We start from the raw sequence: 230686 nt of genomic DNA on the forward strand, positions 1-230686 counted from the left end.
GTAACCGGGGCTCCGCCCCGGACCCCGGTCCTCAAACGCCGGACGGGCTGGATTTGCCCCCTGGCCGGCCCGGCAGGCGCGCGCGGGAGGTCATGCCCTCGGTGAATGCCTTGATGCGCCTGCCGAGCGCGGCGGTTGTCGCACTGTGTGGTCAATAGACTCTCGTGCGTGATGGTTGTCGTGAAGGCGGTGCAGCGGTGGCTGCTGGTACTGATGCTGGTCTGCTACGTGCTGGCCGGGGTGTTCCCGGCTCCGGGAGAGGCGCTTCGCGGACTGGTACTACCGCCTCCCGCGGGTGCTCTGACGGTGCCGATGGTGCTGCTGGCGGTGATGCTGTGCAACGCCGGCCTGGGGGTCCGCGTCGGCGAGTTGCGGGCGGTGGGGCGTCGTCCGGCGCGGCTGGTGCTCGGGATCGCCACGAACGCTCTGCTGCCTTTGCTCGTGCTTCCGGTGATCGCCGTCGCCCTGCGCGCATGGCCTGATCCGGCGGAGGCGGAGGGGCTGGTGATCGGGCTCATGCTGGTGCTGGCGATGCCGATCGCCGGCGGTGCCGCGTCCTGGGGGCAGAACGCGGGCGGCAACGTACCCCTGGTCGTCGCGATGGTCATCGGTTCCACCCTGCTCAGCCCGCTGACCGTCCCGCTCGGGATGCGGCTGGCCGGCCAGCTGGTCGGCCCCTCCGGTGCCGGGGCCCTGGACGACACCACCAAGGTCGACGTCATCGCCCGGACCGGGGCCGGGTTCTTCGCGCTGGTGTCGGTGGTGCTGCCCTGCCTGGTGGGCGTCCTCGTACGGATGCTGCTCGGGGAGGACCGCACCCGCCGTGTCCTGCCCGTGGTCAAGGCCGTGAACCTGGTGAACATCCTGCTGCTGTGTTACATCAACGCGGCCGGCGCCCTGGGGCAGGCCCTCGCCCACCCGGACCCCGACCTGCTGGTGCTCGCGCTCGGCCTGTCCGGCGCGGTGTGCTGCCTGGCCTTCTGCTGCGGCCGGTGGATGTCCGGCTGGACACGCTGCGACCAGCCGGACGGAATCTCCCTCACCTTCGCCACCGGGATGAACAACAGCAGCGCGGCAGCGGTGCTGGCCGCCTGCTGGTTCTCCCACCGCCCCGAAGTGCTGCTGCCGATCCTCTCCTACAGCCTGCTCCAGAAGATCGTCGCAGGGGCGGCGGGCAAACCGCCCCGCTCCCGCCCGGACGAGACACCACGTCAGGCACCGGCGCCCGAAACCGCCGTTCGCCCAAGGGGGTGATGCCCAGGGCGTGTCCGGTGGGCCGTGGGCCGTAAGCCGTGAGCCGATGAGGGTTCCTCAAGCCGCGAGGGTTCGCGGGCGGGGTGTGTCCCAGGGGCGAACCGGGGGGCCGCTCCGGGGGGATGCGGATCAGGGGTGCGGATCAGGGATCCGGTCGGGGCGATCCCTGATGGCGACGGCGCCTGCTCCCAGCAGAGTTGACCTTGTCACCAAGGCCCGCCAACGCCGCTCCGGAGGAACCTCGATGCGTAAACGCCTTGCTCTCACCGCCCTTGCCCTGGCCACCGCTGTCACCGCCGGCTTTGCGGCACCCGCGACCGCCGCCGGGCCGGACCCCGTGCGGCAGGGACTGGAGACGCTGGTGCGCTCGGACCGGGCACCCGGTGCGCTGGCGAGTGTGATGGACGCCAACGGGAAGTTCCGCACCTATACCGCTGGTACAGGCGACCGGGACACGCACGCGAAGGTGCCGCGGGACGGTCAGGTGCGGATCGGCAGCGTCACCAAGACGTTCACCGCGGTGGTCGTGATGCAACTGGTCGGTGAAGGGAAGATCCGCCTGAACGACCGGGTGGACGACCACCTGCCGGGCCTCGTACGCGGGAAGGGGATAGACGGACACCACATCACGGTGCAACAGCTTCTGCAGCACACCAGCGGACTCCCCGACTTCGAGGACGACGTCACCGACGACATCCTGGAGCGCCGCTACCTCTCCCCTCGCGACAGTCTGGACATCGCCCTCAAGCACGAAGCCGCCTTCGAACCCGGCACGAAATGGTCGTACAGCAACACCAACTATCTGGTTGCCGGCCTGATCGTGGAGAAAGTCACCGGCCGCCCCCTCGCCGAACAGATCGACAAGCGCATCATCCAGCCCCTCGGGTTGCGCCACACCTACTTCCCCGCCCCCGGCGAGACGGCCATCCGCGAACGCCACCCCCAGGGTTACCACCAGGACGAGCCGCCCGTGTCGCCTCCGCGCGACGTCACCGAGATCGACCCCTCCGCGTCCTGGGCGGCAGGCGCGATGGTGTCCACCAACTCCGACCTCAACCGCTTCTTCTCCGCGCTGCTGAAGGGCGGCCTCCTCCCGGACACCCAGCTCGAGCAGATGCTCACCACCATCCCCGTGCGGAAAGGGGAGGACCGCTACAGCATGGGACTGGGGATCATGAAGGTGCGGCTGTCCAAGGACTGCGTCGCCTGGGGCCACAACGGTGGCATCCCCGGCTACGGAACCTGGGCCATGGCCACCGCCGACGGCCGCGCCGCCAGCGCCACGATGACCCGCGAACCGAAAACCGGCGATGCCCTGACGCACCTTGAGGGAGTCGTGGACGCGGCTCTGTGCCGCCGCTGACCCGTACCTCCTGGTCGGCGAGGACGTTCACTCCTTCATGACCCGCCGTCCCCCACCCCCTCAGATCCCCGACAGCCTCCGCTCGACCCCCTTCGGATCGACCCGCCACATCTCCCCCACCTCCGCCGCGAAGCTGTCCGGAAAGATATCCTCCGCATCCGCCGCGATCCCGTCCAGCGTCGCCCGTGCCACCTCCGCCGCCGTCGCCCTCGGGAACTCGCCGAACACCGGCTCGTGCCCGAGGACGTCGTCGAACATGTCCGTGTCCACCGGACCCGGGAAGACGCCGTGCACGCTGATGCCCCGTGGCGCGAGGTCCGGCCGGACGGCCTGGGTCAGTGAGTGGAGCGCCGCCTTCGACGCCGGATAGCCGCCCAGCGAGGGCGTACCGCCGAACGCGCCGATACTGATGACGTTGACGACGGCGCCCCCGCCGTTGCCCTCGATCACCGGAGCGAACGCCCGGAGAACCCGCAGGGTCCCGAGGTAGTTGGTCCGCATCACCTCTTCGACGAGCGCGAGGTCCATGTCGAGCAGATGCCCCATCCCGTGCGAGCCCGCGTTGTTGACGAGCAGCGTCACATCGGCCGCGGTCGTCGCCGCGGCGGCGATCGTGTCCGGTGCCGAGAGGTCCACCTCCACCGGCACCACCCGCGCCGGGTCCCCGGCGACCACCGGGTCCAGTGACGCGGGGTTCCGGGCCGCCGCGTACACCCGCGCGGCCCCGCGGGCGAGGAACGCGTCGACGAGCGCCCGTCCAATGCCGCGGTTGGCGCCCGTCACGAGTACGACCGAACCCTCGATGTCCACGGTGGATCCTTTCCGTCGGCGGGCGCCGGCGTTCCGTTCGCCCGTCGGATGCGTCCAGGACCTCCTACCCGCCCACCGCCACCGGCTCGCCGGGCGCCTTCCACATGCGCGGCCGGTACCCGGGCCGGACGCTGTGAGGGGACGCAGGGGCGTCCCCTCACCACGCTCACCGAGGAGGGTTCCGACCATGGCCGACGACACTCCGCCCGGCCCCACGCGCGTACTGGTCTTCGGCGCCTCGCTGCGCGGCGACTCGCTCAACGCCCGCCTGGCGGCGCTCGTCGCCCGGCTGGTCCGGGAGGCCGGCGCCGAGCCGGACCTCGCCCGGATGGGCGAGTTCGCCATGCCCGTCTACGACGGTGACGCCGAGACGGCCGAAGGCATCCCGGAAGGCGCCCTCGCCCTGCGCGACCGGCTGGCCAGGGCCGACGCACTGGTGATCGCCTCGCCCGAGTACAACGCCTCCCTGCCCGGCGGGCTGAAGAACGCCGTCGACTGGGTGTCGCGCGTCCGGCCGCAGCCGTTCAAGGACAAGCACGCGCTGCTGGTCTCCGCCTCCCCCTCCATGGTCGGCGGCAACCGCGGCCTGTGGGCGTTGCGCATCCCGCTCGAACACCTCGGCACCCGCGTCTACCCCGATATGTTCAGCCTGGCCAAGGCGCACGAGGGCTTCGCCGAGAACGGCGACCTGACCGACCCCGCCCTCCAGCTGCGGCTGGCGGAGTCGGTGACCGCGTTCCTCCGGCTGGTGGAGGCCGACACCCGGTACGTATGCCTCCAGCGGCGGTGGTACGAGTTCCTCGGCGACTGCACGGACGCGCCCGTCACCCAGCGCGCCCAGGACTGACCGCTCGCTCCGTCACGGGCCGAGGACGTCCGCCAGGTCGTAGCGGGCCGTCTCCTCCAGCTGCGCGTACGTGCAGTCGGCGGGGTCCCGGTCGGGGCGCCAGCGGCGGAACTGCGTGGTGTGGCGGAAGCGGTCGCCCTGGAGGTGGTCGTAGGCGACCTCGCAGACCCGTTCGGGGCGCAGCGGGATCCAGGAGAGGTCCTTGGTGCCGGTCCAGCGGCTGGGGCCGCCCGGCAGCCGGCCGCCGGCCTGGGCGTCCGGGTCCGTCCACCGCTCCCACGGGTGGCCGTGGACATCGGCCATCCGCAGCGGCTCCAGCTCCTCCATCAGCTCCTTGCGGCGGCGCATGGGGAACGAGGCGCAGACGCCGACGTGCTGCAACCGCCCGTCGGAGTCGTGGAGTCCGAGGAGCAGCGAGCCGACGACGGGCCCGCTCTTGTGGAGGCGCAGCCCGGCGAGGACGCAGTCCGCGGTCCTCTCGTGCTTGACCTTGGTCATGACGCGTTCGCCCGGCCGGTAGGGGAGACCGGGCGGCTTGGCGACGACGCCGTCCAGGCCGGCGCCCTCGAACTCCTCGAACCAGGCCCGGGCGACCTCGATGTCATCGGTGGCGGGGGTGAGGTGCACCGGAGCCGAGACATCCCGCAACGCGCTGGTCAGGGCCTCCCGGCGGGCGCTCTGAGGGCGCTCCATCAGCGACTCGTCCCCGAGCGCCAGCAGGTCGAAGGCGATGAACGACGCCGGGGTGAGCTCGGCCAGCCGGGCGACACGGGAGGCCGCCGGGTGGATGCGTTCGAGCAGGGCGTCGAAGTCCAGCCGCCCGTCACGGACGACGACGATCTCGCCGTCCACGACGCAGCGACCGGGGAGCTGGGTCAGCAGGGCCCGGGCGACCTCGGGGAAGTAGCGGGTCAGCGGCTTGGTGGTGCGGCTGGCGATCTCGATGGCGTCGCCGTCGCGGAAGACGACGGCCCGGAAGCCGTCCCACTTCGCCTCGTACTGCATGCCGGACGGGATGGCGGACGCCGACTTGGCCAGCATCGGCCGCACCGGGGGCATCACCGGGAGTTCCATGACCGCGATTGTGCGGGCTCACCGGCCCCCTCGCCCGCCGGGAGCCCGCCCCGCGCCCGCACACCGGCGGCCGTGAGTGGTGGGGCCCAGGAGGCGCGCTTAGCGTAGGGGCATGGGCGGTGACGCGGTGGAGCTCTCTGCGGGCGGGCGGACGGTGCGGATCTCCCACCCCGACAAGGTCTACTTCCCGGAGCGCGGCTTCACCAAGCACGACGTGGCGTCGTACTACCTGAGCGTCGCCGACGGCGTCGTCCGCGCGCTGCGCGACCGGCCGACGACTTTGGAGCGCTATCCCGACGGCGTCGAGGGCGAATCGTTCTTCCAGAAGCGCGCGCCGAAGAACCTCCCCGACTGGATCCCGACCGGGCGCATCTCCTTCCCCAGCGGCCGGTACGCGGACGAGATCTGCCCGGGGGAGATCGCGGCCGTCCTGTGGGCGGCCAACCTGGGCTGTCTGACCTTCCACCCCTGGCCGGTGCGGTGCGCCGACACCGACCACCCCGACGAACTGCGCATCGACCTCGACCCGCAGCCGGGCACCGACTACGCGGACGCGGTGCGCGCCGCCCTCGACCTGCGCGAGGTGCTGGCGGAACTGGAGCTGACCGGCTGGCCCAAGACGTCCGGCGGGCGCGGTATGCACGTCTTCGTGCCGATCGCGCCCCGGTGGACGTTCACCCAGGTGCGGCGCGCGGCCATCGCCGTCGCGCGGGAGCTGGAGCGGCGGTCGCCCCGGACGATCACCACGGCGTGGTGGAAGGAGGAGCGCGGCGAGAAGGTGTTCGTGGACTACAACCAGACCGCCCGCGACCGCACCATCGCCAGCGCCTACTCCGTACGCCCCCGCGCGCACGCCCCCGTCTCCGCCCCGCTGACGTGGGAGGAGGTGCCCAGTGCCGTGCCCCGGGACTTCGACCTGGGCAGCATGCCGGGCCGTTACGCCGACGTGGGTGATGTGCACGCGGGAATGGGTGACGAACCCTGCGGCCTGGAGGCGGCCCTGGAGCTGGCCGACCGGGACGAGCGCGAGCACGGTCTGGGCGATCTGCCGTACCCGCCGGAGCACCCGAAGATGAAGGGCGAGCCCAAGCGCGTCCAGCCCAGCCGGGCCCGTAAGGAGCCCACCGGCGGGGAGCCCGCGGGCGAGGAACCCGGGAAGGGCCCGGGGCCGGGCGCCGGCTGAACGCCGTGCGGGGAGGCTCCGGCCCCGGGACCGGATGGGTTCATGGGAGGTTTATATGCATTCGTCCGGTGGAAACGTGGGCTGTGCGTTGACCACTCCGTAGGACGAGGGAGCTGCAATGACCCAGACACTGGTGGCCCGTGGCATGGCCGTAGCGGTCGCCGCGCTGACCGGGGCGACGCTGGCCGCCGGACCGGCCCAGGCGGCTCCGGTGCCGACCCGGCCGAGCGGCACGGTCGTCAGCGGGTCGGGTGTGAACGAACGTTACTTCCCGAGCACGGACTCCTCGGTGCGGAGCACGCTCCTCCGTGGGGTCAAGGTCGGGCTGCGGTGCAAGGTCCGGGCCCAGGACATCGGCGGCAACAACGTCTGGTACCTGCTGCGGGACCGGGCCACATGGGTGAACTCGGCGTACATCGCGCCCGCCGGCCCCGTTCCCCTGTGCAAGGACGTCGGCCGCGGCGTGCCGGAGAGCGCGCCCAGGACGCGGGCCGCCATGGGGTGATCCCCGAGGCGGCGACGGACGGGCGGGCCGGGGCGCAGCAGCCCCGGCCCGCCCGTGTCGTCACGCACCGGCCATCGCGGCGCCGCCCACTGTCTGTTGACTTCTGCACCACCACGTGTCATTGATGACGTGTCCACGTCATTATTCCTGCTTCTCGGTTCCGCCCGGCACCCCACTGCCCGGAGCCGGAAGGGAGCACGCGATGAGTACGCACCCGAGCTCGCGCCGCGGGCGGGCGACCGCGATCGTGGCCCTCGCCGCCGCGCTGACGACCGGAGCGGCCGTTCTGACCGCCCCGCAGGCCGCGGCCGCCACGGTGTCCGTCGGCTACACCTGCACCGGTCCCGGCGCCCCCGCCGGCGTCCAGCCCGTACAGATCTCCGTGACCGCACCCGCGAGCGTGCCGGCGGGCGGCACCGCCGAGCTCTCGGTGGACGTCGCCACCAGCATCAAGGCCCCCCTCACTCTTCCGGCCAGGAGCGTGACGGGCGAGCTGGTCATCGACCTCGGCGGCGCGGCCTCCGGCAGCGTGACCGCCACCGGCTTCACGAACCGGGCCGTCGTCCCCAGCGGCACCGCCGTGAAGGTCACCGGAGGCAAGGCCACCGTGCGGCTCGGCAAGCCCGGCACGGCGACCTTCGCACCGGGGAAGGCGTCGGTGCACGTGTTCGGGGCGACGGCCGAGTGCGTGGTGTCCGGGACGGCGCCGGTGGCGGCGACGACGGAGGTGACGGCGAGGTAGGCGACCCGGGAGGGCGGGCCTCGTCCCTCCTCCCCACCCGCCGCCGCGCGGCGGGGCGCCCTCCGGCCCCGCCGCGTACCCCGCGACCCCTCGCCCGCCGTACGGGCCCGACTCCGCTCAGGCGCGCGTCAGCGCCGCCGCCCCGAACGACACGTCGAACCGGTCGCACCAGATGCTCACGCTCCGGTACCGCCCCAGGTCCAGGTCGGCCGGCAGCGCGTAGTTCTGATCACCCTTGTTCCCCTTGAGCGACCCCAGGCTCCGGTGCGCCCCGTCGTCGAAGACGTGCCAGCCGGCCTTCCCCTCCTTTACCGGTGCGTCGCTGAGCAGCACCTTCACGTCGGGCCCGGCGCTGGTGTCCAGGCCCTCCAGCCGCAGGGTGCGGGAGCCGTCCGGCAGCTCCAGGACACGCACCTTCCCGGAGGTCTTGTGCTCGTGGCTGATCAGGTCCCCCATCGCCAGCGTCCGGGGCGCACCGGACCCGGCCTCGGCCGCCACGGGCGCGGCCTCGTGCACCGTGGTGTTCACCCACAGCTTCCACGGCTGGAACCACACCACCCCCGCACCGACCGCCAGCACCCCGACGAGCAGTGCCCCGATCACGAACCGCCTGTTCAGTATCCGTCGTACGCGTCCCATCGCAGCCTCCCGAAGCCATGTGCCTTTCAGCCATGCCAACGGACGGGGAGGCGGCGCGTACTCCGGGAAAGAGATGACGAAAGTCTTACGTGCGGTCCCGCCCCGCGGACGTGACCGTTCACAGGGGGCCCGAGCCGTGCGGAGCGTAGAAGTCCAGCAGCCGGGTGCGGGCCGTACGGAGACGGTGGCCGAGGATCTCGGCGACCGCGCGGACCAGCACCAGCCCGAGCGCCGGGTCCTCCTCGCACAGCGCCCGCGCCTCGGCGCCGTCGAACTCGTAGGCCCGTACGGGGCTGAGCGCCTCGGCCCCGAACCCCCACTCGTACGGCGGGAACATCCACGACCAGCCCAGCAGGTCCCCCGTGCCCAGGGTCTCCACCGTGGCCACCCGCCGCCCGGGAAGGCCGAGGTCGAGCGTGACGGCGCCGGACTTGATGATCCAGAAGCGGTCGGCCCTGCCCTGCTCCTCGAAGATCCGGGTGTCCTCCGGGAACGCGACCTCCCGGGCGAGCTCCATCAGACGGTCCCGGTACTCCGGCGGAAGGGTCTTGAGCAGCTTCTTCGCAGTGGACATGGCCGTGCCTCCTAGCCCCCGCCGACCTGGTACGTCCATTGAGCCACGGCCGGACGGGTGAGGCATCCCGAGTCCGTGCCGGGCTCCGGCGGCGGGGTGCCCCAGGGCCGCGATCAGCTGCTGAGGAGCCCCCGGAGCAGCCCTCCGACGAGCCCGCTGACGAGCCCGCCGAGGGTGTTCACCAGCCCGCCGACGAGCCTGGTGACGACGGGGAGCAGGCCGTCCGACCCGTCGACGAAGCCTCCGGCGGCCCGCGCGCCCGGCCCGGCGGCCGGGGAGCGGCCTGGGGAAGGGTCCGCCGGGGTGACGCCGCCCTTGGCGAGGTGCGCCGTGGCGGCCACGGCGTCGGTGGTCGCGGTGGTGATGGCGGTGAGGTCCGGAGCCGCGGCCCGGGACTGCTGTTCGAGGGTGGCGCGGGCGGTGGCGAGGGCGCCGAGGTGCTTCTTCACGGTCACGCACGACGGGCCGGGCCGCGCGCCGGCCGCCTGCGGCTGCTCGCACTCGTCCAGGATCCGGCGGGCGGCCTGCGTGTAGAAGTTGGAGTCGATGGCCTTGGCCCCCTCGGCGGCGGCCTTGCGCAGGGCCTCCGGCGACGGCACCCGCGCCTCGGCCGGTGGCGCCGACGCCCTGGCGGGAGCGGGAGTGGGGGCCTCGGCCGGGGGCCGGGCGGTGGCGGCGGTGGTCACGGCGAGCGCGCCGCACAGCGCCCCGGAGACGAGCAGGGTGGTTCGGCGGGGGAGGTTCATGGGGTCACGCTCCTTCGGGCCGGATCTCTCGGGTCGGATCTTTCGGGCCGGGACCGTCTGATCGGGCCGGACCGTCTGCTCACCTTGCGGGCCCCCTCGGACCCCCGCAATCCGGCGTGATCCATCCGGTGTACGAGCCACCCGCCGTACGGGTAAGGGACGCTGACGACCCGCCACGTAGAAATGACGAGGCATCATGCAGAGGGGCGCCGGGACCGGTCCGCGGGGTCGTCCCCGCCCTGTTCCCCGGGCCCGCCCGTCCGGCCCCGGCGGCGGAGGTGCCTCCCGAGCGTGGCGAGCGTGCGGCGTCCGTCGTGGTGTCGGCGGGTGTGCCGGTCGAGCTCCTCCACCAGCCGCTGGGTGCGCTTCTGGATGTCGAGCTCGTCGAGGATGCGGTCGATCTCGGCGAGCAGCGCCCCGTGCAGCTGCCACTGGCGGGGGTGTTCGAGCACCTGGTGGAGAAGGAGGCCGGCCGCGTGGTCCCGGGTGCTGCGGGCGGTGGCGAGCTCCTCGGCGAGGCGGGTCTCGGCCTGCTCGGCGTTGGCGGTGACCTGGCTGGTGATGACGACGGCGAAGCTCTCCACCGCGCGCGCGAGACGGGCGAAGACCTCCTGCAGGCTCGCGGCGACGTCGGCGGGGAACAGCGATTCGCGGGTCCGCTGCTTGGCCAGGTCGGTGAGGGTGCGGGTGGCGACGCGCAGCACCACCGCCGAGATCTCCAGCGTGTCGAGGCCCGTGCGGAGCACCACGCGGTGGAGCACGCCCTCCTTGACCCGGGGGTTGAGGCGGAGGCTGTCCTCGGCCTGCCGCAGGGCCGCGTCGACCTCGACGATGTCGTGGTCCAGTCGGCGCGCCCGGTGCAGCCGGGCGGCCGCCTCCGCGACGGGCGTGTGCCCGCTGATCTGCTCGGCGATGTCCTCCAGGAGCCCGCGCATCCGCCGCGCGAGGTCCTCGATGGCCTCACCGGCGGGCTGCACCCATACGGGTGGGACCAGCAGCACGTTGAAGAGCAGCCCGACGACCGCACCGATCAGCGTCTCCAGGACGCGGTCCCAGGAGGTCTCGGCCACCCGGGTGACGCCGAGGACGAGCATGGCGCTGATGGCGACCTCGGGGACGAACTCGCCCACCCGGACGAAGCGGCCGATGACCAGCGAGGACAGGATGATCAGCCCCAGGCTCCACCAGGTCAGCCCCACGAGCACGCTGAAGCCGATCGCGATCAGCACCCCCGCGACCACGGAGTTCACCCGGCGGATCCCGGTGGTCAGGGTGGAGTAGAGGGTGACCTGGACGACGAGGAGCGCGGTGAGCGGCGCGGTGAGCGGCGCCGGCTCCTTGCTCAGCCACAGGGCCACCACGTACGCGATCACGGCGGCCAGGGTCGAGCGCACGGTCTGGACCACCGTGGGCTCCCGGCCCCGGCGCACCAGGGTCGTCAGCGGATCGGGCAGCCCTCGTCTCTTCAGCGCCTTCTGCACGTCCAGCCCCTTCCCGGTGCACGGCGCCGGGGACACGTACGGACCGTCGCGCCACCCGCGTGGTCGCCGACCGGGCGTGCCCGCGCCGTGCCGATCGCCGTGGGCCGCCCGGGGATCCGGTCGCGGGGTGTGACGGCGGCGCACTCCTCGCTATCCTCGGGGGCCCGGAACCCTCGGCGATGGGAGTGCTGATGCCGCGACAGCAGGAGCAGATATGCGCGGCCTGCGAGGGCGACGGCATCACCACCAAGATCGAATACAGCGTCGAGACCGATGAGAACGGCCACCAGAAGCCGGTCACCCACACCAGCTATTCGTCCTGCACTCTCTGCGGCGGCACAGGCAGCACGTCTGGCTAGCCGGAGGGGAAGAGGTTCCTGTGCGACCCGACCCCGAACCCGGATCCGGTCCGGAATTCGAACCCGAGCCCGGGCCCGGCGCGGAGCCCGCCCCGGGCCCCGTTCCCGGTCCCCCGCCCGGAGCGGCGCCCGACCGGGCGTCCGATCCGGCGTCCGAACTCATGCGCCCCGTCTTCACCTGTGTCATCTGCGGCTGCGTCTACATGCCCCCCAGGACCATGACCTACCCCCTCCTGGGCACGACCGCCTCCCCGCTGCACTGCGCCGAGACCTCCTGCCGCCGCGCCGCCGCCCGGCTCCCCCGGGCCCTGCGCCGGCTGTACGCCGACGGCGCCTGGACCCGGGCCAGGAAGTGGATGGACAAGGAACCCACCGACGCCGCCGCCGGCGCCCGGCGCCGCAGCCGGGGCTCCACCCGCCCCGAAGGCAGCCGCTCGAAACTCCACTGACCCCGGCCCGGCACCGCCGGCCGCCGGGGTACTCATGGGCACCCCGGCGCGCCTCCCCGACGGGTACGGGCCGGTCCGCCGGTCCCCGGGCCGCGCCCGGGAGTCAGCGGACCGGCCGGAAGTAGCGGGTGAGCGCCCACGCCGCGAGCCGCTGTCCCGTCCTGTTCCCGACGGTGTCGGCGGTGCGGGTGTGGATGCCCTCCCAGACCCGGGCGTTGACGACGCCGCGGTTGTACTCGTCCGCGTCGGCGAAGGTCCTGGTGGTGCCGGTGACCACCGAGCGGACGCGCAGGTCGATGCGGGACGTGCCGAGGAGCATGGTCAGCGACCGGGTCAGCGCCCCTCCCACCGTCGCGTGTCCGCTGAGGTAGTCCGGGTGCGCGGGCGTGTCGATCAGCGGCTCCCAGGCGGGTTCGGGAGCGGTCGCCGGGTTGCCGTCGGACGCCGCCTCGCGGATGGCGGTGATCGGCCGCCAGGTCCGGTAGTGGAGCTTGGAATCCCAGGCGGTGACGATCGCGTCGGCCATCGCGGAGTTCACCCCGGCCAGCAGCCGCGCCTGCTCGGCGACGCCGAGGCCGCGCCGGGCGGCGGTGTCGCGCAGGGCCTCCTGGAAGTGCAGGTTGCCGGCGAAGAACATCGCGGTGTCCGTCTGCTCCGGGGTCCTGGCCGACCCCGTCTTACGGCCGATCGCCTTGAGCTCGGCGAAGTCCTTGGTGTAGCGGGCGGAGGTGAGCGAGGGCGGCGCACCCGGCCGGAACTGGTGCGGCGCCGTGAGCATCAGCGGCTTCGTCCTGGCCATCCAGGCGGTGGTGAAGCCCTCGTGGGCGGGCGGGGTGGGCCGCCAGACGCCCGGGCGGGGCGCGGCGGAGCCGAGGTCCACCCGGGCGCCGCGGCCGTCGTCCTTCCGCGTGGCGATGGTGTGCGCGGCCGCCCGCGCGCCGAAGGCGACGCCCTCGTCCTTGTCCCGGCCCCGGGGGACCTCGGCGAGCGAGGCGGCGTAGGCGGTGTCGAGCCGGGACCTCGAGGCCGGGAAGTACTCCAGCAGTACGTGGTGGGCCGCCGTGGCCACGGCGGCCGGGACCGATGCCGAACGCGGCGCGCGCCCGTCCCAGCGGTAGGGCGCGTAGCCGCCCCGGATGCCGACGACGGCGTTGTACACGGTCGTGGAGACGAAGGCGTGCCAGAGGAACGTCTCCGGCACGGGCCGCTTCGCGTCGGTCTCGACCGTGTCGACCGCGGTGGCGCTCCACTCCGCGACGGCCTCCGTGGCGGGGTCGCCCGCCGTGGTTCTCTCGGTGGCCCCCGCCCGCATCACCGCGGGAGCGGCCGTGAGCGCGCACACCGTGAGGCCGGTGACGACGGCCCTCGTCGCCGTGCGGAACGGAGCGGAGACGGAACCTTTGCCCTGCACGGGAGCCTCCTTCACAGCGGTGCGGCAGCGCACCGGTACGACCGGACCGACCGCGGAGACGCACGGTGGGGCGGAGGGCCGGTGTGATCGGCATGTGATCGGCACGGCAGCCTCGCCCGGGGCCCGCCGCCCCTTCTCCGCCAGCGAGATATGCCCCGCCGCGGACCCGCGCCGGGCAGGGCGACCGAAGACCACCCGGACGAGGGATGGGGATCTCCGCAGTTCGAGGAGGCGGCCGGACGGTGCGTGCGGGCCCGGACCCGTCAGCGGCCGCGCCGGCCGTACTCCCGGACGAGGATCCGCAGCGCCGCGCGGAGGGAGGGCCGCGCCGAACTCCGTAGCACACCGGTGCCCTTGGCCGCGGCCGCCTCGGCGGTGCGCACCTCCAGCGCGATGGCCGCCCGGATGAAGGAGCGGTGGGCGGGCGGCGCGAGCTCGGGCAGGCGCCGGCTCGTCAGCAGGTCGCGGCGGGCCCGGCCGAGGTGGTCGTGGAGCAGCGCGCGCGTCCCCGGGGTGTCCCGGCGGTGTTCGAGGTCGGTCCGGGAGACGGCGTGGTGTTCGAGGTCCCGGGCCGGCAGCGTGAGCCGGCCGTCCCGCAGGTCGTCGGCGAGGTCGTTGACGAAGTCGAGTCGCTGGCTGCCGTCGATGTACGCCCGGCAGAGCGCCCGGGCGTCGCCGGGGTCGGCGTCCGGCGCGAGGAGCAGACAGGCGATGAGCATGAACGCGGGCAGCGAGTACGCGTCGACGTACCGCTGGTAGTCCGCCTCGTCGGCGAAGCCGGTGAAGTGCCGGTCCAGGGGCGCGCCGGTGAGGAACTCCTCGACGTGGGACCGCAGTCCGGGGTGGGCCCCGACGGTGTGCAGCAGCGCGCGGAGCACCGGATGCGCGCTCTCCCCGGTGGCCAGCCCGTCCCGGACCTCCTTCTCCCACGCCGCGTAACCGTCGTCGCCCTCGGGGCCCGCCGGGCTCTCGTCGAGGAGCGAGTCGGTGTGGTGCATGAACGCGGTGGCGGCGATGACGTGCGGTACGAGCGCCGTGGGCAGCAACAGCCGCACGGCGGCGTAGGCGTGGCGCCGGTAGGCGGAGACCAGGGCGCGCTGACGGGTGTAGGCGTCGCGCAGCGCGGGGTCGCCGACGCCCGCGACGGTGAGGGTCCTGTCCCAGGTGCGCATGACGGAGATCTTCCTGCGAGTGGTGCGGAGCGGGTCGAGCCTATCGACCTCCGGCGCGCACGGCGCACGGCCGCGCGCGGGCGGTGCCGGCCACGCCGCCGGGGGAGCCGCCGCCGCAACCATCCGGCGCTCTCCCGGGTCTGTACGGGCGTAGCGGAAAGAGGAGGTCTCCCATGACCCGGTCCATTCGCCGACGTTCCACGGCCGCCGCCGCGGGATGCGCGCTCGTCCTCGTCCTGGGAGCCGGTTTCGCCGGCGCGGCCCCGGCCGCCGCCCAGCCGGAGCGGTACACCGCCGAGCAGGTCCGGGGCTTCCTGGTGGGCTTCTACGGACAGCACGGCCCGAGCCGGTACGACCGCGAGCACAAGGTCACCCCGGAGCTGCGGAAGAAGGCGGCCGAGACCAAGGACTACGACCTGCTGCTGTGCGCCCAGAACGAGCCGCGGAACATCTCCGTGGGCAAGGTCACCACCGCCCAGTCGGCGGGGGTGGGATGGTCGACGATCACCACGCGCTGGGGCGGCGGCCCCGACGGGCACTTCACGGCGTACGTGGGCCTGGACGCGAGCAAGCCGATGAAGCTGTACGACATCGCCTGCGAGCGGTGAGGCCGCCGCTCGCGTCCTCTCCCTGACGCCTTGTGAACAAACGTGGTCACCACACTAGGATGCAGCGTTTGTTTGATTTGGTGGCGATGGAGGGGGAGAGGCGTGCGGGCAAGACTGAGAGAGACCGCGGGGGAGCTGGCCGGGGTGCTGTGGCGCGAGCACATCGTGTACCGGGACCGGACCGGGGAGGTCGTGATCCGGGGGGAGCACGTACAGCGCTGGATCAGCCTCGCCCCCACCGGAGGGCACGACGAGATACTCGTCCGCGCGGGCCGCATCCTGGACGGCGGCACCACCGCCCCGGCCCGCTCCGAGGCGATCGTGCCCCTCTCGGCGGGTACGGCCGAACTCGCCGCGGCCTGCCGCCGTCTCCTCGCCGAGACGGCCGCCGACCCCGAGCCGGGAACGCCGGGAAGAGCCCGGCCCGTGCGGTCCCGCGCCTCCGCGAAGCCGCGCCGCGCCGGCGAGCGGCGGCACACGGGCCTCGGCTCCTGGACGGTCATCGTGGGCATGGCCGCACTGCTCGGCTTCTGCGTCTACAGCGTCATCGTGACCGGCGGCTGACCCACCCGTAAATCACATGGAAGCGGCCTTCGGGGGAAGGCCGCTGGGACGAACGGGTGAGGTAGCGGAACCTCGCCCCCACCGCCGAGTTGGGCAGGTCGCCATCCGCTCCTGCGGAACACCTCGGTCGAAAGGCACGCACGTGCTCAAGAAGGTCCTCGCGACAGTCGCCTTGACGGCTACGGCGGCCGCAGTCGCCACGGCCCCCGCCGCCGCGATCGGGGACGGGCGCGACGTCGCGAACGGCAACGGGGCGATGAACGGCTACGGGAACACGGTGACCGGCGGAGAGGGGAGCCCGCAGATGAGCGCGGTCTCCGACAGCCTCAACAAGCTGTGCATCGGTGTCGGGAAGCTCGATGTCCAGTCGCTCGCCCTGCTCCTCAACGTCGGCGTCCAGGACATCCCGATCCTCACGTCGCAGCAACAGCAGCAGTGCACCGACAACTCCACGATCAGCGACGGCGACGACCCGCTGGCGCACCTCCTCGACGAGATCTCGCTCGTCGCGTACAACGGTTCCGGGAACAGCTCCCACAAGGGGCACAGCTCCCACAAGGGATGATCCGCGGGTCACGGCAGCGGCTGTTCCGCCCAGATGACCTTGCCCTCCGGGGTGTATCGGGTGCCCCAGCGCTCCGCGAGCTGGGCGATGAGGAACAGCCCGCGGCCGCCCTCGTCCTCCGCCGCCGCATAGCGCAGGTGGGGCGAGGTGCTGCTGGTGTCGGAGACCTCGCAGATCAGGCTGCGGTCGCGGAGCAGCCGCACCCGGATCGGGCCGGTGCCGTGCCGGATGGCGTTGGTGATCAGTTCGCTGAGGATCAGCTCGGTGGTGAACACCGCCTCGTCCAGGCCCCACCGGGTCAGCTGCCGGGTGAGGTCGGCGCGCGCCCCGGCCACGGCCGCGGGGTCGGAGGCCACCTCCCACTCCGCGATCCGGTCGGGCTCCAGGAGCCGGGTGCGGGCCACGAGCAGGGCGATGTCGTCGCTCTGCCGGGCCGGCAGCAGCGCCGCGAGCACCGCCTCGCAGGTCTCCTGGGGCACCCGGCCGGGCGCCGCCAGGGCCTCGCCGAGGAGCCCCAGGCCGACGTCGATGTCCCGCCTGCGGTCCTCGATGAGGCCGTCGGTGTAGAGCACCAGGCTGCTGCCCTCGGGCAGCCGCAGCTCCGCGGCCTCGAAGGGCAGGCCGCCCAGGCCGAGCGGCGGGCCGCCGGGGATCTCCAGGAACTCCACGGTGCCGTCCGGGTGGACCAGCGCGGGCAGCGGGTGCCCGGCGCGGGCCAGCGCGCAGTTCCCGGACGCCGGGTCGTAGATCGCGTACAGGCAGGTCGCACCGGCGACGGGGGCCTCCCCGTTCCCCGTGGACGACTCCTGGTCGATACGGCCGACGAGTTCGTCCAGGTGCCCGAGGAGCTCGTCGGGCGGCAGGTCGAGGGTGGAGAAGTTCTGCACCGCCGTCCGCAGCCGGCCCATCGTCGCGGCGGCGTGCAGCCCGTGGCCGACCACGTCGCCGACGACCACGGCGACCCGGCCGCCCGGCAGCGGGATGACGTCGAACCAGTCGCCGCCGACCCCGGCCTGGGCGGGCAGATAACGGTAGGCGATGTCGAGCGCGTTCTGCTCCGGCAGCCCCCGGGGCAGCAGGCTGTGCTGGAGCGTCACCGCCATGGCGTGCTCGCGGGTGTAGCGGCGCGCGTTGTCGATGCACACCGCGGCACGCGCCCCCAGCTCCTCGGCCAGGGACAGGTCGTCCTCCTCGAAGGGCTCGCTGTCCCCCGTGCGCCAGAAGTTGGCGATCCCCATCAGGACCCCCCGGGCCCGCAGCGGCACGGTGATGAGGGAGTGGAACCCGTAGTCCAGGACCGCCTGGGTCCGCTCGATGTCCTGGGTGCGCCAGCCCGCGGAGTCACCCAGGACGGGGACGAGCACGGGGTGCCCGCTGATGAACCCCGTGGCCTGCGGGGTGGGAGCGGCGAACGTCACCAGCTCGCCCGCCCGGTACAGCGGATGGTCGTCCCGTACCCCGTTGAGCGCCACCCGGCGCAGCTCCGGGGCGTCGCCCCCCACGCCCACCTTGGGCTCCTCGCCGCGCAGGACCGGCTCGGACAGATCGACGGTGGCGTAGTCGGTGAACCCGGATGCGGCCACCCGGGTGAGCTCCTCGGCGGTGCGTTCGACGTCGAGGGTGGTGCCGATGGCCACGCTCGCCTCGTACAGCAGCCTCAGCCGCCCCCGCGCGGCCTCGGCCTTCCCGGCGAGGGCGCGCAGCTCGGTGGAGTCCCGCAGGGTGGCCACGCTGCCGGGCGGGCCGCCCTGGCGGTCCGTGGGACGGTTGTTCACCGCGAGCAGCCGGTCCCCGACCGGGACGACCTCGTCGGTGGCGACGCGCCGGGAGGCCAGCAGTTCGGCCATCCGGGGGTCGAGGCCGAGCTCGGCCACGGGCCGCCCCTCCGCGTCCGGGGGCAGGTCCAGGAGGCGGTGCGCCTCGTCGTTGGCGAGCAGGACCCGGCCGTCGCCGCCCACGATGACCACGCCCTCGCGCACCGCGTGCAGGACCGCGTCGTGGTGCTCGTACATCCGGGTCATCTCGGCCGGGCCGAGGCCGTGGGTCTGGCGCCGCAGCCGCCTGCTGACCAGGGCCGTGCCGGCCGTCGCCAGGGCGAGCGCGACGACCCCGGCGCCGAGGACGACCGGCAGCTGGCGGTCGAACGCGCTGCTCACGGCGGTGACCTTGATCCCGGACGACACCAGGCCCACGACCGTGCCGCGCGCGTCCTTCACCGGCACCACGGCCTGCACTTCCTCGCCGAGCGGGCCGTGCACGCTCTCGACGGTGACCTGGCCCGCCTGCGACGGCGCGATGGTCCCGATGAAGTGCTTGCCGATCAGTTCCGGCCTGGGGTGCGTGTAGCGCTTGCCGTCACGGTCGGTCACGACGATGAAGTCGACCCCGCCCCGCTTGCGGGCGTCCTCGGTCAGCGGCTGGAGCACGGCGCTGGGGTCGGGGCCGCGCAGCGTCTGCACGAGGCCGGGGGCGTGGGCGAACGCCTCGGCGGCGGCGAGCGAGCGGTCGCGCGCCGCCTGGAACCGGTCGCTCCGTGCCTGGAGCAGCAGGGTGACCACGGCCGCCACGACGATCAGCAGCACGATCAGCACCTGGAGCAGGAACATCTGCCCGGCCAGGCTGCGGCTGGTCGCCGCGGCCCGGAGCCGCTCCGCGGACAGCGCACGCGGGCCCCGGCGCCCCTGCCGCCGCTCTCCCCGGCCGCCTGGGCGCCGACCTGCGGACCGGCGGCCCGAGGATCCCGGGGAGCGGTCCCGGAATCGGGCCATGTCCCATGTCTACCCCGGGCCCTGGCCCGGCGCGAACGCCGCGCGCCACGACGGGACCCGCACCGCGCCGGCCGGGAGGGGCCGGGAGCCCGCGGGCGAGGTCAGCAGAACTCCGCGTCGACGACGTCGCCCGCCCGCGGCGTCAGCAGGAACACGTTGGTGTTGAAGTAGGTGACCAGGAGGCGCTCCGCGGCACGGGTGGCGAAGGCCATGACCTGGGTGCCGGGGACGCTCCCGTCGTGCCCCCACAGCTCCTTGCCGCAGGACGTCCGGTACCGGGCGAGCCCCAGGCCGTACCCCGTGAAGGAGCCGACGCCCGTGAGCGGGCGGACCGTGGTCATCTCCCTCAGCTGCGCGGGCGGCAGCAGCCCGCCCCGCAGCAGCGCGGAGTAGAAGCGGTCCAGGTCGGCGGCGCTGGTGACGAGGTCGCCGGCTGCCCAGAAGAGGGAGGGATCGATCTCGGTGACGTCGGTCGGCCCGGGGTCCTCGGGGAACGCGGTGTAGGCCCGCCCGGCGGGTGCGGGCAGGCCGCTGTCCGTCCCGGGGAGGACCGTGGAGCGCAGGCCGAGCGGCTCGACGATCCGCCGCCGCGCCTCGGTCCCGTACGGGTGCCCCGTCGCCCGCTCGACGACCATCGCGGCCAGCACGTAGTTGGTGTTCGCGTACCTCCAGCCGGTGCCGGGGGCGAAGTAGGGCGCGTGCTTCATGGCGACGGCGACGAGCTGCCGGGGCTCCCATGTGTCGTAGCGGTGTTCCAGGTATTCCTCGCCGCGACCGTGGACGGCGGGGTCGTGGGCGTATTCGAAGATCCCGCTGGTGTGGCCGAGGAGCTGCCGGAGGGTGACCTTCCGGCCGTCGTTGCCGTTCCCCCGGACGACCCCGGGCAGCCACTTCTCGACCGTGTCGTCGACGCTCAGCCGGCCCTCGTGCTCCAGCTGGAGGACGACCGTCGCGACGAACGTCTTGCTGATGCTGCCGGCGCGGAACCGGTCCGCCGGGCCGGGCGGCCGTCCGGTCCTCATGTCGGCGACACCGGCCGAACCCGACCACGCGCCGTCGGCGTCCCGGGCCCGGGCGAGGACCCCGGGGACGCCCGCGCCGACGGCCGCGTCCATCGCCGCCCGCGTCCGGCCGTGACCGCTCACGGCCGCGGTGCGCACGGGCGCGGCGCCCGCCGGCGGCGGTGTCAGCAGCGCCGCTCCGGCCAGCGCGGCCGCCGCGATCGCGGCTATGACAGCCCGTACCTCGCCCGACCTCATCGCCCACCCCTCCCCAGGTGCCCCGTGCGCGTCGCGGCCGGTGGAGAGGCCATGGCGCGCCCACTTCTCCAATGATCGTCGTCAGAGGTGGGGGAAAACGCTGTTTCCCTGTCAAACCTCCCGCTACGGGTGCGCGGTGTCGGCCGGGGGGCGCCCGTGGTTCAGGGACTCTGCTCCGGGTTGCCGAGACCGGCGTCGCGGGCCTTGGCCACGGCTTGGGCGCGGGTGCTGATGTGGAGCTTGTCGAAGATATGGGTGATGTGGTTCCGGACCGTCTTCTCGGAGAGGACGAGCCGCCGGGCGATGTGCCGGTTGTCGAGCCCCTGGGCGATGAGTTCGAGGACCTCGATCTCGCGCGCGGTGAGGGCGGGGAAGAGGTGCTCGGTGTGGTGGTGCGGATTGGCGGTGAGGAGGGTCGTCAGCCGGGTGGCGATGTCGGACCCGAGGACGGCGCCGCCGGCGGCGACGGTGCGCACCGCGTGGAGGACCTCCTCCGCCCCGGCGCCCTTGACGATGTAGCCCCGGGCGCCGGCCTGCAGCGCGGAGAGGAGGCTGCTGTCGTCGTCGGACATGGTGAGCATCAGGACGGGCAGGTCCGGGTGGGTGCGCGCCAGCCGCCGCGTCGCCTCGATGCCGGAGATGTCGGGCAGCGAGAGGTCCATCACGACGATGTCCGGACCGTGCTGGGCCACGGCTTCGGGGACCTCGCCCCCGGTCTCGGCCTGGGCGACGACGACGGCGCCGCCCGGGCTCTCCAGCGCGGCCTTGAGTCCGTCCCGGAAGAGCGGATGATCATCGACGATCAGTACACGGGGTACGCAACTGTCACCTTCGCTCACGTTCGGGACATTAGCAGCCGTACCGGGTGGGTCCGGTGAAGCGGCGGCGGGCGCCGGGCGTCCTTGTCATCTCCCGCCGTGCGCGGTGTCGAGGTTGCCGGTGAGCTTCTCCAGCAGCGCGCGGAGGGTGTGGGCCTCTTCCCGCGACAGCCCCGTCGCGGTGGCGATGAGGCTGGGTACGGGCAGCGCGCGCTCGCGCAGCTCCTCGCCCGCCCGCGTGAGGCGGACCACGACCGAGCGCTCGTCCTCCGCGCTGCGCTCGCGCACCACCAGGCCGGCCGCCTCCAGGCGCTTGAGCAGCGGGGAGAGGGTGCCGGAGTCGAGGCGCAGCCGTTCGCCGAGGGCCTTGACGGGCTGGGGGGCGCACTCCTCCCACAGGACGAGCATGGTCAGGTACTGCGGATAGGTCAGACCGAGGTCCTTGAGGGCGTCGCGGTAGACGCCGCCGAAGGCCCGTGCCGCGGCGTTCAGCGAGAAGCAGACCTGGTGGTCGAGGCGGAGCAGCTCCGCGTTGTCCGGGAGGGGGAGGGGCTGCGTGGTCATGGCCCCAGGGTATCCCTCGCTCCATTTAATTGCGCACAACTGAATCGTGTGCAATCGTTGTGTCCGCGGGGAACGGATCACCGGACCTCCGCACCACCGACGAATCGAAGGGGATCTCCCATGGACGTGCTGTACACCGCCGCCGTCACCACCAACGGCCGCGAGGGCCGCACCGTGAGCTCGGACGGGCAGCTCGACCTCGCCCTGGCCATGCCCCCGGCCCTCGGCGGCAACGGCCGGGGCACCAACCCCGAGCAGCTCTTCGCCGCCGGCTACGCGGCCTGCTTCGCCAGCTCCCTCGGCCTGATCGGCCGTGAGGCGAAGATCGACACCAAGGACGTCTCGGTCTCCGCCGAGGTCTCCATCGGCAAGGACGACACCGGCTTCGGCCTCGCCGTCACCCTCCGCGTCGAACTCCCCGACAGCCTCACCGGCGAGACCGGCACTCGCCTCGTCGAGCAGGCCCACCAGCTCTGCCCGTACTCCAAGGCCACCCAGGGCAACATCCCCGTCGAGCTCGTCGTCGAGTAGGACCGGCGGCAGGACGGCCGGCTACGTCCCGTCCGCTCCCGATGGCGCCGGTGGCATGGCGCCGGCCGGGCGGGCGGGGCGGGGGACGTGGCCGTCGGAGGAGGGGCTCAGCCCGTACTGGGCGGCCTGGATCTCGTACGCGAACCGGTACGCGCCGTCCTCCAGGGCCATCAGCTCCTCGTGGCTGCCCTGTTCGACGAGGCTGCCGCCGTCGAGCACGTAGATGAGGTCGGCGCTCGCCGTGGCCGCCAGCCGGTGGGTGATGAGCAGGACGGTGGTGCCGTCCCCGGTCAGCGAGCGCAGCGCCCGGAAGGCGTCGATCTCCGCCTTGGGGTCGAGGGCCGACGTCGGCTCGTCGACGATCAGCAGGGGCGCGCGGCGGTAACGGGCGCGGGCGCTGCCCAGCCGCTGCCACTGCCCGCCGGAGAGCTGGGTGCCGCGCTCGAACCCCTTGAGAACCAGGCTGTCCCACCGGTGGGGCAGCGACTCGATGATGCCCTCGGCATCGGCCTCGGCGGCCGCGCGCCGTACCCGGCCCTGGTCCAGGGGGACGTCGCTGCGGCCGATGTGGATGTTGGCGCGGGCGGTCATCGGCCAGTGCGGGAAGTCCTGGCCGAGCACGGCGACCCGGTCGAAGACCGCGTCCCGGTCGGCCTCCAGGACGTCCACCCCGTTCCACCGGAGCGTGCCCGACGTGGGCACGTAGAGCCCGGCGACCAGCTTGGACAGCGTGGTCTTGCCGGAGCCGTTCTCACCCACCAGGGCCACCACCTTGCCCTGGGGAATCGTCAGGCTCACCTCGCGCAGGGCCGGGGCGGGCGCGCCGGGATAGGTGAACGACACCTTCTCCAGCCGGACCTCCGTCATCCCGTCGGGCAGCGGGACGCCGCCCGCGGGGATGGCGTGCCGCTCCGCGACGCGGCACGCCTCCTCCAGGTCACGGAGGTACATGGACTCCTCGTACATGCGGTTGAACTGCATCACCACGGAGTTGAGGCCGGCGCCGGCGGTCCGTACGGCGATCACCGCGGTACCGGCGACGGCCAGCGGCATGCCGCCCCGGGCCAGCAGCAGCCACAGCACCGCGTACGCCCCGAGGGCCGCGAGGCCGGACACCGAGGACGTCGCCGTCTGCGTCAGGGCCTTCGCGCGGGCCAGCCGCTGCTGCTCCGCGCCGACGGTGGCGGCCATGTCGTCGTAGGCGCCGACCAGCAGCCGGCCCGCGGAGTGGGCGCGGATCTCCGGGGCGGTGTCCTGCTGGACGAGCGCGTGCGTGATGACGTCGATCGCCCGCCGGTGTTCGAGCCAGACGTGCCGGGACACGTACTGGCGCCGGACGGAGACGACCGCGCCCCAGCCCTTCGGGGCGGCGATCAGGAGCAGCGTCAGCACCAGGACGGGATGCAGGACGGCCAGGACGGCGGCCGCCGCGACCATGCCGACCAGCGCGTTGAGCACCATGACCGAGGAGCCGAGCATCCTGCGCACCGAGTCGGTGCCGAACCGGCCCGCGTCCAGGGCGCGGTGGACCGTCTCGTCCTCCATCGCGGCCAGCTCCACCCGGACGGCGGCGCGGTAGAAGCGGGCCGTGCACGCCCGCTCCACCTTGGGTTCCAGCCGCCCGGCGGCGGCCACCGAGACGGCCGACAGCAGGGCGGCGACCGCGGTGACCGCCATTCCGCCGAGGAGCGCGGGGGCCGCCTGCCGCAGCCGCTCGGCCGTCGGCTCCGAGGAGAACAGGGCCACCAGCGCCCGGTTGGTGGCGACCAGCACGAACGCCCGCATGAGGCCCTGCCCCAGCTCGGCCGCCAGCAGCGTCAGGAGGGCCCTGGGGTCCTCGCGCCAGGCCGCCCGGCCGACCATGCCCGTCATCGCCGGGAATTGACGGGCCATGTGCCAGAACGACAGGCGGGTGAGCGGTGTCTCGTTCCGGGTGAACGACTTGTCGTAGCGCAGCGCTCCGCCGAAGAGCAGCTTCTCGCTGTCCGACAGGGGGAGCGCGGCGGGGGCGCCCCCGCGCGGGAACCTCATCGCGCCTCCGGTGTGCCGGTGCGGAGGTCCCCGGACGCTTCGAGGCCCGCGGCCTCCGGGCGCCGCGGCGGTTCTTGCTCCGTGCGTGCGGTCATGACGGCCTTTCCGGGGATGGGTCGGAAAGCGGTGGCGCGCGAGCGGGGTGGTGCGGCGGTACGAGGGCGGTCCGTACGTTCCCTCCCGCCATGGTGGCGGACGCGACGGCCGGATTCGCGGGATTTCCGGGCGAGCCCCCTTCGTGCGTGCGCGCGCCCCGCCCCGCTGTGGCGAGTCGCCTTGTCCGGCGGACGCTCCCCGTTGAAGCATGGGGGACGTCTCTGAACGTGTCCGGAGCACCGTGTTTCGGAGTGGGAGAAGGAGAAATGCTGTGCGTCGGATGAGTATCGTCCTCGCCGCGACCCTCATGGCCGGTGGGGTGGGCGCTTCGGTGGCCACGGCGGCCGAGGCCGCCCCGGTGTCCCGCCCTCAGGCGCGCGACGACAAGCCGCCCTTCCCTTACGCGGACTGCTTCCGCGTCGCCAAGAAGCGCGGGGAGACCCCGGCCCACGCCAAGTGGCACTGCGACGAGCTGGTGAAGAAGGGCTGGGTCAAGCCGCCGCTGCCGAAGCGGCCGCAGTCCGAGCCGGCCCAGGCCGGACACCCGAAGACCGGCCACAGGTCCGATCACAAGACGGACCGCAAGGCCGGTCACAAGACGGACCGCAAGGCCGATCACAAGGCTGGTCACCAGGCGGACCACAAGGCCGAGCACCCGAAGGATTGACGCTCCGTCAAACATCCGGCCTTCGACGGACCCCGTCGGGGCGCACCGTGCGTCGCGCGGTCCTCGGGCACGCCGGGCCCGAGGACCGCAGGGTGCCCCCGAGGGCCTCGACCGGCCGCGCGCCGCCCCGGCGGATGATTGACTACGCCGCATGAGTGTCGCGCGAACGTTCCCCGTGTGTACGGGTGTGCCGACGAGCCGTTCCGGCCGGGCCGCCCTCGTCCGGTGTGACGGACTGTCATGAGTACGGGGAACCGGGCGCCCGAGCCCGGGAACGCGCCCCCTTTCGACCCCGAACTGGGCGCGGCGCTGGCCGCCCTGGGGAACGCGGCGAGGGAGCCGTTCACCCCGGAGAACCTCGCGGCGCGGCAGGAGCGGGACGCCGCGGCCCGGTCCAGGCCGACCCTCCGGGAACTCCGGGCCGACGGCCGCTTCGAGGTCGAGGAGCTGCGGGTGCCCGGACCGCCGGCCGGACGGGACGTCACGCTCGTCAGCGCGCGGCCCGCAGGGGCCACGGGGCCGCTGCCGCTGCTGTACTACCTGCACGGTGGCGGAATGATCATGGGTAACGCCTGGTCCGTCCTGCCGCGGCTGCTGCGCGAATGGGCCCTCCCGCTGGGGCTGGCCGTCGTCTCCGTCGAGTACCGGTTGGCGCCGCGGACGCGGTACCCCGGACCGGTGGAGGACTGCTACGCCGGATTCGTCTGGGCGGCCGAGCACGCGGCCGGCCTGGGCATCGACGCGGACCGCATCATCGTCGGAGGGAAGAGCGCCGGCGGCGGCCTCGCCGCGGCACTCGCCCTGCTCACCCGTGACCGGGGCGGGCCCGCACCGATCGGGCAGCTTCTCCTGTGCCCGATGCTCGACGACCGCGGCGAGACCTTCTCCAGTCACCAACTGGCCGGCATCGACACCTGGGACCGGACCTCCAACGCGACCGCGTGGCAGGCGTTCCTGGGCGACCGGTACGGCGCCGCGGACCTGCCGCCCTACGCGGCGCCCGCCCGCGCCACGGATCTGTCCGGGCTGCCCCCGGCCTACATCGACGTCGGGTCGGCCGAGACCTTCAGGGACGAGGGCGTGGCCTACGCCGACGCGATCTGGCGGGCCGGCGGCCAGGCCGAACTGCACGTATGGCCCGGAGCGTGCCACGGCTTCGACACCATCGCCCCGCAGGCGGCCCTCAGCCGGGACGCCCGCGACGCCCGTACCCGCTGGCTCCGGCGCGTCCTCGCGCAGTCCGGCGCCGAGCGGGAGCGCGGTACCGGCGGGCTGCCGGACCTTCCGCACCAGTACGGGAGGTGAGGACCCGTCAGGCGTCCCGGAGCGTGCCGAGCGCCATGAGTTCGTCCCGGTACCCGATCCGCTCCGCCCACTCCCGGGGCCACGCCCCCGCACCGAGGTACGCGCCGGCGAACGCCCCGGCCGGGCAGGCGAGGGAGTCGGAGTCGCCCGAGGAACAGGCGGCACCTTGGAACCGGTGATGCTCGCCCGCTGCCAAGGGAGGCCGTCCCTCGGGCCGCCCCGACGGCCGGTCGGAGGCGGGTGGGGGAGCGGTGGCGGGCGGAGCGCCACCGTCCAGGGACCCCCTCGCATCACTCCCGGGCGCCGTCCGGCCCGTAAGGCGCCGCTGACCCGTCGGCGGGCGAGCCGCCGGGCCCGGTAGCCCCCGCCCGGGGCAGGATCAGCGCCGAGGGGGCGTGCAGGGTGATCCGTACCGGGGCGAGAGCCGTCGCGTCGAGCACGGGTTCGCCGGTGCCGGTGTTGCGGGCGAAGCGCGGGTGGGCGCCTCCGGAGATCTGCAGGCGGACGCGGTGCCCGGCGGCGAAGCGGTGGGCGGTCGAGCTCATCGGCACCGTCGCTTCCGACGGGTCCTCGCGCCGTGGGTCGAGCCGGACCAGTCCGTCGCAGACGTTCGTCGAGCGGCCCGCCGCGTCGACGTCGCACAGCCGGGCGAAGACGTCGGCGTGCCCGGTGTCGGTGGACACCCGCAGCCGCGCGGAGACCGGGCCGAGGATCTCCAGGGGTTCGGTGAGCGGCGGCCCGGTGAAGGTCAGGACGTCCTCGCGGGCCTCCAGGGCCGTGTTGTCGCGGGCGCCGGCCGAGGGGGAGAGGAGCTGCCCGCCGACGGAGGGCGTGGGATCGGCCGGGTCGTGGCGGAAGGACGCGAGCGGCCCGGGGGACGCGGGCTCCTCGGCGGTGAGCCGCCCGCCGGGTGCCGGGAACCAGTGTTCCCCGGCCGGGGAGGCGGGCCAGTCGTCGAGGTCCCGCCATCCGGCGTCCCGGCCGCCGGTGTGTACGCGGACCCTGGTGGGGCGCAGACCGGAGGGGTCGTCGCACAGGTGCGCGCGCAGCCAGGCGAGGGTGTCGGCGAACACATCGGGCCAGCCGCGCTGGAGGGCCGAGGTGTGTGTCCAGGGGCCGATGAGCAGGCTGGTGTCACAGCCGGCCCGGCGCAGCCGGTCGTACTGCTCGACGGTCTGGTCGAGCAGTATGTCGTGCCATCCGGAGACCAGGCATACGGGCACCGTCGCCCGGTCGGCCGCGGCGGCCGTGGAGGCGCCCTCCCAGTAGGGATCGGCGGCGTCGGGGCGGCTCAGCACCTCGTCGAACCAAGGCGTTTCGTCACCGAGGACGGGCCGGACGGCTTCGCGCAGCGGCAGCTTCCGGGTGATGTCGGGCAGGTGGCGCCGGAGACGCAGCGTCGCGCGCAGGAACGGGGTGATCCCCCGGTGCTGGTAGGTCATCCCGACGCCGATGGCGAGGGTGTCCTCCAGGCGGGGCGCGCCGTGCGGGTGGAACAGGGCGTGCGGGTCGTGCAGACCGACCTGGACCGCCATCGCCCGCAGCTCCGGCGGCGGGTCCAGGGCGAGCGCCCACTGCGTGTACCCCAGATAGCTGGGGCCGGCCGTGCCCAGCCGTCCGTCGAACCAGGGCCGGTCGCGCAACCAGGCCACCGTGGCCTGCCCGTCCGCGGCCTCGTTGCGCCACAGGTCGAACGCCCCTCCCGAACCGCCCGTCCCCCGGCAGCTCTGCAGGATCACATGGAACCCCTGCTCGGCGAGGAGGACGCCGTACATCGGCGACCACGGCAGGCCCCGGCCGTAGGGCGAGCGCACCATGACGGTCGGGAAGTCGCCCCGCCCGCGCGGGAAGTAGTGGTCCGTGATCAAGGGGCTGCCGTCGGCGGCCGGTACGACGAGCCCCGGCTCCCAGCCGACGTCGTACCGCCGGGCGGGGAGGCCGCGCCATGTCGCCCTCATCAACCGAGAGGACAGCGGCGCCCTGCCCGGGGGTGCGGTCCAGGTGGTCCTCGGTGCGACGTCCTGCGGGTGCGATGGCGTCATGGGTCTCTCCCCTGTCCATGGTCGCGCTTGTTTCCGTACGATGTACGAGAATAAGCCCTGCTTGGATGGGTGCCGCACGCACCCCTGCCGAACCGAGTGAGAGGAACAGCGCCGTGGCCCGCGGTGACGCCTCCGACGCCCCGCGCGTCGACCCCGAAGAGCTCTGGCTGCGCCCCGCCCGGCCGCGCCGGGGGCGCCCGCCCGCCTTCAGCCGTGAGGTGATCGCGGCGGCGGCCGTCGCGCTCGCGGACGCCGAGGGGCTCGGCGGCGTCACGATGCGCCGGGTGGCCTCGGAGATCGGCGCGGGCGCCATGTCGCTCTACAGCTACGTCCCCGACAAGGAGACGCTGGTCGAGCTGATGATCGACCACGTCAGCGGCGAGCACGTCATGCCGGGGCTCCCCACCGGGGACTGGCGGGCCGACCTGAAAGCCGTCGCCCACGCCCAGCGCGCCCTCATGCTCCGTCACCCCTGGCTGCCCGCCGCGCTGCCCGGCCGCCGGACCCTCGGCCCCCGCACCCTGGCGGTCCTGGAGGTCGTGCTGGCCGCCCTGCGCCCCAGCAGGCTGGACGGCGGCGCGCGACTGGAGGTCTTCAGCCTGCTCACCGGCTTCGTCGCGGGGCACGTCGCGCACGAGGTCGCGCAGTCCGCCGTCGCGGGGGAGCCGGACCGGGCCGCGGCCGAGGCCCGCTACCTCGCGGCCGTCGCCGCGGACGGCCGCCATCCGGAACTCGCCGGGGTCCTCGCCGGGCCCGCGCGGCCGACGACGCCCGACGAGACGTTCGCCCGGCTCCTCGACCGCATGGTCAACGGCCTGGACGCGGGCTGAGGTCTCCGGCCGGAGCCGGGTGCGCGCCCGAGGCCGGTACTCGTCTCCCCGACCGGCGACCGGCGCACGACACTGCCGGAGAGACGTCATCCGTTCCATGCGGAGGGAGCCGGTCGTGATCCATCTGAGCGAGACCCTGGCCCTGCAGTCCGTCGAGGGGTTCCTGTCCCCGGACGAACTGGCGCAGCTCGGCAAGATCATGGACGACGAGCTCGCGGCGAGCGGCTGGACGCCGGGGACGCAGGCCGAGGTCGTCCGGGCACCCGGCGACGCCCAGGCGATCCTGCGGGAGGCCACCGCCCGCGCGCTGCCCGTCCTCCGGCACGTGCTGCCCTCGGTCGCCGCGGACGCCCCGTGGGGGTACACCGAGCTGACGGCGGGGCGGGAGGTGCCCGCGCACATCGACGGCATTCCCGAGCCCGCCGTCGCGCCGCGCCGCATCGGGCGGATCGGCGTCACGCTGGAGCAGGCGGACGCGGGCGGCGAGTTCTACGTCGAGACCACGGCCTCCGCGACCGTGTGGAGCGGCCAGGTGGTGGGCGAACGGGAAGGGTACGCGGCGGGCACGGGCCTCACCCGGAGACTGCCGCATCCGAACCGGCACGAAACCGAGCCCGTATGGCTGCGGGACGCCGTCCGCACCCGGTGGGTCACCGGGGCACCGGCGGGCGTCGCCCTCGCCTACGGTGCGCAGCTCGTCCACGGGGTGCTGCCCGTACGGTCGGGCCGGCTGCGGAAGTTCGTCACCGACCTGCTGGACACCCGTCTCCCCTGACGGTCCCGGCGGGGGAGACGAGCAGGCCCCGCCGGGCCCCCGGACGGCCGGTCAGCCGAGCGCCGCCGCCAGCAGCCCGGCCGAGCCGCCCGTAGGTCCGCCCGATGGCCCGGGGGCTGGTGGTGTCCGTGACGCGCGACGGCTCCGCGGTGTTCAGCTCCGGCTCCCAGCGGTCGAGCCGGGTCGTCCGGTCCCCGATCGAGCGGCAGAAACGGGTGATCGCCGTGGGGCCGCCGAGCTCGCGGAGCAGCAGGTTGCCCGCGAGGTTGTCGCTGAAGCGAATGGTGGCGTCGCACAGCTCCCCGACGGTCATGCCGTCGCGGAGGTTGTCCTCCTCGCCACTCCGGGCGGGTGCGCGGCGCGTCAGGACGGTGTGTGCGACGCGAACATCTGCCGGGTGCCCGACCGGACCGCCCAGAAGAAGATGCCCAGCGTGACGACGGCGACGGTGACCGAGTCGTAGGGCGCGGGCAGCCGTCCCGAACCCTTGAAGGTGCCGAGCCACGACAGGAGCGTCAGCGCGCCCAGATAGACCACCAGCCAGGCGCCCGTGCGCAGTTCCTCGCCGAGCGACCGCTCGTTGTGCCCGGTGCGCCACATCGCCAGGAACAGCAGCAGTCCGGCCAGGACGAGCGGCAGCGCCAGACGCAGGTCGTGCCAGCCCGACCAGTACACGAACTCACTGGCCACGACGAAGCTCACGGGTGCGATCCAGCGCAGCCCCGGCACCCAGCCGGCCATCCTCTCCCGGCCGGGACCGGCCCGGAAGACGGCGACGGCCACGGCGGAGGCGGCGTAGATGAGCAGGTACATGTCGCCCATGACGCTGACGATGTGCTGCCAGCCGCCGAACGGCAGGAGGAAGAGGACGATCACGACGAGGTTCAGCAGGAGCGCCCGGTGCGGGATGCCGTAGCGCTCGCCGACCCGCATGAAGAACCGGGGGATCGTGCGGTTCTTGGCGAGGGCGTAGGTGTGCCGGGCGTTGAGGGCCACGCCCACGTACGCCGACCCGCCGGGGGAGGCCACCGCGTCCGCGTAGAGCAGGCTGGACAGCCAGTGCAGATTGAGGATCAGCGCCAGCTGGCCGAAGGGCGACTCGAAGCTGACGCCCTGCCAGCCGTGCCCGAGCAGGTTCTCGGGGACCGTGAAGAGAAAGGCCAGTTGCAGGGCCAGGTACATCAGTACCGCCAGCGCGATGGCGGTCAGCACGGACGCCGGGAGGGTGCGGCGGGGATTGCGCGTCTCGCCCGAGAAGTCCAGCGGCGCCTGGAAGCCGTTGACCGAATAGACGATGCCGCCACCGGCGAGCGCGGACAGGCACGCGGCGTATCCGTACGGCGCGAAGCCGCCGTGGTCGGTGAGGCGCCCCGAGTGCCAGCCCGAGGCGAACAGCGCGATCACCGTGACCACCGGCACGAGGACCTTGAACACCGAGACGAGGTTGTTGAGCCGGGCGAACGCCCGCACCGTGAACCAGTTCAATGCCGTCAGCAGGACGCTCAGCGCCACGGCCACGCCCAGGCCGAACGGGCTGAGCGTACCGCCGTCGTAGATGTCCGGGAGGTAGTGGTCGGCGTACTGCATGATCGCGCTGATCTCGGCGGCGGTGCCGCCCACCGACAGCAGCACCGACCACCCGACGAGCGTGCCGACCAGCCGGCCGCTCGCGTACAGCGGCCAGCGCACCGTGCCGCCGCCCTCCGGCCGTGACGCCCCCAGTTCGATCATGACGAGCGCGACGAGACCGCACAGCAGCCCCGCGCCGACCCAGGACAGCAGGGCGGCGGGCCCGGCCGTCTGGGCCGCGTACATGGCGGCGAAGAGCCAGCCCGAACCGACGATGTTCGAGAAGCCGATCGCGGTCAGCCCCCAGAACCCCAGATGCCGGTGCAAGCGCCCTTCCTGCTCGAGCACCGTCGGCGCGACGGGCTCGCCCCCTGCCAGCTGACGATCCGACACCGGACCCCTCCTCGTTCCCGATCCGGCGGAACCCCGCCGGGACGGCCGCGCAGGCGGCTCCTCCGCGGCTCGTGATCAGGATTCTCCCCGGCCGGTGAGCCCGGGGGTGGGGCAGGGCACCGGGTCATGGCCGGCCGGCAGGGCCGCACCGGTGCCGATGACTCCTTACGCGCGTCCTTCGAGGTAGCGGACGGGTGGGCGTGGCCGGGGTGCCGGCCATGCCCCCGCCGGCCGCCGGCGATCAGTTGTGACCGAACTTCCGCGGCTGCTTGTGGGCCACCTCCGGGGTCGGAGAATTCACCTCCCGGGTGACCGGTGCCTTCGGTTGCTCCTTCGTCTCCGCGGTGGCGCGGGGCTCGTGCCCGCCGGTGCGCGCGCCGCGGTTCTGCCGGGTCTGTTTCTTGCCCACGGTCCTGCCTCCTGTACGGGGATCTCGGAGGATCGGGTACCACCAGACTGGCCCGTACCGGCGAAGGGCGCATGTCGGGCACGGGGTGCGACCCGGGGGCCGCGGCATGTGGCCGCCGCGAGCTCTGCGACCGTGCTGGGCTTCGGGCCGACCGGGCCCTGCGGGACGGCGGTGGGGCCGCCCGGCCGACGTCCGGTACCTCCAGCAGCTCACCGGTCACCGGTGTCGGGATGGGCCGCGCGACCGGCGAGGGAGGCGGCCAGGGACCGCAGGGCCGCTCTGTCGGCCTTCCCGTTCCCGACCATGGGCAGAGTGTCCAGTACCTCCATACGCTGTGGAAGCTTGTAGACCGCGATGCCTTCTTCCTTGAGGAAGGACCGCATCTCCTCCAGCAGGGGAGGGTCCTGGCCCGGGCGCAGAGTGAGGAAGAGGCAGACGGTCTCCCCATAGATGTCGTGGGGCTTTCCGACCGCGGCGCAGTCGGCGACAGCGGGGTGGATGCCCGCCAGCGCTTCGAGTTCTTCGGCGCAGATCTTCAAGGCGCTCCAGTTGATGAGGTTCTTAATCCTTCCCACCACGGCGAGGTTTCCTGACTCGTCCTGTCTGACCAGGTCGCCCGTGCGGTAGAAGCCGTCCTCGGTGAATGCCTGCCGCGTAGCGGGCGGGTCACGGAAATAGCCGGGGATGACGGACGGGCCGCGGGTGAGGAGCTCGCCGGACTCACCGGGCGCTGCGGAGATCCCGCTGCCGGTCGTGATCCGGATCTCGGTGCCGGCGCCGACCGGCCGGCCTTGTGCATGGGTCAGGACGTGGGGCGGATCATCGAGTCGGGTCAGGCTCACCATGCCCTCCGACATGCCGTAGACCTGCTGAACGTGACAGTCCAGGGCGTGGGTGGCGGCGCGCACTTCATGGGACTGCAGAATGGCGCCGCCCACCTGTACTACCCGCAAGGTGGAGAGGTCTCTTCCCATGCGATCCGCCGCCAGCAGTTGGCGAAGACCGGTAGGGGAAGTGGAAGTGTGCGTCACGCCTTCGCGTTCAATCAGGCGGAGCGCCTCCGGCGTCCGGTTGGCGGGGGCGATCACCACGGTGCCGCCCGCCGCCAGGACGCCGAGGAGGCCCGGGTTCGACAGCGCAAAGGTTTGCGTCAGCTGTGGAACAGCCAGGTACACCCAGTCGGATGAGACGCCGAGGACCTCGCTGGTCGCCCTGATCAGGCAGCCGTAATCCTCATGGGTCCTGGCCATCAGCTTCGCCGGGCCCGTTGTCCCGGAGGAGTGCAGGTAGAGCGCGGTCTCCGACGGTGAGGCCGGTTCCTCTCCACACGCTGCCGGTGCCGGCTCCGGAGAGTGGCCGCATTCCGAATCGAACACTGCCTCCCCCTGTTGCAGTTGCCGGGTTCGGTCAGTGATGAGCAGCAGGGCGATGGAGGGGTGCCGGGAGCGCAGCGCCCGGGCCAGGTTCAGGTAGTCGAAGCCGTCGACGATGCCCGGGGCAGCCACTGCCGTCGGTTCTGTGATCGAAGTGATGCGATCGAGCTCATGGGAGCGCAGCACGGGAGAGGCCAGGACGGCGGGCGCCCCCATGCGGCACAGGGCAAGGAGCAGGACTGCGAGTTCCAGGCTGTTGGGCAGCTGTACCAGCACCCGATCACCGCGCCTGATCCCCAGGCTCCGCAGATACGCCGCTGCCCGGGTGACGCCCGCGGCCAACTGGGCGTGGGACATCCTGCGCTCTCCGTCCACCAGGGCGCACGCGTGTGGTCTCGTACGGGCACCGAGCAGAGCCATTTCGTCCAAGAGCTCCGGACGCCACCAGCCGCGGCGTCGGTATTCCTCCGCCCGCTCCCTACAGACGGCAGGTTCCTCAACCGGCATCAGACCCCTCTTGAGCGTGCAGAACTTCCAGCAGGGCATTACCGGGCCCATCCTCAGCCCCGGCAGCGTCTCCGACCGACGGTTCCGCAATACCGACAGGTCCGCACTCCTCGACCTGGACAACTTCCGTCAGGGAGTCGTGTTCTTCCCGATCGCGAACCCCGGATCGGTCAACACCGACAAGTTCATCAACCGGCTGTGACAATGAAGACGCCGGCAGCCCTGCTGGCCGCGGCCACCCTCGTCGCGTGCGTCGGCCCTGTCGCCGTCGCGCAGGACTCCGAGGCCGACCAGCGTCCCCTCGTCAGTGTCGACTGCTTGGGGCAAGGGGTTCTACTCAGCCTCTTCGAAACGCGCCGATACGACTCCACCACCTACGTGTGCCACGACCGCGGAGCGGTCCTCCTCAACGTCGGCCGCGCTCTCCAAGGCGCGGATCTCACTCTCGGCGGCAAAGACAACAGAGCTGCCCAAGCCTTCCGCTGATCCCGCTCGTCCTGCTCCCAGAAGGCGACCCATGAGCTTGTTCGGCGTGTCCGGTGCTGGGGCGACAGCGGGGGTGGCGTACGGGCGAAGCCCTCAAGGTGTTGAGCGGGATGTCGGGTCCCTGACCACCCGGCCTTGGGATTTCCCTCGTCAGGGTGGTTTCGGCGCGGTCGCGAAATCGGCTTCGATGGTCGTCCGTTTGTCACTCCGGTGCCGCGCGACGCGGCGGGCCGATCGACCGTACTCCGATATGCGCAGAGGGGCATGATGACTGACGGAACCGTCCTGTTCGCGGTACGCGACCTTCCCGGGAGCGGAGGTGCCGGAGTCGAGCAACTGCGCAGGATCCACAAGGAATTGGAAGCCGACGGCTTCGAGGTCCGCTGGGTCTCCTCGGGCGAGGACGCCCGGGCGGTGCTGCGCACCGAGGCCGGGCTGGCCGCGGCGGTGGTGGACTGGGCCCTGCCGGAGGACGGCGGGACCGGCGGCGAGTCGGGCGGCCCCGCCGTGCTGCGGCAGGTCGGGCGGCGGTTCCAGAACCTCCCGGTCTTCCTGATCACGGCGGGCGAGGACTTCGAGCACCTGCCGCTGTGGGTGGCGGAGACCGTGGTCGGCTATGTGTGGCCGCTGGAGGACACCGCGTCCTTCATCGCGGGGCGGATCGCGACCGCCGCCCACGGCTATCAGGAGGCCGTGCTGCCGCCGTTCTTCAAGGCGATGCGGCGCTTCGACGACGCGCACGAGTACTCCTGGCACACCCCCGCCCACTCCGGCGGGGTCGCCTTCCTCAAGTCGCCGGTCGGCCGGGCCTTCCACGACTACTTCGGGGAGCGGCTGTTGCGCAGCGACCTCTCCATCTCGGTCGAGGAGCTCGGCTCGCTCTTCGAGCACACCGGCCCCATCGGGGAGGCGGAGCGCAACGCCGCCCGCGTCTTCGGGGCCGATCGCACCTACTTCGTCCTGCACGGCGACTCCACGTGCGACCGCATGGTCGGCCACTTCAGCGTCACCCACGACGAGATCGCGCTCGTGGACCGGAACTGCCACAAGTCCGTCCTGCACGGCCTCGTCCTCTCCGGGGCCCGGCCGGTCTACCTCGTCCCCACCCGTAACGGCTACGGCCTGGCGGGCCCCCTGCCACCCGCCGGGATCCGCGCCGACGCGGTCGCCGCCCGCATCGCGGGCAACCCGCTGACCCAGGGCGCCGTCTCCCCCGACGCCCAGTACGCGGTGCTCACCAACTCCACCTACGACGGGCTGTGTTACGACGCCCTCCAGGTCGCCCGGGCGTTCGCGCCCAGCACGCCCCGGCTGCACTTCGACGAGGCGTGGTTCGCGTACGCCCGCTTCCACCCGCTCTACGCCGGGCGCTACGGCATGGCGGTGGGCCCCGACACCTTCCCGGAGCCCGAGCGGCCCACGGTCTTCTCCACCCAGTCCACCCATAAGCTGCTGGCCGCGCTGTCGCAGAGCGCCATGGTGCACGTCAAGCCCGCGCCCCGGGCGCCGGTGGAGCACGATCGTTTCAACGAGGCGTTTATGATGCACGGCACCACGTCGCCGCTGTATCCCATGATCGCCTCCTTGGACGTGGCCACCGCGATGATGGACGGGCCGCAGGGCCACTGGCTGATCGACGAGGCGGTGGCCGAGGCCGTCCGCTTCCGTCAGACGGTCGTGCGCATCGGCCGGCGCATGGCGGCCGCCGGGGACCGGCCCGGCTGGTTCTTCGGCGTCTGGCAGCCCGGGACGGTGACCGACCCGGCCACCGGCGCCCGGTTGCCCTTCGCCGACGCCCCGGCCGAACTGCTGCGCACCGAACCCTCCTGCTGGCAACTGGAGCCCGGCGCCGACTGGCACGGCTTCCCCGGCCTCGCCGAGGGCTACTGCCTCCTCGACCCCGTCAAGGTCACCCTGACCTGCCCCGGCATCGACGCCACGGGGCACATGGCCGACTGGGGCATTCCCGCCCGTGTCCTCACGGCCTATCTCGCCACCAGGAACATCGTGGTGGAGAAGACGGACAGCTACACCACGCTCATCCTGTTCTCCATGGGCATCACCAAGGGCAAGTGGGGCACCCTGATGGACGCCCTGATGGACTTCAAGGCGCTCTACGACCAGGACACGCCGCTGGCGAACCTGCTGCCGGAACTGGTCGCCGCGTACCCTCAGCGCTACACCGGCCGGACCCTGCGCGAGCTGTGCCAGGAGATGCACGACCATCTGCGCGAGGCGCGCCTGGTCGAGCTGCTCGACACCGCGTTCCAGGACCTGCCCGAGCCCGTCACGCCGCCCCAGCACTGCTACCAGCGCCTCATCCGCGGTGGCACCGAGCGGCTGCGGCTGGCCGACGCGTCCGGCAGGGTGGCGGCCGCCATGATCACCGTCACGCCGCCCGGCATCCCCGTCCTGATGCCCGGTGAGAACACCGGCGCCCCGGACGGTCCGCTGCTGCGCTACCTGACCTCCCTGGAGACCTTCGACCGGCACTTCCCGGGCTTCCGCAGCGAGACCCACGGCGTCACGGTCGACCCGGACAGCGGCGACTACCTCATCGAGTGCGTACGCCGGATCCCGGCCCAGCAGTCCGGGAACGAGGCCGAGGCGGCTCCGGTGTCGTCGACGGGCTGACGCCGGCACCGGCCCTCCCGCCCGTGGGGGCGGGGGAGGTCAGGCCCGCCCGGTGACGTCGAGGAAGCCGGCGGCCTCCGCCCGCAGCGAGGGCGGCAGGTCGCCGGACCCGAGCGGACCGGAGACGATGTCGCGGAGCTCGCGGGCGGCGTCCGGCACCTCGCTCCACGCCGAGGCCGCCCGCGTCAGGGCGGCCGAGAGCAGATCGCCTTCGTAGAGGTCCCCTTCCACCAGGGGGTCGGCGCGGAGCAGTTCGACGGCCAGGGGGAGGAGGTACGGAAGGCCGACGTCCTGCGTGATGAGCAGCCGTAGGCCCTCGGCGTCCAGTGTGCCGATGGGCCTGCGGCGCAGGTCGTGCGCGGTCGCGACGAGGCGGGTGGCGTCCGCGGGCGGGGGAGGCCGGCGAACGCCTTCGAGCTCTTCGAGCGAGGAGGTTCGTTTCACGGGTCGGGTCACCCACCGATCATCCCGTACCGGGAGGCCGCGGACGTACTGCCCGGCCGCGCCCGGGCCGCTCAGCCGTCGAGGAGCGCGCGCGTCCATTCCTCCTCGCGCCGCTCGATGTACTCGGTGTCGTTCCGCCAGGTGTCGCCGTGGCCCTCGGCCTAGAGCCGGGTCCAGGGCTGGTCGCCCACGGCGGACCGGTCGCGCAGGAAGTCGTGCATGGAGCGGGTCCGGCGCCCCAGCAGGGGCACCAGACGCCGCCGTTCGGACTCGTCGAGCCCGTAGGCGTCGGCGAAGACGCGCAGGCGGTCCGCCGCGTCGGCACGCTGCCGGGCGGGGTCCGCGGAGAGCGGGACGAAGCCGTGCACGGCGTAGGCGACGTCCCAGAGCCGGGAGCCGGGAGCGGCCGTGTCCCAGTCGATGAAAGCCCACTGCTCCCCGTCGGCCACGAGGTTCCACGGCGCCAGGTCGTGGTGGGCGATGATGTCGGCTCCCTCGGCCGGGACGAGCGTCCGCCACCGGGCGTCGGCCGGCGGTGCGAAACCTTCCACGGCGTCGTGGAAGCCCCTGACCAGCCGTGCGACGCGGGCCAGCCGCCGAGAGGGCTCCAGCAGGGCGAAGCGGTCGGGCCAGATCACGTCGCCCGGCACGAAGGTCAGCACCTCCCGGCCTCGCTCGTCGATGCCGAGGGGGCGGGGAGCCGCCCGGAAGCCCACCTCGTGGAGATGGGTGAGCAGCGCGTGCACCGCCGGGGTCCACGGCCCCGCCGGGCGGCGGACGGTGTCGCCGACGCGGACGACGCCGTCACTGATGTTCCCGCCGGACAGCGGCTGCTCCTCTTCGTGTCGCACGGCCCCAGTGTGATCGACCGGGCCCGCGTGATCACCTGAATTCACGGCCGGGCCCCGAGCCGCACCCCCACCGGCGTGTCGGTGAGGTCCGCCGGGCCTTCCGGTCCGTACTGGTGGGAGGACGATGCCCGGCCACGTCAGGAGACGGCGATGCCCAAGATCACCCCGAATCTCTGGTTCGACACCCGGAGCGAGGAGGCCGCCGAGTTCTACTGCTCGGTGTTCCCGAACTCGAGGATCAACAACATCACGTACTACGGGGAGGCCGGGCCCCGCGAGGCCGGCACCGTGATGACCGTGGACTTCGAGCTCGACGGCCAGGCGTACACCGCCATCGACGGCGGCCCCGAATTCACCTTCACCGAGGCGGTCTCGTTCCTGATCAACTGTGACGGCCAGCAAGAGGTGGACCACTACTGGGAGAAGCTCACCGCGGACGGCGGACAGGAGATCCAGTGCGGCTGGCTCAAGGACAGGTTCGGGCTGTGCTGGCAGGTGTGGCCCACTCAGGCCGATGACATCCTCGGCGATCCGGACAAGGAGCGCGCCGACCGCGCCGTGCGGGCCATGCTCGGGCAGAAGAAGATCGACCTCGCCGCGCTGCGGGCGGCGGCCGACGGGGACTAGGGCGTGTATCGGATTGTGATCAGTTTGTTCGATTCGACCTCATGGTGGGTCCTGGTCCGGTAGACCGTCATATGTGACGAGAGCGCAACTGACGGATGTGGAGTGGGAGTTCATCGAGCCCTTCCTGCCGGTAGGCAGGTTCGGGCCTTACCCCGAGCGGTTGCGGCAGCAGTTCGAGGGCGTGATCTGGCGGTTTCGTACGGGTGGGCAGTGGCGGGAGATGCCGTCCGAGTTCGGCGCCTGGCCGACTGTCCACAACCGCTTCCGTCAGTGGAGGGACGCCGGTGTCTTCGAAGCCCTGCTGGAGGCCTCGATCGCACAGGCGGCGAGGCGGGGTGAGGTGGACGTGTCCCTGGTCAGCGTGGACTCCACCACGGTCAGGGCTCACCACGACGCCGCCGGGATGCATCTGGACCCCGGCGTCCTTGCCGCCCTGGAGAAAGCCTCAGCCGAAGAGGGGAAGGCCCGGCAAAAGGGGGTGGCCCGGAAGAACAAGACGGACACGGTGGAGATGGCCTCGAGCGGGAGGCACGACGCCGCATCCGGCGCCGTCACCAGGTCCGTTTGAAAGCCGCCCTGCTCGGACGTTCCAGAGGCGGCCAGACCAGCAAGATCCACCTCGCCAGCGATCGAAAGTGCCGCCCGCTGGCCATCGTGCTGACCGCGGGACAGGCCGCCGACAGCCCGCAGTTCATCCCCGTGCTGAAGAAGGTACGCATCCGGCAGAGCATCGGCCGCCCTCGCACCCGGCCTGACGCGGTCGCCGCGGACAAGGCCTACTCCTCCCGCGGCAACCGCGCTCATCTGCGGAAACGACGCATCAAAGCAGTCATCCCAGAGAAGAAGGACCAGGCCGCCAACCGGAAGAAGAAAGGCAGCACCGGCGGCCGGCCCGTCAGCTTCGACCCCGATCTCTACAAAGAACGCAACACCGTCGAGCGTCTGATCAACAAAATGAAGGCCTGGCGAGGCATCGCCACTCGATACGACCAAACCCCGGCAAGCTACCTCGCCGGCCTCCACCTCCGTGCCGCGATGATCTGGATCAAAGACCTCACCCGCAGCACCTCTTGATCACAACCCAATACGTTCCCTAGGGGCCTGTCCGACGATTCGAGTCGGATCAGGCCGGGCCGTTCGGCGCGTGCGTCCGGTGCGCGGCGGCCGGCGGCTCCTCGGACGGCGGCCGGATCAGCGTCCCGATGCCGGCGCAGAGCAGGTCCAGGCTGCGGGTGAATTTTTCGTCCGGGCCGTGTGCGGCCGCGGTGGTCACCGTCCGGGGGAAGCTCCGGTGGAGGGCGACGACGTCCTCGGCGTCGACCGGCACCGCGGGCGGATCGCTCTGTTCCTGGAGCACATAGCCCGTGACGTGGCTGAGCACGGTGTCGGCGGCGGTTCCGCGGTGCTCCGGGGGCACGCCGGCCTCGGCGAGGGTGGCGAGCAGCCGTTCCATCAGCGAGAGCGCGCCGGGGCTGAGGGTCTTCGGGCTGCCGGCGAGCATGATCGCGCCGCCGGGGTGTTGCCGGATGCTCTGCCGCAGGGCGACAGCCTGCGCCGTGACCCGGGCCGGCCAGCCCGCCTGCGCGGGCAGCGCGGCCAGGGCGGCGGTGCCGGCCTCGTACGCCTGCCGGACCACCCGGTCGGCCATCAGCTGGAGCAGCGCGGCCTTGCTGGGCACGTGGTAGTAGAGGCTGCCGGCGTGCACGTCGAGCCGCTCCGCGACCTGGCGCACGGAGAAGCCGTGGTAGCCGGTCCGGGCGAACACCGCCATGCCTGCGTCGATGATCCGGTCTGCGGTCAGTTTCACGGCCGTAGTTTAGCGAGTCGTGCCGACTTTCAAACACTGTTTGAAAATTCCCCGGGTCGCGCTAACGTCATGATCGGCAAAACTGCACACGGCTCGGAGGGGGATGGTGGCGATGGACGTTCTGCTGTTCAACGTGACCACGGCGGCACTGATGGTGCTGATGTTCAACGGCGGTCTGGCCCTGGTCGGCCAGGGCACACTGGGCCGGCGGCGGATCCCCTGGGCGGCCGTCGGCCTGACCGGGCTCGCGCTCGCCGGGGTGGCCCTCCAGCTCTGCTGGCCGGGCGCGATGGGCGCGCTCGACGCGGACCCGTCGAAGTCCGGCTGGTGGCGCGTGGTCACCTCGGTCTTCATGCAGAACGGCGGCTTCGGCGGGGCGGCCTGGAACATCGCCACCCTTGCCGCCGTCGCGGCCTTCGCCGACTGGTTCTGGGGCGCGCCGCTGACGCTCGGCCTGTTCGCCGCCGGCATCCTGCTGCCGGAGCAGATCGACAAGCTGTGGGGCCAGACCTCCCACAGCACCGACCCCCGCAACTTCGCCGGCAGCTCCGGCGCCACCTACTTCCTGGGCGCGACGCTGGCCGCGGCCCTGCTGCTGCGCGGCGGCGCCGACGAGAACTCCGGCCGGGCCGCCGTCCCGGGTGCCGGGCAGGGCCCCGGCGACGAGGGCGCGGGCCGAGGCAAGGCGGTCCGCAAGAACCGGCTGTTCGCGGCCGGCGTGCCGGTGCTCGGGCTGGCGATGTGGTTCGCGCAGGAGAACGGGCACGGGCTGGTCTCCGGCTACGGCTTCGCCCTCGGCGCACTCGCCTGGGCCGCGTTCCGCACCGTCCTGCACCCCGACCGCGACCTCCGGCAGCCGCCGCGCACGACGGTCGCCTCGCTGACCGGGCTCGTCGGCCGGCGGACCCGCAGCGCCGGCTGAGCGCTCCGCGCAAAGTCCGGTGCGCCGTCCGCGGGTGCGTCGTGGCTGGTCGCGCAGTTCCCCGCGCCCCTTCGGGCGCTGCCGAACCGCACCGGACTTCGCCAAGCCCGCTCAGCCGGCAGCCCCCCGCTCCACCCGCGCCGTTCCACAGTGACCACGAGGGAGACAGCATGTCGGAAAACCTGCGCCGGGAAGTGTCGAAACTCGTCGACCAGGAGGTGGCCGCGATCCTGGACCGGACCGACCGCGACGTGGCCCGTACGGTCAACCGTGCGCTGGGCGTGAGCGACGGCGCCCCGGCGTTCGACACCGCCCGCTGGCAGGCCCGGCTCGGCGAGCTCCTCGCCGCCCACCACGTCCCCGGCGCCGCCCTGGCCGTGCTCGCCGACGGCGAGATCCACGAACTGGCCGCCGGCGTCCTGCACACCGGCACCGGCGTCATGGTGACCCCGGACTCCGTGTTCCAGATCGGCTCCGTCAGCAAGGGCTACACAGCCGCCATGGTGGTCCTGCTCGCCGACGCCGGGAAGCTGGACCTCGACGCACCGGTCGTGGACGTCCTGCCGGACTTCGCGGTCGCCGACGCCGGGGCCACCCGGACGATCACGCCGCGCCAGCTGCTCAACCACACCAGCGGCATCGAGGGCGACTACGTCAACGACACCGGCCGGGGCGACGACTGCCTGGCCCGCTACATCGAGGGCGCCCGGACCGTCGGTCTGACCAACCCGCCCGGCGTCACCATGTCGTACTCCAGCACCGCCTACAACGTCCTCGGCCGGATCGTCGAGGTGGTCACCGGCCGGACCTGGGACGAGGCGCTCAAGGAGCTGCTCCTCTCCCCGCTCGGGCTGGAGCACACCATGACCCTGCCCGAGGAGGTGCTGCGCTTCCGCGCCGCCATGGGGCACATGGGCGAGCCCGGCGAGACCCCCGTCCCCACCCCGCTCTGGAACATGCTGCCGCGCTCGGCCGGCCCGTACGGCGGGATCAGCGCGACCGCCGCCGACGTGGCCCGGTTCGCCCGCGCCTTCGTGGCCGGCGGCGCCGCGCCGGACGGCACCCGGGTGCTGCCGGCCGCCGTGGTCGACGCGATGCTGACCCGCGAGGTCGAGATGCCCGACCAGTGGTTCCTCGGCGCCCACTGGGGCCTGGGCTGGGGCCTGTTCGAGTGGGACGGCGCGCGCGGCTTCGGCCACGACGGCAGCACCTTCGGCCAGCTCGCCTATCTGCGCGCCATCCCGGAGAAGGGCTTCGCCGTCGCCCTGCTGACCAACGGCGGCGGCGCCGCGCCCAAGGTCTTCGAGACGCTCTGCCGCGAGCTCTGCGCCGGACTCGCCGGGGTCACCATGCCCGGGTTCGCGCCGGCCGCCGAACCCCTGGCCGTGGAGACGGGACCGTTCCTCGGCAGCTACAAGCGCGAGGGCTTCCTCATGACCATCGCCGACGGCGACGGCGGGCCGGGCACGCTGCGGCTGAGGTACGAGGGCGCGGACGGCCTGGCGGGCACCTTCGACCCGCTGGTCTGGCACCTGACCCCGGTCTCGCACACACCGGCGAAGACGGTGTTCGCCGGCCGCCGCAACGAGAAGGACGCCTGGATACCCGTGGTGTTCTACGCCCTCGCCGACGGCAGCCGGTACGTCCACTTCGGCGTCCGGGCGACGGCCAAGTCCGCCTAGGCGCCTCCGGGCGCGGGTCCGGGGGTACGGCCGGGGGCGCCCTGCCGTACGCCCGGGCGCGCCGTGAGGGGAAGGCCGGACAGGAGTCAGGCCAGGCGCGTCACGTCGTGACCGGCGTCCGGATGTCACGCTCAGGGCGTAGCCAGGAAGGCCAGGGCCTCGTCCTGTGTGCCGATGTGGAACGGGAGGGCGTCGAGGAGGCGGGTCAGGTGATGGACAGCCTCAGGAGTGGTGGGACGGGCAGCCCAGTTCACCGTCCGGGCCAGGAGGCGCCCGCGGGCGTCGAGGCCGGGCCCGAGGTCCTCGGTGCGGTCGGTCAGTACGCCTGAGACGGGCACCGAGCCGGCGAGCAGGAAGCCAGGACCGAGGTGGGTGAAGGGATCCGGACGTACGTGCCAGCCTGCCCGGCCCAGTCGCGAGCTGTGTGTGACCAGGTGGGTCATCCAGTGGCGCGGGAACAGCAGCACCCGTGCGTCCTCTTCGTGGACGACGGCCCCGCACAGAAGGGTGGCCGTGCCGGGTACGGGAGCAGGCGGTGCGGCGAAGCCCGCCACGATGTTCCCCAGCGTCTCGTACGCCTGTTGGGCGGTGCGGACACGGGCTGCGAGTTCGCCGCCGCGGTAGAGGAGGAACAGCTGTTCCGGGCGTTCCAGGGTCAGGGTGACCGGTGTATACGTTCCCTTCTCGGGGGCGGGTTCGGCGCAGCGCGCGGCGACCGCTGCGGCCTCTCCGCCGCGTGCCGCGATCCCCACAGCCCGGTTGCCGGACCAGGCTGTCACCAGTGCGTTCACGGGCGCGGCCGCTACCCGGGCCGAACAAGACGAGGGGGCTTCGCAGACGACGTGACCGGGCGTGGCGCCGCTCAGCTCGACCAGGGCCGCGGTGACCTGGTCGAAGCCGCGGAGGAGCAGGGGCTCGGCGTGCGGGTCGAGGCGGACTGCGGTGGGTGTGCCGTGCGGTTTCATGTCCGCGCCTGCCCGTGACAGTTCAGTGAGCAGGCGCGGGCCCAACGGCAGGCCGAGTTCTGTGGTCGTCGCGTTGTCAAGGAGCAGGACGGATGCGGGTAGCTGCCGCACGACATCCCGATTGGCGGCCAGGTCTGCCTGGAGCTGTCGGCAGAATGTGCAGTTCTCGGCCATGGAGACCGCCAGGACCGGGTGGGGAACGCTGAGGGAGCGCATCCATGCGGGAGCGTCCTTCCCCGCGTCCGGTCCACCGGAACGGAGTACCAGTCCGGCTCCCTGCCAGGCCGCCACACACCGTGTGCAGGAGTCCTCTTGCCCGGCCGGAACGGGCGCACCGCGTGCCCAGCCCCACGCCACCGGCGACAAGAAGGCGGCTGAGGGAATATCGAGCCGCAGCAGTATCCCGCCCCTGCCGAACCCGAGCAGAGCCGTGTCGGGGTGCAATTCCGCCGGGGAGAATCGTGACTGTGACGGTCAACCTCAGGCCAGAACCTTCCGGGCAGCCGGGATATTTCCGGCTGTGGTTCAAGGGCGAAGAGTCCTTTTGCGGCCATCCATGAGGGGTGTTCGAGTCAAACCGATCGATTGCCGGGCGCTCGGACGGATGTCTGTACTTTTCCCTCGCTCTTGTCTGGTGAAGATCCATTCGCTGTGCCCTCGCGCCCTCGTGCCGGAGAGGCGCGAGAGCGCGACGGAACAGTGTCAGAAGGGGGAGAACGGCGCATGATCGCGACCGGCGGGAAGACCCCTGCGGCGCGAGCCCGATCCCCTGAACCCTCGGTGCGCCCGACCGGCGTACGCCTCACCCCGACCAGCTGAGGAAGAGTTCATGACCGCACGACTCCCGCTCACCGCCTACCAGCGGGACATCTGGTTCTCCGACACACTCGCCCCGGACTCGCCGCAGTTCTCGATCGCACTGCGGGAGCGATTCTCCGGCCAGGTCGACCTGGCCGTACTGACCACCGCGGTCCGCTACGTCCTGGCGCACAACGACGCGTTACGCATCCGCTTCGGCAGCACCGACGGCCGGCCCTACCAGTGGCTGGAGCCCGAGGAGCCGCAGCTGTCGGTGCTGGACCTCCGGTCCGAGCCCGACCCGGCGGCCGCCTGCCTGGCCTGGGCGGAGGAGAGCAGGTCACGACGGCTGCCGCTGCTGGGCGCGCGGCTCTACCGGGCGGCGCTGCTGCGCGCGAGCGACACCGTCGTGCACTTCCAGCTCCTCGTGCACCACCTGCTCTCGGACGGCTGGTCGCTGAACGAGTTCAGGAAGCAGGTCCTGCTGCGCTACGCGGAGCTGATCCGCGGCGAGGAGACGTCCGGTACGGCCGTGACGTCCTTCACGGACTTCATCGACGGCGACAGCCGCTACCGCGAGTCCGAGGCGTACGCGCGCGACCGGCGGTACGTGCTCGACACCCTGTCCGGAGTCGAGCCCCGGCTGTTCACCAGGAAGGACCCCGACGCCCCGCTGCGCAGCGTGCGCACCTCCTTCACCGTCGAGGGCGAGGTTATCGACCGGATCGTGGCCGGCGGGATCTCCCCCTTCTCCGCCGTCGTCGCGGCCTTCGGCGTCGCTCTGGCGAGCCTGCACGGGGCCGGCGAAGCGGTGATCGGCATCCCGCTGCTCAACCGCCACTCGGACGCGGAACGCCAGGCATTCGGCCTGTTCACCAATGTGCTGCCGCTGCGCGTCCGGACCGACGGCCGCCCCTCGATGTCCGAACTGGCCAAGCAGGTGAGGGCCTCGACCCGGGGGCTCCAGGAGCACCAGCGGGTCCCGCTCGCGGACGTCCTGCGCGAGCGCTCGACCACGGGCTCCGAGCGGCTGTTCGACGTCACGATCAGCAATCTGCGCTTTCCCGCGCCGCCGGGCGTGCCGGGCGTGTCGGTGCGGGGCGACTTCCTCCTGGAACTGCTGGAGACCGAAGCGCTGGCGATCACCCTCCACGCCTACGAAGGCGTCAGCGAGCTGCGGATCGAGCTCGTCCACGACGCGGACGTCTTCGACGAGCGCCTTCCCGTGGACACGCTCGTCGAGGCGGTACGCGCGCTGCTCCGGCAGACCGCCGACCGGCCGGACGGCCCGGTCGAGACGCCGCCCGGCCTGTCCGGCGCGCTGACCGGGCCGGCGGAGAGCGCCGGGCGGCCGGAACCCGAGGCGGCCGCCACGGAGTCCGGCGACGGCAGCCCCCGCACCGCGACGGAGGCCGAACTGGCCGAGATCTGGGCGGAAGTGCTGGACGTCCCCTCGGTCGGCGTCCACGACAACTACTTCGTCCTCGGCGGCGACTCGATCACGATGCTGCGCATCCGCGCGGGCGGCGAGCGGCGGGGCATCCACTTCACCCTCACCGACATCATCAAGGGCCCCACGGTGGCGGAACTGGCCACCCGGGCGGTCCGGGGCGCCGCGGGCGCGCCCACCACGGCCGCCGTCGCCCCGTTCGCCCTCGTACCCGCGGTGGACCGGGGCCGGCTCACGGCCTTCGCGGACGCCTTCCCCCTGACCCGGGTGCAGCTCGGGCTGCTCTACCACAGCCGCCGGCACGAGAACTCGGCCGTCTACAACGACGTGTTCCAGTACTCCATCGGCGCGGCCTGGCACGAGGCGGAGTTCCGGACGGCCTTCGCCCGGCTGGTCGAGCGCCACCCGGTGCTGCGCTCCTCGCTGGACCTGGCCGCCTACTCCCAGCCCCTGCAGCTCGTACACCACCGGGTCCCGGACGCCCTCGACGTCGTGGACCTGCGCGGGCTGCCGGACGAGGAGGCCGCCACCGCGATCCGCGCGCACATCGACGAACGGCGCTTCATCCGCTACGAGTTCGCGCAGGCGCCCCTCTACCTCTTCCGGGCGCACGTCCTCGCGGACTCCGTGGAACTGGTGTTCAGCTTCCACCACGCGCTCCTCGACGGCGGCAGCGTCGCCAACCTGATCACCGAGCTCCTCCAGGACTACGCGCACGGCATCGGCGCGGACATCCCGGCGGTCCCGGACCTCGACCTCCCCTCGCCGGCCGACCACGTCCGCGAAGAACTCCTCGCCCTGGACTCGGCGGACAGCCGGGCGTACTGGCGGCAGGCCCTGAGCGGGGTGACGCCGCCCCAGCTGGACGGCTTACGCCTGGCCGAGGCCCCGGGCCGGACCGGACTCGTGGTCCACGACACCGAGCTCCCCGCGGCCGTCCAGGCGTCGGCCCGGAGCTTCGCCCGGGAGCACGAACTCCCCCTGAAGTCGGTCCTCCTCGCCGCGTACTGCCTGACGATGGGCTCGCGCTTCTCCACCCGGGACTTCGTCACCGGCCTGGTCACCCACGGACGGCCCGAACTCCCCGACGCGGAGCGCACGGCCGGCCTGTTCCTGAACACCATGCCCGTCCGGGCGGACCTCGCCGACCGCACCTGGCTGGAGACGGTCCGCGCCCTCTTCGCCCAGGAACAGGAGAGCCACCCGCACCGCCGCTACCCGCTGAGCGCCATCCAGAACGACGAGGGCGCCGAATTCGCCCTGGAGTCCGCCTTCAACTACGTCCACTTCCACCAGCTGACCTCGGTGCTGAGCCTGCCCGAGATCCGGCTCCTGGACTTCCGGACGTGGGAGGAGACCAACTTCAAGATCCTGGTCAACGTCTACGTCGACCCGCTCGACGAGAACATCAAGCTGCGCGCCGACTTCGACGGCACCGTCTTCACGCCCGAACAGGCGGAGCTGTTCACCGACACCTTCGTCCGGGTGCTGCGCCGGATGACCGAACGCCCCACGGAGACCGCGGACTTCGGCTTCCTGGCACCGGAACCGGCCGCCCCGGCACCCGTGACCGGGGAACCGCGGGACGTGGTGACCCTCTTCGCCGAGCAGACCGCGCGCACACCCGACGCGGTTGCGGTGGCCTTCGATGGCGGCCGGTGGACCTACGGGGAGCTGGCGCGGGCCGCCGACCGGGTGGCCGGGCACCTGCGCGCCGCCGGCACCGTGACCGGCGACCGGGTGGCCGTCGCACTCGACCGCTCACCGGAACTGATCGCGGTGGTCCTGGGCATCGCCAAGGCCGGCGCGGCCTGCGTGCCGCTGGACACCGCCTATCCGGTGGAGCGGCTGCGCACCATGCTGGAGCAGGCCCGGCCCGTCCGGATCGTCACCGACGACGCCCACGCCCGGCTGGCCGGCGACCCGGACCTCCTGCTGCCGGTCGCGACCGTGACCGCCCAGGACCACCCGGACGGACCGGCCCCGGCGCCGGTGGCGATCTCGCCGCAGGACATCGCCTATGTCCTCTTCACCTCGGGCTCCACCGGAGTGCCCAAGGGCGTCCGGATGCCGCACCGTTCGCTCGCCAACCTGATCGCCTGGCAGAACGCCGCGCCCAGCGCCGCACCCGGCGCCACCACCCTGCAGTTCGCGCCGCTCAGCTTCGACGTCTCCTTCCAGGAGATCTTCTCCACGCTGACCTCCGGCGGTGTGCTCCGGCTCGTCTCCGAGGCACAGCGGCGGGACGCGCGGGCCCTGCTCGACCTGCTGGACACGGCCCGGGTGGAGCGGGTCTTCCTGCCCTACGTCGCGCTCCAGCAGCTCGCCGAGACCGCGAACGCGCTGGGCCGGACCCCGGGCCACCTCAAGGTCGTCGTCTCCTCCGGCGAACAACTGCGGGTCACCGAGGAGATCCGGCGGCTGTGCGCGGCCCTGCCCGGCGTGATCCTGGAGAACCAGTACGGCCCGACCGAGTCGCACGTCGTCACCAGCTTCACCATGACCGGACCGGCGAGCACGTTCCCGCCGCTGCCCCCCATCGGCTCGCCGATCGCGGGCTGCGCGGTGCACGTGCTCGACGAGCGGCTGCGCCCCGTACCCGCCGGCGTCCGGGGCGAGATCTACCTGGACGGCGCCTGCCTGGCCGAGGGCTACCTCGCGGGCGGGGAGCAGACCGCCGAGCGGTTCCTGCCGCACCCGTTCACCGGTCAGGGCTCCCTCTACCGCACCGGTGACCTCGGCCGGGTACTGCCCGGCGGAGACGTCCTCTTCCTCGGCCGGGCGGACAGCCAGCTGAAGGTGCGCGGCTTCCGTGTGGAGCCCGCCGAGGTGGAACTCGCCGTCACCGGCCGGCCGGACCTCTTCCCCGGCATCCGCGAGGCCGCCGTCGTCGCACGCCGGCGGGAGGGGACGGACTCGTTCCTCGCCGCCTTCCTCGTCGCGGACGGCACCGACACGGTGCCCGCCGACCTGGAGGCGATACGCGCCGGCCTGCGCCGCACGCTGCCCGAGCACATGGTCCCCTCGCACCTCCAGTGGCTGCCGGACCTGCCGCTCACCCCCAGCGGCAAGCGCGACGACGCGGCGCTGCGCCGGATCCCCCTGCACACCGACGCGCCGGACGACGCGGCCGCGCCCCGTGACGAGTACGAGCGGACGCTCGCCGGGATCCTCGCCGAACTGCTCCACCTGCCCGCCGTGGGAGTCCACGGCGACTTCTTCGACCTGGGCGGCACCTCGCTCACCGCGATGCGCCTGGTCGTGCTGATCAAGCAGCGGTACGGGGTGGACATCCCCATGTCACGGTTCGTCACCACGCCCACGGTCGCCGGCCTCGCCGAACTGCTGCGCTCCGGCGGGGCGCACTCCGCGTTCGACCCGCTGGTGCCTTTCCGCGCCGAGGGCACCCGTCCCCCGATGTTCTTCGTGCACCCGGCCGGCGGCAATGTGCTGTGCTTCGCCCAGCTGGCCAAGCACCTCCCCGCCGACCAGCCCTTCTACGGACTCCAGGCGCCCGGGACCGAGCTGGGCAGCGAGCCCCTCCGCTCGGTGGAGGAGCTGGCGGCCGGCTATCTGAAGGCGATCCGGGCCGTGCAGCCGCACGGGCCGTACACCCTGGGCGGGTGGTCCTTCGGCGGCTTCGTCGCCCTGGACATGGCCCGGCAGCTCAAGGAGGAGGGCGAGAGCACCGCCAACGTGTTTCTGCTGGACACGGTGGCGCTGGAACCCGGCAAGATCAGCAGCATCGGTGACGACGCCCTGCTGACCTGGTTCTTCTGGGAGCTGCTGTTCCTGGAGCTCGGCGGCGAGTCGCCCGAGGCGCACATCCCCAGGCACCTGGACGACCTGGACGAGAAGTTCGAGTTCATCGCGCAACGGGGCGTGGACCTGGGCGTACTGCCGCCCGGCAGCTCGGCGGCGATCGTACGCCGGCTGTTCCGGGTGTACGCGGCGAACTGGCAGTCGGCCCTGAACTACAGCACGAAGACGTTCGACGTGGACTTCACGCTGATGCGTGCCTCACAGCCGCTGCCCCAGGTGCTGCTCGACATGCACACCACCGCGGGCACCCTGCACCGGGACCCCCACAACGGCTGGGACGACCGTACGACGGGCGAGCTGACCGTGGTCGAGGTGCCCGGCGACCACCTGCTCATCATGGAGGAGCCCTACGTGCCGGTGATGGCCGCGAAGATCATGCGGATGGTGGACGAGGCCGCGGGCGGTGCCCGGTGACCCGGGGACCGCTCAAGGCGATCGTCGTCGGCGCGGGCATCGGCGGGCTGACCACCGCCATCGCCCTCCGCCGGGTCGGCGTCGACGTGGAGGTGTACGAGCGCGCCGGCGAGCTGCGGGCCACCGGATCGGCGCTGTCGGTCATGGCCAACGCCGTCAGCGCGCTGGGCGGCCTGGGCATCGACCTGCGCCTGGAACGCCACGGCCGGCGGATCGAACTGTTCCAGATCAGGACCGGCCAGGGCCGGCTGATCAGGACGCTGCCGTTCCCCGACGCCTGCCGCCGGGTGGGCGCCCCGAGCTTCTGCGTCAGCCGCCCCGACCTGCAACGGGCGCTGCTGGCCGAGGCCGGGGACTGCCCGGTCGAACTGGGCGCGGTGGCCACCGGCTTCACCCAGTCCGACAGCGGGGCCGAGGTCACGTTCGAGGACGGCCGGGTGGCCCGCGGCGACGTGCTGATCGGCGCCGACGGCTTCCACTCCGCCGTCCGGCGGCAGCTGGCCGGACTGGACGACGCCCGTGACGGCGGCTATGTGTGCTGGCTGGGCATCGTCCCCTTCCGGCACCCGCGCTTCAGGCCCGGCTACGTCGGCCACTACTGGGGCAGCGGCCAGCGGTTCGGACTGATCGACGTCGGCGGCGGCCGGGCCTACTGGTGGGGCACCCGGAACATGCCCCCCGAAGCCTCGCACAACTGGCGCGGAGGCAAGGGAGAGATCCTGCGCGCCTACGAGGGCTGGGCCGACGAGGTACGGGAGGTCATCCGGGTCACTCCGGAGGAGGACATCATCGCGGTGCCCGCCCAGGACCGGCCCTTCCTGGAGAACTGGGGCCGGGGCCGGGTGACGCTGCTGGGCGACGCCGCGCACCCCATGCTGACCAGCCTCGGCCAGGGCGCCGCGGTGGCGATCGAGGACGCGGTCGTACTGGCCGAGTGCCTCAGGACGGCCACCGACCCCGCCCGGGCCCTGCGCCGGTACGAGGACCTGCGCCGGGAGCGGACCCGGGAGCTCGTCACGGCCTCGCGCGCGGCGAGCGACTCCCAGCACCTGGAGAACCCGCTGCGCCGCACCGTCCGGGACCTCCGGCTGCGGTGCGCGTCGCGGCGGTCGCTGCTGGAACGGGACACCGCCATGCTCACCTTCCCACCCGTACCGGCCGCGTCATGAGTACCTCGCGCGGGAACGCGCCGGACGTGTCCGCCGGAACCGCGGCGCCGCCGGACCCGGCGACCTCCACCATCCCGGGCCTCTTCGCGCGGCAGGCGCGGCGCGCCCCGGACCGGCCCGCCGTGACCTGCGGCGACCGGACGATCAGCTATGGCGAGCTGGACCTCGGATCGGCCCGCCTGGCCGCCGCGCTGGCCGAGCGCGGGGTCCGTCCGGGGGACCGGGTCGGGGTGTGCCTGGAGCGCGGCGTCGACCTGGTCGTCGCGTTGCTGGCGGTGCTGCGGGCGGGCGCCGCGTATGTGCCGCTCGACCCCGACTACCCGCCGGAGCGGCTGGCGTTCGTCGCCGAGGACACCGGGCTGAGCGTGGCGGTCACCGGGGAGCCGTTCCCCGGCCTCACCTCGGTTCCGGTGACCGCCACCGCCACGGCCCCGGGCGGCTCGCCGCTCCCGCCCGCCCCGGACGCGATCGCGTACGTGATCCACACCTCGGGGTCGACCGGACGGCCCAAGGGCGTGCTGGTGCCGCACCGGAACGTGGCCGCCCTGCTCGCGGCCACGACCGAGGAGTTCGGCCTCGGCGAGGAGGACGTATGGACGTTCTTCCACTCCTTCGCCTTCGACTTCTCGGTGTGGGAGATCTGGGGCTGCCTGCTCACGGGCGGCCGGCTGGTGGTGGTGCCGCACTGGACCGCGCGTGATCCGCAGGCGTTCCACGCCCTGCTGGCGGCCGAGCGGGTGACGGTGCTGAACCAGACGCCTTCGGCGTTCACCCCGCTGACGCGCGCGGCCGGCTTCGGTGCCGGCGGGCTCGCCGTGCGGCTGCTGGTCTTCGGCGGCGAGCCGCTGGACGCCCGCACCCTGATCCCCTGGTTCGAGCGCCATCCGCGCACGCGGGTGGAGAACATGTACGGCATCACCGAGACGACCGTGCACTGCACCCGGCGCACGCTCACCCCGCGCGACGCCCGGGAGGGCGTCCGCTCGGTCGGCCGCGCCCTGCCCGGCTGGGAGCTGTACGTCCTGGACGAGCACGGCCGCGAGACGGCCCCCGGGGTGCCGGGCGAGATCCACGTCGGCGGGGCCGGGGTCGCCGACGGCTACCTCGACCGGCCCGACCTCACCTCGCTGCGGTTCGTCCCCGACCACCTCACCGGTGGCGGCGGCCGGCTGTACCGCAGCGGGGACCGCGGACGGTGGCGGGACGACGGAGAGCTGGAGCACCTCGGCCGGCTCGACGACCAGGTCAAGATCCGGGGCCACCGGATCGAACTCGGCGAGATCCGCGCCGCGCTGGCGGAACAGCCGGACGTACGGGCCGCGGCCGCGGTGGTGCGCGCCACCGCGGACCCGGCGGACGCCCGCGTCGACGCCTATGTGGTGACCGCCCGGCCCGACGCGGTGACCGGGCTCCGGGAGGCGCTGGCACACCGTCTCCCGGCCTATCTGGTGCCCGCCACGATCACGGCGGTCGACGCGTTCCCGCTCACGCCCAACGGCAAGGTCGACACCGGCCGGCTGCCGGCCCCGCGCGTCCGCGAGGCCACGACGCCCGCCGGTCCGGACACGGGCCCGGCCGCGGCGGACCCGGTGACCACGCGGCTGATCGGGATCTGGGAGGGCCTGCTGGCGGAACCCGTCGGCCCGCAGGACAACTTCTTCGAACTGGCCGGGAATTCCCTGCTGCTCGCCCGTCTCGCGACGGAGCTGAGGGAGACGGGCCTGGCCGAGGTGTCCCTGCGCGACCTCTACCTGCACTCCACCCTCTCCGACATGGCCGGGCTGATCCGCTCGCGCCAGGAGGAGCCCGCCGCGCGGTGACGCCCCCGCCGGAGTGGCCCGGGCGGCGACCGCCCGGGCCACTCCGGCGCGAAGGCCCCGTACCGCGCCGGGTGCCACCGGTGCGAGCCCCGCACACCTTCGGAACACCTTCGAAAGGCAGGACCCCATGACCGTCGCACTGCTGTGCGTCCCGCACGCCGGGGCGGGCGCGAGCCTGTTCCGCCAGTGGAAACGCCAAGCCCCCGAACGGATCGACCTGGTACCCGTCCAGCTGCCGGGCCGGGAGGAGCTGTTCGCCCAGGACGCCCACACCTCGCTCACCGAGGTCGTGGACCGGTGCGCCGCCCGGGCGCGGGAGATCCCCGAGGACACCCCGTTCGCCCTGTTCGGCCACAGCTTCGGCGCGCTCGTCGCCTTCGAGACGGCGCACCGCCTGGTCGCCGAGGGCGGCCGGGTGCCGGCCCGCCTGGTCGTGAGCGGCGTGGCCGCACCCTGGCTGCCCAGGCCGGTCGTGGGCGGGGACGCGCTCACCGACGACCTCTTCGTCGAGCGGGTCCGCGAGGTCGTGGGCTACGACCACCCCGCGCTCCACGACGCCGAGCTGCGCGGGCTGCTGCTGCCCTCGCTCCGGGCCGACCTGGGCATCAGCGACCGCTACACGCCCGGCTCCACCGAGCCGCTGCCGGTCCCGATCACGGTACTGCGCGGGGCCGAGGACCGGTTGGTGTCGAAGGAGGACGTGGCGCCGTGGTCGGCGGCGGGCTCCTCGTCCACCGAGGTGATCGAGCTGCCCGGCGACCACATGTACTTCGCCCTGGACCCGAAGCCGCTGCTGGCCGAGCTGGACGCGGTGTTCGCCCGCGCCGCCGGCTGACCGCCCGGTACGGCGGCGGGGCTTCTCCCCGCGCAGGTCGCGAGGGGGAGCCCCACCGCCCGTGGATACGATGCGGGCATGGCCCCCCTCCTGATCCGGCACCGCTCCGGCCTGCCCGCGGACGAGGCGTGGCGGCGGCTGACGGACTGGGAGCGCCACGCGGACCATGTGCCGTTCACCCGGACCACCGTCACCACCCCGTCGGCGCGCGGCGTCGGCGCGCGGTTCGTCGCCCGCACCGGTCTCGGACCCTTGGCCGTGGACGACGTCATGGAGGTCGTCGCCCGGCACCCGCCCTCGGCGGCCGGACCGGGACGCTGCCGACTGGCGAAGCGGGGCTCGGTGATCAAGGGCTGGGCCGAGCTGGAGGTGGGGATGCTGGGGACGGGCTCGTACGTCGTCCGGCGCGAGGACCTGCGCCTCAAGGGCCGGCACCGGCTCCTCGCGCCGGTGGTGAACCGGTGCGGGACGCTGCTGTTCGCACGCGTGGTGAGACGGCTGCTGGCGGGATGAGGCCCGGGGCGGGGCTCCGCGTGGCGGGAGCGCGTGGTCAGAAGCCGGCGGACACCGGGCCCCGGGCCCGCCAGACGGTGCCGCGGCGCTCATGTGCGAACAGCTCCTCGACGGCATGGGCGATCCTCGGCCCCACCTCACGCTCCAACAGGTACAGGCCCAGATCGAGACCGGACGTGACACCGGCACCGCTGACCAGGTCACCGTCGTCGACGACGCGTGCGCGGACCGCGTGGGCGCCCGTCGTGCCGAGCAGGTCCAGGCCCTGGTGGTGGCTGGTGACATGGCGGCCCTCCAGCAGCCCGGCCATGGCCAGGACGAGCGAACCGCCGCACACCGTGCCGACCGTGACCTCCGGATTCCCCAGCGCCGCCGCCATCAGCCCGGGCAGCTCGGTGCGCAGAGCCCGGGCCAGCAGCGCGGGAACGGAATCCTCCTGCGGCCCCGGCTCGTCACCCGTGTCCCGGGCGGGCGAACCCAGCGCTCCCATGCGCCCCGCCGCGCCGGGCAGCAGGACCAGGCCCGCGCGCCCGGGGTCGAGGGCGGCGGTGGCGCGCAGCGTCAGACCGCCGGTGCCGCTGACGACTTCGCGGGGTCCTTCGGCGGAGACCAGCTCCACGCTCACCGCTCCGCCGGACGCGATGCCGCCCGCGTACAGGACCTCGTAGGGACCGATCACATCGAGCGGGTCGAAGCCGTCGAACAGGACGATCTGGGCGTGCATGGGCGTTCCTTCCGGTGCCGTGGTGCCCGGTCCGTGCCGGGCGCCACCGACGCTAACGGGCCCGGAATCCTCCTCCCAGTGGCGCTGACGACAGGTTTCAACGGGATATCGCCATTGCTCTCCGAAGGGCAATGAGCGGGGAAAACCATGGTTATAGGCCAGGAGGGCACCGGAACCGGCACCCGGCGGGCAGGTATGTTCCCGCCATGCACACCGTCGCCGTACTCGCGCTGGACCGGGTGGTCCCGTCCGACCTGGCCACCCCGATCGACGCCTTCGGGCGCACCCGCCTGCCGGACGGGCGGCCCGGCTACCAGGTCCGGGTGTGCGGGGAGAAACCGGAGATCGACACGGGCTCCTTCGCCCTGCGCGCACCCTGGGGGCTGGAGGGACTGGAGGGCGCGGACACGATCGTCGTGCCGGGCACCGACAACCCCACGGCCGCCCTCGCCCCCGCCGTCCGCGACGCCCTGCGTGCGGCCGCCGCCGACGGCACCCGCATCGCCTCCATCTGCGTGGGCACCTTCCCCCTGGCCGCCACCGGGCTGCTCGACGGCCTGCGCGCCACCACCCACTGGATGGCCGCCGCCGAGCTCGCCGCCGCGTATCCGGCCGTCGACGTCGACCCGGACGTCCTGTACGTCGACAACGGGCGGATCCTCACCTCGGCGGGCGCCGCCGCCGGCCTGGACCTGTGCCTGCACATGATCCGGCGCGACTACGGCTCCGCGGTCGCCGCCGACGCCGCCCGGCTGTCCGTCATGCCCCTGGAACGGGAGGGCGGCCAGGCGCAGTTCATCGTCCACGACCACGCCCCGGTCCCGCAGGGCCGCGCCCTCGAACCCCTCCTCACCTGGCTGCGGGACAACCTGGCGCGCGACCTCACCCTCGCCGACATCGCGGCCCGGGCCGGCACCAGCACCAGGACCCTGCTCCGGCACTTCCGCGAACAGACCGGCACGACCCCGCTCCAGTGGCTCCACCGCGCCCGTATCCGCCAGGCCCAGCACCTCCTGGAGACCACCGGTCACTCCGTCGAACGCATCGGCTCCCAGGTCGGCTTCGGTTCGCCCACCGCCTTCCGCGACCGCTTCAAGCGGACCACGGGCGTCAGTCCCCACGCCTACCGCCGCGCCTTCGGCTGACGGTCGCGGCCGGTGCGCGGGGCCGTCGTCCCGGCGGGCGGCGGGCGGCTACGGGCGACCGGCCGCCGGCCGGCCCTCCGGGGCGCCGGGTATGCCGCCCAGCGGCAGCAGTCCGGGGCGTTTCGCGGTGCGCCCGTCGCCGGAGGACCTGCCGCGCAGGCGGCGGACGAGCCAGGGGCCGAGGAACGTGCCCGCCCAGCGGAGTTCGGCCGCCGCGGCCTGCCATCCGGCGGGGACCGGCCGTGGCGGCAGCGGGAGGGCCCAGGTGCCGTCGCTGCCGGGCAGGCGGAGGGCGTCGGCCATCGCCGCCGCGATCCGCTCGTGCCCCAGCGGGGTGGCGTGCAGCCGGTCCGCGCTCCACAGCCGCGGGTCCGTGGTGACCGCGTGGCCGCCGGTCTCGGCGACCGTGACGCCGTGCCGGGCGGCCGCCGCGCGGATACGGGCGTTGAGCTCCAGCGCCCGGGACCTGAGCGGCCGGGCGATCGGGATGATCTTCCCGGGGTCGGGGAAGGTGAGGGTCGCCACGTGCGCCCCGGCGGCGGTGAGCTCGGCGAACATCGCCTCCATGTGCCCGGCCACCTCGGCGGCGTCGAACCCGGGCCGGAGCAGGTCGTTGACCCCGGCGACGACGGTGGCCAGGTCGGGGCGCAGGGCGAGGGCGGGCGCCAGCTGGCCGGCGCGGACCTCGGCGGCGGTGCGCCCCCGTACGGCCAGGTTGGCGTACCGGAGGGCGGGCTCGGCGGCCGCGAGCCGCTCGGCGAGCCGGTCGGCCCAGCCGCGCAGGCCGGTGAGGTCGTCCCCGTCGCCCAGGCCCTCGGTCTGGCTGTCGCCGAGGGCGACGTAACGGAGGTACGAGCTGTGGGGCACGGGGTCTCTCCCTTTCCCTGGGGCCCCCGCCCGGCGGGCCGTCGCCGGTGACGCGGCGTCCGGCGGCGGACGGGATGCCCTCACTGGATAGTGTCACTATCTAGTGCTGGACACTAACACCCTCCGGATGCGTGGCGCCGGAGCCGGGCGGACGCTGGACGCATGACAGGACTCGCTCCGATCGTGGTGCACCCGCCGTCTCCCTCGGGTGGCCGCAGGGTGACCACGGGCAGGGAGATCCTCGGGACGGCGTACGGGGTGGCGGACCTGTACGAGTTCCTGCGCCGCGCCGGCTGGGACCGGGACGACATCAGGCTCGACGACGAGAGCCGGATCACCTGGCAGGGCGGCGGACCCGGCGTCTGGTGAGGGGCCGGCCTCCGGACGGTGGTGGGACCGTCCGCCGCGTCCGCCGGGGCGGCGTCACCGACGCCCCCGCCCCGGCCGTCGCGGGTGGTGACGGGAACCGCGAAGGCCGTCACCGCGAGGGTGGGCGCGCCGGCCGGGGCCGGTGAACGGCGGGCCGGCAGGTGGGTCGCGCGCGCTGTCGTACAGGTCACCGCGCGGCCCGGCCCCCGCCCATGAGGGTGCGTACGCGCCCGAAGACTCGGAAATTCCTTAGCCCGCTCCGTGGTTCGGTGAGGCTGCCGAGCGCTGGGTGCGGACTTGTGGCCCCTCGACCGGCTATGTCCGTGTGCAGTGAAAGGGGACCGAATGTCCAAGAGTGCGCTGATCACCGGAGTCACCGGGCAGGACGGCTCGTACCTCGCCGAGCACCTGCTTGCCCAGGGATACCAGGTGTGGGGTCTGACCCGTGGTCAGGCCAACCCGAGGAAGGACCGGGTGGCCAAGCTGATACCCGACCTGAACTTCGTCGACGGCGACCTGATGGACCAGGGCAGCCTGGTCTCGGCCGTCGACATGGTCCAGCCGGACGAGGTCTACAACCTCGGGGCCGTGTCCTTCGTCCCCATGTCCTGGCAGCAGCCGGAGCTCGTCACCGAGGTCAACGGCACCGGGGTGATGCGGGTGCTCGAGGCGATCCGCATCGTGAGCGGCCTCGGCAAGTCCACCGGCGGGAGCGACGGCCACGGCCAGATCCGCTTCTACCAGGCATCCTCCTCGGAGATGTTCGGCAAGGTGGCGGAGTCGCCGCAGAGCGAGCGGACGCTCTTCCACCCGCGCAGCCCCTACGGCGTGGCGAAGGCGTACGGCCACTACATCACCCAGAACTACCGCGAGTCCTACGGGGTGTACGGGGTCTCCGGAATCCTCTTCAACCACGAATCCCCGCGCCGTGGCGCCGAGTTCGTGACCCGGAAGATCTCCCTGGCGGTCGCGCAGATCAAGCTGGGCCTCCAGGAGAAGCTGCTGCTCGGCAACCTCGACGCCGTTCGCGACTGGGGCTTCGCGGGGGACTACGTCCGCGCCATGCACCTGATGCTCCAGCAGGACGAGCCGGGCGACTACGTGGTCGGCACCGGGCAGATGCACTCGGTGCGGGACGCCGTCCGCATCGCCTTCGAGGCCGTCGGCCTGGACTGGGAGGAGCATGTCGTGATCGACCCGGCGCTGGTGCGGCCCGCCGAGGTCGAGACGCTCTGCGCCGACTACAGCAACGCCCGGAAGGAACTGGGCTGGGAGCCCGAGGTCCACTTCGAGCAGCTGATGCAGATGATGGTGGAGTCCGACCTCCGCCAGGCCGGCCGCGAGCGCGACCACGGCGAGCTGCTCGCCGCGGCGAGCTGGTAGTCCCGGTACGGAAACACCTGCTCACACCCGTCGCGAACCCGGGATCGGCCGATCTCTAGGGAATTCCACGACCACGTCGGCCGACACTTGGCGCGTGGCGTGCGGGAAGTCGAGCAGTGCCCCGCGCGGGGCACCCAGATGACTCAGTCGTTGTGGAACCACCATCCCGAGTGCCGGATGCCCACATCGAAATCCTCTGCTGTCCGCCGGTCTTGAGCTTGAGATGGGTTGAGTTGAACGTGGCGAAGATGGACAAGGAACAGAAGCTCCGCGACTACCTGAAGCGGGCGAGCGCCGATCTGCGGCGGTCGCGGCAGCGGGTGGGCGAACTGGAGGCGGCGGCTCGCGAGCCCATCGCGATCGTGGGCATGAGCTGCCGCTTCCCCGGGGACGTGCAAAGCCCCGAGGAGCTCTGGTCCATGCTTGTCGCGGGCGAGGAGGGCATCACGGGGTTCCCCGCCGACCGGGGCTGGGAGCTGCTGGCGGAGGACGCGGGTAAGTACTCCGGCGGATTCCTGCACGAGGCGGCCGAGTTCGACGCCGGATTCTTCGGGATATCCCCGCGCGAGGCCCTCGCGATGGACCCCCAGCAGCGGGTGCTGCTGGAGTCCTCGTGGGAGGCCCTCGAGCGGGCCGGCATCGACCCGGCGACGGTCCGGGGCAGCCGGACCGGCATGTTCGTCGGGGCCATGCCCCAGGACTACCGGGTCGGCCCGGACGACGACGTCCAGGGCTTCACCCTGACGGGCAGCGCCACCAGCGTCCTGTCGGGCCGGCTCTCGTACTTCTTCGGGGCCGTCGGGCCGGCGGTGACGGTCGACACCGCCTGCTCGTCCTCCCTGGTCGCCCTGCACCTCGCCGCCCACTCCCTGCGCCAGGGCGAGTGCTCCATGGCGCTGGCGGCGGGCGTCACGGTGATGTCCTCGCCCATCACGTTCACCGAGTTCGACCGCCAGGGCGGACTGGCCACCGACGGGCGCTGCCGCTCCTTCGCCGACGGCGCCGACGGCACCGGCTGGGCCGAGGGCGTCGGCGTGCTCGTCCTGGAGCGGCTCTCCGACGCCCGCCGCAACGGGCACGAGGTCCTCGCCGTCGTCCGGGGCTCCGCCGTCAACCAGGACGGTGCCTCCAACGGCCTCACCGCACCCAACGGCCCGTCCCAGCGACGGGTCATCGAGCAGGCGCTGCTCAACGCCCGGCTCTCGGCCGACGAGGTCGACGTCGTCGAGGCGCACGGCACCGGAACCTCCCTCGGCGACCCGGTCGAGGCCCAGGCCCTGCTCGCCACCTACGGCCGCAACCGCGCCGAGGACCGCCCGCTGCTGCTCGGCTCCGTGAAGTCGAACCTCGGCCACACCCAGGCGGCGGCCGGCATGGCCGGCATCATCAAGATGGTGCTGGCCATGCGGCACGGCACCCTGCCCCGCACGCTCCACGCCGAGACCCCCTCCACGCACGTCGACTGGACGGCAGGGTCCGTACGCCTGCTCACCGAGCAGGTCGAGTGGCCGCAGGGCGACGCGCCGCGCCGGGCCGGCGTCTCGTCGTTCGGGCTCAGCGGCACCAACGCGCACACCATCCTGGAAGAGGCACCGGCCCTCCAGGCCCCCGAGGCCGACCAGCAGGAGGGGGAGGACGCGGCCGCGCCCGCCGCCGTCGCCGAACCCCTCGACGCGGGCACCGTGCCGTGGCTCGTCTCCGGCCGCACCCCCGAGGCCCTGCGCGCCCAGGCCGCCCGCCTCCTGGCGTTCCTCGGCTCCCGGCCCGGCCTCGTGCCCGCCGACGCCTCCTACTCCCTGGCCACCGCGCGCTCCGCTTTCGAGCACCGCGCCGCGTTCACCGCCGCCGACCGCGACGAGGCCCTCGCCGTCCTCGGCGCGCTCGCCGACGGCGACCCCGCCCCCGGCCTGGTGCGCGGCACCGCCCAGGGACGCGCCAAGCTCGCCTTCCTCTTCGCGGGCCAGGGCTCCCAGCGGCCGGGCATGGGACGCGAGCTGTACGCCCGCTTCCCCGCCTTCGCCACCGCCCTCGACGAGATCTGCGCCCACCTCGACCAGGGCCTCGAACGTCCCCTGAAGGACGTGCTGTTCGCCGCCGAGGACACCCCCGAGGCCGCACTGCTGAACGGCACCGGCTACGCGCAGCCCGCCCTCTTCGCCCTCGAGGTCGCCCTCTACCGGCTGACCGAATCCCTCGGCGTCAAGCCGGACTTCCTCGCCGGCCACTCCATCGGCGAGATCGCGGCCGCGCACGTCGCCGGGGTCTTCACGGCCGCCGACGCCGCGACCCTGGTCCTCGCCCGCGGCCGGCTCATGCAGGCCCTGCCCGCCGGCGGCGCCATGGTCTCCGTCGAGGCGGCCGAGGACGAGGTCCTGCCCCTGCTGGAGAACCGCTCGGACCGCGTCTCCGTCGCCGCGGTCAACGGCCCCACCGCCGTCGTCGTCGCCGGTGACGCGGACGAGGTCACCGCCGTCGCCGAGCACTTCACCGCGCTCGGCCGCAGGACCAAGCGCCTCCAGGTCTCGCACGCCTTCCACTCCCCGCTCATGGAGCCCATGCTCGAGGAGTTCCGCGCCGTCGTCGCCGGACTCACGCCGCAGGCCCCCGTGACCCCGGTCGTCTCCAGCCTCACCGGCACCCTCGCCACGGTCGAGCAGCTGACCTCGCCGGACCACTGGGTGAACCACGCGCGCCACGCCGTCCGCTTCGCCGACACCCTCTCCTGGCTGAGCGGCCACGGCGCCGGCACCTTCCTCGAACTGGGCCCCGACGGCGTCCTGTCCGCCATGGCCCGGGCACACCTCGCCGACAACGGCGTCACCGAGGCCGCCCCCGACGCGGCCCCCGCCGCGCTCGCCGCCCTGCGACCGGGCCGCCCCGAGGCCGAGGCCCTCACCACCACGCTCGCGGGGCTCCACACCCGCGGCGTCGCCGTCCAGTGGGAGTCCTACTTCGCCGGCACCGGCGCCCGCCGCACGGACCTCCCCACCTACGCCTTCCAGCGCCGCCACTACTGGCCCAAGAGCATCCCCGGGCAGACCGGCGACGTCCGCGCCGCCGGCCTGGGCGCGGCCCACCACCCGCTGCTCGCGGCGGCCGTGTCGGTCGCCAACTCCGACGGCCTGCTGCTCACCGGCCGGATCTCGCTGCGCACCCACCCCTGGCTCGCCGACCACGCCGTACGCGGCACGGTGCTGCTCCCCGGCACCGCCTTCCTGGAGCTCGCCGTCCGCGCCGGCGACGAGGTCGGCTGCGACCGCGTCGAGGAACTCACCCTCGCCGCACCCCTGGTCCTGCCCGAGGAGGGCGGCGTCCAGGTGCAGGTGTGGGTCGGCAGCCCGGACGAGACCGGCCGCCGCCCCCTGAGCGTCCACTCCCGCCCCGACGGGTCCGAGGAGCTCCCCTGGGCGCAGCACGCCGCCGGCACCCTCGTCGCCGGCGAGCACCGCGCCGACTTCGACACCGCCGTCTGGCCGCCCGCCGAGTCGCGGCCGGTGGACCTCGACGGCTTCTACGACCGCGTCGCCGGCAGCGGCTTCGGCTACGGCCCCCTGTTCCAGGGGCTGCGCGCCGCCTGGCGCGGCGGCGACGACGTCTACGCCGAGGTGACCCTCCCGGAGACGAACGGCGCCGACGCGGGGTCGTTCGGCATCCACCCGGCCCTGCTGGACGCCGCGCTGCACGCCACGGCCTTCGTCGGCCTCGGCGAGCACGGCCGCGGCGGCCTGCCCTTCTCGTGGCAGGACGTGACCCTGCACGCGAGCGGTGCGACCACGGTCCGTGTGAAGCTCACCCGGACCGCCGACGACGCGGTGGCGATCGCCGTCACCGACACCACGGGCGCCCCCGTCGCCTCCGTCGGCTCGCTCGTCCTGCGCGCCGTGCCCGAGGACGGGCTGGGCACCGCCGCCTCCCTCACCCGCGACGCCCTGTTCGAGCAGCGCTGGACCCCGCTGCGGGACACCGCCGGGGCGGCCCCCGCCTCGGTCGCCGTCCTCGGCGCCGACCTCTTCGGCCTCACCGCGACGCTGACCTCGGCCGGCCTCACGGCCACCGCCCTGCCCGGCCTCGACGACGCCGCCGGCACCGACGACGTGCCCGCCGTCGTGCTCGCCCCCGTCGCCGGCACCACCGACGACGAGCCGGTCGTCGCCGCGCACGCCCGTACCGCCCAGGTCCTCGCGCACCTGCGGACCTGGCTGGCCGACGAGCGGTACGCCGGCTCCCGGCTGGTCCTCGTCACCCGTGGCGCCGTCGCCACCGACGGCGGCGAGACCCCGGACCCGGCGGCCGCCGCCGTCCGGGGCCTGGTGCGCGCCGCCCAGGCCGAACACCCCGGCCGCTTCGGCCTGCTGGACCTCGGCACCGCGACCGCCCCCGGGCACGCCGCCCTGCTGAGCGCCCTGGCCTCCGACGAGCCGCAGACCGCCGTCCGCGGCGACGTCGTGCTCGGCGCGCGGCTCGCCCGCGCCCAGGCGCCGGAGACCGGCGCCGAGTGGAACCCCGAGGGCACCGTCCTGGTCACCGGCGCCACGGGCGGCCTCGGCCGCGTACTGGCCCGCCACCTGGTCGCCGAGCGCGGCGTACGCCACCTGCTGCTCGCCAGCCGCCGGGGCACCGCCGCCGAGGGCACCGAGGAGCTCGTCGGCGAGCTGACCGGGCTCGGCGCCCGGGTCGAGGTCGCGGCCTGCGACCTCGCCGACCGGGCCGCCGTGCAGCGGCTGCTGGCCGGCGTGCCCGCCGAGCACCCCCTCACCGCCGTCGTGCACAGCGCCGGCGTCCTCGACGACGGTGTGATCGAGTCGCTGACCCCGGAGCGGATCGACGCGGTGCTGCGGCCCAAGGCCGACGCCGTGTGGCACCTCCACGAGGCCACCCGCGAGCTGGACCTCGCCGCCTTCGTCGTCTTCTCCTCCCTCGCCGGCACCCTGGGCGGCGCGGGCCAGGGCAACTACGCCGCCGCGAACGCCTTCGTCGACTCCGTCGCCCAGCTGCGCCGCGCCGCCGGCCTGCCCGGACTCGCCCTGGCCTGGGGCCCGTGGGCGCCCACCACCGGGATGACCAGCGGCCTGACGGACGCCGACCTCCAGCGCCTGACCCGGATGGGCACCCCGGCGCTCACCGAGGAACAGGGCGTCGCGCTCTTCGACGCTTCCGTCGCCACCGACTCCGCCGTCCTGCTGCCCGCCAGGCTCGAGCTGTCCGTCCTGCGCGGCCAGGGCGAGGTGCCGCACCTGCTGCGCGGCCTCGTCCGCGCCCCCGCCCGCCGCTCGGTCGTCCAGGGCTCCGAGGCGGCCGTCACCCTCGTCCAGAAGCTGTCCCGGCTGGAGGAGACCGACCGCACCGAGGTGATGACCGACCTGGTGGCCGGTCAGGTGGCCGCCGTGCTCGGCCACTCCGGCGCCACCGAGGTCGACGCGCGGCGCCCCTTCCGGGAGCTGGGCTTCGACTCGCTCACCGCCGTGGAGCTGCGCAACCGGCTCGGCGCGGCCACCGGACTGCGCACCGCCGCGACGCTGATCTTCGACTACCCGACCGTCGCCGCGCTCGCCGCCCACCTCCTCGGCGAGCTCATGGGCGCCGGGGCCGCGGCCCCCGTCACCGCCCCCCGGGCCGCCGCCGAGCAGGACCCGATCGTCATCGTCGGCATGAGCTGCCGCTACCCGGGCGGCGTGAGCTCGCCCGAGGACCTGTGGCGGCTGGTCAGCGAGGGCACCGACGCCATCTCGGGCCTGCCCACCGACCGAGGCTGGGACCTGGACGCGCTCTACGACCCGGACCCCGACCGCATCGGCACCTCCTACACCCGCTTCGGCGGCTTCCTGCACGACGCCGCCGACTTCGACCCCGCGTTCTTCGGCATGAGCCCCCGCGAGGCCCTGGCCACCGACACCCAGCAGCGCCTGCTCCTCGAGGCGTCCTGGGAGGCCGTCGAGCGCGCCGGTATCGACCCGGTGTCCCTGCGCGGCAGCCAGACCGGCGTGTTCGCGGGCGTCATGTACAACGACTACGCCCAGACGCTGGCCGGCGGCCGCTTCGAAGGCCACCAGGGCAGCGGCACCGCGCCCAGCGTCGCCTCCGGCCGCGTCTCCTACACCCTCGGCCTCGAAGGCCCGGCCGTCACCGTGGACACGGCCTGCTCGTCCTCGCTCGTCGCCATGCACTGGGCCATGCAGGCCCTGCGCGCGGGGGAGTGCTCGCTCGCCCTGGCCGGCGGTGTCACCGTGATGTCGACGCCGGGCGCCCTCATCGAGTTCTCCCGGCAGCGCGGCCTCTCCGAGGACGGCCGCTGCAAGGCGTTCTCCGACGGCGCCGACGGCGTCGGCTGGTCCGAGGGCGTCGGCGTGCTCGTCCTGGAGCGGCTCTCGGACGCCCGCCGCAACGGGCACCGCGTCCTGGCCGTCGTCCGGGGCTCCGCCGTCAACCAGGACGGTGCCTCCAACGGCCTCACCGCCCCCAACGGCCCGTCCCAGCAGCGCGTCATCCGCCAGGCGCTGGCCGGCGCAGGCCTGTCCGTCGCCGACGTCGACGCGGTGGAGGGCCACGGCACCGGCACCACGCTCGGCGACCCGATCGAGGCCCAGGCCCTCCTGGCCACCTACGGCCAGGACCGCGACGCCGAACGCCCGCTGCTCCTCGGCTCGGTGAAGTCCAACATCGGCCACACCCAGGCCGCCGCCGGTGTCGCCGGCATCATCAAGATGGTCATGGCCATGAGCCATGGCACGCTGCCCCGCACCCTGCACGCCGACGAGCCGTCCTCGCACGTGGAGTGGGACGCCGGAGCGGTGCGCCTGCTCACCGAGGAGACCCCCTGGCCGCAGGCCGGCCGGCCGCGCCGCGCCGGTGTCTCCTCCTTCGGCTTCAGCGGTACGAACGCGCACGTCATCGTCGAGGAGCCGCCGACCGCCGACGGCCCGGACGAGGAGCGGGAGCCGCAGCTCACCCCGGCAGTCGTCCCGTGGGCGCTCTCCGGCAGGAGCCGCGCCGCGCTCCGGGACCAGGCCGCCCGCCTGCGCACCTTCCTCGACGACCACCCCACGCTCGACCCGGCCGACATCGGCCTCTCCCTCACCACCACCCGCTCGGCCTTCGACCAGCGGGCCGTCGTCACCGGCGACCGCGACGAACTGCTGCGCGCGCTGACCGCCCTGGCCGCCGACCGGCCCGACGCCGCCCTCACCGAGGGCGAGGTCGGCGGCGCCGGCAAGCTCGCCGTGGTGTTCTCCGGGCAGGGCAGCCAGCGCCCCGGCGCCGGCCGCGAACTCGCCGCCCGTTTCCCCGCGTTCGCCCGGGCCGTCGACGAGGTGGCCGCCGCCCTCGACCCGCACCTGGACCGCCCCCTCAAGGACGTCCTGTTCGCCCAGGAGGGCACCCCCGAGGCGGAGCTGCTGGGCCGCACCGAGTGGACCCAGCCCGCGCTGTTCGCCATCGGCGTCGCGCTCCACCGCCTGCTGCGCACCTGGGGCGTCCGCCCCGACGTGCTGCTGGGCCACTCCATCGGCGAGATCACCGCCGCGCACGTCGCGGGCGTCCTCTCGCTGCCCGACGCGGCCCGCCTGGTGACCGCGCGGGGACGGCTGATGCAGGAGCTGCCCGCCGGCGGCGCGATGATCTCCCTCCAGGTCACCGAGGACGAACTCGCGCCGCTGCTCGCCGGGCGCGAGCACGAGGTCTCCGTCGCCGCCGTCAACGGCCCCCGCAGCGTCGTGGTCGCCGGGGACCTGGCCGCCGTCGAGGAGATCGCCGCCCACTTCGCCGCCCAGGGCCGCAAGACCAAGCGCCTGGAGGTCAGCCACGCCTTCCACTCGCCGCTCATGGAGCCCGCGCTCGACGGGCTGCGCGAGGTCGCCGCGGAGCTCACCTATCACGCGCCGGACGTGACCGTCATCTCCGGCCTGACCGGCCGCCCCGCCACCGAGGACGAGCTGCGCTCCGCCGACTACTGGGTCGCGCACGCCCGCGGCGCCGTCCGCTTCGCGGACACCATGCGCGCCGCGCACGACTGCGGTGCCGGCACCTTCCTCGAACTCGGCCCCGACAGCGTGCTGTCGGCCGCCGCCCAGGAAGCCCTCGGCGACGACGCGGACGCGCACATCGTCCCGATGCTGCGCACCGGGCGCGGCGAGGAGCGCTGCGCCGCCACCGCCCTCGCCCGTCTGCACGTACACGGCACGGCCGTCGACTGGTCCGCGTACTTCGCCGGCACCGGCGCGCGCACCGTGGACCTGCCCACCTACGCCTTCCAGCACGAGCGCTACTGGCCCGAGGCCGACCCGGCCGACCAGGTACCGCAGGCCGCCCCCGACCCGGCCGACGCCGAGCTGTGGGGCGCCGTCGAGCGCGGTGACGCGGCCGGGCTCGCCGGACTCCTCGGCCTGCGCGACGAACAGCACGCCTCCCTCTACGCCCTGCTCCCCGCCCTGTCGTCCTGGCGGCAGCACCGGCAGGAGAAGGCCCTGCTGGACTCCACCCGCTACCAGGTCGCGTGGCGGCCCGTCCGGGCCTCCGCCGCACCCGTCCTCGACGGCACCTGGCTGGTCGTCACCGCCGACGGCGTCGACGGCGACGAGGTCCTGGACGCGCTGCGCGGCCACGGCGCCCAGTTCGAGACCCTCGTCCTGGAGCACGGTCCCGACCGGGCCGCGCTCGCCGCCCGGCTCGACGCCGCGCACGGCGACCGGGCCTTCGCCGGCGTCCTGAACCTCCTCCCGCTCGCCGACGAGGCCGGTCAGCCGCTCGGCTCCGAGCCGCCGGCCGGGCTCGCCCGCACCCTCGTCCTGGTCCAGGCCCTCGCCGACACCGGGTTCGACACCCCCGTGTGGACCCTGACCCGGGGCGCGGTCACCACCGGCGCCGCCGACCCGCTCACCCACCCCCTCCAGGCGGCCGTCTGGGGCCTGGGCCGCGTCGCCGCCCTGGAGCACCCGCAGCTGTGGCGGGGCCTGATCGACCTGCCGGCCGTCCTCGACGCACCGGCCACCCAGCACCTCGTCAGCGCCCTCGCCGCCGAGGGCGGCGAGGACCAGCTCGCGATCCGCACGGCCGGCGCGTTCGGCCGGCGCCTCGTGCGCCACGCGCTCGCCGAGCTGCCCCCGGCCGACGCCTTCACCGCCCGCGGCACCGTGCTCGTCACCGGCGGCACCGGGGCCCTGGGCGCCGAGGTCGCCCGCTGGCTCGCCCGCAGCGGCGCCGAGCACCTCGTGCTCACCAGCCGCCGCGGCCCCGACGCCCCCGGCGCCGGCGAACTCGCCGCCGAGCTGGAGGGGCTGGGCGCCGAGGTCACCCTCGCGGCCTGCGACACCGCCGACCGCGCCGCGCTCGCCGCCCTGCTGGAGTCCGTACCCGCCGAGCACCCGCTGACCGGCGTCGTGCACGCGGCCGGCGTCGGCCAGGCGGCCTCCCTCGCGGAGACCCCCCTCGACGAGGCCGCGGCGACGATGGCCGCCAAGCTGCTCGGCGCCGCCCACCTGGACGCCCTCCTCGACGGCCACGACCTCGACTTCTTCGTCCTGGTCTCCTCCGTCGCCGGAGTCTGGGGCAGCGCCGGGCAGAGCGCCTACGGCGCCGCCAACGCCTACCTCGACGCCCTCGCCGAGCACCGGCGCGGCCGCGGCCTGGCCGCGACCTCCGTGGCCTGGGGCCCCTGGGCCGAGGCCGGCATGGCCACCAGCGACGGCTTCACCGACCAGCTCCTCAAGCGCGGGCTGCGCCTGCTCGCCCCCGCGACGGCCCTCGCCGAACTGCGGCGCGCGGTCGTCCAGGAGGACGTCACCGTCACGGTCGCCGACATCGACTGGGAGCGCTACCACCCCGTCTTCACCTCCGCGCGCCCCAGCGTCCTCTTCGACGAGCTGACCGACGTCCAGGCCCTCGCGCACACCGACGGCGAGGGCGCCGCGCCGGAGTTCGCCGCGCGGCTGCGCGGCCTCGACCAGGCCGGCCAGGAGCGGCTGCTGACCGAGCTGGTCCGCGCCGAGGCGTCCGTGGTCCTCGGCCACGCCACCACCGAGGGCGTCGCCGAGCGGCGGGCCTTCCGGGAGGCGGGCTTCGACTCGCTGACCGCCGTGGAACTGCGCAAGCGGCTGGCCGCGCTCACCGGCCTGCCCCTGCCCGCCACCCTGGTCTTCGACTACCCGACCCCCGTCGCCCTCGCCCGCCACCTGCGCGGCGAGCTCCTCGGCACCGACGGCACGGCGGCCCCCGCGGCCGTGGCCGCGGCGAGCCTCGACGAGCCCATCGCCATCGTCGGCATGAGCTGCCGCTTCCCCGGCGGCGTCCGCTCCCCGCAGCAGTTCTGGGAAATGATCTCCGATGGTGTCGACGCCATCACCGACTTCCCCGTCAACCGCGGCTGGGACACCGGCCTCTTCCACCCGGACCCCGACAACCCCGGCACGACGTACTCCACCCAGGGCGGGTTCCTGCACGACGCGGGCGAGTTCGACGCCTCCTTCTTCGGCATCTCCCCGCGCGAGGCGGTCTCCATGGACCCCCAGCAGCGGCTGCTGCTGGAGACCACCTGGGAGGCGTTCGAGCAGGCCGGAATCGACCCCACCGGCCTGCACGGCAGCCCGACCGGTGCCTTCATCGGCTCCACCTACCAGGAGTACGGGTTCGGCGTCGACGACAGCTCCGCCGGTCACCTGGTGACCGGCACCAGCCCGAGCGTGCTCTCCGGCCGGCTGTCCTACCTCTTCGGCCTCGAAGGCCCGGCGGTCACCGTCGACACGGCCTGCTCCTCGTCCCTGGTCGCCCTCCACCTGGCCTGCCAGTCGCTGCGCAACGGCGAGAGCTCCCTGGCCCTCGCCGGCGGCGCCACCGTGATGACCAACCCCAGCCCGTTCATCGCCTTCAGCCGGCAGCGGGCCCTCGCGGGCGACGGCCGCTGCAAGGCGTTCTCCGACGGCGCCGACGGCATGACCCTCGCCGAGGGCGTCGGCATCCTCGTCCTGGAGCGGCTCTCCGACGCCCGGCGCAACGGCCACGAGGTCCTCGCCGTCGTCCGCGGCTCGGCCATCAACCAGGACGGCGCCTCCAACGGCCTGTCCGCGCCCAACGGCCCGTCCCAGCAGCGCGTCATCCGCCAGGCCCTCGCCAACGCGGGCGTGGCCGCCGCCGACATCGACGTCGTCGAGGCGCACGGCACCGGCACCGCCCTCGGCGACCCGATCGAGGCCCAGGCCCTCCTGGCCACCTACGGCAAGGACCGCGACACCGAGCGCCCGCTGCTCCTGGGCTCCGTGAAGTCCAACATCGGCCACACCCAGTCGGCGGCCGGCGTGGCCGGCGTCATCAAGATGGTCATGGCCCTGCGCCACGGCCGGCTGCCCCGTACGCTGCACGCCGACACCCCCTCCACGCACGTGGACTGGACGTCCGGCACGGTCGCCCTGCTGACCGACGGCGCCGACTGGTCCGAGGGCGAGCGCCCGCGCCGCGCGGCCGTCTCCTCCTTCGGCATCAGCGGGACCAACGCCCACACCGTCCTCGAAGAGGCCCCCCGGCCGCAGGAGGCCGCCCAGGCGGAGGAGACCGAGCCGGTGCCCCCGGCCGGCGGCGTCATCCCCTGGGTGCTGTCCGCGCGGACCCCGGGCGCTCTGCGCGCCCAGGCCGCCAACCTCGCGGCCCACCTCGACGGCGGGGCCGTGGCCGCGCTCGACGCCGGCCACTCCCTGCTGACCTCGCGCACGCTCTTCGAGCACCGCGCCGTCGTCGTCGGCACCGGCGGCGACGAGGCGAGGGCCGCCCTCGCCGCCCTCGGCGAGGGACGCTCCCTGCCGGGCGTCGTCCAGGGCATCGCCGACACCGACGGCAAGACCGTGTTCGTCTTCCCCGGCCAGGGCTCCCAGTGGGCCGGCATGGGCGCGCGGCTGCTGGACGAGTCCCCGGTCTTCGCCGAGCGCCTGACCGAGTGCGCCACCGCCCTGTCCGCGTTCACCGACTGGTCGCTGCTCGACGTCATCCGCCAGGCCGAGGGCGCCCCCACCCTGGACCGCGTCGACGTCGTCCAGCCCGCCTCGTGGGCCGTCATGGTCTCCCTGGCCGAGATGTGGCGCGCCCACGGCATCACCCCCGACGCCGTCGCCGGCCACTCGCAGGGCGAGATCGCCGCGGCCGCCGTCTCCGGCGCCCTGTCGCTGGAGGACGCCGCCCGCGTGGTGGCGCTCCGCAGCCAGGCCATCGGCCGGGTGCTGGCCGGCTCCGGCGGCATGATGTCGGTCCCGCTGCCCGTGGCCGAGGTCGAGCGGCGCCTCGGTTCCTACGAGGACCTCTCCGTCGCCGCGGTCAACGGACCCCGGTCCGTCGTCGTCTCCGGCGCCCCCGGCCCGCTGGACGCCCTCCAGGCCGAGCTGATCGCCGAGGACGTCCGCGCCAAGCGCGTCGCCGTGGACTACGCCTCGCACTCCGCGCAGGTCGAACTGCTCCGCGACGAACTGGCCACCGTCCTCGCGCCCGTCCGCCCCCGCACCCCGCAGGTGCCGTTCTTCTCCACGGTCACCGGCGACTGGCTGGACGACACCACCGGCACCGACGCCGACTACTGGTACACCAACCTGCGCGGCACCGTCCGCTTCGAGCCCGCCATGCGCGAGCTCCTCGCCCAGGGCCACCGCTTCTTCATCGAGGTCAGCTCCCACCCGGTGCTGTCCATGGCGGTCCAGGAGACGGCCGAGGTGGCCGGCACCCCGGCCGCGGTGCTCGGCACGCTCCGCCGCGACACCGGCGGCACCGACCGCTTCCTGACCTCCCTGGCCGAGGCGTTCGTCCGGGGCGCGGGGGCCGACTGGTCCCGGGTCCTCGACGGCACCGGCGCCCGCCGGGTGCCCCTGCCCACCTACGCCTTCCAGCGCGAGCACCTGTGGGCCATCCCCGCGAAGCCGCGGAGCACCCACGAGGAGGCCCCCGCCGACGCGGAGTTCTGGACGGCGGTCGAGGACGAGGACGTCGACTCCCTCGCCTCCAGCCTGCGCCTCGACCGCGCCCAGCTGGCCCCGGTGCTCCCCGCCCTGTCGCACTGGCGCAAGCACCGCCGCGAGCTGTCGACCGTGGACTCCTGGCGCTACCGCGCCACCTGGAAGCCGCTCACCGGCCTGCCCCCGGCGACCCTGGCCGGCACCTGGCTGGTCGTCACCACCGAGGGCGTCGCCGCCGACGAGCTCACGGAGATCCTCGCCGCCCACGGCGCGGACCCGCGCACGCTCGTCCTGGACGGGACCTGCGCCGACCGCGCGGTCCTGGCCGAGCGGCTCACCGGGCTCGACGAGGTCACGGGCCTCGCGGGCGTGGTGTCCCTGCTGGCCGGGGCCGAGGAGCCGACGACGGAGCACCCGGCGCTCACCTCCGGGCTCGCCCTGACCGTCTCGCTCGTCCAGGCGCTCGGCGACACCGGGATCGAGGCACCCCTGTGGTGCCTGACCCGCGGCGCCGTCTCCACCGGCCGCGCCGACCGGCTGACCCACCCCGCACAGGCCCAGATCCTCGGCCTCGGCTGGACGGCCGCCCTCGAACACCCGCAGCGCTGGGGCGGTCTCGTCGACCTGCCCGAACAGCTCGACCGGCGGGCCGGCGAACGCCTGGCCGCCGTCCTCACCGGCCGCACCGGAGAGGACCAGCTCGCGCTGCGCTCCTCGGGCGTCCTCGCCCGCCGCGTCGTGCGCGCCAACCCCGCGGACCCCGCCCCGGCCGACCCCTGGACGCCCCGCGGCACCACCCTCGTCACCGGCGGCACCGGCACCCTCGCACCCCACCTGGCCCGCTGGCTGGCCGGGCAGGGCGCCGAGCACATCGTCCTGACCAGCCGGCGCGGCCCGGCCGCGCCCGGCGCGGCGGAGCTCGTCCAGGAGCTGGCCGAGCTCGGCTGCGAGGCCACCGCGGTCGCCTGCGACCTGACCGACCGCGACGCGGTCGCCGGGATGCTCGACGCGCTCAAGGCCGAGGGACGCACCGTCCGCACGGTCGTGCACACGGCCGTCACCATCGAGCTCGCACAGCTCGCCGAGACGACCCTCGACGACTTCGCGCGGGTCGTGGACGCCAAGGTCACCGGCGCCCGGCACCTCGACGAACTCCTCGACGACGACGAGCTCGACGCCTTCGTCATGTACTCCTCCGCCGCCGGTATGTGGGGCAGCGGCGCGCACGCCGCCTACGTCGCGGGCAACGCCTACCTCAACGCCCTCGCCGAGCACCGCCGCGCCCGCGGCGCCCGGGCCACCGCCGTCTCCTGGGGCATCTGGGCCGACGACCTCAAGCTCGGCCGCGTCGACCCGGGCCAGATCCGCCGCAGCGGACTCGTCTTCATGGATCCGCAGCTGGCCCTCACCGGCCTGCGGCAGGCCCTCGACGACCGCGAGACGGTCCTCGCGATCGCCGACGTGGACTGGGAGCGCTACCACCCGGTCTTCACCTCGGCCCGGCCCACCGCGCTCTTCGAGGACGTGCCCGAGGTCCAGCGCCTGGAGGAGGACCGGGACAACGCCCCGGCCGCCGGCGGCGAGTTCGCCGCCAGGCTGCTCGGGCTGACCGCCGTCGAGCAGGAGCGCCTCCTGCTCGACCTCGTCCGCACCGAGGCGGCCACCGCGCTCGGCCACGCCTCCCCGGACGTGCTGTCCGAGCAGCGGGCCTTCCGCGACGTCGGCTTCGACTCGCTGACCGTCGTCGACCTGCGCAACCGGATCGCCACCGCCACCGGGCTCGCCCTGCCGAGCACCATGGTCTTCGACTACCCCAACCCGCTGGCGCTCGTCGCCTACCTGCGCGACGCCCTCGCGGGCGCCCGCACCGGGGACGCCGGGGCCGCGCGCGCCGCCACCACCCCCGCCGACGACGAGCCCATCGCCATCATCGGCATGAGCTGCCGCTACCCCGGCGGCATCGCCTCCCCGGAGGAGCTGTGGCGGCTCATCACCGAGGGCGGCGACGCCACCGGCGAGTTCCCGACCGACCGCGGCTGGGACGCCGAGGGCCTCTACGACCCCGACCCCGACCGGCCGGGCCGCACGTACTCGACCCGGGGCGGCTTCCTCCACGACGCCGCCGACTTCGACGCCTCCTTCTTCGGCATCTCGCCGCGTGAGGCCGTGGCCATGGACCCCCAGCAGCGCCTGCTGCTGGAGACCTCCTGGGAGGCCATGGAGCGCGCCGGGATCGACCCCGCCACCCTGCGCGGCAGCACCACCGGCACCTTCATCGGCGCCAGCTACCAGCACTACGCGGCCGGCAACACCAGCCCCGAGGGCGCCGAGGGTCACCTGATCACCGGCACCATCGCCAGCGTCCTGTCCGGCCGGCTGTCCTACACCTACGGCTTCGAGGGCCCGGCCGTCACGCTCGACACGGCCTGCTCCTCCTCGCTCGTCGCCCTCCACCTGGCCTGCCAGTCGCTGCGCAACGGCGAGAGCTCCCTGGCCCTCGCCGGTGGCGTCAGCGTCATGGCCACCCCGGGCGCTTTCGTCGGCTTCAGCCGGCAGCGGGCGATGGCGGCCGACGGCCGCTGCAAGGCGTACTCGGACCAGGCCGACGGCATGAGCCTGGCCGAAGGCGTCGGTCTCGTCCTCGTCGAGCGGCTCTCCGACGCCCGCCGCAACGGCCACGAGGTCCTCGCCGTCATCCGGGGCTCCGCCGTCAACCAGGACGGTGCGTCCAATGGTCTGACCGCGCCCAACGGCCCGTCCCAGCAGCGCGTCATCCGCCAGGCCCTCGCCAACGCGGGCGTGGCCGCCGCCGAGGTCGACGTCGTCGACGGACACGGCACCGGCACCGCCCTCGGCGACCCGATCGAGGCCCAGGCCCTGCTGGCCACCTACGGCCAGGGCCGCGACCCCGAGCACCCGCTGCTCCTCGGCTCGGTGAAGTCCAACATCGGCCACGCGCAGATGGCGTCCGGCGTCGCCAGCGTCATCAAGATGGTCATGGCCCTGCGCGAGGAGGTGGCCCCGCAGACCCTCCACGTCGACCAGCCGTCCACGCACGTCGACTGGGAGGCCGGCGCCATCCGGCTGCTCACCGAGCCGCAGGCGTGGCCGAGCACCGGGCACCCCCGCCGCGCGGCCGTCTCCTCCTTCGGCCTCAGCGGCACCAACGCCCACACCGTCCTCGAACAGGCACCGGAGGAGACGCCCGCCGAGGACACCACCACCGCGCCGGTCCTCCCGGCCGAGCCCACGACCGTCCCCCTGACCCTGTCCGGGCGCACCGAAGCGGGCCTGCGCGCCCAGGCCGGCCGCCTCCTGTCCCACCTCACCGAGCACCCCGGAACGCACCTCACCGACCTGGCGTTCTCCCTCGCCACCTCCCGGGCCGCCCTGGAGCACCGCGCGGCCGTCGTCACCGACGACCACGACGCGCTCGTCCGCGCCCTGACCGCCCTGCGCGACGGCACCCCCGACGGCGGTCTGCTCACCGACCACCAGGGCGCCGGCCGCCTCGCCTTCCTCTTCACCGGCCAGGGCAGCCAGCGACCCGGGATGGGACGCGACCTCTACGACCGCCACCCCGTCTACGCCGAGGCCCTGGACGCCGTCCTGGCGCGCTTCGACCTCGACCTCGACCGCCCGCTGCGGGAGATCCTCCTCGCCGCCCCGGGCACCCCCGAGGCCGAGCTCCTCGACGACACCGGCTACACCCAGCCGGCCCTCTTCGCCGTCGAGGTGGCGCTGTTCCGGCTCGCCGAGTCCTGGGGCCTGCGCCCCGACTACGTCGCCGGTCACTCCATCGGCGAGTTCGCCGCCGCGCACGCGGCCGGAGTGCTCTCCCTGGAGGACGCCTGCACCCTCGTCGCGGCACGCGGCCGGCTGATGGCCGCCCTGCCCACCGGCGGCGCCATGGTCTCCGTCGAGGCCACCGAGGAGGAGGTGCTGCCGCTGCTCGACGCGTACGACGGGCGCGTCTCCGTCGCCGCCCTCAACACCCCCACGTCCCTGGTCGTCGCCGGTGACGAGGACGCGGTGCTCGCCCTCGCGGCCGTCCTCAAGGAGCGCGGCAGCCGCACCAAGCGACTGCGCGTCAGCCACGCCTTCCACTCGCCGCACATGGACGCGATGCTGGAGGACTTCGCCCGCGTCGCCGCCGGCGTCACCTACGGCGAGCCCACGCTGCCGTTCGTGTCCACCGTCACCGGCGCGCTCGTCACCGCCGACGAGCTCCGCTCGCCGGAGTACTGGACCGGCCAGGTGCGCGGCACCGTCCGCTTCGCCGACGCCGTGCGCGAGCTCACCGGGCGCGGTGTGACCACGTTCTTCGAGCTCGGCCCGGACGGCGTGCTCAGCGGCGCGGTCCGCGGCACCGCCGGCGAGGACACCCCCGTCACCGCGGTCCCGGCACTGCGCCGCGACCGCGCCGAGGTCCCGGCGCTTACCACGGCCCTCGCCCGGCTCCACGTCCGCGGCGTACGGGTCGACTGGGACGCCGTGTTCACCGGCACCGGCGCCCGCCGGATCGACCTGCCGACCTACCCCTTCCAGCGCGAGCGCTACTGGCTCGAACCGGTCGCCCCGGCCGCGGCGCCGGAGGGCGTCGCCGACGAGGCGGACGCCGAGTTCTGGTCGGCGGTCGAGCGCGCGGACATCCCGTCCCTGAGCTCCTCCCTCGAACTGGACGACGCCACCCTCACCGCCGTCGTGCCCGCCCTGTCGTCCTGGCGCCGCAAGCGCCGGGAGCGCTCCACGGTCGACGGCTGGCGCTACCGCACCACCTGGAAGCCGCTGGCCGGCGCCGCCACCCCCGGCGGCCCCCGCCCGACCGGCACCTGGCTGGTGCTCGCCCCGGCCGGCGCCACCGACCCGGCATGGCTCGACGCCGTCGCCGGTGCCCTCGGCACCGACACCGTCCGCCTCGACGTCACGGACCCGGGCCGCGAGGCCCTGGCCGGCCGGCTGCGCGAACTGTCCGCCGAAGGCGACGGGTTCGCGGGCGTGGTGTCCCTGCTGGCCGTGGCCGACGAGGACGGCCGCGACGCCGCCGACGCGCCCGCCGGCCTGCTGCTGACCGCGACCGCCGTCCAGGCCCTGGGCGACGCGGGCGTCGAGGCGCCCCTGTGGTGCGTCACGCGTACCGCCGTCGCGGTCGGCCGCTCCGAGCGGCTCGCCCGCCCCGCCCAGGCCGCCGTCTGGGGCCTCGGCCGTGTGGCCGCCCTGGAACACCCGGAGCGCTGGGGCGGTCTCGTCGACCTGCCCGACGAGCTCGCCGACACCACCCTGCGCCGACTGGCCGCCGTCCTCGCGGGCGGCGACGGCGAGGACCAGGTGGCCGTACGCGCCACCGCCACGTTCGCCCGCCGGCTGGCACACCACCCGGTCGGGGACGCCCCCGCGCCGGTCGGGTTCCGGCCCACCGGCACCGTACTCGTCACCGGCGGCACCGGCGCGCTGGGCGGCCACGTCGCCCGCTGGCTCGCCGAGCGCGGCGCCCGGCACCTGCTGCTCGTCAGCCGCCGCGGCGCCGAGGCGCCCGGCGCCGGGGAGCTGAGCGCGGAACTCACCGCGCTCGGCGCCCGCGTCACCCTGGCCGCCTGCGACACCGCCGACCGCGACGCGCTCGACGCCGTGCTCGCCGCGATCCCCGAGGAGCACCCGCTCACCGCGGTGTTCCACACCGCCGGCACCGTCGACGACGGCACCCTGGACGTCCTCACCCCCGAGAAGTTCACCGCCGTCCTGCGCACCAAGCTCACCGCCACCCTCAACCTGCACGAGGCGACCCGGGACCACGGCCTGACCGCCTTCGTCCTCTTCTCCTCCGTCGCCGGCACCCTCGGGGCGCCCGGCCAGGGCAACTACGCCGCCGCCAACGCCTTCCTCGACGCCTTCGCCGAGCACCGCCGGGCCCACGGCCTGCCCGCGACCTCCCTCGGCTGGGGCCCCTGGGCCCAGGCCGGCATGGCCGCGGACGAGGCCGGCATCGAGAACCGCATCCGCCGCGGCGGCTTCACGCCCATGGCACCCGCACTCGCCCTCACGGCGCTGCGCCACGCCATCGAGCACGACGACACCGTCACGACCCTCGCCGACGTCGACTGGCAGCGCTACACGGACGCGTTCGCCGCGCTCCGCCCCAGCCCCTTCGTCGGCGACCTCCCCGAGCTGCGCCGCACCGGGGCCACGGCCCCGGCCGGGACGCCCGAGGCCGCCCTGCGGGAGCCGGCGCTGCGCCAGCGGCTCGCCGGACTCTCCCCGGCCGCGCGCCCCCGGTTCGTCCTGGACCTGCTGCGCGGCCAGGTCGCCGCGGTCCTCGGCCACTCGGGCACCGGTGCCATCGGCGCCGACCAGGCGTTCAGCGACCTCGGCTTCGACTCGCTGACCATCGTCGAACTGCGCAACGCCCTGACCGCCACGACCGGGCTGAAGCTGCCCGCCACCCTCGTCTACGACTACCCGACCCCGAACGCCCTCGCCGAGTTCCTGCTCACCGAGCTCCTCGGCGCCCTCCCCGAGGCCGACGCGACCGGACCGGCCACGGCCGGCCGGGCGGCCGACGACGACCCCATCGCCATCGTCGGCATGAACTGCCGCTTCCCCGGCGGCGTCCGGTCGCCCGAGGACCTCTGGCGGCTCCTCGCCCAGGGCGAGGACGCGATCTCCCGGTTCCCCGCCGACCGCGGCTGGGACCTCGAAGAGCTCGCCGGAGGCACCTCCGCGACCCTCGAAGGCGGCTTCCTCGACGGCGTCGGCCTCTTCGACGCCTCCTTCTTCGGCATCTCGCCCCGCGAGGCCCTCGCCATGGACCCCCAGCAGCGCCTGCTCCTGGAGACCACCTGGGAGGTCTTCGAGACCGCCGGCATCGACGCGGACACCCTGCGCGGCAGCCGCACCGGGGTCTTCGTCGGCACCAACGGCCAGGACTACACCACGCTCCTGCGCCAGGGCACCGCCGACGTCCGGGGCCACGTCGCCACCGGGAACACCGCCAGCGTCATGTCCGGCCGGATCTCCTACGCCTTCGGCCTCGAAGGCCCGGCCGTCACCGTCGACACGGCGTGCTCGTCGTCGCTCGTCGCCCTGCACATGGCCGCCCAGGCCCTGCGCGGAGGCGAGTGCACCATGGCCCTCGTCGGCGGCGTCTCGGTCATGTCCAGCCCGGACTCCTTCGCGGAGTTCACCGTCCAGGGCGGGCTCGCCTCCGACGGGCGCTGCAAGGCGTTCGCCGACTCGGCCGACGGCACCAGCTGGTCCGAGGGCGTGGGCGTCCTCGTCCTGGAGCGGCTCTCCGACGCCCGCCGCAACGGGCACGACGTCCGGGGCATCGTCCGCGGCACCGCCGTCAACCAGGACGGCGCCTCGAACGGCCTGACCGCCCCCAACGGGCGGGCCCAGCAGCGCGTCATCCGCCAGGCCCTCACCGACGCCGACCTGACCCCCGCCGACGTCGACGTCGTCGAGGCGCACGGCACCGGCACCACCCTCGGCGACCCCATCGAGGCACACGCCCTCCTCGCCGCCTACGGGCAGGACCGGCCCCACCCGCTGCTCCTCGGCACGGTGAAGTCCAACATCGGCCACACCCAGGCCGCGGCCGGCGTCGCCGGCATCATCAAGGTGCTCCTGGCCATGCGCCACGGCACCCTGCCCAGGACCCTGCACGTCGACGCCCCGTCCTCGCACGTCGACTGGACGGGCGGCGCGGTCGAGCTCCTCACCGAGGAGCAGGCGTGGCCCGAGACCGGGCACGCCCGCCGGGCCGGCGTCTCCGCCTTCGGCGTCAGCGGCACCAACGCCCACGTCATCATCGAGCAGGCCCCGGCGCCGGAGTCCCCGGCGGACGAGCCCGAGCCCGTCGTCACGGCGGGCCCGGCCCCCTGGCCGGTGTCGGCGAAGTCCGAGGCCGCGCTTACCGCGCAGATCGAGCGGATCACCGCGCTGAGCGGCCCGTCCCCGGCCGACGTGGGCCACTCCCTCGCCACCGGCAGGGCGGCGTTCGCCCACCGCGCGGTGCTCCTCGCCGACGGTGACCGGATCTCGGAACTCGCCCGCGGAGTCGCCCGCGACGACGCCGGCAGGCTCGCGGTGCTCTTCTCGGGCCAGGGCGCGCAGCGCGTCGGTATGGGCCGGGAGCTGTACGCCCGTTTCCCGGTGTTCGCCGAGGCCCTCGACACGGTCGTGGCCCACTTCGACACCGAGCTGGAACGCCCCCTGTGGGACGTGATGTCCGGCGCCGCGGACGGACTGGACGAGACCGGCTTCACCCAGCCCGCGCTGTTCGCGTTCGAGGTCGCGCTGTTCCGCCTGGTGGAGTCGTGGGGGATACGCCCCGACCTCGTCGCGGGGCACTCGATCGGCGAGATCGCCGCGGCGCACGTCGCCGGGGTGTTCTCCCTGGCGGACGCGTGCCGTCTGGTGGCGGCCCGTGCGCGCCTGATGCAGGCGCTGCCCGCGGGCGGTGCCATGGTCGCCGTCCAGGCCACCGAGGAGGACGTCACCGCGCGACTCGTCGACGGTGTGTCCGTCGCCGCGGTCAACGGCCCCGAGTCGGTCGTCCTCGCGGGCGACGAGCCGGCGGTGCTGCGCGTCGCCGAGGGCTTCGCCGCCGAGGGCCGCAAGACCCGGCGGCTGTCGGTCAGCCACGCCTTCCACTCCGCGCTGATGGAGCCGATGCTGGCGGACTTCCGCCGGGTCGCCGAGGGCCTGTCCTACGAGGCCCCGCGCATCCCCGTCGTCTCCAACGTGACGGGCGAGCAGGCCACGGACCTGACCTCGCCCGAGTACTGGGTGCGGCACGTCCGGGAGACCGTCCGGTTCGCCGACGGCGTCCGTACGCTGGCCGCCGAGGGCGCCTCCGTCTTCCTGGAGCTGGGTCCGGACGGGGTGCTGACGGCCATGGCCCAGCACACCCTGGACGGCACCGCCCTCGCCGTATCGGCCCTCCGCAAGGACCGCCCCGAGGAGACCGCCCTCCTCACGGCCCTCGCGCGGCTGCACGTCGCGGGCGTGGACGTGGACTGGGCCGGGCTCTTCGACGGCACCGGCGCCCGCCGCGTCGACCTGCCCACCTACCCCTTCCAGCAGGAGTGGTTCTGGCCGGAGAGCGCACCGGCCGGGCAGGACCGGACCGGCGCCGAGGACCCGGCGGACGCCGAGTTCTGGGCCGCGGTGGAGCGCGAGGACATGGCGTCGCTCTCGGCCGACCTCGGCCTGGACGACGACTCGCTGTCGGCCCTCGTCCCCGCCCTGTCCACCTGGCGGCGCGAGCGCGTCGAGCGCTCGACCGTCGACGGCTGGCGCTACCACGTGACCTGGAAGCCGCTCACCGGCGCCGGGCGGGGCACGCTCACCGGGCCCTGGCTGGCCCTCGTCCCGGCGGGAACCGCCGCCGACGAGTGGACCGCCGCCGTGGTCGCGGCCCTCGGCGACGACGCCGTCCGCGTCGAGACCGAGGTCACCGACCCCGCCGCGCTGACGGCCCGCCTCGCCGGACTGGCCCCCGAGGGCACCGGGTTCACGGGAGTCGTCTCGCTGCTCGCCTCCGCCGCGGGCTCCGTTCCCGTCGGCCTGGCACAGCCGGGCGAAGCGGTCCGGGCGCTGGCGGACGCCGGTGTCGACGCCCCGCTGTGGTGCGTCACCCGGGGCGCCGTGTCGGTGGGCCGCTCGGACACCCGGGACGGCGACGCGCCGGCCGCGGTGTGGGGGCTCGGCAGGGTGACCGCCCTGGAGCACCCGGACCGCTGGGGCGGCCTCGTCGACGTAACCGACGTGCTCGACCGGCGCTCCGCCGACCGCTTCCGCGCCGTGCTGTCCCGCACGGACGGCGAGGACCAGGTGGCGCTGCGGCCTTCGGGCGCCTTCGCACGCCGACTGGTGCGCGCCACGGCGGACGCCACGGCGGCCCCGTGGCAGCCGGCCGGCACCGTCCTCGTCGTCGGCGAGGCGACCGGCTCCGACGCACCCGTCGCCCGCTGGCTCGCCGAGCGGGGAGCGGAGCACGTACTGCTGGTCACGCCCACCGCACCGGACACGGCGGAACTGCGCGCCGCACTCGACGCGCTGGGCACCGGGCTGACGACCGTCACCTGCGCCCTGACCGACGGCGAGGCGCTGACGACCGCCCTCGCCGCCCTCCCGGAGGCGCTGCCGCTGACCGCGGTGGTGTACGCCCGTGAGGACGAGCGGTCCGCCGCCGACGACCCGGCGGCGGCGCTGACCGCACTGCACGCGGGCGTCGAGAGCCTGACGGCCGCGGTCGACGCGGCCACCGGCGACCGTCCCCTGGACGCGTTCGTCCTCTTCTCCTCGATCGCGGGCACCTGGGGCGCGAGCGGCCGTGCCACGGCCGCGGCGGCCGGAGCCCACCTGGACGCCGTGGCCCGGCGCTACCGGGCCCGCGGAGTGCGCGCCCTGTCCGTCTCGTGGGGCGCCTGGGCGGACACCACCGCCGACGGCCTGGCCGCGCACCTGCGCGCCAACGGCCTGCCCGCGATGGACACCGGCCGCGCCCTGACCGCGCTCGCCCGCTCCCTCGGCGCCGACACCGCCGCGGTGACGGTCGCCGACGTGCGGTGGGACGTGTTCGCCCCGGCCTTCACCCGCACCCGGCCCAGCGCCCTCTTCAGGGAGCTGCCCGAGGCCCGCGAGGCCCTGGCACCCGCCGCCGGCGGGCAGGACGCGCCGGACGGCGCGCCCGGTCTCCGGGCCACGCTCGGGGCCCGCCCGGCCGCCGAACGCGCCGAGGTGCTCCTGGCCCTCGTCCGCGCCGAGGTGGCCGCGGTGCTCGGGTTCCCGGACGCCGACGCCGTACCTTCCGGACAGGCGTTCAAGGACCTCGGCTTCGACTCGCTGACCGCCGTCGACCTGCGCAACAAGCTCGCCGGCGCGACGGGCCTGACCCTGCCCGCCACCCTCGCCTTCGACTACCCGACGGCCGAGAGCCTGGCCGGCCACCTGCTGGCCGAACTCCTCGGCGAGGACGGCGACGAGCTGCCCGTCCCGGTGACGCGGAGCGCCACCGGGGCCGACGACCCGATCGTGATCGTCGGCATGAGCTGCCGCTACCCGGGCGGCGTCCGCTCGCCCGAGGACCTCTGGGACCTCGTCATGGGCGGCGGGGACGCCATCGGCGGCTTCCCGACCGACCGCGGCTGGGACCTGGACCGGCTGCTGCACGGCGACGGCCGTGGCGGGAGCGTCGCCCGGGGCGGCGGCTTCCTCCACGACGTGGCGGACTTCGACCCCGGCTTCTTCGGGATCTCGCCGCGCGAGGCCATGGTGATGGACCCCCAGCAGCGCATCCTGCTGGAAGCCGCCTGGGAGGCCCTGGAGCGGACCGGCGTCGACCCGGCGGACCTGCGCGGCGGCGACACCGGCGTGTTCATCGGCGGCGGCTCCGGCGACTACCGGCCCGAGGCCGGCCAGCTGGGCCACGCGCAGACCGCGCAGTCGGCGAGCCTCCTCTCCGGCCGGGTGTCCTACACCCTCGGCCTGGAGGGCCCGTCCGTCAGCGTCGACACGGCCTGCTCGTCCTCGCTGGTGGCGCTCCACCTGGCCGCCCAGGCCCTGCGCAACGGCGAGTGCGCGCTCGCCCTCACGGGCGGTGTGACGGTGATGTCCAGCCCGGTGAACTTCATCGAGTTCGGCGAGATGGGCGCCCTGTCGCCCGACGGCCGCTGCCGGGCCTTCTCGGCCTCGGCGGGCGGCACCGGCTGGTCCGAGGGCGTCGGCGTCCTCGTCCTGGAACGCCTCTCGGACGCCCGGGCCAACGGACACGAGGTCCTCGCGGTCCTGCGCGGCTCGGCGATCAACCAGGACGGCGCCAGCAACGGCATCACCGCGCCCAACGGCCCGTCGCAGCGCCGCGTCATCCGCCGGGCCCTGGCCAGCGCCGGGCTCGCCCCGGCCGACGTGGACGCGGTGGAGGCGCACGGCACCGGCACCACGCTGGGCGACCCCATCGAGGCCCAGGCCCTGCTCGCCACCTACGGGCAGGACCGCGAACAGCCCCTGCTGCTCGGGTCCCTGAAGTCCAACATCGGCCACACCCAGGCGGCCGCCGGCGTCGCCGGAGTGATCAAGATGGTCCTGGCCATGCGCCACGGCGTCCTGCCCAGGTCCCTCCACCTCGACGAGCCGTCGGCACACGTCGACTGGACCGCGGGCGCGATCGAGCTGCTGGCCGACGAGGCCGACTGGCCGGAGACCGGCCGCCCGCGCCGGGCCGGCATCTCGGCCTTCGGCGCCAGCGGCACCAACTCGCACGTCATCATCGAGCAGCCCGCGCAGCCGGTGCGGGCCCCCGAGGACGTGGCGGACGTCACCGACGCCCCCGAGCCCGCGGCGCACGACGCCCTGCTGCCCGTACCCGTGTCGGCCGCCGCACCGGAGGCCCTGCGGGCCCAGGCCAGGCAGCTGCACTCCTACGTGGCCGCCCGCCCCGGGCTCACCGCCGCCGGCCTCGCCCTGCCCCTGGCGACGACCCGGCAGACCTTCGCGCACCGCGCCGCGATCGTCGCCGGCGGCCGCGACGACCTGCTCCAGGGCCTGGCCGCGCTGGCCGACGGCCTCACCTCGCCCCAGGTCCTCCTGGGCGACGGGACGGCGCGCCGCGGCAAGCTCGCGGTGCTGTTCTCCGGCCAGGGCTCGCAGCGGGTCGGCATGGGACGCGAGCTCTACGCCCGCTTCCCGGCCTTCGCCGAGGCCCTCGACGCGGTGACGGCACACCTGGACGCCGAACTGGACCGCCCCCTGCGGGACGTCATGTTCGACGACGCCGAGCGGCTGGACGCGACGGGCTTCACCCAGCCCGCCCTGTTCGCCCTGGAGGTCGCGCTGTTCCGCCTCGTGGAGTCCTGGGGCATCCGCCCGGACTTCGCCGCCGGTCACTCCGTCGGCGAGATCGCGGCGGCGCACGTCGCCGGGGTGTTCTCCCTGGCGGACGCCTGCCGGCTGGTGGCCGCCCGGGCACGGCTGATGAACTCCCTGCCCACCGGCGGCGCCATGGTCGCCGTCCAGGCCACCGAGGACGAGGTGCTCGCCCACCTGGCCGAGGGGGTGTCGCTCGCCGCGGTCAACGGACCGGAGTCGGTCGTCCTCTCCGGCGACGAGACCGCCGTGCTCGGCATCGCGGAGAAATTCGCCGCCGACGGACGCAGGACTAGGCGTTTGCGGGTCAGCCATGCGTTTCACTCACTGCACATGGACGCCATTCTCGAGGACTTCCGACGGGTCACCCGGAGCATCGCCTACGACGCTCCGGCCATCCCGCTTGTGTCCAACCTGACGGGTGAGGCGGCTACCGGAGCGCAGATGTGCTCCCCGGACTACTGGGTGCGCCACGTCCGCGAGGCCGTCCGGTTCGGCGACGGCGTACGCACGCTCGCCGAGCAGGGAGTCTCCGTGTTCCTGGAGCTCGGCCCCGGCGGCGCGCTGTGCGCCATGGCCCAGGAGACCCTCGACACCCTGTCCTCCCGCGCGGTGACCGTTCCGGCCCTGCGCAAGGACCGGGACGAGGAGGCGTCCGTGGTCACGGCGCTCGCCCGGCTGCACGTCGGGGGAGCGAACCTGAGCTGGGACACCGTCCTGGACCAGGCCGCGACCGCCGCCCGCCGTACCGATCTGCCCACCTACCCCTTCCAGCACCAGCGGTTCTGGCCGGAGAACCGTCCGGCCGCCGGCCCCGGCACGGCGGCCGGTGAGGACGACGGCTTCTGGACGGCCGTCCGCGACGAGGACTTCGCCTCCCTGGAGGCGACCCTGAACGTCGACGGCGAGGCCCTGTCCAAGGTGCTCCCCGCCCTCGCGGACTGGCGCCGCCGGCGCGGCGACATCGGCACCGTCGACGCCTGGCGGCAGCAGATCACCTGGAAGCCGCTGACCCTCGCGCCCTCCGCCGCCACGACGGGCACCTGGCTCGCCGTGGTCCCGGCCGGACACGCCGACGACCCCTGGGTCGCCGACGCCCTGGCCGCCCTCGGCCCGGACACCACGCGCCTCACGGCCGACGGCCCCGGCCGCGGGGAACTGGCCGGCCGGCTGCGGGAGGCGACCGGTGGACGCGCGTTCACCGGCGTGCTCTCCCTGCTCGCCCTCGCGACCGCGCCCGCCGACGGGGCCGACGCCCCCGACGGGCTGGCGCTCACCACCACCCTGATCCAAGCGCTCGGCGACGCGGACGTCACCGCACCCCTGTGGTGCGTCACCCGCGGCGCGGTCGCGGCCTCGCCCGCCGAACCGGTGCCCGGCCTCGACCAGGCCGCCGTCTGGGGCCTGGGACGCGTCGCCGCCCTGGAGCACCCGGAGCGCTGGGGCGGTCTGATCGACCTGCCCGAGACCCTCGACGAGCGGACCGCGGCCCGCTTCGCCACGGTCCTCGCGGCCCCCGGCGGCGAGGACCAGATCGCGGTACGCCCCTCGGCCGCCTTCGGGCGCCGACTGGTCCCCGTACCGGCCGGCCGCACCACCGGGGCCACGGGCGAATGGCAGCCCACCGGCACCGTCCTGATCACCGGCGGCACCGGCGTACTGGGAGCCCGGGTGGCACGCGAACTGGCCCGGGCCGGAGCGCGGCACCTGCTGCTCCTCAGCCGCCGGGGCGCCGACGCCCCCGGCGCCGGCGAGCTGCGGGCCGAACTCGCCGCACTGGGCGCGGACGTCACCCTCACCGCGTGCGACGTCGCCGACCGCGACGCGCTCGCCGCCGTCCTCGCCGCCGTACCCGCCGAGGCGCCCCTCACCGGCGTCGTCCACACCGCGGGCGTGCTCGACGACGGCGTGCTCGACAGCCTGACCCCGGACCGCTTCGAGGCCGTCTTCCGCGCCAAGGCCACCTCGGCCCTGGCCCTGCACGACCTCACCCGCGATCTGGACCTGGCCGTGTTCGCCCTGTTCTCCTCGTCGTCGGCCGCCGTCGGCAACCTCGGACAGGCCAACTACGCCGCCGCCAACGCCTTCCTGGACGCCCTCGCCGAGCGGCGCCGGGCGGACGGCCTCGCCGCGACCTCGATCGCCTGGGGCCCGTGGGGCGGCGGCGGAATGGCCGCCGACGACCGGGCGGTCGCCGCGGCCCGGCGCACCGGGATCCGCCCCCTGGACCCGGACCTCGCCGTCACGGCGCTGCGCCGGGCCGTCATGGACGGCCGGGCCACCGAGGTCGTCGTCGACGTCGACCCCGAGCGGTTCGTCGGCTCCTTCACCACCACCCGGCCCAGCCCGCTCCTCGCGGAACTGGCCACGGGCGCCGACCTCCGGCCGGCCGGGCACACCGACGAGGAGGCCCCCGGCACCGCCCTGCGCGAGCGGCTCGCGGACCTGGCGCCGGCCAAGCGCGCCGCGGCCGTACTGGAACTGGTGCGCACCCGGGCCGCCGCCGTACTGGGACACCCGACCGCCGACTCCGTGGGCGCCGACCGGGCGTTCCGGGACCTCGGCTTCGACTCCCTCAGCGCGGTCGAGCTGCGCAACCAGCTCAACGCCGCGACGGGACTGAGCCTGAGCGCCACGCTCGTCTTCGACCACCCGAACCCCGCGGACCTGGCCGACCACGTCCTCGGCCTGCTCGTCCCGGAGAACGGACCGGGGGAGAGCACGGCCGACGGCGACCTCGACCAGTCGGGCATCAGGGCCCTGCTCGCCTCCGTCTCCATGGCCCAGCTCCGTGAGATCGGCGTGCTCGAACCCCTGCTGAAGCTCGCCGCGGCGCGGACCGCCGCGTCCGACGGCGGGACCACCGCCGCCACGGAGGCGGATGCCTACGACGAGTCGATCGACGCGATGGACGTCGCCGACCTGGTGCAGGCGGCCCTCGACGGCAATTCCCACAACGAGCGCTGAAAGAGCGGACCATGACCACATCCAGTGAAAGCGTCGTCGCAGCCCTCCGCGCGTCGTTGAAGGAAGCCGAGCACCTGCGCCGCCAGAACCACAAGCTCGTGGCCGCGGCCACGGAGCCGATCGCCGTCGTGGCGATGAGCTGCCGGTACCCCGGCGGTGTGAACTCGCCCGAGGACCTGTGGAAGCTGCTGGCCTCCGGCGAGGACGCGATCGGCGCGTTCCCCGCGGACCGCGGCTGGGACCTCGACGCCCTGCGGGACGCCGGCGTCGACCAGCGGGGCAACGCCGTCAGCCAGGAGGGCGGCTTCCTCGACGGCGTGGCGGACTTCGACGCGGGCTTCTTCGGGATCTCGCCGCGCGAGTCCGTCACCATGGACCCCCAGCAGCGGCTGCTGCTGGAGACCTCCTGGGAAGCCATCGAGCGGGCCGGCATCGACCCGGTGTCGCTGCGCGGCAGCCGCACCGGCGTGTACGTCGGCACGAACGGCCAGGACTACGCGTACCTGCTCGTCCGCTCCCTGGCCGACGCCACCGGCGACATCGGCACCGGGATCGCCGCCAGCGCCACCTCCGGGCGGCTGTCCTACACGCTGGGCCTGGAGGGCCCGGCGGTGACGGTCGACACGGCGTGCTCCTCCTCGCTCGTGGCCCTGCACACGGCGGCCCAGGCCCTCCGGGCCGGCGAGTGCTCGCTGGCCCTGGTCGGCGGGGTGAACGTCATGTCGTCGCCCGGTTCCCTGATGGAGTTCAGCCGGCAGGGCGGGCTGGCGGCGGACGGCCGGTGCAAGGCGTTCGCCGACGCGGCCGACGGCACCGGCTGGTCCGAGGGCGTGGGCGTCCTCCTCGTCGAGCGCCTGTCCGACGCCCGCCGCAACGGGCACCCCGTCCTGGCCGTCGTCCGGGGCTCGGCCGTCAACCAGGACGGCGCCTCCAACGGCTTCACCGCGCCCAGCGGTCCGTCGCAGCAGCGGGTGATCCGGCAGGCCCTGGCGAGCGCCGGGCTGTCCACCTCGGACGTGGACGCCGTCGAGGCGCACGGCACGGGCACGCCGCTCGGCGACCCGATCGAGGCCCAGGCCCTGCTGGCCACCTACGGCCAGGGGCGCGACCCCGAGCGGCCGCTGCTGCTCGGCTCCGTGAAGTCCAACCTCGGCCACACCCAGGCCGCGGCCGGGGTGGCGGGGATCATCAAGACCGTCATGGCCATGCGGCACGGCGTGCTGCCGAAGACCCTGCACGTGGACGCCCCGTCGTCCCACGTGGACTGGTCGGCCGGCGCGGTGGAGCTGGTGACGGAGACCCGGGAGTGGCCCAAGGCCGACCGGCCGTGGCGCGCGGGCGTGTCCTCGTTCGGCATCAGCGGCACCAACGCCCATGTGATCCTGGAGCAGACGGATCCCGCCGAGGAGCCGGTGACCGACCCTGCGCCTGCGCCCGACGTGGTGCCGTGGCCGGTGTCGGCCCGCTCCGAGGAGGCGCTGACGGCGCAGATCGAGCGGATCTCGGCGCTCCGGGGCGCGGTGTCACCGGTGGACGTGGGCTTCTCGCTCGTCTCCGGCCGCTCGGCGTTCGAGCACCGGGCCGTGCTGCTGGCACAGGGCCCCGAGGGCGAACTGTCCGAGGCGGCCCGGGGCCGCGCGGAGACGGGCCGCTCGCTCGCGGTGCTGTTCTCGGGTCAGGGTGCGCAGCGGGTCGGCATGGGCCGCGAACTCCACGCCCGTTTCCCGGTGTTCGCCGAGGCGCTCGACGCGGTGCTGGCGCACTTCGACGGTGAGCTGCGTGAGGTGATGTTCACCGACACCGACGAGACGCGGCTGAACGAGACCGGCTTCACCCAGCCCGCCCTGTTCGCCGTCGAGGTGGCGCTGTTCCGCCTCGTGGAGTCCTGGGGCATCCACCCCGACTTCGTCGCCGGGCACTCCATCGGTGAGATCACGGCGGCCCACGTGGCGGGGGTGCTCTCCCTGGAGGACGCCTGCCGCTTGGTGTCGGCCCGTGCGCGGCTGATGCAGGCGCTGCCCACGGGCGGTGCGATGGTGGCCGTGCAGGCCCCGGAGGCCGAGGTGGCCGCGCGGCTCGTCGACGGTGTGTCGATCGCCGCGGTCAACGGCCCGGAGTCGGTCGTCCTCGCGGGCGACGAGGCCGAGGTGCTGCGCATCGCCGAGGGCTTCGCGGCCGAGGGCCGTAAGACGCGGCGGCTGTCGGTGAGCCACGCTTTCCACTCGCCGCTGATGGACCCGATGCTGGACGACTTCCGCCGGGTGGTGGAGGGCCTGTCCTTCGAGTCCCCGCGCATCCCCCTCGTCTCCAACGTGACCGGCGGGCTCGCCGCCGACGAGCTGGTGCGCTCGGCCGACTACTGGGTGCGGCACGTCCGGGAGACGGTGCGCTTCGCGGACGGCGTGCGGGCCCTGGTGGCCGAAGGCGCCTCGGCCTTCCTGGAGCTCGGCCCGGACGGTGTGCTCACCGCCATGGCCCAGCACAGCCTGGAGGACGGCGAGGCGCGGGCGGCCGTGGCGGCCCTGCGCAAGGACCGGTCCGAGGAGACGGCCCTGCTGACCGCGCTCGCCCGCCTGCACGTGACGGGTGTCGCGGTGGACTGGGCCGCCCTCTTCGCGGGCACCGGCGGTCGCCGTGTCGACCTGCCGACCTACCCCTTCCAGCACGAGCGCTACTGGCCCCGGCCCGATGTGACCGGCGGGGACGTGACCGGCGCGGGCCTCCAGCCGGCGGAACACCCGCTGCTGGGCGCCACCCTCACGCTCGCCGAGTCCGGTGAGGTGGTGTTCACGGGCAGGCTGTCGACGCGGACGTACCCCTGGCTGACCGACCACGTCATGGGCGGCAGCGTGCTCTTCCCGGCCACCGGCTTCCTGGAGCTGGCCATGCGCGCCGGCGACCAGGTCGGCTGCGACCGGGTCGAGGAGTTCCTCCTGCTGTCCCCGCTGGTCCTCACCGAGGACGGCGCCGCACAGGTCCAGGTGCTGCTCGGGGCCCCCGACGAGACGGGCGCCCGTTCCCTCTCGGTGTACTCGCGCGCCGACGGCGCCTTCGACGAGCCGTGGACGCAGCACGCCCACGGCACGCTCACCACCGGCGAGCGGATCGGCGACTTCGGCTCCCAGGTCTGGCCGCCGCAGGGCGCGGAGGCCGTGGACCTGGCGGGCTTCTACGACGGCACCGGCTACGGCCCGGCCTTCCAGGGCCTGCGCGCGGTGTGGCGCTGCGCGGACGGGGCCTACGTGGAGGTGGCGCTGCCCGCCCACGTCGAGGGGGACGCGCAGTCCTTCGGCCTCCACCCCGCACTGCTGGACGCGGTGCTGCAGTCCCACCGGATGGCCGGTGTCGGCAGCGAGGGCGACCAGTTCCTGCCGTTCGCCTGGCGGGGCGTGTCGCTGCACGCCGCCGGCGCGTCGGTGCTGCGGGCCCGCGTCACGAGGACCGGCGACGACTCGGTGTCCATCACCGCCGTCGACACCGAGGGCGCACCCGTGCTGTCCGCCGAGGCGATGGTGATGCGCGCCTACCAGGACCCCGGCACCGGCCGGCCGGCGGACCGGCGCGGCACGCTGCTGGCGCTGGACTGGGTCGCGGCCCCCGAGGTGCGGCCCGCCCCGGCCCGGTGCGTGTCGCTCGGCGCCGACGAGCTGGGCGTGGGCGCCTCGGTCGCCTCCCTGGCCGACCTCACCGGCGACGAGGACCTCGTCGTGGTTCCCGTGTCCGGCGCGGGCGACGACGTGCCCACCGCCGCGCACGAGCTGACGGCCCGGGTCCTGGGCCTGCTCCACGAGTGGGCGGACCGGGCGGAGGGCGGCACCTCGCGCCTGGTGTTCGTGACCCGGGGTGCCGTCTCCGCCGACGAGGGCGAGGCCGTACCGGACCTGGCCGCGGGCGCGGTGTGGGGCCTGGTGCGCTCGGCGCAGTCGGAGAACCCGGGGCGGATCGCGCTCCTGGACCTCCAGGACGGGTCCGGGGACCTCGCCGGGGTGCTCGCGGACCTGCCGGGTCTGCTGGCCACCGAGGACGCGCAGTTCGTGGTGCGGGACGGCGTCGTCCGCGTGGCACGGCTGGCCCAGCCCGGCGCCGGCGCCGGGCTGCTCGCCCCCGCCGGGGTGCCGTGGCGGCTGGACAGCGAGGCCAAGGGCAGCCTGGACAAGCTGGTGCTCGCCCCCTGCCCCGAGATCCTGGAGCCGCTCACCCCCGGCCAGGTCCGCCTGGACGTCGAGGCGGCGGGCGTGAACTTCCGCGACGTGCTGAACGCCCTGGGCATGTACCCGGGCGAGGCCGGCCTGCTCGGCGCCGAGGCCGCCGGAACGGTCACCGAGACCGGGCCCGGCGTGCACGGACTGCGTCCGGGGGACCGGGTGATGGGCATGGTCTTCGGCGGCTACGGCCCGGTGGCCGTGACCGACCAGCGGCTCCTGACCCGGATACCCGAGGACTGGTCGGCCGCCCGGGCGGCCTCGGTCCCGCTGGTCTTCCTGACCGCCCTGTACGCGCTGAAGGACCTCGCCGACCTGCGGCCCGGCCAGTCGATCCTCGTCCATGCCGGCGCCGGCGGCGTCGGCATGGCGGCCATCCAGCTGGCCCGGCACCTCGGCGCCGAGGTGTTCGCCACGGCCGGCGAGGGCAAGTGGGACACCCTGCGCGAACTGGGCGTGGCCGACGACCACATCGCCTCCTCCCGCACCACCGACTTCGAGGAGCGCTTCCGGGCGGTCACCGGCGGCCGCGGCGTGGACGTGGTGCTCAACGCGCTGGCGGGCGAGTTCGTCGACGCCTCCCTGCGGCTGACGGCCCCCGGCGGCCGTTTCCTGGAGATGGGCAAGACCGACATCCGCGACCCCGAGTCCACCGCCCCGGTGCACTACAAGGCGTTCGACCTCGCCGACGCGGGCCCGGACCGGGTGCAGGGGATGTTCGGCGAGCTCCTGGAGCTGTTCGCCGAGGGCGCGTTGCACACGCTGCCGGTGGCGACCTGGGACGTCCGGCGGGCGCCGGAGGCGTTCCGGTACATGAGCCGGGCCCAGCACATCGGGAAGATCGTGCTGACCCTGCCGCGCGCCTGGAACCCGGACGGCACCGTCCTGATCACCGGTGGCACCGGCGGCCTGGGCGGCGAACTGGCCCGGCACCTGGTGACCGAGCGCGGTGCCCGGCACCTGCTGCTGGTCAGCCGCAGCGGGCCGGACGCGCCCGGCGCGCAGGAGCTGCGCGCCGAACTGGCCGCGCACGGCGCCGAGGTGACGCTCCTCGCGTGCGACGTGGCCGACCGGGAGGGGGCGGCCGCGGCCGTCGGCGCGGTCCCCGCCGCGCACCCGCTGACCGCGGTGGTCCACACGGCCGGCGTCCTCGACGACGGCATGGTGGCCTCGCTGACGCCCGAGCGGCTCTCGGCGGTACTGCGTCCGAAGGTGGACGCGGCCTGGCACCTGCACGAGGCCACCAAGGACCTCGGCCTGGCCGGCTTCGTGCTGTACTCGTCCGTCTCGGGCGTCCTCGGCACGGCGGGTCAGGGCAACTACGCGGCGGGCAACGTCTTCCTGGACGCGCTGGCCCGGCACCGTGCGGCGCACGGGCTGCCCGCGCACTCGCTCGCCTGGGGCGCCTGGGCCCCGACCGGCGGCATGACCGCCACCCTGTCGGACGCGGACGTGCAGCGGATCGCCTCCTCGGGGGCCACGCCGCTGACCGTCGAGCAGGGCCTGGCGCTGTTCGACGCCGCCACCGCGACCGCCGGGTCGCACCTGGTGCCCCTCGGGCCGGTCAGCACGGGCACGCGGGACCGGGGCACGGTGCCGCCGGTGCTGCGGGGCCTGGTCAAGGGCTCCCGGCGGACGGCCGCCGGCGCCACGGGCGGCGCCGAGGCGGCCGAGCGGCTCACCCAGCGGCTGCGCGAGGCCCGGCCGGAGGACCGTACGCGCCTCGCGACCGACCTCGTACGGACCGAGGCCGCCGCCGTGCTCGGGCACGCCTCGGCCAAGGCGATCGACACCCGGCGCGAGTTCAACGACCTGGGCTTCGACTCGCTGACGGCCGTCGAGCTCCGCAACCGGCTCGCCACCGCCACGGGGCTGCGGCTCTCCGCCACCCTCGTCTTCGACTACCCCAACCCCCTCGCACTCGCCGACCACCTCGTCTCGCGGCTCGTGGACGACAGCGGTACGGGGCCGGACCTCCTCGCGGAACTCGAACGTCTCGAGTCCGCACTCGCCGTCAGCGAGCCCGACGACCGCACCAGGGCCGCCGTCGCCGGCCGCCTGTCGCAGATCCTGGACGGCTGGCGCGGCGCCCCCGCGGAGGAGGACGGCGCAGAGGTCGCCGAGCGGCTCGAAGCCGCCAGTACCGATGAGATCTTCGCCTTCATCGACAACGAGCTCGGCCGCCACAGCGATCGCTGAGTCCGGCCCTCTTATTTCCATGAAAGGTTCCACGTCATGCCGAACGACAAGAAGCTCGTTGACTACCTCAAGTGGGTCACGAACGACTTGCACCAGACCCGTCAGCGGCTTCAGGAGGCCGAGTCCGCCAAGCAGGAGCCGATAGCCATCGTCGGGATGTCCTGCCGGCTGCCCGGCGGAGTGCGGTCGCCGGAGCAGCTCTGGCAGCTGCTCAGTGACGGCCGGGACGGCATCTCGGCATTTCCCACGGACCGTGGCTGGAACCTCGACATCCTCGGCGGCGACGGAGGCGGCAGCAGCGCGACGGCCGAGGGCGGCTTCCTCGACGCCGCCGCGTTCGACGCGGACTTCTTCGGCATCTCGCCCCGCGAAGCCGTGGCCATGGACCCCCAGCAGCGCCTCCTGCTGGAGACCTCCTGGGAGGCGCTGGAGCGGGCCGGCATCGACCCCGTGTCGCTGAAGGGGAGCCGGACCGGCGTCTTCGTGGGCACCAGCGGCGTCGACTACATCAACGCCGTGCTGAACTCCCGTGAGGACATCGAGGGCCACGGCAGCACCGGACTCGCGGGCAGCATCCTCTCCGGGCGGCTCTCGTACAGCTTCGGCCTGGAGGGCCCGGCCGTCACCGTCGACACCGCGTGCTCCTCCTCGCTCGTCTCGCTCCACCTGGCCGCCCACGCGCTGCGCACCGGCGAGTGCTCGCTGGCGCTGGTCGGCGGCGTGACGGTGATGTCGACGCCGATGAGCTTCGCCGGCTTCACCCGGCAGGGCGGGCTGGCGTCGAACGGCCGGTGCAAGCCGTTCTCCGACGACGCCGACGGCACCGGCTGGTCCGAGGGCGTGGGCATCGTCGTCGTCGAGCGGCTCTCCGACGCCCGCCGCAACGGCCACGAGATCCTCGCTGTCGTCCGGGGCTCCGCCGTCAACCAGGACGGTGCCTCCAACGGCCTCATGGCCCCCAACGGCCCCTCCCAGCAGCGAGTGATCCAGCAGGCTCTCGCCGGCGCCGGGCTGACGGCGTCGGACGTGGACGCCGTCGAGGCGCACGGCACCGGCACGACCCTGGGCGACCCGATCGAGGCCCAGGCCCTGCTGGCCACCTACGGTCAGGGGCGCGACCCCGAGCGGCCGCTGCTGCTCGGGTCGGTGAAGTCCAACCTCGGCCACACCCAGGCCGCGGCCGGTGCGGCGGGCCTCATCAAGATGGTCCTGGCGCTGCGGCACGGCGTCCTGCCCAAGACGCTGTACGCGGACACGCCGTCGTCCCACGTGGACTGGTCGGCCGGCGCGGTGGAGCTGCTGACGGAGGCCCAGGAGTGGCCCAAGGCCGACCGCCCGTGGCGGGCCGGCGTGTCGTCGTTCGGCATCAGCGGCACCAACGCCCACGTCATCATCGAGCAGGCACCGGCCGAGGAGCCCGGTGAGCCGGAGGAGACCGAGCCGAAGACCGTGCCGTCGGCCGTGCCGTGGCCCGTCTCCGCGCGGTCCGAGGAGGCGCTCGCCGCCCAGCTGGCGCAGGTCTCCTCGCTGACCGGCGCCTCGCCCCTCGACCTGGGCTTCTCGCTGGCCACCACCAGGGCGCACCTGGAGCACCGGGCGGTCCTGCTGTCCGAGGGCGACGAGGTCGTCGAGGTCGCGCGCGGGTACGCCGAGGACACCACCGGGAACGTCGCGGTGCTGTTCTCGGGTCAGGGTGCGCAGCGGGTCGGTATGGGCCGGGAGCTGTACGCCCGTTTCCCGGTGTTCGCGGAGGCGCTGGACGCGGTGCTGGCGCACTTCGACGGTGAGCTGCGTGAGGTGATGTTCACCGACACCGACGCGGAGCGGCTGGACGAGACCGGTTTCACGCAGCCCGCCCTGTTCGCGGTCGAGGTGGCGTTGTTCCGTCTCGTGGAGTCCTGGGGGGTTCGCCCGGACTTCGTCGCCGGGCATTCCATCGGTGAGATCACGGCGGCCCATGTGGCGGGGGTGTTCTCGTTGGAGGACGCCTGCGCTCTGGTGTCGGCGCGTGCGCGGTTGATGCAGGCGTTGCCCGTGGGTGGTGCGATGGTGGCCGTGCAGGCTCCGGAGGCCGAGGTGGCCGCGCGGCTCGTCGATGGTGTGTCGATCGCGGCGGTCAACGGCCCGGAGTCGGTGGTCCTGGCGGGCGACGAGGCTGAGGTTCTGCGTATCGCCGAGGGTTTCGCGGCCGAGGGTCGTAAGACGCGGCGGCTGTCGGTGAGTCATGCTTTCCATTCGCCGTTGATGGACCCGATGCTGGATGACTTCCGCCGGGTGGTGGAGGGCCTGTCCTTCGAGTCCCCGCGCATCCCCCTCGTCTCCAACGTGACCGGCGGGCTCGCCACCGATGAGCTGGTGCGCTCGGCCGACTACTGGGTCCGCCACGTCCGGGAGACTGTCCGTTTCGCGGACGGCGTGCGCGCCCTGGAGGCCGAAGGCGCCTCCGTGTTCCTGGAGCTCGGCCCGGACGGCGTCCTGACGGCCATGGCCCAGCACACCCTGGACGACACCGCCCTCGCGGTGTCCGCCCTGCGCGCGGACCGCTCCGAGGAGACGGCCCTGCTCACCGCCCTCGCCCGCCTCCACACGGCCGGCGTCGGCGTCGACTGGGCCGCCTGGTTCGCCGGCACGGGCGCGCACCGCGCGGACCTGCCCACCTACCCGTTCCAGCACGAGCGCTACTGGCCCCGGCCCGCCCTCACGGGGGACGTGACCGGCGCCGGCCTGATGCCGGCGGAACACCCGCTGCTCGGCGCGATGCTCGCGCTCGCGGACTCCGGCGAGGTGGTGTTCACCGGCAGGCTGTCGGCCCAGACCTCGCCGTGGCTGACCGACAACGTCCTCGGCGGCAACGTGCTCTTCCCGGCCACCGGCTTCCTGGAGCTGGCCATGCGCGCCGGCGACCAGGTCGGCTGCGGCCGCGTCGAGGAGTTCGTCCTCCTCACCCCGCTGGTGCTGGAGGAGACCACCGCCACCCGGGTCCAGGTGCAGGTCGGAGCCCCCGACGCGGCGGGCGCCCGGACGATCACCGTGCACTCCTGCCCCGACGGCGCCCCCGGTGAGGAGTGGGTGCAGCACGCCCACGGCACCCTGACCACCGGCGAGCGCGTCGCGGCCTTCGGGCCGGAGTCGTGGCCGCCGCGCAACGCCGTGGTCGTCGACCTGGAGGGCTTCTACGACGGGACCGGTTACGGCCCGGCGTTCCAGGGGCTGCGCTCGGTCTGGCAGCGGGAGGACGAGGTCTTCGTGGAGGTCGCCCTGCCGGGTGACGTCTCCGGGGAGGCCGGGGCCTTCGGCATCCACCCGGCGCTGCTGGACGCGGTGCTGCAGGCGCACCGGATGGCCGGCGTCGGCGGCGCGGACGACCTCATGCTGCCGTTCGCCTGGCGAGGCGTGTCGCTGCACGCGGCCGGCGCCTCGGTCGTCCGCGCCCGCGTCGCCCGGACCGCCGAGGACTCGGTGTCCATCGCGGCCGTCGACGTCGACGGCGCGCCGGTGCTGTCGGCGGAGACGCTGGTCCTGCGCCGCCCGTCGGCCACCGACCCCGTGACCGCCCGCCCCGGTGCCGGGCGCGACGCCCTGCTGTCGCTCGCCTGGGTGCCCGCCCCCGAGGTGCCCTCCGCCGAGCCCCGCTGCGTGTCGCTCGGCGCCGACGAACTGGGCGTGGGCGCGTCGGTCGCGTCCCTGGCCGACCTCACCGGCGACGAGGACCTCGTCGTGGTGTCCGTCTCCGGCACCGGCGACGACGTGCCCGCCGCCGCCCACGAGCTGACCGCCCGGGTCCTGGACCTGCTGGGCGAGCGGACCGGCCGGGAACTGCCCGCCGGCTCCCGGCTGGTGTTCGTCACCCGGGGCGCCGTCTCCGCCGACGAGGGCGAGCCCGTACGGGACCTCGCCGCCGCCGCGGTGTGGGGCCTGGTGCGCTCCGCGCAGTCGGAGAACCCCGGGCGGATCGCGCTCCTCGACCTCCAGGACGGCGGTCCCGCCGAGGTCCTCGCGGACCTGCCGGGCCTGCTGGTGACCGGCGACGACCAGTTCGTCGTGCGCGACGGCGCCGTCCGGGTGCCGCGCCTGGTCCGTACGGCCCCCGCCGGGGAGACCGCGCCCGCCGAGCCGCGCGCCTGGGACCCGAAGGGCACCGTCCTGATCACCGGCGCCACCGACGGCCCCGGCCGTGACCTGGCCCGGCACCTGGTGACCGAGCGCGGGGTACGACACCTGCTGCTGGCCGGCCGTGGCGGCGCCCAGGCTTCCGGCGCCGGTGAACTGGCCGCGGAGCTGGCCGCCCTCGGCGCCGAGGCGGACGTCCTCGCCTGCGACCCGGCCGACCGCGCGGCACTGGCCGCGGCGGTGGCCGCGATCCCCGCCGCCCACCCGCTGACCGCCGTCGTCCACACCGAGCGCGTCCTCGACGCCGAGAGCGCGGTGGCCTCGCTGACGCCCGAGCGGCTGTCGGCGGTGCTGCGCCCGGCGGTGGACGCGGCCTGGCACCTCCACGAGGTCACCAAGGACCTCGACCTGGCGGCGTTCGTGCTGTACTCCTCCGTCTCGGGCGTCCTCGGCACCGCCGGGCAGGGCGACCACGCGGCGGGCGGCGTCTTCCTGGACGCGCTGGCCCGGCACCGCGCGGCGCACGGCCTGGCCGCCCAGTCCCTCGCCTGGGGCGCCCGGGCCACGGACGACCGGTCGGCCGTCCCGCCCACGGACCCCTGGCAGAGCACGCCGCTGGGCGTGCGGCCCCTGAGCGCCGAGCAGGGCCTGGCGCTGTTCGACGCCGCCACCGCGACCGCCGGTTCCCACCTCGTGCCCCTCGGCCCGATCGCCCCGGGCACCCGGGACCGCGGCACGGTGCCGCCGGTGCTGCGGAGCCTGGTCAAGGGCGGCCGGCGGACGGCGGCCGGTACCGCGGGCGGCGCCGCCGCGGCGGCCCGGCTCGTCCAGCGGCTGACCGAGCTGACCGGCGACGAGCGGAACGCCTTCGCCGCCGACCTCGTACGGACCGAGGCCGCGGCCGTGCTCGGGCACGCCTCGGTCAAGGCGATCGACACCCGGCGGGACTTCAACGACCTGGGCTTCGACTCGCTGACGGCCGTCGAGCTCCGCAACCGGCTCTCCACCGCCACCGGACTGCGCCTGCCCGCCACCCTCGTCTTCGACTACCCCAACCCCACCGTGCTCGCCGACCACCTCGTCGCCGTGCTCCTCGACGAACACGGCGAGGTCCGTGCCCCCGTCGCGACCACGGCGGACGCCGGTGACCCGGTCGTGATCGTCGGCATGGCCTGCCGGCTGCCCGGCGGCGTGGCGTCCCCGGAGGACCTGTGGCGGCTCGTCGCCGACGGGCGCGACGGAATCTCCGACTTCCCGACCGACCGGGGCTGGGACCTGGCGACCCTGCTCGGCGGGGCGGAGGGCGACCAGGGCCGCAGCGCCGCGTCCCAGGGCGGCTTCCTGTACGGCCTCGGCGACTTCGACGCCCCCTTCTTCGGCATCTCGCCCCGCGAGGCCATGGCGATGGACCCGCAGCAGCGGCTGATGCTGGAGACCACCTGGGAGGCCATCGAGCGGGCCGGTATCGACCCGACGTCCCTGCGGGGCACCGAGACCGGTGTCTTCGTCGGCACCAGCGGCTCCGACTACGGCAGCATCCTGCTGAACTCCGGCGAGGACGTCGAGGCCCACGCCAGCACCGGACTCGCGAGCAGCGTCCTTTCCGGGCGGCTGTCCTACACCTTCGGCCTGGAGGGCCCCGCCCTCACCGTCGACACCGCGTGCTCGTCCTCGCTCGTCTCGCTCCACCTGGCGACCCACGCGCTGCGCACCGGCGAGTGCTCACTGGCCCTGGCCGGCGGCGTGACGCTGATGTCCACGCCGATGAGCATCAGCGGATTCAGCCGGCAGGGCGCCCTGTCGACGGACGGCCGGTGCAAGGCGTTCTCGGACTCGGCCGACGGCACGAGCTGGGCGGAGGGCGTGGGCGTGCTCGTCCTGGAGCGGCTCTCCGACGCCCGCCGCAACGGCCACGAGATCCTCGCCGTCGTCCGCGGCTCCGCCGTCAACCAGGACGGCGCGTCCAACGGTCTGACCGCGCCCAACGGCCCGTCCCAGCAGCGCGTCATCCGCCAGGCCCTCGCCAACGCCGGCCTGTCGACCGATGACGTGGACGCCGTCGAGGCCCATGGCACCGGCACCGCCCTGGGCGACCCGATCGAGGCCCAGGCCCTGCTCGCGACCTACGGTCAGGACCGGGCCGGGGAACGACCGCTGATGCTCGGCTCGCTCAAGTCGAACATCGGCCACACCATGGCGGCGGCCGGTGTCGCCGGCGTCATCAAGATGGTCATGGCCATGCGCCACGGGGTGCTGCCGCGCTCCCTCCACATCGACGCCCCCTCCTCCCACGTCGACTGGACGGCCGGTGACATCCGGCTCCTCACGGAGCAGGCCGAGTGGCCGGACACCGGGCGCCCGCGCCGTGCCGCCGTGTCGGCCTTCGGTATCAGCGGCACGAACGCGCACACCATCCTGGAGCAGGCTCCCGGGGCCGGGGTTCCCGTCGGCCGGGACGAGCCGGGGGTCTCGCCGTCGGCGGTGCCGTGGCCGGTCTCGGCGAAGTCGGAGGCCGCGCTGGCGGCACAGCTGGAGCAGGTCTCCGCGCTCGCCGGCCTGTCGCCCCTGGACGTCGGGTTCTCGCTGGCGACGGCCAGGGCTCACCTCGAGTACCGTGCGGTCCTGCTGGCCGGGGACGACGGGGCCGTGGAGGCCGCGCGCGGGCTCGCCGGGGCGGGGAAGCTCGCGGTGCTGTTCTCGGGTCAGGGTGCGCAGCGGGTCGGTATGGGCCGGGAGCTGTACGCCCGTTTCCCGGTGTTCGCGGAGGCGCTGGACGCGGTGCTGGCGCGCTTCGACGGTGAGCTGCGTGAGGTGATGTTCACCGACACCGACGGAGCGCGGCTGGACGAGACCGGTTTCACGCAGCCCGCCCTGTTCGCGGTCGAGGTGGCACTGTTCCGTCTCGTGGAGTCCTGGGGGGTTCGCCCGGACTTCGTCGCCGGGCACTCCATCGGTGAGATCACGGCGGCCCACGTGGCGGGGGTGTTCTCGTTGGAGGACGCGTGCCGTCTGGTGTCGGCGCGTGCGCGGCTGATGCAGGCGTTGCCCGCGGGTGGTGCGATGGTGGCTGTGCAGGTCCCGGAGGCCGAGGTGGCCGCGCGGCTCGTCGACGGTGTGTCGATCGCGGCGGTCAACGGCCCGGAGTCGGTCGTCCTCGCGGGCGACGAGGCTGAGGTTCTGCGTATCGCCGAGGGTTTCGCGGCCGAGGGCCGTAAGACGCGGCGTCTTTCGGTGAGTCATGCTTTCCACTCGCCGCTGATGGACCCGATGCTGGACGACTTCCGCAAGGTCGCCGAAGAGGTGGTCTACGGAAGCCCCCGCGTTCCGGTCGTCTCCAACGTGACCGGCGGGCTCGCCACCGAGGAACTCGTGTGCTCGGCGGACTACTGGGTGCGGCACGTCCGGGAGACGGTCCGTTTCGCCGACGGCGTGCGTGCCCTGGAGGCCGAAGGCGCCTCCGTGTTCCTGGAGCTGGGTCCGGACGGGGTGCTGACGGCCATGGCCCAGCACACCCTGGACGGCACCGCCCTGGCGGTTCCGGCCCTCCGTAAGGACCGTTCCGAGGAGACCGCCCTCCTCACGGCCCTCGCGCGGCTGTATGCCGCGGGTGTGGACGTGGACTGGGCCGGGTTCTTCGACGGCACCGGCGCCCGCCGCGTCGACCTCCCCACGTACGCGTTCCAGCACGAGCGGTACTGGCCCGCGCAGGCCGCCCCGGTGGGGGACGTGTCCGCCGCCGGGCTGACGCCGGCCGGACATCCGCTGCTGGGAGCGGCCGTGTCACTGGCCGACTCCGGCGGGATGCTGTTCACGGGCCGGCTGTCGACGGTGTCCCAGCCCTGGCTGAAGGACCACACCGTGGACGGGACGGCCGTCTTCCCCGCGGCCGGTTTCCTCGAACTGGCCGTCCGCGCGGGTGACGAGGCGGGTTGCGACCGCGTCGCCGGACTGACCCTCGGGACACCGCTGGAGCTCACCGACGGCACGGCCTTCGTGACCCAGGTGTGGGTCGGCGCCCCGGACGGGAAGGGCACCCGGGAGATCCGGTTCTTCTCCCGTCCCGAGGGCGCCCTGGACGGGGTGTGGACGGAGCACGCCACCGGGACGCTCGCCACAGGCGCGCACCGCACGGAATTCGGCGCGTCCGCCTGGCCGCCCGCCGGCGCGGCCCCCGTCGAACTGGACCGCTTCTACGACGGGACCGGCCACGGCCCCGCCTTCCAGGGGCTGCGATCCGCCTGGGTCCGCGGTGACGAGGTGTTCGTCGAGGCCGCGCTCACGGGCGACACCGCCTCCGGCTCCGGGCACTACGGCCTGCACCCCGCACTGCTCGAAGCGCTCGTCCACGCCGCCGCCTTCTTCGGCACGGGAGACGAGGACCGTATCCCGTACGCCGCCTCCTGGAACGGAGTGTCCCTGCACGCCTCCGGCGCCTCGTCGGTACGGGCACGGCTCGAGAAGACCGGTGAGGACTCCGTCCGGCTCACGGCGGTCGACGCCGCCGGGGACCCCGTGCTGTCGGCGGAGACCGTCACCCTGGGCGTCCCGGCTCCCGTCACCGGACACCGGCGCGAGCCGCTGCTGCGGCTGGAATGGGTGCCCGCCCCGGAGGCGGAGGCGGCACCGGACGTACGGAGCCTGTTCCTCGACCCCCTCGGGGCCGCGTCACTGGCCGACGTCACCGATGTCCCGGACTTCGTCGTGGTTCCCGTGCGCACCGCGGACGACGACGTCCCGACGGCCGTGCGCGAGGCGACGGGGCAGGCCCTGGGCCTGCTCCAGGAGTGGCTCACCGACCAGCGCTTCAGCGCTTCGCGACTGGTGTTCGTGACGCGGGGCGCGCTCTCCGGTGACGACCTCGCCGCCGCCGCTGTCTGGGGCCTGGTGCGCTCGGCGCACGCGGAGCAGCCCGGCCGGGTCCTCCTGGCGGACCTGGACGACAGCGCCGACCTGACGGAATTCCTCGCCAAGCTGCCGGCCCTGACGGCCTCCGACGACGCGCAGTTCGCCGTCCGCGAGGGCGTGGTGCGTGTCGGACGGCTGGCCTGGCTGCCCGCCGCCACCGGCCCGCGCCGGCCGGCGTGGGACCCCGAGGGAACCGTCCTCGTCACCGGCGCCACCGGCGCGCTGGGCGGACACCTCGCCCGGTGGCTGGCCGCCAACGGCACCCGGCACCTGCTGCTCGTCAGCCGTCGTGGTCCGGCGGCCCCCGGCGCGGCCGGACTCGCCGACGAACTCAGGGAACTGGGCGCACTCCCCACCGTGGAGGCGTGCGACACGACGGACCGGGACGCGCTCGACGCCCTCCTGGCGGGCATCCCCGCGGAGCACCCGCTGACCGCGGTCGTCCACCTGGCCGGTGTCCTCGACGACGGCATGGTGACCTCCCTGGACCCCGAGCGGCTGCCCCTCGTGCTGAGCCCGAAGGCGGACGCCGCCTGGCACCTGCACGAAGCCACCAAGGGCCTCGACCTGGCCGCGTTCATCATGTTCTCGTCCATCTCCGGAGTGCTCGGCGCCCCGGGCGTGGCCAACTACGCGGCCGCGAACGCCTTCCTGGACGGCCTGGCCCTGCACCGGACCTCGCTGGGCCTGCCCGGCCAGGCGCAGGCATGGGGCCACTGGGCGCTGGAGGACGGTATGGCGGGCAAGGTGACCGAGACCGCCGTGCAGCGCATGAGGGCCGGCGGACTGGCGCCGGTCACCGTCGAACAGGGCATGGCGTCGTTCGACACCGCCCTCGGCCTCGCCGAGCCGAACGTGGTGGCCCTGGGCGAGTTCAGCACGCCGCCCGGCGGACAGGTGGACGTGCCTCCGCCGTACCGCGGACTGGTCCGTTGGAGCCGGCGCTCCGCGGCGAACACCGTGAGCGTGTCCGCCGCGCCGGACACCTTCGTCCAGCGGCTGCGAGAGGCACCGGAGGCCGACCGGGACCGCCGGATCGTCGACATGGTCCGCGCGGAGGCGGCCGGCGTCCTCGGCCACGCCTCGGCCGACGCCGTGGAGGCCCACCGGGACTTCTTCGAGCTGGGCTTCGACTCGCTGACCTCGGTCGAACTCCGCAACCGGATCGCCTCGGTCACCGGGCTGCAGCTGCCCGCGACCGTCGTCTTCGACAACAGGAACCCCGAGAACCTCGCCGCCTGGCTGCGCAGCGAACTCGCCGCGCAGCCGGGCCCGGACGGCGCCCTGTCCGGCGGGGAGCTCAGGGGCCCGGCCGCGGGCCAGGAGATCGACTCGCTGGAGCGGCTGTTCCTCGACGCCATGGAGATCGGCAGGATCCAGGAGGCCCAGGTCATGCTGAGGTCCCTGAGCGCTCTCCGCCCGAGCTTCGAGAACGCGGCCGAGCTGGAGGACCTGCCGCTGCCGACCACGCTCGCCGAGGGCTCCGGCACACCGCGGCTGATCTGCATCAGCACGCCCACCGCCAACGGCGGAGTCCACGAGTACGTCAGGTTCGCCGCGCACTTCCGGGGCGAGCGCCACGTCTGCGCGGTGCCACTGGTCGGCTTCGCGGCGGGGGAGCGGCTGCCGGCCAACCCCGAGACCGGGGTCAGGGTCATCGCGGAGAGCGCGCTGCGCGCGAGCGACGGCGAGCCCTTCGTCCTGGTCGGCCACTCCTCCGGCGGGTCGCTCGCCTACGCGGCCGCCGGCCTGCTGGAGAACACCTGGGGGATCAAGCCCACGGCCGTGGTGCTGCTGGACACCCTCAGCATCCGGCACGACCGGAACGAGGACATCGACTACGCCGGTCTGATGCGGCAGAACTTCCTGGTCGACGAGGTCTCCCCGGTGCGGATGACGAACTCCCGGCTGTCCGCCATGGGACGGTGGATGGGCCTGCTGAACCGGGTCGACGTGCAGCACACGACGGCCCCCGTGCTCAACCTCCAGGCGCTGCGGCAGCACGCCGGGGTTGAGTCCGCCCCGGCCGGTGCCGAGGGCTCCGGCGGTGAGGAGCTGAGCTCCCTGATTCCGTCGGCCGACATCCGCAGGGTCGACGCGGACCACCTCTCGATCGTCAAGGCGGACGCCGGACTGGCGGCGGAGGCGGTGGAGAACTGGCTCGACTCCGTCACGGGAGCGTGACGGCGACGCGGTGAGACACGCCACGGCGGGCGGCCCCCCAGGCCGCCCGCCGTGGCGTTTGCCGACCGCCGGAGCCCCCGGGCCGTGCGGTGCGTACGCGCACGTCACCAGGGAGACCAGCTCTAGGGAAACCCGCAGTCCGCCTTGAACGAGGATGGCCGTGAAAATGGGTCAGACGTGAGTGTCGACGCTCTGTGCCCCAGGTCCGGCATTCCACTGAGGGGTTGGCTTCCTGATGTCCCACGAGGAGAAGCTGCGCGAGTACCTCAAGCGCGCGATCGCAGACCTTCACGAGACGCGTCAGCAATTGGGCGAAACGGAGCAGAAGCAGCGCGAGCCCATCGCGATAGTCTCCATGGCCTGCCGCTTCCCCGGCGGTGTCCGCTCCCCCGAAGAGCTGTGGGAGCTGGCCCGGGACGGCGTTGACGCGATCTCCTCCTTCCCCGGGAACCGCGGCTGGGACCTCGGCGGGCTCTTCCACCCCGACCCCGACCACCCGGGCACCTCCTACGCCCGGGAGGGCGGCTTCCTCCACGAGGCGGGCGAGTTCGACCCCGGCTTCTTCGGGATCTCCCCGCGCGAGGCCCTCGCCATGGACCCCCAGCAGCGGCTGCTCCTGGAGACCGCCTGGGAGGCCGTCGAGCGGGCCGGCATCGATCCGTCGTCCCTCGCGGGCAGCAGCACCGGCGTGTTCGTCGGCACCGGCCACGGAGGCTACGACCACGAGGCCGGCCGGCACCAGGGCGAAGTCGGCGGACACCTGCTCACCGGCAACCTCATCAGCATCGCCTCCGGCCGGATCTCCTACGTCCTCGGCCTGGAGGGCCCCGCCCTGACCGTGGACACGGCCTGCTCCTCCTCACTGGTGGCACTGCACCTCGCGGCGAACGCCCTGCGGCGCGGCGAGTGCTCCCTCGCCCTCGTGGGCGGCGCGACCATCATGTCCACGCCGCAGCTGTACGTGGACTTCTCCCGGCAGCGCGGACTCGCCCCCGACAGCCGCTGCAAGCCCTTCGCGGCCGCCGCCGACGGCACCGGCTGGAGCGAGGGCGTCGGCCTGCTGGTGGCCGAACGGCTCTCCGACGCGGTGCGCAACGGCCACCCCGTCCTCGCCGTGCTGAAGGGCTCGGCCGTCAACCAGGACGGCGCCTCCAACGGCCTCACCGCCCCCAACGGCCCGTCCCAGCAGCGCGTCATCCGCCAGGCGCTGGCCGCCGCCGGCCTCACCGCCGCCGACGTCGACGCCGTGGAGGCGCACGGCACCGGCACCACGCTCGGCGACCCCATCGAGGCCCAGGCCCTCCTCGCCACTTATGGCCAACAGCGCCCCGAGGACCGGCCCGTACTCATCGGCTCCCTCAAGTCCAACATCGGACACACCCAGTCCGCCGCGGGCATCGCCGGCGTCATGAAGATGGTCATGGCGATGCGGCACGGGCAGCTGCCCGGGACCCTGCACACGGACGAGCCCAGCCCCCACGTCGACTGGGACGAGGGCAACGCCAGGCTCCTCACCGCGCTCGAACCCTGGCCCGTGACCGACCGGCCGCGCCGCGCCGCCGTCTCCGCCTTCGGCATCAGCGGCACCAACGCCCACGTCGTCCTGGAGCAGGCACCCCCGAACGAGACCGAACCCGCGCCCGCCCCGGCCACCCGCCCCGGCGCGCTGCCCTGGATCCTGTCCGCGCGCACCGACGACGCCCTGCGGGCCCAGGCCGCGCGGCTCGCCCGCCACGTCCGCGCCCTGCCCCACCTCGAACCGGCCGCCGTCGCCCACTCCCTCGTGGCCGGCCGGTCCCTCATGGAGCACCGCGCCGTCGTCGTCGCCGAGGACCGGGACGCGTTCCTCGCCGGCCTGGACGCCCTCGCCGAGGACCGCACCGCCGCCGGCCTGGTGACCGGCGTCGCCGCCAAGGCGCCCCTCGCCTTCCTCTTCTCCGGCCAGGGCTCCCAGCGCCCCGGCACGGGACGCGAGCTGTACGAGGCCCACCCCGAGTTCGCCAAGGCGTTCGACGCGGTGTGCGCCGAGCTCGACCCGCACCTGGAGCGGCCGGTCCGCGACATCGCCCTCGCCGAGGAGGGCAGCGCGGAGGCCGCCCTCCTCGACCGGACCGCGTACACCCAGGCCGCGCTCTTCGCCCTGGAGACAGCCCTGTTCCGGCTCGTCGAGTCCTGGGGCATGGCACCGCAGTTCGTCGCCGGCCACTCCATCGGCGAGCTCACCGCCGCCCACGTGGCGGGCGTCCTCTCCCTGGCGGACGCCGCCCGGCTGGTCGCCGCGCGCGGCACCCTCATGCAGGCGCTGCCCGAGGGCGGCGCCATGGTCGCGATCCAGGCCACCGAGGAGGAGGCCCTCGTCTCCCTCGCCGGCCACGAGGACAGCGCCTCCCTCGCGGCGGTCAACGGGCCCGACTCCACGGTCGTCTCGGGCGACGAGGAGACCGTCGCCCGCATCGCCGCCCTCTGGGAAGAGCGGGGCCGCCGCACCAAGCGACTGCGGGTGAGCCACGCCTTCCACTCGCCGCGCATGGACGCCATGCTGGCGGACTTCCGGGCCGTCGCCGAGAGCCTGACGTTCCACGCCCCGCGCATCCCCGTCGTGTCCACGGTGACCGGCGAGCTCGCCACCGCCGAGCAGATGCGCTCGCCCGAGTACTGGGTCCGGCAGGTCCGCGAGGCCGTCCGCTTCCACACGGCCGTCCGTACCCTGGAGGCCGAGGGCGTCACCGCCTTCGTGGAGATCGGCCCCCGCGGTGTGCTCACCCCGATGGTCCAGGACTCCCTGACCACCCTCGAAGAGCCCACCGCCGTCCCCCTCCTGCGCACCGGCCGCCCCGAGACGCAGGCCCTCGCCGAGGCCGTCGCCGCCGCCTTCGCGCACGGCGCCCGCGTCGACTGGTCCACCTGCCTCGGCACGCCCGGCGCCACCCCCGTCGAGCTGCCGACCTACCCCTTCCAGCGCCAGTGGTACTGGCTGGACCCGGCCGGCACGACCGGTGAGGGCCAGGCCACCGAAGCGGGCGAAGCCGGATTCTGGGAAGCCGTCGAACGCGAGGACCTGGAGGGCCTGTCGGCCGTCCTCGCCCTCGACGGGAACGAGGCCGACTCGCTGGGCAGCCTCCTGCCCACCCTCTCGGCCTGGCGCAGGCTGCGCAGGACCCAGGCGACGGCGGACGGCTGGAGCTACCGCGCGCACTGGACCCCCCTCACCACCTCCACCGGCCCCACGGCCACCGGGAACTGGCTGGTCGTCCTGCCCGCCGCGGCCACCGACGACCCCTGGGCCGCCCGGCTCCTCGACACCCTCCGCGAACAGGGCCTGCGGACCGAGTCGTTCGTCCTGCCCGGAACCGACGGCTTCGAGCTGCCGGACGGGCCCTTCGACGGCGTCCTCTCCCTCCTGGCCCTCGACGAGGACGCCCACCCGGACCTCCCCTCCGTACCGCGGGGCGTGACCGCCACCACCGCCCTCCTGCGCGCCCTGGAGACCGCGGACATCCGGGCACCGCTGTGGTGCGTGACCCGCGGCGCCGTCGCCGTCGACCGGCGGGACCCGCTCACCGCCCCCGTGCAGGCCCAGGTGTGGGGCCTCGGGCGCGTGGTCGCCCTGGAGGCCCCGCAGAGCTGGGGCGGCCTCGTCGACCTCCCCGAGAACGTGGACGGCCGGATCGCCTCCGGCCTCCTCGACGCGCTCGCCCGGGGCGAGGACCAGGTCGCCGTCCGCCCGGCCGGCACCTTCGCCCGCCGCCTGGCACGCATCACGCCCGGCGGCGACACCGGCGCCGGATGGACCGCCCACGGCACCGTCCTCGTCACCGGCGGCACCGGCGCGCTGGGCGCGCGGCTCGCGCACTGGCTGGTCGACGCCGGAGCGGAACACCTCGTCCTCACCGGCCGCCGAGGCCTCGACGCGCCCGGCGCGCCCGAACTCGCCGCCGCGCTCACCGACCGGGGCGCCAAGGTCACCGTCGCCGCCTGCGACGCCGCCGACCGCGACGCCCTCGCCGCCGTCCTCGCGGACATCCCCGGGGAACTGCCCCTGACCGGCGTCGTCCACGCCGCGGGCGTGCTCGACGACGGCGTGCTCGAAGCGCTCACCCCCGAACGCTTCGAAACCGTCCTGCGCCCCAAGACCACCGCCGCCCTCAACCTGCACGAGCTCACCCGGGACCTGGACCTGGAGATGTTCGTGCTGTACTCCTCGGTCGTCGGCGTCCTGGGCAACGCCGGACAGGCGAACTACGGCGCCGCGAACGCCTTCCTCGACGCCCTCGCCGAACAGCGGCACCACGAGGGGCTGCCCGCCACCTCCGTCGCCTGGGGCCCCTGGGCCGAGCAGGGCATGGCCACGGACGGCGACCTCGCCGACCGGCTGAGCCGCGACGGACTGCTCCCCATGGCCCCCGACCCGGCGCTCGCCGCCCTGCGCCAGGCCCTCGCCCAGGGCATGGCGAACGTGACCGTGGCCGACGTGGACTGGACCGCCTACGCCACCGCCCTGACCGCCGTCCGCCCCAGCCCCCTCATCGGCGACCTGCCCGAGGTCCGCCAGGCCCTCGGCGCCGGCGACCGGCCCCGCGAGGACCGCTCCCCGCTGCGCGACCGGATCGGCGCGCTGCCGGCCGCCGAACAGGAACGCGTCCTGCTGCGGATGGTCCGGGAAGAGGCCGCCAAGACCCTCGGACACCCCTCCCCGGACACCGTCGACCCCCGACGGGCCTTCCGCGAGATGGGATTCGACTCGCTGATGGCGGTCGAGCTGCGCAACCGCGTCTCCGCGGCGGCGGGGCTCCGGCTGCCCGCCACCCTGCTCTACGACCACCCCACGTGCACCGACATCGCCGAGCTCCTGCGGACGGAGATCCTCGGCACCGCCGGGTCCGTCGCGCTCGTGGCGCCCTCGGCCGCCGCCCTCGACGAGCCCGTCGTCATCGTCGGCATGGCCTGCCGCTTCCCCGGCGGCGTGAGCTCCCCGGACGACCTCTGGCGCCTGCTGTCCGAGGGCGCGGACGCGATCTCCCCGCTGCCCGGCGACCGGGGCTGGGACCTCGACCGGCTCTACCACCCCGACCCCGACCACCAGGGCACCAGCTACGCCCGCGACGGCGGCTTCCTCGATGACGCGGCCGGCTTCGACGCGGACTTCTTCGGCATCTCGCCGCGCGAGGCCCTCGCCATGGACCCCCAGCAGCGGCTGCTCCTGGAGACCACCTGGGAGGCCCTCGAACACGCGGGCATCGACCCGGAGACCCTGCGGGGCAGCAGCACCGGCGTCTTCGCCGGCACCAACGCCCAGGACTACCGCACGGTCCTGGACGCGGCACGCGACGAGGTCGCCGGCCACGCGCTCACCGGCAACGCCATGAGCGTGATCTCCGGCCGCGTCTCGTACACCTTCGGCTTCGAGGGCCCGGCCGTCACGGTCGACACGGCCTGCTCGTCGGCGCTGGTCGCCCTGCACATGGCGGTGCAGTCCCTGCGGTCGGGCGAGTGCTCGCTCGCCCTCGCCGGCGGTGTGACGGTGATGTCGTCGCCGTCCGCCTTCGTGGAGTTCTCCCGGCAGCGCGGACTGGCCCCCGACGGCCGCTGCAAGCCCTTCGCGGCGGGCGCCGACGGCACCGGCTGGAGCGAGGGCGCCGGCCTGCTGCTCGTCGAGCGGCTCTCCGACGCCCGCCGCAACGGGCACCGCGTGCTGGCCGTCGTGCGCGGCACGGCGGTCAACCAGGACGGCGCGTCGAACGGCCTGAGCGCCCCCAGCGGCCCCTCCCAGCAGCGCGTCATCCGCCAGGCCCTGGCCAACGCCGGCCTCACCCCGTCCGAGATCGACGCCGTGGAGGCCCACGGCACCGGCACCGCGCTCGGCGACCCCATCGAGGCCCAGGCGCTCCTCGCCACCTACGGACAGGACCGGCCCGAGGGCCGCCCCCTCCTGCTGGGCGCCGTGAAGTCCAACCTCGGACACACCCAGGCCGCCGCCGGTGCGGCGGGCGTGATGAAGATGGTGCTGGCGATGCGCCACGGGGTGCTGCCCCGCACCCTGCACCTCGACGAGCCCACCCCGCACGTCGACTGGACCGGCGGCGCGGTCGAGCTGCTCACCGAGCGGACGGACTGGCCCGGCACGGGCCTCCCGAGGCGGGCGGCCGTCTCCGCGTTCGGTATCAGCGGCACCAACGCGCACGTGATCCTGGAGCAGCCCGAGCCCGAAGAGCCCGAGGCACCGGCCGCGACCCCCGAAGCACCGGCCGCCACCTCCGGAGGAACGCTGCCGCTCCTGCTCTCCGGCAGGACGGAAGAGGCCCTGCGCGCCCAGGCGGAACGCCTGCTGTCCCACCTCGGCGCCGACTCCGCGCCGCGCCTCACGGACGCCGCCTACACCCTGGCGACCGCCCGCACCGGCTTCCCGCACCGCGCCGCCGTCCGGGCCGACGACCACGACGCCGCCGTACGCGCCCTGACCGCCCTGGCCACCGGCGACGCCGACGCCGCCCTCACCACGGGCACGGCGCGCACGGGCAAGGACGCCGTGCTCTTCTCCGGCCAGGGCTCGCAGCGACTGGGCATGGGCCGTGAGCTGTACGCCCGTCACCCCGCGTTCGCGGAGGCTTTCGACGCGGTGTGCGCCGGCCTGGACGAGCACCTGGACCGCCCGCTGCGGGACGTGGTCTGGGGCGAGGACGCGGAGCTGCTGAACCGGACCGCGTACGCCCAGACCGCGCTGTTCGCCATCGAGGTCGCCCTGTTCCGGCTGGTCGAGTCATGGGGTGTGCGCCCGGAGTTCGTGGCCGGGCACTCGGTCGGCGAGATCGCCGCCGCGCACGTGGCCGGAGTCTTCTCCCTGGCCGACGCCTGCGCCCTGGTGGCGGCCCGCGGCCGGCTGATGCAGGCCCTGCCCACCGGCGGCGCCATGGCGGCGATCCGGGCCACCGAGGACGAGATCCGCCCCCACCTGACCGGCGACGTCGCCATCGCGGCGATCAACGGCCCCTCGGCCACCGTGCTCTCCGGCACCGAGGCCGCCGTCGAGGCGATCCGTACCCACTTCGAGGGCGAGGGCAGGAAGACCAGCAGGCTGCGGGTCTCGCACGCCTTCCACTCACCCCTCATGGACCCGATGCTGGACGAGTTCCGCACCGTCGCCGAGAACCTCACCTACGGCACGCCGCAACTCACCGTCGTCTCCAACGTGACCGGCGCCCTCGCCACCCCCGGACAGCTGTGCTCGGCCGAGTACTGGGTGACCCACGTCCGCGAGGCCGTACGGTTCGCCGACGGCGTCCGGGCCCTGCACGACGAGGGCGTGACGCGCTTCCTGGAGCTCGGCCCCGACGGCACGCTCTCGGCCATGGCCCGCGAGTCGCTGCCGGACGAGACCGCCCTCGTACCCGCCCTGCGCAAGGACCGCCCGGAGGAGCCGACGCTCCTCACCGCCCTCGCCCAGCTGCACGTACAGGGCACTGCCCTCAACTGGGACGCGTTCTTCGCCGGCACCGGCGCACGCACCGTCGACCTGCCGACGTACGCCTTCCAGCGCCAGCGGTTCTGGCCCACGCCCGGCCTCACCGGCACCGGGGACATCGGCGCCGCCGGCCTCGAAGCGGCCGGACACCCGCTGCTCAGCACCGCCGTGGAACTGTCCGACAGCGACGGCCTGCTGTTCACCACCCGCCTGTCGCTCCAGTCGCACCCCTGGCTGGCCGACCACACGATCATGGGCTCGGTGCTGCTGCCGGGAACGGCGTTCGTCGAACTCGCCGTCCGCGCCGCCGACGAGGTGGGCTGCGACCGGATCGACGACCTCACCCTGGCCGCGCCGCTCGTCCTCCCCGAGTACGGCGGCGTCCAGCTCCAGCTGCGCGTCGGCCCCGCCGACGAGTCCGGGAACCGTACCCTCACCGCCCGCTCGCGGCCCGAGGGCGACGGCGACCGGCCGTGGGTCCAGCACGCCACCGGCGTCCTCGCGACGGGCGAGCGCGCCCCCGAGCCCGGCCACGACTTCCACGCCGAGCCCTGGCCGCCCACCGACGCCGAGCCCGTCGACCTGACCGGTCTCTACCCGGGCTTCGCCGAGGGCGGGTTCGACTACGGACCCCACTTCCGGGGCCTGCGGACGGCCTGGCGCCGGGGCGACGAGACGTTCGCCGAGGTCGCCCTGCCCGAGATCGCCGAAGCCGACGCCCCCGCGTACGGCCTGCACCCGGCGCTCCTCGACGCGGCCCTGCACGTCTGCGCCGTCAACGGCATGGACCAGGGCGTCGTGCCCTTCTCCTGGGAGGGCGTCTCGCTGCACGCCTCCGGCGCCTCGGCGGTACGGGTCCGCATCGTCCGGCACGGCACCGACACCGTGTCCGTCGACGTCGCCGACACCGAGGGCGGACCGGTCGCCTCCGTCGGCGCCCTGACCGTCCGCGCGGTCTCCGCCGGCCAACTGGGCGGCGGCGCGAGCCCCGTCGCGCGCGACGCGCTGTTCCACGTCAAGTGGAACCCCGTACGCCTGCCCCGGGCCGGCACCGCGGAGACCCCGGCGACGATCGGCACCCTCACCGGCGCGCCCTTCGAGAGCCACGCCGACCTGGCGGCCCTGGCCGGGTCCGGCCGGGTGCCGGCGGTGGTGCTGGCTCCCGTGACGCCCGAGCCCACCGATGTGGTGGAGTCGGCGCACACCACGGCCGCCCGGGCGCTCGGCCTGGCGCAGTCGTGGCTGGCGGACGAGCGGTTCGCGGACTCGCGCCTGGTGTTCGTCACCCGTGGCGCCCTCTCCGGCGACGACCTGGCGGCCGCCACCGTGTGGGGCCTGGTCCGGTCGGCGCAGTCGGAGAACCCCGGCCGCTTCGGCCTGGTGGAGCTGGACGGCGACGCCGACCTGACGGTCCTGCCCCGGGCCCTGGCCTCGGACGAGCCCCAGCTGCTGGTGCGCGGTGGCGAGGTGCTCGCCGCACGGCTGGCAAGGGCACAGGACCGGACGCACGACGCACCCGCCTGGGACGCGACCGGCACGGTCCTGATCACCGGCGGCACGGGCGGCCTGGGCCGTGTGATGGCCCGTCACTTGGTCGCGGAGCACGGCGTACGGAACCTCGTGCTGGTCAGCCGCCGGGGCCCCGCCGCGGAAGGCGCCGACGAGCTCGTCGCCGAGCTGGCCGAGCAGGGCGCCGACGTGACCGTGGAGGCGTGCGACGTCACCGACCGGGCCGCCGTGGCGGATCTGGTGGCACACCACTCGCTCACCGCGGTCGTGCACACGGCCGGCGTCCTCGACGACGGCGTCATCGCATCGCTGACCCCGGAGCGTCTGGCGGCAGTCCTGCGGCCCAAGGTCGACGCGGCGTGGAACCTGCACGAGGCGACCAAGGAACTGGACCTCGACGCCTTCGTCGTCTTCTCCTCCGTGGCCGGCACCGTGGGCAGCGCCGGACAGGGCAACTACGCGGCGGGCAACACCTTCCTCGACGCCCTCGCGCACCACCGCCGCGCCACCGGCCTGCCGGCCGTGTCCCTGGCGTGGGGCCCCTGGTCCCAGGACGGCGGCATGACCGGCACCCTGTCGGACGCCGACCTCCAGCGCATCGCCCGCCAGGGCATGCCCGAACTCACCCCCGCCGAGGGCGTGGCACTCTTCGACGCCGCACTGGCCGCCGACGCCGCGCTCGTACTCCCCGTACGCTTCGACCTGGCCGCGCTGCGCGAGCAGGAGGACATCCCCGCGCTGCTCCGCGGGCTGATCAGGACCCGTGCCCGCCGCTCCACCGTCGCCGCCTCGGCCGCGGCGTCCGGCCTGCTCGGACGCCTCTCCGGACTGGGCGCCGTGGAACGCCGCGAGGTGCTCCTGGACCTGGTGCGCGCCCAGATCGCCGTGGTCCTCGGCCACGCGAACCCGCTGACGGTCGACCCGGCCCGGGCCTTCCAGGAACTGGGCTTCGACTCCCTCACCGCGGTCGAGCTGCGCAACCGGATCAACAAGGCGACGGGGCTGCGCCTCTCGGCCACCGCCGTCTTCGACTACCCCACGGCGGACGCGCTGGTCGGCTATCTGCTGGACGAGCTGTTCGGCGGGGCGACGGAGGAGGCCGCGCCGCCGGTTCCGGTGCCCGCCGTCCTCGCCGACGACCCCGTGGTGATCGTCGGGATGAGCTGCCGCTACCCGGGCGGCGTGGCCTCGCCCGAGGACCTGTGGCGGCTGGTGTCGGACGGTGTGGACGCCGTCTCCGACTTCCCGGCCGACCGCGGCTGGGACGTGGAAGCGCTCTACAGCCCCGACCCGGACGCCCTCGGCACCTCCTACACCCGCTCCGGCGGATTCCTCCACCAGGCCGGGGACTTCGACCCCGAGTTCTTCGGCATGAGCCCCCGGGAGGCACTGGCCACGGACTCGCAGCAGCGACTGCTGCTCGAATCCACCTGGGAGGCGATCGAGCGGGCGGGCATCGACCCGGCGACCCTCCGAGGCAGCCGCACCGGCGTCTTCGCCGGCGTGATGTACAACGACTACAGCGAGATCCTGGTCGGCGACCAGTTCGAGGGCTACCGCGGCAACGGCAGCGCGGCCAGCATCGCCTCCGGCCGCGTCTCGTACACCTTCGGCTTCGAGGGCCCGGCCGTCACGGTCGACACCGCGTGCTCCTCGTCCCTGGTGGCACTGCACTGGGCGGCACAGGCGCTGCGCTCCGGCGAATGCTCCCTGGCGCTCGCCGGCGGTGTCACGGTGATGTCGACGCCGACGACGTTCGTGGAGTTCTCCCGCCAGCGCGGACTCTCCGCCGACGGACGGTGCAAGGCGTTCTCGGACGCGGCCGACGGCGTCGGCTGGGGCGAGGGCGTCGGCATGCTGGTCCTGGAGCGCCTGTCGGACGCGCGCCGCAACGGACACCAGGTCCTGGCGGTCGTACGAGGCAGCGCCGTGAACCAGGACGGTGCCTCGAACGGCCTCACCGCCCCCAACGGCCCGTCGCAGCAGCGCGTGATCCGCCAGGCCCTGGCGAGCGCCGGTCTGTCGGCGGCGGACGTGGACGCGGTCGAGGCCCATGGCACCGGTACGACCCTGGGTGACCCGATCGAGGCCCAGGCGCTGCTCGCGACCTACGGTCAGGACCGCCCCGAGGACCGCCCCCTGCTCCTCGGCACGGTGAAGTCGAACATCGGCCACGCACAGGCCGCCTCCGGCGTCGCCGGTGTGATCAAGATGGTCCTGGCGATGCGCCACGGCGTCCTGCCCAGGACTCTGCACGTCGACGCGCCGTCGTCGCACGTGGACTGGTCGGCCGGGGCCGTCGAACTCCTCACCGAGCCCGCCGCGTGGCCCGAGTCCGAGCGCCGCCGCGCGGGCGTCTCCTCCTTCGGCGTCAGCGGTACGAACGCGCACGTCATCCTGGAACAGCCCGAGCCGGCCGAAGCCGTCGAGGACACCCCGGAGCCCGACGCGGACGTGCTGCCCCTGGTGCTCTCGGGCAGGACCGAGGCGGCCCTGCGCGGCCAGGCGGCACGCCTGCTGTCCCACGTGGCCGGCCACGACGAGCTGTCCGCACGGGACATCGGCTACTCCCTGGCCGTCGGCCGGTCGAGCTTCACCCACCGCGCGGTGGTCCGGGGCACGGAACGCTGCGACCTGGTGCGGGCGCTGTCGGCCGTCGCGGTCGGTGAGACGGGTCCGGGTGTGGTCGCGGGTGCGGTGGGCGCCGGGAAGACGGCGTTCCTGTTCTCGGGTCAGGGTTCGCAGCGGTTGGGTATGGGCCGTGAGCTGTATGCCCGTTTCCCGGTGTTCGCGGAGGCTTTCGACGCGGTGTGCGCGGGGCTCGACGAGCACCTGGACCGTCCGTTGCGGGACGTGGTCTGGGGTGAGGACGCGGAGCTGCTGAACCGGACCGCGTACGCGCAGACGGCGTTGTTCGCGATCGAGGTGGCTCTGTTCCGGCTGGTGGAGTCGTGGGGTGTGCGCCCGGAGTTCGTGGCTGGGCACTCGGTCGGCGAGATCGCGGCCGCGCATGTGGCCGGAGTCTTCTCGCTGCCGGATGCCTGCGCCCTGGTGGCGGCTCGTGGTCGGCTGATGCAGGCCCTGCCCACCGGCGGTGCCATGGTCGCTGTTCAGGCGGCGGAGGCCGAGGTGCTGCCGCTGCTGGCGGAGGGCGTGTCGATCGCGGCCGTCAACGGCCCGTCGTCGGTGGTGGTCTCCGGCGAGGAGACCGCCGTCGAGGCGATCCGTACCCACTTCGAGGGTGAGGGAAGGAAGACCAGCAGGCTGCGGGTGTCGCACGCGTTCCACTCGCCGTTGATGGAGCCGATGTTGGAGGAGTTCCGTGCGGTCGTGGCGGGCTTGTCGTTCGGCACGCCGACGGTTCCGGTGGTCTCGAATCTGACCGGTGGGCTCGCCGAGTCGGGGCAGTTGGCCTCTGCCGAGTACTGGGTGCGTCATGTGCGTGAAGCGGTGCGCTTCGCCGACGGCATCCAGGCACTGACCGCGGAAGGCGTGACCCGGTTCCTGGAACTCGGCCCCGACGGAGTCCTGTCGGCCATGGCCGGGGAATCGGTGTCCGAGGACGCCGTCCTCACACCCGTCCTGCGCAAGGACCGGCCCGAGGACACGGCGATCCTGGACGCCCTGGGCCGGATGTACGTCCAGGGCGTACGGGTGGACTGGCCGGCGCTGTTCGCCGGTACCGGCGCCCGGCAGGTCGACCTGCCGACGTACGCGTTCCAGCACGAGCGGTTCTGGCCCGCGGGCGGGGCGCTGCGTGCCGGTGACGTACGGTTCGCGGGTCTGGGTTCGGCGGAACACCCGCTGCTGGGTGCTGCGGTGGAGTTGGCGGGTTCGGGTGGGCTGTTGTTCACCGGGCGGCTATCCACCACTTCGCATGCGTGGCTCGCGGATCATGTGGTGATGGGTTCGGTGCTGGTGCCGGGTACGGCGCTGGTGGAGCTGGCGTTGCGTGCTGCTGATGAGGTTGGTTGCGACGTTCTGGAGGAGTTGACCCTCGCCGCGCCGTTGGTGCTGCCGGCTTCCGGTGGTGGTGTTCAGGTGCAGGTGTGGGTCGGTGAGCCCGATGAGTCCGGCAACCGGGCCGTGGCGGTGCATTCGCGTGAGGGTGAGGAGCCGTGGACGCTGCACGCGAGCGGTTCGGTGACCACCGGATCCGAGGCGCCCGTTTTCGATACCTCGGTGTGGCCTCCCGCAGGTGCCGAGCCGGTTGATGTGGAGGGCTGCTACGACCGGTTCGCCGAGTCCGGGTTCCTCTACGGCCCGGCCTTCCAGGGCCTTCAGGCGGCCTGGAAGCTGGGTGAGGACGTCTATGCCGAGGTCCGGCTGCCCGAGGGCACGGACGGTGCGGCCTACGGTCTGCACCCGGCACTCTTCGACGCCGCGCTGCACGCGTCGGCGTTCGGCGGGGGAGACGACGAGGGCGGCGTCCCGTTCTCGTGGACCGGTGTGTCGCTGCACGCCGTCGGCGCCTCGGACCTCCGCGTCCGTGTCCGCCGCGCCGGGAACGGGATGTCGCTCGCGATGACCGACCCGGCCGGAGCGCCGGTCGCCTCGGTGGGCTCGCTGATCCTGCGGCCGGTCTCCGCGGACCAGCTGCGGACCGGCGACCGGGACTCCCTCTTCACGCTCGACTGGACGCCCGTGCCGGTCACGGACGCGCGCGTCGAGCTCGAACCCGGCCCGGACGGAGAACCGCTCCGTACGCACACGGACCTGGAGTCCCTGACCGGGGCCGAGATCCCCGCGGTCGTACTGGCCGCCCGGACCGCCTGTGCCACCGACGTCGTGGCGTCCGTGCACGAGGCGACCGCCTGGGCGTTGGGTCTGGTGCGGTCGTGGTTGGCGGACGAGCGGTTCGCGGAGTCGCGTCTGGTGTTCGTGTCCCGTGGTGCAGTGTCGGGTGATGACCTCGCAAGTGCTGCTGTGTGGGGTCTGGTGCGGTCGGCGCAGTCGGAGAGCCCGGGCCGGTTCGGTCTGGTGGATCTGGACGGCGACGCCGACGTGACGGTGCTGTCGCAGGCGCTCGCCACCGATGAGCCGCAGTTGCTGATCCGTGACGACCAGGTTCTCGCGGCCCGTCTCGCGCGAGCGGAGGCCCGGAACGATGTCACGTGGGACGCGACGGGCACGGTTCTGATCACCGGTGGTACGGGTGGTCTCGGCCGTGTGATGGCTCGTCACCTGGTGGCGGAGCACGGCGTACGGAGCCTGCTCCTCGTCAGCCGCAGCGGCCTCGCGGCCGCAGGCGCCGACGAGCTCGTCGCCGAGCTGGCCGAGCAAGGTGCCGATGTGACCGTCGAGGCGTGCGATGTCACCGACCGGGCTGCTGTGGCGGATCTGGTGGCACGGCATTCGCTCACCGCGGTCGTGCACACGGCCGGCGTTCTGGATGACGGCGTCATCGCGTCGCTGACCCCGGAGCGTCTGTCGGCCGTTCTGCGGCCCAAGGTGGACGCGGCGTGGAACCTGCACGAGGCGACCAAGGGTCTGGAGCTCGACGCGTTCGTGGTCTTCTCCTCCGTCGCGGGCACGTTCGGTGGTTCCGGTCAGGCCAACTACGCGGCGGGTAACACCTTCCTCGACGCCCTGGCCCACCACCGCCGGACGCAGGGGCTCCCGGCCGTGTCACTGGCGTGGGGCCCCTGGTCCCAGGACAGCGGCATGACCGGCACTCTCACGGACGCCGACGTTCAGCGCATGGCCCGTTCCGGGATGCCGCCGCTGTCGGCCGAGGAAGGCGTCGCCCTCTTCGACGCCGCCCTCGCCGCCACCGAGCCCATGGTGCTCCCCGTCCGCCTGGACCTCGCGGCCCTGCGCGCCCAGGGGGAACCCCAGCCGTTGCTGCGCGGTCTGATTCGTACCCGCACCCGGCGCACGTCGGCGTCCGGTACGGCCGTCGCCTCCGGTCTCGTACAGCGCCTGACCGGCCTGTCCGAGGGCGAGCGGCGCGCGGTGCTGCTGGACCTGGTGCGCGACCGGATCGCCGTGGTCCTGGGCCACGCCCACCCGGAGACCATCGACGCGTCGAAGGCGTTCCAGGACCTCGGCTTCGACTCCCTGACCGCGATCGAGCTCCGCAACGGACTGGGCAAGGCCACCGGCCTGCGGCTGTCGGCGACGGCCGTGTTCGACTACCCGACGGCCGACGCCCTGGCCGGTCACCTCCTCGACGAGCTGTTCGGCGCGGACACGGACGAGGCGTCCCTCGTACCGGCCCTGCCGCCGCTGACGGACGACCCGGTCGTCATCGTCGGGATGAGCTGCCGCTTCCCCGGCGGGGTCACCTCCCCCGAGGACCTGTGGCGGCTGGTGTCGGACGGTGTGGACGCCGTCTCCGGCTTCCCGACCGACCGCGGCTGGGAGATCGACGACACGTACGACCCGGAGCGCGAGGGCGCCATCGCCACCCGCTCCGGCGGATTCCTGCACGACGCCGGGGAGTTCGACCCCGAGTTCTTCGGGATGAGCCCCCGGGAGGCCCTGACCACCGACTCCCAGCAGCGCCTGCTGCTGGAGACGACATGGGAGGCGCTTGAGCGCGCCGGCATGGACCCGGCCGCCCTGCGCGGCAGCCGGACCGGTGTCTTCGCGGGCGTGATGTACCACGACTACTCCCAGCTCCTCGCCGGGCGCGAGTTCGAGGGATACCAGGGCAGCGGCAGCGCGGGAAGCGTGGCCTCGGGCCGGGTGTCCTACAACTTCGGCTTCGAGGGCCCGGCCGTCACGGTCGACACCGCGTGCTCGTCGTCGCTGGTCGCGCTGCACCTGGCCGCGCAGTCGCTGCGGTCGGGCGAGTGCTCCCTGGCGCTCGCCGGCGGTGTGACGGTGATGTCCACCCCGCTGACCTTCGTGGAGTTCTCCCGCCAGAACGGCCTCTCCCCGGACGGGCGCTGCAAGGCGTTCGCCGACGGCGCCGACGGCGTGGGCTGGTCCGAAGGCGTCGGCATCCTGGTCCTGGAGCGGCTCTCGGACGCCCGCCGGAACGGGCACCGGATCCTGGCGACGGTGCGAGGCAGCGCCGTGAACCAGGACGGTGCCTCCAACGGCCTCACCGCTCCCAACGGCCCGTCGCAGCAGCGCGTCATCCGGCAGGCCCTGGCCAGCGGCGGTCTGTCCACCGCCGACGTCGACGTCGTCGAGGCCCATGGCACCGGTACGACCCTGGGTGACCCCATCGAGGCCCAGGCGCTGCTCGCGACCTACGGACAGCACCGGCCGGAGGACCGGCCGCTGCTGCTCGGCACGGTGAAGTCGAACATCGGTCACACACAGGCCGCGGCGGGCGTCGCGGGTGTGATCAAGATGGTGATGGCGATGCGCCACGGTGAGCTTCCGCGCACCCTGCACGTCGACGCGCCGTCGAGCCACGTCGACTGGACCGCCGGGGCGGTGGAGCTGCTGACCGAGCCGACCACCTGGCCCGAGGCCGGCCGGCCTCGGCGCGCGGGCGTGTCCTCGTTCGGGATCAGCGGTACGAACGCGCACGTGATCCTGGAGCAGCCGGAGCCGGCCGAGGCCGAGGAGCCGCAGGCCGGCGCGGACACGGACGGGCTCGTGCCGGTCGTGCTGTCCGCCAGGTCCGCGACCGCGCTGCGGGACCAGGCCGCACGACTGCTCTCCCACCTCGACGCCGACCCCGGAACGCGGCTCACGGACGTCGCGTACTCGCTGGCGACGAGCCGCTCGGGCTTCCACCACCGCGCGGTGCTGCTGGCCGCCGACCGGGACGCCCTGGCACGCCCCTTGGCCGCGCTGGCCGAGGGCCGGAGCGACGCGGGCGTCGTGGCGGAAGGCGAGGCCCGCACGGGCAAGCGCGCCTTCCTGTTCTCGGGTCAGGGCTCGCAGCGGTTGGGCATGGGCCGTGAGCTGTACGCCCGTTTCCCGGTGTTCGCGGAGGCTTTCGACGCGGTGTGCGCGGGCCTGGACGAGCACCTGGACCGCCCGCTGCGGGACGTGGTCTGGGGCGAGGACGCGGAGCTGCTGAACCGGACCGCGTACGCGCAGACGGCGCTGTTCGCGATCGAGGTCGCCCTGTTCCGGCTGATGGAAGCCTGGGGCGTACGCCCCGACCACCTGCTGGGCCACTCCGTCGGTGAGATCGCCGCCGCGCACGTCGCCGGTGTCTTCTCCCTGCCGGACGCCTGCGCCCTGGTGGCGGCACGCGGCCGACTCATGCAGGCGCTGCCCACGGGCGGCGCGATGGCGGCGATCGGGACCACGGAGGAGGAGGTCCGGCCGCTGCTGACCGAGGACGTCGCGATCGCGGCCGTCAACGGTCCGTCGTCGGTGGTGATCTCCGGGGCCGAGGCCGCCGTCGAGGCGATCCGTACCCACTTCGAGGGTGAGGGCAGGAAGACCAGCAGGCTGCGGGTCTCGCACGCGTTCCACTCGCCGCTGATGGAGCCGATGCTGGACGAGTTCCGCGCGGTCGCCGAGCGCGTCGCGTACGGCACGCCCGGCATCCCGCTCGTCTCCGACGTCACCGGCGAGCCGGCCACCGCCGAGCAACTGTGCTCGGCCGAGTACTGGGTGTCCCACGTCCGCGAGGCCGTACGGTTCGCCGACGGCGTGCGCGCACTGGGGGCCCAGGGGGTGACCGTGTTCCTGGAGCTCGGCCCCGACGGCGCCCTCTCCGCGCTCGCTGCGGAGTCCGCGCCGGACGGAGCCGTGCTCACCCCCGTACTGCGCAAGGACCGCGCCGAGGAAACGGCGCTGCTCACGGCCTTGGCACGGCTGCACGTCCAGGGCGTGCCGGTCGACTGGACCGCCGTGTTCGCCGGTACCGGCGCCCGGCAGGTCGACCTGCCGACGTACGCCTTCCAGCGCACTCGGTTCTGGCCCGCGGCGACCGGGGCCCGCTCCGGTGACGTCCGGTCGGCGGGTCTGGGTTCGGCGGAGCATCCGTTGCTGGGTGCTGCGGTGGAGTTGGCGGGTTCGGGTGGGCTGTTGTTCACCGGGCGGTTGTCGACCACTTCGCATGCGTGGCTCGCGGATCATGTGGTGATGGGTTCGGTGCTGGTGCCGGGTACGGCGCTGGTGGAGCTGGCGTTGCGTGCTGCTGATGAGGTTGGTTGCGACGTTCTGGAGGAGCTGACTCTCGCTGCCCCGTTGGTGTTGCCGGCTTCCGGTGGTGGTGTGCAGGTGCAGGTGTGGGTCGGTGAGCCTGATGAGTCGGGTAACCGGGCGGTGGCGGTGCACTCGCGTGAGGGTGAGGAGCCGTGGACGCTGCATGCCAGCGGTTCGGTGGCCACCGGATCCGAGGTACCGGTCTTCGATACCTCGGTGTGGCCTCCCACGGGTGCCGAGCCGGTCGATGTGACGAGCTGCTACGAGCGGTTCGAGGACGGCGGGTTCGCTTACGGGCCGGTGTTCCAGGGCCTTCAGGCTGCCTGGAAGCTTGGCGACGAGGTGTTCGCCGAGGTCCGGCTGCCCGAGGGCACGGACGGTGCGGCCTACGGTCTGCACCCGGCGCTCTTCGACGCCGCGCTGCACGCGTCGATGGCGGCCGGGGGAGAGGCTGAAGCCGCCGTCCCGTTCTCGTGGACCGGTGTCTCGCTGCACGCCTCCGGCGCCTCGCACATCCGTGTCCGAATCCGTGAGGTCGACGGCGGAGCGTCGCTCGCGATCGTGGACCCGGCGGGTGCGCCCGTCGCCTCGGTCGAGTCGCTCGTCGTACGTCCGATCTCCGCGGATCAGCTGCGGACCGGCGACCGGGACTCCCTCTTCACGCTCGACTGGACCGGGGTTCAGCTCGCCGGTGAGCCCCTCGGGTCGCTCGCCGTACTGGGCGAGGACACCGAGGACCTCTTGAAGGAGCTCCCGCTCCAGGCCCACGCGGATCTGGCAGCCCTCGCCGGGAACGGCGTTCCCGACGTCGTGCTCGTCCCGGCGTCCGCGGGTTCCGCCGACGTCGTGGAGTCCGTGCATGAGGCGACAGCCTGGGCACTGGGCTTGGTGCAGTCGTGGCTGGCGGACGAGCGGTTCGCGGACTCGCGTCTGGTGTTCGTGTCCCGTGGTGCCGTGTCGGGTGACGATCTCGCAAGTGCTGCTGTGTGGGGTCTGGTGCGGTCGGCGCAGTCGGAGAGTCCGGGCCGGTTCGGTCTGGTGGATCTGGCGGGTGATGCCGATGTGACGGTGCTGTCGCAGGCGCTCGCCACCGATGAGCCGCAGTTGCTGATCCGTGACGGTCAGGTCCTCGCGGCCCGTCTCGCCCGGGCGGAGGCGCAGAGCACCGCAGATGTCACGTGGGACGCCTCGGGCACGGTCCTGATCACCGGCGGTACGGGTGGCCTCGGCCGTGTGATGGCCCGTCACCTGGTCGCGGAGCACGGCGTACGGAACCTCGTGCTGGTCAGCCGTCGGGGCCTCGCCGCGGAAGGCGCCGAGGACCTCGTCGCCGAGCTCGCGCTGCGTGGCGCGACCGCCGCCGTCGAGGCGTGTGATGTCACCGACCGGGCTGCTGTGGCGGACCTGGTGGCACGGCATTCGCTCACCGCGGTCGTGCACACGGCCGGCGTTCTGGATGACGGCGTCATCGCGTCGCTGACCCCGGAGCGTCTGTCGGCCGTTCTGCGGCCCAAGGTGGACGCGGCGTGGAACCTGCACGAGGCGACCAAGGGTCTGGAGCTCGACGCGTTCGTGGTCTTCTCCTCCGTCGCGGGCACGTTCGGTGGTTCCGGTCAGGCCAACTACGCGGCGGGTAACACCTTCCTCGACGCCCTGGCCCACCACCGCCGGACGCAGGGGCTCCCGGCCGTGTCACTGGCGTGGGGCCCCTGGTCCCAGGACAGCGGCATGACCGGCACTCTCACGGACGCCGACGTTCAGCGCATGGCCCGTTCCGGGATGCCGCCGCTGTCGGCCGAGGAAGGCGTCGCCCTCTTCGACGCCGCCCTCGCCGCCACCGAGCCCATGGTGCTCCCCGTCCGCCTGGACCTCGCGGCCCTGCGCGCCCAGGGGGAACCCCAGCCGCTCCTGCGCGGTCTGATCCGTACCCGCACCCGGCGCACGTCGGCGTCCGGTACGGCCGTCGCCTCCGGTCTCGTACAGCGCCTGACCGGCCTGTCCACGGCGGACCGGCGTGAGGTACTGCTGGACGTCGTACGCGGTCAGATCGCGACGGTCCTCGGACATGCCGGATCCGCGGAGATCGACCCGACCCGGGCCTTCCAGGACCTCGGCTTCGACTCCCTGACGGCTGTCGAACTGCGCAACCGGGTCAACGACGTGACCGGCCTGCGTCTCTCGGCCACCGCGGTGTTCGACTACCCGACGGCGGACGCGCTGGTGGGCCTGCTGCTGGACGAGCTGTTCGGCGCGGAGCCCGTGGTGTCGTCGCCGGTGCGGGTACCGGCCGTCGTCACGGACGATCCCGTGGTGATCGTCGGGATGAGCTGCCGCTATCCGGGCGGCGTGGCTTCGCCCGAGGACCTGTGGCGGCTGGTGTCGGACGGTGTGGACGCCGTCTCCGACTTCCCGGCCGACCGCGGCTGGGACGTGGAGGCGCTCTACAACCCCGACCCCGGGCACACGGGGACGAGCTACACCCGCGCGGGCGGGTTCCTCAAGGAGGCGGCGGAGTTCGACCCCGCATTCTTCGGGATGAGCCCCCGGGAGGCGCTGGCGACGGACTCGCAGCAGCGGTTGCTGCTGGAGACGACGTGGGAGGCGCTTGAGCGCGCCGGCATCGACCCGGCCGCCCTGCGCGGCAGCCAGACCGGTGTCTTCGCGGGCGTGATGTACAACGACTACGCCAATCTCGTCGCCGGACCCGAGTTCGAGGGTCACCAGGGCAGCGGCAGCGCGGGCAGCGTGGCCTCGGGCCGGGTGTCCTACACCTTCGGCTTCGAGGGCCCGGCCGTCACGGTCGACACCGCGTGCTCGTCGTCGCTGGTCGCGCTGCACCTGGCCGCGCAGTCGCTGCGTACGGGAGAGTGCTCCCTGGCCATGGCGGGTGGTGTCACGGTGATGTCGACGCCGACGACGTTCGTGGAGTTCTCGCGTCAGCGTGGCCTCTCCCCGGACGGGCGGTGCAAGGCGTTCTCGGACGCGGCTGACGGTGTCGGCTGGGGTGAGGGTGTCGGCATGCTGGTCCTGGAGCGCCTGTCGGACGCGCGCCGCAACGGGCACCAGGTCCTCGCGACGGTGCGGGGCAGCGCGGTGAACCAGGACGGTGCCTCGAACGGTCTTACGGCTCCCAACGGTCCGTCGCAGCAGCGCGTGATCCGTCAGGCGCTGGCGAGTGCCGGGCTGTCGGCGGCGGACGTGGACGCGGTCGAGGCGCACGGTACGGGCACCACGCTGGGCGACCCGATCGAGGCCCAGGCGCTGCTCGCGACCTACGGTCAGGACCGCCCCGAAGACCGCCCGCTGCTCTTGGGCTCGGTGAAGTCGAACATCGGTCACGCGCAGGCCGCGGCGGGCGTCGCGGGTGTGATCAAGATGGTGATGGCGATGCGCCACGGTGAGCTTCCGCGCACCCTGCACGTCGACGCGCCGTCGTCGCACGTGGACTGGTCGGCCGGGGCCGTCGAACTCCTCACGGAGCCGACGGCCTGGCCGGAGGGCGCCGGATGGCGACGCGCCGGTATCTCCTCGTTCGGGATCAGCGGTACGAACGCGCACGTGATCCTGGAGCAGCCGGAGCCGGCCGAGGCCGAGGAGCCGCAGGTCGGCGCGGACACGGACGGGCTCGTGCCGGTCGTGGTGTCCGCCAGGTCCGCGACCGCGCTGCGGGACCAGGCCGCACGACTGCTCTCCCACCTCGACGCCGACCCCGGACTGCGGGCCACGGACCTCGCCTACTCGTTGGTGACGGCCCGGTCGAGCTTCGGACACCGCGCAGTGGTGTGGGGCGTCGGCCGACACGATCTGGTGCGGGCGCTGTCGGCCGTCGCGGTCGGTGAGACGGGTCCGGGTGTGGTCGCGGGTGCGGTGGGCGCCGGGAAGACGGCGTTCCTGTTCTCGGGTCAGGGTTCGCAGCGGTTGGGTATGGGCCGTGAGCTGTATGCCCGTTTCCCGGTGTTCGCGGGGGCTTTCGACGCGGTGTGCGCGGGGCTGGATGAGCATGTGGAGCGTCCGTTGCGGGATGTGGTCTGGGGTGAGGACGCGGAGCTGCTGAATCAGACCGCGTACGCCCAGACCGCGCTGTTCGCCATTGAGGTGGCTCTGTTCCGGCTGGTGGAGTCGTGGGGTGTGCGGCCTGAGTTCGTGGCCGGGCACTCGGTGGGTGAGATCGCGGCCGCGCATGTGGCTGGTGTGTTCTCGCTGGCTGATGCCTGCGCTTTGGTGGCGGCTCGTGGTCGGCTGATGCAGGCGCTGCCCACGGGCGGTGCCATGGTCGCTGTTCAGGCGGCGGAGGCCGAGGTGCTGCCGCTGCTCACGGAGGGCGAGGGCGTGTCGATCGCGGCCGTCAACGGCCCGGCTTCAGTGGTGGTCTCCGGAGCCGAAGAAGCCGTACTCGCCATCGCCGCCCACTTCGAGGGTGAGGGAAGGAAGTCGAGCAGGCTGCGGGTCTCGCACGCGTTCCACTCGCCGTTGATGGACCCGATGCTGGAGGAGTTCCGCGCGGTCGTGGCGGGCTTGTCGTTCGGCACGCCGACGGTTCCGGTGGTCTCGAACCTGACCGGTGGGCTCGCTGAGCCGGGGCAGTTGGCCTCTGCCGAGTACTGGGTGCGTCATGTGCGTGAAGCGGTGCGTTTCGCCGACGGCATCCAGGCGCTGACCGCGGAAGGCGTGGCCCGGTTCCTGGAACTCGGCCCCGACGGCACGCTCTCGGCCATGGCCCGCGAGTCCCTGCCCGAGGAGACCGCACCTGTTCCCCTCCTGCGTAAGAACAGGGGCGAGGAGACCGCTGTATTCGAAGCCCTGGGGAAGTTGTACGTCCAGGGCGTGCGGGTGGACTGGCCGGCGCTGTTCGCCGGTACCGGTGCGCGTCAGGTCGATCTGCCGACGTACGCCTTCCAGCACGAGCGGTTCTGGCCCGCGGGCGGGGCGCTGCGTGCCGGTGACGTCCGGTCGGCGGGTCTGGGTTCGGCGGAACACCCGCTGCTGGGCGCTGCCGTGGAACTGGCCGGTTCCGGTGGGCTGCTCTTTACGGGCCGTTTGTCGGTTTCGTCGCATGCGTGGCTCGCGGATCATGTGGTGATGGGTTCGGTACTGGTGCCGGGTACGGCCCTGGTGGAGCTCGCGTTGCGTGCTGCCGATGAGGTCGGTTGCGACGTCCTGGAGGAGCTGACCCTCGCCGCCCCGCTGGTGCTGCCGGCTTCCGGCGGCGGTGTGCAGGTGCAGGTGTGGGTCGGTGAGCCCGACGAGTCCGGCAACCGGGCCGTGGCGGTGCACTCGCGTGAGGGTGAGGAGCCGTGGACGCTGCACGCGAGCGGTTCGGTGACCACCGGATCCGAGACACCGGCCTTCGACACCTCGGTGTGGCCTCCCACGGGTGCCGAGCCGGTCGATGTGGAGGGCTGCTACGACCGGTTCGCCGAGTCCGGGTTCCTCTACGGCCCGGCCTTCCAGGGCCTTCAGGCGGCCTGGAAACTGGGTGAGGACGTCTACGCCGAGGTCCGGCTGCCCGAGGGCACGGAGGGTGCGGCCTACGGTCTGCACCCGGCACTCTTCGACGCCGCGCTGCACGCGTCGATGGCGGCCGGGGGAGAGGCCGGAGCCGCCGTCCCGTTCTCGTGGACCGGTGTGTCGCTGCACGCCTCCGGCGCCTCGCAAGTGCGGGTGCGCCTGAGCCGGACCGAGGACGGTGTGTCGATCGCGATGGCCGATGCGGCCGGAGCGCCGGTCGCCTCGGTGGACTCGCTCGTCGTACGTCCGATCTCCGCGGACCAGCTGCGGACCGGCGATCGGGACTCCCTCTTCACGCTCGACTGGACCCGCGTCGAGTCGACGGGCGAGCCCATCGGTTCGCTCGCCGCGCTCGGCAAGGACCCCGAGGGCCTCATGAACGGGCTCGCCCTGCAGTTCCACGCCGATCTGGACGCCTTGAGCGAGGCGGACGCCCCCGAGGTCGTACTGGTCGCGCCGTCCTCCGGCGCCGCCGGCACCGTGGAGTCCGTGCACGAGGCGACCGCCCGGGCGTTGGCTCTGGTGCGGTCGTGGCTGGCGGACGAGCGGTTCGCGGACTCGCGCCTGGTGTTCGTGACCCGTGGCGCGACAGCCGGTGACAACCTCGCCGGAGCCGCTGTCCAGGGCCTGGTCCGTTCCGCGGGGTCGGAGAACCCGGGCCGCTTCGGCCTGGTGGACCTGGACGGCGGAAGCGACACCGACGTGACCGTTCTGCCTCGGGCTCTCGCGTCCGACGAACCGCAGTTGCTGCTGCGCGGAGGTCAGGTGCTCGCGGCCCGTCTCGCCCGGGCGGAGGCGCAGAGCACCGCAGATGTCACGTGGGACGCCTCGGGCACGGTTCTGATCACCGGTGGTACGGGTGGTCTGGGTCGTGTGATGGCTCGTCACCTGGTGGCGGAGCACGGCGTACGGAGCCTGGTGCTGGTCAGCCGCAGTGGCTTGGCCGCCGCAGGCGCCGAGGAGCTCGTCGCCGAGCTGGCCGAGCAGGGTGCCGATGTGACCGTCGAGGCATGTGATGTGACTGACCGGGCCGCTGTGGCGGGCCTGGTGGCACGGCATTCGCTCACCGCGGTCGTGCACACCGCCGGTGTTCTCGATGACGGTGTCATCGCGTCGCTGACCCCGGAGCGTCTGTCGGCCGTTCTGCGGCCCAAGGTGGACGCGGCGTGGAACCTGCACGAGGCGACCAAGGATCTGGACCTCGACGCCTTCGTGGTCTTCTCCTCCGTCGCGGGCACCTTCGGCAGCTCCGGCCAGGCCAACTACGCGGCCGGCAATGCGTTCCTCGACGCCCTGGCACACCACCGCCGGGCGCAGGGAATGCCCGCGGTGTCCCTGGCATGGGGCCCCTGGGCCCAGGACGGGGGCATGACCGGCACCCTCACGGAAGCCGATCTCCAGCGGATCGCCCGCTCGGGCATGCCCGAGCTGTCGGCCGCGGAGGGCGTGGCACTGTTCGACGCCGCTCTCGCCGCCGGGCCCGTGCTGCTGCCCGTCCGCCTGGACCTCGCGGCCCTGCGTGCTCAGGGTGAGCCCCTGCCGCTGCTGCGCGGTCTGATCCGTACCCGCACCCGGCGCACGTCGGCGTCCGGTACGGCCGTCGCCTCCGGTCTCGTACAGCGCCTGACCGGGCTGTCCGCGGCCGAGGCGCACGAGGTCGTGCTGGAGACCGTACGGGGCCAGATCGCGATCGTGCTGGGTCACGACGGAGCAGCGGAGATCGACCCGGACCAGGCGTTCCAGGATCTCGGCTTCGACTCCCTGACCGCGATCGAGCTCCGCAACCGGCTGAGCACGCTCGCCGAGGTCAGGCTTCCGGCGACCCTGCTCTTCGACCACCCGACGCCGGTCGAACTCGTCGACCATCTCCTGACGCGGATCGCACCCGAGTCGGCCTCCGGCCCGGAAGCGCTTCTGAACGAGCTCGACAGGCTGGAGAAGGCGTTCGGTGGACTCGACGTCACGGAGGAGGCCCACGAGCAGATAGCGGGCCGCCTGGAGCTGCTCATGGCGAAGTGGGGCGCCCTGCGGGACGCCGGCGCGGGAGCCGACCGTGAAGCCGCCTCGGACGACGAGGACTTCGACTTCGACTCCGCCTCCGACGACGAGGTCTTCGACCTCCTCGACAACGAGCTCGGACTGTCCTGACCCGAGAGGCACGACGAAGCGGCCCGCACCGGATGTTCCCGGTGCGGGCCGCTTCGTCGTGCGGGGGAGAGAAGGAGGGGAGGGGCCGGCCGCCTCAGAGCGGGCGACGGAAGCCGATGACGGCGAGCACGCCGCCCACGACGGCGATGACGCTGCTGATGAGCACGGCGATCAGGGCGGAGCCGGTGCCGGGCGTGTCGAGCGCGAGCGCGCGCGTCGCGTCGATCGCGTACGTCAGCGGATTGGCCTGGGCGACGGCGCTCAGCCACGACGGCAGGTCGTCGACCGGGACGTAGGCGCTCGAAGCGAACATCAGGGGGAGGATCGCGATGACGGCGAGGTTCTGCATGGGCTCCGCACGCCGCAGCCAGGTGGCCGCGGCGATGAACGCCCACCCGAGGGTCCAGGTGATGAAGAGCGCCAGCCCGGCCGAGGCGAGGAGCTTCTCCGGGCCGCCCTGGGGGGAGTATCCGAGCACGGTGACGGCCAGCACGATGACGACCGCGATCTGGATCGTGGCGCGGACCAGGTTCGCCAGGCTGCGGGCGATCAGCAGCGAGCTGGGGTGGACGGGGAGGCAGCGCAGCCGGGCGACCATGCCGTTCTTGAGGTCTTCCACCACCCCGATCCCGGACTGGGTCGCGGACTGCACCGCGTTGTCCACCAGGATGGCCGGCATCACGAAGTCGAGATAGCTGATCCCCTGGGGGAAGTGGGCCGACTTGCCCATCCCGCTGAAGACCTGGGTCAGGATGAACAAGATGATCACTGGTTGGAACAGGCCGAAGAGGATCACGCCGGGATCGGTCACCAGTGCGCGCAGCGACCGGCCGGTGAGCACCCGGATCTGGGTGAACATCGAGCTGCCGCCGCCCCACGCGGCCGCCGACCCCTTGGTGGAACCCGGGGTCGGCGGCGCTGAGTCGGATGTTCCGATGAGTTGTGTGGTCATAGGGTCTCCACGGTCTGCGGGATGTGCGATGTACGTGAGCGGTTCACGGGAACGGTGTACGCCGGCGGGGTGGCCGCGGGGCGAGGAAGGCTCATCAGGAGGGCCGGGGGGCCTGGTTGGCCAGGGTGAGGTAGACGTCGTCCAGGGTCGGCTCCCCGAACGACAGCTCCGCGGCCTCGATCCCCACCTGGTCCAGGGCCCTGATCACGACCGCGACGTCCTTCGACGCCTCGATGACGATGACGATGGTGCCGTTCTCGTGGTCCATCACCGGCTCCAGGCCCGCCCGCCGCACGGCGTCGCAGGCCACCGCCGGGTCGGCGGCGGCGTCCGGGGTCACCGTCACCGTGCGCCGTCCCACCGTGGCCTTGAGCTCGTCGGAGGTGCCGCTCGCGATGACCGCGCCGGCGGAGAGGACGGTGATGGAGTCCGCGAGGCGGTCCGCCTCGTCGAGGTACTGCGTCGTGAGCAGGACCGTGGTGCCCTCGGCGACGAGCCCCTCCACGATCTCCCAGAGGTTCAGCCGGCTCGACGGGTCCAGGCCGGTGGTCGGCTCGTCGAGGAAGATGACGTTGGGGTGGCCGACCAGGGAGGCGGCCAGGTCGAGGCGCCTGCGCAGCCCGCCGGAGTACGTGCCCGGGCGGCGCGCCGCGAATTTCTGGAGGCCGAACAGCTCCAGCAGCTCATCGGCCCTGGCCCGGGCCGAGCGGGGGTCCGCGCCGAGCAGCCGGGCCAGCAGGACGAGGTTCTCCCGCCCCGTGAGCTGGGGGTCGACCGAGGCGAACTGGCCGGTCAGACCGACCCGTTTGCGCACCTCGCGCGGCTCGCGGACGACGTCGAAACCGGCGACCGCGGCCCGCCCCGAGGTGGGGGGCAGAGCCGCGGTGAGGACGTTGACGAGGGTGGTCTTGCCCGCGCCGTTGTGTCCGAGCAGGGCGAGCACGGTGCCCCGGCGCGCGGAGACGCTCACCGAGTCCAGTGCGCGCAGCGAACCGAACGTCTTGCTGACGTCGGCCGCCTCGATCATGATGTCCCCGGTGGTCCGGGCGGCGGTGGGCAGGGCGAGCCCGCTCATGGCTGATCTCCCGCAGATGAGTGTTCCGAGTGGCGCGCGGGAAGTGGTTCCGGCGGCCGTGGTCCAGACTGCGAGCCCTGCGAGGAGCGTGCCGAGCCACTGGCCGTACACGAAGGGTCCCGGGGCTCGCCCAACTTTGATGCGGGGCCGGCGGCGGCCGGCCCCGACGGCGGGTGCGGCGGCCCGGGGGCCACCGCACCCGCACGGTCACCCGACCCCGTCCATCAGACGGAACAGTTCGTCGTCGCTGGCCGACGTCAGGTCGAGCGCGCCGGCCCCGGGCGTCTCGGCGGCGCGGCCGGCGGCCATCGCCTTGAGCCGCGCCACCGTCTCCGCGGACACCTCCGCGCCGGACGCGAGCAGGGACTCCAGCTCGGCGACGACGGAGTCCACGTCGCGCCGGGGGAGGGCGTCGGCCGACGGCCGGAGCCGCTCGCGGATGACCCGGACGACGGCCTCCGGCGTGGGGTGGTCGTACACGAGGGTGGCCGGCAGCCGTACCCCCGTGGCGGCGTGGATCCGGTTGCGCAGTTCGACCGCGCTCACCGAGGTGACGCCCATCAGCTTGAACGCCTGGCCGCTCTCGTCGACCCCCGCCTCGTCACCGAGCACCGCGGAGATCTCGGCGAGGACCAGGGAGAGGATGAGCGCGTCCTGCTCGGGCTCACCGAGGCCGACCAGCCGGGCGGCCAGCTCCGGCGTCTCGCCGTCACCGTCCGCCGCGCCCCCGAGGGGCCCGGTGACGGCCTGGCCGGCGGGGTCGGAGGCCAGCCAGAACCGCCGGCGCTGGAAGGGGTACGTCGGCAGGGCCACGGGCCGGGCGTCGGGCAGTACGGCGCTCCAGTCGACGGGGACGCCATGGGCGTGCATCCGGGCGACCGCCGTGAGCAGGGCCTGCCGCTCGCTCTCACCGGCTTTCAGGGTCGGCACGAGGGCGGCCCCGTACCCGGGGTCGGCGGCCTCGAGGCAGTCGTCGATCATCGGAGTGAGGACCGGCTGGGGGCTCAGCTCCAGGAACCCGGTGATCTGTTCGTCCCGGAGCCGGTCGACCGCGTCCGTGAAGCGCACGGCCTCCCGCGCGTGCCGCACCCAGTGGCCGGGGTCATGGGCGTCCTCGGGGGTCATGAGCCGGCCGGTGACGGTCGAGACCACGGGGATGGCGGGTGTGGCGTAGGAGAGCCCGCGGGCGATCGTGCCGAGCTCCTCCAGCATGGGATCCATGAGCGGTGAGTGGGCGGCACCGTTCACCGCGATCCGCCGGGTCTTGTGACCCGCGGCGTTGAGCCGGTCGGTGAGCGTGGCCAGCGGTCCCTCGGCTCCCGCGAGCACGAGGGAGTTCGGTCCGTTCACGGAGGCGATCGCCAAGGGCGCCGACGCCTCGGCGAGCAGCGGCTTCACCTCGCTCTCCGAGATGCGGACCGCCACCATCGCCCCGCCGGGCGGCAGCCCGTCCATCAGCCTGCCCCGGAGCGCCACCAAGGCGCACGAGTCCGCCAGGCCGAGCCCGCCCGCCACGTGGACGGCGGTGTTCTCCCCGGCCGAGTGCCCCATCAGACGGTCCGGGACCACTCCCCAGGACTCGAAGAGCCGGTACATGGCGACCTGGACGGCGAACAGCGCGGGCTGCGCGTATCCGGCCTCGTCGAGGAGGACCGCCTCCTCGGAGTCCGGGTCCGCCCACATCACCGAGATGAGGGGCCGGTCCAGCAGCGGGTCCATGGCGGCGCACACCTCGCGCAGCGCGTCCGCGAAGACGGGGAACGCCTCGGCCGCCTCGCGCCCCATGCCCGGCCGCTGGCAGCCCTGCCCGGGGAAGACCATGGTGAGGCCGCCCGGCGTGGAGTTCTCGATCGTCACTCCGGAGGCCCGCTTGCCGTCCCCGAACTCCGCCGCGGCGGACAGCAGTTCCGCCCGGCCGGGGCCGCTGATGACGGCCCGGTGCCGGTGCAGGGCGCGGGTGGTGGCCAGCGAGTAGGCGACGTCCTGGGCGGTCAGTCCGAGACGGGCCTGCCCGAGCTCGGCCGCCAGCCGCTGGGCCTGGGCGCGGAGCGCCGCCTGGCTGCGGGCGGACAGGATCCAGGGAGCCGCCGGGACGGCGGCCGCCTCCGGGGCTCCGGTGGTGTCGTCCTCGGCCGGCGCCTCCTCCAGGATCGCGTGGGCGTTGGTGCCGGTGAGCCCGAACGAGGACACACCGGCCCGGCGCGCCCGCCCGGCCACCCGCGGCCAGGGCCGGGCCTCGTCCAGCAGCCGTACCGAACCGGTCGACCAGTCCACCCGCGACGACGGCGCGTCCAGGTGCAGGGTTCTGGGCAGGACGCCGTGCCGCATCGCGAGCACCGTCTTGATGACCCCGATGACGCCGGCGGCCGCCTGCGCGTGCCCGATGTTCGACTTCACCGACCCCAGCCACAGCGGCCGCCCCTCGGGACGCCCCCTGCCGTAGGTGGCCAGCAGGGCCTGGGCCTCGACGGGGTCGCCGAGCGGTGTGCCGGTGCCGTGGCCCTCGACGGCGTCGACGTCCTGGGGGGTGAGCCGGGCGTCGGCCAGGGCCTGGCGGATGACGCGCTGCTGCGCGGGCCCGCTCGGTGCGGTGAGCCCGTTGGAGGCGCCGTCCTGGTTCACGGCGGAGCCGCGTACGAGCGCCAGGACGCGGTGCCCGTTGCGGCGGGCGTCGCCGAGCCGCTCCAGCAGGAGCAGCCCCGCGCCCTCGGACCAGGCGGAGCCGTCGGCGCCGTCCGCGTAGGACCGGGCGCGGGAGCCGGGGGACAGCGCGCGCAGCCGGGAGGAGTGGGTGAAGGGCGCCGGGGAGGCCATGACGGTGACGCCGCCGGCCAGTGCGAGGGTGGACTCGCCGGAACGCAGGGACCGGCAGGCCAGGTGCAGGGCGACGAGCGAGGACGAGGAGGCGGTGTCCACCGTCAGCGCCGGGCCCTCCAGCCCGTAGGTGTACGCGATGCGCCCGGAGATCGCGCTCGTGGCGGTTCCGGTGCCGAGCATGCCTTCCAGCTCGCCCTGGGTGACGGCGAGGTTGGCGGCGTAGTCGCGGTGCGTGGCGCCGGTGAACACACCGGTGCGGGTCCCCTTGAGGCTCGTCGGGTCGATGCCCGCGCGTTCGAAGGTCTCCCACGCCGCTTCGAGGAGCAGCCGCTGCTGCGGGTCGGTCGCCGTCGCCTCCTGGTCGGAGAAGCCGAAGAACCCCGCGTCGAAGTGGCCCGCGTCGTGCAGGAAACCGCCTTCGCGCGCGTAGGTGGTGCCGGGGCGGTCGGGGTCCTCGTCGAAGAGCCGGCCGAGGTCCCAGCCGCGGTCGGAGGGGAACTCCGACATCGCGTCGGTCCCGTCGGTGAGCAGGTCCCACAGGGCTCGGGGGGAGTCGACGCCGCCCGGTAGGCGGCAGGCCATGCCGATGATCGCCACGGGTTCGCCGGGGTCCGCCCAGGCCGCCCCGGTGGCGGCTCCGGTGGCGGCCGCGAACCCGCCGGGCAGCGTGGGGGCGCCCGGCGCGTCGGCTGCGCCGGCGGGCGGATCGATCGCGTAGTCATCTGTGCGGACGGACACCATCACTCCCGGATCTCAGGTGCTTTCATCGATGGGTGGGGGACGCGGTGGGCGGGTCACCCGGGTGGACGTCAGTCCTCGTGCACGGTGATCGCCCGGGACGGGCAGAGGCCGCTCGCCAGCCGGGCCTTGGCCTCTTCCTCGGCGCCCGGGGTCATGAGGAGGGTGACCAGCCCGTCCTCGTCCTGGTCGAAGACCTCCGGCGCGGACAGCACGCACTGGCCCGCTCCCACACAGCGGTCGGCGTCAACGGTGATACGCATTTCGGTGTCTCTCCTGCGGTGTGTTCAGGACCGCCGGGCGGCCGATCGGCCGCCCGGCGGACGGATGGGGCGTCGTCTACCAGCGGACCGGCAGCTCGTGCAGGCCGTACAGCACACCGTCGGTCTTGACGGCCAGCCCGTCGACGGGCACGGCGAGTTCGAGGGTCGGGATGCGCTCGAAGAGCTTCCGGTAAGCGATCTCCATCTCGATCCGCACCAGGTTCTGTCCCAGGCACTGGTGCACGCCGTAGCCGAAGGCCACGTGGTGGCGGGCGGACCTGGAGGGATCGAACATGTGGGGGCACTCGAAGGCGTTCTCGTCGTGGTTGGCCGCGGCGACCAGGGGCACGATGCCTTCGCCCGCCTTGACGAGCTGCCCGGCGATCTCCACGTCCTCGACCGCCACCCGCAGCGACACCAGGTCGGCGACGGAGTGGAAGCGCAGCGTCTCCTCCACGGCCCGGTCGTCGCCGATCCACTGAGGGTTCATCAGCAGCGTGACCACGCCGAGCCCGATGTTGTTCGCCGTGGTCTCGTGACCGGCGATGAGCAGCAGCATCAGCACGCCGGGCAGCTCATGGGTGGCGATCGAACCGGTGGCCAGCAGCCGGCTGATCAGGTCGTCGCCGCGCCACTTCTCCTTGATGGACACCAGGCGGTTGACGTAGCGCAGCAGGTCCTTGGCGGCGGCCGTCCGCTGTTCCTCGGTGGAGTCGCGGATGGAGATCAGGGTGCGCGTCCTGGACTCGAAGAAGTCACGGTCGCCGGGCGGTACGCCGAGCAGTGACGAGATCACCAGGGAGGGGATGGGCAGCGCGAAGTCGGCGATGAGGTCGCCGGAGTCGCCCGAGGCCAGCAGGGCGTCGATGCAGCGGTCCACCGTCTCCTCGATCGCCGGTCGCATCGCCCGGACGCGCCGGACGGTGAACTCGGGGATGAGGGCCTTGCGGAACCGGTCGTGCTCCGGGGAGTCCATCCCCACGAACCAGCCCGGGATCTGGGTCTGCTTGGGCACGCCCAGGCTCACTCCGACGTTGGGGAAGCCTTTGTGCTCGGGGTTGGAGCTGATCTTCGGATCGGTCAGTACGGCACGTACGTCCTCGTGCCGGGTGACCAGCCAGACCCGGTCGCCGTTGGGCAGGTGGGAGAGCACCAGCCCCTCGTGCTCGCGGTAGCCGGCGTAGCCCGGTGGCGGGAAGGGCACGCCGGGCTTGCGCAGTGGAAAGTCGACCACCAAGGGGTCGGAGAGCGTCATGTTGCGGAAATCCCCTCTTCGGGCGGGTCGGTCAGCCCACGCCGTAGAACGCGCGGACCTTGCCGATCACGAAGTCCTGGTCGGCGGCGGTCAGACCGGTGTGGGTGGGCAGGTACAGCCCGTCCTCGGCGAAGACGTTCGCCTTGAGCGAGGGCCAGACGGGGTCGAGGTACAGGGGCTGCCGGCTCATCGGCTTGAAGAAGAGCCGGGTCTCGATGGACGCTTCGGCCAGGAACGCCATCAGCTCCTCGCGTCGTTCGGCGCGGAGGTCGTACATCCACAGCACGTCCCGGGGCGGCATCAGCGTGATGCCGGGGACGTCGGCGAGGCCCTCGTCGTAGCGCTTCTCGATGCCGCGGCGCACCTCGAGGATCTCGTCCAGCCGCTCGGTCTGGGCCAGGGCGACGGACGCCTGCATGGCCGTCATCCGGTAGTTGTAGGCGAGCTTCTTGTGCAGGAAGTTGTGTTCCTTGGTGAAGGCCATCGCGCGCAGGTGCGCGAGCTGCCCCGCGAGCCTGGGGTCGTCGGTCAGGCAGATGCCGCCCTCGCCGGAGGTGATGATCTTGTTGGCGAAGAGTGAGTAGCAGGCGATGTCCCCCACCGGGCGGACGCCGTGGGCCTCGGCGGAGTCCTCCACGACCCGCAGGTTGTACTGGAACGCGATGCCCATGATCGCGTCCATGTCGCAGCGCCGGCCGTAGATATGGACGGGCATGATCGCCTTCGTCCGCGGCGTGATCTTCTCCTCGATGCGGGTGACGTCGATGTTGAGGTCGTCACCGCAGTCGACGAAGACGGGGGTGGCCCCGGTGTAGGTGACCGCCCAGGCGGAGGCCACCATGGTGAACTCGGGGACGATCACCTCGTCGCCCGGACCGACGCCCAGGGCCCGCAGCGCCAGCGTCAGCGCGGCCGTCCCGGAGGAACAGGCCACGCCGTGCGCGCTCCCGTTGTAGTCCGCGAAGGCGCGCTCGAAGCGCTGGACCATCGGCCCCTGGGACGAGATCCAGCCGTCCTCCACCGTCGCGGTGAGGTACTCGAGCTCTCTGCCGTCCAGGGCGGGCCTGGAAACGGGGTACTTGTACGACATCGTTCGCTTCTTTCTCCTCGTACGGGGGGTGTCTCGCGTGCTCCTAGACCAGCGCCGGGAGCCCGAGGATCAGGTCGGCTGCGGCGCTCCGGCCGCCCGCCGCGCGCTGCAGGGCGCCGAGCCGCTCGGCGTTCTCGCGGAAGGAGGGGGTGTTCAGCACCTTTTCGAGTTTGTCGAGGGCGTCTCCGACGCCGAGGTCCTGGGGCTGGTCGAGGGTCAGGCTGATGCCGAAGTCCCGGCCGCGGACGGCCTGGTCGAAGCAGTCCACCCACAGTGGCCGCACCACGAGCGGCTTGCCGAAGTACACGCCCTCGTTGAAGCCGTTGCCGCCGCCGTGCGTGAAGAACAGCTTCACGTTCGGGTGGGCCAGGACGTCGAGCTGCGAGGGGACCCAGCTCTCGATGCGCAGGTTGGCCGGCAACTTCTCCTTGGGCGGCAGCAGGTGCTGCTGCTCCTTGGGCAGCTTCCACAGCACCTGGTGCCGGCCGTTGAGCCGGCGGGTGATCTCCACCATGTTCGCGACCTGACCCCGGGTCAGCCGGGTGATGGTCCCGAACCCCACGTAGACGACCGACGGCTGGGTGTCCAGCCAGTGGGAGAGTTCCCCGTCGTCCGGCGCCTCGGGCAGCGGTGGCACCATCGCGCCGACCAACCGCAGCTTCTCCGGGACGTCGAAGGGATAGTCCAGCTCGGCGATCGAGTTGCACAGGACCAGCTCGGCGTTGTCGATCCGCGCCATCGGGCTGAGCGGCGGGAGGCCGAGCTCCTTGCGCCGCCGGGAGTCGTCCGCGAAGACCTTGCCCATCTTGGGGTTGAGGAACATCCCGAGGGTCCGCAGCTTGAACAGCTCGTTCCGGACGCGCTGCGCGGGCGTCATCCGGCCCGGTAGCCCGGAGTGCGGGACGGGGAAGGACGACGGGGTGTAGCCCTTGCCGAACGGCGTGTGCGCCGTCAGCACGTTGCTCGGCAGGAACGGCACGCTCAGCACGTACGGGATCTTCCGCGCGACGGCCAGCTCGACGGCGAAGGAGCTGATCGACTCGATGACCATCAGCGCCGGCCGGACCTCGTCGATCACGGCCTTGAGCCGGCGGAGCTTCACCGCCTGCAGGTCGGGCCGGTAGGTGTGCTGGATGACCGCGCGGTGGGCCTTGAACCGCGAGGGCTGGGTGACCTCTCGGTAGATGTCGTCGCCCCAGGTCACGGCCGACAGCTCGGGGATGACCTCGCCCAGGGAGGCGAACTCCACCGGGGAGCCGCCCTCTCCGATCCTCTTGATCTCGTCGCGCCGGGGTTCGTCCGTGGCGAACCAGAGGTCCTCCACCCCCTGCCGGGAGAGCTCGGCGGCCAGCACGAGCATGGGGTTGAGCAGGCCGCTCTCCGGAAGGCTGACGAAGAGGATCGGCCGTCGGGCGGAGTCCATGGATTCCCTTTCAGTGGTGCCGGGCGGGGCTCGGCGAGCACGCCCCCCGTGCGGGTCGGCTGGCCGCACCCTCCTTTGATCTCACGCGGTGCGCCGGGAAATCCTTAGACTCCGCCCCGCCCTCCCGCCGCGCCCGGTGCCGTCCGCCCAGGCCCGGGGTACGAGTTCCCGGCGCTCGGGTGGCGGTTTGACGAATTCTTATCGGAAACCGGGAACCAGAAGCTCCGTGAACTCATCCGCGCGCATTATCGCGATGAATTGGGTGCGGCGAACGGCGCGTTCCCGATCGGTAGTGGCTGGATTGCGGAACGCCCGAATGGGCGGTGCCCGTAGTGGGGGTTACCGCCAGGTAGGTGACGAGTCATGAGCGGAGCGTAAATTCATGCCGGGAATATGACCATAAAGCAGGGCGTCTGCCGGACCCCACCCGTACCGAACTACCGAAGTCGCGTAGGTACGGACCCGAACACCGGAACCGCAGAATTAGGCGTACCACACAGGGTGGTCGTTGCCCTTGGCGCTGACAGGTAACTAGTCTTCCAATTAGTTTCACCTCCCACGTGACGTGCCATGAAAGGGTCCAATCTCTTGCTGAACTCAGCCCCCGCGCCCGTGGAATCGGCCCGGACCGCCGGGTATGACAGCCCGTTAGACCAGGTAGGCCGCGTGACCGCGCGCCAGCAGCCCGAGCAGCAGGGTCTGTGCATGGCGAGCCTCGACTCGGCCCTCACCATCCAGCAGGCCAACCAGGAGTTCTTCCGCCAGTTCAACGGCTCGTCCGAGGAGATATGCGGACGCAGCATCCGCGAGGTGGTGCACCCGAGCGTCCAGCAGCCGCTGATGCGCCAGTTCTCCAACCTGCTGGAAGGCAAGCGCGAGCGGTTCGTCGCTCCGGTCATCGCCGTCGGCCGGGGTGAGGAGTCCGCCTTCAGCGTCCCGCTCACCGCGGTCGCGGTGCGCGGCGGCCTGCCCGACACGACGGCCATCCTGGTGATGATGCCGACGACGAGGAGCCCCGAGGGAGCGCGCGTGGTCACCAACCGGAAGAAGATCCTCTCCGAGATGGACGCGCGCATCCTCGAAGGGATCGCGGCCGGTGTCTCCACCATCCCCCTGGCCGCGAAGCTGTACCTGAGCCGGCAGGGCGTCGAGTACCACGTCACCTGCCTGCTGCGGAAGTTGAAGGTGCCCAACCGGGCGGCGCTGGTCTCCCGCGCCTACTCCATGGGTGTGCTCACGGTGGGCACCTGGCCGCCCAAGGTCGTGGAGGACTTCGTGAAGTGAGCGCCCCGCAGGCCGCCGATGCCGCCGCGCGGCCGGTGTGCGCCCGGCACTGTCGCCGCTCCTTGTCCGGCTCCGATCGGGATCGGAACCGGACAAGGAGCGGGCGGCTCAGCCGCCCTGGACCGTGAAGGCCCCTCCGGGGCCGAAGGCCCGGGCGGCGAAGCGTTCACCGATGCGGCGGTGCGTCGCGGCGTCCGGGTGCAGCTCGTCGGGGAGCGGCAGTTCGGCGAAGTCCGCCTCGCCGTAGAGCTCGCGACCGTCGAGGTAGTGCAGGTTCGGGTCGTCGGCCGCGCGCCGCGTGACGATGCGGGCGAGCTCGTCCCGGATGACGTTGAGCGTCAGCTTCCCGGCCGCCCGCTCCGCGGGGTCGCCCGCGGCCCGGAACCGGAGCCTGCCCTCGTCGAGCCTGCTGAAGTCCGGGGCGCTCGGACCGGGCGTGTCCTCGTGGATGGGGCACAGGATGGACGAGACGACCAGCAGCGGCGTCTCCGGGTGCCCTTCGCGCAGCGTGTCGAGGAAGCCGTGCACCGCGGGACCGAAGGCGCGCAGGCGCATCAGATCGGTGTTGACCAGGTTGATGCCGATCTTCACGCTGATCAGGTCCGCGGGGGTGTCGCGCATGGCCCGTGCGGTGAACGGATCGAGCAGGGCGCTGCCGCCGAAGCCCAGATTGATCAGGTCCGCGCCGCCGAGGGCCGCGGCCAGCGCCGGCCAGGTCGTGCTGGGGCTCGCGGCGTCGGAGCCATGGCTGATCGAACTGCCGTGGTGGAGCCACACCCTGCGGCCGCCGCCGGGGACGGCCTCGACGGGGGCGTCGGAGCGCAGGGCCACCAGCTCGGTGATCTCGTTGTGCGGCAGCCAGATCTCGACGTCCTTGACGCCCTCGGGCAGACCATCGAACCGGACGGTACCGACGGGGCCGGGCCGGTTCTCGACGTTCCCGGTGGTCATGTCCACCGTCCGGACGTTGCCGCCGGTCACGCCTGCCCGGCCGGCCGGACGGCCGTCGACGAGCAGGTCGTACACGCCGTCAGGGCGGGGCGGGGCGCCCACGTAGGCCATCTTGGTGCGGAGCGTGTCCAGCTCGACGGCGGTGGCCCGGGTCCGGAACACCAGCCGTACGCCGGAGGGCTGCGCCTCGGCCATGGCCAGCTGCCCGTCGGAGCACTGCGCGCGGGCCCGGGCGGGCAGCCGGTGCGGCAGCAGGCCGTGCCCGGTGCGCTCCAGGTCGAGCGCGCCCCGCAGGAGGTCCGGGGTGAGGGGTGTGGTGATCAGGCCCGTTCCCGGGAAAGCGACGGAGGCGCCGGGGGCGGGGTCGTGCTGAGAATTCATGATCTCAGCCTGTCAACCGGGCGGCCGGTTCGCACACGTTTTTAGGGTGACCGTGCTCACGCCTCCGTGACCTCCTGGCCGCCCCCGCCCACCTCGACGTACGCGCGGTGAACGACGCGGTCGGCAACGTCCGCGACCACGGCCGGATCCGGGTGCCCCGGGAGCCGCGCGCAAGGGGTTCCAGGTCCTCGACGGCTCGCCGTCGGGGACCTTTTTCGTCGCGGCCGCCCCTATGCCACGAGAAGTTCGACATGAAACGAACATTTGGTGGTCTCCCTAGGGCCGGAAGGCGGGGACCTTGGCTGATCGGCCCATGCGGTAGCGTCGATTCCGCGCGGATTCGGCATGGATTCGCCATTGCCCAAAGGGACTTGGGGTTCGGGGAACCGGCCCGTGCCCACGCCTCGAGGGGTGCGGGAACGGACGCGGATGCCGCTTCCCGGACCCGGTACGGGCCGAGAGCCGGTGTGCTGAGGCGCATCGCACCGGACGCCGTCGTCGGCGACGGGATCCCGGTCGGCCCGCCAGGCCCGCCCGGCCTCCTGACCCCGGCGGGCCTCGCCGGCCTGCTCGACGAGGCGCGCGCCACCGAGCCCGACGCCCCGTCCTTCGCCGAGGAGCGTTTCGGCACCGTCGGCGCGGGCGACCGGCGAACGGGTCCGGACCGGCACCCGCCGATCGCCCGGCCGTACTCCCTCGTGCCCCTCGGCTCCCTCACCCATCACCGTCCGAAGGAGACCCCCGTGACCATGTCCTACGAACTTCCCGAGATCACCGCCGACCCGCCCGCCGTACTGCGGCTCAGTCCGCTGCTGCGCGATCTGCAGGCCAGAAGCCCGTTGTGCCGGGTCAAGACCCCGGCCGGCGACGAGGCGTGGCTGGTGACCCGCCACGCCGAGCTCAAGGCACTGCTGCTGGACGAGCGGCTCGGCCGCTCCCACCCCGACCCGGCGAACGCGCCCCGGTACGTCAAGAACCCGTTCCTGGACATGTCCATCACCGACGAAGACCCCGCGAGCGCGCACAAGCTGCACTCCGAGCTCCGGGCGCTCATCGTCCCCAGCTTATCGGCCAAGCGGGTGCGCGACCTGAAGCCCAGGGTGGAGGCCCTCGCGGAGGAGGTACTGGAGGAGTTCGTCGCCCAGGGGCAGCCCGCCGATCTGCGCGGGCTGCTGTCCCTGCCGTTCTCGCTCAGGGTGCTCTGCGAACTCATCGGCATACCGCCGGAGGACCGGGAACAGGTGGTGGCGCTGCTCGCCGGGCTGGCGGACGTGGACGACCCGCAGGCCGCACACGGCCAGCAGACCCTCTTCACCTACCTGATCGAGCTGGCGACCCGTAAGCGGGCCGACCTCGGCGACGACGTGATGTCCCAGCTGTGCAGGAGCGGGGTCCCTTCCGAGAGCATCGGCACCGTGACCGCGATGCTGCTGTTCGCCGGGCTGGACGCCGTCGCGACCCATATCGACCTCGGGGTGGTGCTGCTCGCCACCAACCCCGACGCGCGACAGGCCGCGCTGGCGGACCCGAAGGTCATGGCGGGTGCCGTCGAGGAGATCCTGCGGTCGGCCAAGGCCGGTGGTTCGGTGCTGCCCAGGTACGCCAGCGCCGACGTCGAGTTCGGCGGGGAGACCATCAAGGCCGGCGAGCTCGTCCTGCTCGACTTCACCCTTCCCAACTTCGACGAGCAGGTCTTCGACGAGCCCGAGCACTTCGACATCACCCGCTCGCCCAACCCGCATCTGACGTTCGGCCACGGCATGTGGCACTGCGTCGGCGCCCCGCTGGCCCGGCTGGAACTGCGGACGATGTACACCCTGCTCTTCACCCGGCTGCCCGGACTCCGGCTCGACCTGCCGGTGGAGGACCTCCAGGTGCTGGGCGGACGCCTCTCGGCCGGTCTCACGGAGTTGCCGATGCGGTGGTAGTGACCCCGCCCGGGGTGTGAACCGCCCCGCCTCCCGCGTCCGGGAGGCGGGGCCTGCCGCGTTCCGGGCCGGAGTCCGCCGCGGAAACGAGGCGGTGGAAGAGGCACCGCGGCGTGCGCGGGTTCGGAGGCGGTCACCGGGTCGGGCGCGCCCGACCCGGTCGCGGGCCCCGCCCTGTCTACCGCTCCCCGGCCTGGTGGGCCGTGTGGTCCGATTCGTCGACGTGTGACAGGTTCTGCAGTTTGCGGGCTTCGGTGACCATGGTGAGGAGGGCGTCGAGGCTGGCGGAGGAGAGTCCTTCGGCCCGGAGGGCGAGGTTGCGGATCTTGGTGTCGCGGAGTGCGGTGGCGAGGGCGAGCTGGGTGTTGACGCGTTCGCAGACTTCGTCGCTGAGGAAGTATTCGAGTGGGACGCCGAAGAACTGGGCGAGGGTGTCGAGCTGTTCGAGTGTCACGTTGCGTTTTTTGCCGGTGGCGAGTTCCCAGAGGTAGGTGGCGGAGATGGCGCCGCCGGTGCTCTCGCGGATCTCTTTGGCCAGCCGGGCGTATCCGGGGCGGGTGCGCTCGTCGGGGTAGAGCGTCTCGATCAGCTGTCTCAGCCGCCGCTCCAGTTGCAGCAGCAGCGGCCTGTCGACCTCACCGCGTGCCGATTCGGTACTGCTCATCCGTTGTCCTTCCCCACGGAGATGGAACCCACCGCGGCCGTCCGCCGGGACACCCAGAATTCTAACTCCGGCCGCCGGACCCCATCCCGGGGAACCGGTCACCGTACGACCTTACGGTGGGCCTTCGCCCGGTGTGCCGCAGGTCGTTGGGGGACACCTTCACCCCTCGGACGGGTAAGGACGAGTGGAGGACGGTGGCCGGAAAGGGCGCGGGCCCGGAGGGAACGCCGTCGGGGGCCGCGGCGGCGAGGGGAGGCCCACCACCCCGGCCCCGTACCGGACGTGGCCGCCCGCCGTGGGAACCGGCCTCAGCGCCCCCCGTGGTCCGGGCGCGGGTCCGGGATCCGCAGGTGCGGGGCGGTCCAGCCCGTGGTGTCGTAGTCCGACATGCACATGTCGACGAAGTCGCACAACTCGTCGCGGAGGCCGGAGCGGGCCGCGGACTGGTAGGTCTCGAAGCGGGTGACCTCGGGGTTGGCCGCGTGGAGGCTCTCGTAGAGCTCGTGGCGGCTCGCGAATTCGCTGCCGACGCCGTCCCACACCAGCTTCATCAGCTTGATCCGTTCCTCGGACCCGCCTCCGTCGGCGCCCCGGAAGTAGGTGTCGAGGAAGGGGCGCAGTTCGGGGGCGTGGAAGTCGTCGGCGTGTGACGTGAGGCTGATGAGAGGGCTGGCGACGAGGCGTTTGATGAGGTCCTTGACGGTTCTGTAGGCGGTCGGGGCCAGCACCCGGTAGGCGAAGCAGGGGTGCAGATGAGGGTGGAGGTACTTCTCCGCCCAGGGTTCCGTCTCCTCGGTCATGGCCGTGACCAGGGCGTGCACGGTGTGCCGCCAGGCGAGCGCCTCGCCGACGCCGGACTGCACACCGAGGTGGACGTCGCTGCCGTTGCTGTGCACGGCCTTCAGGAGCAGTCCGCACAGGAAGTCGAGCTTGACCGACATACGGACGGCGCTGTGGAAGAGGAACCGGGGCAGGAACCCGCTGTGGTGGGCGAACCGGCCGGCGCGGTCGATGTCGCGGTGGATCAGCACGTTCGACCAGGGGATGAGCGCGCGGTCGAAGACGAGGAGCGCGTCGTTCTCGTCGAAGCGGCTGGAGAGCGGGTAGTCGAAGGGGCTGCCCGCCCGATGGGCCTGGGTCTCGTAACTGGGGCGGCAGATGATCTTGAGGCCGGGGGTGTTCATCGGTGCGATGAACGAGACCGCCTGGGCCGGGTCCTCCGGCCCCGGGCCGGTGTGCGCGACGAACGCGTACTGGGTGAGCGCCGCCCCCGTGGCCACCCCCTTCGCCCCGGTGACGACGATCCCGGCGTCCGTCTCGTCCACGGACCGCACACAGATGCCGGCGCCCGCACCCCCGGCCGCGTGGCGGCTCACCGGAGGGTTGACGAGGGCGTGGCTCAGGAAGAGCACCCGGTTCTGGGCGTGCCCGTACCAGTCGCGGGCGTTCGCCGCGAAGGGGGCGTAGTAGTCCGGATCGGCCCCCAGCGTGGCGAGGAAGGAAGCCTTGTAGTCCGGGGTCCGGCCCATCCAGCCGTAGGTCATCCGCTGCCAGGCCACGATGGCGTCGCGCGCGGCACGGAGGTCCGCGGAGTCGCGCGGCGCGCGGAAGAACGGATGGGTGAACGCACCGCCCGAGTCGCTGCTCGTGGTGAGCACGCCCTGGAAGGACGGGTCGTGCAGGGCGTCGTAGAGCCGGGCCAGGGACCGGCAGCTGTTACGGAAGGCCGGGTGCGCGGTGACGTCCTCGACGCGCTCGCCGTAGATCCACACCTCCCGGCCGTCGCGCAGGCTCTCCAGGTACTCCTCGCCGGTCATCGGCCGGTCGGCGGTGCGGCGACCGGTGGCCGGCCGCGGGGCTGTCGCACTGCTGACGTGCTGATCGGGCATGACGCTCCTCTTGCCGGTCGTTCCGTTACCGCGCTGTCCGCCGCGGCTGCCGCGCCTCCGGGACCCGTCCGCACCGCGGGCCCCCTCGGCCTCAGCCCGCCATGGCGCTGATCCCGCCGTCGATGACGAAGTCGGCGCCGTTGACGTAGGCCGCGTCGTCGGACGCGAGGAACGCGGCCAGCCTGGCCACCTCCTCGGGCCGGCCCACCCGCCCCGCCGGGATCTTCTTGAGCAGGGCGGGCACCCCGCTGCCGGGGTCGTCGATGTGAGGTGCCGTGGCCCGGGTGCGGATCAGCCCGGGGCTGATGGAGTTGACGCGGATCCCGTGCGCGGCACCCGCGCCGCACAGATGGCGGGTCAGCGCCAGGACACCGCCCTTCGCCGCGCCGTGCGCGGCCTGCTGCACGAACAGCGCACCACGCGAGCCGGAGATGGACGCGATGTTGAGGACGACGCCGCCGCCCTGCTCCACCAGGTGCGGCCACGCGGCCCGGGTGCACTGGTACACGAGATCGAGTTCATTGCGGATGGTGTGGTGCCAGTCGTCCGGCCCCAGCCGGTCGAACGGCGCGTTGCGCATCGACGAGGCGTTGTTGCAGAGGACGTCGAAACGACCGTACTCGTACAGCGCGAAGTCGATCCACGCCCGGGCCCCGTCCCGGTCCGCCAGGTCGACCGGGGCGAGCGCGACCATCTCGCCGCCCGCCTCCTTGACCAGCCGGACGGTCTCGGCGGCGGTCCCGGGATCGCGCCCGCAGCCGACGACCCGGGCGCCCTCCCCGGCGAACTCCAGTGCCGCCGCCCTGCCGATCCCGGTACTGGATCCGCTGATCAGGACGGTCTTGCGGTCAAGTCGGCCCACGGCTGTGTCCTCGAAGTGCCGGCCGCTGCGGAAGCGGAGTCGGGAGTGGAAGAGACGGCGGAGCCTTCCGGCGGGGTGGCCCCCGAGCGCACCTCGGCCAGGAAGGCGGCCGTCCGCTCGGGCGAGGCGATGCTGCGCCACATGGCCGGCGGATCGTCGAAGTTGACGGCGAAGGCCGCGGCCACCGCGGGATCGGCGTCCGCCGCCCGGAACAGCGAGAGGAGCTGAGGGCTGGGCGGGCGCACGAAGGCGGCCGTCCACTGCACGACGCTCTCCGCGTAGGGCCACATCCGCTCCTCGGCGGCGCGGCAGAACGCCTCGTCGTAGGGCGGCCCGGCGGCGATCGCCTCGGCGAGCTCCAAGGCGCAGTGGGAGCCCAGGTTGGCGCCCTGCGCGGTGATGGGGTCGTTGACGATCCAGGCGTCGCCCACCGCGAGCGCGTACGTGGTGCCGGTCAGGGCCCGCCAGGCCCGGCGCACCACCGGCACGACCCCGCCCTGTACGAGGTCGGCGGGCCGGTTCAGCCCGAAGGCCCGCTCGTCGACGCGCTCGCGCAGGTCGGGCACGTAACGGTGGAGGACGTCGAGCACCACGGAGTGGAAGTGCGCCGGGTCCTCGGCGTAGGGGGTGCGGCAGAGGGGGTCGAGGGGACCGCCGGGCACGGCCTCCAGGCCCAGGACGTCCACCCGGCCCTCGGCGCAGTGGAAGGGCATGCGCAGGACCTCGCCGACACCGGGGACGACGTGGAACTCGATGCTGTGCGGGACGGTCTCGCCGATGCCCCGGTACAGCCCGCCGCACAACACCCGCTGCGGGGCGTCGAACGGGGAGCGCCCGGGGTCGCGGGGGAACAGTTCCCCCGCCGCCCTGCCGCCCGCGACGACGACCAGGTCGTGGTCGGCGGCGGCCTCGTGGGCCGTACGGGCGGTGAGGTCGGTGACGATGTGCCGGCCGCCGCGCGCGAGGTACTCCTCGACCACCGCGGGCAGGTAGAGCCGGAAGTCGACCATGCTGTAGGCGGGGTCCGGGTCGGCGCGGAACGTCAGCGGCTCGGGGCCGTGGACCGTGACGGTCCGGGCCTCGGCCAGGGTGTCGGGCGAGGCCCAGAGGTCGAGGCCGAGCAGTTCCTCGCGCCGCCGGGTGCTGCCGGAGCGCGCGACGAAGTTGAGCGCGCGGCCGTGTCGCACGGCCTCCGGCGACTTGGCCCCGAAGAGGGTGACGTCGATGCCCAGTTGGCGCAGGCGCAGCGCGAGGTGGAGTCCGGAGATGCCGTCCCCGATGATCGCGATCCTCATGGGCTGACCGCCCGCCGGTCGGCGATCCGCCGGGGTTTGCCCGTGTCGCTGCGGTCGATGGCGTCCACGATGGTGATCCGCCCGACGGTGACGCCGAGCTCGCGCAGGGTCTCGGCGGTCCGCCGGTGGACGAGCTGGGGCTCGTGGGGCCCCGCGACGAGCAGTTCGACGTGCTCGCCGCGGATCCGGTCGGTGACGGGCACACAGCTGAGATCGGCGCAGGGGAGGGCGGCGCGCAGCCGTTCCTCCACCAGGTCGAGGTCGATCCTGCGGCCGTTGACCTTGATCAGGCGGTGCCGGCGGCCGTGGAAGTGGAAGCTGCGGTCGTCCAGCCGCTGGACGTAGTCGTCGGTGGTCCACCTCGCCATGGGGCGGCCTTCCGGGGTGAGGGCGAGCCGGGGGCTGGTCACGCCGAGCCGGGCGTCGGCGGGGTCGTCGGTGAACCGGACGTCGTCCATCAGGGTCCAGGGCGAGGTCCCGGCGGCCTGCTCGCGATGGGCGATGGCGCCGGTCTCGGTGGACCCGAACAGCTCGATCAGCCGGACCCGGTCGGGCCCGGCGGCCGAGACGAAGTCCCCGGCCGTGGCCGGCAGCGTGGCGGTGCTGTGCAGCACGGTGACGCGCTCGCGCCGGCCCAGCACCGACTGGTCGCGGAGCAGGACGGGGAAGGCCCAGGGGATGGCCACGACCAGCCAGCGATCGGCGTCGATGGCGGGCGTCGGCAGCCCGTAACGCGGCCAGTAGCACAGGGGGAGGCCGAGCACGGCGGGCAGCAGCGCGGTGGCGATGAGGCCGTAGAGATGGGTGGGGGGCGCGAAGGACAGCACCGCCCGGGGACGGTCGGCGCGGACCAGATCGGCCAGCATCCCCGCCTCCGCCCACAGCTGACGCCCGCTGTGGCGCCAGGGGGCGGCCGGCCCCGTGCTGCCGGACGTGCACAGCTCGACCACGTCCGGCAGCGCCTTTGTCACCAGCTCCTCGGCGGCCTCCCGTCCGAGCCGGTCCCATCGGGTGACCGTGGGCCCCAGGGGCCCGGTGGCCCCGGGGTCCAGGCTGCGGGCGAGGAGCTCCGGGGGCGCCAGTTCCTGATAGCTCTCCATCACGGTCCTTCACCGGCCGGGCCGACGACCGCGGCCGCGTACGTACCGCCCCAGCTGGCCGCGGTCACCAGGGCCCGGCGGGGGCCGCCGGTGGGCCCGGCCGAGAGGTAGGAGCGCGCGCCGGGCAGCGGATCGGGCGGTTCGGCCGTGTGCGGCGGCAGGCCGCCGGCGCAGCCGTCGAGGGCGGCGACGAGGGACAGCAGCGCGCCGGCCGACTGGCAGTGCCCCGTCGCCCCGGCGACGGCGGTCAGCCTGGTGCCGGGCGACTTGAGACAGGACGTGACCGCGGTGAGTTCGGCGTCGTCCAGGGCCGGGACGCCCCGGGCGGCACCGTAGACGTCGACGGCCTCCGTACCGCGCCCGCCCGCCCCGCCCGGCGCGGCCTCGTCCAGGGCCCTGCGCAGCGCCCAGGACCAGGAGTCGGCGCACAGCGGGGCGTCCGCCGACCGTCCGGGACCCGAGGACACCGCGTGCCCGAGCAGGGTGCCCAGTTCGGTGGCGCGCCGGGCCCGGGCGTGGTCCGTGGCCTCCAGGACCACGGCCGCCGCGCCGGCCGAGACGGGGCCCGGGGCGGCGGTCCGGGAGTACGGCAGGCACGGGCCGGGACCGTGCAGGCCGTAGCGGCCGTAGGCCCGCGCGAGCGTGTCGGTGACGTCGTCGGCCGCGACGACGACGACGGCGTCGGCCTGGCCCTGGCGGATCAGGTCGGCCGCGTGGCCCAGCGCGATCAGGCCCGAGGCGTCGCCGGTGGAGACGGCCGCCAGCGGGCCGCCCAGCCCCAGCTCCAGCGTGGCGTAGCCGGCCGGCACGCTGGAGACGATGTTCGGGGCGTGCACGGCGCTGATGTACTCCGGGCCCTCGCGTTCGACGGTCTCGTTCAGCAGCTCCACGGTCCCGATCGGGCCCGCGGCGGTCGCCAGGATGATGCCGACCCGGGTGCCGTCCCGCAGGCCCGAGTCGTCCCAGGCCATGCGCGTGGCGGCCACGGTCAGGGCGCCGAGCCCGTCCAGCCGCGGCCGGTACCTCGGATCGATGAAGTCCCGGAGGGAGCCGTCGAGGTCACGGGCGGAACGGAAGCCGTCCGGCGCGCCGCCGGTCCGCTCCCGGCGCAGCGCCGTGAGGAACGGCCGCCGCCCGGTGGCCAGGGCGGAGACCACCCCGGCGCCGGTGAACGACAGGCCCTTGGGCGGCCGGTCCTGCGGCCGGCCGCCGTTCCGGCCCAGGACCAGGGAGCAGCAGGCGCCGCCGAACGCGATCGAGTTGGACATCGCGACGTCGACCCGGGCCCGCCGCGCGGTCCTGGGCACGACGTCCCAGGGCGGTGTGCCGTCGGCGTTGGCGGTCGGCGGGAGGACACCGTCCCGCAGGGCCAGCGTGGTGAGGACGGCCTCCAGCGCGCCGCAGGCCCCCAGCGTGTGCCCCACCTGGGGCTTGGAGCTGCTCATCGGCGGGGGCTCGGGCCCGGTGAACACGGCCCGCATCGCGTTCAGCTCGGCGGTGTCGTTCGCGGGCGTGCCGGTGCCGTGACCGTTGACGTAGCCGACCGCGTCCGGAGCCAGGCCCGCGCGGCCCAGGGCGCCGAGCATGGCGGTACGCAGCCCGGAGCCGTCCGGGGGTGGGGCGGTGATGTGGTACGCGTCGCTGGTCAGGCCGTAGCCGAGCACGTAGGCCAGGACCGGGGCGCCGCGCGCCCGAGCGGACCTCTCCGACTCCAGGACCAGGAACGCCACCGCCTCCCCGAGGTTCAGGCCGCCGCTGCGGGCGTACGGCGCGGTCGGCTCGGAATCGATCGACTTCCAGCTGGCGAAGGTCGCGACGGTGGTGATGTTCAGCGCCTCGTAACCGCCCACCAGCATGACCGTGGCGCGCCCGGTGGCCACGGCGTCGTGTGCGTAACCCACGGCGTTCGCGCTGGCGATGCAGCCGGTGGCGAAGACCGCCTTGGGCCCCCGGCCGCCGAGCGCGGCGCCGAGCCGGTCGACGCAGGTGTGCGCCGGGTGCGCGGCGGGCGCCGAGCCGGCCCGTCCTGCGGCAGCCGCCCGCCGGTAGTGCGTCCAGAGGTCCTCCGAACCGGAGTTGGTCCCGAGGGCGATGCCGATCTCGTGCGGATCGAGGGAGCCGGGGTCGAGCGCGGCGTGCTCCAGCGCTCCGCGGCCCGCCCGCTCGATCAGGAGCTCGGCGGCGGGGGCGTCGGGAAGCCGTGCGGCGAAGACGTCCGCGAGGTCGGAGCAGCGTCCCAGCGCCGAGGCGCCGGCGCACACGGCCTCCCAGACCTGCTCGGTCCCGACGCCCAGCCCGGAGGCCAGGTACACCCCGGTGACGGCGACTCGTGAGGGGGATCCGCTCATCCGTCACCGCCCTCGGTCGCGCCGGTGTCGGCGGGGGTACGGACGGGGGCGGAGCCCGCGACCATGGCCATGATGGTGTCGATGCTCATCAGGTGTTCCGGTTCGACGGGCCGCGGCGGGAGGCGGAACGCCCGCTCCACGCGGGTGAGCACTTCCAGTTGCGCCAGGCTGTCGTAGATCGCGTCCGGCAGCTCGTCCAGCGGGCGGTCGCGGGGCCACTCCGCCGCCGAGGTGTTGAGTACGGCCCCGACCGTGTCGCGGACGACGAGCTCCGCGTCGGGCATGTCAGTGGACACAGTGCCTCCGCGGTTGTTCGGGCAGCTGGCTCTCCGCCTCGGCGCCGGCGGCCCTGAGCAGCGCGGCGATCTCCCCGGATCTGATCAGGGCGACGAGGGCGGCGAAGTCCGTGTCGAGCCGCCGGTCCTGGTCGACGAAGGGGACCGCGGTGCGCACCAGGTCGCGGGCCGCCCGGGTCGCCGGGGCCATGCGGTCGCCGCCCCGGAGGTCCACCGCCTGGCAGAGCGCGGCCAGGTCGATGGCGGCGATGTTCTGCACCAGTTCGACGATGTGCCACGCGTCGCGGGCCGCGATGGAGGCCATGCTGACCTTGTCCTGGTTGTGCGACTCCGTCGAGCGGGAGAAGGCCGTCGCCGGGGTGCTGTTCTTCAGGGCTTCGGCGGCCAGGGAGGAGGAGGCGATCTGTGCGGCCTTGAAGCCGTGGTGGAGCCCGGAGTCGTAGTCCGAGCCGTCGGTCGGGCGCACCAGGTTCGCGGTCAGGCCCTGGTTGCTCTTCTCGTCGACGACCAGCGCCACCTGTCTGTCCAGCAGGTCGCCGAGGCTGGCGACGGCGAGTTTGAGGGCGTCCATGGCCTGTCCGACGTGGCCGCCGTAGAAATTGCCGCCGTGGTGCACCTCTCCGGTCTCGGGGTCGAACAGCGGGTTGTCGTTGGTGGAGTTGATCTCGGTGTCGACCCAGTCGGTGACCCAGCCGAGGGTGTCGTTGAGGACCCCCGTGACATGGGGCGCGCAGCGTACGGAGTAGCGGTCCTGCAGGCCGGTCCGCAGCATCTGGTAGCCGGCGCCGCTGAGCCGGGGGTTGGCGGTGACCCGGTCCTGGTGCTCGATGGCGAGCTTCGAGTCCTTCAGCAGACAGCGGATCCTCGCCGCGCTGGTCCGCTGCCCCGGGTGCGGTTTGTGCGTGTGGAGGAACGGCTCGAAGGGGCCGGCACTGGCCTGCAGGGCCTCGACCGCGAAGGCCGTGCACAGGTCGGCGATCGCGGCCAGGTCGCGGGCGGCGCGGACGGCGGCGACCGCGTAACCGCTCATGAAGGAGGTGCCGTTGATGAGCGCGAGCCCCTCCTTGGGCGCGAGCTCCACCGGGGCGAGGCCGGCCTGTTTCAGCGCCGAGGCGGCGGACCGCTTCGTGCCCCGGTGCAGCACGGTGCCGTTGCCGGTCAGCATGTCGGCGAGGTAGGCCAGCGGGACGAGATCGCCGCTGGCGCCGACGGAGCCCCGCTGCGGGATCAGCGGCAGGATGTCCTCGCGCAGGCAGTCCGCCAGGAGCCGCACCAGGTCCACCCGCACCCCGGAGTACCCGCGGGCCAGGCAGTTGGCTCTGATCAGCATGGTCGCCCGGGTCACCTCGGGCGGCGCCGGGTCGCCGCTGCCGGCCAGGTGGCCGGAGATGAGGTTGCGTTGCAGGGTGGCGGCCTTCGCCGGCCCGATGTGCCGCCCGCAGCTGTCGCCGAACCCGGTGGTCACCCCGTAGACCGGCTGTCCGGAGGCGACGAGTTCGTCCTTGGCCCGCTGGGCGGCCGCCATGCGGGCACATGCCTCGGTGTCGAGGCGGATTTCCCATTTCTCAGGGCGCCGCGCGAAGTCCGCGACTTCTTCGGCGCGCAAAGAATCGGATCCCAGTACCAGGGCCGTGTCGGTTTCGACCAGCGGCACCGTACGTGTAAGCGCCAACGGAGACCCCCTCATTCGTGGTTTCCCACCCACACCGATCGTAGGCTGACGCCCCATCCATGAATACGGGGTAGCGCGAGATGGACCCGAACGAGGCATCCGTATGGCAATAGGACGGCGTGTCGCCTAGGGAAATGCCACGTCATTGGTCCAGGGCATGGAGACTCTTGAAGTGATTGTCTCTTGAATTTCCGGGATTACCCGTTCGGTCGCACGCGGATACTTCGAATTCCCTGGCGGGCGCGGGGTCGGCAACGCGGCCCGGGCGGCGGGTGACGCGAAGGGAGTACATGACATGGCACCGGACGCGCCACCGCCGGCCAGTGACCTCCGGCCGGCGCGGCGCCGCTTCCTGGGGCTCGGCGCCGCGCTGGGCGGGGCCCTCCTCCTCCCCGCCACCACCCCCGCCAGGCCCGCGCACCGGGCCGCCGTTCCGCCCGTGCCCTCCCTCACGGTGCGCAGCGGCAGCACCGTCGTCGTCGCCCGCACCACACGGCTGTACAGCCTCACCGTCGAGCCCGGCGGCACGCTCGCCGCCCCCGCCGGCAAGGCCCTGACCCTCACCGTGAACGGGACCGAGACCGGAGCGGCGCTGACCCCGGCCGACACCGTCCGGATCGCCCCGGGCGCCTACCGCGGCGATGTGGTGATCACCGTGTGCGACCCGCACATGGTCCACTTCAAGGGCCTCGCCTTCCCCCTCCGGCAAGCGCTGTTCGTCGGCGCCGACGGGCCCGACGCCGCCCGCTCCGTGGCCGCCGCGCGAAGCGGCGGGCGGGTCGGCACGGCGGCGGCCGACGGCCTGACCGTCATCTCCTCCGGCGAGGCGTTCAACGGCGTCCACGTGGTCGACGGCACGTATCTGCTGCGCGACCCGCACATCGAGCTGACCGGCAACGGCCGCAGCGACTTCGTCGGCTACGGCGCCGCCCTGACGGTCTCCGGCACCAGGGGCCGGCTCGTGGTGGACGGGGGCCGGATCACGTGCCGCGGCGTGATGCGGACCGCCGTGGTCGCCCTCGAGGGCGCGACGTTCGTGATGAAGAACTCCCGCCTGCACACGTACGACGGAACCCTGCCCGACGGGTACGTACCCAACGTCAACCCCCGGTTCATGCGCACCGCGCCCTGGGTCCTGGGCCTCTCGGGCAACGTCCGGGCCACCAACCTCGCCGGGCCGGGCAGCACCGCGGTCTACCTCGCCTCCACCCTCTCCTCGGAGAGCTGGGGCGCGCTGTCCTCCGAGACCAGCGGCGACGGCTGCCGGCTGGGCGCCGTCAACAGCCGGGTGAAGGTCACCGGCGACGGCTACGGCTCCTACGCCGTCGACAACATCGCCCAGGTCTTCCTCGGGTGCGACTTCGACGTCACCGGGTACATCGGCATCAACCGCGGCGGCACCCTGCACTACGGCGGCAGCACCCGCCAGGCCGTACGGAGGCTGAACACCGACTGGAAGCTGGGCCTGAGGGACGGCGAGCTGGCGGACCTCGCCCCCCGCGGCAGCACGCTCCGCTCCCGCCGCTTCGGGGTGCTCTGGCACGGCCCGGGCTCGGTGCGCGTCGACGGCGGCACCGTGCTCCGCACCGGGGGCACGGCGTTCCTCGTCAAGGGGCAGCCCGCCCGGCTCAGCGTCGACGGGGCCGACGGCGCGCGGCTGCTGCCCGGCAACGGCGTCCTGCTGCAGCTGATGGACGACGACGACCCGTGCCCGCCGCGGATGGACGGCTGGGGCATCGCCGAAGCCGTCTACCGCGAACCGGCGGGCGCGCCCGAGCGCATGAAGGACTTCGACACCGCCGTCGCGCACCCCACGGACGCCGTCGCGGAATTCCACGAGATCGAGCTGACCGGTGACGTCTTCAACGGCATGCGGGGCGGGGCCGGCCGGCTGCCCGGCCAGAACCTGAGCGTCTCCCTCACCCGCAGCCGCCTCACCGGCGCCGTCTCGGCCACCACCACGAGGCACCGGGTGAGCACCATCGACCGCACCCGCTACCAGGAGCTCGGCGTCGTCACCAACACCCCGTCCGCGGTGGTCAACAACGGGCTGCTCCTCACCGTCGGCCCCGGCAGCCACTGGACCCCCACGGGGACCTGCCACCTGTCGGTCCTCCGGCTGGACCCCACCGCGCGGATGACCGCCCCCGGCGGCCGGTCCCTGGAGATGACCGTGAACGGCCGTGACGTCCGGCCCGCGCCCGGCGGGAGTTGGTCCGGCGTGATCGAGATCCGTATCCGCTGACCCGGCGACGGCTCCGGGCCGCTGCCCCGCCCGCGCCCGGGGCCGGTCATGCCCGGACCCGGGGCGTCGGCGAGTCGTCGCCGGTCAGGTTGCTGATCTTGTGGAAGCGGCCCAGATAGCTGAGCAGCGGGCGTGCCGTGGGGCTCACCCTGCTCGCGGTCACCCAGCCGATGGTGAGGAGGTGATCGCCGTTCGGCACCTGCCCCTCGGTGCGGCACTCGAACACGCAGGCCGCGTCCGCCAGGATCGGGTGGCCGCCGTTCGGCGCGGGATGCCAGCCGATGCCGTGGAACTCGTCGGTCACGCCGAAGCGTTCGGTCGAGGCGAACCAGCGGGCGATCCCGGACTGGTGCTCCTGGAGCAGGTTCACCACAAATCCGCCGGAGTCGGCCATCGCGGCGGTGAGACGGCTGCCCTGCCGCAGGCACACCGACAGCAACTCGGGGTCCATCGATACGGAGGTGACCGATCCGGCGGTCATGCCGGCCGGGCCGGTCCCGGTCCGGACCGTCAGGACCGCGACCGCGGTGGGCAGATGCCGCATCGCCGCCCGGAATCCTTGGTCCTTCATTCCGGAGGTTTCTGTGTGTTTCATCGTCCCCGTCCTCACTCCTAGCCCGCGCGGAATACCGTCACGGCCGAGCAAATATGGCGACCAGCACACGGCGACCATATCGCCAGAAGGTCAAGGAATTACCGCCGTGCCCGGGAACCCCCTCCAACGAGGTAAAAAGGATCCAGGTGTTATCGGACCATCGGGTCAACGAGTGTCATGACCATCGTTCTTCGGGAAACCCGGCGCCGCGCCCATGGGGGCCTCAACTATGCTGCGATCGGCGGCAATTCACCGGACCGCCGCCTTTCCGTCCTCGGGACCGCTGCCGGTCCGCCGCGCATTCCGTGCGGGCCGGCAGCGGGACACCACCGCCTTTCCGGGAGACCGCCACCATGCCTCCGCGCCACACCGCCCCCGTGCCGCCGCGCCGCCGCTGGTGGATCCTGGGCGTCCTGAGCATGGCGCAACTGATGGTGGTGCTCGACGGCACCATCATGAACATCGCGCTGCCCTCCGCCCAGGCCGACCTCGGCTTCCCCGACGGCCGGCGGCAGTGGATCGTCACCTCCTACGCGCTCGCCTTCGGCAGCCTCCTGCTGCTCGGCGGCCGGGTCGCCGACCTCTTCGGCCGCCGCGCCACCTTCCTCGCGGGGCTGGCCGGCTTCGCCGCGACCTCCGCCCTCGCGGGCCTGGCCGACGGCTTCGGGGTGCTGGTCGCGGCCCGCGCCGGACAAGGGCTGTCCAGCGCGCTCCTGGCACCCGCCGCGCTCTCGCTCGTCGGCGTCACGTTCACCGACGTCAAGGAGCGCGCGACGGCCTTCGGCGTATGGGGAGCGGCGGCCGGTGCCGGCGGCGCGGTGGGGATGCCGCTCGGCGGCGTCCTCACGGAGTACCTGAGCTGGCGCTGGGCCATGTACATGAACACCCTGGCCGCCGTCCTGACGTTCGCCGCCGGAGTCCTCCTGCTCACCCCCGCCCCCCGCGCGCGGACGTCCCGGCTCGACCTGCCCGGGACGGTGCTCGTCGGCTCCGGGCTGTTCTGCCTCGTCTACGGCTTCGCCGCCGCCGAGAACCACCCGTGGACGTCCGCCGCCACCTGGGGGTTCCTCGCCGCGGCCGGGGCCCTCCTCGGGATGTTCATCTGGTGGCAGACCAGGGCCGGGCACCCGCTGCTGCCGCTGCGCATCGTCCTGGACCGCGACCGCGGCGCCTCGCTGATCGCCCTCTTCCAGACGAGCTCGGCCGTCTTCGGCACCTTCCTCTTCGCCACCTACTACCTCCAGCAGTCCCTCGGATACGGCCCGGCCGCGACCGGACTCGCCTACCTGCCGATGATCGTCGGCCTCATCGGCACCTCGCCCCTCGCGACCAATGTGCTGCTGCCCCGGTTCGGCCCCAAGGCCGTGATCGCGGCGGGCGCGGCGTCGGCCGCGGGCGGACTCGCCCTGCTGGCCTCCCTCGGCCTCGACAGCCCCTACCCGACCGCCGTCCTCCCCGCCCTCGTCCTCACCGGCGCGGGCCTCGGGACGATCATCACCGCCACCACCAGCCTGGCGACCCTCGGGGTGGACCCTGCCGATTCGGGCGTCGCCTCGGCCACCGTCAACGCCATGCAGTACGTGGGCGGCTCGATCGGCGTCGCCCTCCTCAACACCGTCTCCACGGCGACGACCGCGGCCTACCTGGCCGGCCACGACACACCGGGCGCGCCGACCCGGGCGTACGCGGCACTGTCGGGTTACCACGCGGCCTTCCGCTGGCTGGCGGCCGCCTTCGCGGTCTGCCTTCTGGTGGCCGTCCCGCTGTACAGGCGCCGCCGCGAGGCGCACCGGGCGAGCGCGGCACCGGAACGGACGACGGAGGCCGCGTAGGCTGATCTGAGCCCGGATCTCTGCAACACCCCTGTCGCCGCAGCACAGTTACGGAGTCACGGGAAGACCTTTAGGGAAATGCGGGTACCACCGGTCATACGGTTGTCCTTGACTTCCGAAAGAGTCGAGGTGGTGACCGTGCGCGACCAGAGCCCGCTGCGAGCCGAGACTTGGCCGATGCCTCGGACCTGCCCGTTCTCCCCGCCACCGGACTATGCCGGCCTGCGCGAGCACCCCGGCCCGCCCAGGCTGACGGCCCGAGCGGACGCACCGTGTTCGTTGCCGCACGCCATGAAGACGTCCGCGCTGTGCTCGGCGATGCCCTGTCCGCCGCCGACCGCGATCCCGCTCGTCAACGGCTCCGCGTTCTCGGTATCGGCACTCCCGGTCACTTGGTGACGGAGACAGAAAGCGCCGGCCGCCAGTCATGCGTTTACCGGAGTGCCGGAGAGGCAGTTCGTTTTGCGCCGGTCGATTTGGGCAGGGGGTACGGACCGCGCCGCGTTTTCCGGGTGAAGATCTTGCGGTGATGACAATTCATGTGGCAGCCTGCTCGCTCAGGCGCATATCCATGACTTGTTGTGTGATCTCATATTCGAGTTCCGGGTAGGGGCGGGTCGTCATGCCGCCCGGTAATCGAGCGGCGCCACTGGTCGAACTCGTGGCCTGCGGTTCTGGCTGCTCTCCGCGGCTGGTCCGGCGGCGGTCAGAGGGAGTGCTCGCCTGGGGACGGCCGGTGCGACGGAATGGTTGCCTCGCACTTGGTGGGTAGCGGAATTCGGTGGGATCCGCTACGCGTCACGGTAGTGGTGGAAACTCTTGGCGGCAGGCCGAAGTCTCTAGTGAAAGCCCCAGATTTTGGTCGGTCAGAGGTGTTGTGTGGAATGAGCCCGGGTGCTGATCATGTTGATGCACCTCGATTTATCGGCGTTTGGTTAGATGGTCGCGAGTTCGGTGAATGATCTTGTGCCCATGGTAGCCGACAAAGTCCAAACTTCTCTGGGAGGGCACCGGATGCCGGGCGAACCGATTGCGATTGTGGGAATGGCGTGCCGTTACCCGGGCGGAATAACCGCCCCGGAAGGGCTCTGGCAGGTGGCCAGGGACGGGACCGACGCGATCGGCGGGTTACCGGACGACCGGGGCTGGGACCTGACGGCCCTCTACGATCCCGACCCGGACCGGCCCGGTACCTCCTACGTCCGGCACGGCGGCTTCCTCTACGACGCCGGCCATTTCGACGCCGAGTTCTTCGGGCTCTCCGCCCGCGAGGCGCTGACCACCGATCCGCAGCAGCGCCTCCTGCTCACGACGGCGTGGGAGGCCCTGGAGAACGCGGCCATCGATCCCACCTCGCTGCGGGGCAGCCGCACGGCCGTGTTCGCCGGCTCGATGATGCACGACTACGCGCCCCGGGTGCATACCGCCCCGGACGGGCTGGAGGGGTACCTGATCACCGGGAACACCTCCAGCGTGGTGTCCGGCCGAGTGGCCTATGTGCTCGGCCTCACCGGCCCCGCGGTCACGGTGGACACCGGCTGCTCCTCGTCGTTGGTGACCACTCATCTCGCGGTGCAGTCGCTGCGTCTCGGCGAGTGCGACCTGGCCCTGTCCGGCGGGGTGACGGTGATGGCGACCCCGGAGATGTTCGTGGAGTTCTCGCGGCTGCGGGGTCTCGCCCCGGACGGCCGGTGCAAGCCGTTCTCCGCGACGGCGGACGGTACGGCCTGGTCCGAGGGCGTCGGAATGCTGGTGCTGGAACGGCTCTCCGACGCCCTGCGCCACGGGCACACCGTGCACGCGCTGGTGCGCGGCACCGCGGTCAACTCGGACGGGGCCTCCAACGGGCTCTCCGCACCCAGCGGGCCGGCTCAGGAACGGGTGCTGCGGGCGGCGCTGGCCGACGCCGGGCTGTCCGAGGCGGACATCGACGCGGTGGAGGCGCACGGCACGGGCACCATGCTCGGCGACCCGATCGAGGCACGGGCGCTGCTGGCGGTGCACGGCCCGCAGCGGGCGCGCTCGCTGCTGGTGGGGTCGGTCAAGTCGAACATCGGGCACACGCAGGCCGCTGCCGGGGTGGCGGGCATCCTGAAGATGGTGCACGCCATGCGCGACGGCGTGCTGCCGCGCATCCTGCACCTGACCGAGCCCAGCCCGCACGTGGACTGGGAGTCCGGCAGGGTCACCCCGCTCGCGGAGGACACGCCGTGGCCGGAGACCGGACTCCCGCGCCGGGCCGGGGTGTCCTCGTTCGGCATCAGCGGCACCAATGCCCATGTGATCCTGGAACAGGCGCCGGAACCCGCGCCCGCCGCGGCACCGCGCCCGGCGTCCGCGGTGCCGCTGCTGCTGTCCGCGCGGTCGGCGGAGGCGCTGCGGGAGCAGGCCGGCCGGCTGGCCGAGCGGCTCCGCACGGACCGGGTCGGCCTGCTGGACGCCGGATTCACGCTGGCGACCGGCCGGGCCGGGTTCGAGCACCGGGCCGCCGTCGTCGGCCGGGACCGGGACTCGCTGGTGCACGGACTGGACGCGCTCGCCGAGGGCGGTTCGGCACCGGGCACGGTCGTCGGATCACCCTGCCGGGACACCGGTCCGGTGCTGTTGTTCCCCGGCCAGGGCACGCAGTGGACCGGGATGGCCACCGAACTGCTGGAGTCCAGCCCGGTCTTCGCCGGGCACATGGCGGCCTGTCAGGACGCGATGGCGCCGTACGTGGACTGGAATCTGAGCGACGTGCTCACCGACGCGGACGCGCTGCTCCGGGTGGACGTGGTGCAGCCCGCGCTGTGGGCGGTCATGGTGTCGCTGGCCGGACTCTGGCGGGCACACGGGGTGCGGCCGGCCGCGGTGGTGGGCCACTCCCAGGGCGAGATCGCGGCCGCGACCGTAGCCGGCGCGCTGTCCCTGGACGACGGGGCGCGGATCGTCACGCTGCGCAGCCGGGCATTGCGGGCGCTCTCCGGTACGGGCCGGATGCTGTCGGTGGGGCTGCCGAGAGCGGCGGTCGAAGAGTCGATGGCCCGCTGGGGCGAGGATCTCTCGGTGGCCGCGGTCAACGGGCCGCGCTCGACGGTGGTCTCGGGCGCCGTCGAGGCGGTCGAAGAGTTCGCCGCCGCACTGGCCGCCGAGGACATCCGGGTGAGCCTGTTGCCGGTGGACTACGCCTCGCATTCGGCGCAGGTCGAACTGCTGCGTGCGGAACTGCGCGAACTGCTGGCGCCGGTGACTCCGATGGCGGCCGAGATCCCCTTCCACTCGACCGTGACCGGCGGTCCGGTGGACACCACCGGGCTGAACGCGGACTACTGGTACCGCAACCTGCGCGCCACGGTCGAGTTCGAGGCGACGGTGCGCGGGCTGGTCGCCGCCGGGCACACCACGTTCCTGGAGTCGAGCCCGCATCCGGTGCTCGCCGGCGGCGTGCGGCAGATCCTCGGTGACTACGAGGAGGACCACGGCGGGGGCGGCGTGGTGCTGGAGACCCTGAAACGGGACGACGGCGGTGCCGACCGCTTCCTGCTGGCGGTGGCCGAGGCGGCCGTGCACGGTGTGGACGTGCACTGGAACGGGCTGTTCGACGGCGCCCGGAGTGTGGAACTGCCGACCTACCCGTTCCGCCAGGAGCGGTACTGGATGCTGCCCACCGCCGCCTCCGGGCCCGCCGCCGGGCATCCGATGCTGGACTCGGTGGTCCAGCTCGCCGGCGGTGGCCTGGTCGCCACCTGCCGGCTCTCTCTCACCCGGCACCCCTGGCTGGCCGAGCACGAGGTGCGCGGCACCGTGCTGCTGCCCGGGGCCGCGTTCGCCGAACTGGCGCTGCACGCGGGTGAGCGGGCGGGGCTGCCGATGCTGGACGAGCTGGTGCTGGAGAGCCCGCTGGTGCTGCCCGAGCGGGGCGAGACCGAGTTGCAGATCGCGATCGGCGAGACGGATCCGGGCGCGCTGGCGATGTACGCCCGGTCCGCGCCGGACGCGCCGTGGACCCGGTACGCGACGGGGACGCTCCGGGCCGCGGCGTCCGGCGGCGCGACCCTGACGGAGTGGCCGCCGGCCGGTGCCGAGGAGATCGACCTCGACGGCGCGTACGCACGGCTCGACGAGCGAGGTTACGAGTACGGGCCGGCCTTCCAGGGGCTGCGGCGGGCCTGGCGGCTCGGTGCGGAGCGCTGGGCCGAGGTCGAGCTGCCGGTCGATCCCGGGCGGTTCGGCCTGCACCCGGCCCTGCTCGACGCCGCGTTGCACCCGCTGCTGCTGGACGTGGGGGACGCGCCGGTGAGGTTGCCGTTCTCCTGGAGCGGGGTCGCACTGCACGCGGTCGGGGCCACGGCATTGCGGGTGCGGCTGACTCCGCAGGGCAACGACTCGTTCGCCGTGGCGCTCGCCGACGCGGCGGGGGAAGCGGTGGCCACGATCAGCGCGCTCGCGCTCCGGCCCGTGGGGCCGGTGCGGTCGGGGGCGGCGGGCGTGGACCGGGCGCTGCACCGGCTGGACTGGGTGCCGGTCGCGCGGCGGCCCGCCCCGGCGATCGTGGACGCGCCGGTCGTGGACGTGGCCGGGCCCGAGGAAGCACTGGCGCGGGTCCGCGAGTTCTTGGGCACCGACGACGAGAAGGCGACAGGCGGGCCCCTGATCGTACGGACCCGCGGTGCGATCGCGATCGCCCCGGAGGACGACCAGGACCCCGACGCCGCGGCGGTCTGGGGCTTGGTCCGCACGGCACGCACCGAACATCCCGGCCGGTTCGTACTGGTCGACCTGGACCGCCCCGGCGACCCCGAGGACGCCGACTCCGCCCTGGAGCTGGCGTTGGGAACCGGTGAGCCGGAGATCGCCGTCCGAGGCGGGCAGGCGTTCGCGCCGCGGCTGGCTCGGGTGACGCGGACCGGGGACCGGCCCGCCCTCGCCGGAGGCACGGTGCTGATCACCGGCGGGACCGGCGTACTCGGCCGGGAGCTGGCCCGGCACCTGGTCACCGAGCACGGGGTGCGGCACCTGGTGCTGGCGGGGCGGCGCGGTGGCGCGGCGCTCGAGTCCGGTCTCGAGGACCTGACCGGCACCGCCGAGATCACGGTCGTGGCGTGCGACGTCGCCGACCGGGCCGCACTCGCCGAGCTGCTGGCGGCGATCCCCGCGCACCGCCCGCTGACCGCGGTGATCCACGCCGCCGGGGTGCTGGACGACGGCACGGTGCGCTCCCTCACCGCCGAACGGCTGAACGCGGTGCTGCGACCGAAAGTCGAGGGTGCGCGCAACCTGCACGAACTGACCGAACACCTCGACCTGGCCGCGTTCGTGCTGTTCTCCTCCGTAGCCGGTGTCCTCGGCACGCCGGGGCAGGCGAATTACGCGGCCGCCAACGCGTGGCTGGACGGGCTGGCGCAGCACCGCCGCTCGCGGGGGCTGCCCGCTTCGTCGATGGCGTGGGGACTCTGGGCGCAGGACACCGGCATGACCGGACGGCTGGGCGACACCGACCGGGCCCGGCTGCGGCGAACCGGGCTGGTGCCGATGTCCCGCGAACACGGGCTCGCACTGTTCGACGCGGCGCTGGGCACCGACCTGGCGTGCACCGTGCCCGCCCGTTTCGACCTGGCCGACGTGCGTGCGGCAGGCCCGGAGCGGGCTCCGGTGTGGGCCGGGCTGCTCGGCGTCCGGCGGAACGCGGCCCGGCCGGCCGCCGTGGCCGCGGCGCCCGTGTTCGTCTCCGGTGGCGAGCGGTCGGTGCTCGATCTCGTGCTGGCCACGGTGGGCTCCGTGCTCGGCGTGGAGCGCCGGGTGGACCCGGCGCGGGCGTTCCGCGACATCGGTTTCGACTCGCTGTCCGGGGTGGAGCTGCGTAACCGGCTCTCGGCCGCGACCGGGGTGAAGCTCCCCGCGACCGCGGTGTTCGACCACCCCACCCCCACGGCCCTGGCCGGGTACCTGTCCGGGCAGCTCCCCGGCGCGGTACCCGGCGGCCGGACACCGGTCGCCGGGCCCGGCTCGCACGACATGGACGACCCGGTGGTGCTGGTCGGCGCGAGCTGCCGCCTTCCCGGTGGGGTGTCCACCATGGACGAGCTGTGGGAGTTGCTGGCCGCCGGGCGGGACGCGATCACCGAGTTCCCGGCGGATCGCGGCTGGAACCTGGACGAGGTCTACCACCCGGAGCCGGGCCGTGGCGGTCGCAGCTACGTACGGCACGGCGGCTTCCTGGACGGGATCGCCGACTTCGACAACGGCTTCTTCGGCGTCGCCCCGGCCGAGGCGGTCACGATGGACCCGCAGCAGCGCATCCTGCTGGAACTGGCCTGGCACGCGCTGGAGGACGCCGGGATCGACCCGACCGCGTTGCGGGGCACCCGCACCGGCGTCTACCTCGGGCTGATGGGCAACGACTACGCGCGCCGCGCGCACCGGACGCCCGAGGACCTCACCGGCGACGTCTCGATCGGCAACGCGGGCAGCGTCGCGTCGGGGCGGCTGGCCTACACGTTCGGTTTCCACGGCCCGGCGATCACGGTGGACACGGCGTGTTCCTCCGCGCTGGTGGCGATGCACCAGGCCGCGCAGGCGCTGCGGGCCGGTGAGTGCACGGTCGCGCTGGCGGGTGGCGTCACGGTGCTCACCACGCCGACGCTGTTCGTGGAGTTCTCCCAGGTGGGGGTGCTCGCCCCGGACGGCCGGTGCAAACCGTTCGACGCGGCCGCGGAGGGCACCGCGTGGAGCGAGGGCGCCGGCCTGCTGGTGATGGAGCGGCTTTCCACCGCGCGCGAACGGGGCCACCGGGTGCTCGCTGTACTGCGCGGCTCGGCACTCAACTCCGACGGCGCGTCCAACGGGCTGACCGCGCCGAACGGATCGGCCCAGCAGCGGGTGATCCGGGACGCGCTGGCCGTCGCGGGCCTGGCGCCCGGCGAGGTGGACGCGGTGGAGGCGCACGGCACCGGAACCCCGCTCGGCGACCCGATCGAGGCCACCGCGCTGCTGGCGACCTACGGGCAGGACCGGGCACGGCCCGTGCTGGTCGGGTCCGCGAAGTCCAACCTCGGGCACACCCAGGCCGCGGCGGGCTTGGCGGGTGTGCTCAAGATGGTGCTGGCCATGCGGCACGGCCGGTTGCCCCAGACCCTGCACCTGAATGCCCCGAGCCCGCACGTGAACTGGGACGACGGCGCGGTGCGGTTGCTGGACGAGCCGATGGACTGGCCGAGCGCGGACCGTCCGCGCCGGGCGGCGGTGTCCTCGTTCAGCCTCAGCGGCACCAACGCGCACGTGATCCTGGAGGAACCCGAGCCCGAACCGGAGCCGGAGCCGGCGACCGCCGCGGCTCCGCCGCTGATCCCGTGGGTGCTCTCCGCGGCCACCCCGGAGGCGCTGCCCGCGCAGGCCGAGGCCCTGCTCCGCCGACTGACCGACGAGGACGGGAACGGCTCGCCGTCCGCGCTGGACGTGGCGTACTCGCTGGCCACCACGCGGGCCCGGCTGCGTGCCCGCACGGTCGTGCTCGGCACGGACACCGGCGAGCTGACCGCCGCGCTGCGAGCCGGGACCGGCAGTACCGGAGTGGCGGCCGACGGCGCGACCGCGTTCCTGTTCCCCGGCCAGGGCGTGCAGTACGCGGACATGGCCACGTCGCTCCAGGACCGGGTACCGGTGTTCGCGACGGCCCTCCAGGAGATCGCCGCCGAGCTGGACCCGCTGCTGGACCGGCCGCTCGCCGAGATCCTCCGGGACGGACCCGGTGAACGCACCGACCATGCGCAGGCCGCGGTGTTCGCGGTTCAGGTGGCGGTGTTCCGGCTGCTCACCACGTTGGGGGTGCGGCCGGACGCGGTGGCCGGGCACTCGGTCGGCGAAATCGCCGCGGCGCACGCCGCGGGCGTGTTCTCGCTGGCCGACGCCTGCGCACTGGTGGCCGCGCGCGGGCGGCTGATGCACGAACTCGGTGGCGAGGGCGTGATGGTGGCGGTCCAGGTACCGGAAGCCGACGTGCCGGAACTGCTGCGCGGCCGCGAGGACCGGGTGGCGCTGGCCGCGGTGAACGGGCCCGCCTCGGTGGTGCTCGCCGGGGACGCGGACGCGGTGCGGGAGATCTCGCAGCGGGTGGCCCACGCGCACCGCCTGGCGGTGCGGCACGCGTTCCACTCCCACCACATGGACCCGGTTCTGGACCCCTTCCGGAAGGTGCTGGCCGGACTGGACTTCCGGACACCGGCGATTCCGGTCGTGTCCTCGGTGACCGGCACACGGGTCACCGAAGAGCTTTGCGACCCGGAGTACTGGGTCCGGCATGCGCGGGAACCGGTCCGCTTCCACGACTGCCTGCGCACTCTGGACGCGGCGGGCACCAGCACCTACCTGGAGCTGGGACCGGGCGCGACGCTCAGCGCGCTCGGCCAGGAGGCGCTGGGCGGGGACGGTTTCCTGCCGGTGCTACGGCAGGACGCCGACGAGGTGCACGGCTTGCTGACGGCGTTGGCGACCGCGCACACCCGGGGGGTCGACGTGGACTGGGCGGCCTGGTGCGCGGGCGGGCGGGTGGTGCCACTACCCGGCTACGCGTTCACCCGGCAGCGGTTCTGGCTGCCCGACGACGACGGGACCCCCGCCGACCCTCTGCTGCACGGCGTCGAGTGGCAGCCGCTGCCCGTCCCCGGCCCGGTCGCCGACGCGCCGGGGCCGTGGCTGGTGGTGGCCCCGCCGGGCGCGGACTGGGACCGGCTCACCGAGGACGTGGCGGGCGCGCTGGGCGAAGGGACCCGTACCGTGCGCGGCGACGCCGTGGACGGCGAGCACTGGGACCGGCTGCTGCCCGACCTGCCGGGCGGCGGCATCGTGTCCCTCCTGGCGATGGCCGAGGGCCCGGACACGCCGCGGGTGCCGACCGGCCTGGCCGCCACCCTGGCACTGCTGCGGGCGCTGCTGTCCAGAGGCGCGGATACGCCCCTGTGGTCGATCACCAGCGGCGCCGTACGGGCCGACACGGCGGACACCGTGCCGAATCCGGAGCAGGCCGCCGTGTGCGGGTTGATCCGGGTCGCGGGCATGGAAGCGCCCCGGCTGCACGGCGGCCTGGTGGACCTGCCTCCCCGCCCGGCCGTGGAGGACCTGGCCGCGCTGACCGCCGCGCTGGCTGCCAGGGACGAGATCGCGATCCGGGACGGGCGGCTGTACACCAGGCGACTGGTCCCGGTGCCCCGCACCGAACCCGCCACGACGGAGCCCATCGGCACCGTACTGATCACCGGGGGGCTGGGCGGCATCGGCGCGCACATCGCCCGCCGGCTGGCGGCCCGGGGCGCGGACCGCCTGCTGCTGGTCGGCCGCCGGGGCGCGGACACCCCTGGCGCGCCGGAACTGCGCGCCGAACTCACCGCGCTGGGTACCGAGGTCGACATCGCGGGCTGCGACGTGGCGGACCGCGAGGCGTTGGCCGGGCTGCTCGCCGGGCGGTCGCTCACCGGTGTGGTGCACGCCGCCGGGGTGCTTGACGACGGGGTGCTGGAGGCGCTGTCCGAGGACCGGCTGGCGCGTGTGTTCGCGGCGAAGGCGGACGGCGCGCGGTTCCTGCACGAGCTGACCGCCGGCCATCCGCTGCGCTTCTTCGTGCTGTGCTCCTCGCTGGCCGGCACCGCGGGCTCGCCGGGGCAGGGCAACTACGCCGCGGCCAACGCCGTCGTGGAGGCGCTGGCCGCCCATCGACAGGCCGGCGGCCTGCCCGCGACGAGCCTGGCCTGGGGCCCCTGGCTGGACACCGGGATGACCACGTCCTGGCCCGTCGGCCCGCGGTCGGACAGCGGCGGCACGCCGATGCCCGCCGACCGGGCGCTGGACGCGCTGGAGCGGGCACTGTCCGGCGGTGCGGCGCAGTACGTGGTCGGTGCCGTGGACTGGCCGCGATTCGCCGCCGCACGGCCGGGGCGCCTGTGCTCCGGACTGCCGGGTGTGGGCGCGGACACCGGGCCCGAACCCGCGAGCGCGTTGCGGGAACGGCTGGCGGCCACCGCGCCGGAGCGGCGGTCGTCGGTACTGCTGGAGCTGGTCACCGCCCGGGTCGCCGTCGTCTCGGGCCGGCCGGCCGGAGACCTGGACGCGCACCGGCCGTTCCGGGAGCTGGGCCTGGACTCGCTGGCCGGGGTCCGGCTGCGCAACCTGCTCGGCGCGGACACCGGAGTGCCGCTGGCGGCCTCCGCGGTCTACGACCATCCCACCGCCGCCGCGCTGGCCCGGTACCTCGGCGACGCGCTCGGTGTCGACGAGGGCGACCCGGCCGAGCGGGTCGTGCTGGACCACCTGAGGGAGCTGGAGGCGGCCCTGCTCCGGCGGCCTCCGTCCGTGCCCGTCCCCGAGGTGATCACTACGACACTGCGGCGACTGCTGCGCGGCCAGGAAGACGGCACCGCCGATGAGCGGGACGCGGTGCCCGACCTGAGCGGCGCCACGGACGACGAGATGTTCACGCTGATCGACGGAGTGCTCGACGACACGGAATCGGACACCGGTCGCACTGCCGGCCGTGCCACGGAGAGGAGCTAGCCCATGTCAGTACCAAGCCGCCCACCGGCCACCGCGCGTGACAACCCGCTGCACGCCCTGCTCGACCGGGAAGTGCTCGCGAACCCCTACCCGTTGTTCGAGCGGTGGCGAGAGCAAGGTCCGATGTGGACGTCGGACGGTTCCCTGCTGCTGAGCGACCACGACAACTGTATGGCGGTGCTCAAGAGCCACACGACCATGGGCAGTGACACGTTCAACGCCCCGGGGATGCGGGAGCTCTTCGGCGACCGCGGCGACGAGCCGGTGCTCAACTCGATCTTCTTCATGGACAACCCCGGACACGGGCGGCAGCGGAACCTGGTCAGCAAGGCATTCACGCCACGGATCACCGCGCGCTTCGAGCCGTGGATTCGCGAGATCGTGGACGAACTGCTCCGCGACTGCCTGGCCGACGGCGAGTTCGACGGCGTGCAGGACCTGGCCGCGGTGCTCTCGCTGCGGGTCATCGCGACTCTCCTGGGCATCCCGGACGAGGACATCCCGATGCTGCGGGAGTGGTCCAGCGACATGGCGCTGTCCACGGAGCTGCCCACGCTGGTGGCCAGCTTCCACTCCACGGCGATGTTCGACCGCGAGGAACTCGTCCGCATCATCCGCACCACCACCGAACTGCACGGCTACTTCGCGGACCTCATCCACAAGCGCCGCCGCAACCCCGGCGAGGACCTCATCTCCAGCCTGCTCTCCACGCAGGAGGACGGGCGCGGGCTGAGCCGGCGTGAGGTGACGAACGTCGTGGTGACCGTGTTCACCGCGGCCCATGAGTCCACCACGAACCTGATCACCAACGGCCTGCTCGCGATGTCGCGCCACCCGGAGCAGTTCCAGCTGCTCCGGCAGGACCCGGCGATCGTCGGCGACGTGGTCAGCGAGGCGCTGCGCTACGACTGCCCGATCATGCTGACCGGCCGTGTCGCGCTGCGATCCGACCGGATCAACGGCATCGACATCCCCGAGGGCTCGGTGGTCACCCTGGTCCTCGCGTCCGGCAACCGGGACGAGCGGGTGCACCCGAGTGCGGGTCGGTTCATCGCGGACCGGAAGCCGGCCGTGATGAACCTCGCCTTCGGCGCCGGCGCGCACTACTGCCTCGGCAGCAGCCTGGCCCGGCTGGAGGCGGAGATCGTGTTCGGTGAGCTGGCTCGCCGGCTGCGCGGCTTCCACGTGCACGAGGACTCACTGAGCTATCGCAGGCACGTGGTCGTCCGCGGCCTCGACACCGAACGCGTCACCTTCCAACTCTGACCGGCCATCTGTCGCAGGGAGTCGTTCATGTCCGATGAAGTCAGCACGCTCCGGCAATACCTGAAGAGGGTCACCACCGATCTGTTACGCACCCGGGAGCAGTTGCGTGACGCGACCGAGCAGTCCACCGAGCCGATCGCGGTGGTCGGCATGTCGTGCCGGCTGCCCGGCGACGTGGCCTCGCCCGCCCAGCTGTGGGACCTGGTGGCCGCGGGCACGGACGCCATTTCGCCTTTCCCCGGGGACCGGCACTGGCCGATCGAGGAGCTCTACGACGCCGATCCGGAGTCCCAGCAGGCGCGGCGGTCCTACGTGCGCGAGGGCGGCTTCCTCAGCGGGGCGGGCGATTTCGACCCCGCGTTCTTCGGGATCTCCCCGCGCGAGGCGCTGGTGATGGACCCGCAGCAGCGGTTGGTGCTGGAGCTGGCCTGGGAGGCACTGGAGTCCGCGGGCATCCTGCCGGACTCGCTGGTGGGCGAGCGGGCCGGGGTTTTCGTCGGCGCGTCCAGCAACGACTACGAGATGCTCTGGCAGGGCACCGACCAGTTCTCCCAGTACGGCATCACCGGCAACACCATGAGCGTGATCTCGGGCCGGATCAGCTACGCCCTGGGCTTCCACGGCCCGGCCCTCACCGTGGACACCGCCTGCTCGTCCTCCCTGGTCGCCACCCACCTCGCGATGCGGGCCCTGCGCGCCGGCGAGTGCCCGATCGCGCTGGCGGGCGGTGTGACGGTGCTGAGCACTCCGGAGACGTTCGTCGAGTTCTGCGGCCAGGGCGTCACCTCCCGGGACGCTCGGATCAAGGCGTTCGCGGCCGGGGCGAACGGCTCGATCTGGGCCGAGGGGGCGGGTCTCCTGGTACTGGAGCGGCTGTCCGACGCGCGGCGGCACGGCCACCAGGTGCTCGCGGTGCTGCGCGGCTCGGCGGTCAACTCCGACGGCACCAGCAACGGGCTCTCCGCACCCAACGGCACCGCCCAGCAGGAGGTGATCCGTACCGCGCTCGCCGACGCCGGACTGTCCACCCAGGACGTCGACGTGGTCGAGGCGCACGGCACCGGCACCCCGCTCGGCGACCCGGTGGAGGGCACCGCGCTGGTGGCGACCTACGGCCGGAACCGGCCGTCCGGCCGGCCGCTGCTGCTGGGCTCGCTGAAGTCCAACATCGGGCATACGCAGGCCGCGGCCGGCGTGGCCGGCATCATCAAGATGATCATGGCGATGCGGCACGGTCTCGCGCCGAAGACGCTGCACGTGGACAGCCCCACCCCGAAGGTGGACTGGGGAGTGAACGGGGTCAGCGTGCTCGCCGACGCGATGCCCTGGCCGGAGACCGGTCGAGCGCGCCGCGCCGCCGTCTCCTCCTTCGGGATCAGTGGCACCAACGCCCATGTCGTGCTGGAACAGCACGTCGAGCCGGAGGCGCCGGAGCCCGGCGTGCCGTCCGCCGGTCTGGTGTGGACGGTGTCGGGCCGGACCGAGGACGCGCTGCGCGCCCAGGCGACCCGGCTGCTGGCCTTCGCCGAGTCCGGCGATGCTCCCTCCGCCGAGGGGCTGGCGCACGCATTGGCCACCCGCCGCACCCACTTCCGCCACCGGCTGGCGGTGCCCGGCCGGGACCGGGCCGAACTCACCTCCGCGCTGCGCGGCCACCTCGACACCGGCCTGGTCACCGATGTGGCGGTGGGCGCCGCGGCCGGCGGCGGGCTGTGCGTGCTGTTCACCGGCCAGGGCGCCCAGCGGCTCGGCATGGGGCGGCAGCTCGCCGCCTCCTTCCCGGTGTTCGCCGAGGCGTTCGGCGAGGTGTGCGAGCTGTTCGACCGGGAGCTGGAGAGTCCGCTGCGGACCGTGCTCGAGGGCGAACCGGACCTGCTCGACCGCACCGACTACGCCCAGGCCGCCCTGTTCGCGGTGGAGGTCGCGCTGTTCCGGCTGATGCACTCCTGGGGTGTGCGCCCGGACATGCTGCTGGGACACTCGATCGGGGAGATCAGCGCGGCGCACGTGGCCGGGGTGTGGTCGCTGCCGGACGCGGTCCGGCTGGTGGCCGCCAGAGGCCGCCTGATGGCCGCGCTGCCCGAGGGCGGCGCGATGCTGTCCGTGCAGGGCACCGAGCAGGACCTGGCCCCCTGGCTGGCGGGGCGCGCGCGGCGGGTGTCCGTCGCGGCGGTGAACGCCTCGGACACGGTGGTCGTCTCCGGTGCGGACGAGGACATCGCGGAGCTGGAGGCTGACTGGGCGGGCCGGGGACGGCGGACCCGGCGGCTGCGGGTCAGCCACGCGTTCCACTCGCCGCTGATGGAGCCGATGCTGGCCGAGTTCGGCACGGTCCTGGCCGGGTTGACGACGCACGATCCGGAAATCCCGGTGATCTCCAACCTCACCGGCGAGACGGCCACGGCGGAGCAGTTGCGCTCGCCGGCGTACTGGACCGCGCACGTCCGGCAGGCGGTGCGGTTCCACGACGGGCTGCGCACCGCACGCGAGGCCGGTGCACGCGTCCTGCTCGAACTGGGGCCGGGCGCGGTGCTTTCCGCGCTGGCCGGGCGGGACGCCGGGCCGGACGAGGCGAGGGTGCCCACCCTGCGCGGGGCCGATCGTGACGAGACCAAGGACGTGCTGCTCGCCCTCGGCGCGCTGCACACGCAAGGCGTGGAGGTGGACTGGTCCGCCGTGCTGCCCGCCGCGCCCGCCAGGACGGCGGACCTGCCCTGCTACGCGTTCCAGCACGAGAGGTACTGGCTGGTGCCGGACGGGAACGGGCTGAACCTGCGTTCCACCGGGCTGCTCCCGGTGGGCCACCCGCTGCTGGGCGCCGTGCTGTCCGCGGCCGAGGGCGACGGCGTGCTGCTCACCGGCAGGCTGTCCCTTCAGTCGCACTCCTGGCTGGGGGGCCATCTGGTGCGCGGCATCCCCCTGCTGGCCGGTACCGGTTTCGTGGAACTGGCGCTGGCCGCGGGCGAGCAGGTCGGCTGCGATCTGCTCGAACAGCTGACCGTCGAGGCGCCGCTGGTCCTGCCGGCGCACGGCGGGGTGTCGGTGCAGGTGGTGGTGGGCGACACCGAGGAGACCGGCCGTCGCCCGGTGCGGGTGTACTCCCGGCCGGAGGGCGTGGGCCGGGACGAGCCGGGCCCATGGCGGTCACACGCCTTCGGCTACCTGGGCATCCGCACCGCGACGCCGGACACGACCCTCGCGCACTGGCCGCCGCGGGACGCGCGGGAGATCCCGGTCGCGGACGTCTACGACGAGGTGGTGGAGGGCAGGCACTTCCGCTACGAGGGCGCGTTCCGAGGTCTGCGGACCCTCTGGCAACGCGACCACCCCGACGGGAGCTCGGAGATGTTCGCCGAGGTCGCCCTGCCCGTCGAAGCGGCGGGGGACGCGAAGCGCTACAGCCTGCACCCGGCGCTGCTGGACGCGGCACTGCACGCGGTCGGTCTCGGCCCGCAGCTGGACGGGATCGACGAGGGCAGCGGCTCGATGCCGTTCTCGTGGTCGGGGCTGTCGCTGTTCCGGGCCGGAGCCTCGATGGTGCGGGTGCACGTCACCGGCGGGAACGGCGACGTGACGATCACGCTGGCGGACGAGACCGGTGCCACCGTGGCCACGGTGGACTCCCTGGTGTTCCGGCCGCTGCCCGCCGACGAGTCCTACCTGCTGGGACCGGCCGAGGACGGCGCGGAACTGCTCGCACAGGACTGGGTGCCCGTGCGCCGGCCGTCCACAGTGGACGATTCCGGTGGCTGGCACGACCCCGGGATCGGCGGGCTCGACCTCGCGTCGCTGGCGGACGCGGAGGACCCGGTGCCGCCGGTGGTGGTGCTGCGCCCGGCCCGGCCCGCCGGGGACGACGTCACCGCACGGGTCCGCGCCGCGCTCACCGAGCTGACCGGGCACCTGCGAGTGTGGCTCACCGACCAGCGGTTCGCCGGTTCGCTGCTGGTGGTCCGCACCGAGCGCGCGCTCGGCGTGCGGGCGGGCGACGAACCCGACCTGGCACTGTCCGCGGCCCACGGGCTGGCTCGCTCGGCACAGAACGAGTACCCGGGCCGCCTCCTGCTGGTCGACGTCGACGAGCCGGCCGACACCGCGTTGCGCGACGCGGTCGCCGTCGCGTCCGCGGCCCGTGAGCCCCAGGTGGCGCTGCGCGCGGGCGAGCTGCTGGTGCCCCGGCTGCACCGCGACGACGGTCCGGCGGAGAGCGACGGCGGCTCGGCCGCCCGTACGCCCGACCCCGACGGCACCGTGCTGATCACCGGTGGGCTCGGGTCGCTGGGCCGCACGCTGGCCCGGCATCTGGCGAGCCGGGGCGCCCGCAGGCTGCTGCTCCTCTCGCGCCGTGGCGCGGAGAGCCCCGGCGCCACGGAACTGGTCGCCGAACTCGGCCGGCTCGGCGCGCACGCCGAGCTGGCGCGCGGCGACGTCGCCCGGCGGGGCGACGTGGCCCGGGTACTGGCCGAGGTGCCCGCGGCACACCCGCTCACCGCCGTGGTCCATGCGGCCGGTGTGCTGGACGACGGCTTGGTGGAGTCGCTGACCGACGGGCAAGTGGAGAACGTACTGGCGCCGAAGGTCGACGGAGCCTGGCACCTGCATGAGCTGACCCGGGATCTCGATCTCGCCGGGTTCACGTGCTTTTCCTCCGCCGCCGGTGTGTTCGGCACCGCGGGCCAGGGGGCTTACGCCGCGGCGAACGCCTTCCTGGACGCGCTCATGAACCAGCGGGCCGCCGCCGGGCTCCCGGCCCGCTCGCTGGGCTGGGGCCTGTGGGCGCCGGACAGCGGGACCAGCACGACCGACGGGATGGGCGGCGGGCTGGCCGCCGCGGACCGGGCCCGCATGGACCGCACCGGGATCCGCGCACTGACCGTCGCGCAGGGCCTGTCCCTCTGGGACACCGCGACCGGCTCGGACAGGGTCCACCTGGTGCCCATCGGGCTGGATCCGGGCACCGTGGCCGGGCTGGGAGAGGAGGGCATTCCGCCGTTGCTGCGCGATCTGGTCCGCCCGGCCCGCCGCCGGCGCTCCGCGCGGTCCGCCGCGCCCGCCGAGTCCCCGGCGGACCTGGCCCGCAGGCTGGGCCGGCTGAGCCCCGCCGAACGGGACCGGCAGCTCCTCAACCTGGTGCTCGGGCAGATCGCGGCCGTGCTCGGCTACCCGTCCGCGGACGGGGTGCCCGCGGACGGTCCGTTCGGAGACCTCGGGTTCGACTCACTGAGCTCGGTCGAGCTGCGCAACCGGCTCAACACCGCCACGGGTCTGACCCTGCCCGCCACCTTGGTGTTCGACCACCCCACTCCGGCCATCCTCGCGGCGCACCTCGGCACGGAGGTCGCGCCGGATGCCGCCGGCGCGGAGGAACCGGCGGACGGCCCCGCCGAGCGCGGCCCGGATCAGCTCTCCGGACTCGCGCGGGCGGTCGAGGAGGCGCTGGCCGGCGAGAACGCGCAGCGCGACGCGCTGCGCGGACGACTGCGGGCGGCGCTGCGCGCGCTGGACGGCGAGCCGGGGCCCGGGGTGGACGAGCTGAGCTCGGCCTCCGTGGACCAGCTCTACGCCTTCGTGGACCGGGAACTCGGCGATGCGTGAGCCAGCAGCCGGGACCGCCCGGCCGACCGGAAAGGAATCGAAAGCCGTGGGCGAGGATCCGAAGCTCGTCAAGTACTTCCAGCGGGTCACCGCGGAACTCCAGCGCACCCGGGAGCGGTTGCGGGAGCTGGAGAACCCCGTCGACGACCCGGTGGCCGTGGTCGGCATGGGCTGCCGGTTCGGCGGTGGGGTCGGCTCGCCGGAGGAGCTGTGGGAACTGCTCGCCGCGGAGCGGGACGTGATCACCGGGTTCCCGGCCGACCGCGGCTGGACCGAAGACCAGATCTACCACCCGGAACCGGGCACGCCGGGCCGCTCCTACGTCCGGCACGGTGCCTTCCTCGACGACGCGGCCGACTTCGATGCCGAGTTCTTCGGCATTTCGCCGCGCGAGGCGCTCAGCATGGACCCGCAGCAGCGGATCGCGCTGGAGGTCACCTGGCAGGCGCTGGAGTCCGCCGGTATCGATCCGGCCGGGCTGCGCGGCAGCCGCACCGGCGTGTTCCTCGGACTGTCCAACGCGGACTACGCCACGGCGGTCCGCGAGATGCCCGAGGACATGCTGGGCCAGCTCTCCATCGGCAACGCGGGCAGCGTGACCTCCGGCCGGCTGGCCTATGTGTTCGGCCTGCAGGGGCCCGTGCTCACGGTGGACACCGCCTGTTCCTCGTCCCTGGTCGGGATCCACCTGGCGGTGCAGTCGCTGCGCGCGGGCGAGTGCACCCTGGCGCTCGCGGGCGGGGTGACCGTCCTGTCCAGCCCGCTGCTGTTCATCGACTACGCCCGGCAACGCGCCTTGGCGCCGGACGGACGGTGCAAGCCCTTCTCCTCGGCCGCCGACGGCACCGCGTGGGGCGAGGGCGCCGGAATGCTGGTGCTGGAGAAGCTGTCCGACGCGCGGCGGCACGGCCACCAGGTGCTCGCGGTGCTGCGCGGATCGGCGATCAACTCCGATGGCACCTCCTCCGGGCTGACCGCCCCGAACGGAACCGCGCAGCAGCAGGTGATCGCCGACGCGCTCGCTTCGGCCGGCCTGTCGCCCGCGGACGTCGACGCGGTGGAGGCGCACGGCACGGGCACCGCGCTCGGCGACCCGATCGAGGCGCAGGCGCTGCTGGCCGGGTACGGCCGCCACCGCGGTGACCGGCCGCCGCTGCTGGTCGGCGCGGTGAAGTCGAACCTCGCCCACACCCAGGCCGCGGCCGGAGTCGCCGGCGTGGTGAAGATGGTGCTGGCCATGCGGCACAGCACGCTGCCCAGGACCCTGCACATCGACACGGTGACCCCCCGGGTCGACTGGGCGCAGGGCGGGGTCGAACTGCTCACCAGCGCGGTTCCGTGGCCGCGCGACGGGCGTCCCCGGCGGGCGGGCGTGTCCGCGTTCGGAGTCGGCGGCACCAATGCGCACGTGATCCTGGAGGACCCGGGGCCCGACCCGGACACCGAGCCCGGCGACCGGGCCGTCCCGCCACTGCTGGCCTGGACCCTGTCGGGCAGGACCGAACAGGCGCTGTCCGCGCAGGCGGCCGCGCTGCACGAGTACCTCGACCGGGCGCGCCCGGATCCGCTGGACCTGTCGTGGTCGCTGGCCACCGCCCGGGCGCACCTGCCGCACCGCGCGGTGGTGTTCGGCTCCCGCCCGGCCGACCTCGCCGCGGGCCTGACCGCGCTGAGCACGGGCCGGAACGACACCGGGAACGCCACGGTGGCGGTCTCCGGCACCGCCGTGCGGAGCGGCACCACCGCGTTCCTGTACCCGCACGAGTGCACCCCGGCCGTGGTGCGCGCGTTGGCCGCGCAGTACGCCGAGGCCGAGCCGTTCGCCGAGCACCTCTCCGCATGCGCGGCAGTGCTGGCCGGGCTGGTCGGCTGGTCTCTGACGGATGTGCTCCGCGGTGACCCGGACGCGCCACCACTGGACCGGCCGGACGTGTTGGTCCCGGCCACGCTGGCCGTGCTGACCGGCGTGACACGAGTGTGGTGCGCGTCCGGGGTGCGCCCGGCGGCGCTGGCGGGACACGGATCCGGCCGGCTGGCCGCGTCCTGGGCGGTCGGGTGGCTGTCCCTGCCCTCGGCGCTGCGGATCGCGGCCGGGTGTCCCGCGGGCGCCGGACCCGACGCCGTGGATGTCCCGCCCCCCGCGCCCGGTGTGCCGGTGCTGTGCGGGGACACCGGCCGCTGGCTGCGGGACCGTCCGGACGAGGACGACTACCGCACGGTGCCGGCCGCCGAATCCGGCCCGGCCGCCCGCGAGCTGCGGGCCGACGGCCATCGACTGCTGCTCGTATTCGGTGGGGACACCTCGGGCATGGCCGCCGCGCTGTCCGACGGTCCCGCCGTGCTGGCCGTGCCGGAGGAGACGGAGAGCATGGTGACCGGTTCGGCGGCGGTCGTGCGCGCGCTGGGCCGCGCGTACGTGCTGGGCGCGGCGGTGGACTGGCGCGCCGTCCTGGCCGGCGCCGGTGCGCGGCGTATCCCGTTGCCCGGCTACGCCTTCCAGCGCAGCCGGTACTGGATCGAGCGCGAGTGGACCATGCCGGTGCTGATCTCCGACGCCCCCGGGACGCGCGAGCCCGATCGGCGCTCGCCCGCGGCTGTGCTGTGGGCACTGCCCGAGCAGGAGCGCAACGGCCGGGTCGAGACGCTGGTCCGTGAGTGCCTGGGCCGGGCGCTGGGCAACGGACCGGATGACCGGGTCGACGCCGAGGACACGTTCCGCGATCTCGGGATGGACTCGCTGGGCGCGGAGGATCTGCGCGATCAACTCACCACCGATGCCGGTGTGGAGATCGAACTCGCCGACGTGCTGAACTATCCCACGGTGGTCGATCTCACCGAGCGCGTACTGGAAAAGCTGGCCGCCCGCGCCGAGGAGGGCACGCTCGACGAGATCGCGGGGACCGCCCGGTCCGGGCACGAGGCCCCGGAATCCGGCACCGGGCCGGTGGACCCGGCGCCCGAGAACGCCGACGAAAGCGACGGCAGCCTGGCCTCGTTCTACATCCGGGCGATCCGCACCGGCCGGATCAACGTCGCCCTCCGCCTGGCCCGCGCGGCCTCCGAGACCCGCGACACGTTCGACCAGGACGATCCGCGCGATCTCGCCGAACTGCGCCGGGTGGGGGCGGGCACGGGTGGCCCCACGATCGTCGGCCTCACCCCGCCGATCTTCCCCAACCTGGACCTGCCCTACTCCTACCTGCACGCCGGGCTGGACCCCGCGTCCGACGTGTGGTCGCTGTGGTCACCCGGATTCGCGGGTGAGGCGCCGCTGCCCGCCGACCGTGCCGCCCTGATGCGGATGCTGGCGAAACCGCTGCGCCGTGAGCTGGCCGGCACCCCGTTGATCATCGCGGGCTACTCCTCGGGCGGCTGGCTGGCGCACGACCTGGCCGCGCACCTGGAGCGGACCGGCGTCCCCGTCACCGCGCTGCTGCTGCTGGACTCGTACCTGCCGGAGGAGGAGATGGAACAGACCGAGACCCGCAGCGAGTTCATGCGTGAGCAGATCCGCCGACGTGACCTCATGGGCATGGCGCTCAACCGTCCGGACCGGACGGTGACCACCAGCGGCCAGATCGCGGCGATGGGCGGCTACAGCAGGATCTTCAGCGGCTGGCGGCCCGGTCCGCTGAAGGCGCCGATCCTGCACCTGCTCGCCAGCGAGGTCGTCGCGGGTCTGCCCACCAGCTCGGAGGACCACCCGTTCCCGGCCGAACTGGCGCACCGCGTGCGCAGGCTGCCCGGCGATCACTTCACCATCCTGTCCCAGCACGCCGACCTGATCTCAGCGAACCTGCACGACTGGCTGACGGAGGTACACCCCATATGACGACCGTTCCCGATCTTCCCGACGCCACAGAGGCACTGGAGCACTTCCCCTTCGACGACGGCCGCGGCATCGAGGTCAACGAGCGGTTCAAGGAACTGCGGCAGCGCGAGGGGCTGCTCCGGGTGCGGCTCGCCTACGGTGAACCCACCTGGCTGGTCACCCGCTACGCGGACGCCCGGCTGGTGCTGGGCGACGCGCGGTTCAGCCGCGCGATGTCGGTCGGCCGGGACTTCCCGCGCCAGGAGGAGGCGACCGACCTGGCCGGGCTGATCACCATGGATGCCCCCGAACACACCCGGCTGCGCACGCTGTTGCTCAAAGCCCTCAGCAGGTCCCGTATCGAAGCGCAGCGCCCGACGGTGCACGCGGCGGCGGACGATCTGCTGTCGTCGGCGATGGCCGCCGGGCCGGGCATGGACATCGTGGTGGACTACGCACAGCGGATGAGCGTGCTGTCCATCTGCGACCTGCTCGGCGTACCGGTCTCGGACCGGGAGGTGTTCGAGTCGACCAGCGCGGCGCTGATGCCCGGCAGCGCCGTCGGCCACGAGGACATGATGCGGCGGTTCGGTGCCCTGCAAGCCTGCACCGAGCGGCTCATCGCCGAGCGTCGGGCCCGCCCCCGCGACGACCTGATGTCGGCGATGGTCCAGGCCCGGGACGAGGAGGACCGGCTCACCGACACCGAGCTGATCGACCTGGTCGTCAGCATGCTGCTGGCCAGGTTCGAGGCGATCATCACCCAGATTCCGAACTGCGTCTACGTCCTCACGCGGGGCGACCGTGCGCTCTGGAACCGGCTGCGTGCGAATCCGGCCGAGCTGCCGGCGGCGGTCGAGGAACTGCTGCGCAACAACGCCTCCGCCGGTGCCGGCCTGTTCGTCCGCTATGCGAGGGAGGACGTCAACGTCGGCGGCACGCTGGTGCGCGCGGGCGAAGCCCTGACCGTCGCCATCGAGTCGGCCAACCACGACCCGGCCCGATTCGAGGACCCCGACGCGATCGACTTCACCCGGCCACCCGGTGGACACCTCACCTTCGGTTATGGCGCGCACTACTGCGTCGGCGCCCAGCTCGGGCGCATCGACCTCCAGGAGGGACTGCGGGTGCTGCTCACCAGGACCCCGGAGCTGACCGTCCGCGACATCACATGGAGAGAACGGCCGCACATCCGGGGGCCGGAGGCGATGCGCGTGACCTGGCAGGGTGGCCCGGAATGACCACCACCGGCACGTAGTGGCAGGTCGGCCGGGTCCGGCGCGCCTCGCCGTTTGATACCCGGTACGGTGCCCGCTTTGATGGTGCGATCGCGGGACGGCTGTACGGATGAGTGGTGAGGGGCGGGCGTGGGGAGCGGGCACCGGTTGGGGCGGCGGTTCGGGTGGCTCTGGGGAGCGTACGGGACCAGCGCGCTCGGCACGTGGCTCGCCTTCGGCGCGTTCCCGCTGATCGCCGTCCAGGTGCTGCACGCCGGACCCGCCGAGGTCGCCGCCCTCTCCTCCGTGGGGGCCGCGGTGGGCGCGGCCGTGGCGGTGCCCCTCGGCCCGTGGGTGGAGTTCCGCCGCAAACGGCCGGTGCTGATCGCGACGGACCTGGCGCGGTGCGCGGCGCTGCTGACGATCCCCGCCGCGTACGCGCTCGGCGTGCTCACCTTCGTCCAGCTCCTGCTGGTCTCGGCCGTCGTCGCGGCGGCCGACATCTCCTTCCGCGCCGCCTCCGGCGCGTACCTGAAGACCCTGCTGCCCGCGGAGGACCTGCTCGTCGCCAACGCCCGGTTCGAGTCCACGGCCTGGACGACCACGATCATCGGACCACCGCTGGGCGGCGCGATGACCGGGCTCCTCGGCCCGGTGGCGACGGTGCTGGCCGACGCGGTCAGCTATCTGCTCTCGGCCCTGGGCATCCGCGCGACGGGCGGGCCCGAGCCGCGGCCCGAGCGCCGGGAGGCCGTCCGTATGCGGGCGGGCGACCTGCTCGACGGCTGGCGGTACATCCTCGCCGACGCGACGCTGCGCCCCCTCTTCCTCAACACCGCCTTGTTCAACGCCCTGGTGATGGCCACCCAGCCGCTGCTGGCCGTCCTGATGCTCGGCCGGCTCGGGTTCGCACCATGGCAGTACGGCCTCGCCTTCGCCGTCCCCTCGATCGGCGGGCTGCTCGGCTCACGGCTGGCCCGGCCGCTCGCCACCCGGTTCGGGCAGCACCGCGTCCTGACCGCGACCGGGACGCTGCGCGCGCTCTGGCCCGTCGGGCTGGCCTTCCTGGGGCCGGGGACCGGAGGGCTGCTGCTGGTGATGGGCGTCGAGCTCGGGCTGATCCTCTGCTGCGGGATCTTCAACCCCGTGTACGCCACCTACCGCCTCGAGCGCACCGCGACCGACCGGGTCGCCCGAACGCTGTCCGCCTGGGCGGTGACGACCAAGATCTCGACCGCGCTCCTGACGGCCCTCTGGGGCGTGCTGGGCGGCCTGCTCGGCCCGCGTACGGCCATCGGTCTGGCCGGCGTGCTCCTGCTGGCGACCCCGCTGCTGCTCCCTCGCCGCGCGCCGGCACCTTCCCCCGGGCCGGCGCCTTGCCCTGACCTCGGCCCTGACCCGGAGCCGGAACCGAACCGCGCCTGACGGTCAACCCTTCCGCGTACGACCCGCGGACTCGGCAGGGAACACCCGAGCGTTGCCGCGCAACGGCGCAACGTTTCCGGCCGGAGCGCTCCCACCAGCGGGAACGGCCGCTTCCGGCGGCGCTGACCCAGGACGGCGCGGGGCAGCGTTGCGCTCATTCGCCGATCGCACGGCGCAACGGCTCCGTGTCACTCCATTCTGTGAGTCGCCTTCCCGCAATCCGCTGGACGGGTGACCAGTCCCGTTGCGTAACGGGTCAGACGGATGGAGACTTCGGTGGACCGGCCGCTGCTGTCACTGAGAACGACCCTGGTGTTCCTGCTCGCGTCGCTCGCCGGCGCGGCGGCGGGCGCCTTGACCGCGTACGCGGGTGAGGGGACACCGCGCGGCGCGCTCGCGGGCCTCGCCGCCGCCGGGGTGGCGGTGCGGTTCTTCGACCGTCTCGTCGCCGCCGAGCCGGACGACGGCCGGCCGCACCGGGCCGCGGGCGACGGCGGGGGAGAGGGGGCAGGACATGGGTGAGCTCCGGCCGCTGGGGGACGATCTCACGGACAGCTCTCGCGCACTCGCCCAGGCGTTGCGGGAGCTGTTCGAGGGGATGGGGGTATCCGTGCGCCGGTACGCGGCCCGGCGCCGGCGGGATCCCGGGACGTTCTCGCGCTACCTGAACGGAACCCGCCTGCCTCCCTGGCAAGTGATCATGGACCTGTTCGCGGACCTCGCCCAGCACCGGGGGACCGCCGTCACCGCCGAGGCCATCGAGTTCGTACGCGGGCTGTACGGGTCGGCGGTCGACGCCGGTTCCTCGCCCAAGCACGCGGTGGAGATCCTGGAGCAGCAACTGGCCGACGCCGACCGGGTCTCGCGCCGGTCGAGCGTTCGCGGCGACGTGCTGGGCGACGCCCTGCTGGACCGCACCCACCGCATCGCCGACCTGGAAGTGCGCCTCAACCAGCTGGAGGCCGACCGGAGCGCCGAGCGGGAGCGGGCGGACAAGCTCGCCGCGGCCCATCCCGACGTCTCCGACCTCCTGCGCGAACGCGACGCCCTGGAGGCCGAGGTGTCACGGCTGGGTGAGGAACTGCGCGAGGCCGGGGAGCAGCGTGCCGCCGCGGAGGCCCGGTGCGATCTGCTCGAACGGCAGCTGGAGGCCGTCGAACGGCCGGCCCTGCCCGTCGTCGACTCCGGACCCCGGATCCTGCCCAGGATCCTGATCGTCGACGACCAGGCGGACAACCTGCTCGCGATGAGAGCCGTACTGGAGACCCTCGACCAGGGCCTCGTCACCGTCTCCTCCGGCCGGGAGGCGCTCAAGGCGCTCCTGGACCACGACGACTTCGCGGTCATCATCATGGACGTGCAGATGCCGGAGATGGACGGCTACGAGACGTGCGCGCACATCAAACGCAGGCCCCGCACGCGTGATGTGCCCATCATCTTCCTGACCGCGATGGGAGTGGACCCGGAACACTCCGCCCGCGGGTACGCGGCCGGCGCGGTCGACTACATCAGCAAGCCCTTCGACCCGTGGGCGTTGCGCGCCAAGGTCGCCGTCTTCACCTCCATCTACCTGGAACGCCACGCCGCCCGATGAGCTACGGCCCCTCCGGGCACGCCTGCCGGAGGGCCAGCCGCCAGTCGTTGCACCGCACCGGCCGCCCGGGCGGGTACTCCACGTCGCGCTCGCCGATCAGCTCGAAGCCCGCCTTGCGGCAGACCGCGTTCGACGGCTTGTTGCCGGTCGAAGGGAAGGCGTGCAGGAAGCGGTGGGCCCGCTCGGCCCGGGCCCGCTCGGTGACCACCCGCGTCGCGGCGGTCGCCACGCCCCGGCCCTGGAACCCGGGGAGCACCATCCACCCGGTCTCGTACACCTGCTCGCCGTCCCGGGTATGCCGCCAGAAGCCGATGCTGCCGACCACGCCCCCCTCCGGGAACAGCGTGATCCGGAACATCCGGCCCGCGCCCGTGCGGTCCGCGCTGAGCCGCACATACCGCTCGTGGCGCGCGAGGATCTGCTCCTCGGTCTCGGGGCCGCCGAGATGGGTCATCTGCTCCGGCGTGTTCAACGCCCGCAGCAGCCCGAGGTCCTGCGGGGCCCAGGGGTCGAGCCGTACCGGCGGCAAGGTGTTGTCCATGCCCCGGACGGTAGCCCAGGAGCCCGACAACACCCGGGCACCAGCGGCCTCGTGTACGGCCGCGTCGACGTCTTCCGGCCCGTCGCCGCCCCCGACCTCGCGGGCGCCGTCGAGGGTCTGCTGCGCCATCACCGTGACGCGGTGCTGGCACCCGCCGGCCTGGGGCACCTGCCCCTGCACATCACCGAACACGGCTGGCCCACCGGCCCCGAGCGGCCGCCGCACCGCCAGGCCGACGTGGTCGAGACCGTGATCCGCGTCGTCGCGGCCCAGGCGGAGGAACTCGGGCTGAGCGGGTACACCCACTTCGCGCTGCGCGACGCCGACAGCGCGAACCCGGGGCTTTTCCACCGGTTCGGGCTCACCACCGACGACTACGCGCCCAAGCCCGCCTTCGAGTCCATGCGGAAGCTCATCGACCGGTACGGCGCCTGACGAGGACGACGGCCCGGCGGGTGTCCGTCCGCCGGGCCCGGCACCGCGTACGGCCCGGGGCGCTCGCCCCGCGCGGTGGAGGGCGGCGCGAAATGATCGTGGTTTTCCACGATGCTCAGCGTCCACGAGCCTCCGGCAGAGTGAAGGCAGCTGGACCCCCGCCGGAGCCCCGGACGACACATCCGGGCGCGGCACACTCTGTGATCGAGAACTGGAGCGACTCATGAAGATGATCAAGGCGATCGTGAAGAAGTTCAAGCAGGACGAGGACCTCGCCAACCACGCGTGGGTGCTGCACGTCATCTGACGTACCGCGGTCGGCGGAGGCAGCGGCACACGGCCGCCGCCTCCGCCGGCGCGCACAGTGCCCCGGCGGCCACGACCGCGTCGGATCCCGCCGCAGACCGGGCCGCGGCGCGGAGCGGCGGTCCCGCCCGTTCCCCGCCCGGAGCTCCCCGCCCGCCGCGGGGGACGCATTTCATCGCCATTCCCACGGAGGCGGGATTCTCGTGCAAGAAACAGCGCCGGCGACGGTGCGCGACCATTCCGTCGTATTCGCCCCCCGGATTCAGGACCTGCTGGCCAGGGAAGAAAAGGTGTTCCGGATCGACGCGACCACGGTCGGCGTCTCCGACCCCCACCTGGTCGCCGAAATCGTCGCGGCGCGCCCCGTGCGTTCGACGGAGCGCTCGGTCTACAAGCCCGCCGCGGGAGCCGACATCCCCCACGACAGCGCGACACGGACGATCCGCGCGCTCGGGCAGGACGTCATGGCGGGCATCCGGACGCCGCCGCCCCCGGCGCGCGGGCTGTCCGGCTCCTGGCCCTACGCGCCCACCTCCTACCTGCGCCGGTGGCTCTTCCAGTCCGACCCCCTGCCGGTCTCCCTGCTGTCGAAACGCGGCGTCACCCGCTCCGACACGCTCTCCCGGATCGTCGACCGCGCCGTCACCGCCTGGCCGGGATCCGGCCCCGAGGGCGACCGCACCGCGCTGGCCGAGCTGATCCGCGGCGCTTCCGGCACCCAGGACAGAAAACAGGCCATCGCCATGTACCGGCGCGCGACGGCCACCCTCTGCGACGGCGTGGCCGCACTGGCCGGCAACGCCCTGTGGCTCATGGGGCCGACGCGGGACAAGGAGGAAGCCCGCGCCGACCTCACCGCGATCCTGTGGGAGACCCTGCGGCTGCTCCCGCCCGCGTGGATGCTGTTCCGCAAGGGCGGGGAGGCGTACACCGCGCTGCACCCCGAGATCCGCCCCGAGGACAACGTCGCGCTCTTCCCGCTCCTGATGCACCGCCACCCGGACCACTGGCCCGACCCGCTGGCATTCCGGCCCGAGAGGTGGGCCGGGGTCGCGGACCCGGAGAAGACGCCCGCCTTCATGCCGTACGGGTTCGAGGGCGCCCGCTGCTGGGCCAAACACCTGATCGTGCCCCTGGCCGAGCGCCTGCTGAACGTCGCCCTCGACAACCGGCTCGTCATCCGCGACCCGGACCAGGAGAAGCACGTCCCCCTCCGCTCCCTGCTCTCCGTGCGGTTCGACGCCCGGATCGGGGGATGACCAGGCGCCGTACCCCGCGCCGTCCACGGGTGGTGTGACCACCCCACCGGAACCCCTGTCGTCGCGGAGCATGCGCCCGCCCGCGAGCACCGAACCCCCTGACACCACGGGAAACACCATGGAATCGCCCACGCTGGCCGGCTGGGTCGGCGACGCCGAGGGCTTCGCCGGCCGCCAGTGGCAGCGCGAGCCCGCGGTCTTCACGCCGGAGACCTTCGCCTCGCCGTTCGACCTCGACGAGCTGGACGCCGCCTTCGACGGAGGGCTGCTGCGCACCCCCTACCTGGAGATGGTCCGCTCCGACAAGGTCGTCGTCCCGCCCGACGCCTACACCACGTCACGCGTGATCAACGGCATCACGCACCGCGGCTTCGCCGACCGCGCGAAGGTCGTCGCGCAACTGCGCGCCGGGGCGACGCTGCTCCTGCGGTGCGTCGACCAGTGGCACCGCCCGACGGGCGAGCTGGTGGAGCGGCTGTCCGAGGAGATCGACCGGCGCGTGGAGGCGTTCTTCTTCCTCACGCCGGCCGGCGGCCAGGGCCTGGCGGTGCACCGTGACGACGCCGATGTGTTCGCCCTCCAGGTGGCCGGGCGCAAGACCTGGTACGTCCACGACGCGCCGGCGGCGGCGGACTGGTCACTGGGGGAGCTCCCGGACGACGAGCACTCGCCGCGGCGCCTGCACCGCGTACTCGAACCGGGCGACGTGCTCTACATCCCGCGCGCCTTCGCCCACCGCGCGGTGGGCGAAGCCGGACTGTCCGCCCACCTGTCGCTGACGATCCGCGACATCTCCCTGCGGGACCTGCGGGAGGCCCTGGAACAGCGGTTGGCCGAAGAGCTCGACCTCCCGGCGCGCCCGCTGGGCGAGGCCGCGATCACCGACGCCTGTGCCACGCTGCTCGGCCACGCCAGGGCGAGGCTCGACGCGATCGGACCGGAGGACCTGCGGCTCGCCGCCAGGGCCGCGCGAGCGCGGCGACCGGCCACGCCGACGCCTGCGGAGACCTTCGCCGAGACGGCCCGGGACTGGGAGGCCGGCGGACCCGGCGTCCGCCGCGCCGGGCCGGCGTCCGTCGGCCGCACCTGGCGCAGGCTGCGCGACGCGGCACGCACCACGCGCTGACGCACGGCCACGAGGTCCCCCGGGAGCCGCTGTTCCCGGCCGCGCCGGAGCCTCCGGTCCGGCGGCTCCGGCACGGCCGGGGACACGCCGGCATCTCCCCTCCCGCGAACCGATGCCGGCGGCCGCGGCGCCACGGCCCTCTTGTGCCGGAGGGTGGCCCTGTTGTCCGCTGTCCCCATGAGGCAGAGAAGTGTCGCCACCTTGGTCGCCGCTCTGATCGCGGGGACCCTCCTGACAGGGGCGCCGGCCCCACAAGCACAAGCCGATCCCACCGGCACCGGCGGTCCGCCGGCGTCCGGCGGCGGCCCCCGGGAGCCGAGAGCCGACCTCGACGTCGTGACGATCCCGGAACTCCAGGCCCGCATGGCGGACGGGTCGCTGACCTCGTCGGCACTGACCGCCGCCTACCTACGACGGATCGAGGCCGTCAACCCCAGGATCAAAGCGGTGCTGCGCACCGACCCGACGGCCCTGCGGCAGGCAGCGGCCAGCGACGCCAGGCACCGGCACGGCCACGCACGGGGCCCGCTCGACGGGATCCCCGTCCTGCTCAAGGACAACGTGGACACCCGCGACATGCCGACGACGGCCGGTTCGGCGGCGCTGGCCGGCCGCCCGCCCCGCGCCGACGCCGCCCTGGTGACCCGGTTGCGGGACGCCGGAGCGGTGATCCTCGGCAAGACCAACCTCTCCGAGTGGGCGAACTTCCGGGCGACCAAGCCGACTTCTGGATGGTCGGCCGTGGGCGGGCAGACGAACAACCCCTACGTCCTGGACCGGAATCCGTGCGGCTCCTCCGCCGGGTCGGCCGCCGCGCTCGCCTCGTCGCTGGCGCAGGTGGCGATCGGCACCGAGACGGACGGCTCGATCGTGTGCCCCGCCGGGATGAACGGGGTGGTCGGCCTCAAGCCCAGCCGCGGACTGGTGAGCGGAGCCGGCGTCGTGCCGATCTCCGCGGATCAGGACACCGCGGGCCCCATGGCCCGCAACGTGACCGACACGGCGCTCACTTACGCGGTCCTCACCGGCGGTGACACCACGCGCCCCGCCGGATTCCCGGACCGGGCGGCACGGCCCGGCGCCGGGCTGCGGGGCAAGCGCATCGGCCTGTGGCGGCTGCCCTCACTCGGCCCGGAGGTGGACGCGCTGATGACCCGTACCGCCGAGAGCCTGCGCGCGGCGGGGGCCGAGGTCGTCCAGGTGACGCCCCCGTACCAGGAGCGACTCGCGGAACTCGAATACCCGGCGCTGCTGAGCGAGTTCCACCGGGACGTCGACGCCTACCTCGCCACGCGCGAAGGGCCCCGGAACCTCGCCGGACTGATCGAGTTCAACCGCACCCACCCGGTGGAGCGGACCTGCTTCTCCGGTCAGGAGCTGTTCGAGCAGGCACTCGCCGCGCCTCCCACCACCGACGCGCGCTACCGGGCGATGAGGGCCGAGCTCGACGACCTCTCCCGGCGCTCCATCGACGAGACCCTGGCCGCCCACCACCTGGACGCCATCGCCTCTCCGACGAACCCGCCCGCCTGGACGACCGACTGCGCGCGGGGTGACAACGACGTGATCCCGTCCTCCACCCCGGCGGCCGCGGCCGGGTATCCGTCGCTGTCGGTGCCCGCCGGGTTCGTGGGCGAGCTCCCCGTCGGTCTGCTCCTGATGACCGGCGGCCGCCACGACGCCGGACTGCTGTCCCTCGGCGCCGCGGTGGAACACCGCCTCGACGCCTGGCGGGCGCCGCGCTACCTGCCGACGACGGGCGGAGCCGGCGCCTCCCGGTGAGGACGGCCCGCCCCGCCGCCGGGTACACACCGGCCCCCGGCGTCGTCGGTCACGACGCCGGGGGACCCGCGCACGAGACCACCGGCTCCTTCACCTTCATCTGCCGGGTCGTCAGGACGGTGGCGACGACGAGGAGCACGATGCCCATGAGGGGGAGGACCGGGGACGAGGCCACGGAGAGCGTGGCTCCGCCCAGGCCGCCGCCGAGGGCGACGCCGAGGTAGGAGGAGGCGCTGCTGACGGAGACGGCGATGGTGGGCGCGGCCGGCGCGCGGTCCATGACGCGCTGGATCTGGGCCCCCGGGACGATCCAGTAGAGAACGCCCCAGGCGACGGTCGCCAGCAGGAAGGCGACCGTCGCCGGGCCCTCGGCGAACCGGGAGACGAGGGCGGCCAGGGCGAGCGCCGCGAAGGCCGCGACGACGCCGAGGAGCCCCGTCAGATACGCGCGGTCCGGCCCCCGGCGGTCGCTGATCCGGCCGCCCGCCGCCGTGCCGGCCGCGGCGGCCACGCCCCAGGCGAACAGCACCGCGCTGACGCCCGCCGCGCCGAGGCCCGTCACGTCGCGGGCGAACACCGCGAGGTAGGTGTAGACGGTGAAACTGCCGGCCACCGCGCAGGTGTTGGCCAGCACGGCGAGCAGGACGGCGGGCTCGGCGGCCACCCGCAGCCGTGCCGACATCGTGATCGGGGGCGGGGACGGCGTGGCGGGCAGGGTGAGGAGCAGCGCGACCATGCCCACGGCGGCGAGTCCCGCGATCAGGCCCAGGGTGGCGCGCCAGCTGCCCAGTGCGCCGACGAGGGTGCCCAGGGGCACGCCCAGGGCCGTGGCCAGCGAGAGGCCGCCCACGACGAACGCCACCGCGCGGCCGCGGTGGCGTTCGTCGGTCATGGCCGTCGCCGCGGCCACCGCGGTGTTCATGTACACCGCGGCGGACGCGCCCGCCAGCACCCGGGCCGTCAGCAGCGTCGGGTACCCGGGGGCCAGCGCCCCCAGCAGGTTGGCGAACAGGAAGAGCCCCAGGGAGCCGTGCAGCATGGCGCGCCGTCCGACGTTCGCGGTCAGCGTCATCAGCACGGGCGCGCTGACGGCGTAGCTGAGGGCGAAGAACGTGACCAGCTGGCCCGCCAGCGCGACCGAGACGTGGAAGTCGTCGGCGATCGGCTGGAGGATGCCGGTGGTGACGTACCCGTCCGTACCGACGGCGAAGGCGCCGAGGGCGAGGACCAGGACCGCCGCGCGGTGCGGCATCCCGGTCCGGTCCCGGTCGCGCTGTCCGCTCACCGACCGCTACCGCCTTCCACGAGACCCTCGTCGGTCAGGCAGCCCGCCATCAGCTCGGTGGTGACGAGCAGGGCGCGCGAGCGGAGCGGATCGGCCTCGAAGCGGTCCGCGAAGACCGCGGCGGCGAGGTCGCGGCCGGTGATACCCGCGGGACCCGCGTCGGCCACCGCGCCGAGCAGGGCCGGCAGCCGCCGCTCGGGCGCCGCGACGTCCTCGGCCGTGCCCAGCTCCCAGAAGCCGTCGGGCAGGTCCAGGGCCCGCCCGCGGTACAGCCGCAGGGCCGCGGCCGTGGCACCGGCCGGCGCACCGCGGCCGGCGGTGAGGGTGTCGTCGAGCGTGAGCGGCCCGGAGAGGTCGGTGAAGGTGACCACGCCGGTGCCCCCGGAGCGGCTGACCATCCCGCAGGCGAAGTAATGCGGTTGCCCGAAGCGGCGCATATGGGCGTCGACGGTGGCCAGCACCTCGTCCGCCGACAGCTCCGGGTTGTGCCGCAGCGCGAGCAGCGCGGTCAGGGCGGCCCGTACCTCGGGGACCGTACGGCCGTCGGCGACGACCGTGACGTCGTGGCCGGCCTCCTTGGCGAACGCCTCGATGTCGGGCAGCAGCAGCGGCCCTGAGGCGTCGCCGAGGCTCTGGAACCGGGTGACGAGCAGCCCGTCCGCCGGGTCGAGGAGCCCGGCCGCGCGCCGCAGCAGCCGGCGGTTGAGGTCCAGGCCGTCGGGCCCGCCGTTGCCGGCGGGGGAGTAGCCCAGGCCGGGCGGCACGGGTACGTAGGGGAGGTTGGCGACCACGCAGTTGAGCGGGGCGTCCGGGGCGTAGTCCCGGAAGAAGTCGCCGTGCCAGGTGCGGACGCGGTCGCCGAGGCCGTTGAGCGCGGCCGAGAGCGCGGTGGCGTCCACGCACTCCCGCTGGAGGTCGGCCCCGGTCACCTCGGCGCACCCCAGGGCGAGGGCGCAGGTGGTGATGCCGGAGCCGCAGCCCACGTCCAGGGCGCGGCCGGTGGGGCGGGCGCGCAGGATCGTGTCGACGAACCGCAGCGAGTCCTCGCCGATGTAGACGTCGCCGGAGCCGCCCGGTGCCCGGTCGCGGACGGCGAGCAGACCGCGGAAGGCGGTGGCCTCCCAGCGGCCCGGCGCGCCGCTCGCGTCGCTCAGGCCGAGCGCCGCGAGCCGTGACACCAGGGCGGGGTCGGGGCGGTGGTCCGGTCGCCGGCCGCGGTGGAGCAGGTTCCACAGGGCGGCGCCGGTGTCGCCGGACGGCGCGGCGGCCGCGGGGGGCCAGGGCGCCCAGGGCAGTTCCGAGCGCCGCCGCGCGTGCTCCACCCGGTCGGCGAAGGCGGTGCGCCGCAGCAGCTCCGTGACGGGTCCGGGGTCGGGCGTGGTCATACGGCGGTGACACCGCCCCGCTCGCGGGTGAACCGGTGGGCGGCGGCCGCCGCCACGAACGCCTCGAACACCGGTCGGCACGGGCCGACCTCGGGATGCCCTTGCATGCCGAGGGCGAAGCGCGGGCCCGACAGGGTGAGCGTCTCGACGACGCCGTCGGTGCTCCAGCCGGTGGCGACGACACCGGCGCCGAGGGTGTCCACGGCCTGGTGATGGAAGCAGGGAAGGTCGTACGCGGCGCCGAGGAGGGAGCCGGGCAGCGCGTCCGGGCGCAGGGTGACCCGGGTGGAGGCGAACGCCGCCTCCGAGGGCTGGTGGTCGTCGTTGCCGACGCGTTCGGGCAGGTGGGGGAGGAGGGTGCCGCCGTACAGCACGTTCATCAGCTGCATGCCGCGGCACACGCCGAGGACCGCCCGGTCGCCCGCCACGGCCAGCCGCAGCAGGGCGCTCTCCCAGACGTCGCGCTCGGGGGCCGGCACACCGGTCCACGGGCCGGGCTCGGCCCCGTAGAGGGCGGGGTCTATGTCGGCGCCGCCGACCAGCAGCAGCCCGTCGAGGCCGGCCATGACGGCCTCGGCCTCGGGTCCGGCACCGGAGGGCGGTAAGAGGACGGGGACCCCGCCGGCCGCGGTCACCGCGGCCACGAAGTCGGTCGGGACGAGGGAGGCGTGCCGGCGCCACCCGCGCCAGGAGGCGTCCTCCTGGTAGGTGGTGATGCCCACCGTCGGCTTGTCGATGGTGCTCTCCTTCACTTCGCCGCGTCCATGACCCAGGCGGAGCCGTGCCGCGTGAACCCGATGTGGGGGTAGTACTCCGTCGCGGCCGGCGCCGACAGCAGGACGATCTTCGCCTGGGGGGCCGCCTCCCGCACCCGCTTGATGAGGTCCACCCCGATGCCGCGCCGCTGGTGGGCGCGGTCGACGGCGATGTCGCTGAGGTAGGTGACGTACGAGCCGTCGGTCAGGCAGCGGGCGATGCCGACCATCCGGCCGTCGATACGGGCGACCACGACGAGGTTGGCGTTGGCCACCATCGCCGTGAACCGGGCGGTGTCCTCCACCGGGCGGCGCTCGGCGAGGCCGGAGGCCCGGTAGAGCTCGGCGACCTCGGCCACGTCGAGGTCGGCCGCGTCGATCACTTCACATTTCCACATGGAGCAGTTCCTCCAGTCGTCGCCGCATGGCGTCCCGCGAACGCAGGAAACGCGTGGGGTCGTAAACGTCTTCGCCGGTGACGATGCCCCGGTCGCGCAGGGTCTCGCGCAGGTGCCGGCCGGTCTCCCAGGTCTCGGTGGCCGCGTCCTGCACCGAACGGTACGCCTTCTCCCGCTCGGAGCCGTCGGCCATCAGGCGCAGCATCACGGTCGAGCTGTGGATCAGTCCGTCGGTCGCCTCCAGGTTGGCGCGCATCCGGTCGGGGAAGACGCGCAGGCCCTCCACGAGGTCGGCGGCGGCGGTCACCTGGTAGTGCGCGGCGATGAGGCTGTCGGGCAGCACCACGCGCTCGACCGAGGAGTGGGCGAGGTCCCGCTCGTGCCACAGCGCGACGTTCTCCAGCGCGGCGCCGAGGTTGGCGCGCAGCACCCGCGCCAGCCCGCACAGCCGTTCGCTGGAGGTGGGGTTGCGCTTGTGCGGCATGGCGCTGGAGCCCTGGTAGGCGCTGGAGCGCGGCTCCTCGACCTCGCGGACCTCCGTGCGCTGGAGCAGCCGCATCTCCAGGGCGATCTGTTCGACGACGGCGCCCAGGACGGCCACGGCGCTCAGCAGTTCGGCGTGCCGGTCACGGGCCACGACCTGGGTGGGCACCGGCTCGACGCCGAGCCCGAGGGCCTCGCACACATAGGTCTCGACGAACGGGTCCACGCTCGAGTACGTACCGACCGGGCCGGAGATGGTGCCGACGGCCACCGCGGCGCGGGCCGCGCGCAGCCGGACGACGGACCGGTGGACGCCGAAGGCGAATCCGGCCAGCTTCTGCCCGAAGGTCGTGGGCTCGGCGTGGATGCCGTGGGTGCGGGCCACGCAGACGGTGTCCCAGTGTTCGACGGCCCGCGAGGCGAGGACGTCCCGCAGCCGCCCGGCGGCGGTCAGCAGCAGGTCGGCGGAGGCGGCGAGGGTGTGGCCGAGCGCGGTGTCGACCAGGTCGTAGCTGGTCATGCCGTAGTGCACCCAGCGGGCCGCGTCGTCGGGGATGGAGGCGGTGTACGCGGCGAGGAAGGCGAGGATCTCGTGGTCCCGGGTGCGTTCCTGCTCGCGCACCTCCTCCGGGGTGGGCGCGCGGCCGGACCGGACGGCCGCGAGATCGGCCTCGGACATCGTGCCCAGCCGTGCCTGCGCCTCGCAGGCGAGCACCTCGACCCGGACCCACGAGGCGTACTTCGCCTCGTCGGTCCACAGCCGGGCCATCTCCGGACGGGCGTACCGGGGGATCACTCGGGCCTCCGTGCCAGGACGGCGCAGGTGCGGTTGTTGGCCAGGAGGGGACCCTCGGCGAGCCTGGCGGTGAGCGCGGCGACGCCCGACGTGAACTCCTCGTCCGGGATGAGGTGGAGGGAGGAGAACGCCTTCTCGCGGTACTTGGTGACGTCGGTGAGCTCGTAGGTGCTCTCGAAGACGCGCCGCTGCCCGTCGGTGAACCCGGCGGCCCGCAGCTCGCCGAGCAGGTCCTCGATGGCGTGGTGGCGGCCGAGTTCGACGTCGACGGTGGAGGGGAAGTACTCCGCCACCGGCACCCGGGTGCGGATGATCTCCTCCGAGTCGGTGGCGGTGCACAGCACGCCGCCCGGCTTGAGCGCCCGCAGCGCGCCCTCGAAGTAGCGGTGGGGCTCCCGGACGTAGTGGATCATGTCGACCGAGAAGATCAGGTCGAAGGACGCCTCGGGGAGGTCGAGCGCGTCGATGTCCTCGGCGCGCCCGGTGCGCAGTTCGAGCTCGGCCTCGTGGCCGGCGGCGGCCTTGAGCATCTCCGGGAAGGGGTCGACGCCCAGCGCGCGGGCGCCGGTGAGCCGCTGGAGGGCGGCCAGGTGGTTGGCGGTGCCGCAGCCCATCTCCAGAACCGCCGAGTCGCCGTCGACTCCGGCGAGTTCGGCCAGGAATTCCACCAGCCCGGGGTACGGGCGGCGGTGCCGGGCGTATTCGGCGGCGAGCTGGTTGTAGTCCAATGCGGTCACGTGAGCTCCTTGGCGGTGTGCTGCTCGTGAACGGCGCGGGCCTGCCATAGGTACCAGGCGGTATAGGCGTAGGTCGCCGTCCATGTGTGCGGGGTGCGCAGGGTGTTCTCGTACTTCAGCCAGCCGGCCAGCGAGCAGGCCGCGCCGATGTAGAGGCGGCAGCGCACGATGTGCGCCGGCTCGCTGCCGGGGGCGGTCCGGATCAGACGGTCCTCCATCGCCCGGAGGCGGTCGGAGAACCGCAGCGGCAGCCGCAGGGCGCTGACGTCGTGCGGCCGTGCGGGGTCGAAGGCGTCGCCGAAGAGGGCCTCCGCCTTGCCCTGGCGGGCGGCGTGCAGGATGGCCGGCATCGGCAACAGGCCGTGCAGCAGGGTGGCGAGGTCGAAGACCGGGTCGCCGTAACCGATGTCGGGGCGTTGGCGCTGTTCCCAGACCGTGCGCGGGTCGATGAAGACCGGGCCGCCGCCGGAGCGCCTGAGCATGTTGGTCGGGTAGATGTCGCCGTGCACCTGGCTGCCGCCTCGCGGCAGCAGGTCCGGGGCGTGCTCGTCGAGCCACGCGGTCGCCGCCGTGTAGCCGGGGATGCGGCTGCCGCCCGGCAGGGTGAGCTCGGCGGCGAGGTGTTCGTCGAGGTCGCGGTCGCCGAAGCAGAGCCGGAAGGTGGAGCGCAGGGCGGGCTGCTCCCGCAGGGCGTGGAAGCGCTCGCGGTAGAGGTAGTCGGCGCTGGTCGGCCGCTGGTCGCCGGCGGTCAGCCGGTACCAGCCGGCCAGCTGGTCGAGGTAGGGGGCGAGGACGTCGGCCGCGTCGGGGGCGAGCTCCGTCCTGGCCTCGTCCGCGAAGAGCCGCTGCTCCAGGTCGGCGGCCTCGGCGGCCTCCATGAGGCTGACGCCCTGGTGGCCTTCGATATGGACGCCGTGCAACCGGGGGAAGAGCGGGTCCCGGCCGATGCCGGTGAGGCTGTCGTTGGTGCGGGAGGTGAAGCCCGTCTCGGAGCGGATCATCCCCGCCTCGCCGATCTTGGCGACGAGTTCGGTCCCGGCGTCGGCGAACTGCACGACTCCGATGGAGTCGGAGCCGGGCCGGTGGAAGCGGGTGACGGTGGGGACCGGGCGGGTGGCCGCGGCCCAGGAGCGCAGCCGGGCGGCGATGACCGCGGAGGCGATCGGCTCGGCTTCATCGGTGCTGTCGGGGGCGTCGGGGGACTCCAGGCACCAGCCGTGCAGTTCCCCGCCCAGGAAGAAGGTGACGCGTGCCGCCCGGCTCGGGCCGGCCGTCGCGGCGGCCTCCAGGGCGACGACCCTGACCCCGAACGGCCCTAGCCGATCGGTCAGCCGCGGAACCAGGCTGTCGGAGCCGGGCGTTTCCACCACGACGACGGAGGGGACGACGGTGTCGGGCACGAGACCCCGGCCGCCGAGGGCGGCGTAGAGGTCGGCCAGCTCGGCCGCGGTGGCGGGCCGCGCCGATTCGGTGAGTAATTCGCTCACGTCCAGATCCTCACCCGTGAGATTTCCCCGACCCGCGGGCCGGGATTGAAACAGTCGGAAGGCGGCGTTGCTTTCACCATTTACTTCACGTTCTTTCGGGCGCCCCGCGAGGCGGGGCGGCCGATCGCATTCCTATCACAAGATTCCGGCCGGTGAAAAGTTCCGCAGCCGGGCCGTACGCGCTGCTCCGGGCTATTGATTGCACGGTCCGACAAGGCGGAGTTTCCCCCTTCTCGTAGATCGGTCAACCATCAGCGGATGTGACCTAGGCCACACTGTTAACCTCTAGTGCACCTGCTGTTCACGGTGCTAGCGTCTGGAATTATTGGAATTTGAATTTGTAACGACCTCGATATGCCCCGCAAATGGAGCGGAGCCGAAATGAGGTGGGGAAAATCATTTCTATCCAGCCCGAGGGATTTCCTCATCTGCTCGAATCGACCGCCGGGCGCGCCCGGCGGCACGGTAACGCGAGCCAGGCGTTACGCACCGTCCTCACTCTCGACGGCCGCCTGCCCGAGGAAGTCGGCCGAGCGGCTCTCACCGGCGCCGACCGCCTTCTCATCCAGGAGGCGATCGCGCGGGCGCTGCGCCTGGGTCCGGCGGACCAGGGCTCCGACCTGCTGATCATCGAGCCGACGGGCCGCCTTCGCTTCCTATGGGACGCGCCCTCGGTCCCGGACGGTTCCCACGCCGTGGGGTCGCTCGTCACCGACGAGGCGACGCGCGCCGAGTTACGCCGGCGGTACCGGGCCCGCCGGGCCGCGGAGGAGTCGGACCGCGCCGAACTCCATAAACACCTCATGAGTCGCACCCGTGACGAGGTCCAGGAGGACCTGGAACGTATCGGCCATGTCCTCATGCACATGGCGCCCGTCCAGGTCTATGTAGGCGACCGGGTCTTCTCGAATCTAGGGAAAACCGCAAACCTCCCCGGGAAGTCTATGTCCCGCACCGCATCCGGCAATATCCTTGCCCGAATCGGTGCGATACCGGTCGGAGAATGGTCGGATGAAGAAGCCGCCTTCGTCGTCCTCTCCACGATCCTGCTGGACAGCGGGACCCAGGCCCGGCTCGAAGAGGTCAACGGTAAACATCTCACCTCCACCGTCGTCGCGGAATTAATGACCGAGCGAATTCGTGGATACGGCGGCGAGCCCCCCGCGACCGCGGATATCCCCACGATCGCCCGGCTCACTTCTCTCGCCCGGTGCTGCGCTGCCCTGCGGAAGGATCATCTCGGGAACGGGACGGTCTTCTACCGGCTTATTCACGGGGCGAATCTCAACAAGACCGAACACCTGCTGCGGGCGCCCGCCGGCTACGCCGACGTCCCGCTCCCGCTGCGCGTCCTCCTCGAACGGGAGGCGGGCGTCCCGGTGGACACCGCGACCGTCGAGGAGACCGTGCCCGCCCTCGGGGAATTCGGCGACACGCTCCACGCCGCCCCCGCCCCCAGGGGCTTCAGCAGCGCCTACGAGGCACTGCTGACCCGCTTTATGACGACCCTCGCCGAGGCGACCGCCTCGGACGTCGCCATGGGCCGCGGGCCGCGCTCCTTCGCCCCCCTGGAGCCCGGCAGCAGCGGCGAGGACGACCCGTTCGCGCTGAGGACCAGCGACTTCTTCTGCTGCGTCGCCCCCAGCGCCGCCTTCGCCCGCTCCTTCGGCGAGGACCGCGCCAAACTGGTGAAGGCCCTGAGCGCCTTCAGCGCCCGGATGCGCTTCAACACCTGGCACTACCTGCCGCACACCCTCGGCATCACCGACCGCGTCCCCGGCCGCGACGACTGGTTCTTCGCCCCGGCCATGCCCGACGTGACGCACCACTCCGACCAGCACCACACCGGACACGTCACCTTCAGCGTGCGCTTCGCCATCCGCGTCCCGCTCGGCATCGACTACGCCGGGCGCCGCCTGCCCGGCCTGTACGACCTGCGGCTGATGCGGGCCAGCGGCGAGCAGTACACGACGGACGACCTGCGGGCGGCCGTCGCCTCCGGCGGGGTGCTCGGCGCACTGCACCAGGCGATGAGCCGGCACCGCGCGCCCGTACGCGACTTCGGCAACGAATGGTTCCGCACCTTCTATGGATGACGCGCTCCGCTACCTCGACACCACCGGCCTGCGCCGCCTGTACGCCACCCGGCAACTCTCCCCGGTCGAGTTCACCCGGGCCACCCTGGACCTGATCGCGGACCTCGACCCGGTCCTGGGCGCCTTCGTCACCGTGGCGGCCGACCGGGCCCTGGCCGACGCCGCGCGCGCGGAGAAACGCCTCCTCGCCCTCGGCGAGGCCGCCTGGGAGGACCACCCGCTCCTGGGCGTACCACTGAGCGTCAAGGACCTCACCGCGACCGAGGGCATCCGCACCACACGCGGTTCCCTGCCCCTGCGCGACGCGGTGCCCGACCGGGACGCGCCCGCCGTGGCCCGGCTGCGCCGCGCCGGAGCCCTCGTCCTGGGCAAGACCACCACCTCGGAAGGGGGCTGGAGCGCCGGCACCGTCAACCGCGTCGGCCCGCCCGCCGCCAACCCCTGGGACCCCTCGCTCAGCGCCGGCGGCTCCAGCGGGGGCGCGGCCGCCGCCGTGGCCGCCGGCCTCGGCATCGCCGCCACCGGCACCGACGGCGCCGGATCGATCCGCATCCCCGCCGCCTTCTGCGGCGTCGTCGGTCTCAAGCCCACCCACGGCCGCGTCCCGTACGCGCCGTACTGCCCGGACCGGCTGGCGCACCTGGGCCCGCTGACCCGCACGGTCGCCGACGCCGAACTGCTCCTGCGCGTCATGACCGGGCCGGACACGCGCGACCCGGACTCCCTCCTCCCGCCGCACGACGCGCCCCGCGCCCCGGACGGACCGCTGCGCATCGCCTGGATCGAAGGGCTGCGGGCCCCGTCCGCCGGCATCCCGGCGGACGCGCAGCGGGCGGCCGTCGAACGGCTCGCCGCCGCCGGGCACCAGGTGGAGGAGATACCGCCGCCCATGGGCGACGCCTACCCGGCGCTGGTCACCCTGCTGGCCGCCGCCGAGGCGGCCGGCACCTCCGAGGCGGACGACGCGTGGGCCGACCCCGCCCGGCTGGCGGTGGTCCGGCACGGCAGGACGCTGACCGCGGTCCAGCTGGTACGGGCGGAGGCGGAACGCGCCGAGCTGACCCGCCGGCTGCTGGCCTGCCTGACCCGGTTCGACGTGCTGGCCATGCCCACCGTGCCCGTACAGCCGTTCGCCGTGGATGCCTGGCACCCCGACGCGCCCGCTTACGACGACCCCCTGGCGTGGCTGTCCTGGGCACCCGCCGCCTTCCCCTTCAACATGGCGGGCCTGCCGGCCGTCTCCGTACCGGCCGGCCCCGGCCCCGGCGGACTTCCCGTGGGCCTCCAGCTCGCCGCCGCCCGGCACCACGACGCGCTCGTCCTGCGCGTCGCACGGGAAGTCGAGGCCGCGAACCCCTGGCGCGACGCACACCCTGAAAGGACCGGGACCTGACGTGACCGACACCCCCCACCCGGCGGCCCCCCGCGCCTACGCGCACATGAGCACCGGAAGCCGGGACTTCATCGCACGCCACGGCCTGTGGGACGACCACCGGCGGGCCGCGGCCGCCGAACTCGAAGCGGCCCTCGAGTCCCTGGACTTCGTACGGCTCGTGTTCGCGGACCCGCACGGCCTGGCACGCTCCAAGACCCTCACCGCCGAGGCGTTCCGCACCGTACTGCGCAACGGCATGGACCACAGCCCCGGACCGTTCGTCTTCGACACCGGGCACGCCACCGCCGTCGACTTCACCACCGACGGCGGCGGCATCGGCGTCGAGGAACTGCGGGGCGCCGGTGACTTCGTCCTGGTGCCCGACCCGCTGACCTTCCGCGTACTGCCCTACACCGGGCCGCGCACCGGCTGGGTGATCGGCGAGGAACACCTGCGCTCCGGCGCGCCCCACCCGCTCTCCGGCCGCGCCCTGCTGCGCCGGCTCTGCGACGGGCTGCGCGAACGGGACCAGGACCTCGTCGTCGGCCTGGAGGTCGAGTGGTACCTCACCCGGCTCACGGGCGAACACTTCTCCGGCCGCCCCGGCGGATTCGGCGTCCAGGGCCACCCGCCCGCCGTCGAACCCGTCAACGGCGGCTACCAGTTCAACCTGGACGGGCTCACCGACGCCCTGGAACCGGTGATCGCGCCGCTCACCCGGGCCCTGACCGCCCTGAACCTGCCCCTGCGCTCGGTCGAACACGAATCGGGGCCTGGGCAGCTGGAGTTCACCTTCGCACCGCAGAGCGCGCTGGACGCGGCGGACGCCATGCTGCTCTTCCGGACCGCCACCAAGCAGATCTGCGCCCGGCTGGGCCACCACGCCTCGTTCATGGCGCTGCCCGGCATCCCCGGCTTCGACGCGAGCGGCTGGCACCTGCACCAGTCCCTGGCCCGTGCGAGCACCGGCGAGAACCTGTTCACCGACCCCGGCGGCGCCGCAGCGCTCTCGGAGACCGGCCGGCACTACCTGGGCGGACTGCTCGACCACGCCGCCGACGCGGCCCTGCTCTGCGTGCCGACCGTCAACGGCTACCGCCGGACCGACAGCCGGTTCTCGCTGGCGCCCGGCCGTGCCGCCTGGTCCGTCGAGAGCCGTGGCGCGTTCCTGCGGGTGCTGGGCGCCCACGGCGATCCCGCGACGCACATCGAGAACCGCATGGGTGAACCCTGCGCCAACCCCTACCTGTACCTGGCGAGCCAACTGGCCGCCGGCCTCGACGGCATGGAGCGCCGACTGGACCCCGGCGGGCCGGCCGCCGACCCGTACGACAAGGCCCTGCCCGCACTGCCGCGCAGCCTGGGCGAGGCGCTCGACGCCCTCGCCGCCAGCGACTTCTACCGGGGAGTGCTCGGCGCGCCGCTGGCCGATTGCCTGCTCCGGCTCAAGTCCAGTGAACTGCGGCGGTACACGGCATGGCAGGCTGGCACCGCGCAGGGAGACGAGGCACACGTATCGGAATGGGAGCACCGTGAGTACTTTGCGACGTACTGAGACCGAGGCCGGGACCTACCGCACACGCGTCGTCCGCACCGTGGAGGACCTCGCCCCCGAGACCACCGAACTCGCCGCCGCCGCGGGCGCCTCCGAGTTCTACTACGGCCATGAGTTCCTGCGCGCCTACGAGCGGGAGCCCATCCAGCCGGTGCACGCGGTGTACTACATCGAGGTGCTCGACGAGGACGACCGCGTCATCGCCCTGACGCCATGTTACGTCCAGGGCGACCCGCTGCGGGCCCTCGGCATGGCCCCCGACGAGAAGGCGCTGCTCAGCCACGTCTGGCACTGCAGCGACACCCAACTCGCCAGTACCCGCACCGATCCCGAGGTCGCCGGCGCGATCGTCGCGCGCATGCGGGAGATCGCCGCCTCGGCGGGGCTGGCGCGCTGCGGCTTCATCAACGTCGCCACCGGCTCGCCCACCGCGCTCGCGCTGGAGGGGGCCGGTCTGACCGGCACCGACCTGGACACCCGCTACACCGTCGACCTGGCGGCCGTGGGGAGCTGGGAGGGCTATCTGTCCTCGTTGCGCTACAACGCCCGGCGTGAGTACGCCCGGCAGCTGCGCCGCGCCGACGACTGCGGGGTGAAGGTCACCGAGCGGGTGCCGGACGGGGACGAGGACCCGGAGAGCCTCCAGATCTTCGAGGTGCTGATGGCCAACGTCGGCTCGGCCGGTTACTACAGCAAGGAGCGCATCGCCGCGTTCCTGCGCTACACCCGCAAGGGCGCCCGCATCATCGAGGTGTCGATGGACGGCGAGGTGATCGCCAAGGCGGTGGTCTTCCTGGAGCCGAGGAAGATCCACGCCTGGGCGGGCGGTTACGACCGCAACGCCGACACGGCGAGCGGACGGCCGTTCAGTTCGTACTACGTACTGATGTCCGCCATCATCAAGTGCGGTCTGCGGGCCGGAGTGCCCACCCTGGAGGGCGGCCGGCGGAACGGCGACTTCAAGATCCGCTACGGAATGCGTCCCCAGCCGCTCCAGGCGTTCATGACGGATTCGGGGGCGGGTGCCTGACGCGCGGGAGAGCCGGTCGCGCGTAGCCGACCCGGCGAAGCCCCGGCGCCCGGGGCTTCGCCGGGCGAGCCCTCGCGCGCCCGGGGCGCGGCAGTGCGACCGCCGCGGGGACGGCTGAAACCATTGAGCCCCCCTGTGCGCGGGTGAATCCTGTGGCTAGCCTGAGTGATGAGCCGTCAGGCGAGGTGCCGGGCGGTGTGCATCACCCGACCGAGGGATGTTCCTCGCAGAACGGGACTCGCCGGGCAACGGTCGGTGGTCCCCGGGGCGTCCACCGGGGCAGGGAACGGGACCGGCCCGTCCCTCGCCCTCCGGGGCCGTCCCTTCCCGGGACGCCGGCTCACCGCAGGAGACGAGATGAGGATCGAGCACGTCGCCCCTCCGGCCGCCGCACCACATCCGGCGGCCGGGAACCGGCTCAGGTTCCGGGGCGTCTTCTACACCCTGCTGCTCCTCATCGCGGGCACCAACATCCCCACGCCCCTCTACCACGGCCTGCAACAGCGATTCGGATTCTCCTCACTGACGGTGACGCTCCTCTTCGCCGCGTACGTGGCGGTCCTCGTCCCCTCCCTGCTGTTCTTCGGGCCGCTCTCCGACGCCCTCGGGCGGCGCCGGGTCCTGGTCCCCGCCGTGGCCGTCGCCGCCCTGGGATCCGTGGTCTTCGCGCTCGCCACCGATCTCGCCTGGCTCTTCGGCGCCCGCCTGCTCCAGGGCGTCGCCGTCGGGGCCGCCTCCGGCCCCCTCACCGCGGCGCTGAACGAGGCCGAGCCCACCGGGGACCGCCGGCGCGCCGCCCTGGCCGCCACCCTCGCCTCCGCGGGCGGCCTGGGAGCGGGCCCGCTGCTCGCCGGTCTCCTGGCGCAGTACGGCCCGGCGCCCTACCGGCTGCCGTTCGTCGTCGAGATCGTCCTCCTGGGCCCCGCGCTCATCGCCGTGGCCCTCCTGCCCGCCGACCGGCCCGCCACCGCGTGGCGACCGCGCCGCCCGTCGATCCCCCCGGCCGTGCGCGGGGTCTTCGGCACCAGCGCGGCGGTCAGCTTTCTGGGCTTCACCGTGGTCGGCCTGTTCCTCACCCTGGTGCCCGCCTACGTGACCGGCCTGTCCGGCAGCGACAACGTGGCGCTCTCCGGCGGCGCGGTCGCGCTGATGCTGTGCTGCGCCTGCGGTGCCCAGCTCCTCGCCTACGGCGGGAACGCGCACACCCTCCAGACCTCGGGACTGGCCCTGCTCGCCACGGGCTCGGTGCTGCTCGCCGCGGCCGGAGCCGTCGCCTCCCTGCCCCTGCTCGGCACGGCCACCGTGCTGGGCGGGGTGGGGCAGGGCAGGCTGTACCTCGGCAGCATCACGGAGGTGAACCGCGCCGCGCCGCCGCACCGTTCCGCCGACGTCCTCTCCAGCTTCTACGTCGTCGGTTACTTCGGTGTCGCGGTCCCGGTCATCGGCTGCGGCCTCCTGGCCCGGCGCACCGGCCTCCCGCTCGCCGTGCAGTCGTTCACGGTGGCCGTCGCCGTCCTCTGCCTGGCCGCACTGCTCGTCCTGCGCCGCCGCTCGCGCCCCACCTAGGGCGGGGCCTGCCGGCCTCTCACCACGCCCAGGACTCGAACAGCGCCGTGATCCCCAGCCCTCCGGCGATGCCCAGCATGGCCAGACCACGGCCGCCCGGCGACGGCAGCCCGGGGCAGGGGTCCCGGACCAGCTGGGAGAACAACCGGGTCACCAGGATCGCCCCGGAGGCCCCGTAAGGATGCCCGAGCGCGAGCGCGCCCCCGTCCCTGTTCACCCCCTCGGGATCGATCCCCAGAGCGTCCAGCGACGCCAGCACCTGTGCGGCGAACGCCTCGTTGAACTCGACGCGGTCCACCGAGCCCGGATCCAGACCGGGGTTGCGGGCCACGAGCCTGCGGGTGGCGGCGACGGGGCCGACCCCGAGCAGGTTCGGGTGCACGCCCGCGGTCGCCGCGTCGACGAACCCCAGCCCCCGCACATGGCCGAGCCGCCGGGCCGCCGCCACGCTGGTCACCACGACCATCGACGCCCCGTCGTTGAGGGGACAGGAGTTCCCCGCGGTGACCGTGCCCTCCGGAGCGAAGACCGGCGGGAGCGCGGCCAGCGCCGCCAGGGACGTACCCGGGCGCGGGCACTCGTCCTCCGTGACCTCGCCACCCGCCGTGACCACCGGCACGACCTCCCCGGTGAACCGGCCCTTCCGCCGTGCGTCCACCGCGCGGCGGTGGCTGCGCAGCGCGAACTCGTCCTGCCGCCGCCGGGACACGCCGAACGCGGCGGCCACGTTCTCCGCGGCCACGCCCATGTCCGGGTCGCCGACGGAGTCCGGTGCGAAGCGGGCCCGGGCGTAGAAGCGCGGCAGCGCGCCGGGGCGCGCGGGCGGGCTCACCCTCCAGGGCGCGGTGCTGACGCTCTCGCCCCCGCCCGCCAGATACAGCTCACCCGCCCCTGCCGTGACCAGCCGGCAGGCGAGGACGATCGCCTCCAGGCCCGAACCGCACTGCCGGTCCACGGTGACACCCGGCACGCCGACCGGCAGCCCGGCCTCCAGCGCCGCCAGCCGGGCCGGATTGCCCCCGCCACCGGCGGCGTTGCCGACCACGACGTCGTCCACCAGCGCCGGGTCGGCGCGCGCGTCCGCGAGGACGCCCCGGATCACGGTGGCCAGCAGCCCGGAGAGCTCGATCCCGGCCAGCACGCCGCCCGCCCGCCCCACGGCCGTACGGCGGGCGGCGATGACGACGGGCCGCCGGTCGTCGGGCGGCGGGGGAGGGGCCGTACGGCGGGGGCGCCCGGCCGTGGTGTCCGTCCCGGCCGCCGCCCCCGCCGCGTCCTCAGCCCGTGCCACGGTCGTCTCCCGACGGCAGCGGGACGAGCCGCGCGTCGCCGTCGGCGATCCACCGGTCGATCACCCCGCGCGCGATCTTGCCACTGGAGGTGAGCGGCCACCGGTCGAGCGTGTAGACCCGCCGGGGCACCTTGTAGCGGGCCAGGGAAGGACGGCACAGGTCGAGCAGCCGCGCCTGGGTGAGCCCGGCCGCGCCGGGGCCCGTGACCACGGCGACCAGGACCCGGCCGAGGTAGCCGTCCGGCACGCTGGTGACCACCGCCTGCTCGATCTGCGGCAGCCCGGCCAGGGCCTGCTCCACCTCCGAGGGGTAGACGTTCAGCCCACCGCTGATCACCATCTCGCCGCGGCCGACGAGGTGGAGGTGCCCGTCGGCGCCGAGCCGCCCCATGTCGCCGACGGTGGCCCAGGCCCCGTCCACGCGATACCCCTCGTCGTCGTCCCACAGATAACCGTCGCAGCGCAGCGGGGTGCGGACGTGCACCGTACCCGTGCCGCCCGGAGGCAGGACGGTGCCGCGCGGGCCGTCGCGCACCTGGAGCTCCACCCCGGGAAAGGGGACGCCCACGTCGAGGCCGCCCGGCCGCCCGTCGGCCGCGCCGGAAGCCGCCGCCCGGGTGGCGTCCCGTACGCCGCCCAGCTCGCGCACGGTGATGAAGCCGAGCTCGGAGGCTCCGTAGTACTCGGTGATCCGCGCGTCGGGCAGCACCTTCGCGAGGTCGGGCAGCAGACTCGGCGGCAGCTTGGCGGCGCCGGTGACCACGGTGTCCACACCGGGGAAGCGCCGGCCGCCGGCGGCCGCGCACAGCGCCGTCAGCATGGTCGGGGCCACGACCAGACGGCGGACCCCGCCGGCCGCCAGGCGCTCGGTGAACGCGGCGGGGCCGAAGGCCCGCAGACCGTGGAAGGCCACCCCGGCGGACAGGCACTCGGCGAGCGCGTACAGGCTCAGACCGTGGGCCAGCGGGCCGGGTGCGAGCGTGGCCCGGTCGGCGCCCATGCCCGGCACCGAGCGGCCCAGCGACAGGCTGGTGCGCCACGATCCGCGCGTACGGCGGAACGCCTTGGGCACTCCGGTGGTCCCGGAGGTGAAGCCGACCAGGAAGGCCGACGTCCCCTCCCCGGCCGTCAGACGGCGGGCCGGATCGGCGGGTGAGTGGGCGTCGCGCCAGGCTCCGTACCCGTCCGGGCGGCCGTCGGCCGTGAGGACGGGGACGCCCAGCGCCTCGGCCACGCCGCGCAGGTCCTCCCGGCCGTCGGGGACGACCAGCAGATCGGGCCGGAGCCGGTCGAGCACGGCCTCCGTCTGCCGGTGCCCCCACTGCGGGTCCAGGACCGCGCAGGCCCCGTCGGCCGCCGTCGCGCCGATGAGGAGCTCGGCGAAGCACGGGTCGTTCCCGGTGGCGACGGCCAGCAGCCGGGCCCCGTCGGCGAGCCAGTCCCGGCGCCGGGCCGGGACGGCGGCGCGGAGCCCGGCCGCGACCGCGGCGGCCCGTGCGGCGAGCTGCCGGTGCGTGAGGACGTCGTGGTCCATGACGAACGCGGGGAGGTCCGCTTCGGGTCCGGCCGCCGTGCGGGCGACCCGGTGGGCCACCGGCATGTCCGCTCACCTCCGTTCGATCGGGTACGCCTGCCGTACGTTCTGGGCGACCAGCCCCGCCACCACGGCCTTGAACGCGTCGCCCGGCAGGAAGTACAGGGCGGTGACGGTCGACTGCCGCAGGCTCAGACCGGTCGAGACGGAGGTCCAGGGCACGCCCAGGGCGTAGACGACGAGGATCCCGCCGACGAGGCAGGCCACCACCGTGGCCGCCTGCCGGGCCGGCCGCGACCGCGGCCGCGTGGCGAGGACGGTGACCAGCAGACCGGTGACGAACGCGCCGGGGATCCAGCCGAGCAGATAGCCGCCCGTGGGACCGGGGACCACCCCGAAGCCGCCCCTGCCCCCGGCCAGCACGGGCAGCCCCGCGATCGTCAGCAGCACCACCAAGGCGCACGCGAGGGCACCCCTGACCGGGCCCAGCACGGCGCCCGCCAGCATCACCCCGAGCGTCTGGAGGGTGATCGGGACACCGGCGACGCCCAGGTCGACCGGCGGGACCAGCCCCAGCACCACGATGATCGCGCAGAACAGCGCGATCAGGACGACGTCCTTGGTCTCCATGCGCCGGCGAGCGGCTCTCCTGCGGGGGGTGTGCGAGCTCGTCATCCGGTGGCCTCTTCGTCCTTACGGCCGGCGGGGGCGGGGGAGCGGGCCGGGGGCGGCGCGGCGGCCGCGCCGCCGCGTTCCGTGTGCCGGGCGGCCGGCGGCGGGTAGCAACGGGCGTCCACGGCCGCCGCGATGTCCTCGGCGGACTTCAGCATCCGCACGGCCAGCGGGACCAGCAGCGCGACCGGGCTCCCCGACAGGCCCCGGGCGGCCTGGGCCTCCCGGATGTCGTGGAAGCGGTGGAACGCCTCGGGGATGAACCGCAGCGCCAGCGAGACCGCCAGCCCGACGGCGGCCGCGTTCACCAGCCGGGTGCGCTCCAACGGGCGGAGCGCCCGCTCCAGGACGTCGAGGATGTCCGAGGTGCGGGTGGTGAGCGTGACGGCCAGCGCGGCAAGCAGGAGAGTGCACAGCCGCAGGCCCACGGTGACGGCGGTGGCGGCCGACTGGAAGACGGCGGCGGCTGCCGGCACGAGCGCCAGGACGACGAACGGTCCGGTCAGATGACGCGCCAACTGCCTCGGCGGCGTCCGGACCGACAGCAGCGCGACCGCCGCCAGGCCCGCGCAGGGGCCGAGCACGGCGGGGGAGCGGACGAGGAACACGCCGATGCCCGCGAGCAGCAGGACCGACAACTTCCAGTCGGCGCGGGCGCGGTGCAGCGGTGTGTCACCGGGCAGGTAGAGCGAGAGCCGTGGCGTCATGAGCAGTGCTCCACGTACCACGGGACGGCGATCCGGGGTTTGCCGTCGTGGACGACACGGCCCTCGTCCAGGACGAGTACGCGGTCGTACCCGGTCAGCAGGTCCAGGTCGTGGGTGACGACGACGGCCTGCTGCGGCAGGGCGGCGACGGCGGCCCGGATGACATTGCGGTTGCGCAGGTCGAGCAGGGTGGTCGGTTCGTCGAGGACGACCAGCTCGGGCCGCATCACCAGCACCGCGGCCAGCGCCACCAGCTGCTTCTCGCCGCCGCTGAGCGCGTGGCTGGGGCGGTCGGCCAGGTGGGCTATGCCGAAGTGCGCCAACTGCCGCTCCACGCGCTCCGGTATCTCCCGGCGGGGCACCCCGGTGTTCTTCAGACCGAACGCCAGGTCCTCGCGGACGATGGGCAGCACGATCTGGTTGTCAGGGTTCTGGAAGACGAATCCGACGCGCTTGCGGATGGCCCGCGCGTCCTCGGCGGTGTCCAGGCCGTCCACCCGGACGGTCCCCTCACCGGGCAGGACCAGGCCGTTGAGCAGCCGGGCCAGGGTGCTCTTGCCGGAGCCGTTGGCCCCGATCAGACCGATGCGGGGCTCGGACAGCTCCAGGGTGAGGTCCTGGAGGACGGCGCGGGAACCGAAGCGGACGGTGACGGCGTCCAGGGTGACGCGCACGTCACCCGTCCTCGGGAGCGGGCGCGAGCCGCTCCGCGGCCGCCGAGGCGAGGGCGGCCCGGGTCGGGCCGGGGACGGGGGTGGTCCGCCCGCTGCGACGGTCCACGCACACCCACACCACCTCGGCGTCCGCGACCGGCCGGCCGTCCTCCGCGCGGGTGACCGCCGCCGCGAACGTCAGGCTCTTGGTCCCCACGCGGCTCACATGCGGCGTCACGTCCAGCAGATCCTCGAAACCGGCCGGGGAGTGGTAGACGAACTCGGTCCTGCGTACGTGGTAGACGACGTCGTTGCGCTGGGGGTCGAACGACCCGGACAACCCGGCCTCGCGCAGGAAGGTGTTGAGGGCGGTCTCCACATAGGAGAAGTAGACTCCGTTGTGCACGTGGCCGTGCATGTCCACGTCGGAGAACGGCACACGCACCCGCACGGACCGTCCCCTTCCGACTGGCTTCCGGATGGCTTCCAGATGGATGTGCACTCGCCCTGCCACCGTACACAGCCCGCCGCCGGAACGTCACCACCATGGGGGAACTCCCGTGCTCAGATGCGTCGTCAGGGCCTTCGGCCCGGCCGTGGACGTGGTCGCCACCGAGTGTTACGACCCGCCGCGGCCGGGGCCCGGCGAGGTCTCCGTGCGGATGCTCCTGGCGAGCGTCAACCCCTCGGACCTGGTGACGATCTCGGGGGCGTACGCCTCCCGCACCACGCTGCCCTTCGTGCCCGGGTTCGAGGGCGTGGGCGTGGTCGAGGCCACCGGCGCCGGGGTGAGCGAGGTCGCCGCCGGGCAGCGGGTGCTGCCGCTCGGTACGGCGGGCGCGTGGCAGCAGGTGAAGGTCGCCGAGGCCCGCTGGTGCCTGCCGGTGCTGCCACGGCTGACCGACGAGCAGGCGGCCACCTCGTACGTCAACCCGCTCACCGCGCTGCTGATGTCGCGTCAGTACGTGATCCCCGGTGGCGGCGCGGGGACCGCCGGGGCGGCGGGTGTCGTCGTCAACGCGGCCGCCTCCGCCATCGGCCGCATGGCCATCCGGATGCTGAACCGCGCCGGCGTCGAGCCCGTGGCCCTCGTCCGCCACCCCCGCGGCCGCGAACAGCTGACCGGACTGCGGACCGCGGCCGTCCTCTGCACCTCCGACGACGGCGTCCGTGAAGCCCTGCCCGCCGTCGTCCGCGAAGCCGCCGGCGGACGCCCGCCCACCGTCGTCCTCGACGCGGTGGGCGGCTCCGAGGGCGGTGACCTCGCCCGCGCCCTCGCGCCCGGCGGGACCCTGGTCCACTACGGCCTGCTCTCCGGACGCCCCCTGCCGCCGGCCCTCGCCACCGAACGCCCCGACGTCCGCGTCGTGTTGTTCCGCCTGCGCGACTGGGTGCACACCGCCGACCGCGCCCGGCTCACCGACGCCCTCGCGGAGGCACAACACCTGGTGGCCGACGGCACCGCCGCCACTCCCGTCGCGCACGTCCTGCCGTTGCGCGACGTACGGGAGGCCCTGCGGCGCGAGGCCGTCCCCGGCCGGACGGGGAAGGTCCTCCTGCGCGCGGACTGAACACGGACCGAACACGGGCCGAAGACGAACCGGACGTCGCTCGGGCCGGGCCGCGTGCGGCACCGGTGTGCGGCACCGGCAGGAGAAGAGCACCGGGCCGAAGAAGCGAGCCCGGAGACGGCCGGGCCGGGCAGCTTCCCCGGCCGGGGAAGGGCCATCGGTCCGCTTCCCGACGGGGCACCTCGACGAGGCGCCCCGTTCCGCTTCCGCGCCCGGGCTCCTATGCTCCTGAAGCGTGACCCCCGACGCGGTAACCGGGCTGCTGGCCCTCGACCGACGGCACGTCTGGCACCCCTACGCCCCCATGCCCGGCGAGCGGGCCCCGCTCGTGGTCACCTCCGCCGCCGGGGTCCGCATCCGCCTGGCGGCACCGTTCGAAGGCCGCCCCGAACTGATCGACGGCATGGCCTCCTGGTGGGCCGTCATCCACGGCTACGCCCACCCCGCCCTCGACGCCGCGGCCCGCGACCAGCTCGCCCGCGTCAGCCATGTGATGTTCGGCGGCCTCACCCACGAGCCCGCCGTGCGCCTGGCCACCCGCCTGGCCGCCCTGGCGCCCGGAGACCTCGAACACGTCTTCCTCTGCGACTCCGGTTCGGTGGCGGTCGAAGTGGCCCTGAAGATGTGCCTCCAGTACTGGCGCTCCCGCGGCCGCCCCGAACGCCACCGCGTCCTCACCTGGCGCGGCGGATACCACGGCGACACCCTGCACGCCATGTCCGTGTGCGACCCCGACGGGGGCATGCACGGCCTGTGGCACGACATCCTGCCCCGCCAGGTCTTCGCCGACACCCCGCCCGGCGGCTTCGACGACCCCGTGGACCCCGCGTACACCGCCCGGCTGGCCGCGCTCGTCGAACGCCACGCGGACCGGCTGGCCGCCGTCATCGTCGAACCGGTCGTCCAGGGCGCGGGCGGGATGCGCTTCCACCACCCCGGTTACGTCCGGGAGCTGCGCCGCATCACCGAGGAGGCGGACGTCCTGCTGGTCCTGGACGAGATCGCCACCGGCTTCGGCAGGACGGGGGAGTTCCTCGCCGCCGACCACGCCCGCGTCACCCCGGACGTCCTGTGCCTCGGCAAGGCCCTCACCGGCGGCTACCTCTCCCTCGCCGCCACCCTGTGCACCCCGGAGGTGGCCCGGGGCATCTCCGCCGGGGAGACGCCCGTCCTGGCCCACGGCCCCACGTTCATGGGCAACCCGCTCGCCTGCGCCGTGGCCAACGCCTCCCTGGACCTCCTGGAGGGCGGCGCCTGGCGCCACGACGTCCGGCGCGTCGGGTCCGGCCTGCGCGACGGCCTCGCCGCCGCCTCGGACCTGCCCGGCGTCCGCGACGTACGGGTGCTCGGCGCCATCGGCGTCGTCCAGCTCGACCACCCGGTGGACGTGCCCGCGGCGACCCGGGCCGCCGCGCGCGAAGGGGTGTGGCTGCGCCCCTTCCGCGACCTCGTCTACGCCATGCCGCCGTACGTCTGCACGCCGGAGGACATCGCCGCCGTGACACGCGCGATGACGGCGGCGGCGAAGGCGGGGTGAACGGACGACGGGGACGGATCCGGGCGGCGCGACGGATGGCCGGCAGCTGTGACAGCCGTGACGAACGGCGGAGAGGTGTGTTGTGGCGCTCCTGATGGTCAGCGGTACGGGAACCGAGGTGGGCAAGACCGTCACCACGGCCGCGGTGGCGGCGCTCGCCCTGGCTGCCGGGCGGCGGGTGGCCGTCGTCAAGCCCGTACAGACGGGCCTGCCACCGGGCGGGCACGGCGACCTCGCGGACGTCGTCCGCCTGGCCGGGCCCCTCACCACCCGTGAACTCGCCCGCTACCCCGACCCGCTGGCCCCCGCCACCGCCGCGCGCCGCGCCGTACTGCCGCCGGTCCGCCTGGAACGGGCCGCGGAGGCGCTGACCGTCCTTCAGGAGACCCACGACCTGGTGCTCTGCGAGGGCGCGGGCGGCCTGCTCGCCCGCTTCGACGAGCGCGGCTGGACCCTGGCCGACCTGGCGGTCCTGCTCGGGGCGCCCGTCCTGGTCGTCGCCGCCCCCGGGCTGGGCACCCTCAACGCGACCGCCCTCACCACGGAGGTCCTGCGCCACCGGGACGCGCGCTGCGCGGGCGTGGTCGTCGGCAGCTGGCCCGTGGCACCCGACCTGGCCATGCGGTGCAACCTCGGCGACCTGCCGGCGGTCGCCGGAGCGCCGCTGGAGGGGATCCTGCCCGCGGGCCTGGCCGGCCGGCCGCCCGCGGCCTTCGCCGAGGCGGCCCGGGCGGGCCTGGCGCCCTCGCTGGGCGGCGTCCTCGACGTCGCGGACTTCACCGCGCGCCACACGGCCTGACCGGATCCGGGCGCGCCACGACGGATGTCGTAGCTCCGGTTGTCTGATTGTGTCCCTGTACGGCCCCGCCGGGCGGCGTGATACTCGTCCTCAGTACGGCACTCGCCCTGGTTTCGAACGGGTTCCCGGACGTATCCGCCCGGCCACCCGTCCACCCCCACGAACCACTCAGAGAGGTCCGTCCCCCATGCACGGTCCCGGCATACTCGACACCCTCGTGGACAAGGCCCTGCGGCGTGAGGTCCCCACCCGCGAGGAGGCCCTGGCCGTCCTGCGGACCGAGGACGACGACATCCTCGACGTCGTCGCCGCCGCGTCCCGGGTCCGGCGCCGCTACTTCGGGCTCCGCGTCAAACTCAACTTCCTGGTGAACCTCAAGAGCGGACTCTGCCCCGAGGACTGCGGCTACTGCTCGCAGCGCCTCGGCTCCCAGGCCGACGTCCTCAAGTACACCTGGCTCAAACCCGAGGAGGCGGCGAAGGCGGCCGCCGCCGGCGTGGCCGCCGGTGCCAAACGGGTCTGCCTCGTCGCCAGCGGCCGCGGTCCCACCGACCGGGACATCCACCGGGTCGCCGACACCATCTCCGCCATCCGCGAGGAGAGCCCCGGCGTGGAGATCTGCGCCTGCCTCGGGCTGCTCTCCCAGGGGCAGGCCGCGCGGCTGTGCGACGCCGGAGCGGACGCCTACAACCACAACCTGAACACCGCCGGCGAACGCTACGCCGACATCTGTACCACCCACACCTACGAGGACCGCGTCGAGACCGTGGGCCAGGCCCGCGACGCCGGGCTCTCGCCCTGTTCCGGCCTCATCGCCGGGATGGGCGAGACCGACGAGGACCTGGTGGACGTCGCCCTGTCGCTGCGCGCGCTCGACCCGGACTCCGTACCCGTCAACTTCCTCATGCCCTTCGAAGGCACCCCGCTCGCACGGGAATGGACCCTCACCCCGCAGCGCTGCCTGCGCATCCTGGCCATGGTCCGCTTCGTCTGCCCGGACGTGGAGGTACGTGTCGGCGGCGGCCGCGAGATCCATCTGCGCGGTATGCAACCCCTCGCCCTGCACATCGCCAACTCGGTCTTCCTCGGCGACTACCTCACCAGCGAGGGCCAACCCGGCGCGGCCGACCTGGAGATGATCCGTGACGCGGGGTTCCGCGTCGAGGGCGTGGACGAGGTCACCATGCCGGACCACCGCGACGACGTCGTGACGCCCCGCAAGCGCGGCGCCGGAACGGCCCTGCCGCCCAACGCCTGAACACCACGGCGGGCGGGAACCGTCAGGACATGGAAAGGAACGGTACGGAACGAACGACGGCGGGAGAGCACACCGGCGGCTGTCCCGCCGTGGACCTGTTCTCGGCGGACTTCACCGCCGACCCCTGGCCGGCCTTCGCCCGCCTCCAGCACACCTCACCGGTCCACCACGACCCCACCACCGGCCTCTGGCTGGTGAGCAGGCACCGCGACGTACGCCGCATCCTCCTCGACCCCGAGCGCTTCCGGCCCGACAACACCCTTGACGCCGTCGCACGGATGTCCATCCCCGCCCTGCGGCACCTCGCGGCCGCGGGCTTCGCCCTCCCGCCCACCCTGGCGAACAACGGCACCGACCGGCACCCCGGTCTGCGCAGCCTGGTCAGCGGCCTGCTCTCCGGCGCCCGGGTCACGGCCGCCGCGCCCCTCGTGGAACGCCTCACCCACCGGCACCTGGACGCGGTGGAGGCCGAGCTCGCCGCCCACGGGCACTGCGACCTGGTCACCACGCTCACCCGCGACCTGCCCTTCACCGTCATGCTCGACATCCTCGGCCTGCGCGCCGACGTCGACGCCGACACCGGGGTCGACCTCACCACCCTGGCACGCTGGAACGACGCCTCACTCGAACTCTTCTGGGGCCTCCCGCCCCGCGCCCGGCAACCCGGTCTCGCCCGCCTCGCCGCCGACTTCTTCACCTGGCTGGGCGGCCTCGCCGACCGTGCCGCACCCGGCGGGCCCGGTCTCCTCGGACTGCTGGCCGCCCACCGGCACCCCGACGGCACCCCGCTCGGCCGGCAGGAGATCGTCGCCGTCTGCTACTTCATGATCATTGCCGGTCAGGCGACCACCGGGCAGATGCTCGCCACCATGCTCCAACGCGCCCTGCACGACACCGCCTTGTGGCCCCGCCTGGGCACGGAGCCCGGCCTCGCCCAGGCGTGGGCCGAGGAGATGCTGCGCCGCGAACCGCCCCTGACCGCCTGGCGCCGCGTCACCGCCGCGCCCGTCAGGATCGGCGGCACCGCCCTGCCCGCCGGAGCCCCCCTGCTGCTCATGCTCGCCGCGACCGGCTCCGACCCCCGCGTCTTCGACGCGCCGCACGCCCTGCGCCCCGGCCGCCCGCGCGCCCGCGACCACCTGTCCTTCGGCATCGGCCGCCACCGCTGCCCCGGCGCGGCACTCGCCCGCATGGAGGCGCGCGTGGTGCTGCGTACGGTCTCCCACCGGTGCCCCACGCTCCGGCCCGCCCGCCCGGCCGCCGAGGAGCCCCTCCTGGGGTTGCTGTCCTTCCGGGCGCCCATGCAGGTGATGGTCCGGCCGGGCGGCGACCGGGGCGGGGACGGCGGGTGACGGCGCAGGACACGAGGCACGGGGAGGACAGGTGACCGCGACGGGTACGGGGGAGGGGACGGCGGGTGACCGCGCCGGACATGGGGGACGGGTCCGCCCTGGTGCTGCACGGACGGTCGGCGCACGTCCTGGCCGTGTACGAACCGGCCGCGCCGTGCCTGTCACCGGAGGAACGGGCCCGGGCCGCCCGGCTCCCGCCCGCCGCCCGGCGGGACTTCACCGCGGCCCACCTCCTGATCCGCCACTGCGCGGCCGCCTTCCTCGGCACCCCCGCCCACGGCCTGGACGTCGTCCAGCGATGCGCGCACTGCCGGGGCCCCCACGGGCGCCCGACGCTCCGTCAGGTACCCCGGCTGTACGTGACGTTGTCCCACTGCGCCGGACACGTCGCCGCGGCCGCGTCCTGGCACCCCGTCGGCGTGGACGTCGAACGACTGCCACCGGGCCCGGGATGGCGCCGGGCGGGCGCGAGGTCGCTCACGCGCGCGGAGTCCGCCCTCGTGGCCCGCGCGCCCTGCCCACCGGCGGCGTTCCTGCGTCAGTGGGTGCGTAAGGAGGCCCTGGTCAAGGCGGGGTCGGCCCATCTCGGCGGCCTGCGCCGGGTGGATCTCTCCGAGTTGCCGGTGGACGACCTCCACGGTGGGCCGCTGGTGCGCCGGTCGCGGTGGCGGGGGTGGTCGGTCATGGACTGGAGGGACGGAGGGGAGGCGGGCGTCGTGGGCGCCGCCGTCAGCTGTGGCGCGCCGAGGCTGCTGACCGTGTCCGGGGAGCGGGATCCGCGGCGGGGACCGTAGGCGCCGCCACCTGTCGCGCGCCGAGGCCGCCGACCGCCCCCCGGGCGCGGGAGCCGTCCGGTCGGCGGGACGACCGGACCACCCGCTCGTGACGTGCGGCGGCCGCACCCGGCGGCCCGGGAGAGGGCCGCCGGGTGCGGGCTGAGCCCCTGTGTGCCGACGCGCACAACCTCACGCCGGTACGGAACCCGGTCCCGCCGTCCGGCTATTTGTCCGCGTGACCGCCGAGATAGAACAGCAGCCAGATGAAACCTGCGAAGAGGTGGGTGACGAAGACATAGACCAGCACCCGCAGGGCGACCTGGCGTTCCGCCGGCATACGCCCGCGATGCCACTTCACCGCGCGGCTCCCGTCTCCGCGTCGCGGAGCTCCTCGAGGAGCTCGTGCTGCCCGGCGAGCATCTCGGTCAGGATCCGGCGGGCCGCGCGCATCAGCTCGGCCACGTCCCCGCCGGCGATCTCGTAGACGACGGTGGAGCCGGCGCGGGTGGCGGTGACGATGCCCGAGCGGCGCAGCACCGCCAGCTGCTGGGACAGGCTGGACGGCTCGATCTCGATCGCGGCCAGTAGATCCCGTACGGGCATGGGCCCGTCCTGGAGCAGCTCCAGCACCCGGATACGCACCGGGTGTCCCAGCATCCGGAAGAACTCGGCCTTCGCCTGATACAGGGGAACCGGCGCCTTCATGACTGCTCACCTTCCGTGTCCACACCGTTCTCACGAGCCAGACGCAACGCGTCCTCCAGCTCGTCCGCCGCCACCGCGAGCGCATACGCGTCCCCGGCCTCCCGCGCGGCCTCCACGGCCTCCCGCGCCCGGCGCACCCGCGCCAGCGCCGCCTCGACGAACCCGCCCACCCCAGACCTCCGCACCCGGCACGACTTGGCCACTACGGCAACTAATGAATTGAAGAACTCTTCAAGCCTACCGCTCGGGGAGCGCTCTGGCCCGAGTCGGCACTCGGCACGGCGGAAGGCCGTGGTCATGGCGGTGCCGCCCGGTACCGCCGGCCGCCTGGAGCGAATTGCATATTTCTGCAATTCGTCATTCCTGCGAGCCCGAGGCTACAGTGGCCCGGTGACCGAGAACCTGCCGCCGTGCCCCGAATGCTCCAGCGCGTACACCTATGAGATGGGAGCGCTCCTGGTCTGCCCCGAATGCGGCCACGAGTGGACGCCCGCCTCCGCGGAGACCGCGAGCGACACCGAGGACGGGGTGATCAAGGATTCGGTCGGCAATGTCCTCGCCGATGGCGACACGGTCACGGTGGTCAAGAGCCTGAAGGTCAAGGGCCACCCGACCGGGATCAAGGCGGGCACCAAGGTGCGCAACATCCGCCTGGTGGACGGCGCGGACGGCCACGACATCGACTGCAAGATCGACGGGTTCGGTGCCATGCAGCTCAAGTCCAGCGTGGTCAAGAAGGTCTGACCCGATACGCCGGCACGCCGGGCACCGCGACACCGGCTGTGCCGTCGAGGGCGGAACGGAGCCTCACCCGCGCGCCGTCGCAGCCCTCCCGCGGCGCCTGTGCCCCGGCCGCCGACGACCCGTCCCCGGCCGGCGCCGCGCCGCTCAGCCGGGGCGCCCCGCGACGATCACCTCGACCGCCCGCTCCACCTCCGCGTCGGTGTGATCCGCCCGGGCCGTCAGCCGCAGGCGCGAGAAGCGGTCCGGTACCGACGGTGGCCGGAAACAGCTCACCTCCACGCCCTCGGCCCGGCACGCCTCCTGCCAGGCGACGGCCGCCCGTGCCGATTCCGCCCGTACGGAGATCACCGCCGCCTCCGCCGGGCTCACCGGCAGGCCGGCGGCCGACAGCCCGTCGCGCATCCGGGCCGCCACCTCCCGCACCCGGGCCGCCCGGCCGGGCTCGCGGCCGAGCAGGCGCAGCGCGGCCAGCGCCCCGCCCGCGCAGGCGGGTGCCAGACCGGTGTCGAACAGGAAGCTCCGCGCGTCGTTGAGCACGTGCTCTACGACGCGGCGCGGCCCGAGCACCGCGCCGCCCTGCCCGCCGAGCGCCTTCGACAGCGTTGTCGTCATCACCACATCCGGCGCCCCCGCCAGACCGGCGGCCGCGAGCGCGCCCTGTCCGCGGTCGCCGAGCACGCCCAGCGCGTGCGCCTCGTCCACCAGGAGGGCGGCACCGTACCGGCGGCAGACGTCGTGCAGACCGGCGAGGTCCGCGAGGTCCCCGTCGACGGAGAACACCGACTCGGTGACCACCACCGCCCGTCGCTGCCGCCGCTCCGACAGCGCTTTCGACACCGCCGCGAGGTCGCCGTGCGCGAACTCGGTCATGTCCGCGCCCGCCATCCGCCCGCCGTCGATCAGCGAGGCGTGGGCGTGGCCGTCCATCACCAGCAGGCTTCCCGGCCGGCACAGCGCCGTCAGCGCGCCGAGGTTGGCCAGGTACCCGGAGGAGAACACCAGGGCCGCCTCGGCCCCGGTGAACGCGGCCAGCTCCCGCTCCAGCTCCTCGTGCAGCCGTGTGGTCCCGGTGACCAGCCGGGATCCGGTCGAGCCACCGCCCCAGACCGAGGCGGCCTCCGCCGCCGCGGCGCACACCTCGGGATGCCGGGCCAGGCCCAGGTAGTCGTTCCCGGCCAGGTTGAGGCCCGCCGGGGCCGGGTCCCGGGGGCGGGCCGTACGGCGCAGCCCGGCCCGCTCCCTGCGCCGCGCGGTGTCGTCGAGCCAGGCCCACGCGGCCTCCGGCCCGTGCCGCCCCTCGCCGGGCGCCTGCTCCCGCATGCTCGCGCTCCCTCCGTCGTCAGGTGGCGGGCGGTCCCAGCACCAGACAACCGTTGTGGCCGCCGAATCCGAAGGAATTGGACAGCACCGGACCCACCGCCCAGGTGCGGGGCGTCTCCCGCACCAGATCCAGGGCGCCCCCGAGCTCGGCGTCCTCCGTCGCCAGACCCGCCACCGGCGGGATCAGCCCGTGTGCCATGGACAGGATCGCGGCCACCGCCTCGATCGCCCCGCTCGCGCCGAAGGCGTGCCCTGTGATCCCCTTGGCCGAGGTGACCGGCGGCCCGCCGGAACCGAACACCGAGGTCAGCGCCCGCGCCTCCGCGAGATCGCCGTGCCGCGTGCCCGTGCCGTGCGCGCTCACCTGCCCGACGTCGGCGGGCCCCAGCCCCGCGTCGCGCAAGGCGAGGAGCATGCACCGCGCCGCCGCGGAACCGTCCGGCAGCGGCAGGGTGATGTCGTACGCGTCGGCCGTGCTCGCGTGGCCCAGCACCTCCGCGTACACGCGTGCCCCACGCTCCGCCGCGGCCTCGTACGCCTCGAGGAGCAGGACCGCGGCGCCTTCCGCGATGGCGAACCCGTCCCGCCCGGCGTCGAACGGCCGGGTGCGGCCGCCCGGCGACAGCGCCCGCATGTTGTGGAACGCGGCCACGACCGTGTCGCTCAGGGCGGCCTCGGTGCCGCCGGTGAGCACGCTGTCGCACACGCCGTCGGCGATCAGCCGCGCCGCCGAACCGATGGCGTCGGTACCGGCCGCGCACGCCGTGGTGACGGTCCGGCAGGGCCCGCGCCGGCCGAGCCGCTGGGACACGGCGGCCGCCGCCGCGTTGGGCATGATCATGGGAACCGTGAAGGGCGACACCCGCTTGTCCCCACGGTCGGACCGCACCAGCGCCTGCCGCTCCAGGGTGCCCACTCCGGCGAGCGCGGTGCCCAGCACGACACCCGAGGCGTCCGGGGCGGTGCGGGGGTTCCCCGCGTCCTCGACGGCCGACGCCGCCGCGGCCACGGCGAACTGCGTGAAACGGTCGGTGTGCCGCGCCTCGGCCACGCCCAGCCACAGCGAGGGATCCCAGTCCGCCACCGCGCGGTGCCCCTCGGGCGGCGCGCCGAGCAGCGCCTGCCACAGGGCGTCGGCGCCCGTGCCCGCGGCCAGCACCACTCCGAGGCCGGTCACCGCGACCCGGCGCCGCCCGGCCGTCATGTCAGTCCGCGTACGAGGTCACAGGCGTCGCCGACGGTCCGTACCGCCTCCACGTCCGCCTCGGGGACGTCGATGCCGAACGTCTCCTCCAGGGCCATGACGACCTCGACCAGGGTCAGGCTGGTCGCCCCCAGATCCTCGGTGAAGACGGCTTCCTCGACCACTTTGCCGGCCGGCACCTGGAGCACGTCCACCACACAGGCGACGACCGCCTCGAACACACCGTCGGCCATTTTTCCGCCCCCCGGCCCGCTCCACCGATCCGTACCGGAATCAATTTTATCGGCGGCGTGACCTCGTGCCAGGAGTCGAGATCACGCCGATCCGGAGCACGTCCCGGTACGCCTCGGAAGCGGACCTCCTCGCAGGCGGTGTACTTCTGGTGGTGGCCCCGGAACCGCGTCGCGCTGTTCCGGCCACCGCCGAGGTCACCCCTTCGAGCGGTCATGGCGGCCGACGGGTCCGCCCGGGCGACCCCGCGGCTCGCCCGGCGCCGACGGGCGTCTGCCCGTCACGGCCTGGTGGCGACGCAGATGACGTACCGCCAAGTCTCCTGGTGCCGGTACATCTCCACCCCGCTCATCGCGTTGACCAGGCTGTCACCGCGGCCCACGCCGCGTGCGAGTGCGTACGGCACCCGGCCGAGCGTCGAGAGGCAGCGCAGCATGGGGAGTACCTTCTCCGTCGCGTCGTAGGCGGATTCGACGACGAAACCCGTCTGCCGGAGCAGCCGTTCCAGGTGTCCGTGGGTCATCGTCAGCATGCCCGGCATACCGGACAGCTCGCAGACCCTGAGCAGCGCGGACCGGGCCCGCGGCGGCAGTTGGGCCTGCGGGGTGCTGGAGTACTCGCACATCACCAGCCTTCCGCCGGGGCGCAGGACGCGGAAGAACTCGGCGAGCCCCTGCCCGGGGTCGGGGGAGTGGACGAAGGACTCCATGGTGTAGACGCCTTCGAAGGAGGCGTCGGTGAACGGGAGGGCGTGATAGTTGGCCAGGAGGAAGCGCGTACGCCCGCCCGGTTCGCCGGCCCGGGCCGACCGCTGCCGCGCGATGGCGACGTCCGGCTCGATGCCGTCGATCCCCGTGACGCACACCCCGCTCGCCCCCGCGACCGTGCGTGCCGTGTCGCCGGCCCCGCACCCGGCGTCGAGCACCGACGACGCCGGTGGCAGGGCCAGCTTCCGGGCCAGGACGAGCTCCATGCGCCGCATGGCCGCCGCGAAACCCCAGGGGAAATGGCCCGGTTCGTACCAGCCGAAGTGGCGTGTGCGACCGAGCAGTGCCGCATACCCGAGGCGGGACTCGAATGCCCGGTAGTACGGCATGACGTGTTGTCGGTAGTGGACGTCGGTCACGTGAGTCATCGCTCCCGCCCCCTGGTCGGTCGCCCCGTCCTGCCCGAGGCCCCGCACGGAGACCGACGACCGGGCGTTCCCGCGAGTCGCACGGCACCGCGCCCTGACGGTCGGTGGAGCGTCGACGCGGCGGCCGGTACGAGGATTCCCGTGGGCGACCCGGCTGGCGGAACATGCCTTCCCCAATGGTTCTACAGCGTAGCGCCACCGGCTCGGGACCGCAGGTGACCTGCGGAAGGCTCCGGGATTTCGTTGATCACGATGCTGTCGGGGAGTGTGTGGCCCGGGGTTCGGTCCGTGACTGCTCGTCAGCGGCGGGTGCCTGGCGGGCCGTGCGGCGGGTCAGGATCAGGACGAGCACCACGCCGGCCGGCGCCACGGCTCCGGCGGTCAGGGCCAGGGTGTTGTGGGCGGTGGCGAACACCACGTGCAGGGTGTGGTCGAGGGAGGCCCGTCGCGCGGCCGGTACGGCGGCGACCAGTGTGCCGGCCCCGCCGCCGGACGAGTTGAGCACCGCCGCGGGCCGCTCACCCTCCGGCGTCCAGCGCCACCTCGACCGCCTTCGCGGCGAAGGCGCCCTCGGCTTCTCCGTCGACTTCGATCCCCGGCTGCTCGGCTACGACATGACCACCCGGCTGTGGCTCAACGTCGCCCCCGCCCACCTGCGCACCGTCGGGGAGACCCTGGCCACCCACCCCGAGATCGCCTTCGCCGCCGCCGTCACCGGCCCGTCCAACCTCGTCGCCAGCGGCGTCTTCCGCACGCCGGCCGACCTGTACGACTACATCGACCGGCGCGTCGGCCCGCTGCCAGGGATCCGGAGCATGGAAACGGCCCCCACCTTGCGCGAGGTCAAGCGCCTCGTCCCGGCCCTCCCCTGAACCGGAGGGCCGGGCCGCACGTCCCCCTCTCACCGCCGGGCCTTCACCCGCCGGCGCTTCCCCGGCCGGCGGCGGGGGTGTCGTAGGAGCGGCGGCCGGCCGCCACCCACCAGGCACCGGCGAGGCCCAGGGCCGCGAGCAGGGCCACGGGCGCGTAGTTGAAGGTCTTGGGGGTGATCGGGCGGCTCTGCGGGAGGCAGAACAGGACCGTGACGGCGGCTACCCACCCGACGGCGGCCCAGCCCACCACCCGGCTCCACGCGCCCAGGTGCCAGGGACCGGGGGTGAACGCGGAACCGGCGCGCAGACGCAGGAAGACGGGGATGGCGTAGGCGGGCGTGATGCCGATGACGTTGATGGCGGTGACCGCTCCGTAGGCGGTGGGGGAGTACAGGGACGGCAGGGCCAGCGCTCCCGCGGCCGCGACCGAGAGCCACACGGCGGGCCGGGGAGTGCCGGTGGCGGCGTGCACCCGGCGCCAGAGCCGGGAGCCCGGCAGGGCACCGTCGCGCGAGAACGCGAACACCATCCGGGAGGTGGCCGCGACTTCGGCGTTACCGCAGAAGAGCTGGGCGCCGATCACGATCAGCAGCAACGCCTTCGCCCCGGAGGAACCCAGCGCGTCGAGGAAGATCTGCGCCGGTGGTACGCCGGTCGCGGTGGCCTGGGTCCCGGCGTAGTCCTGGATCGCGAAGGTCAGTCCGACCAGCAGGACCAGACCGGCCAGCCACGACCACCGGATCGCCCGTACGATGCCGCGCGCGGCCGCCACGGCCGCTCCGGGCGTCTCCTCCGACAGATGGGCGGAGGCGTCGTAGCCGGAGAAGGTGTACTGGGCGAGGAGGAGGCCGAGGGCCGCCACGTACCAGGGGCTCGACCAGCCGGTGTCGTTCGTGAAGTGGCCGAAGACGAAGCCGGCCGTCCGGTGGTGGGCGGGGACGACGGCCAGGACCGCGACGATGACGCCGACGCCTATCAGGTGCCACCACACGCTGACGCTGTTGAGCCTGCTCACCAGGCGCACCCCGAACAGGTTCAGGACGGCGTGCAGCAGCAGGACGCACGCGAAGATCACCATGGTCGATCCGGGGGTCGGGTCGAAGCCCCACTGGAGATTGAGGAAGGCGCCGGTGAACAGGGCGGCCCCGTAGTCGATGCCGGCTATGGCCCCGAGTAACCCGAGGAGGTTGAGCCAGCCGGTGTACCAGCCCCAGCGGCGGCCGCCGAGCCGGTCGGCCATGAAGTACAGGGCGCCGGAGGTGGGGTAGGCGGAGGTCACCTCGGCGAGGGCCCCGCCCACGAGCATCACCATCAGGCCGACGCCGACCCAGCCCCAGATCATCACGGCCGGGCCGCCGGTGGACAGCCCGAACCCGTACAGCGTCATACAGCCGGACAGCACCGAGATCACGCTGAAGCTGATGGCGAAGTTCCCCCGGGGGCTCATCCGCCGGGACAGCACGGGACGGTAGCCGAGCCGGCGCAGGTGGGCGTCGTCGTCGAGAGGGGCCCGGCGGTCGTGGCCGGGGCGGGCGCGGCGGAGGGAAGGGGACACGGCGGTACCTCCAAGAAGCGGGGAAGAGGAACATGCCGCACTGGAGGTGACCGGGGGAAGGGTGCCTGTGGGGCGCGGGGGCGTCGGCGGGCCTCGCGGGCCGGGGGTGCCCGCGCCGCCGCCGGCCGGTTCGAGGGCGTGGCCCCGCACCGCGTCCCGCCGTCGGGCCGTCTGTCGGCGGGCCCGCTCGCTGCCCGCCGACAGACGGCCCGGGCGCCGTCGGGCAGCGCCCGCGTCGTGTTCAGGCGTGGTCGGCCAGCCGGGTGTAGCCCTTGGCCCGCGCGCAGTGGGCGCAGCAGAAGAACATCCCGTCCGTCTCCAGGCCGTGCCCCAGGATGCGGCACCCGCACGTGTCGCAGATCGGCGCGAGCTTGTGGGCGGCGCACTCGAAGCTGTCGAAGACGTGCACGGCCCCCGCGGCCCGTACCTCGAAGGCCATCTCGTAGTCGTTGTCGCAGACCTCGCACACCGCCATGTCGCCCGTTCCTTTGCTGGTTGACGGCCGGGGCACCACAGCGGTCCCGCGGCGCCGGGCCGCCAGGATGCAACACCGGCGGGCTCCCGCCCCGCAGACGCGTCGCCGACGTCGCCCGCCGGGAGCAACGGGCACGGTGCCGGGCCCGCCCTCCGGGGCCTGCCTCCGCCGGGCTCACCCCCCGCCGTCGACGCGCAGCCGCACCTGCTCCTCCAGCCGCTCCAGGCTGCCCTCCAGCGCCGCGCGCACGGCCTCGGGGCCGGGGTCGTGACGCTCGTCGAAGAAGGACAGATGCACCGTCACCTCGCTGGCCCCGCCGCCGGTTCCGGCCACCCGCAACCACCCGGCGTAGACGCCGCCGTCACGCGTGCCCCACTCCAGACGCATCCGCTCCGGCTCGGCACGGAACAGCGCGGGCGCGTCCTCGCCGGTGGTGTCCTCGTGCACGGTGACGGCCGGCAGGTCCCCGGCCCGTACGTGCAGCTCCGACGGCATCCAGCTCTCCAGCCGGCCCACATCGGCCGCCTGGTCGAAGACGTGCTCCGGCAGCGCCGGCATCGTACGGGAACGCTCGTATTCGCTCATGCGCCCAATCCATCCTCACTTCGGTGACCTGACTGTGCTCCTGCCCGGTGGCGGCTCCCGGCGTCGCACGATCACCCGTTCGCCGGGAACCGAAGTCACCCATCGGCCCCTCACCACCCGCTTCCCGGCCGGCCCGGGCGCCCCGACCGGGTGGCGCGCGCTCGCCACATGGAGGAGTTCGGCGTGTCACCGCTGACCCGTCCCCTACGGCGCGGCCCCGGAATTCACGCAGGTCAGAGCCCTTTTTCCGGAAGTGAGCGGGTAATGGCCACGCGAACGGATGCCTTTGACAGTGCACAGGAGGGGGTGTTTAGTGGCGGTGTCGGAAGACGCCTTCCCGCGTGCCCACCCCATCGGTGGCCCGTCGGGGAAAAGCGAGAGCCCCACCCCCTCCGTGCCGGCCAAGCCCTGGGGGATGAGGCCCTCTGCAACTACGGCGGGGGCCTCGACCACCGGGCCGGGGCCTTTGCCACAGGACGGTCAGACCCACAGCTCCCGCACGGCCTTGACGGCCGTGTAGAGCGGGCCGAACCAGCGGACCCAGCGGTAGAGCCGGTCCCACCTGTCGCTGCCGTGGTGGCCCTGTGGAACAGCGTCCATGAGGTCACCTCCCTCCCGGAGCCCAGTACTGTTCGTGGACCCCATGGGCGACGCCCGCGAAGTACCGAACGGTCCCGGGATGGGTGTTGGTACCAGCAGGTTACCGGGCCACCGCCGCACCCACGCGGCACCGCTGTTCCAGCGATCCGCCCCAAATCCGCCGCCCGCCCCCGTTCTGAGGGTGGGTCAGGACATTCGCCGTGCCCTCCGTCCGCCCTCGTGCAACGCCACCACCAGCGCTTTTGGTCCGGAGTGCCGCCATGGCGGGCCCGGTGGGGTGGGGGCGGAGGAGTCCGTGACGCCGACGCGGACTCCGGCGCGCCGGGTGGTAGAAAACCATCCTCTCGTACCAACGCACCCCGGCGCCGCACGCTGTCAACGGCGCCTTCGCCCGCCGTACGCGCCGACGGGCCCGTCGGAGGCCCCGGGACGCGGCTGCGCGCCCCGTGCGTACGGGGCGCGCAGCCGGCCGGTGGTGTTCTCAGGCTGTCATCGAGGGCCGCCGGGGTCGTCCCGGTCGCCGGAGGAGCCGTCGTCGTCCGCCTGCTGTCCGCGTCGCCGCTCCTGGCGGTGCTGGCGCTCCTGGCGTTCCTGTTCCTTGACGGCGAGCGTCTCCTCCGTCATGTCTTCCGTGTAACCCTGGCCCCCGCGCGGGTCGCGTTCCCTGCCGTCCATGCCCACTCACTCCTCACCGAACCGGTAAGCCTTAGGCCGTCTAGCACCAGATTAGGTCGGTAAAGGGATTAATGGTGCATATTTCGATCGTTTCGCCCGCCGGTCGCGGTCGTAGACGGTGGTGGGCTGTTCCGCGCCGGGCTCGCCCCGGGATTCCCCTCGGGGCCCGAGGGAATCGCCTCCACCGCATCCCCTCCTCCCACCCCTTGCCCCGAGCCGCCGGACACCCCTGGCTAAGGTGGTGGCACATCGTGAACCGAAACAAGGAGCAGACGTGAGCGAGCCGGCGTCCATCGCCCTGCAGCAGGAGATCGCCCGGGAACTCGAGGTCGCCGAGACCTTCGAGGCCGAGCGGGAGATCGAGCGCCGGGTGGCCTTCCTCGCCGAGCGGCTGACCTCCACCGGTCTGCGTTCCCTCGTGCTCGGCATCAGCGGCGGCGTCGACTCCACGACCGCCGGCCGGCTGTGCCAGCTCGCCGTCGAGCGGGCCCGCGCCGCCGGGCACGAGGCGCGGTTCCACGCGATGCGCCTGCCCTACGGGACCCAGGCCGACGAGCACGACGCACAGCTCGCCCTCTCCTTCATCCGGGCCGACCACGTGCTGACCGTCGACATCAAGCCCGCGAGCGACGCCGCCCTCGAAGCCGCGGTCGCCGCCGACGTGAGCTTCCGCGACGCCCACCACCAGGACTTCGTGCACGGCAACATCAAGGCCCGGCAGCGCATGATCGCCCAGTACGCGGTGGCCGGCGCGCACGACGGCCTGGTCGTCGGCACCGATCACGCCGCCGAGGCGGTCTCCGGCTTCTTCACCAAGTTCGGCGACGGCGCCGCCGACCTGGTCCCGCTGACCGGTCTGACCAAGCGCCGGGTGCGCGCCGTCGCGGACGCCCTGGGCGCCCCCGCCGAGCTGGTGTGGAAGACCCCGACGGCCGACCTGGAGACCCTCGACCCGGGCAAGGCCGACGAGGACGCGCTCGGGGTCACGTACGACGACATCGACGACTTCCTGGAGGGCAAGCCGGTGGACGAGCGGGCTTTTGAGACGATCGTGAAGCGCTACCGGCTCACCGACCACAAGCGTCGGCTGCCCATCGCTCCCTAGCGATCGCCCGCGAAGCCGGTCGGCGCCGGGAGCTCATGACGGGGGTGCTCCGTCATGAGCTCCCGGCGAGGCCCGCGGTGCGAGGGTCCGCCGCAGCGGACCCGGCCCGGGATTCGGGGTGACGAGCCGCACCCCGCTCACCCTGGCGGCGGCCGGCGCCGGGCCGTCACCTTCGCGTACACCGCCGTCCGGGCGGCGCTGGAGCACCAGGTCAAGGCAGGGAACCCCGGAGTGCTCGCACAGGTGCGGGACCCGCCGAAGCCACCGGCCACGGCCATGCGTTCCCGCCCGGCCGCCCCGGGGAATGCTCGCCGGCTACCTCGTGACCATGAACGCGACCTGCTGGTACGCGGCGTCGGAGAGGATCACGGACCGCTCGGTACCGGACGAGATGATCAAGGGCGTCGAAGAGGCGGTTCTCCTGCTGGACGACCGTCCGTGTGCCCATGCCCCCGGCGAGCACCCCGACACCGGCGATCCGGACTACGCGAACCA

The 230686-nt window shown here is 73.7% G+C and carries 128 protein-coding genes and 6 pseudogenes (1 of these 134 cut by a window edge); 66 read left to right on the forward strand and 68 right to left on the reverse strand.

The window, feature by feature from the left end; all coding sequences use genetic code 11:
- Window positions 1-171: 171 nt before the first annotated feature.
- On the forward strand, window positions 172-1254 hold the full coding sequence (locus AF335_RS14465) for a bile acid:sodium symporter family protein (RefSeq protein ID WP_102918798.1): 1083 nt from the start codon (window positions 172-174) through the stop codon (window positions 1252-1254).
- A gap of 244 nt (window positions 1255-1498) precedes the next feature.
- Window positions 1499-2617, forward strand: a complete 1119-nt coding sequence (locus tag AF335_RS14470; RefSeq protein WP_102918799.1) for a serine hydrolase domain-containing protein — start codon at window positions 1499-1501, stop codon at window positions 2615-2617.
- Window positions 2618-2677: 60 nt separating this feature from the next.
- On the opposite strand, the gene AF335_RS14475 is transcribed toward AF335_RS14470, so the two are convergent.
- Complete coding sequence (locus AF335_RS14475; protein WP_211304099.1) at window positions 2678-3427, reverse strand: SDR family oxidoreductase; 750 nt, start codon at window positions 3425-3427, stop codon at window positions 2678-2680.
- A 187-nt stretch (window positions 3428-3614) separates the two neighbouring features.
- Between AF335_RS14475 and AF335_RS14480 the strand changes: the two genes are divergently transcribed.
- Window positions 3615-4274, forward strand: a complete 660-nt coding sequence (locus tag AF335_RS14480; protein WP_102918801.1) for an NADPH-dependent FMN reductase — start codon at window positions 3615-3617, stop codon at window positions 4272-4274.
- Between the two features lie 12 nt (window positions 4275-4286).
- On the opposite strand, the gene AF335_RS14485 is transcribed toward AF335_RS14480, so the two are convergent.
- Entirely contained in the window at window positions 4287-5348 is a 1062-nt protein-coding gene (locus AF335_RS14485; RefSeq protein WP_102918802.1) for an ATP-dependent DNA ligase, read from the reverse strand.
- Between the two features lie 112 nt (window positions 5349-5460).
- On the opposite strand from AF335_RS14485, the gene ligD reads away from it, so the two are divergent.
- The 3 genes from ligD to AF335_RS14500 all read left to right on the forward strand — a co-directional run bounded on the left by ligD (window position 5461) and on the right by AF335_RS14500 (window position 7778).
- Window positions 5461-6531, forward strand: coding sequence for a non-homologous end-joining DNA ligase (gene ligD, locus AF335_RS14490; protein ID WP_102918803.1), 1071 nt, complete (start codon window positions 5461-5463; stop codon window positions 6529-6531).
- A 118-nt stretch (window positions 6532-6649) separates the two neighbouring features.
- Window positions 6650-7036, forward strand: coding sequence for an SH3 domain-containing protein (locus tag AF335_RS14495; RefSeq protein WP_228773658.1), 387 nt, complete (start codon window positions 6650-6652; stop codon window positions 7034-7036).
- 202 nt (window positions 7037-7238) lie between these two features.
- Window positions 7239-7778, forward strand: a complete 540-nt coding sequence (locus AF335_RS14500) for a hypothetical protein (RefSeq protein WP_102918804.1) — start codon at window positions 7239-7241, stop codon at window positions 7776-7778.
- Window positions 7779-7895: 117 nt separating this feature from the next.
- On the opposite strand, the gene AF335_RS14505 is transcribed toward AF335_RS14500, so the two are convergent.
- From AF335_RS14505 to AF335_RS14520, 4 genes are all read right to left on the reverse strand, one after another.
- Complete coding sequence (locus AF335_RS14505) at window positions 7896-8417, reverse strand: DM13 domain-containing protein (protein ID WP_102918805.1); 522 nt, start codon at window positions 8415-8417, stop codon at window positions 7896-7898.
- A 118-nt stretch (window positions 8418-8535) separates the two neighbouring features.
- The gene (locus AF335_RS14510) at window positions 8536-8991 is read right to left on the reverse strand and encodes a Crp/Fnr family transcriptional regulator (RefSeq protein ID WP_102918806.1); all 456 of its coding nucleotides are present in this window, start codon (window positions 8989-8991) and stop codon (window positions 8536-8538) included.
- Window positions 8992-9104: 113 nt separating this feature from the next.
- The gene (locus AF335_RS14515; protein WP_102918807.1) at window positions 9105-9737 is read right to left on the reverse strand and encodes a hypothetical protein; all 633 of its coding nucleotides are present in this window, start codon (window positions 9735-9737) and stop codon (window positions 9105-9107) included.
- A 194-nt stretch (window positions 9738-9931) separates the two neighbouring features.
- Window positions 9932-11224: an aromatic acid exporter family protein gene (locus AF335_RS14520; protein WP_102919228.1), complete on the reverse strand. Its 1293-nt coding sequence runs from the start codon at window positions 11222-11224 to the stop codon at window positions 9932-9934.
- A 185-nt stretch (window positions 11225-11409) separates the two neighbouring features.
- Between AF335_RS14520 and AF335_RS34615 the strand changes: the two genes are divergently transcribed.
- A complete protein-coding gene (locus AF335_RS34615) occupies window positions 11410-11577 on the forward strand; it encodes a hypothetical protein (RefSeq protein WP_170127693.1) in 168 nt (55 codons plus the stop codon).
- Between the two features lie 218 nt (window positions 11578-11795).
- Window positions 11796-12026, forward strand: coding sequence for a hypothetical protein (locus AF335_RS14530; protein ID WP_146045521.1), 231 nt, complete (start codon window positions 11796-11798; stop codon window positions 12024-12026).
- Between the two features lie 103 nt (window positions 12027-12129).
- Here AF335_RS14530 and AF335_RS14535 read toward each other — a convergent pair whose 3' ends face one another.
- Window positions 12130-13437, reverse strand: coding sequence for a vanadium-dependent haloperoxidase (locus AF335_RS14535; protein WP_244927019.1), 1308 nt, complete (start codon window positions 13435-13437; stop codon window positions 12130-12132).
- Between the two features lie 263 nt (window positions 13438-13700).
- Window positions 13701-14609, reverse strand: a complete 909-nt coding sequence (locus AF335_RS14540; RefSeq protein ID WP_102918810.1) for a phytoene/squalene synthase family protein — start codon at window positions 14607-14609, stop codon at window positions 13701-13703.
- Between the two features lie 173 nt (window positions 14610-14782).
- On the opposite strand from AF335_RS14540, the gene AF335_RS14545 reads away from it, so the two are divergent.
- The 3 genes from AF335_RS14545 (at window position 14783) to AF335_RS14555 (ending at window position 16346) form a co-directional block, all read left to right on the forward strand.
- Window positions 14783-15217 (forward strand): hypothetical protein, encoded by a 435-nt coding sequence (locus AF335_RS14545; RefSeq protein WP_102918811.1) that lies wholly within the window; start codon window positions 14783-14785, stop codon window positions 15215-15217.
- 102 nt (window positions 15218-15319) lie between these two features.
- The gene (locus AF335_RS14550) at window positions 15320-15781 is read left to right on the forward strand and encodes a hypothetical protein (RefSeq protein ID WP_102918812.1); all 462 of its coding nucleotides are present in this window, start codon (window positions 15320-15322) and stop codon (window positions 15779-15781) included.
- Between the two features lie 142 nt (window positions 15782-15923).
- The gene (locus tag AF335_RS14555; protein WP_102918813.1) at window positions 15924-16346 is read left to right on the forward strand and encodes a rodlin; all 423 of its coding nucleotides are present in this window, start codon (window positions 15924-15926) and stop codon (window positions 16344-16346) included.
- A gap of 8 nt (window positions 16347-16354) precedes the next feature.
- Here AF335_RS14555 and AF335_RS14560 read toward each other — a convergent pair whose 3' ends face one another.
- The 4 genes from AF335_RS14560 to AF335_RS14575 all read right to left on the reverse strand — a co-directional run bounded on the left by AF335_RS14560 (window position 16355) and on the right by AF335_RS14575 (window position 21755).
- Window positions 16355-18952: a SpoIIE family protein phosphatase gene (locus AF335_RS14560; RefSeq protein WP_228773657.1), complete on the reverse strand. Its 2598-nt coding sequence runs from the start codon at window positions 18950-18952 to the stop codon at window positions 16355-16357.
- 263 nt (window positions 18953-19215) lie between these two features.
- On the reverse strand, window positions 19216-20373 hold the full coding sequence (locus tag AF335_RS14565) for a serine hydrolase domain-containing protein (protein WP_102918815.1): 1158 nt from the start codon (window positions 20371-20373) through the stop codon (window positions 19216-19218).
- Window positions 20374-20534: 161 nt separating this feature from the next.
- On the reverse strand, window positions 20535-21212 hold the full coding sequence (locus AF335_RS14570) for a response regulator transcription factor (RefSeq protein ID WP_102918816.1): 678 nt from the start codon (window positions 21210-21212) through the stop codon (window positions 20535-20537).
- Between the two features lie 66 nt (window positions 21213-21278).
- Window positions 21279-21755 (reverse strand): MarR family winged helix-turn-helix transcriptional regulator, encoded by a 477-nt coding sequence (locus AF335_RS14575; RefSeq protein WP_102918817.1) that lies wholly within the window; start codon window positions 21753-21755, stop codon window positions 21279-21281.
- Between the two features lie 120 nt (window positions 21756-21875).
- Between AF335_RS14575 and AF335_RS14580 the strand changes: the two genes are divergently transcribed.
- A complete protein-coding gene (locus AF335_RS14580; RefSeq protein WP_102918818.1) occupies window positions 21876-22286 on the forward strand; it encodes an organic hydroperoxide resistance protein in 411 nt (136 codons plus the stop codon).
- 21 nt (window positions 22287-22307) lie between these two features.
- Here AF335_RS14580 and AF335_RS14585 read toward each other — a convergent pair whose 3' ends face one another.
- Complete coding sequence (locus AF335_RS14585) at window positions 22308-24317, reverse strand: ABC transporter ATP-binding protein (protein WP_102918819.1); 2010 nt, start codon at window positions 24315-24317, stop codon at window positions 22308-22310.
- A 367-nt stretch (window positions 24318-24684) separates the two neighbouring features.
- Here AF335_RS14585 and AF335_RS35080 point away from each other — a divergent pair, with 367 nt between their 5' ends.
- Both AF335_RS35080 and AF335_RS14595 read left to right on the forward strand, forming a co-directional pair.
- Complete coding sequence (locus AF335_RS35080; RefSeq protein ID WP_184744018.1) at window positions 24685-25080, forward strand: hypothetical protein; 396 nt, start codon at window positions 24685-24687, stop codon at window positions 25078-25080.
- A gap of 240 nt (window positions 25081-25320) precedes the next feature.
- On the forward strand, window positions 25321-26385 hold the full coding sequence (locus AF335_RS14595) for an alpha/beta hydrolase (RefSeq protein WP_102918820.1): 1065 nt from the start codon (window positions 25321-25323) through the stop codon (window positions 26383-26385).
- Between the two features lie 7 nt (window positions 26386-26392).
- On the opposite strand, the pseudogene AF335_RS14600 reads toward AF335_RS14595, so the two are convergent.
- Both AF335_RS14600 and AF335_RS14605 read right to left on the reverse strand, forming a co-directional pair.
- Window positions 26393-26548 (reverse strand): annotated as a pseudogene (locus AF335_RS14600) (ADP-ribosylglycohydrolase family protein); the annotation flags it as partial.
- A gap of 127 nt (window positions 26549-26675) precedes the next feature.
- The gene (locus tag AF335_RS14605; protein ID WP_102918822.1) at window positions 26676-28427 is read right to left on the reverse strand and encodes a CocE/NonD family hydrolase; all 1752 of its coding nucleotides are present in this window, start codon (window positions 28425-28427) and stop codon (window positions 26676-26678) included.
- Window positions 28428-28540: 113 nt separating this feature from the next.
- On the opposite strand from AF335_RS14605, the gene AF335_RS14610 reads away from it, so the two are divergent.
- Both AF335_RS14610 and AF335_RS14615 read left to right on the forward strand, forming a co-directional pair.
- Window positions 28541-29257, forward strand: coding sequence for a TetR/AcrR family transcriptional regulator (locus AF335_RS14610; protein WP_244927020.1), 717 nt, complete (start codon window positions 28541-28543; stop codon window positions 29255-29257).
- 115 nt (window positions 29258-29372) lie between these two features.
- Window positions 29373-30032, forward strand: coding sequence for a hypothetical protein (locus AF335_RS14615; RefSeq protein ID WP_146045522.1), 660 nt, complete (start codon window positions 29373-29375; stop codon window positions 30030-30032).
- Between the two features lie 82 nt (window positions 30033-30114).
- Here the strand turns inward: AF335_RS14615 and AF335_RS14620 are convergent.
- The 4 genes and pseudogenes from AF335_RS14620 to AF335_RS14630 form a co-directional block, all read right to left on the reverse strand.
- Window positions 30115-30363 (reverse strand): annotated as a pseudogene (locus AF335_RS14620) (serine hydrolase); the annotation flags it as partial.
- Window positions 30364-30395: 32 nt separating this feature from the next.
- Complete coding sequence (locus AF335_RS14625; protein WP_221505845.1) at window positions 30396-31928, reverse strand: APC family permease; 1533 nt, start codon at window positions 31926-31928, stop codon at window positions 30396-30398.
- Window positions 31929-32235: 307 nt separating this feature from the next.
- On the reverse strand, window positions 32236-32403 hold the full coding sequence (locus AF335_RS34620) for a hypothetical protein (RefSeq protein ID WP_170127694.1): 168 nt from the start codon (window positions 32401-32403) through the stop codon (window positions 32236-32238).
- 209 nt (window positions 32404-32612) lie between these two features.
- Entirely contained in the window at window positions 32613-34334 is a 1722-nt protein-coding gene (locus AF335_RS14630) for an AMP-binding protein (RefSeq protein ID WP_102918826.1), read from the reverse strand.
- Here AF335_RS14630 and AF335_RS14635 point away from each other — a divergent pair.
- From AF335_RS14635 to AF335_RS14645, 3 genes are all read left to right on the forward strand, one after another.
- A complete protein-coding gene (locus tag AF335_RS14635) occupies window positions 34294-34485 on the forward strand; it encodes a hypothetical protein (protein WP_170127696.1) in 192 nt (63 codons plus the stop codon). The two genes, AF335_RS14630 and AF335_RS14635, sit on opposite strands and share 41 nt — an antisense overlap.
- The gene (locus tag AF335_RS14640; protein ID WP_146045523.1) at window positions 34482-34769 is read left to right on the forward strand and encodes a hypothetical protein; all 288 of its coding nucleotides are present in this window, start codon (window positions 34482-34484) and stop codon (window positions 34767-34769) included. The genes AF335_RS14635 and AF335_RS14640 overlap by 4 nt, the downstream gene beginning before the upstream one ends.
- A 267-nt stretch (window positions 34770-35036) precedes the next feature.
- The gene (locus AF335_RS14645) at window positions 35037-37403 is read left to right on the forward strand and encodes an Orn/Lys/Arg family decarboxylase (RefSeq protein WP_102919230.1); all 2367 of its coding nucleotides are present in this window, start codon (window positions 35037-35039) and stop codon (window positions 37401-37403) included.
- Between the two features lie 39 nt (window positions 37404-37442).
- Here AF335_RS14645 and AF335_RS14650 read toward each other — a convergent pair whose 3' ends face one another.
- On the reverse strand, window positions 37443-37859 hold the full coding sequence (locus AF335_RS14650) for a contact-dependent growth inhibition system immunity protein (RefSeq protein WP_244927021.1): 417 nt from the start codon (window positions 37857-37859) through the stop codon (window positions 37443-37445).
- Window positions 37860-38008: 149 nt separating this feature from the next.
- Window positions 38009-38698, reverse strand: coding sequence for a phosphotransferase (locus AF335_RS14655; RefSeq protein WP_244927022.1), 690 nt, complete (start codon window positions 38696-38698; stop codon window positions 38009-38011).
- A 150-nt stretch (window positions 38699-38848) separates the two neighbouring features.
- Here AF335_RS14655 and AF335_RS14660 point away from each other — a divergent pair, with 150 nt between their 5' ends.
- The gene (locus tag AF335_RS14660; protein WP_102918829.1) at window positions 38849-39325 is read left to right on the forward strand and encodes a VOC family protein; all 477 of its coding nucleotides are present in this window, start codon (window positions 38849-38851) and stop codon (window positions 39323-39325) included.
- Window positions 39326-39398: 73 nt separating this feature from the next.
- A pseudogene (locus AF335_RS14665) lies at window positions 39399-40399 on the forward strand (IS5 family transposase).
- A gap of 49 nt (window positions 40400-40448) precedes the next feature.
- Here the strand turns inward: AF335_RS14665 and AF335_RS14670 are convergent.
- Entirely contained in the window at window positions 40449-41132 is a 684-nt protein-coding gene (locus AF335_RS14670; protein ID WP_102918830.1) for a TetR/AcrR family transcriptional regulator, read from the reverse strand.
- Between the two features lie 112 nt (window positions 41133-41244).
- Between AF335_RS14670 and AF335_RS14675 the strand changes: the two genes are divergently transcribed.
- The gene (locus AF335_RS14675) at window positions 41245-42054 is read left to right on the forward strand and encodes a hypothetical protein (RefSeq protein ID WP_102919231.1); all 810 of its coding nucleotides are present in this window, start codon (window positions 41245-41247) and stop codon (window positions 42052-42054) included.
- A gap of 170 nt (window positions 42055-42224) precedes the next feature.
- A complete protein-coding gene (locus AF335_RS14680) occupies window positions 42225-43736 on the forward strand; it encodes a serine hydrolase domain-containing protein (RefSeq protein WP_102918831.1) in 1512 nt (503 codons plus the stop codon).
- A 131-nt stretch (window positions 43737-43867) separates the two neighbouring features.
- On the opposite strand, the gene AF335_RS14685 is transcribed toward AF335_RS14680, so the two are convergent.
- Window positions 43868-44917 carry a thioredoxin domain-containing protein gene (locus AF335_RS14685; protein ID WP_146045524.1) on the reverse strand — a complete coding sequence of 350 codons (1050 nt, stop codon included), beginning with the start codon at window positions 44915-44917 and terminating at the stop codon, window positions 43868-43870.
- Between the two features lie 613 nt (window positions 44918-45530).
- On the opposite strand from AF335_RS14685, the gene AF335_RS14690 reads away from it, so the two are divergent.
- The 5 genes from AF335_RS14690 (at window position 45531) to AF335_RS14710 (ending at window position 55522) form a co-directional block, all read left to right on the forward strand.
- Window positions 45531-51185 carry a non-ribosomal peptide synthetase gene (locus AF335_RS14690; RefSeq protein ID WP_102918833.1) on the forward strand — a complete coding sequence of 1885 codons (5655 nt, stop codon included), beginning with the start codon at window positions 45531-45533 and terminating at the stop codon, window positions 51183-51185.
- Window positions 51182-52354, forward strand: coding sequence for an FAD-dependent monooxygenase (locus tag AF335_RS14695; protein WP_102918834.1), 1173 nt, complete (start codon window positions 51182-51184; stop codon window positions 52352-52354). Before AF335_RS14690 ends, AF335_RS14695 begins: the two co-directional genes overlap by 4 nt.
- Window positions 52351-54174, forward strand: a complete 1824-nt coding sequence (locus tag AF335_RS14700) for an amino acid adenylation domain-containing protein (protein WP_102918835.1) — start codon at window positions 52351-52353, stop codon at window positions 54172-54174. Before AF335_RS14695 ends, AF335_RS14700 begins: the two co-directional genes overlap by 4 nt.
- Before the next feature lie 127 nt (window positions 54175-54301).
- The gene (locus AF335_RS14705) at window positions 54302-55009 is read left to right on the forward strand and encodes a thioesterase II family protein (protein WP_102918836.1); all 708 of its coding nucleotides are present in this window, start codon (window positions 54302-54304) and stop codon (window positions 55007-55009) included.
- A 78-nt stretch (window positions 55010-55087) separates the two neighbouring features.
- Window positions 55088-55522: an Immediate-early protein 2 gene (locus AF335_RS14710; protein ID WP_102918837.1), complete on the forward strand. Its 435-nt coding sequence runs from the start codon at window positions 55088-55090 to the stop codon at window positions 55520-55522.
- Between the two features lie 37 nt (window positions 55523-55559).
- Here the strand turns inward: AF335_RS14710 and AF335_RS14715 are convergent, their stop codons facing one another.
- Window positions 55560-56246, reverse strand: coding sequence for a DJ-1/PfpI family protein (locus AF335_RS14715; protein WP_102918838.1), 687 nt, complete (start codon window positions 56244-56246; stop codon window positions 55560-55562).
- Between the two features lie 206 nt (window positions 56247-56452).
- On the opposite strand from AF335_RS14715, the gene AF335_RS14720 reads away from it, so the two are divergent.
- Window positions 56453-57391, forward strand: coding sequence for a GlxA family transcriptional regulator (locus AF335_RS14720; RefSeq protein WP_102918839.1), 939 nt, complete (start codon window positions 56453-56455; stop codon window positions 57389-57391).
- Window positions 57392-57439: 48 nt separating this feature from the next.
- Here the strand turns inward: AF335_RS14720 and AF335_RS14725 are convergent, their stop codons facing one another.
- The gene (locus AF335_RS14725) at window positions 57440-58258 is read right to left on the reverse strand and encodes an SGNH/GDSL hydrolase family protein (RefSeq protein ID WP_102918840.1); all 819 of its coding nucleotides are present in this window, start codon (window positions 58256-58258) and stop codon (window positions 57440-57442) included.
- Window positions 58259-58420: 162 nt separating this feature from the next.
- On the opposite strand from AF335_RS14725, the gene AF335_RS14730 reads away from it, so the two are divergent.
- The 6 genes and pseudogenes from AF335_RS14730 to AF335_RS14755 all read left to right on the forward strand — a co-directional run bounded on the left by AF335_RS14730 (window position 58421) and on the right by AF335_RS14755 (window position 132054).
- Window positions 58421-58627 carry a YdcF family protein gene (locus AF335_RS14730; RefSeq protein ID WP_102918841.1) on the forward strand — a complete coding sequence of 69 codons (207 nt, stop codon included), beginning with the start codon at window positions 58421-58423 and terminating at the stop codon, window positions 58625-58627.
- A 345-nt stretch (window positions 58628-58972) separates the two neighbouring features.
- A complete protein-coding gene (locus AF335_RS14735; RefSeq protein WP_102918842.1) occupies window positions 58973-60010 on the forward strand; it encodes a GDP-mannose 4,6-dehydratase in 1038 nt (345 codons plus the stop codon).
- 248 nt (window positions 60011-60258) lie between these two features.
- Window positions 60259-88761 (forward strand): type I polyketide synthase, encoded by a 28503-nt coding sequence (locus AF335_RS14740; RefSeq protein ID WP_102919232.1) that lies wholly within the window; start codon window positions 60259-60261, stop codon window positions 88759-88761.
- Window positions 88758-95162: an SDR family NAD(P)-dependent oxidoreductase gene (locus tag AF335_RS14745; RefSeq protein WP_483409771.1), complete on the forward strand. Its 6405-nt coding sequence runs from the start codon at window positions 88758-88760 to the stop codon at window positions 95160-95162. The genes AF335_RS14740 and AF335_RS14745 overlap by 4 nt, the downstream gene beginning before the upstream one ends.
- A 63-nt stretch (window positions 95163-95225) precedes the next feature.
- Window positions 95226-106361: pseudogene (locus tag AF335_RS14750) on the forward strand (SDR family NAD(P)-dependent oxidoreductase); the annotation flags it as partial.
- 235 nt (window positions 106362-106596) lie between these two features.
- Window positions 106597-132054, forward strand: coding sequence for a type I polyketide synthase (locus tag AF335_RS14755; protein WP_102918845.1), 25458 nt, complete (start codon window positions 106597-106599; stop codon window positions 132052-132054).
- 94 nt (window positions 132055-132148) lie between these two features.
- Here AF335_RS14755 and AF335_RS14760 read toward each other — a convergent pair whose 3' ends face one another.
- The 7 genes and pseudogenes from AF335_RS14760 to AF335_RS14790 all read right to left on the reverse strand — a co-directional run bounded on the left by AF335_RS14760 (window position 132149) and on the right by AF335_RS14790 (window position 141667).
- Window positions 132149-133006 carry an ABC transporter permease gene (locus AF335_RS14760; RefSeq protein WP_102918846.1) on the reverse strand — a complete coding sequence of 286 codons (858 nt, stop codon included), beginning with the start codon at window positions 133004-133006 and terminating at the stop codon, window positions 132149-132151.
- Window positions 133007-133100: 94 nt separating this feature from the next.
- The gene (locus tag AF335_RS14765) at window positions 133101-134081 is read right to left on the reverse strand and encodes an ATP-binding cassette domain-containing protein (RefSeq protein WP_228773449.1); all 981 of its coding nucleotides are present in this window, start codon (window positions 134079-134081) and stop codon (window positions 133101-133103) included.
- A gap of 207 nt (window positions 134082-134288) precedes the next feature.
- A pseudogene (locus AF335_RS14770) lies at window positions 134289-137549 on the reverse strand (type I polyketide synthase); the annotation flags it as partial.
- A gap of 158 nt (window positions 137550-137707) precedes the next feature.
- Window positions 137708-137899, reverse strand: a complete 192-nt coding sequence (locus AF335_RS14775; RefSeq protein WP_102918848.1) for a ferredoxin — start codon at window positions 137897-137899, stop codon at window positions 137708-137710.
- 76 nt (window positions 137900-137975) lie between these two features.
- Entirely contained in the window at window positions 137976-139154 is a 1179-nt protein-coding gene (locus AF335_RS14780) for a cytochrome P450 (RefSeq protein WP_102918849.1), read from the reverse strand.
- 31 nt (window positions 139155-139185) lie between these two features.
- Window positions 139186-140244 carry a DegT/DnrJ/EryC1/StrS family aminotransferase gene (locus AF335_RS14785; protein WP_102918850.1) on the reverse strand — a complete coding sequence of 353 codons (1059 nt, stop codon included), beginning with the start codon at window positions 140242-140244 and terminating at the stop codon, window positions 139186-139188.
- A 43-nt stretch (window positions 140245-140287) separates the two neighbouring features.
- Window positions 140288-141667, reverse strand: coding sequence for a glycosyltransferase (locus AF335_RS14790; protein ID WP_102918851.1), 1380 nt, complete (start codon window positions 141665-141667; stop codon window positions 140288-140290).
- 705 nt (window positions 141668-142372) lie between these two features.
- Between AF335_RS14790 and AF335_RS14795 the strand changes: the two genes are divergently transcribed.
- Window positions 142373-142951 carry a LuxR C-terminal-related transcriptional regulator gene (locus AF335_RS14795; protein WP_184743891.1) on the forward strand — a complete coding sequence of 193 codons (579 nt, stop codon included), beginning with the start codon at window positions 142373-142375 and terminating at the stop codon, window positions 142949-142951.
- 108 nt (window positions 142952-143059) lie between these two features.
- Here the strand turns inward: AF335_RS14795 and AF335_RS14800 are convergent, their stop codons facing one another.
- Window positions 143060-144283, reverse strand: coding sequence for a GDSL-type esterase/lipase family protein (locus AF335_RS14800; RefSeq protein ID WP_102918853.1), 1224 nt, complete (start codon window positions 144281-144283; stop codon window positions 143060-143062).
- Window positions 144284-144750: 467 nt separating this feature from the next.
- On the opposite strand from AF335_RS14800, the gene AF335_RS14805 reads away from it, so the two are divergent.
- The gene (locus AF335_RS14805) at window positions 144751-146211 is read left to right on the forward strand and encodes a cytochrome P450 (RefSeq protein ID WP_244927024.1); all 1461 of its coding nucleotides are present in this window, start codon (window positions 144751-144753) and stop codon (window positions 146209-146211) included.
- A 178-nt stretch (window positions 146212-146389) separates the two neighbouring features.
- On the opposite strand, the gene AF335_RS14810 is transcribed toward AF335_RS14805, so the two are convergent.
- From AF335_RS14810 to AF335_RS14845, 8 genes are all read right to left on the reverse strand, one after another.
- Window positions 146390-146875: a hypothetical protein gene (locus AF335_RS14810; RefSeq protein ID WP_184743885.1), complete on the reverse strand. Its 486-nt coding sequence runs from the start codon at window positions 146873-146875 to the stop codon at window positions 146390-146392.
- A 308-nt stretch (window positions 146876-147183) separates the two neighbouring features.
- Window positions 147184-148764 (reverse strand): 4-hydroxyphenylacetate 3-hydroxylase family protein, encoded by a 1581-nt coding sequence (locus AF335_RS14815; protein ID WP_102918854.1) that lies wholly within the window; start codon window positions 148762-148764, stop codon window positions 147184-147186.
- Window positions 148765-148855: 91 nt separating this feature from the next.
- Window positions 148856-149626: an SDR family NAD(P)-dependent oxidoreductase gene (locus AF335_RS14820; protein WP_102918855.1), complete on the reverse strand. Its 771-nt coding sequence runs from the start codon at window positions 149624-149626 to the stop codon at window positions 148856-148858.
- On the reverse strand, window positions 149596-150921 hold the full coding sequence (locus AF335_RS14825) for a styrene monooxygenase/indole monooxygenase family protein (RefSeq protein WP_102918856.1): 1326 nt from the start codon (window positions 150919-150921) through the stop codon (window positions 149596-149598). Before AF335_RS14825 ends, AF335_RS14820 begins: the two co-directional genes overlap by 31 nt.
- Entirely contained in the window at window positions 150918-152021 is a 1104-nt protein-coding gene (locus AF335_RS14830) for a class I adenylate-forming enzyme family protein (protein WP_102918857.1), read from the reverse strand. The genes AF335_RS14825 and AF335_RS14830 overlap by 4 nt, the downstream gene beginning before the upstream one ends.
- A complete protein-coding gene (locus AF335_RS14835) occupies window positions 152021-154369 on the reverse strand; it encodes a beta-ketoacyl-[acyl-carrier-protein] synthase family protein (RefSeq protein WP_146045525.1) in 2349 nt (782 codons plus the stop codon). Before AF335_RS14835 ends, AF335_RS14830 begins: the two co-directional genes overlap by 1 nt.
- Entirely contained in the window at window positions 154366-154665 is a 300-nt protein-coding gene (locus tag AF335_RS14840; protein ID WP_146045526.1) for a hypothetical protein, read from the reverse strand. Before AF335_RS14840 ends, AF335_RS14835 begins: the two co-directional genes overlap by 4 nt.
- The gene (locus AF335_RS14845; protein WP_228773450.1) at window positions 154655-156271 is read right to left on the reverse strand and encodes an HAL/PAL/TAL family ammonia-lyase; all 1617 of its coding nucleotides are present in this window, start codon (window positions 156269-156271) and stop codon (window positions 154655-154657) included. The genes AF335_RS14840 and AF335_RS14845 overlap by 11 nt, the downstream gene beginning before the upstream one ends.
- A gap of 361 nt (window positions 156272-156632) precedes the next feature.
- Between AF335_RS14845 and AF335_RS14850 the strand changes: the two genes are divergently transcribed.
- Entirely contained in the window at window positions 156633-158582 is a 1950-nt protein-coding gene (locus tag AF335_RS14850; RefSeq protein WP_102918860.1) for a hypothetical protein, read from the forward strand.
- Between the two features lie 46 nt (window positions 158583-158628).
- Here AF335_RS14850 and AF335_RS14855 read toward each other — a convergent pair whose 3' ends face one another.
- On the reverse strand, window positions 158629-159177 hold the full coding sequence (locus tag AF335_RS14855) for a flavin reductase family protein (RefSeq protein WP_170127697.1): 549 nt from the start codon (window positions 159175-159177) through the stop codon (window positions 158629-158631).
- A gap of 353 nt (window positions 159178-159530) precedes the next feature.
- Between AF335_RS14855 and AF335_RS14860 the strand changes: the two genes are divergently transcribed.
- The 9 genes from AF335_RS14860 (at window position 159531) to AF335_RS14905 (ending at window position 186438) form a co-directional block, all read left to right on the forward strand.
- Window positions 159531-161009 (forward strand): MFS transporter, encoded by a 1479-nt coding sequence (locus AF335_RS14860; RefSeq protein WP_102918862.1) that lies wholly within the window; start codon window positions 159531-159533, stop codon window positions 161007-161009.
- A 966-nt stretch (window positions 161010-161975) separates the two neighbouring features.
- On the forward strand, window positions 161976-171530 hold the full coding sequence (locus AF335_RS14870) for an SDR family NAD(P)-dependent oxidoreductase (protein WP_376697871.1): 9555 nt from the start codon (window positions 161976-161978) through the stop codon (window positions 171528-171530).
- Window positions 171531-171533: 3 nt separating this feature from the next.
- Window positions 171534-172796 (forward strand): cytochrome P450, encoded by a 1263-nt coding sequence (locus AF335_RS14875; RefSeq protein WP_102918865.1) that lies wholly within the window; start codon window positions 171534-171536, stop codon window positions 172794-172796.
- A 27-nt stretch (window positions 172797-172823) separates the two neighbouring features.
- Window positions 172824-178391 (forward strand): type I polyketide synthase, encoded by a 5568-nt coding sequence (locus AF335_RS14880; protein WP_102918866.1) that lies wholly within the window; start codon window positions 172824-172826, stop codon window positions 178389-178391.
- Window positions 178384-182223 (forward strand): type I polyketide synthase, encoded by a 3840-nt coding sequence (locus AF335_RS14885; protein WP_102918867.1) that lies wholly within the window; start codon window positions 178384-178386, stop codon window positions 182221-182223. Before AF335_RS14880 ends, AF335_RS14885 begins: the two co-directional genes overlap by 8 nt.
- Window positions 182220-183443 (forward strand): cytochrome P450, encoded by a 1224-nt coding sequence (locus AF335_RS14890; protein ID WP_102918868.1) that lies wholly within the window; start codon window positions 182220-182222, stop codon window positions 183441-183443. The genes AF335_RS14885 and AF335_RS14890 overlap by 4 nt, the downstream gene beginning before the upstream one ends.
- 126 nt (window positions 183444-183569) lie before the next feature.
- Complete coding sequence (locus AF335_RS14895) at window positions 183570-184844, forward strand: MFS transporter (protein WP_102918869.1); 1275 nt, start codon at window positions 183570-183572, stop codon at window positions 184842-184844.
- 264 nt (window positions 184845-185108) lie between these two features.
- Window positions 185109-185366: a hypothetical protein gene (locus tag AF335_RS14900; RefSeq protein WP_221505740.1), complete on the forward strand. Its 258-nt coding sequence runs from the start codon at window positions 185109-185111 to the stop codon at window positions 185364-185366.
- Entirely contained in the window at window positions 185359-186438 is a 1080-nt protein-coding gene (locus AF335_RS14905) for a response regulator (protein ID WP_102918871.1), read from the forward strand. Before AF335_RS14900 ends, AF335_RS14905 begins: the two co-directional genes overlap by 8 nt.
- A gap of 1 nt (window position 186439) precedes the next feature.
- Here the strand turns inward: AF335_RS14905 and AF335_RS14910 are convergent, their stop codons facing one another.
- The gene (locus tag AF335_RS14910) at window positions 186440-186979 is read right to left on the reverse strand and encodes a GNAT family N-acetyltransferase (RefSeq protein ID WP_102919237.1); all 540 of its coding nucleotides are present in this window, start codon (window positions 186977-186979) and stop codon (window positions 186440-186442) included.
- Window positions 186980-187045: 66 nt separating this feature from the next.
- Between AF335_RS14910 and AF335_RS14915 the strand changes: the two are divergent.
- From AF335_RS14915 to AF335_RS14930, 4 genes and pseudogenes are all read left to right on the forward strand, one after another.
- Window positions 187046-187414, forward strand: a pseudogene (locus AF335_RS14915) (hypothetical protein); the annotation flags it as partial.
- Between the two features lie 509 nt (window positions 187415-187923).
- Entirely contained in the window at window positions 187924-188979 is a 1056-nt protein-coding gene (locus AF335_RS14920; protein ID WP_146045527.1) for a cytochrome P450, read from the forward strand.
- 118 nt (window positions 188980-189097) lie between these two features.
- A complete protein-coding gene (locus tag AF335_RS14925) occupies window positions 189098-190105 on the forward strand; it encodes a JmjC domain-containing protein (protein ID WP_170127698.1) in 1008 nt (335 codons plus the stop codon).
- Between the two features lie 177 nt (window positions 190106-190282).
- Entirely contained in the window at window positions 190283-191887 is a 1605-nt protein-coding gene (locus AF335_RS14930; protein ID WP_102918874.1) for an amidase family protein, read from the forward strand.
- A 49-nt stretch (window positions 191888-191936) separates the two neighbouring features.
- Here AF335_RS14930 and AF335_RS14935 read toward each other — a convergent pair whose 3' ends face one another.
- The 7 genes from AF335_RS14935 to AF335_RS14965 are packed head-to-tail and all read right to left on the reverse strand — an operon-like array spanning window position 191937 to window position 199213.
- On the reverse strand, window positions 191937-193172 hold the full coding sequence (locus AF335_RS14935; protein ID WP_102918875.1) for an MFS transporter: 1236 nt from the start codon (window positions 193170-193172) through the stop codon (window positions 191937-191939).
- On the reverse strand, window positions 193169-194557 hold the full coding sequence (locus tag AF335_RS14940) for a methyltransferase domain-containing protein (RefSeq protein ID WP_102918876.1): 1389 nt from the start codon (window positions 194555-194557) through the stop codon (window positions 193169-193171). Before AF335_RS14940 ends, AF335_RS14935 begins: the two co-directional genes overlap by 4 nt.
- Entirely contained in the window at window positions 194554-195309 is a 756-nt protein-coding gene (locus AF335_RS14945) for a gamma-glutamyl-gamma-aminobutyrate hydrolase family protein (RefSeq protein ID WP_102918877.1), read from the reverse strand. Before AF335_RS14945 ends, AF335_RS14940 begins: the two co-directional genes overlap by 4 nt.
- Complete coding sequence (locus tag AF335_RS14950) at window positions 195306-195710, reverse strand: GNAT family N-acetyltransferase (protein WP_102918878.1); 405 nt, start codon at window positions 195708-195710, stop codon at window positions 195306-195308. Before AF335_RS14950 ends, AF335_RS14945 begins: the two co-directional genes overlap by 4 nt.
- A complete protein-coding gene (gene purB / locus AF335_RS14955; RefSeq protein ID WP_102918879.1) occupies window positions 195697-196989 on the reverse strand; it encodes an adenylosuccinate lyase in 1293 nt (430 codons plus the stop codon). The genes AF335_RS14950 and purB overlap by 14 nt, the downstream gene beginning before the upstream one ends.
- On the reverse strand, window positions 196986-197726 hold the full coding sequence (locus AF335_RS14960; protein WP_170127699.1) for a class I SAM-dependent methyltransferase: 741 nt from the start codon (window positions 197724-197726) through the stop codon (window positions 196986-196988). The genes purB and AF335_RS14960 overlap by 4 nt, the downstream gene beginning before the upstream one ends.
- The gene (locus AF335_RS14965) at window positions 197723-199213 is read right to left on the reverse strand and encodes an aminoglycoside phosphotransferase family protein (RefSeq protein WP_102918881.1); all 1491 of its coding nucleotides are present in this window, start codon (window positions 199211-199213) and stop codon (window positions 197723-197725) included. Before AF335_RS14965 ends, AF335_RS14960 begins: the two co-directional genes overlap by 4 nt.
- Before the next feature lie 365 nt (window positions 199214-199578).
- Between AF335_RS14965 and AF335_RS14970 the strand changes: the two genes are divergently transcribed.
- The 5 genes from AF335_RS14970 (at window position 199579) to AF335_RS14990 (ending at window position 206835) form a co-directional block, all read left to right on the forward strand.
- Window positions 199579-201309, forward strand: a complete 1731-nt coding sequence (locus tag AF335_RS14970) for a hypothetical protein (RefSeq protein ID WP_146045528.1) — start codon at window positions 199579-199581, stop codon at window positions 201307-201309.
- Entirely contained in the window at window positions 201302-202702 is a 1401-nt protein-coding gene (locus tag AF335_RS14975) for an amidase (protein ID WP_102918883.1), read from the forward strand. Before AF335_RS14970 ends, AF335_RS14975 begins: the two co-directional genes overlap by 8 nt.
- A 1-nt stretch (window position 202703) precedes the next feature.
- The gene (locus AF335_RS14980) at window positions 202704-204239 is read left to right on the forward strand and encodes a glutamine synthetase family protein (RefSeq protein ID WP_244927026.1); all 1536 of its coding nucleotides are present in this window, start codon (window positions 202704-202706) and stop codon (window positions 204237-204239) included.
- Window positions 204226-205269 carry a GNAT family N-acetyltransferase gene (locus AF335_RS14985; RefSeq protein ID WP_102918884.1) on the forward strand — a complete coding sequence of 348 codons (1044 nt, stop codon included), beginning with the start codon at window positions 204226-204228 and terminating at the stop codon, window positions 205267-205269. The genes AF335_RS14980 and AF335_RS14985 overlap by 14 nt, the downstream gene beginning before the upstream one ends.
- A 357-nt stretch (window positions 205270-205626) precedes the next feature.
- Window positions 205627-206835 carry an MFS transporter gene (locus AF335_RS14990; protein WP_102918885.1) on the forward strand — a complete coding sequence of 403 codons (1209 nt, stop codon included), beginning with the start codon at window positions 205627-205629 and terminating at the stop codon, window positions 206833-206835.
- 19 nt (window positions 206836-206854) lie between these two features.
- On the opposite strand, the gene AF335_RS14995 is transcribed toward AF335_RS14990, so the two are convergent.
- From AF335_RS14995 to AF335_RS15020, 6 genes are read right to left on the reverse strand one after another with little or no spacing between them, the layout of a single operon-like run.
- Entirely contained in the window at window positions 206855-208126 is a 1272-nt protein-coding gene (locus tag AF335_RS14995) for a thiolase family protein (protein WP_102918886.1), read from the reverse strand.
- Entirely contained in the window at window positions 208113-209726 is a 1614-nt protein-coding gene (locus AF335_RS15000) for an AMP-binding protein (protein WP_102918887.1), read from the reverse strand. The genes AF335_RS14995 and AF335_RS15000 overlap by 14 nt, the downstream gene beginning before the upstream one ends.
- Before the next feature lie 6 nt (window positions 209727-209732).
- A complete protein-coding gene (locus AF335_RS15005; protein ID WP_211304100.1) occupies window positions 209733-210335 on the reverse strand; it encodes a biotin transporter BioY in 603 nt (200 codons plus the stop codon).
- Entirely contained in the window at window positions 210332-211039 is a 708-nt protein-coding gene (locus AF335_RS15010; protein ID WP_102918889.1) for an energy-coupling factor transporter transmembrane component T family protein, read from the reverse strand. Before AF335_RS15010 ends, AF335_RS15005 begins: the two co-directional genes overlap by 4 nt.
- Window positions 211036-211713, reverse strand: coding sequence for an energy-coupling factor ABC transporter ATP-binding protein (locus tag AF335_RS15015; RefSeq protein ID WP_102918890.1), 678 nt, complete (start codon window positions 211711-211713; stop codon window positions 211036-211038). The genes AF335_RS15010 and AF335_RS15015 overlap by 4 nt, the downstream gene beginning before the upstream one ends.
- A gap of 1 nt (window position 211714) precedes the next feature.
- The gene (locus AF335_RS15020) at window positions 211715-212143 is read right to left on the reverse strand and encodes an acyl-CoA thioesterase (RefSeq protein WP_244927027.1); all 429 of its coding nucleotides are present in this window, start codon (window positions 212141-212143) and stop codon (window positions 211715-211717) included.
- A 109-nt stretch (window positions 212144-212252) separates the two neighbouring features.
- On the opposite strand from AF335_RS15020, the gene AF335_RS15025 reads away from it, so the two are divergent.
- The 6 genes from AF335_RS15025 (at window position 212253) to AF335_RS15050 (ending at window position 219003) form a co-directional block, all read left to right on the forward strand.
- Window positions 212253-213263 (forward strand): zinc-dependent alcohol dehydrogenase family protein, encoded by a 1011-nt coding sequence (locus tag AF335_RS15025; RefSeq protein WP_184743888.1) that lies wholly within the window; start codon window positions 212253-212255, stop codon window positions 213261-213263.
- 235 nt (window positions 213264-213498) lie between these two features.
- Window positions 213499-214800, forward strand: a complete 1302-nt coding sequence (locus AF335_RS15030) for an adenosylmethionine--8-amino-7-oxononanoate transaminase (protein ID WP_280524634.1) — start codon at window positions 213499-213501, stop codon at window positions 214798-214800.
- An 82-nt stretch (window positions 214801-214882) separates the two neighbouring features.
- Window positions 214883-215599, forward strand: coding sequence for a dethiobiotin synthase (bioD, locus tag AF335_RS15035; protein ID WP_102918892.1), 717 nt, complete (start codon window positions 214883-214885; stop codon window positions 215597-215599).
- 187 nt (window positions 215600-215786) lie between these two features.
- The gene (bioB, locus tag AF335_RS15040) at window positions 215787-216857 is read left to right on the forward strand and encodes a biotin synthase BioB (protein ID WP_102918893.1); all 1071 of its coding nucleotides are present in this window, start codon (window positions 215787-215789) and stop codon (window positions 216855-216857) included.
- Window positions 216858-216886: 29 nt separating this feature from the next.
- Window positions 216887-218209, forward strand: coding sequence for a cytochrome P450 (locus tag AF335_RS36190; protein ID WP_102918894.1), 1323 nt, complete (start codon window positions 216887-216889; stop codon window positions 218207-218209).
- A gap of 65 nt (window positions 218210-218274) precedes the next feature.
- A complete protein-coding gene (locus tag AF335_RS15050; RefSeq protein ID WP_102918895.1) occupies window positions 218275-219003 on the forward strand; it encodes a 4'-phosphopantetheinyl transferase family protein in 729 nt (242 codons plus the stop codon).
- 205 nt (window positions 219004-219208) lie between these two features.
- Here AF335_RS15050 and AF335_RS35595 read toward each other — a convergent pair whose 3' ends face one another.
- The 3 genes from AF335_RS35595 to AF335_RS34625 are packed head-to-tail and all read right to left on the reverse strand — an operon-like array spanning window position 219209 to window position 219860.
- Window positions 219209-219322 carry a DUF6126 family protein gene (locus AF335_RS35595; RefSeq protein WP_221505741.1) on the reverse strand — a complete coding sequence of 38 codons (114 nt, stop codon included), beginning with the start codon at window positions 219320-219322 and terminating at the stop codon, window positions 219209-219211.
- 17 nt (window positions 219323-219339) lie between these two features.
- Window positions 219340-219690, reverse strand: coding sequence for an ArsR/SmtB family transcription factor (locus AF335_RS15055; protein ID WP_102918896.1), 351 nt, complete (start codon window positions 219688-219690; stop codon window positions 219340-219342).
- Entirely contained in the window at window positions 219687-219860 is a 174-nt protein-coding gene (locus AF335_RS34625; protein WP_170127700.1) for a hypothetical protein, read from the reverse strand. Before AF335_RS34625 ends, AF335_RS15055 begins: the two co-directional genes overlap by 4 nt.
- Before the next feature lie 220 nt (window positions 219861-220080).
- Here AF335_RS34625 and AF335_RS15060 point away from each other — a divergent pair, with 220 nt between their 5' ends.
- Entirely contained in the window at window positions 220081-220434 is a 354-nt protein-coding gene (locus AF335_RS15060; RefSeq protein WP_102918897.1) for a zinc ribbon domain-containing protein YjdM, read from the forward strand.
- Window positions 220435-220578: 144 nt separating this feature from the next.
- Here AF335_RS15060 and AF335_RS15065 read toward each other — a convergent pair whose 3' ends face one another.
- From AF335_RS15065 to AF335_RS35085, 5 genes are all read right to left on the reverse strand, one after another.
- Window positions 220579-221754, reverse strand: a complete 1176-nt coding sequence (locus AF335_RS15065) for an 8-amino-7-oxononanoate synthase (RefSeq protein ID WP_102918898.1) — start codon at window positions 221752-221754, stop codon at window positions 220579-220581.
- Between the two features lie 19 nt (window positions 221755-221773).
- Window positions 221774-222958 carry a beta-ketoacyl-[acyl-carrier-protein] synthase family protein gene (locus AF335_RS15070; protein ID WP_102918899.1) on the reverse strand — a complete coding sequence of 395 codons (1185 nt, stop codon included), beginning with the start codon at window positions 222956-222958 and terminating at the stop codon, window positions 221774-221776.
- Entirely contained in the window at window positions 222955-223191 is a 237-nt protein-coding gene (locus AF335_RS15075) for an acyl carrier protein (protein ID WP_102918900.1), read from the reverse strand. Before AF335_RS15075 ends, AF335_RS15070 begins: the two co-directional genes overlap by 4 nt.
- Window positions 223192-223469: 278 nt before the next feature.
- On the reverse strand, window positions 223470-224324 hold the full coding sequence (locus tag AF335_RS15080) for a class I SAM-dependent methyltransferase (protein ID WP_102918901.1): 855 nt from the start codon (window positions 224322-224324) through the stop codon (window positions 223470-223472).
- Between the two features lie 247 nt (window positions 224325-224571).
- Window positions 224572-224829 (reverse strand): hypothetical protein, encoded by a 258-nt coding sequence (locus AF335_RS35085; protein WP_211304101.1) that lies wholly within the window; start codon window positions 224827-224829, stop codon window positions 224572-224574.
- Here AF335_RS35085 and AF335_RS35090 point away from each other — a divergent pair.
- On the forward strand, window positions 224822-225196 hold the full coding sequence (locus AF335_RS35090) for an Lrp/AsnC family transcriptional regulator (protein WP_211304102.1): 375 nt from the start codon (window positions 224822-224824) through the stop codon (window positions 225194-225196). The two genes, AF335_RS35085 and AF335_RS35090, sit on opposite strands and share 8 nt — an antisense overlap.
- Before the next feature lie 43 nt (window positions 225197-225239).
- Here the strand turns inward: AF335_RS35090 and AF335_RS15090 are convergent, their stop codons facing one another.
- The 4 genes from AF335_RS15090 to AF335_RS15105 all read right to left on the reverse strand — a co-directional run bounded on the left by AF335_RS15090 (window position 225240) and on the right by AF335_RS15105 (window position 229086).
- Entirely contained in the window at window positions 225240-226682 is a 1443-nt protein-coding gene (locus AF335_RS15090; RefSeq protein WP_228773464.1) for an amino acid permease, read from the reverse strand.
- Window positions 226683-226992: 310 nt separating this feature from the next.
- Window positions 226993-227226, reverse strand: coding sequence for a hypothetical protein (locus AF335_RS15095; protein ID WP_102918903.1), 234 nt, complete (start codon window positions 227224-227226; stop codon window positions 226993-226995).
- A 174-nt stretch (window positions 227227-227400) separates the two neighbouring features.
- Complete coding sequence (locus tag AF335_RS15100; protein WP_102918904.1) at window positions 227401-227811, reverse strand: SRPBCC family protein; 411 nt, start codon at window positions 227809-227811, stop codon at window positions 227401-227403.
- Between the two features lie 1089 nt (window positions 227812-228900).
- The gene (locus AF335_RS15105; protein ID WP_102918905.1) at window positions 228901-229086 is read right to left on the reverse strand and encodes a hypothetical protein; all 186 of its coding nucleotides are present in this window, start codon (window positions 229084-229086) and stop codon (window positions 228901-228903) included.
- A gap of 274 nt (window positions 229087-229360) precedes the next feature.
- Here AF335_RS15105 and nadE point away from each other — a divergent pair, with 274 nt between their 5' ends.
- Together nadE and AF335_RS15115 are read left to right on the forward strand one after the other, a co-directional pair.
- Complete coding sequence (gene nadE, locus AF335_RS15110; RefSeq protein ID WP_102918906.1) at window positions 229361-230191, forward strand: ammonia-dependent NAD(+) synthetase; 831 nt, start codon at window positions 229361-229363, stop codon at window positions 230189-230191.
- A gap of 328 nt (window positions 230192-230519) precedes the next feature.
- A protein-coding gene (locus AF335_RS15115) for a hypothetical protein (protein ID WP_146045530.1) crosses the window boundary here: on the forward strand, window positions 230520-230686 show its beginning. The gene runs 196 nt beyond the window's last position; the window shows 167 of its 363 coding nt (coding positions 1-167); it begins with the start codon at window positions 230520-230522; the stop codon falls past the right edge of the window.

The sequence above is a fragment of the Streptomyces eurocidicus genome, from assembly GCF_002891295.1.
Lineage (GTDB): Bacteria > Actinomycetota > Actinomycetes > Streptomycetales > Streptomycetaceae > Streptomyces > Streptomyces eurocidicus.

Bases quoted from the DNA above. Each gene is read 5' to 3' on its own strand.
- AF335_RS15075 (WP_102918900.1), bottom strand. From the start codon at position 223,191: ATGGCCGACGGTGTGTTCGAGGCGGTCGTCGCCTGTGTGGTGGACGTG.
- AF335_RS35595 (WP_221505741.1), bottom strand. From the start codon at position 219,322: ATGCCGGCGGAACGCCAGGTCGCCCTGCGGGTGCTGGTCTATGTCTTC.
- AF335_RS14630 (WP_102918826.1), bottom strand. From the start codon at position 34,334: ATGGGCCCGGTAATGCCCTGCTGGAAGTTCTGCACGCTCAAGAGGGGT.
- AF335_RS14700 (WP_102918835.1), top strand. From the start codon at position 52,351: ATGAGTACCTCGCGCGGGAACGCGCCGGACGTGTCCGCCGGAACCGCG.
- AF335_RS14890 (WP_102918868.1), top strand. From the start codon at position 182,220: ATGACGACCGTTCCCGATCTTCCCGACGCCACAGAGGCACTGGAGCAC.
- AF335_RS14715 (WP_102918838.1), bottom strand. From the start codon at position 56,246: ATGCACGCCCAGATCGTCCTGTTCGACGGCTTCGACCCGCTCGATGTG.
- AF335_RS14495 (WP_228773658.1), top strand. From the start codon at position 6,650: ATGACCCAGACACTGGTGGCCCGTGGCATGGCCGTAGCGGTCGCCGCG.
- AF335_RS14990 (WP_102918885.1), top strand. From the start codon at position 205,627: ATGAGGATCGAGCACGTCGCCCCTCCGGCCGCCGCACCACATCCGGCG.
- AF335_RS14740 (WP_102919232.1), top strand. From the start codon at position 60,259: ATGGACAAGGAACAGAAGCTCCGCGACTACCTGAAGCGGGCGAGCGCC.
- AF335_RS14560 (WP_228773657.1), bottom strand. From the start codon at position 18,952: ATGTTCCTGCTCCAGGTGCTGATCGTGCTGCTGATCGTCGTGGCGGCC.
- bioB (WP_102918893.1), top strand. From the start codon at position 215,787: ATGCACGGTCCCGGCATACTCGACACCCTCGTGGACAAGGCCCTGCGG.
- AF335_RS15100 (WP_102918904.1), bottom strand. From the start codon at position 227,811: ATGAGCGAATACGAGCGTTCCCGTACGATGCCGGCGCTGCCGGAGCAC.
- AF335_RS14760 (WP_102918846.1), bottom strand. From the start codon at position 133,006: ATGACCACACAACTCATCGGAACATCCGACTCAGCGCCGCCGACCCCG.
- AF335_RS14950 (WP_102918878.1), bottom strand. From the start codon at position 195,710: ATGTGGAAATGTGAAGTGATCGACGCGGCCGACCTCGACGTGGCCGAG.
- AF335_RS14855 (WP_170127697.1), bottom strand. From the start codon at position 159,177: ATGAAACACACAGAAACCTCCGGAATGAAGGACCAAGGATTCCGGGCG.
- AF335_RS14780 (WP_102918849.1), bottom strand. From the start codon at position 139,154: ATGACGCTCTCCGACCCCTTGGTGGTCGACTTTCCACTGCGCAAGCCC.
- AF335_RS14710 (WP_102918837.1), top strand. From the start codon at position 55,088: ATGGCCCCCCTCCTGATCCGGCACCGCTCCGGCCTGCCCGCGGACGAG.
- AF335_RS15000 (WP_102918887.1), bottom strand. From the start codon at position 209,726: ATGCCGGTGGCCCACCGGGTCGCCCGCACGGCGGCCGGACCCGAAGCG.
- AF335_RS14605 (WP_102918822.1), bottom strand. From the start codon at position 28,427: ATGACGCCATCGCACCCGCAGGACGTCGCACCGAGGACCACCTGGACC.
- AF335_RS15010 (WP_102918889.1), bottom strand. From the start codon at position 211,039: ATGACGCCACGGCTCTCGCTCTACCTGCCCGGTGACACACCGCTGCAC.
- AF335_RS14585 (WP_102918819.1), bottom strand. From the start codon at position 24,317: ATGAGGTTCCCGCGCGGGGGCGCCCCCGCCGCGCTCCCCCTGTCGGAC.
- AF335_RS14660 (WP_102918829.1), top strand. From the start codon at position 38,849: ATGCCCAAGATCACCCCGAATCTCTGGTTCGACACCCGGAGCGAGGAG.
- AF335_RS14645 (WP_102919230.1), top strand. From the start codon at position 35,037: ATGACTGACGGAACCGTCCTGTTCGCGGTACGCGACCTTCCCGGGAGC.
- AF335_RS15080 (WP_102918901.1), bottom strand. From the start codon at position 224,324: ATGACTCACGTGACCGACGTCCACTACCGACAACACGTCATGCCGTAC.
- AF335_RS14755 (WP_102918845.1), top strand. From the start codon at position 106,597: ATGTCCCACGAGGAGAAGCTGCGCGAGTACCTCAAGCGCGCGATCGCA.
- AF335_RS15095 (WP_102918903.1), bottom strand. From the start codon at position 227,226: ATGGCGGTGTGCGAGGTCTGCGACAACGACTACGAGATGGCCTTCGAG.
- AF335_RS14930 (WP_102918874.1), top strand. From the start codon at position 190,283: ATGAGGCAGAGAAGTGTCGCCACCTTGGTCGCCGCTCTGATCGCGGGG.
- AF335_RS14595 (WP_102918820.1), top strand. From the start codon at position 25,321: ATGAGTACGGGGAACCGGGCGCCCGAGCCCGGGAACGCGCCCCCTTTC.
- AF335_RS14505 (WP_102918805.1), bottom strand. From the start codon at position 8,417: ATGGGACGCGTACGACGGATACTGAACAGGCGGTTCGTGATCGGGGCA.
- AF335_RS36190 (WP_102918894.1), top strand. From the start codon at position 216,887: ATGGAAAGGAACGGTACGGAACGAACGACGGCGGGAGAGCACACCGGC.
- AF335_RS14785 (WP_102918850.1), bottom strand. From the start codon at position 140,244: ATGTCGTACAAGTACCCCGTTTCCAGGCCCGCCCTGGACGGCAGAGAG.
- AF335_RS14515 (WP_102918807.1), bottom strand. From the start codon at position 9,737: ATGAACCTCCCCCGCCGAACCACCCTGCTCGTCTCCGGGGCGCTGTGC.
- AF335_RS14835 (WP_146045525.1), bottom strand. From the start codon at position 154,369: ATGAGCGGATCCCCCTCACGAGTCGCCGTCACCGGGGTGTACCTGGCC.
- AF335_RS14580 (WP_102918818.1), top strand. From the start codon at position 21,876: ATGGACGTGCTGTACACCGCCGCCGTCACCACCAACGGCCGCGAGGGC.
- AF335_RS14815 (WP_102918854.1), bottom strand. From the start codon at position 148,764: ATGCCCGATCAGCACGTCAGCAGTGCGACAGCCCCGCGGCCGGCCACC.
- AF335_RS14690 (WP_102918833.1), top strand. From the start codon at position 45,531: ATGACCGCACGACTCCCGCTCACCGCCTACCAGCGGGACATCTGGTTC.
- AF335_RS14925 (WP_170127698.1), top strand. From the start codon at position 189,098: ATGGAATCGCCCACGCTGGCCGGCTGGGTCGGCGACGCCGAGGGCTTC.
- AF335_RS14910 (WP_102919237.1), bottom strand. From the start codon at position 186,979: ATGGACAACACCTTGCCGCCGGTACGGCTCGACCCCTGGGCCCCGCAG.
- AF335_RS14720 (WP_102918839.1), top strand. From the start codon at position 56,453: ATGCACACCGTCGCCGTACTCGCGCTGGACCGGGTGGTCCCGTCCGAC.
- AF335_RS14480 (WP_102918801.1), top strand. From the start codon at position 3,615: ATGGCCGACGACACTCCGCCCGGCCCCACGCGCGTACTGGTCTTCGGC.
- AF335_RS14545 (WP_102918811.1), top strand. From the start codon at position 14,783: ATGACCCGGTCCATTCGCCGACGTTCCACGGCCGCCGCCGCGGGATGC.
- AF335_RS14830 (WP_102918857.1), bottom strand. From the start codon at position 152,021: ATGGAGAGCTATCAGGAACTGGCGCCCCCGGAGCTCCTCGCCCGCAGC.
- AF335_RS15055 (WP_102918896.1), bottom strand. From the start codon at position 219,690: ATGAAGGCGCCGGTTCCCCTGTATCAGGCGAAGGCCGAGTTCTTCCGG.
- AF335_RS14900 (WP_221505740.1), top strand. From the start codon at position 185,109: ATGGAGACTTCGGTGGACCGGCCGCTGCTGTCACTGAGAACGACCCTG.
- AF335_RS14970 (WP_146045528.1), top strand. From the start codon at position 199,579: ATGGAGCGGAGCCGAAATGAGGTGGGGAAAATCATTTCTATCCAGCCC.
- AF335_RS14485 (WP_102918802.1), bottom strand. From the start codon at position 5,348: ATGGAACTCCCGGTGATGCCCCCGGTGCGGCCGATGCTGGCCAAGTCG.
- AF335_RS14680 (WP_102918831.1), top strand. From the start codon at position 42,225: ATGTCGGAAAACCTGCGCCGGGAAGTGTCGAAACTCGTCGACCAGGAG.
- AF335_RS14790 (WP_102918851.1), bottom strand. From the start codon at position 141,667: ATGGACTCCGCCCGACGGCCGATCCTCTTCGTCAGCCTTCCGGAGAGC.
- AF335_RS14510 (WP_102918806.1), bottom strand. From the start codon at position 8,991: ATGTCCACTGCGAAGAAGCTGCTCAAGACCCTTCCGCCGGAGTACCGG.
- AF335_RS14940 (WP_102918876.1), bottom strand. From the start codon at position 194,557: ATGACCACGCCCGACCCCGGACCCGTCACGGAGCTGCTGCGGCGCACC.
- AF335_RS15065 (WP_102918898.1), bottom strand. From the start codon at position 221,754: ATGCGGGAGCAGGCGCCCGGCGAGGGGCGGCACGGGCCGGAGGCCGCG.
- AF335_RS14530 (WP_146045521.1), top strand. From the start codon at position 11,796: ATGACCTACCCCCTCCTGGGCACGACCGCCTCCCCGCTGCACTGCGCC.
- AF335_RS14735 (WP_102918842.1), top strand. From the start codon at position 58,973: ATGTCCAAGAGTGCGCTGATCACCGGAGTCACCGGGCAGGACGGCTCG.
- AF335_RS14795 (WP_184743891.1), top strand. From the start codon at position 142,373: ATGGCGAGCCTCGACTCGGCCCTCACCATCCAGCAGGCCAACCAGGAG.
- AF335_RS14470 (WP_102918799.1), top strand. From the start codon at position 1,499: ATGCGTAAACGCCTTGCTCTCACCGCCCTTGCCCTGGCCACCGCTGTC.
- AF335_RS14810 (WP_184743885.1), bottom strand. From the start codon at position 146,875: ATGAGCAGTACCGAATCGGCACGCGGTGAGGTCGACAGGCCGCTGCTG.
- AF335_RS14540 (WP_102918810.1), bottom strand. From the start codon at position 14,609: ATGCGCACCTGGGACAGGACCCTCACCGTCGCGGGCGTCGGCGACCCC.
- AF335_RS15005 (WP_211304100.1), bottom strand. From the start codon at position 210,335: ATGACGAGCTCGCACACCCCCCGCAGGAGAGCCGCTCGCCGGCGCATG.
- AF335_RS15070 (WP_102918899.1), bottom strand. From the start codon at position 222,958: ATGACGGCCGGGCGGCGCCGGGTCGCGGTGACCGGCCTCGGAGTGGTG.
- AF335_RS14880 (WP_102918866.1), top strand. From the start codon at position 172,824: ATGTCCGATGAAGTCAGCACGCTCCGGCAATACCTGAAGAGGGTCACC.
- AF335_RS14575 (WP_102918817.1), bottom strand. From the start codon at position 21,755: ATGACCACGCAGCCCCTCCCCCTCCCGGACAACGCGGAGCTGCTCCGC.
- AF335_RS14685 (WP_146045524.1), bottom strand. From the start codon at position 44,917: ATGCGCTCCCTCAGCGTTCCCCACCCGGTCCTGGCGGTCTCCATGGCC.
- AF335_RS14905 (WP_102918871.1), top strand. From the start codon at position 185,359: ATGGGTGAGCTCCGGCCGCTGGGGGACGATCTCACGGACAGCTCTCGC.
- AF335_RS14730 (WP_102918841.1), top strand. From the start codon at position 58,421: ATGACAGGACTCGCTCCGATCGTGGTGCACCCGCCGTCTCCCTCGGGT.
- AF335_RS14675 (WP_102919231.1), top strand. From the start codon at position 41,245: ATGGACGTTCTGCTGTTCAACGTGACCACGGCGGCACTGATGGTGCTG.
- AF335_RS14885 (WP_102918867.1), top strand. From the start codon at position 178,384: ATGCGTGAGCCAGCAGCCGGGACCGCCCGGCCGACCGGAAAGGAATCG.
- AF335_RS14860 (WP_102918862.1), top strand. From the start codon at position 159,531: ATGCCTCCGCGCCACACCGCCCCCGTGCCGCCGCGCCGCCGCTGGTGG.
- AF335_RS34615 (WP_170127693.1), top strand. From the start codon at position 11,410: ATGCCGCGACAGCAGGAGCAGATATGCGCGGCCTGCGAGGGCGACGGC.
- AF335_RS14825 (WP_102918856.1), bottom strand. From the start codon at position 150,921: ATGAGGATCGCGATCATCGGGGACGGCATCTCCGGACTCCACCTCGCG.
- AF335_RS14705 (WP_102918836.1), top strand. From the start codon at position 54,302: ATGACCGTCGCACTGCTGTGCGTCCCGCACGCCGGGGCGGGCGCGAGC.
- AF335_RS14465 (WP_102918798.1), top strand. From the start codon at position 172: ATGGTTGTCGTGAAGGCGGTGCAGCGGTGGCTGCTGGTACTGATGCTG.
- AF335_RS15105 (WP_102918905.1), bottom strand. From the start codon at position 229,086: ATGGACGGCAGGGAACGCGACCCGCGCGGGGGCCAGGGTTACACGGAA.
- AF335_RS14775 (WP_102918848.1), bottom strand. From the start codon at position 137,899: ATGCGTATCACCGTTGACGCCGACCGCTGTGTGGGAGCGGGCCAGTGC.
- ligD (WP_102918803.1), top strand. From the start codon at position 5,461: ATGGGCGGTGACGCGGTGGAGCTCTCTGCGGGCGGGCGGACGGTGCGG.
- AF335_RS14565 (WP_102918815.1), bottom strand. From the start codon at position 20,373: ATGAGGTCGGGCGAGGTACGGGCTGTCATAGCCGCGATCGCGGCGGCC.
- AF335_RS14875 (WP_102918865.1), top strand. From the start codon at position 171,534: ATGTCAGTACCAAGCCGCCCACCGGCCACCGCGCGTGACAACCCGCTG.
- AF335_RS14500 (WP_102918804.1), top strand. From the start codon at position 7,239: ATGAGTACGCACCCGAGCTCGCGCCGCGGGCGGGCGACCGCGATCGTG.
- AF335_RS14765 (WP_228773449.1), bottom strand. From the start codon at position 134,081: ATGAGCGGGCTCGCCCTGCCCACCGCCGCCCGGACCACCGGGGACATC.
- AF335_RS14800 (WP_102918853.1), bottom strand. From the start codon at position 144,283: ATGAATTCTCAGCACGACCCCGCCCCCGGCGCCTCCGTCGCTTTCCCG.
- AF335_RS14975 (WP_102918883.1), top strand. From the start codon at position 201,302: ATGGATGACGCGCTCCGCTACCTCGACACCACCGGCCTGCGCCGCCTG.
- AF335_RS14850 (WP_102918860.1), top strand. From the start codon at position 156,633: ATGGCACCGGACGCGCCACCGCCGGCCAGTGACCTCCGGCCGGCGCGG.